The following is a 230,686-nucleotide window of genomic DNA, read 5'->3' as shown; positions in this document are numbered from 1 at the left end:
GTGTGTAAGTCTATTGTTAAAAGAGATGAAGAAAATATAGAAGTGAGATTTTACGGGGTTGTGGTTGATCTTACAAAATATTTGGAAGGTGTTGACATACTTTACCAGGAGATAAAAGCAAAAGAAGGTGTTTTACCAGTGCATCCTGTATATCTTGCAAAAATAAATGTAAACCGCGTAGAACCCCAATACTACGTACCCCCAAAACCCGGTGATGAGGTTTTTAAAGCTTTTGGTGAAGATAGAGACAAAGGTTTATTTTTTGACACTATGGAAACAAAAATTCCAGCTGGATTATCCCAAGATGGATTACCAGTATATATAAATTACAACTTTATAAATGGAAAAGATGGTGCTCATATATCTATAAGCGGGATGTCTGGAGTGGCTACAAAAACTTCTTACTCTTTGTTTTTGATAAATTCTATAATTCAGAAATCTCAAGATAAACCAAAATTTGTCATTTTTAACGTAAAGGGAAAAGATTTATTATTTTTAGACAAAGAAAATATAAGGTTTAAAGGAGAAGATAAGAAAAAATTTGATATTATGGGCTTAGAGCCAAAGCCCTTTAAAGATGTGGCTTTTTACTGTCCTCCAGAGAAACCAGATTCTCAAAACCCAATGGGTGCTGCAAGATACGATGTAGATAAATATGGCTTTAGTATGGGAGATTTTGCTTCAGAAAGACTTTTAAAATATATGTTTGTAGAAAACGATCAAGAAATATCAAATTTAAACTTTATAATAGACAGAGTCGCCAGCAAGCTTTACGAACTTTCGAAAGGAATTGACACATTGATAGATGATAAAGCTGGAAGAGAGATTAAAGATTTAGATGATTTATATAAGCTTTTACGAGAAGTGTATGATGAAAAGGATGATGATAAAGAAAGATATTACTCGTGGTTTGGTAGAAACACTAGTAGTCAGAGCATAGATGCTTTTTTGAGAAGGTTTGCTTTTAGTAAGAAATATATTAGGAATCTTATAAAGAGAGAGATTTCAACGCATATTAAAAACATTACAAAGGAATTTGTAGAAAATATGCATACGTTAAACGTTATTGATATAAGTGATCTTCATAGCGTAGGTAAGATGTTTGTGGTTGGTGTTATTTTGGATAAAATCTTTAAACAAAGGGAAGAAAGTGGTGTATCTGATCCTAAAATTTTTGTGCTTTTAGACGAATTAAATAAATACGCTCCAAAAGAAGGATGGAGCCCTATAAAAGATACTTTGCTTGATATAGCAGAAAGAGGCAGAAGTCTTGGTGTGATACTAATAGGTGCTCAGCAGACAGCCAGCGAGGTAGAAAAGCGTATAGTGGCAAACAGTGCCGTAAAAGTGGTAGGTAGACTTGATACAGCAGAGCTATCTGGCGAGCAATATGGTTTTCTCTCTAAAAGCCTGAAACAAAGGGTAAGCATGCTGAAAAAAGGTTCGATGGTGCTTTATCAACCGGATATACCCACTCCTACCGTGGTAAGTGTACCGATGCCGCCTTGGGCTACAAGAAAAGAAGAGGTGAAAGACGATGAAGAAAGTGAAAAAATACTTGACGATTTTAGTAATATTTTTGATTAGCTTTGTTAGTTTTTCTTGGTCTAAGATAATAGATGTAAGAAAGGGTTTATATCAGGATAAAATACGCTATGTATTTGATGTAAAAGATGTAAATATATATAAAGTACGTCAAGAGGGTAGAAACATTATTATAGAAATAGGTGATAGAAAGTTTATATATACTATGACATACGTACCAGCTGCAGTAAAAAGCTTTATGTTACAAAATCCAGAAAGAATAGTAATAGATATATATAAGCCTAAGGCCTCTCAAGATAGTATTTTAAATATAATATCTCCAAAGTACGCTTACCTATTAAAGAAAAAACCAAGTTTGGAAAATACGGTTTACGATAAAGGTGAAGATCCTTTAAGCGTAGTAGATAAAAAGTATTTGGAAGCTATAGAAAATTATGAAAAACCTCAAAAAACTTACAAATATATACCACATCCACATGGGGTAAAAGTGGTGGTGATAGATCCAGGACACGGCAGTAAGGATTCTGGTGCTATAGGAATAGGTGGGGTAGAAGAAAAAAATATTGTATTGTCTATAGGTAAGAAGTTGGATTTTTTCTTGAAACATGACCCAAGGTTTAAAGTAATAATGACAAGGGATAAAGATGTATTTGTACCGCTTCAAGAAAGGGCTAGGATAGCCATAGAAAATAGAGCGGATTTGTTTATAAGCATACATTGCAACATGGCACCTGGTCATATTACGTGGCCACATGGCACTAACATATATTTTCTATCTACTCCAGGTATAAATATGAAGTACAACGAGTTGGTAAACAACGAAGCCTTTTCTCATCTTGTGTTTGGTAATGCTTTATACGAGCCAAGCTTAAGTGCTAAGAAAGTGTTAGCTAGATTGGCTTTGGATGTTACGAAAAACCAAAGCTTTGAATTTGCTAAAGATTTAGCTTATACCTTAGACGAAGATTTGCATAAGCATGTTGATATTCACAACATACATAGAAGAAATTTTGTAGTACTTAGAACTCCTGGTATACCATCTGTTTTAGTGGAAACTGGATTTATTAGCAACCCTCACGATGTAAAAGAACTTACAAACCCATCTTACCAATGGGCTTTTGCGAAAGCAATGTACGAGGCCATAGTAAATTATTTCTTTGGTCAGCACAACAAAACACCACAAAACAATTTAGCTTTAAAAGGTAGCTAATAAACGATCACCTTATAAAATCCATTTTGATGGATAATTGTTGCACGTTTCCCTTCTGACTTTAATTCAATGCTGAGGCTCAAAGCATCGTAAAGATGTTTAAAAGCACCTACTTGGTAAGTACCATTTTTCAATTTTATGCCCTTTATATTGTTTTCATAGTTTTTATAGTTTTTCTGGGCCTGAAGCTTTATACCAGAGTTTGATTTTGAAAAAGATTTTTCTGCGTACGGTTTAGTAGGCTTCTTTATATTAGGTTTTTTTATTATTGGTCTTGAAATTTTGTTTCTATAAACAACAGCTCTTTTAGTTTTTAAATGTAAAGGTTTTTTTGGTATAGTTTTTCCCGAGGCTTTAGTATTAACTTTGTTTGTATTGCTTTGTTCTTTGTTTGTAGATGTTTGGGTCTGGTTTGTGCTTTTAGCTAGGTTTATTGTGTTGTTTGGTAGTTCAGCGTTTGCTCCTTTGGTAGGTTGATTGCTTATTGGCTTGTAAGTGGGAGGGTTGTTTATTTTCTCTTGGATAAGTTGTCTGTTTAAACTATTTGTAGATATATTTCTGTGCCAAGTGCTATACCAAAGGTAAAAAAGCGTTAAGCCCAAGACTATCAGAAGTATTGTTATCGCATTTTTTGTGTTAAACATAATTTTTATTTTATCAAAATAGGCACTATAAAATGTTTGTTATTTATATTAAACTTGATTAAATCGTTGTTAATAAACTCTGCTCTAAAATTTGTTATAGGTATTAACTTTATGGCTTTTTTTTCATCGTAAAAAAAGATATCTCCAAACTCGTACGGATAAGCGTAAATGTACAACGTATTATCTTTTACGAAAAAGACCTCCTTTGAAAAACCTTTATATATACCACAGTATGTATATAGATATAATGTAGAAAAGTTTTTTGAATTGTCTATTTTTATACTTTTTGAGCATTTTATAGCATTTTCTAAATTATATATAGCCTTTGCGTAGTTATAAAGATTTTTAGAGTCTTTCATGGTTTTTAGGCTTTTTTTAACTATAAAAAAATAAGACCCTATCAATGTACTGAAAAACAAAGATACGATAACGATAACCACCAATATTTCCAAAAGCGTAAAACCAAAAGCTTTTTCTTTATAACATTTCATTGGGGTAAAAATTTTACCACTTTTAGGTTGTGGTACCGAATCACTTGATAGTTAAAATGATGAATATGTTTTATGGAGGTATGTTTAGAAGTATATTTTAGCTTGTTGAATAGAATAAAAGCATCTTTTGTTAGAGTTTGTTGTCTTTCATGGAGTTTTATAGCTTGAATTAGAAGAGAATAAGCTCCTGCTATCATCACTACAAACACCACGAAGGCTGCTATAGTTTCTAAAAGCGTAAAGCCTTTTTGATTATTTTTTGAGATGCATTGTCCATACATCTATTTTTTTACCATCTGGAGTTTTAGCAAAAAGGTCGTAAGGATGATTGGGAGCTGGTGAGATATAGTAAAACTTGTGTCCCCAGCCGTCGGTGGGGATTTTGTCTAGCTCTTGATGCCAATTTTCTGGAATTGGTGGTATTGTAGGCTTTTCTACTAAAGCTTGAAGCCCTTGTGCTGTTGTAGGGTACATGCCAGTATCTATATAATACTGTTCTAAAGCTCCCTGAAGATTTTTTAGCTGGACTTTTGTAGCTTTTATTTTTGCTTCTCCAATTCTATTTGTGATACGCGGTATTATTATAGCAGAAAGTATACCTATTATCACTATTACTACTAAAAGCTCAATAAGAGTAAATCCCTTTTTGTGTAGCTCTTTGAGCGATGAGTTCGAAGAAATTAGCATCGGTCTATTCGCTTCTCCAATATCTTATCATAACACTAAACATAGGAAATTGTATGATGTATATAGCTAGTACTATAAGTCCAAAAGGTGCAACGATAGCGTAAAACATAAGCGGTATTATCATAACAATGACCATAGTAGAGTAAACAAGCCACATGCTAATATCAAAAAAATACTGAAGGTTCAGAGTTTTTTTCCAAACTCCAAAGGATATAAGATCAAATACCCTTGCAAAAGCCTCCTTAAAACTATCTGCAGTATAAACTCCAGCATACACATAAGGTGCTACGTAGGATATCATGGAAAGCGTTGTTATTACGAAAATAAGGCCTAAAGCTACTGGAACTGTATAATTTATAGCAAAGATATCATGATTTTTTGTAGCATAGTAAGCTGTTAAGAAGCCACTAAAATTTAACACTAAAGCTTCTCCTAAAAAAATTATGAAAAATACTATAGCATTGCCAAACATCATACCTAAAGACTCTTTCCAATGTTGTGTAAAAAAATCTATAGTAATCCTTTGTTTTATGGCTTTTTCAAAGGAAATAATATCTTTGTTATCTTTTACTATGTGGCCTATATGTATTAAAAAGGCGTTGGAAATTAGTGTCCAAAATATTGAAAATCCTATATTTATAAAGATAAATTCTTTGGGTATGTAGTTATCTACAAGGCTAAAAAGCAGTACCAACGTTATATAAATTATAACTGGGCCAGGTTTTTTTGTTATAAATGCTTGAGTATAATCGAACAAGCTTTTAAAAATTTCCCATATGCTGATAGAATTCATTATTTACCCTCCTTAAAGCTAAAAGATGGACTTATATACCAAGTGCCGTTGTTTTTGATGAGATCTATAGCATTTTTTTGGGTTTTGCCGTCTTTATATGTTATGTTTACAGTTGCGTGTGCAGTGCCTCCCAAAATACGTATATCTTTTATGGTTATGCTTTTTACGTTGTAAGTGTTTAGCTTTACCCATCTTTCTGCCCATATCTTGCCTCTTGAAGATACGGTATCTGGATTTAGAAGTTTTGCAGCGTCTTTAAAATCACCATTTTCTATATCTTTGTCAAAGTTTTTTAATACAGTTTCAGGATTATTGTTGTTTATGGTTTGAGGAGAACATCCAGATAAAAATATTATTGTTGCAACCACACCAAAAATAACTGAAATTTTTTTCCTCATAACAAATATATTAACATTACAATATAAAATTTTCATATATTTATTAAAAAACAAAATTTATGACATATAATCATTGTTTTTTTGATTTTATATTTTATAATTAAGAATAGTTCTAAATTAAAATTTATTTTAAAGGAGGTAAGGCTTATGAGCAAGGACTTAAAAGGCACAAAGACACTTGAGTGTCTCAAACATGCATTTGCTGGGGAATCCCAAGCAAACAGAAGATATCTGTATTTTGCAAGAGAAGCCGATATTCAAGGCTATCCAGATGTAGCCAACAACTTTAGAGAAACGGCAGAAGGCGAAACTGGACATGCGTTTGGACATCTTGATTATCTAAGAAAATACAACGGCGTAGACCCAGCTACCGATAAGCCGATGTCAACTCTTGAAGGAATGCTAGAGTCTGCTGTAGCTGGTGAGGTTTACGAATATTCTGAAATGTATCCTGGTTTTGCAAAAACCGCTAGGGAAGAAGGTTTTGATGATATAGCAGCTTGGTTTGAAACATTGGCAAAAGCAGAAAAATCTCATGCTGGTAGGTTCCAAAAGGTTCTAGAAAGCGTAAAGAACGGCTAATAATAACAAAATAGGAGGGGCCAAAGCCCTCCTTTTTTATAAGTAATTTAACAGAAAAAATTATAGTTTTATAAGAGGTGTTTATGCCTGAAATGTCAATAGGTGGATTAAAGGAGTTTAACTTTGATTTGGATGATCCAAAATTTTACAATGAAGAAGCTCTTTATGAAGAAGTTAAGAGAGTTTATTTAAAGTGTAAAGATTGTAGGATGTGTGTAAATTTTTGTCCTTCTTTTCCGGCGCTTTTTGACGCTGTAGATAAGAAAAACGATAATATAGAAGCTCTTACAAAAGAAGAGCTGGCAAAACCTTTGGAGCTTTGTTTTCATTGCAAGCAATGCTATTTTAAATGTCCTTACACACCGCCCCATGAGTGGAAATTAGATTTTCCTCATTTATCTTTGAGATATAAAGCTATAAAATTTAAAAATCAAGTTGCTAAAATAACTGACAGACTTATGCTTGACACAGATTTGGTGGGTAAATTGTCTGTACCGTTTGGAAAAGTTGTAAATAAAACAATGGACGTAAAACCAGTTAGATTTATAATGGAAAAAACGGCAGGTATTGACCAAAGGGCAAAGCTACCACCTATAAACGAACATTCTTTTAAAAGCTTTTTAAAAGATAACTTGATGCCGATAAAAAAACCAGTTAGAAAAGCTGTTTTATTTTATACATGTTTATTAAATTACAACTTTCTTGAAAAAGGTAAAGCCCTTTTACATGTACTTTACAAAAATAGTATACATGTAGAAGTGCCAGAGCAAAATTGCTGCGGTATACCATTTTTTGATATAGGAGATTTAAATAGCTCCATCAAAAAAGCCAAATACAACGTAGATATGATGATAGACTACGTAAGAAACGGCTACGATGTGATAGTGCCAGTACCAACGTGTGCATTGCAACTTAAACATGAGTATCCTTTGCTTTTAAGAACACCAGAATCTAAAGAGCTATCTGAAAAGGTTTATGAAATAGGAGATTATTTGTTTTCTTTAAATCAAGAAAATCTTTTTAATAAAGATTTTAAAAACCATATGGGTAAGATAGATTATCATATAGCTTGTCATTTAAAGTCTTTAGGAGTTGGTTATAAATCTGCAGCGCTAATGAGGATGATACCAAATACAAAAGTAAGGATAGTAGAGATGTGCTCTGGACATGATGGTACTTTTGGTGTTAAAAAAGATACTTTTGATATGGCCGTTGGTGTAGGAAAGCCTTTGTTTGATAATATATTAAACCAAAAGGCAGATTTGGTAGTTTCAGACTGTCCTTTGGCGGGAAATTTTATAGAACTAAATACCACAAGGGTAGTTAAAAGCCCAATAGAAGTATTATCTATGGCTTATGGAGATGTGTTATGAAAAAAATAAACTATGAAAATATATTAAACTTATACGAGTATGAAAAGGCAAGACCCGAGAAAGTGAAAGAGCTTTTAGGTATAAAGAAAAAAAGAAGCATTTTTGCAGGTGATATATTTCACTTATTTTTTGAAAATACATTTAGCGTATGGTTTCAAATCCAGGAAATGATAAGAGCTGAGCGCATGGTAAAAGACGAAGATATAAATTTTGAAATAGAGGTTTACAACGATTTGATACCAGAACAAAACCAGCTAAGCGCCACACTTTTTATAGAAATACCAGATGAGAACGAAAGAAAGCGTAAATTAAAAGAACTTGTTGGAATACACGATGGTATTTTTATATCTTTCAAAGACCAAAAGATAAAAGCAAAAGCCAACGAGCAAAGTGATATGGATTATAAATTTGGTAAGGCTGCCACAATCCACTTCATAAAATTCGATTTTGACAACCATCAAAAAGAGCTTTTTAAAAATGAAAAAGCTTTCATAGAGATAAACCATAAAGATATAAATATAAAACAAGAGATACCGCAAGAAGTAAAGGAAGAGTTAGTAAAAGATCTTTATAGTGAGTAATATATATCATGGAAAAAATAGAAATTATATGTAAACTAAATAGCATGAAAAGGGATAGTTTATACATACTAACTTTATTGGTGTTTGGAATGGCGTATTTGGGTTTAGGCTTTGGTGCTTCGGTAAAAGATTCCGCTGTTAACAAGTCGGCCAAGTCTGAAGAGCCTCTTAACGTGATATTGGATTTTCACAATCCTAAAAGCGTTAAAATGGTAGATAATATTTTAGAGCATACTTCTAAAAACAAAAAAGCCCATGTGGTAGTGGAAGTATGGGGACCTACTATAAAGTATATGCTTAAAAACTCAAAAGAAGAAAAAGATTTTGAGAACTTTGTTAAACAAAGCGACGGTAGAGTACAATTTCATGTTTGTGAAAATACTATGCACAAATTCCACATCACAAAAGCTATGATGGGAGATTTTGCTAAACCTGTCAGAGGTGCTTTGATAGATATGAACATGCTTGAAAAAGAAGGCTATATGTACGTAAAACCTTAAACTAAATCTTTAAATTGTTTTCTTAGTAGTCCTAGTTTTTCTTCTAGGGCTTTTATATGAAAATCTATATCCTTGCTTTTGCCAGTAATTTTGTTGACAATCTTATCCCTCTCTCTTTTTAAATCTAATATTTTAATTTGAATGTCTTCTATTTCTTTTAATATATTTAGCCTTTTGTTTGATTTTTCTTCCATCATTTTTCTTATTTTTTCTTGAGTAATATTTTGATTAATCTCTTCAGCTAAATTAGGCACCTTTAGGGCTTTTACAAAATGTTTGATGAAGTTGTAGAGTCTTTGCATCTCCAGGAGGCTATCAAAAAGCTCATCTATGTATTTGAGCTCTTCTTGAGATATATGTTCAGCGTCAACAAATTGTTCTTTGATGGAATCTACTATCATAATGCTTGAAGCCCTTAGATAAGAACCATATAGATTTTCTTTAACGTTTATTAAAATCTTTTTTAACTCCAAGACTGGTATTTCGTCATCAAGCTTTATTATGTTGTCAAAAATATCTATATCTTTTAGTTGCTCTACGACTTTTTCGTTAAACAAAGAAGTAGCTTCTTTTACAACTTTGATCAAATCAAATAAAGTTATGTTGGTACTTTGTTTTATTAATCTTATAAGTAATAAATCAACATCAAAATCGGTCATATTCCTCCTCCTTACTTGCTATCTTCTAAAAGCCTTAAAAACTCCTCTTCGCTTATAGTTTTGATACCTAGCATGTTTGCTTTTCTTAGTTTGGTAGCACCTGGATCCTGTCCTACCACAAGGTAAGATGTATGATGAGTTACGCTATCTGATGTAGTGGCTCCAAGGGATTCTACCATTTGTCTGGCTACCTCTCTGGTACAACAAGAAAGTGTGCCCGTGAAAACAAATTGTAAACCGGCAAGCTTATTAGACACAGCTTCAGATACTTCTTTTAAAAGTACACCAGCTTCTTCTAACCTTTTTATCGTATTTATATTTTGCTCCAAGCCAAAAAACTCTTTTATACTTCTTGCAACTATATCCCCTATATCCTCTATATTTCTTAAGTCTTCTTCTGAGGCTTTTACTATATTCCATATATCCTTGTAATATGAAGCAAGTTTTTTTGCAGTGGTAAGCCCTACGTATCTTATGCCAAGACCATATAACACCCTTGCTAGGCCTCTTCTTTTTGAAGCTTCTATGGCATCTATAAGATTCTGAGCTGATTTTTTGGCAAACCTTGGAAGCCTTACCAAATCTGAAAATTTAAGATAGTAGATATCTGCTATATTTTTCACAAGTTTGGCATCGTACAAAAGCTGAGCCACAGCTTCCCCTAAACCTTTTATATCCATTGCATCTTTTGATGCAAAATGCCTAATCCTTAACACCACTTGAGCTGGGCAGGATATATTTATACACCTCCAAGCCACTTCGCCGGGGGCTTTTACAAGCTTAGAACCACAAGAAGGACAATACTTTGGAAAAACGATTGGCTTGGCATCTTTGGGCCTTGCTTCTTTTACAACGCTAACCACATAAGGTATCACCTCACCAGCCCTTTCTATAATAACCGTATCTTTTATGTGTATATCTTTTTCTCTTATAAAATCTTCATTGAACAAAGAAACACTTGATATGGTAACCCCGCCCAAAGATACCGGTTCTAATTTTGCCACTGGTGTTATATTGCCTACTCTTCCAACACTAAATATCACATCTAATATTATGGTAGTGGCTTGTTTTGCTTTAAATTTAAAAGCAGTGGCCCATCTTGGAGCATGCGATGTAAAACCTAGTTCATCGTACAAAGATATATCGTTTACTTTTATCACCATTCCATCTATTTCATAAGGTAGTGATTCTCTTTTTGATTCAAAGTATCTACAGTAATCTATAACCTCTTGGATATTTTTACAGAGTTTCATATCCAAAAACGGCGTTTTAAAACCAAGATCATGAAGCATTTTTATAGCTCCGTAGTGAGTTTTTGGCATATTGTTTGTGGGTTCTACGTATGTTATTTGGTAGACAAGGGCTGTTAGAGGTCTTTTGACTACTTCTTGGGGGTCTTGAAGTCTTATAGAACCAGCCGCTAAATTCCTTGGATTTGCGTAAGGAGGTAAGTTTTCCGCCATCCTCTCTTCGTTTATCTTTTTAAAATCATCTTTATTTATTATGACTTCTCCTCTTATTTCTAAAAGCCTAATACCTTGTTTTGAAAAATTTGCCCTTAGTGGTATCGTCTTGATAGTTTTTAGGTTTTTAGTAACATCTTCACCTACTTCCCCATCTCCTCTAGTAGCTCCTCTTACAAATAGATCGTTTTCGTATAAAAGCGATATACCAGCTCCGTCGTATTTTGGCTCAACGCAGTATTCTATATGTTCTTTTCCGCTTAATTCTTTTACTCTTCTATCAAAATCTCTTAAGTCATCTTCGTTGTAAGTGTTGTCTAAAGAAAGCATCGGTGCTAAGTGCTTTACTTGAGGAAATGTGCTTGATATATCGGAAGATACCCTTTGAGTGAGTGAGTCTGGGGTTATCAAGTCTGGATAATTATCTTCTATGCTTTTAAGAAATTTATAAATAGCATCGTACTCAGCATCTGATATAACGGGTTGATTTAACACATAATATCTATAGTCGTGATAATTTATAAGCTCTCTTAACGTATTGATTATTTTTATAGCTTCTTCTTTGGAAAGTTTAGGTGGATGTTTGTCTGGAGAAAGGTTATAAGTTTTTAAAATCTCTTTTGTTTTGTCTATAAAGAATTTGTCATTCATATGCGTTGTTTATAAGCTTTTAATGTATTAAGAAGAAGTGTTGCTACTGTCATAGGCCCTACACCACCAGGAACAGGTGTTATAAAAGAGGCCTTTTGGGATATACTTTCAAAATCTACATCTCCAACTATTTTCCCGTTTACTTTTGAAATACCAACATCTATCACCACTGCACCCTCCTTTACCATGTAGTCTTTTATCAAAAATGGTACTCCAGTAGCTGATATAAGTATATCGGCAGTTTTTGTGTATTCTACAATATCTTTTGTGTATTTGTGGCATACGCTTACCGTGGCATCGTAATTTAGCATAAGCATAGAAAGAGGTTTACCCACTATAAAACCAGCTCCTACTATACATACGTTTTTACCTTTTAGATCTATGTTGTATTCATCCAATAAAAGCTTAATACCAAGAGGTGTACAAGGGATAAAAGCGTTTTCCAAATCCCCAGAAAAAAGCTTGCCCATATTTTGAGGATGAAAGCCGTCTACATCCTTTGATGGGTCTATGGTGTCTATTACTTTTTGCATTGATATATGTGATGGCAATGGAAGCTGTACCAATATACCATCTACATCTTCTTGCTCATTTAGGCTTTTAATATGATTTAAAAGCACATCTTCTTCTACATCTTTTTCAAACATATCAAGTTGGGAGCTAAAACCAACATCTGCACAAGCTTGGACTTTGTTTTTTACATACACCAAACTAGCTTGGTCATCTCCCACAAGCACCACTACAAGCTTTGGTTTTCTCTCAAGATGTTTGACCTCTTGTTTTATGTTGTGCTTTATCTTCTTTGCTAAGCTTTTACCATCTAGTATATTCATACGCTCTTTAAATCCTTTATATTTATATTCAAATCAAGATTATCAGCTTTTATCTCTAAGTTTTTATAATACCCAGCTTTAGATCTATCTTTAAAATATACACTAAATTCTTTGTTGTGAGCGTTATCAAGTATATCCATTTTGTAAAGTTTTCCATCTTTTACGTAAACCATTTTTTTATAGACTCCGTTTTCACTTTCATATATAGTATAACCGTCTTTGCAAAGCACTTTATCGTCTTTGGTTATCACATCACCGTAAAAAAGCTTTGATAGATCAATAGGCAGGCTGATGCAACCAGATCCAAAACAAAGGTCTTTTTTAAAGTTTAAATTGCCGATAAACGTTTCCAACGTATAGTTGTCTTTGGCTTTTACCAAAGAAAAAGGATACTTTAAAATGCCGTAAGAAACGTAGCCTTCAGTGGTAAAATCTTGCGGGATAGAAACATTTTGATATTTATAGGGCTTGCACTTTGTAACAGGAGCACAAGAGTATATTAAAAGCCCAAAACAAACAAGAAAAAGTATTTTTTTCATAAACCTCTTAATTCTATAGAGGATGCATGAGCGTGAAGACCTTCTATTTTTGCAAGGTTATGGGCATGGTGTTTTACTTTGTCAAAGCCTTTTTTTGACACGTAAAGTATGGAAGAGCGTTTTACAAAATCATAAACGCCTAAAGCCGATGAAAACCTTGCGCTTCTTCCGGTAGGTAGCGTATGATTAGGGCCAAGACAGTAGTCTCCTAAAGCTTCCACAGTATACTCTCCTAAAAATATAGCACCGGCATTTTTTATAAATCCTAAAAGCTCAAAAGGATTTTCCGTATTTATTTCAAGATGCTCTGGGGCTATCATATTAGATAGTTCACAGGCTTTTTCTAAGTTTTTTACTATAAATATAGCTCCGTAGTTATCTATAGATTTTGAGGCTATATCTTTTCTTTCTAACTGTGATAAGAAAACATCAATCTCTTTGGCCACTGAGTAAGCCAAATCTTCGCAGTTTGTTATCAAAATAGCACTAGCTAGTTCATCATGCTCGGCTTGGGATAGCATGTCCATAGCAATAAAGCTTGGATCTGCAGAAGCATCGGCTATAATAAGCACTTCTGAAGGACCAGCCACCATATCTATTCCCACTATGCCATAAACCAATCTTTTTGCAGTGGCAACGTATATATTACCAGGACCGACTATCTTTTCTACAGCTGGTATTGTCTCAGTCCCGTAAGCTAATGCTGCTATGCTCTGAGCTCCTCCCACTCTAAATATCCTATCTACACCGCATATATAAGCAGCAGCCAATACTTCTTTCGTGGGTTTTGGACATACCATATAGACATTGGAAACACCGGCTACTTTTGCAGGTACTGCGTTCATAATAACAGAAGATGGATAAGCGGCTTTGCCTCCAGGCACATAAAGACCTGCACTTTCTACTGGTAATACCCTTTGGCCCAATATCATCCCATCTTCTTCTACCATAAAAGATTTCTCTTTTTGATTTTCATGGAATTTATACACTCTTTCATAGGAAAATTGAAGAGCCTTTTTGGTGTTCTCGTCTAAATCTTTGTAAGCGTTTTCTATGGCTTCTTTTGGTATCTCTATGCCTTCTTTTTTAAGGTCAATGTTATCAAACTCAAGGGCGTATTTATATAAAGCCTCATCTTTGTATTTTATAACGTTTTCTATTATCTCTCTTACCTTATCTAGATACTGCTGTTCAAACACCTTAGCTCTGTTTAAAATCTTCTCTAAGATTTTTGAGCTTTTAAAATCTTTAATTGTAAAATCTTCAATAGCAATCATAGATATATTTTATCAGATTTTTTCCAAAAGCATAAAAAATTTGTTTATAATATTTATTATGTATTATATATTTCTTGGTATTCCAGCTTTGATTTATATGTTTATATTTTTATATAACCATAAAAGCCCAGAATTTTTTGGGATGCCATTTTTTTACTGGTTTCAAATCTTGATGCTTGTAATAACATCTATTTTTTACGCTTTGGCGGTGTTTTTGGGAAAAGACGATGGTTAGTCTGATAGTGTTTTTGGCACTTTTTATCGTGTTTTCTTACCTTGGTTTAAAGGGTAAAGACTTTAGGGCTGGGAATCTCGATCTGTTGCACGAATGGGCTCTTGGGGGGCAGAGATTTGGGGCGTGGTTGCTTTGGTTCTTAATAGGGGCTGATCTTTTTACAGCTTATACTTTTATAGCGGTACCTTCTGGATTATTTGCCAAAGGTCCTATATTTTTCTTTGCAGTGCCTTATGTGGCTATGGGATTCGGAGTGGCTTTGGCGGTTATGCCAAAGTTTTTTGCAGTCTCAAAAGAAAAGTGTCATATAACGGCGGTGGATTTTATAAAAGATAGGTATAACTCTAAAAGCTTAGCCATTATGGTGGCGCTTGTTGGTATAGCGGCAGAGCTTCCTTATATAGCCCTTCAAATCGTTGGTATGAAGGTAGTGTTATCTACACTTCTTATGCAGTTTAAAGGTATAAATCAAAACTTTGTAAACGAGATATCTCTTAGTTTAGCGTTTTTGATACTATCTTGGTTTACTTACAAATCAGGGCTTAGAGGAGCTACTCTTACGGCGGTGCTTAAAGACTTTCTCATACTTGGGACTGTTGTAGTGCTTAGCCTTTATATACCTTTGCATTACCATGGTTTTTATAAAGCTTTTGAAATAAAAAAAGCATACGCCACGTTGAATCCAAAACTTATAAGCGCATATATAAGTTTATCTGTTATGAGTGCCTTAGCGTTGTTCTTATACCCTCATGCTATAACGGGTTGTCTTAGTTCAAGTGATGTGAAAGTTTTGAAGAAATCTATAGCGTTTTTACCTATTTATGGAATCGGCCTAGCTATTCTGGCGCTTTTTGGTGTACTTATATACGAAGTAAAACCAGCTATGGATATGTTAAACCATATACCAGCTTCTGCTAAAGGTTCTTTTGTGGTACCAGCGTTGATAGTTTCCACAATGCCTCAGTGGTTTAGCGGTATAGCTTTACTTGGAATATTCATAGGCGGTCTTGTGCCAGCTTCTATAATGGCTATAGCAAGCTCAAATCTGATGGTAAATGTACTTAGAGAGTTAAATATTTCAAATCCTTCAAACGAGACAAAGCTTGCAAAATGGTTTTCATTCTTGTTTAAACTAATTCCTCTTCTTTTTGTATTTCTAGTACCTCCTACTTTTGCAATAGCATTGCAGCTAATTGGTGGTATTGTCATACTTCAAACGCTTCCTTCCATATTTTTAGGGCTTTTTGTAAGACATTTAAACAAAGAAAGCCTTATGATAGGACTTGTAACTGGTATTATTTTTGGTATCTACGAGCTTGAAAAAGTAAATCATTTTGGTATCATACAAAACGTTCTAATGCCATCTTCTTTTGGTCCTATATTTATAGGTTTGCCGGCTTTGGCTATAAATCTTTTTGTTGTTTTGATCGGTTCTTTTTATCAATACATTTTCCGCAAAAGCGCTCGATAGGACATATGTTGCAGCTTGGTTTTATGGGTTTACATATACGCTGACCAAAGGATACCAAATATCTATTTATATCAATCCAATATTTTTTAGGTAGTATGTTTTTTAGCGCCTCTTCTGTTTGTTCTGGGGTTTTTGTTTTTACTAAGCACCATCTGTTGGTAATACGATGCACATGCACATCTACACAGATGGCTGGTATGCCAAACCCTTCTGCCAATACCAAATTCGCTACCTTAAGCCCTACACCAGGAAGTTCAAGAAGCTCTTCCAACGTATTTGGTATCTTAGCGCTATATTTTTCTACCAAAATCTTTGAAAGCTCTTTTAAGTTTTTTGCTTTTGTGTTGTAAAATCCAACGCCGTATATAAGCTCCTTTAACTCTTCTTCTTTGATGTTGTACAAATCCTCTATAGATTTTACCTTAACAAAAAGTCTTTCACAAACCCTTGCGGTAGTCTCATCCTTTGTTCTGGTGGAAAGAAGGGCGCATACAAGCACCCTAAAAGGGTCTTTTGTGGTATGAGCTATAAGGGTAACAACCGGTGCATGGTTTTCTTCATAATCTTTTTTTAAAATCTTAAACACTTTAGGTATGTCGGTTTTTTTCACCGTTTCACTTGTATATAAGCTCTATATATTTGGTGGTATCTGCAATTTCTGGTAAAGGTGGTGGATTTTCCATGCTATAACCTGTTAGAAAATACCAATCGTCAAATATATTGTAGCCAGTGTTTTCTATAAAAAATCTCATTTTCTTTGCTAAGTCTTCTGGATTTCCGCATTCTAATATATAGTTTGCTAATTTTTTGTTTTGGTCTTCGATGCTTTTAATATTAAAAGCCTCAAATCTTTTTCTTTCGTAGTTTAGATTTATATCAGAGATATAATATCTGTTTACCTTTCTTAGCTTGTTGCTTAGCTCTTCATCAAGAAGTTTTCTGCCAAAGATAAGCTCTTCTTGAAACTTTTCAAATATATCGGCATGTCTTGCTTTGGTCCACATTTGCATAACGCCTCTTTGGGCGGTTTCGTTAAAAGCCGTGGTAGGACCCATAGCCCATACGTGGGGGTTTATGTGAAGATGTATTTCATCGCATATGGCATCAAGCTGTGCATGAGTGTAAATACCCATCACTTTCACATGAGATTTTATAAACTTATCCTTAAACAAGGATAACATAAAGTATTTGTAGTTTGGATTTATTTCTGGATTGCCGTAAAGCCTTACTTCAAACTTACCTTCCAAATCTCTTAGATAGTCTACTGCTTTTAATATGATGTGATGGCCCTTTGTTACTTGCCAGTTGGATAAGAATGCAAAGATTGTTTTTTTTCTTGGTTTCGAATATTTGGCTTTGGTTTTTTCTATGATATCTTTTGATCTTTTTTCATCCCTTTTGTTGGCGGCAAAACCTTGCTCTGGTAATACTAAGTTTATTATGTTATCTGGTTTTACGCCAAAATCTAATATAGCATAAGCCCCGTAAGCGCCGTTTGATATATTTAGGTTTATGACATCTTCCATGAGGTATTTTCCGTAGTCAAGCCTTCTTTTCATCTCTATTGCCACCACTTTTTTCTGGGATTCTGTAAGGTTTAGACCCATCATGATGTTGTATTCTTCCACAAATCTTTCTGGTGTAAACTCATCTTGGGCTATACATTGAAATTTGTTTTGCTCATACTTATAAGTAGAAAACATATGCCAAGAGGGTTCTAATAAGTACATAGAATGCATAGTGTTTAGGACCTTATATCCAAATTGTTTAGTTTTTTCTATTATAGAAAGGGGCATAATAGATTGAAAATGTATAAAGTCCCAATCGGGCTTCATAGCTAAAAATTTAAACCATATCTGTGTAGTAGGTTCTTCGTAGACTTCGGTCATAGGAGAGTATCCGTGCTGATATAAAAACCAATCTCTTCTGGTGAAGACATTGTATGTAATACCTTCGTATTGGGCGTTTAAAAGATCAAATTCATTTTGCTTGCCTATCATAAAAGGTGGTAATATAGTAAACACTTCCACATGGTGGCCTAAGTTTTTTAGGTTTTTAGCAAGAATATAGATGTGCTTATCTTCTCCGCTTTGTGGTTCCGAAGGCGGTACCCATCCTACCAGTAAAACTCTCATAAACTCTCCTATCAATATTTAAAATTACCGTTTAAAATCTTTTGATAAAAGTTTGGTGGCAAAAATGCGTTTTTGTGTATTTCATCTGAGTAAAATCTCGTTTCTACATCAACTTCTCTTGATATTTCTCGTGGATTGTAAACTTTGGAACCCACTGAAAAACTCCACCAATACCCAGCGTATACTGGTATAACGGTGGTGTAAAGGTCTACTATAGGAAAGCTTTTTTTCAAAGCTTTTTGAAAACGCACAACTATATCAAGATGATAGTGCAAAGATTCAGATTGTCCAACGTATATACCATCTTCTTTTAAAGCTTCAAACACATATTTAAAGAACTCTTCTGTGGTAAGTACATGTGCGAAACCAACAGGATCTGTAGAGTCTACTATGATAACATCAAACTCATTTTTATAGTCTTGAATGTATTTAAAACCATCTTCATTTAGTATGATAGCTCTAGGATCATCCATCGAACAAGCGACGGTGGGGAAAAACTTTTTAGACACTTCTACTACATCTTTATCTATATCCACCAATACAGCTTTCTTTACAGACTTGTGTTTTAAAACCTCTCTTAGGATGCCACCGTCTCCTCCACCTATTATTAGCACATTTTGGGGATTTTTATGAGCAAACATTACAGGATGAGTTAGCATTTCGTGATAGAAAAATTCGTTTTTTTCTGTAAATTGCACTACACCATCAAGTATCAATATTTTACCAAAGTAATGGGACTCTACTACTTGAATCTCTTGATATTTTGACTTGCCTTCGTAAAGGATTTTGCTTATGCCATAACAATGTCTTATAGGTGCATAAGGGTCTCTCTCCATAAAATATACATCTTTCATAGTTTCTTCTCCTCTCTAAACAAGTTTTATTCAAATTATAGCACGTTTTTTATGCGAGATATAGCTTCTTTTAAATATGCTATATCCTTTGCAAAAGAAAATCTTACAAATCTATCGGTTTGATTGGTACCAAAATCTATTCCAGGTGTAATTGCTACCCTTGTTTTTTCAAACAGAAAATCGCAAAATTCTTTCGATGGAATATTGTATTTTGATATATCTGCCCATATATAAAAAGCTCCTTCTGGCTTTACTGGTATGTTAAATATATTTTTTAAATCCTCGTAAAAGAAATCTCTTCTTTGTTTAAAAGTATTCCTAACGAAGTTGAGATATTCATAGTCAAAAGCCCCCAAGGCAGCGTATTGGGATAGAGTAGGAGCACTTATAAACATATTTTGAGATAGTCTTTCTATGTCCTCTATATATCGTTCTGGTACTATAATCCAACCTATTCTAAATCCTGGCATACAAAAGAACTTAGAGAAACTATTTATTACAAAGATATTATCGCTGTAAGAAAGAGCAGTTTTTATGCTTTTATCATAAGTAAGTCCATGATATATTTCATCGCATACAAAGATCTTTTTATTTGCTTCACAAAATTCTATTATATCTTGTAGGTTATCTTCGCTGTATACAACACCAGTGGGATTCGAAACTGAAGAGATTAAAAGTAAATCAAATTCAACGTTTTTAAGGTGCTCTTTTGTGATTTGGAAGCTTGTATCCTTGAAAACAGGTATTTTTACTATATTTTTATCAAAAGCGTAAGCTATGTTTTCGTAACAAGGATAACCTGGATCTTGTAAGGCTATGTTTTTTTCTTCTAAAAGCCCAAATATCAAAGAAAAGGCTCCTGAAGAACCAGTAGTTATGATGATTCTTTCTGATGATATTTCTATGTTGTAGAAATTTCTGTAGTAAGTTGATATAGCATCTCTTAGGGCTTTTAAGCCTTTTGCTTCAGTATAACCAAAATATCCACTGTTTACGGCTTTTTGAAGATGTTTTAAAACGTTTGGAGATGGTGCTAAATCTGGCTCTCCAATTTCAAGATGGATTGCATCTTCAAAAGATGATGTTTTTTTTAGAATGTCCATTACGATAAATGGTTTTATATGTTTAAACATTGCTTATAAAATCTTTTATTTTTCTAGTGATGGATTCTATGTCTTTTTCTTTAAATATGCCGGAGCCTATAACAAATATATCGACATATTCTTTTACAAGGTGCAAATTGTTAAATTTCAATCCACCATCCATTTCTACAAGACAATTTAGACCTTTTTCTAAAATTCTTTGTTTTAAGCTTTTAGCACGAACAATTGAACGATCTATAAAGCTTTGACCACCAAAACCAGGATTTACAGACATAAGTAGTATGTAATCGGCATAATGCACAATCTCATCGATGCTATCCAAAGATGTACCGGGATTGATGGCAACACCGGCTTTTGCTCCAAGGGTTTTTATCAGCTCAACAGTCCTATGAATATGAGGTACGTTTTCTATGTGAACAGACACCATAGATGCTCCAGCTTCTACAAACTCTTTTATATAGGCATCTGGATTGTTTATCATAAGATGAGCGTCAAAAGTGACATTTGGCAATTTTTCTTTTAAACATTCTAAAACATAAGGTCCCACTGTGATATTTGGTACAAAAGCCCCGTCCATTACATCAAAATGTATTATATCTGCCCCGCCTTTTAATGTAGCTTCTATATCTTTACCTAAATTCCAAAAATTAGCAGAAAGTATTGAAGGAGCAAGGTATTTCATTTTTCTGTGATGGTTTCGTCTACCTTCATACCAAAATGCCTTCCTTCTTGTTCTATATATCCTAACACCTTATCACCTTTTTTTAGTTCTACCACAGATATAAGTTCTCCGTCTGGTTTTACAAGCCTTATAGTTTCTGCGTTTTGAAGCACCGCTGATAGTTTTTTGCCGTTTGAGATAGCTTCTACTAAAAGCATAGGTCTTCTTTCAATCTTTGCTCTTCCTACGTAAACTGTCCTTCCGTTGCCGTTTTTATCGTACACCATCACAGGTTTTCCAGCTTCTGCTTCACACAAGTATATAGTTTTGTTGTTGGGAGCCTTGATATACATATGTACAGCACCAGCGTTCACCCTAAAAGGTCTTGAAGCAACGTAAGGGTTTTCTTCTGTTTCTGCCGCCACCAAAAGCATTCCACCCGAAGAGTTGCCCACCAGCATACCTTCTGCTTTTTTAAATATAGAAGTTGTGTCTACGCACACTCTATCTCCCATGCCTACTGGTAGCACTCTTAAGATTTCAGCTTCTACAAGGTTTAATTTTTCTTTTGGTTCCACTACGTTTGATATCTTTTTTATAAGATTTAAATCAGGATCTTTTAAAACGACACCCTTTACACCTTTTTCCAATATGTTTAAGGCGGTTTTCGCTTCTTCTTCGGATTTTACTATAACATATACATCTTCTTTTTGGGCTATGATATTTTCCAACGGAATTATAGTCCAATCTGTGGTTTCTACTAGTACCTTTTTTGGTGATTTAGCAGCCCTTAGCTCATCTTCTTTGTTTAAAATCTTGATATACTCTATATCTTCTCCCAATATCCACGTTTCTATTTTACCTAACTTACTTACGTTTTTTGCCTCTTCTTCTGATTCTACTATTATAGCTTTTACGCCAGACTCTAAAGCGGTTGTGATAGCATTCTTCTCTTTAGACCACAATATAAATTCTTTCTCTTCCATAACATTATTTTAGCACATTAAAGGTTGTTGTATAAGCTCTTGTTTATATCTATCTTGGCATGAGCTCTTAAATCTTTTATAAGGTAATTCATTAAAACGTTTGCTTTTAGACTTATCAATTGAACAAATGTCTGTTCGGGATTTTGCTGATTTTTTATGCTTCTTGAGTCCACTTCTATTATTACGTAAGCGCTACCGCTAGCGGAGACGTAGGGACCAAAGAATGCAGGTGTTTTTTCTGTAACCATCGGCACTATATCGGAAGATTTTATATCCACCATTGTAGATATTTTAGATAAAGGTAGGTTGTTAAATGCTACAGGCTTTATACTTACAGGTTTTTTAGCTTTTAAGTTATTGTATATATTTTTAGCAAAATCTTTTAAAGCCAATATCTTTTTTTCCATTATTAAATCTTGGATCACTTGGTTTTTTGCTTGAGAAAGCGGCATTATAGCAGCGTTTTTTGTACTTTGATATGTGAAGATGTATATGTTGTTACCAACGTTTCCTACTAGCACAGGATTTTGCGGGTTTAGGGCTTTTACTACTGCACCAAAAGTTTTTGACATTGTTTTTTCATCAAAAGCTTTGAAACCAGGTGGTATTTTACCAGATTTAAGAGCCATGTATATTTCTCTTGCTTTATTTTTGTCTGTGGTTTCCCAATATATTATAGATGATGGGTTTACTATTTTAAACTCATCTTTATGTTTGTTGTAATAGTCTTCTATTTCTTGTTCTGTTGGTGTATAGTTTATGTTTACAGAGTTTGGGTCTATTATATAGGCTTTCCCAGATAAAAGTGTGTTGTTTATCATATTAGCTGCATTTAATTCTATATCGCTAACATAAGATGCGTTTGTGACAAACAAGGTATATTTTTGTATGGTAAGTTGCTTTTTTATATAGGATTCATAGGTTTCTGGTGTATATCCGGCTTCTGCTAACACAGCTTTATATCTATCAAAGTTGAATTTTCCATCCACTTGGAAAGAAGGATCTTGAGATATTATATCTGCCACTTCTTTATCGGATACTAAAAAGCCTTCTTTTTTGGCTTGTTCGTATAAAAGATCATCATCTATGAGAGAATTTAAAATCTCTTGCTTTAATATGGGTGTCATTTGTTGGTTGGTTCCCATGGCTACTCTTCTAAAATCTGCTATACTTATGCAATCACCATTTGCTTTTGCTATGCAGTTTTCTGATGAATGAAACAAAGACGTAATGTTACCAGCCGCAAAGTTCCACAGGAAAAAAGCTGCTGTTACTATACCTGATAAGATAGCAAACGTTTCTTTGTGTTTTCTTATAAACTCAAACATATCACTATTATAACACTTTTATTTTGTTTTTTGGGGTTTTGTTGGCGGGTTTAATTTATCTTTTAGTAAAACTTTTCTAATGAGGTAAGTTTGTAAAAAGCTAAGTATGTTGTTTATAGTCCAATAAATTACTAAAGCTGCTGGGAACGAAGCAAACAAGAATACAAAAAATAAAGAACTTATATACATGATAGAGTTTTGTCTTGGGTCTGGATTTGGGGTTAGTCTCAAAGACATAATCATGGTTATACCCATTAAAATAGGTAAGATATAATACGGGTCTTTTTGGGTTAAGTCGTGTATCCATAGAAAATGAGCCAGTTTTAAATCTGCTGTTATCACAATAACCTTGTAAAGGGAGAAAAATATTGGGATTTGCACAAGTATGGGTAAGCATCCCGAAGCTGGGTTAAAGCCCACTTCTTTGTATAGTTTCATAATTTCTTCTTGCATTTTAACGGGGTCGTCTTTGTATTTTTCTTTGATTTTTTCCATCTTTGGAGCTACTTCTGAAAGTTTTGACATTGATAACGTAGATTTGTAGTTTAGCGGGAAGAACAATATTCTTATTAAAAGTGTCAAAACAAAAATAGATATTATCCAGTTTCCGGTTTTTATATAAATAAAATATAAAAATTTAAACAAAGGCTCTACCACTATTCTAAAGTCTCCAAAATCAAGCACATCAGTAAGGTTTGCTTTCTTAAGCAAGTCATACTCTTTTGGTCCAAAAAACATAAGAGCTTTACCATCAAAGGAGACAAGCATGAATGTAAAGTCATCTTTACCTAGTCTTTCTTTGTATATCTGTATAGAATTTATATGGCCTTTTATTCCTTGAAAGAAGAATCTACTTTCTTCGCCTGCAAAAGATATGTTGCCGGTTATTACTTTATAAGTTTTTATATCATCATTGTCTAGTCTTTTAACATTTTCGTTTATATCAAAAACTGGTCCTTGGTGAGTATGTAAATCCTCTTCGTTTAGGTTGTTGCCAATCATTACAAAATAGGGTTTGTTATAACCTATCAAAGATACGCTTATTTTTGATATAAAACCCTCTTTATCAAAGGATATATCTTTAACAACGCTTATGTTTGGTAGCTTTAGTGTCATAACGACGTTGTTGTTGGTTACCGAGATGTTGTAGTTGCTAAAGTTTATAGCCTCGTCTATAGAAGGGTTGCCGGTGTAAACTTCTAAAGGAAAAACCTTTAGTGCGTATTCTTGGGGGGTTATAAGGTTTTGTTTAAAGTTTTTGATATAATAGTATGTTATCCTACCACCGTTGTAAGCAAATTTTACATCTGCATCTTTAAAATGAAGTAAAACTCCGTTTTGTATATCCTGGGTTTGTCTTTGGTTGTTGAGAAATAAGTTTATACCGCCCTGATATTGATAAGTAAAAATTGCTTGATTAGCAGTTGTTTTTTTAGCTTTTTGCTGGGGGGTTGTTACTGTTGGGCTTTTAAAAAAGTATTCAGTGATGTATTGATAAGCAAGTATAGTAATAGATACTGCAAAAAATATTGCAATTAATCTTTTTAAATCTATCTGTTCCATTATGGATAATCTATACCACCCTTATTCCAAGGATTGCATCTTAATATGCGCCAGAAAGCTTTCATACCACCTTTAAAAGCTCCATACTTTTCAATGGATAAAATAGCATAATGAGAACATGTAGGATAAAATCTACATGAGCTAGGATATAAAGGTGATATACAAATCTGCCAAAACCTAACAAATTTTATAAGCAAATATTTCAAGGGACTAGTCTCTTTCTCCCCTTTTGTCTTCTTCTTTTTATAACATTTCTACCAGACCTTGAAGACATACGGGCTAAGAATCCGCTCACACGTTTTCTTTTCCTATTTGAAATATGAGGTTTTAAAGCATTTGTCATAGTTACCTCTTTTTAAATGGGTAGATATTTATAATCGCCTCTACCCAAGGCGACGCTTTAAAGTTTAGAATCCAGCTTTTCCTGAGAATATACCAGTAAATACAAATATTATAGAGAACAACATTGCATAAAGTGCAAAGGTTTCAATGAATGCCAGACCTATGAACATTATAGTTTGCAACTTACCTGCCATGTTTGGATTTCTAGCCATGCCCTCTTCCGCACCTCTTATAGCAGAACCAGCACCTACACCAGCACCCAAAGCACCAAGGCCTATAGATACGCCTGCAGCAACCGCCATCAAACCATAAAAAAGCGCTCTTGCATGGGCATCGGAGCTACTTGAACTAGCAGTGTCAGCCATTGCTATGCTACTAGCAAGAGTTAAAAGCATGAGAGTTTTAAGCTTCATAAATATCCTCCTAATTTATTAATAAAACTGGTTTACCTACTGATTTTGAAAATTTTGAAATATTTTTGTTGAAATTATTACAAGCCACTATAAGCATGTCTGGATTTATGCTATTGTATAAAGCTTTTGCTTCTTCTTCAAAATCACCCACCTTTACATGAAACTTTATGTTAAGCTCTTTGGGAAACATATGTTTTAATCTATCTAATGTTCTATTTACACTATCTTCTTTCATCTTAGGATCAAAGGGCATTCCAAAAGAAAGGGCTATATCCTCAGCTTTTTTAACAGACTCTAAAACTACAAGCGCATCAACCTCAGTTTTAAAGACATTCAAAAAGTCTATTATCTTTCCTGTAGAGCTTTGACAATTACCGCTTTCCATATCCATTATTAGAAGAATCTTATTTATATTCATATCAATGTTCCTCGTGTACCACCGCACCAGCTATATATATTGTGCTTAATATCATAAAAATAAAAGCTTGTAAAACAATGGCTAATACCTTTATTGTTATTAAAAATACAAGTACTATTGGAGATACTGCCAACGTAAACGGATTCCCTATCAAAACACCTATTATTGAAATAAGAAGTATAGCTCCACCTTTCATATTTGCAAAAAGACGTAAAGATAGGGATACAACCCTTCCTAAGTGAGACATGATTTCTATTATAAAGAAGAAGGGTGCTAAAGCTTTTATTGGCCCCATAAAGTGTTTTATATAACCAAGACCGTTCACTCTAAAGCCTTCAAAGTGGTATAAGAAAAATACTATAAGTGTAAGTGCTAAAGTGGTATTTATGTTGCCAGTGGGTGCATCTACAAAAGGTAAAAGCTCCATAACATTTCCAAAGAATACAAAAAGCCCTATAGAGGCTATAAGAGGTAAATAGCGTAGACCTTGCTCGCCCATGTTTTCAGTGACCATAGATTTGCAAAAATTTATATAGGATTCAATTACAAATTGCAATTTTGATGGCATGATTTTAGGTTTGCCAGCAGCTAATACAACGCCCAGTGCTACTACCATGGCTACTATACTAGTTATTACATGCTCATAATGTTCCATGGGGAATATTATAGCATAATAATATAAAAATTTCTCTAAAATTTTTTATCTTTTTTATATGGTCCTAGAAAATGTTGGTTTTTCTTTGGCTTTTGAATATACATCAAAAACTATAGCTATATTTCTTATCAATAGCCTGCCTTCTGGGTTTACCTCTATCTTATCCTCATTTATGCTAATAAGACCATCTTCTTCTAGTTCTTCTAGCTCTAAAAGCTCTTTTTCAAAATATAAATCAAAGTCTATGCTAAATCTAGAAGCTATATCCTTTTTATCTACGTAAAGATTACACATAATGTCCATTATCACTTCTCTTCTTATTATATCGTCTTGGTTTAAGATATACCCTCTCATAATAGGAAAAACGCCTTTATCTAAAGCGCTATAGTAATCTCTTAAGGTTTTATGATTCTGGAAATAAGCTTTGTCTAACATGCCTATAGATGTGGCACCAATTCCTATTAGATGAACGCCTTTTCTGGTGGTATAACCTTGGAAGTTTCTCCAAAGTTTTCTATGCTTTTGGGCTAAATAAAGATCGTCTGTTTTTTTTGCAAAGTGATCCATACCTATAAAAGCGTAATCACTGGCTTCAAACAACTCTATCGCTAACTTTAACATATCAAGTTTTATTGATGCTTCTGGCAGAGTTGTAGCATCAATTTTGCGTTGAAGCGGTTTTAGCCAAGGCACATATGCAAAATTAAAAACTGCTACCCTATCTGGAGAAAATTCTATCGTTTTTTCTATGGTGCTTTTAAAGGTATCAACCGTTTGGCCCGGTAATCCATACATAAGGTCTATGTTTAAGCTTTTATAACCTAAACTCCTTATATCGTAAATTACATTTTTTAAAAGCTCTTCATCTTGCACTCTGTTTATGCGTTCTTGCACATTTCTATCAAAGTCTTGTATCCCCATACTAATTCTGTTGAATCCAAGTTCTTTATAGAGTTTTAGTTTTTTGTAATCTATATGACGCGGGTCTATTTCTATTGATACCTCAGGCTCTTCTGTAAAATCAAATCTGTCTTTGATAAAGGACATCATATTGTAGAAATCTTCATTATCTAGAAAGTTTGGAGTGCCCCCGCCTATGTGAAACTGGTCAATTTTCTTATAATCTTTCAAAACATCTTTTAGCATATCAACTTCTTTAAAGAGATAGTTAAGATATGGTTTTGCCACATCTGTTCTATGAGAAATTATTACGTTACATCCGCAAAACCAACACGCATTTTCACAGAAAGGTATATGAATATATAAAGAAAGAGGTCTTTCGTCGTGCAATATATCTTCTAGTTCTTTTTTGTAAACCTCAGAGGACAGAGGCTTAAACTCTACCGCTGTAGGATAGCTAGTGTATCTTGGACCTGGTTTATCATACTTTTTTATAAGGTTAAAATCTATCTTAGTATTTTTGTACATAAAACACTCCTACAGTTAAATATAAAACTATTTTTTCTAAAAGCTATACAACAAAAATCATCTTGCATACTCTACAAACCTATTTTCTCTTATAACTACAACCTTTATGTTGCCAGGATAATCCATTTCTTCTTCTATCTTCTTGGCAATCTTCTTAGACATATCGTAAGCTTGTTCATCTGTGAGTTCAGAAGGGGATACTATAACCCTTACTTCTCTGCCGGCTTGCATAGCATATACGTTTGATACACCTGGAAAACTTTTCACAATCTCTTCAAGTTTTTCTAACCTTTTAATATAAGCCTCTAGAGATTCCCTTCTTGCTCCTGGCCTTGCTGCGGAAAGAGCATCTGCTGCACATACTAAAGCTACCTCTGGATATTTAACAGGCTCTTCTTCGTGATGCGCTTTTATGGCGTTTAAAACATAGTCAGGCTCTTTATACTTTTTGCACAATTCTATACCTATGTCTGTGTGAGAACCACCCATTTCGTTTGATATGGCTTTCCCTATATCGTGCAAAAGTCCAGCTCTTTTAGCAGCTTTTTCGTTTAAACCTAGTTCAGCAGCCATGAGCCCAGCTATCGTTGCTACCTCTTTTGAATGGAGCAATACGTTTTGCGAATAAGATGTCCTGTAGTAAAGTTTACCTATGTAATAATAAAGTCCTGGGTTCATATCGTGGATGCCTAACTCCATAACAGTTTCTTCACCTAGCTTTCTAATGTTGTTGTCCATTTCTTTTTTAACTTCTTCTACAACCTCCTCTATACGAGCTGGGTGTATTCTGCCATCAATTATAAGTTTTCCAAGGGCTTGTTTGGCTATCTCTCTTCTCATAGGGTCAAAAGATGAAAGCGTAACGGTATCTGGGGTATCGTCTATTATAATATCAACACCTGTTAATATTTCAAAAGCTCTTATATTTCTTCCTTCCCTTCCTATGATACGTCCTTTAAATTCGTTGCTTGGTAGCTCTATAGTAGACGTGCTGTAATTTATTGCTATTTCTGGGGATAGCCTTTGAATAGATGTGGTGATAATTCTTTTCGCTTCCCTTTCAGCCTCTTCTTTTGCCTTTTCTTCTATGGCTTTTGCTATCCTTATACTTTCTATCTTAGCCTCTTCTTCGGCTTTTCTTAATATCTCTTGGTAAGCCTCTTCTTTAGTTAAAGATGCTATTCTTTGGAGTTCTAGAAGTTCCTTGTTTTTAAGTTCTTCTATTTCGCTTTTAATGGTTTCCACGTTTTTATACTGCTGCTCTATCTCTTTTTCTCTCTTTTGAAGAGCTTTTTCTAGTTCTCTTAGTTCCCTTTCTTTTGCGTAAAGCTCCTCTTCTTTTTTCTCAAGGCTTTGTAGCTTTCTTTCTAGGTTTATCTCTTTGGACTCTAAGCTTCTCTCTCTTTGTAAAAGAGATTGCTCTTTTGAAGAAAGTTCTTCTTGTTTCCTAATGTAGTCTTTCTCTAACTCTTCTTTTCTAAGCTCTAGCTCTTTTTTGATGGCTTCTTTTTCTTTCCCTAACTTTTCGTTTTCTTTCTTGATAAACTCCATGTACTTGGATGCTTCTCTTTCTGCCAGTTCTTTTGAATACTCTAGCTGTTTCTTAGCTTCTTCTAGTATGGCATCTGCCTGTCTTTTAGCTTCTTCTAATAGGATTTTTGACTCTTCGGATGTGTTTGGTAGATTCACCACTTGTTTTTCGCTTAGCTTTTTAAAAGCTAAAAATCCAAAACCAGACAATACCAATACTAAAATGGATAAGATACCTATAACGACAGTTTCCATTGGTAATTACCTCCTTCTATTACATAATTTTCAGAAATGATTTTGTTAAGTTTTACATCAAAAGGGTCTTTCTCTATAGAGTCAACAATTTGAAAATCATAACATATACCTATAGAAAATATGTTTTTATTTGCCGATAAAAACCTATCGTAAAAACCCTTACCAAAACCTACACGGTAAAGATGTTTATCAAAGCAAACTCCAGGTACCAAACAAAGATCTATACTCGTTTCCTGGCACTCTTCTGGTTCTAAAGTATTGTAAATGGATTTCACAAAAGGGCTTCTGTAAATACAAGGCACAAGGGTATCGTTAACAATTTTTGGTAAAGAAATAATTTTCCCTTCATATATACTTATATCAATAAACGGATTTACCTCTTTTCTTATGGGAAGATAAACCATCACAGACTTAGCCCTTTTAAAATCTCTATCTTGCAAAAGGTTCTTTGCTATCTCTAAGGAAGCATTGCATACTTCTTCCTCAGAGAGCATGTCGCGTCTTTTCAAAAAAATACTTCGTAATTCCTTTTTTGACATATACCTCCATAATTAGGAGGCAAAAGAAGAAAGACAAGAAGGGTTTATTACCCACCCTACCGTCGTGCAAACATACATGCGGGCCTCCTATTTTTAGGTGGGCGCCCTGTCAGAGGGTCTACTGTGAGACGCCCCTGAACTTCCGAGCTCCCTAATAGCTCACATGTAGGCCCCAAAAATATCTTCACACTAACGAGTAGGGCAGGCTTTTATTTAAACTAAACAAATCTAAGCTCTATACCCTCTTCTTTAAGGTGTCCTAATAGCTTTTCTATTAGAACATTTACTTCTTCATCTTCTAAACTTCTATCAAGGGCCCTTAAACTAAGTCTTAGACCTACGCTCTTCTTATTTTCTTCTATTTGCTCTCCTTTATAAAAATCAAATACTAAAACATTCTCTAACATGCTTCCAAAAAACTCTCTTATGAGAATAATAAGCTTTTGAACATCAAAATCAATGCTCATTATCAGTGATATGTCTCTAACTATCGGTGGATATTTAGATATTTCTTTTATATCATGATATTTTGCTTTATTAGGAATTTCAAACTCACATATAATTGTATCTTGAAGTATATCGCTTTTTAAAACGCCAAAAAATCCTATATCTTTATTGTCAAATGTTAAGCTTCCCTGTTGATAAGGATGAAGGAATGGCAAACTAGAAAAACCAAACATAATATCTTTGTTTATAGTTTTTACTATCTCCTTTATATGGTTTATATTCCATTTTGTTTTAGGGTATATTCTCTTGTGTCCTCTTAACAATATGCATATACTTGTAGGTTGAGAATCTTCTTTAAAGATATTAGATATTTCAAATGTAGCAAAATCGTATATGTGCTTTTTAACATTTTGATCTGCCAATCTTATCATAGATGGCGTTAGGTATCTTCTTAAAAACCTAAAAGAAGGTAGTATGGGGTTTTTGATTTCTATAGTGGGTTTTTCTAAGCCAAGAGCTTCGTAGTCTTCTATTTTGTCGAAGCTTAAATTTATTACTTCTTTCAATCCGGTGGCTACCAATTTGTTCTTTATTTCGTATATATATTCTTTCTTATCGCTTGGCTTTGGTAAGAGTGTTAATGGTTCTATTTCAAAGGAGTTAAAATCTGTTATTCTTACAATTTCTTCTATAAGGTCTATGGAAGAGTCAATATCGTAGTATCGGTGAGACGGAGCTTCAAACTCTATACCACATCTCATAGGCTTGTTGGGAATACCAAGTTTGTTTATTATTTCTGATATTTTTTCTTTTTCAAAGTTAAGGGCAGTATATCTTACATAGTCGTTCATGGGTAAGAAGAACTTTTTAACAGGCAATGTTTCTCTTATTACTTCATTATAACCTACCACTTTGCCACCAGCTTCTTTCTCTATGAGTTTTAAAGCAAAAACAGAAGCTTTTAAAGCCATATCTATATCTACACCTCTTTCAAACCTGTAAGAGGCATCTGTTGATAACTTTAGAGTCTTTGAGGCTTTTCTTACGAAAATTGGATCAAAAAGAGCAGATTCTAAAAGTATGTTTTTTGTGTCATAAGATATAGAGCTATCTAATCCACCTATAACACCAGCCAAAGCTATCGGCCCTTTGTCGTTTGCTATAACCATGATAGACTCATCAAGTTCATATTCTTTTTTATCTAAAGCTGTAAGCTTTTCCTTTTGTTTTGCCTGCCTTATAATAATCTTATCCCCGATTTTGTCTTTATCAAAAGCATGAAGAGGTTGTCCTAACATCATCATAACGTAGTTTGTTATGTCCACAACGTTGGAAATAGTTTTAAGACCCATTTTCCAAAGAGCTTTTTTAAGCCAAAGTTTTGAGCTTTTAACAGATAAACCTTCTACAATGCTACCTATATATCTATAGCATCCTTGAGTCTCAATTGATATATCTATATCTATTTTTTCTGGTAAGCCTTGTTCTATGTTGAAATTAAACGGTTTGTTTGTGATGGCGCTTATCTCTCTTGAGATGCCGACTATAGAAAGTAAATCTCCTCTATTTGGTGTAATCTCGCATTCTAACACATATTCTCCAAAATCAAGTAAAGACGCTACATCTTTGCCTACTTCAACGTTGTTACCTAGTATCAGGATACCTTCTTCTATATCATCCAAGCCAAGCTCTGAGGCTGACAAAAGCATACCTTGAGATTCAAAACCTTTAAAGGTTTTTGTATCTATGGTTTTACCGTCTATAGTAGCTCCTTTTACAGCTACTGGTACTTTAGCACCCACGTAAACATTGGAAGCGCTTGTTATTACATCGATAGTGGTATCCCCTAAAAATACTTTACATAGATTGAAATTTTCAGGCTTTTGTATAGATAAGATTTCACCGACCTTTACGTTTTTTATATCAGTACCAAATCTTTTTAACGTAGTCTCAGTGCCAGATATAGAAAGTTTATCAGCTACATATTGAGCGTCCTCTATTTCCACGTATTCGCTTAGTATTGATAAAGGTGCAAACATAGTATATTATTTTATCATGGAAGATGATACGCTGTATCTATTTATTTCAGAGCCTCCAAAGGGAAAAGCAAACAGATATATAAGGCAAAAGGGCGGAGCTGTATTTAAACCTTGGAAGATTTCGTCTTGGGAGACAAAGGCTTCTTGGGAGATAAGTTTACAACTAAAAAAGCTAAAGTTTAAAGAACCATTTTCTTGTAAAGTGTCTGTTGAAGCTATTATATTTTTACCAGATAAAAGAAGAAGAGATATAGACAACATGTTGAAAACCCTTTGGGACGTGTTGGAAAAAAACGATGTTATAAAAAATGACAACCTAATATATGAGATAAATACTATAAAGCATGTTGAAAAAGGTCTGCAGGGAATTTTTATTAAAATAAAGCCTTATGAGGAACAAACGATAAAAATAGAAGAAGCTAAAAATTTTATAAGAATTGCCGATAATAATATCATTGAAAAATGGTGAAATAGCAATATGTTATTTATAAGAAAAGCTTGGAGGTTTTTGTTATGACGCCGCTTGAACTTGGAGGTTTAGATAGTGTGTTGGCAAATCAGTTAAATAATCAAACTATACAAAATACTCAAACGAGTCAACCTAGGACAGCTCCTCAATCTCAAGGCGATCAAAATACCACCAATACACAAAATCTACAAGATGAAAAAAGCATAGATTATAGCAATACAAGTAGAGATAATTTAGAAAAGCAAATTCAAAAAGCAATAGAGCAACTCACTAAAAATTTATCTTATCTAAACACACATCTTAACATTACGTTGGATAAAAAAGCAGATAGCTTAGTTATAAAAATAATAGACAACAAGACTAACCAAGTAATAAAAGAGATTCCACCAGAATATATGCTAAGAATAGCAGAGGCTATTAACAATTTAGTGGGTATTATTGTAAGTAAGAAGGTATAAAATATGGCTGGAATAGCTTTGTCTGGATTTTCAAATCTATTTAACAGTGGTAGTATTTTGGCCGCTGTTATGTCATCTAGTAGTTTACCGCTTTTATCACTTAGCCAACAAGCAGCTTATATGCAAAATCAAATGCAAGAGATAAACTACATATACAATCAATCAATGTCTGTATTTTCCACAATGATGGGGTTTGTATTAAATCCCATAACAGGTTCTATGACAGCTATAAGTTCAAACTCGTATGTTTTAAATGCAATAGCTACACCTAATACTGTTCCTGGTACATACAACATCACTGTTCAACAACTGGCACAACCAGAAATATCGTTATTAGGAAGCTTTTCATCTGCAAACACACAGCTTGGTCAAAGCGGTACTATAAGCTTATTTTTTAGATCAAATACATCTTCTTCAGGTATCACCGACAACAATTTAAGTGCTACTACCCCAGGTGTTCAAGAATTTAATATTACGTACAATGGTACAAACACGTTACAAGATATAGTAAATGAAATAAATAATACCGCTGGATCCGATGTAACTGCCTCAATATTTTATAATGGCAATACATATAGTCTTATGCTTGCAGAAAAACAAGGGGCTTCTACTTTCACAACATCTCCTTCCACTACTCAGCATGTGATAGTGGCTCAAGATAGCGCAGGTATATTTACCCAAAACTATATACAAAACGCTCAAAACGCTGTTATAAATTTTGGTGGGGCTAGTGTTACATCAAATATAAATCAGATTCAAAACGTAATAAGTGGAGTTACGTTAAATCTTTCTGGGACTGGGTCTGTAATTCTTAGCATATCTCAGGACACGTCACAAGTAGCGAACAACGTATCAAATCTTATAAACGAGGTAAACAACATCTTAACACCTATAAATGTTCTTACAGAAAAACCTGGCACTTATCCTTCTCAAAATTCTTTGACCTCCGCAAATCCTTTTATAGTTCCAGGCGATTTTATGGGCAATTTTATGCTAACAAACTTAAAAACTCAACTCCTTAGTGTAGTTCAGCCATTAGAAAATTTAGGGGTTGTAAACTATAACTATCAAACAGGGCAATTGCAGTTTGATTCCAATAGCTTTCAAAATTTACTGAGCACTAGCTCTCAGACCGTACTCAACTCTGTAACTGCTTTTGTAAGCAGTTTGAGCCAGGCTATAATGAATATTATTTCTCCAAACGGGGCTTTGATGACAGAAGAAAACAACATATCTTCAAATTATGCATATACAGAGAATCAGATATATCAAATGCAGCAATCTTTGCTTTTACAACAGCAACAACTTCAACTTCAGTTTTCACAGGTAGAGGCTGTAATGGCAAGTTCTAGTGCTGAAATAACAAAACTTCAAACACTTTTAGGATAAAGGAGGTAAATTATGTATCAAGATTTGAAGGACAGCTATGTAGAGAATATGCTTTTCAGCGCAAACCCTTTGCAACTTATTATTATAGCTTATGACAAAGCTATAGAGTTTATGGAGCTTGCTATAGAAGCGATAGATGCAGGTCTTGATAATGTAGACAACTTGATAAAGAAATGTGAATATATCACCAAGGCTACTGAAGCTGTCGCTATACTTCATGATTCGCTTAACTTTGAAAAAGGCGGGCAAGTGGCTAAAGATTTATCAAACTTTTACAGGGTGATATTAGAAGGTCTTTTGATAGCCAATCAAAAAAACGATAAAGAGCTTCTTCAAAATATGATTATGATGTTATCTGGTGTTAAACAAGCTTGGGAAGAACTAGAAAGGAGAGAATATGGATCAAAATCAGTCGCCACTGAAAAAGCTGCTCCTTCAGTGTGAGTTGTACGTTCAAACCGATGAGTACGATAAAGCTAGAACTTGTTTGGAAGAGTTGGCTAACTTAGATGTTTCCAAAGAGTCAAAAGAAGATATAGAGGAATCTTTAAGGATTTTAAACTACATAATAGAAATAGCTAGCGAAAAGAGGCTTGGGTTAGCCCAAGCCATAGCAAATTTTAATAAGTTTAAAAACTATCTTTTTTGAATAAGACTATAACTTATAACTTTTTTGACATTACAAAAGCGTTTTCCCCATCTGAGTAAAAACCAGTGCGCTCCCTTTCGATAGAAAATCCAAGCTTTTTATACAATTTTATGGCTGGTAAGTTTGATTTTCTGACATCAAGCTCTACATAGTTTATATTTTCTTTTTTTAAGAGCTCGAAAACCTCTGTCAAAAATTTAAAAGCTATTCCTTTTGATCTATACTCTGGGTGTATTGCAAATGTCATCATAAAAGCTTCTGTACCATGACACCAAAATATCGCATAGGCTATTACCTTACCATCTTCCAAGCCCACCCATTTTTTTGAATAATCTAAATTAAACTCTCTGTAAAATCCTTGCTCGTTCCAAGCATCTGTGGTAAAAGATAAATTGTTTATCTCTATAACTTCATCTATATACTCTTTTGTCATTTCCATTATTATCATGATGTATAATTTTAGCATGAAACGTTTTTACGATTTTTTTATACAAAAAGCCCAAAACTATTATTCTACAAACCCCAAAATAGGAAAAGGAGATTTTTTCACATCACCAGAACTTGATGAGACTTTTGGAAAAAGCATAGCTTACTTTATAAAAGATTATATAAGTGCTTTTGATAATCCTAAGATATTGGAGCTTGGGGCTGGAAACGGCATTATGGCTAAAGATATATTGGATGTTTTAAACATTCCTTATATAATATATGAGACAAGCCAAAGATTAACCAACATCCAAAAACAAAACCTCAAATGTAAAAATGTAATTTGGATAGATGATCTTAGCATGTTAGAGCCTTTTGAGGGCATAGTGCTGTCGAACGAATTTTTCGACGCTTTAGGTATAGCCCCCATAAAAGATAAAAAGGAGCTTTACATAGAACCACCAAAAGAAATATGGCAAGAGCCTCATGAGGATACCAAAATTCTTATCGATATACTAAATTTAGATAACGCTTATTACGAATTGCCCATAGATAGTTTTTACATATATCAAAAAATATCAAAGCTTTTAAGAAAAGGGTATATACTTAGTATAGACTATGGGTACAAAACATCGCCTCATAAAAACACGATAAGAGGTTATAAAAACTCAAAAATTGTCCAAAATATATACTCAGATGAGATATTTGACATCACGTACATGGTGGATTTTTCTATGCTTCAAAAAATAGGAGAGTATTTTGGTTTTAAAAACATTTTTTTAAAAAGGCAAAGGGAGTTCCTTATGGACATCCCTTATTTTATAAAGACCATAGAAGAAGTATGCCAGGAGGAGGATGCATACTCCATCGAAAGATGCTCCAGACTTAAAAACCTAATACTTAGCATGGGAGAGAGTTTTTATGTGCTTTTACAAGAAAATTTATAAGAAAAGCCTTAAAACTTATAGCCAAAACCAGCATAAACACCGTCTTTAAATCCACTTGGTAGTGTAGAGGAATTTCCTCTATTTAGGTTGTTAAAGCCGTAAGTATCTACGTGAAAATCAAGATTTTTGGTAATATAGTACATAGCCCCCACTGTTAGATCAAATTCTCTTTTTGTACCAGCAAGCCCATCGTGGGAGGTAAATATTTTGTTGCCATACTTTCTTTCAAAATAAAACCTCATATCAAGGTTTAAAGCTAGTTTTGGGTTGTTTACATCTCCTATGAGAAGCAGTTTGTCTTTTGTGCCTATGCTAAGTAAGGGAGCGTATGGCACTAAGTTTGGTGCCACTCTGTTACCATAAAAATAGATATCGGTAAAAACCGAAGAAACTATCTTCTTATAGTCGTATTTTGCTCTTAATCTTGAACCAAAGTTGTAATTGTCGTTGGTTGGTATCTCTTTTTCTTCAGCTCCGTATTGAATGACTTGAGATGGTGTTATAGAGGGTTCGAAAGATGTTAACGGTTGATAATCTTTTGCAAAAAGCCCAATACCAATTTTTGAATGTTTATCTTCGTAGAAGTTGTATAAGCCAACAGTTTTTAAGTTTAACTGTAGAAGTTTATTCCTTTGTGTGCCGCTCCCTGTATCAGCAGATCCGTAATATCCATCTGCTTTAAAATCAACATCAAATCTTTTTATTCCCCAGTGAAGCTTATAGCCAAGATTTAGCTCTGGTCTTAGCGTGACGCTTCTTATGCCTGGTAATCTTCCAGCAAACAGGTTTATATAAACCTCGTTTCTAAGGCTTTTAGAAAAAGCCAAACCATTTAATATCCCAAAAGCAACGATTATTTTTTTCATTAGAAGATCATAATATAAGCGCATGAGAAATAAATGAAACTACTATGAAGATATTGTGAAATATATATAAGTTTATAATAACTAACTTTTCATGAAAAAACAAGCCTGCTCTATGCAGGCTTGGGACAGAAATATTTTAATTAGTGTGAACCGCAACCACCAGAGCCGCAGCTGCCACAACCGTCACCAAAATTGTTTGGATTTTTAATGGTAAAACCGCCGCCCATAAAATCTTGGACATAGTCAAGCTCTGCACCGTTTATATAAGGCACAGAAAATTGATCTATTATGATTTTTGTGCCATTTGATTCCAATACGATGTCTGTCTCTTCTACGCTATCATCAAACCCCATAGCGTATTGGAAACCAGAACATCCACCTGGCACAACCCTAATTCTAAGCATAGGATTTTCAATGTTGTTCTCAGCTGCTATTTTAGCTATTTCCTGAGAAGCCAATTCTGAAACTGTAAAAACTAAAGTAGTTGCTTCCATAAAAGCCTCCTTAAAATTGATAATCTTAATCTAAGGTTAAGATAGCTTAGTTGCTATGATTTATGTCTTCTTATAAGTTCAAATTCTACATCCTCAAAGGACATATTGGAGTATTTTATACCCACCAAAATATGATAAATTAAGTCTGCCAATTCATAAGCAATCTCTTTTTTATCTTGGTTTTTAAAAGCTATAACGCTCTCTATAGCCTCTTCGCCTACTTTTTGCACTATTCTATCAAGTCCTTCTTTTATAAGCTTAGAAGTGTATGAGCTTTCTACTGGATTTGATATTCTATCTTTTATAAGTCTTTCTAGAAATGGCAATATCTCAAAGGGCATCAAAGAAGGTTTTTCTTTATCAAAAGCCTTAAAAAAGCAATTTCTATTACCTGTATGGCAAGCGATATCTTTGTGTTGTTTTATCATATATATAAGTGTGTCGTTATCGCAATCAAGCCTTATCTCAAGCACCTCTTGGAGTTCTCCGGAAGTCTCTCCCTTTTTCCATATGCTATTTCTTGAACGAGAAAAGTAATGTGCGTAGCCTGTCTCTATCGTTTTTTTGATAGCTTCTTTGTTTGCGTAAGCTAACATTCTTATCTCGCCACTAAAAGCGTCTTGCGCTATTACTGGTATAAGACCTTTTTCATCAAAAGCTATATCTTCTATGCTCATAGATAAGATTATACACAATTTATATATATTTAATATGTTAAGATATATAATATCTATGATTGGCTATAACGATTTTGATAAAGAAAGGATTTTGAAAGAAGATGAGTTTATACAGAAAAAGAAAGATACTGATGTAAGAAGCGATTTTGAGCGGGATAGAGCAAGAATTATACATTCTTCAGCTTTTAGAAGACTCCAAGGAAAAACTCAAATAATGAGCCCTGGCTATCTTGATTTTTATAGGACAAGATTGACGCATAGTCTTGAAGTAGCCCAGATATCAAAAGGCATGGCAATAAAACATGGTATTGATAGTACTATTGTAGAAGCGATATCTTTGGCACACGACATAGGTCATCCACCGCTGGGCCATTCTGGTGAACAGACTTTGAGAGAGTTGATGAAAGAGCATGGTTTGTTTGAATCAAACGCTCAAAATATAAGGATACTTACTTATCTTGAGATAAAAACCTTAAAAGACGACAAAAGCTATGGGTTGAATTTAACAAGGGCAGTTTTAGATGGTGTAATAAAGTATAAAGGCTTTTTAACAAAGGAAAATAAAAAAGGCTTGTATAAAGAAAATGAAATGGAGTTAGAATTTATAGACCCTTATTATCAAGATGCTCAAGTCCCTATAGAGACCCAAATTATGGATTGGGCAGATGATATAGCGTATTCGGTACACGATATAGAAGATGGAGTAAGGCTTTCTTTAATAAACTCTATAGTTATTGACAAAATAGGACAAAAGATTTTAGAAGATGCAAAAGCGTCAAATATAGACAAAAGTTTTGCAGAAAAAACGTTGGAAGACTTTCAAGAAGAGCTTTATAAAATCCAAAAAGCTGGGGCTTTTGAAAGAAAAAAACTTTTAAAGTCTTTTACATCCTTTAGAATACATAAGTTTATAAATGCTACAAAGATAGAACAAAACGACAAAAGAAGACCTAATACTCAAAGATATGACTATAAGCTTAAAGTAGATGAAGAGGCGAAGTGGGAAGTTGTTATATTGAAAAATATAAGCAAAGAGCTTTTTATAAACGATTACAGACTAGAACAGCTAAGACATAAATTGAGTTTTGTTATTAAAGAGCTTTTCGGACTTTTATCCCAAAAAGATGCTAAGAAATATTATCCAGATGATTTTAAATATATGTGGGATATAAATAACTGTGATCATGATGAAAAAATGCGCTTTCGCCTTGCCTGTGATTACATAGCTGGAATGACCGATAACTTTGCGCTTAAGCTTTATAGGAGATTGTTTAGTCCTAGCAACGATGGATTATTTGACATCGCGTAGGCATTATCTTTTGCTTTTTTTAGTAATAGCACTTTATTTTGTAAACCTGGGCACAAATCAAGTGTTTGCTCCCAACGAGTCTTTTTATGCAGATGCTGCTTTAAACATGTTGAAAACTGGCAATTATCTAGTTCCCATCTACAACGACCATATAAGGCTTGCCAAACCACCCCTTTTATACTGGCTTATAGCGTTATCTTTTAAAATGTTTGGGGTTTCAAGCTTTTCTCTGAGATTACCCTCCGCCCTTGCCGGGGCTTTTTGTGTTTTATTTACTTATTACTTTGGTGAAAAAATCACAAAAAACCTTGGGTTATACGGCGCTATTGCCACAGGTACGGCTCTTGAGTTTGTATCAAACACAAGGTACGCTTCTCCCGAAGTACTGTTTTGCTTTTTCATAAGTAGCTCTATATATTTTCTTTATTTTTATCTTAAAAGCCAAAAGCTTATATATCTTATCGTGAGTATCGTTATGTCTTCTTTGGCTATGCTTACCAAAGGTCCTGTGGGGGTTCTGATAGTGGGTTTTGTGGGCTTTTGGTATATTGTGTTTGAAAATCCTAAGCTTTTAAAAGATTATAAGCTATATATGGCGTTTGTTATAGCTCTTTTTATAGGTGGGCTTTGGTATATAGAAGTCTTAAATTCACCTTACAAAGAGCTTCTTATACACAAATTTTATGTAGAAAACATAAAGAGAATAAACGGTTTAGAATCTGACCCTTGGTATTTTTACTTAAAAGATACGATAGTGTCTTTTGCCCCTTTTTCTATTATACTTTATTTGTTTTTTCTTAATCTTAAAAGCCTAAAAACTATAAAACTTGCAAGTGTATGGTTTTTTTCACTTTTTATCGTGTTTTCCTTGATAAAGATGAAGATTCCAACATATCTTATACCAGCTTATCCAGCGATGGGTTTTATAGTGGGTATAAACGCCATGACTAAAAAATACTTTAGATACATGTTTTGGATACTATTTTGTATTGGGCTTTTGATATACTATGTTTTAATTATTTTTGTTTTATCATCTATAGAACCTTATAGACCATATAAAGAAATGGGCGATGTTATAAGGCTTTATAAAGATAATAAACCGGTTTATTATGAAGGGTATTTCATCCATCAGCTACCGTTTTATGCTGATGCTACGATTAAAAAATTTACTAAAAATTCAAAACCAGGTATTTTAATAACGGAAACCCCATGTAAAAAACCTTTATGGGAAGGTTATGTGTATACAGATTCTGAGTCAAGGTTTTTGGTGTTTTTAAAAGATATTTACAAATTTAGAAAAGGTAATATCAAATATTCTAAATTTAAAAAATTTTATATATGTGATTATAAAGGCCCCACCAAAATGGGGAGGCCTTAAAGATTTATTAATCAAAATCTGGTGGCATATCTGTTGGGGTTGGTGTCTTTTCCTTCTTTTCAGGGAGTTCTGCTATAAGAGCTTCAGCGGTTAGCATTGTTCCGGCTGCAGATGCTGCATTTTGTAAAGCGGTTCTTACCACTTTGGTTGGATCTATTATACCTGCTTTTACCATATCTTTGTACTCTCCGTTGGCGGCGTCAAAACCATAGTTCTTGTCTTGATCTTCATATACTTTTTCAAGCACCAAAGAACCCTCGTAACCGGCGTTATAAGCTATTTGTTTTAGAGGATACTTGCAGGCGTTGTACACAATTTTCACTCCAAGCTCTCTGTCTTTGTTGGCGCTTGTATAGTTTTCTAATACTCTTGAAGCTTTTGCTAAAGCTGTACCACCACCAGCTACTATACCTTCTTCAGCAGCAGCTTTTGTGGCATGTACCGCATCTTCTACTCTAGCCTTCTTTTCTTTTAGCTCAGACTCTGTAGCCGCTCCAACTCTTATAATTGCTACGCCACCAGAAAGCTTAGCAAGTCTTTCTTGAAGCTTTTCCCTATCGTAGTCTGAGGTGGTTTCTTTTATTTGCTTCTTTATTTGCTCTATACGTGCTTCTACTTTTTTCTTGTCGCCCTTTCCACCTACTATAGTGGTATTTTCCTTATCCACTATCACTTTTTCGGCTTGTCCAAGCATATCAAGAGTTACAGATTCTAACTTTATACCGAGATCTTCAGTGATAGCTTGACCACCAGTTAATATAGCTATATCTTCTAAGTAGTCTTTTCTCCTTTGACCAAATCCAGGTGCTTTTACAGCTACCGCCCTTATTACTCCTTTTAGAGTGTTTACTACTAAAGTAGCAAGTGCTTCAGCCTCTACGTCTTCAGCTATTATTACTAAAGATCTACCGACTCTTACTACGTTTTCTAATACAGGTAGAAGTTCTTTTATGTTGCTTATCTTTTTCTCAAATATTAGTATGTATGGGTTTTCCAATACTGCTTGCATTTTATCTGCATCGGTTATAAAGTATGGTGAGAGATATCCCCTATCAAATTGCATACCTTGTACTGTTTCAAGTGTGGTTTCAGAGGATTTTGATTCTTCTACAGTTATTACACCATCTTTTCCTACCTTTTCCATAGCTTCAGCCAACAATTTTCCTATTACAGGATCGTTGTTAGCGGATATTGTGGCTACTTGTTCTATTTCTTTATTGCTGGTAACAGGTATAGAGGCTTTCTTGACTTCTTCTATGACAAGTGCTACAGCTTCGTCTATACCTCTTTTTAAATCCATTGGATTTGCACCAGAAGCTATTGCTTTTAGGCCTTCTGTGAATATAGCTTGAGCTAAAACTGTAGCTGTAGTGGTACCATCACCTGCTACATCAGCAGTTTTTGAAGCTACTTCTTTTACAAGTTGGGCTCCTATGTTTTCAAATTGGTCTTTTAGTTCTATTTCTTTAGCTACAGTAACACCATCTTTTGTAACTACTGGTACCCCCCATTTCTTTTCTATGATGACTTCTCTACCCTTTGGTCCAAGGGTGACTTTAACGGCATTAGCCAACTTGTCAACGCCTGCTTTTAATTTTGCCCTTGCTTCTTCTCCATAGATAACATGTTTTGCTGCCATACTTCACTTACCTCCTATAAATTTTTTTTAAATTATTCAATGATAGCTAATACTTCGTCTTCGGCCATTACAAGATATTTTTCGCCGTCCAATTCTACTTCTGTGCCGGCGTATTTGTTGAAAAGCACTTTATCACCTACATTTACGGCCAACGGTCTTATTTCACCGTTGTTTAGAACTTTCCCATTACCTACTGCTATTACCTCACCTACTTGAGGTTTTTCTTTGGCCGTATCTGGTATAATGATACCAGATGGTGTTTTTTGTTCCTTTTCTTCCATGCGCTTCACAACAATCTTGTCGTAAATCGGTTTTAGCTTCATGCTTCATGCCTCCTTCTAAGTTTTTCTATAAAAAATTATATTAACTTTTTTGCAGTTTGTCAAGTGTTTTATAATACTTTGTGATAATATCTTACTCAACTTTAATTAGTATAAATATATTAAGTTATTGTAAGTTATTATAAAAGCTAAAAATTTTGATATAATAAAAATTGTGAGAGTGTTTATACACGGTTGGGGCTTTGACAATAGTGTATTTAATGGTATATCAAAAGAAGAAGACTTTAAGTTAGAATTGCCAGGACATGGAAACGCTATAAATTCTCTTGAAGAAGCAGCCGCCTTTTATAGTAAGTTACTAAAGGATTTTAAAAGTATAGAGATTATAGGTTGGTCTATGGGTGCTTCTTTGGGAATTATGTTAACACAACACTTGAAAAACGTAACGAGCCTTAAGCTTATAGGCTTTAGTCCTTATTTTAAAGAAGCCCATGATAAAATTACAATTTCGGCTTTTATGAGGACTATGAAAAAAGATTTTTACAAAGGTATAAGAGAATTTAGAAAGAATGCCTATCATTCTGAGTTTAACGGTGAGTATCCAATAAAAGATATAGCTTTAAGTATACTTGAAGAATATATAAACCTTGACTTGAGGGAAGCTGTAAAGAATCTTGATTTTTCTATTAAGCTTATACAAGGAGAAAATGACATTGTGGTACCTATGCAAGAAGCTTATAAGACAAAGGAATTGAATGGGAAAATAGATATATTTTTGTATAAAGGTGGGCATTTTCCTACTACACAAGTACTAAAAGAGTTATAATATAAAGTATGAGGAAAAACAATAGAAAACTTGACGAATTAAGACCAATAAGGATTCAAAGAGACTTCAATATACATGCGGAGGGCTCTTGTTTGGTAGAGTTTGGTAATACAAGGGTAATATGTACAGCGTCTATAGCCGAGAGCGTGCCACCTTTTTTAAAAGGTAAAAACCAAGGATGGATAACGGCAGAATATTCTATGTTGCCAAGGGCCACAGCCACAAGAAATATGAGAGAATCGGTGACTGGCAAAATAGGCGGAAGAACACACGAGATCCAAAGAATGATAGGAAGGGCTATGAGGGCTGTCATCGACCTTACAAAAATAGGTGAAAGAACCATATGGATAGATTGTGATGTTATACAAGCAGATGGCGGTACAAGAACCGCTTCAATAGTCGGCGCTTTTATAGCTATGACTGATGCTATAATAAAGTTAAACGAACAGAAGCTTATAAACTCTGTACCTATAAGGGATACGGTAGGAGCTGTATCTGTGGGAATAGTAAACGATCGATTAATGCTTGACCTTGATTTTGAAGAAGATTCAAATGCCGCTGTAGATATGACTATAGTGGCAACTGGAAATGGCGAGATGGTGGAGATACATTCTTTGGGAGAAGAGGCTACTTATACGAGGAAAGAGTTTGAAGCTATGCTGGATCTTGGATTGGAGAGTTTGAAGCAAATAGCAGAGCTTCAAAATGTTTTTTATGAAAAAATGCCGTCTATAAACCTTTGGAAGAGGAAAAGTGTTAAAGAGGCTAAGCTATGAAAACAGCTTTGTATTATGATGATATATATCTTCTTCATGACGAACCAAAACATCCAGAAAATGCCAACAGATTGAAAGTAGCTTTAGAATATATTTATAAATCTGACATAAAAAATATTTTATCTTTTGAAAAGCCTAGAAAAGCTACGGTAGAAGAAGTATCGAAAATACATGACACTTACTATATACAGGAAATATACGAATTTTGCAAAAAAGGTGGTGGGTATTTAGACCCAGATACTTACGCTTATCAACATAGCTACGATGCTGCAATGATGGTAGCCGGTGCTATTTTAAAGGCTATAGAAGATATAAAAGACGCTAAACAAGAAGCTGCTTTTTGCTTGGTAAGACCACCTGGTCATCACGCTGAATATGCTAAGGCGATGGGTTTTTGTATTTTTAACAACGTAGCCATAGGCGCAAGAAAAGCCCAAAACCTTGGATATAAGAAGGTTTATATAGCAGATTTTGACGTGCATCATCCAAACGGTACACAGCATACTTTTTACGAGGACGGTTCTGTGTTTTTGTTCTCTACCCATTGCTACCCTTTTTATCCAGGCACCGGTGCAGCAGACGAGAGAGGTTTTGGAGAAGGTTTTGGCACCACGTTGAATGTGCCGCTAAGAGCTGGTACTGGCGATGAAACTTATATTGAGGTGTACCAGACAAAATTTTTGGGAAGTTTTAGAGCTTTTAAACCAGACATACTATTGATAAGTGCCGGGTACGATTTACACGAAGATGACCCTCTTGGTCCTATGAGAGTTACTTCGCAAAGTATAAAAGAGATTACCAGTATACTCATAGATGCAGCAAAGGAGCTTAATATACCAGTTGTAGCTACGTTAGAGGGGGGATACAACTACAATGCTACTGCCCAAGGAATATTAGACACGATATTCAATATGGTAAATGCATAAAAGTGTCCTTTTAAAAGAAGTTACAGATTTTCTTTCAAATCCTTGCCCAAAAATACATATAGATGCTACTTTAGGTCTTGGTGGTCACGCAAAAGCGCTTTTAGAAGTTTGCAAGGATACGTTTCTAATAGGCATAGATAAAGACGAAAATGCCATTGAAATAGCTAAAGAGAAGCTAAAAGGTTTTAATGCGGTGTTTTATCATGGTTCTTTTAAAGATTTTGATATTGTACTAAAAGAAGAGGGCTTATTGTATTTTGATTCTATCCTTTTTGATTTTGGCGTATCGTCTTTACAGCTTGACGAGGAGGAGGGTTTTTCATTTCAAAGGGAAGATTTTCTTGATATGAGAATGGATAAAAGGCAACAAAAAACAGCTTATATTGTAATAAATACCTATAAAGAAAAAGAGTTAGCTGATATATTTTATAAGTACGGTGAAGAAAGACTGTCAAAAAAAATAGCAAGATCTATCGTAGAGAAAAGGAAGAAAAAACCTATAGAGACCACAAAAGAGTTGGTGGATATAGTGTCATCTTGTTATCCATACAAATATAGCAAAATAAATCCCGCCACAAAAGTGTTTCAAGCTTTGAGGATAGAGGTAAACAGCGAATTAGAGGATATAAAGATTGCTCTGTCAAAACTTTTAGATTTTGCAAAAGAGGGCTCTAAATTCGCTTTTATATCATTTCATTCTTTGGAAGATAGGCTTGTGAAAGAATTTATCAAAAACAACGCTGATAAACTTAAAGTTTGCTCTAAAAAGCCGATAACACCTTCTGATGAGGAGTTACTTTACAACAAAAGAGCTAGATCAGCAAAGTTACGTTGCGCAAAGTTATGCTATAATGAAAAGAAGGATGAAGCTTTTGATAGTTAGTTTTTTGCTTTTGATATTAAATATACTTTATTCTAGTTATGTAAAATACGAGCATTACAAACAAGCTAAAATGATAGTAAAGATAAAAGATTTAAAGGCTGAAAATCTAGAATTAGAAGCCTATATAACAAACAAAATAAATTATTATTCTGTTAAAGACTTTGCTGAAGGTAAAAACTACCAACCAGTTTCATGGAACGATATAACGTTTCTTAACCAATGAAAACTCAAAGCCTGACGGCAAAATCTAAGAAGAAATTAAAACTAGTGATATTTTTAATATTTGCATTGTACTTTCTGGTATTGGCAAGGGCTTTTTATATACAGGTTATAGCTGGTGAAAACTACGTAAAAAAAGTTTTAGCAGATTTTCCAAAAGGACGTATCATAAAGATAACTTCTTATAGAGGTTCTATATTGGATAAAAACGGTCAACCTTTAGCTATAAGCTTGCCTACTATTTCTATATATGCATTTCCAAAGTTAATACAAAACAAACAAGAACTAGCTGATAAACTTTCAAAAATATTGGGATTACCACAATTTCAAATATTAAATACCTTAAACTCTAAAGAAAGATTTGTATGGATAGCAAGACATGTTTCACAGTCTGACAAAGGGCTTGTAGAACAAGCTATACTTGATACCAACAACTTTAAAGGCGTGGGAGTGCAGAGCGATTTTAAGAGGGTTTATCCAGATCACAACGTAGCTTCTAATCTAATAGGCTTTGTAGGGTGGGATGGTAAAGGTCTCGATGGTATGGAGTACGCTTTAAACAAATATTTAGGCGGTAAACCAATAGAAGTAATGACGATATTTGCTCCAAAAGAAGGCAAGATGGTCTTAAAGCCGTTGTCCATTCAAGATACCGGTACCCAAAACGACGTATATTTAACTATAGATATGGGTGTTCAGTCTATAGTTGAGGATATAAAAAATCAATTAGTTAAAGAGTTTAATCCAAGACGAGTTGCCATAGTGGTAGAAGATGTGAGGAATGGAAACATACTTGGTATGGCTACATATCCAGATTTTGATCCAAACGATTATTACAACTATCCACAGAGAGATTGGAGAAATTCTGCGGTTACGGATGTTTTTGAGCCAGGTTCTGTGATGAAACCTTTTTTCTTAGGATATGCCATGGCAAAAGGCTATATCCACAGAGGAGAAACTTGTAATGCCAACGGTGGTAAAGGAGATTTTTACGGCCATATAGTAACAGACGTAGAACACAACGGTATACTTACGATGTCTCAAATCCTTATTGTATCAAGCAACGTATGTGCTATGAAAGTAGCTTCTCATCTTACTAGAGAAGACGCTGAAAATGTAGTAAATCTATTTCACCTGGTGAAACCTTACAATATAATACCTGGCGAGCAAGCTGGTATATTGCCTAACTTTTATTATCCTATAAATCGTATGTTTGCTACAATAGGACAAGGCATTGCAGTAAACGCTTTGAATTTGGCAAATGGCTATGCGGCATTGGCAACTGACAATCTTTTAAAGCCATATATAATAAGAAAGATTGTGAATCCATTAGGACAAGTAATATACCATGAGCATGTGGATGTGATCCATAAAGATATATATCCGCAAAGTACTATAGATTGGCTTCACTACGCTTTAGAGCAAGTTGTAGAAAAGGGTACTGGTACTGCTGCAAAATCAAAACATTTTACAATAGCTGGTAAAACGGGAACCTCTCAAATATTTAACTTTAAAACTGGTCATTACTCTTTGAGAAAAGTGGTGGCTGTTTTTGCAGGCTTTTTCCCGGTATCAAACCCACGATTTTCTGCTGTTATCGTTGCATACGATCCACATCCTAAAAATGGAGCTCTTGCTTGGGGTGGTAGTGTATCTGCTCCTTACTTTAAAGAACTAGTTGATAGGATAAGCTTTTATTACGCCATAAAACCTGATAAAGTAGAACAAAGCAGATGAATTTTATAAACGTTATCTTTGAAGATGTTGTTTGTTACGATGATTACCTTGAAAGGCTTCAGAAATATTTATTTGAAAAGGGTTATATAATTTCTTCAAAAGCCAAAAACTATATAATTATAAACAAGGAAAACTACAATCCGTTAGATTGGGATAAATTGTTACATTTGGAAGTAAGACAAAAACCGCTGATACTTAGATTGTTTTACTTGGATAAAGATCTAGAACAAATAAAGGATTGTTATATAAAACAAACACCTTTTGGATTTGATGTTTTTCCAGAGGAAAGCGAAATGTTTAGGCTTTTAAAAGAAAAATACAAAGATTATATATATACAGATACTTACGAAAGCATAGAAGAAACGGTTATAAAAACTTTGAAAGACAAATCAAAAACTCTTGTTTGTGCTGAAAGTTGCACCGCTGGGATGATAAGCTCAAGCCTTGTGAATGTAGCTGGTTCATCTCCGGTATTCTTAGGAGGCTTTGTAGTCTACTCTAACGATTTTAAAGTAAATTTTTTAAACGTTAACAGGACTCTGATAGAAAGATACGGGGCAGTTTCGGAAGAAGTGGTAAGGGCAATGGCGCTTGGGGCTCTTGAATACTCTGATGCTGATATATCAATTGCAGTTAGTGGTATAGCGGGTCCTGGGGGTAGCGAATTTAAACCTCAAGGCTTTACTTATATGGCTATAGGCACCGACAAAGACATTCTTGTATACAACTATACATTTAAATCTGATCGCAATACCAACAGAAGACAAACAACGGCTTTTGTATTGTTTAAGCTTTTAAAGGATGTTTTGAACTACACCATCTAAACTTTGAAAGCCAGCCTTTGCGATAAGCACTTCAACTTCTTTTCCCAATATATCTTGCGAAGATGTGATATTACACCATACGTTTGTGGTAGTCCTTCCTATGTATGTATTTCCTTTTTTATCCTCTACAAGCACTTTTTGAACAGTGTTTTTGTATCTTTGCATAAGCTTTGATGTTATTGCTTTTTGAATCTCTAAGAGTCTTTTTATCCGATCTGTTTTTATTTCGTCTGTCAAATCATCTTCCATATAGTATGCAGGTGTATTTGGGCGTTTCGAATATTTAAAAGAAAATACTTGCTCAAACTCAACAGTTTGCACTACGTCTAAAGTATGCTGGAAGTCTTCTTCTGTTTCTGTGGGAAAACCTATGATGATATCTGTAGAGAAAGTTATATCTTTTATTTTAGCTTTTAGCTTTTCTATTCTATTTAGATAGTAAGCCTTTGTATAGTTTCTTTTCATAAGCTCTAATATCCTATCTGAGCCTGCTTGAAACGGAAGGTGTAAATGGTTTACCATATTTGGAAGGTTTGCCATTGTCTCTATAATATCGTCTGTCATATCTATAGGATGACCTGTGGTAAATCTTATTCTTTTTACCCCTTCTATTTTTGATATGTTTTCTAAAAGCTTGTAAAAAGGGTAATCGATATCTTTGCCGTAAGCGGTAACATTTTGACCTATTAGGTGTATTTCCATAACACCACTATCTACAAGAGACTTTACCTCATCTAAAATGCTTTGAGGATTCCTACTTCTTTCTTTCCCCCTAGTAAAAGGTACCACGCAGTAAGTGCACTCTTTGTCACAGCCTCTCATTATAGTGACATAAGCACAGTAGCTGTTGTCTCTTACAGTAGGATAAGAGTCCAATATGTTTTCTGAAGGGTCTTCTTCTTCCAATATTTCTATTGCTCTGTTGCCAACTTTCACATCTTCCAAAAGTTTTGGCATATGGTGTATGTTCTTAGTGCCAAATACCAAATCTATAAAAGGCATTTTTGAAGCTATTTCATACCCAGCTCTTTGGGCCATACATCCACAGACGCCTATTTTTATATTTGGGTTTATAGATTTTAACTTTTTAATCTCTCCAAGGTGAGACCAAACCTTTTGATCGGGTTTTTCCCTTATGGTGCATGTGTTTAAGATAACCAAATCGGCATCTTCTTCTCTTGTGGCAGGCTCATACCCTTGTGTTTGTAAAATGCCTTTTATTTTCTCAGAATCGTTTATGTTCATCTGACAACCGTAAGTTTTTATAAAATATTTCATAGTCAAATAATTATAAGCTTAAAAACTATTTATTAAAATGAAATAAATCAATGATTGGCACATCTATCTATAGCCACTTCACCGCTATATCCTACCCTTAAAAGGTTGATATTACCCTTTGTAATTTTGATTTTTACCGGTATTCTTTGAGCTACCTTTGTAAACTCTCCTGCCGTGATGTCTCTTGGTATGAGTGCGAATTTAGCAGCGGATGCTCTTAAAATCTCAGATACCACACCTTCATAATGTTCGTTTGGCAAGGCATCTATGTGTATGTGTACCAAACATCCTTTCTTTATACCGTGTAGTTTTGTCTCGTCTATTATATCAAGCACATATACAGATTTTGGATTATACACAGCGTATATTGGTTGGCCTGGTTTTACTACATCACCCACGCTTACAAACTTTTTTACTATATACCCTGATATAGGACTGGTGAGTTCTGTCTCAACTATCATATCAGATACATTTTGAAGTTTTGCTTCTAGAGATTTTATCTGGTTTTCTGTAGCATCTATCTTTTGGGTTAATTCTTTTACCTGCTTTTGGTTGTTTTTTGCAATAGCTACACCTAAGTTTTGAGCTTTTGATAAAGAAGCCATGGCGTTAGCTTGATTTAACAGTGCGTTTTTTTCGTTTAGAAGGTTCTTAAGCTCTGTCTCTTTTTCTTCAAAAGCATGTCTTGATATAACGCCGTCTTTATAAAGTTTGTGAAATCTATGATAGTCTTTATTCACTAAAGATATCTTTGCATCTAAAGCTTTTACTTTGTTCATAATAGATTGCATATTTTGAGTAGCTTCCATAGTTCTATATAGATTAGCTTGAGCTTCCAGTCCTGTACCTACTAAAAGCCTATCCCTTTGGATTTTATAAAGGTTTATTTCGCTCTCAAGCTCTTTAATCTGATACTTTAAAGCTTTATACTCTAATTTATAATCTGTATCGTCAATTTTTGCCAAAGGTTCGCCTTTTAGGACTTTGTCTCCCTCTTTTTTGAATAGTTTTATAATTCTTCCACTATCTCTTCTGTAAGCTACATCTGTAAAGGTGTTTGCTTCCACAAACACTGCATCGGAAACCGCATGTGTGATCCTGTAGTATATCCATTTAAAGGCAACTACTGAGAATATAACAATAAGTATTACCAATACGGCTATACCAATCTTTTTATTTCTGTCCATAAGCCACCACCTCTATGAGTTTGTATACCGATAAAGCGTAAAAATATCTACTATTTACCACATCTGTTCTTGCTTTTGTGAGATAATCCTCTGCGTCTATGACATCTGTGTTTGTGCCAAGTCCCGCTTTGTATTTTTCAGAAGCTATTTTGTAGTGCTCTTTTGCATCTTTTAATTCAGAATTTGCTAGTGCTATGTCTTTTTCTGCAGTTTTAAGCTCCTCATAAGAAGATGTAACTTGCAGTTTTACATCGTCCTCCAATTTTTTATAGTTTGTTAAAGCTTGTTTATAAGCTAAAAACGCTTGATGTACTTCATGAAATCTTTTTAAGCCACCAAACATTCTCCAATAAACTCCAGCACTCACCAAATCTTGATAATAAGGTAATCCAGGTATCTCATCAGAATATCCATACCTTGCTTCAACGTAGGCTTTTGGAAGATATGTAGATTTCACTAAAGCTTGGTAGTCTTTGGCTTTTCTTATAAGTGTTTTACCGTATTTTAGTATGACTCTATTTTTTAGAGCTATGTCGATAAGTTGGTTTAAATTGTATTTGCCAAGCGGGTTTGATATGTAATTTATTTCCTTCAAACGATGCACTGGCCTTCCTACAAGGTTTGAGAGTTTCTGAATATATACTTTGTATTCTCCTTCGTCTTTTGCTAATTTTTCTTTTGCTTGATTTAGTTTTACCTTTGTTTGCAATATATCTTTAAAAGCTACAAGACCCTGTTTGTACATTTGTTCTACGTTGTAAAGATGCCTTTCGTAATCCTTTATTTCCTTTTTGTCCACTTCTATAAGCTTTTTCTTTATAAGTGCATTTATATATGTATCTATGACTTCTATCTTCACATCAGTTTTAACTGCTGTAAGCATATACTTTTGAGCGTTTAGATCGTCTTTTGATATTTTATATTTGTAAAAGCTAGGCATATCAAACAAAACTTGTTTTAATCCAAAGTTCCATTGGCTAAAATGTCCCTTTTGGAATACAAAGCTAGTGGGACCTTCTGGTATAGCTAGTTTGTTTCCTACATTTGTATTGGCGTTAAAATCTAAGCTTGGCAAAAAGTTTCCAAAGACTTCTTTTTTCTTTTCAGAAGCTATTTTGGTGTTTAGCTTTTGATATAAGACATCTGTGTTGTATTTTAAAGCGGAATCTATAGCTTCTTTAAGGCTTATACCAAAAGAAATCTGTGCTAAAGCCAAGATACCAAAAACAAATTTTCTCATAATACCCCAAGATTTTTAAGAGCGTCTTGCCATATTGGTTTTGGATCTTGTCCTGTGAATATGTATATTTCAAGAAGGTGTTTTGAAAGTCCTAGAAGCATATGGGCTTTGTAATCTCCTTCTATGCCGCATAGATTAAGAATTTTTTTCATCTTATCTAAAAATATAAACCTACCTTCTTTGTAAAATTGCTTAAACCTATCGTCGGTGCACATTCCTTCAAACAAAAGCACTCCAAATAGCTTACTTTTTTGAATCATTTTGGAAAAACCTTCTATAAAAAACCTTTTCTTTGCCTCTTCTATCTTACCTTCGCTGGCAAGCTTTATTGCTTCATCGGCATTCTCTAAAAGCTCTTTTCTAGACATCGTCAATATGCTTATAAAAAAGTCCTCTTTTGATTTAAAGTATACGTAAAAAGTGCCGTGAGCTACGTTAGCCTTTTCAGTGATGTCGGATATTTTTGTTTTTGTAAAACCCTTATCATAAAAAAGCTTTATGCCAGCTTCCACTATGGCCCGCTTTGTCTCTAAGGCTTTTCTTTTTTTTCTGTTTTTGCCTTTGCTGTTTAGCTCTTCTTCTTTCAATTTACTTACTGACTCGTCAACCATATTTTAATTATAACAAACCGTTCATGAATTTGTCAAGAGTTGATTTGTTATAATTTTCCATATATCTGGCTACATATTTACCTATTATATCTGTTTCAATGTTTACATAGTCTCCAGTTTTCTTAGCGTATAGATTCGTATTTTCCCAAGTGTGAGGTATTATGTTTATCCTTATAAAATCTTCAAAAACATAGTTGATTGTAAGACTTATGCCATCTACAGCTATTGATCCTTTTGGAACTACCATCAATTTATAAGAAGATGGTATATATATATCTAACTCTCTATGCTCTCCTAAATTTTTTATGCTTTTAATATTTGAGACAAAATCAACGTGTCCAAGGACAATATGACCATCTAACCTCGAAACGCCAGCTATCATAGACCTTTCGAGATTAACTGGATCGTTGGGTTTTAGATATTTAAGATTTGTCCTAATCATAGTTTCTGGTGATACGTCAAAGCAAAAACCGTTATCTAGCTTCTTTACAACAGTAAGACAGGCACCGTTTACAGATACGCTATCTCCTATTTTTACTTCCAAAGAGGATTTTACACAAATTCTTGTATTTTCGGCTTTTGATATTGAAACTATAAAACCTACTTCTTCTATAAGCCCAGTAAACATCAAATTTCTCCTATAGGCTTCCCATAGTAAAAGCCTTGAACAAAATCGGGCTGTAATTTATCTATAAGCTTGACATCTTTTTCTGTTTCAACACCTTCTATAAGTATTTTGTAGCCTGAGCTTTTCAGCCCTTCAGCTACCCAAGATATCATATCTTTACCCTCTCTTAAAAAAAACCTATCTAACTTTACTATGTCTGGTCTTATTATATTTAACTTCTGAAACGATGAATTTTCTGTGCCAAAGTCGTCTAAGGCTATACCAAAGCCAAGAGCTTTCAACTCGTTTACCAAATATCCTATGGATTCTAAGGGCTCTCTTTCTTTTCTTTCAGATATTTCAAAGATTACATCTTGAGAATTTACCATATCTTCTAAAAGATGTTTCATACGTTTTTTGTTCTTCTTAAAAATGTTTACAATTCTAAGTGGCATGTTTATGAAAAGCTTTGTTTTTATGTCTAAATTTTTTATCTTCTTTATGGCTAAGTCTATGACGTATTCTTCAAAGGCGTATATAATATTTGAAGAGTAAACAATATCTATAAATACATAAGCTGGTATTATCTCCCCGCTTTCTGAAATGAGCCTCATGAGTACTTCATAACCGTATATCTTTTTTGTTTTATAGTCTATTATTTTCTGAAAAACAGGAAACAGTCTTTTATCTTCCATAGCTTTTACTAAGTCGGATATACCTATGTTAAATTTGTTTTTTTTCATCAAATTACATATTACAACCTTATTTGAATTGTAAATGCTTGGTGCTTCTTTGGTATGTGATAAATCAACGGTAGATTCTTTTTTTAGGCAGGCAAAAGCGTTATTTAGCATCTCATCAAAAGTGTCGCCGTGTTCGGGAAAAGAGGCTATTGCTACGCTAAACGTAATGTTTTCATCTTTAAAATCTTTTTCTCTTATCTTGTTGTTAAAAGTGTTTCTTATCCTTTCTTCCACTTTAATGGCTCCTGATACATCTGTGTTTGGCAGTATGACAAGAAAACTACCACCTTCGTATTTTCCGGCTACATCGCTTTTTCTTAAACTTTCTTCCATACTTTCTGCCAATGTTAAAAGCACTTCGTTACCTTTTTCATAGCCAAACTTCTTGTTTATGTCTCTTAGCCTATCTATGTCTAAAATCAACAAAGAAAGATGTTTGTTTTCCCTTTCGCTGTAGGCTACTAATTTTCTACCTATCTCCTCCAGACATCCAACAGAGCTTATAAAGGTTTCCTTGTAAAGCGCCAATAAACTTAAAGGTAGCCTTTCTTTGCTCATATCGACGAACTTACACCATATGTAATATCGTGATAAATACTAAGAAGAGCCTTTGCTCCTTCGCCGGCAGCAGTTATTATCTGTTTTGCAAATATGTTGGTGCAATCCCCAGCCGCATAAACCCCAAGCAAAGACGTCCTATTGTTTTGATCTATGATTATCTCACCCCATTTATTCAGCTTTATGCCAGTATTTATGAAAAGCTCGGTGTTTGGCTTTGTACCGATTTCTACAAAAACACCTTCAGTTTCAAAATCGTATGTTTTGCCATTTTTCATATCCTCTAATTTAACACCTGTTACGCCTATATTTTTATCTACGTATATCTCAAGCACTCTATGGTTTGTTAGGGCTTTTACCTTCTCGTTTTTTAAAACTTTATTTTGAAGGCTTTCGTCAGCTTTGAATCTATCTGTATATTCAATTATTGTTATAGAAGATGCGTAATTTGTAAGTTGTTCTGCCGCCTCAAATCCAGAATTACCACCGCCCACTACTATAACTTTTTTATTTTTGTAAAAAGGTGCATCACAGGTATAACAATAAGATACACCTTTGCCTATCCCCTCTTGCTCACCTTTTACACCAAGCTTTTTATGATCAGCGCCGGTGCATATTAAAACGTTTTCAGCTTTTATTGTGAGTTCATTTGATAAAGATATAGAAAAATCATGTTCTTTTAAAGCTCTAAAATCAATTACCTCAGCGTACAGAGGATATACTTCCAAATATTCAAGTTGTTCTATAAGTCTTTGCACAAAATTAATACCGTCTATATTTTTAAAGCCCATATAATTTTCTATATCTCCGGAGGTCAATATCTGACCACCTATGTCCTTTGTAACAAGCACAAAATCCATCTTCTTTCTAGCTGCGTATATGGAAGCTGCAACACCAGCTGGTCCTCCACCTATTATCACAAGCTGTTTATTCACTCTTGTCCCTCCTTATATAAGTTACAAGATTAGCCACCAAACTGGCAAGATATGTCATATCTTTTAACCTCTTTAATAACAACAATATAGAGCTTGCTATAACAATCCAAAATATCGTAATAACCACCATACAAATAGCTATAATACCTAAAAAAAATGTATCCACACTCATATTATAACATTTTTTTTAACATAAAAAATACAGCTTCTAACGCTTGTCTTCTGTGAGATATTTTGTCTTTGTTTTCTATGTTTGCCAATGTGGTGTTATATCCTTCTGGTATAAATATAGGATCATAACCAAAGCCAAAATTTCCAAAAGGTTCTTTTGCTATATGTCCTTTTAGCTCCCCTTCTCCAAATATGCCGTAGTTGTTTGATAAAACTATTGCAACAACGCTTACAAATTTTGCTTTTCTATTTTCTTCTTTTTCTAAAAGCCTTAAAACTTTGAGATTGTTTAGCTCATCTTTTGAAAGCTTAAAATCTTCTTCTTTTAGGACATGAGATCCAAAACTATCTTTGTAAAATCTTGCGGAATAAACACCGGGCCTTTCTAAATTATCACTGAAAGCCTCTACCACGAGTCCAGAGTCATCTGCTAAGGCTGGTATACCAAACGCATTGTAATAGGCTTTGGCTTTCAGATAAGCGTTTGATAAAAATGTATTTGCATATTCTTCTACCTCTATCTCTTTAGGTGGTTTTACAAATTCTAAATCTAGATTTTCATCTTTTTTTAGAGATTCTAAGATTGAGCTTATTTCTTCAAACTTTTTTTTGTTTGATGTACAAATCATTAACTTCATAATATGATTTTATACTAAAATTTTATGACGTTGCATTTTTAGTATATATTAAGTATATTATTAGGTGATGAATACAAAAAAGTTAAAGGAAGAGTTTAGGGCTTTTCTAAAAAAACATAACTACAAAATAACGAAAAATAGGCTAGATTTGATAGATGTTATAGCAAATTACAAAAAGCACTTTGAAATAGAAGAACTTGTAAACTACATCCAAAATACACAAAAATTGGCCTCTAGAGCTACAATATATAGAACTGTAAAACTTTTAATGGATTTTGGTATAATAAAAGAAATAATAAAACAAAACAACAAGACGATATACGAATTTTGCACTCAAGAAGGTCATCACGATCATCTCGTATGTGTTTCTTGCGGGCGTATCATAGAATTTTTCAACGAAGACATAGAAAATTTACAAGAAGAGATTTGTCTAAAGCACAACTTTTTACCTACTTATCATAGGCTTGAAATATTTGGATTGTGCGAGCAATGTTTGGAAAAAAAGCAACCTACACAAGAAAAGTAAACTTTTATGAAACCGATGCCCAAGGCGTAGTGCATCATTCAAACTATTTTAGGTATTTTGAAGAGGCTAGAGGTTTTTTGTTAGAAAATCTTGGATACCCTTACTACAAGATGCATAACGAAGGATTTTTTGTGGTTTTAGTAGAAGCAAACATAAGAATAAAACGTTCTATTCTTTATCAAGATGTTTTTGACATAGAAACATCAATGAATATAAAGAACGAATTTAGTCTTTACTTTGATTATAAAGTGTATGTGGATGATAAACTTTGTGCGATAGGAAATACAAAACATTGCATAGTAAAAGACGGCAAACTCACAAAAATACCAGATTTTTTAATAAGGATTGTAAATGATTGATAAAAGCTATATAGACTTTATAAAAGACAAAGTATACAATCAAGATGAGGCTCTTCAATTTTTTGAATCGCTTTTAGAAGTTCATCCCCATAAAGATACTCTTTTATCATATCTAAATCCAAGAAGATTTTTATTGCTTTTAGAATTGGGAGAAAGATCAAGCTGTATAAAAAAATTAATCTTAAGACACCCCACGATATTTGAAGAGACTATACCAGAGCTTTGGTATAAGGTAAAATCAAAAGAAACCTATCTAAAAGAGATAAACGAACTGTATAAGCGCTCTGATATGAGCTTTGAGGAGTTTTTAGCTTTTTATAGAAGAAGAGAGCTCATGAGACTTGTGGCGAAAGATATATTAAACACAGAGGACTTGGAAGATATACTATTAGAATATTCAGCTTTAGCAGATGCGCTAATAGAAAGCCTTATTAAGCATATATCAAACGACAACGCAAAGGAACTTTTAGTAATAGGCATGGGTAAGCTCGGGTCCAACGAACTAAATTTTTATTCAGATATAGACGTTATGTTTTTCTCAAAAGACAACACTCAATACTATGACAATATTTGTAAGCTTTTTATGAAAAGCATAAGTACAAATACAAAAGAGGGGGAGATATATATAACGGATGCAGATTTGAGACCTTTTGGAAAATCTGGGCCCATAGTAATGAGCATAGAGGCTGCTGAAGACTATTACGAGATGTATGGAAGGTTTTGGGAAAGGATGGCTCTTATAAGGGCGAGGGCTGTTTATGATGAATCGTCTTTGTTTTCAAGTTTTTATAAGAATATCATAATACCTTTTGTATTTAAAAAATCCATAGATCAAAGAGATTTAGACAATATCGCTCTTATGAAGGAAAAAATAGAGTTAGAACAAAAAAAGAAAACCCTTTCAAAAGGTTACAATGTGAAAACTGGTGAGGGTGGTATAAGGGAAGTAGAATTTAGTCTTCAGGCTATGGCTCTTCTTCTTGGAGGTAAAAAACCTCTTTTGAGAGATGGCAATACGTATAGACTTATAATGAAGTTAGAGCAAAATGGTATATTATCCGAAGAAGAGGGCAATTCTTTAAAGGAGGCGTATACGTTTCTAAGAAGACTTGAGCATCTTATACAAATAAAAAATTGTGTGCAAGATCATGTTTTAAAAGACCAAGATGTAGAAAAATTTGCATTTTTTATGGGCTTTTCAAAAGATAAATTTAACAACGTTTTGTCTTTGCACAGATCTAGAGTTAGAGAAATTTTTGATAACTTGCTTCCTAAAAGCAGAAAAAAGATAAGTTTAAATCCATGCCAAGAGGCTGTCATAGTAGAAGATGTTGAGGCGTTTTCTCAATGTATACCAAATGTAAAGCATCCTAAAAACTTCTTCAACTCAATATTGGGGATATTTCAAGGTAAAGAAGGTGTGTATCTATCGGAAAAAGAAAGGCAAAAGTTTTTAGAGTATTTACCGACACTTATAAAAAAAATAAATTTATCAAAAGAACCGGAGCTTATCTTGAGGAACCTTGAAAAGTTTATAATGAGTAAAACCGGCAGGCGCATAATATTTGAAAAAGAAAGTATATTTGAATCCCTTTTAAATATATTTGAAGCATCAAATACAATATCCACAGAGATATCAAGATATCCAGATACTGTAGAAGATATATTGACCCTTTATCAGGACTTTCCTACTAAAGAAAAGATAAAAAAGGATTTAGATAACTATAAAGGGCTTGAGCTAGATAAGTTAAATCTTTTTAGAAGGTTTAAAAGAGCATGGGAAATAAGAATAATACTTAACTATATAACAAAATCTAAAAACGTAATAAAATTGTTTGAAAGTCTATCAGAGTTGGCAGAGGTGGTTTTAGAAGGGAGTTTTGAGCTAAGAGAAGACACTCTTTTAATTGCCCTTGGTAAGCTTGGATCTAAAGAGATAAACATAAACTCTGATTTAGACTTGTGCTTTGTTGCTAAAGATAATCAGACAAAGATCAATTCAATAAATTATATACAAGATTTTATAAAGTTTCTGACAACTCATACAAAAGAAGGCTATCTTTATGCAGTGGATTTTAGGTTAAGACCCATGGGTCAAAAAGGTGAACTAAACCCCACTCTTGAGTTTTATAAAAACTACTTTGAAAATGAAGCAAGATTTTGGGAAAGACTAAGTTGGACAAGGTATAGAGTAATTACCGGTGATCAAGGTCTAAAAAAAGAATTTGAACACATAGTAGATAAGTTTTTATTTGAGAAAGATATAACGGGAAAAGAGGTACAAGAGACACTGAATATGAAATTTGAGATAGAGAAAAGCCTAAAATATTATAAAGACAAAATAAATATTAAGTTAGCATCAGGATCTATGATGGATGCTGAGTTTATTACTCAGTTATATATATTAAAAGAAAAGCTAAGAGAACCTTCTATGTTAAAAGCTATGGATATCTTGAAAAGTACTTATCCTTTCTTTGAGAGATTAAAAGAACTTTATTTATATCTAAGAAGCTTAGAAACTTCTTTAAGATTAAAAAGAGAAGGTTCTACATCCACTTTAAGTATTATGGATTTTGGAGAAAAAACCTTCAATGAAACTAAAGATGTCATGAAAGAAATAAGAAGCATATTTCTGGAAAACATGAATAAATCCTTTGCTACAAATCTAACCCACATCATATAACACCATCTTGACAAAAAGAAAAAATTTGTGTATACTTAATATTCTCAATTGGTTGATAGCTTCAAAACATTGGCTATCAGCAAGCGTACTTCAATAGCTGAATAAGAGGATAGCGTAGCAATACATTAACATCAAAAGTCATGGATAAAATTCTTTGAAGAGTTTGATCCTGGCTCAGCGCGAACGCTGGCGGCATGCCTAACACATGCAAGTCGTACGGAGAGTGGGGCAACTCACTTTCAGTGGCAAACGGGTGAGTAACGCGTGAATAACCTGCCTTTGAGAAGGGGATAACTGTCCGAAAGGATAGCTAATACCCTATATAGCCTTTTGTCACTAAGGCAAAAGGTGAAAGCGAGGCTGTCAAAGGCTTCGGCTCAAAGAGGGGTTCGCGTCCTATCAGGTAGTTGGTGGGGTAATGGCCTACCAAGCCAATGACGGGTAGCTGGTCTTAGAGGATGATCAGCCACAGTGGGACTGAGACACGGCCCGCACCCCTACGGGGGGCAGCAGTGGGGAATCGTGGGCAATGGACGAAAGTCTGACCCCGCAATGCCGCGTGAGGGAAGAAGCCCTTCGGGGTGTAAACCTCTGTCAGATGGGAAGATGGGACTAGGGGCTAATACCTCCTGGTCTTGACGGTACCATCAGAGGAAGGGACGGCTAACTACGTGCCAGCAGCCGCGGTAATACGTAGGTCCCGAGCGTTGCGCGATGTTACTGGGCGTAAAGCGTCCGTAGCTGGTTTCGTAAGCAGATTGTCAAAACCCGAAGCTCAACTTCGGCAAGGCATTCCGAACTGCGTTACTTGAGTCCTGTTCAGGTAGGCGGAATTCCCGGTGTAGCGGTGAAATGCGTAGATATCGGGAGGAACACCAGTGGCGAAGGCGGCCTACTGGGACGGTACTGACGGTCATGGACGAAAGCTGGGGGAGCAAACCGGATTAGATACCCGGGTAGTCCCAGCCGTAAACGATGGATGTTAGGTGTAGTGATAACTTCGCTGCACCCCAGCTAACGCGTTAAACATCCCGCCTGGGGAGTACGGGCGCAAGCCTGAAACTCAAAGGAATTGGCGGGGGCCCGCACAACCGGTGGAGCGTCTGGTTTAATTCGATGCTAACCGAAAAACCTTACCAGGGTTTGAAATGGTAGGAAAGGCTGTCGAAAGATAGCCGTGTTTCCCTTTTGGGAGAAATCCTACCACAGGTGGTGCATGGCCGTCGTCAGCTCGTGTTGTGAGATGTTGGGTTAAGTCCCGCAACGAGCGCAACCCTTGTCCTTATTTGCTTCCTCGTATGAGGTGCTCTATAAGGAGACTGCCGGCGACAAGCCGGAGGAAGGAGGGGACGACGTCAGGTCAGTATGCCCTTTATGCTCTGGGCTACACAGGCGCTACAGTGGCAAGGACAATGAGTAGCAAGAGTGTAAGCTCAAGCTAATCTCACAAACCTTGTCGTGGTGCGAATTGAAGGTTGAAACTCACCTTCATGAAGCCGGAATCGGTAGTAATGGCGTATCAGCTATGTCGCCGTGAATACGTTCCCGGGCCTTGCACACACCGCCCGTCACGCCACGGAAGCTGGTGTTTTCGGAAGTCCTCAAGCTAACCCGCAAGGGAGGCAGAGGCCGATGAAAACATCGGTAACTGGGGCGAAGTCGTAACAAGGTAGCCGTAGGGGAACCTGCGGCTGGATCACCTCCTTTTTTAACGGATAACACTTGCTACGCTATCCTCTCATTGAGCTATTAACCCTTAGGGCCTCTAGCTCAGTTTGGTTAGAGCGTACCCCTGATAAGGGTAAGGTCACTGGTTCAAATCCAGTGAGGCCCATTATCAGGGATGCGTATTAAGGGGATGTAGCTCAGCGGGAGAGCGCCTGCTTTGCAAGCAGGATGTCGTGGGTTCAAATCCCACCATCTCCATGTATAAAACGTGGAGAAGCTCATACTTTATAAGTTGAATAGGTTTGAGAGAAGAAGTAATTAAAGTGGGTATGCAAGTTAGTAAGGGTCCTTGGTGGATGCCTTGGCAGCTAGAGTGGATGAAGGACGTGGTAAGCTGCGATAAGCCGGGTGGAGGTGCAAACAGCCTTTGAGGCCCGGATCTCCGAATGGGGCAACCCGCTATGGATAATACCATAGCACCCGAAAGGGGCACACACGGGACGAAGTAAAACCTTCTAGTAGTCCCAGGAAAGGAAATCGAATGAGACTCCCTCAGTAGCGGCGAGCGAACGGGGATCAGCCTAAACCTACAAAGTGCCATGGTGGCAGCCTTAGCTTTGTAGGGGTCGTGAGGCGAATCTTCAAGACCCTGCCAGGTCTTGCGGAAGTTACAAAACTTTATGCTAGCAAAAGCGCTTGGAACAGTGCGCCATAGAAGGTGAAAGCCCTGTATGCGAAAGCATAAAGTCTTCCGGATGCGTCCTCGAGTACTACCGCCCCCGCGGAAGGTGGTAGGAATCTGGGGAGACCACTCTCCAAGGCTAAGTACTACTAGCTGACCGATAGCGCATAGTACCGCGAGGGAAAGGCGAAAAGAACCCCGGAAGGGGAGTGAAATAGAGCCTGAAACCAAGGATCTACAATCCAGTGGAAGAGGCTTTTGCCTCGACTGCGTGCCTTTTGCAAAATGAGCCAGGGAGTTGTCCTAAGCTGCAAGGTTAAGTCGCAAGACGAAGCCGAAGGGAAACCGAGTCCGAATAGGGCGTTAAGTAGCTTGGGGCAGACGCGAAGCGGAACGATCTACCCATGCCCAAGGTGAAGGACAGGTAATACTGTCTGGAGGCCTGAACCAGTCGGTGCTGCAAAACCGTTGGATGAGGTGTGGGTAGCGGTGAAAAGCCAATCGCGTTCCGGGATAGCTCGTTCTCTCCGAAATAGGTCGACGCCTAGCGTCATGGTAGCTTCTCTCAGGTAGAGCCACTGGAAGGGCTAGGGCCTCGAAAGGGGTACCGAACCCTACCAAACTCCGAATGGGGAGAAAGCGGTCCATGGCAGTCAGTACCCGGGGGATAAGCTCCAGGTACGAGAGGGAAAGAACCCAGACCGTCAGCTAAGGTCCCTAAACTGAGCTAAGTGGGGAAGGATGTGAAATCCCTAAAACAGCCAGGAGGTTGGCTTAGAGGCAGCCATCCTTTAAAGAGTGCGTAACAGCTCACTGGCCTATTGGGGTTTCGCGCCGAAAATTTAGCGGGGCTAAGCTCAGTACCGAAGCTACGGACAGCATCAAGCTGTGGTAGGAGAGCGTTCCCTGTTGGCTGAAGTCAAAGCCGTAAGGCATGATGGACGACAGGGAAGTGAGGATCCTGGCATGAGTAGTAGCGAAGATAGATGAGAAATCTATCCGCCGGAAGCCCAAGGTTTTGGCGTCAATGTAAATCATACGCCAGTTAGCCGGTACCTAAGGTGAGGCCGATGAGGCGTAGCCGATGGAAAACGGGTCAACATTCCCGTGCCAGCTAAGTGGAGGTTAAGTCATGACGTAGGAAGCTAAAGGCAGCCTGCTATGGAATGCAGGTTCAAGGTAGTAGGAGGAAGGGATAGGCAAATCCGTCTCTTCATACTCCGAGAGCTGATGAAGTAATTGCCTTGACGCTACACTACCGAGAAACAATGGCGTAACCTTTGAAGCTTAGCTGACCGTACTGGAAACCGACACAGGTGGGCTGGGTTAGTAGCCTAAGGCGTCGGGGGAACTCTCCTCAAGGAACTCGGCAAATTAACCCCGTACCTTCGGAAGAAGGGGTGCCCATGGAGGTTGTAGTTTTTCAGCGAAGGCCTCCGTGGGTCGCAGAGACCAGGTGGTGCCGACTGTTTACCAAAAACACAGGACTACGCAAACTCGAAAGAGGACGTATGTGGTCTGAAACCTGGCCAGTGCTCGTAGGTTAAGAGGCGGGGTGCAAGCCCCAAATCGAAGCCCGGGTAAACGCCGGCCGTAACTATGACGGTCCTAAGGTAGCGAAATTCCTTGTCGGGTAAGTTCCGACCTGCATGAATGGTCCAACGAGTGCCACGCTGTCTCGAGGAGAGACCCGATGAAATTGTGATGCCGGTCAAGACACCGGCTACCCACGGCAGGACGGAAAGACCCCGTGAAGCTTCACTGTAACCTGACATTGGACTTTGACCTATCCTGCGCAGGATAGGTGGGAGGCTAGGAAACCCCTCTTTCGGGAGGGGTGGAGCCGCCGGTGAGATACCACCCTGGATAGGTTAGAGTTCTAACCTTAGCAAGTGAGCCTTGCAAGGGACAGTGTCAGGCGGGCAGTTTAGCTGGGGCGGCTGCCTCCCAAAGAGTAACGGAGGCGTCCAAAGGTACCCTCAGGCGAGTCGGAAATTCGCCATCGAGTACAAAGGCATAAGGGTGCCTGACTGTGAGACAGACATGTCGAGCAGACGCGAAAGCGGGGCTTAGTGACCCACATGCATTCCAAGTGGAAGGGCATGTGATCAGCGGATAAAAGCTACTCCGGGGATAACAGGCTAATTTCGCCCGAGAGCCCCTATCGACGGCGAAGTTTGGTACCTCGATGTCGGCTCCCCCCATCCTGGAGCTGAAGCAGGTTCCAAGGGTTGGGCTGTTCGCCCATTAAAGGGGGACGCGAGCTGGGTTCAGAACGTCGCGAGACAGTTCGGTCCCTATCCGCCGTGGGCGCAGGAGTTTTGAGAGGGTCTGTCCTTAGTACGAGAGGACCGGGACAGGGAAGGCTCTGGTGTATGGGTTATCACTCCAGTGGTAGCGCCCAGTAGCTATCCTTCTACGGAATAAGCGCTGAAAGCATCTAAGCGCGAAGTCCACCTCAAGATAAGAACTCCCTGAAGAGCCGTGGAAGATGACCACGTTGATAGGCCCTGTAGTGGAAGCCAAGCAATTGGTGGGGCTAAAGGGTACTAATAGCTCGTTCGACTTGCATACCCACTAACTTCTTCTTTCTCAAACCTATTGAGCTTATAAAATTAAAAATCAAGATTCTCCGCGGGCAATAGCGAAGGGGAAACACCCGGTATCCATTCCGAACCCGGCAGTTAAGCCCTTCTGCGCCGATGATACTGTGCTGGGCAAACGGCACGGGAAAGTAGGTCGCCCTCGGGGGTTAAATTTAAGTTTATTTTTATTTTTATTTTATAATCTTTTTATAATCTTTTATTATAATACTTTTGTGGAAGAAGATATAACAAAAAAGTTACAAGAGTTGCTTGATAATCAAAAAGCTATCATAGAACGTTTAAACAATTTAGAAAACTTTGCAGTAATAAATATAACACAGTTAAAAAACGATTTGTTTTTCCAGTCTTATCAGCAGTTTCATACGTTACAGCAAGGTATATACGCTATATCAAGAAAAATTAACTCGAACAAAAAACCGAGAGTCGTGTTCTTAATACATCATTTACAGGCTTTTTATAATATAGAAGATGTTTATTTTACTTTTAAAAACTGCGAAAAAGTGGATACAGTTGTAATAGCTATAAATAACCATTTTAAAGATGCAATGATAGCAGAAGGGGCTGATGAGGTATCAAAAGAACTAACAATAAAGGGTATAGAGCATATAACTTTTAATATGGAAAATACTTACTATGCTCTTGATATTCTTTTAGCGTTAAATCCAGATTATATTTTTATACAAAGTCCTTGGGATAACGATAGGCCATTGGCTTTAAAAGTACCATATGTCATGTTTGCAAAAATTTTATATGTTCCTTATTATCCAATTACACTGGTAGAGCATTTTAAACCAGAGCAAGACGATCTTCACTTTAACTCCTACGTTCATAATTTAGCTTATAGAATATATGTTCAAACGGATATTGACAAAAGTTATTTTGAAAAGTATCAAATATTAAAAGCCAAAAACGTGAAAGTTGTTGGTAGTACCAAGCTATATAGGTTAAAATATCTTAGAGAGAATAAACAAAAAGAAGAAATGTCTAAATATATGTTTACTTTGATATGGGCACCTCATCATAGCGTAGCTCAAAGATGGCTTGGTTTTGGAGTTTTTCATAAAATCTATCAAGATATGACAAGATTGGCAAAAGAAAACAAGGATATGAAGATTATTTTTAAACCACATCCATTTTTAAGAAGATCTTTGATGGAGCATAATATTATGCATAAGGAAGAATACGATAAATGGCTTGAAGAATTTAGTAATATGGGAAACGTTGAAATCTACACTGGAGGAGATTATTTTTCTATATTTTCTGAATCCGATGCTATGCTTACAGACGGACTTTCGTTTTTGGTGGAGTATCCTGTGGCTACTGGGAAACCTCTGATATTTTTTGATTCAAAGACTCATCAGTCATTAAATCAAATAGGCGAATTAGCTTTAGAATACGCTTATAAAGTAGATAATTTTGAAGATTTTAAGAGTATATTAGATCATTTGATTAAAAGCAAACAAAACAAAACTAAAGACAAGATGTATGAAAAGCGTATTGAAATACTTGAGGAAATGGAAAAGCTTTTAATACCAGATAAAAATCCAGCTGAAGCTATACTTGAAGATGTGTTAGAAGATTGGTATGGTTAAGGTATTTTTACTGCTCCAAGCAAATATTTCAAATCGTTGTCCGTAAACATGAGCCCAGCTCCTATAAAACCACCTGTAAGTTGACTGTTTAGTATATCTGTTATACCACCCCTTACAAAAAGTGGGCCAAAAACTTGATATGTAGCACCTATTTGTAAATCTGGTTTTAGGTTTGGCATATTAGGATAATCTTTTCTACCAAAATTCCACAAATCTGAAGTGAATGTAAGTCTGTTGTTGTATATATAGTCAAATCCTACCGCTCCAGTAGATTCTTTCAAACCACCTCTTACAACAAAGTAAGATTTTCCTGGCCTAAAGAACGGATCTTTAAAAATTCTGGCGTATTGCAACGTATATTCTGGCTTATACTCATATATGGTTTGGGGGTTGTTGTTTATGTATTGAGTTGTAACTCTACCCATTGAGTTACCAACGATTTCAAAAAGATAGTACTCGTGGTTGTTGGGTTGAAATTTTAAAGACAGTATACCTTTTGATTGACCAGCTCTAAATAGTTCAAATCTACCACCTATATAAAGGTTTGACCTGTTGACAATTTTGCCAAAATGTGAGAATGTAGAAAGAGCGTCGTTTGCATTTGCGTATAAACTTTTATCATTTACTAGCTTACCCAATGTGCCTTGGCCAGTATTTATTTTTGCCAGTATTTGGTTTAGCTCATCGGAGCTTTGTTTTAGGCTTTTAGAAAGTTCAGCAAAATTTTTAATAGATGTATGCACACCGTTTTGATTTTCCACTACCAAGTTATTCAGATTCTGAGAAAGCGTATTTAAATTTGCCATCAAAACAGGAGTTTGATCTTTTAAGGTAGAAGAAAGGACTTTTAAATTTTCAACAAGAGTCCTTATATCTTCTTTGTTTTGCCCAGTTATTTGAGCTAAATTCTTTGCGGTTCTATCTATATCGGCTATAGTTTGAGGTAGAGTAAGGTTTAGTTGGTAAGTAAGCATGTCTAAGTTAGAGATAGTTTGTCTAAGAGCGTCTTGATTTTGGGCTACCATAGTATTTAGGTTTTTGGTAAGAGAATCAAGGTTTTGAATAATCCCTTGGATTTGATCCCTATTTTGAGATATTATACTAGCTAAATTGGAGGCTACTACAGAAAAGTTCTTAGCGGTGTTGTTTAGATTTTTGATGAGAGATTCCGTATCTGATGAAACACCTATGTTTTCTATCATACTGTTTGGCGGAAGTTCGCCGTATATAGAATGCCCTTCTTCTACAGATACGTATTTATCTCCCATGAGCCCAAGAGTACCTATAGACACCTCGGCATCTTTATATATAGGAATATCTTTTTTTACAGAAAAAACCACCAAAACTTTACCGTTTCTAAAGCTAATCTTTTCAACTCTACCCGCTTTTACACCGTTTACTCTTACTTCTGCTCCAACGCTTAAACCATGTACATTGTCAAGCAGCGCCTCGTATGTGTTAGATTTTTCAAAAAAATATCTTATACTGCTAAAACTTATTGCCATGAAAGCAAAAGCTATAGCGCTTAAAAGAAGAAAAAGACCTAGCTTAAAATACTTCGACTTCACACCTATATTATACTAAAAATTGGTTTATCAGTCATTTTAAAAACCAAAATACTATTTAACAACGTTCTTAGCCTGATTTTTCAAAAAGGATTGTATATTTTCAAAGGTAGTGTTCAATATCCTCTGAAGCCCTTCTTTTGTATTGTAAGCGTTGTGTGGTGTTATAATAACGTTTGGATGTTTGAGGAGGTAATTTATCTCTAAGGCTTTTTTGAGAGTTTCTGCAGACAGGTTTTCATTCCACAAAAGATGTTCTTCCATCACCACCTCTTCTGATTCAAAAGTGTCTATGGCAGCTCCAGCCAATATCTTTTGCTTTAAGCCATATATTACGCTTTCGGTTTCTACTACTTTACCTCTTGATGTGTTTATAAGAAAACTTCCTTTTTTGAAAAGTTTTATATTGTCCATATTTATAAGGTGATGTGTTGATGGCAAATAAGGCACGTGTAATGTGATAAAATCTGAAACAGATAAAAGCTCGTTAAAATCTAAATACTTTATACCTGCATCTATAAGTATTTGGTTTTGCCTTGCATCGTAGCAAACAACGTCCATGCCAAAACACCTTGCCAAAAGGGCTGTTCTTGCGCCTATCCTACCAGTGCCAATTACACCTAAAGTTTTGCCAGCGAGTTCAATACCCCTTAAATTCGATGTTTTGTATACGCCCTTTTCTACGTTATCTATAGTTTCTCTTAGTTTTCTTGCTAAAGCTAACATAAGCATTATAGCGTATTCAGATACGCTTTCTTCACCATAGGACGGTACATTGCATACTGTTATTCCTTTGGAATTTGCATAAGCTACATCTATATGGTCAAAACCAGTAGACCTAGTAGCTATAAGCTTTAAATCAGGTAGGCTATCTATCACGTCTTTGCTGATTTTAGAATATATGAAAACGCTAAGTATTTCTATATCATCGGGAATTTCTACTTTATCTATCGTTTCATTTGAAAAGCATACAAGCTCCAAATTGTTTTCTTCTACAAAATTTTCTATGTAAGGCATTTCCCAACTCTCTAGTTCACAAAAAGCTATTTTCATAAACCCTCCTCTCACCTTGATTATATAACATAAAAATTAAAATTTTATTAAAATAAGAAATTAAACATCAAAAGATTCTAGTATGTTAGTTAGCTGTCCGGTTAGCTCAAGAACATGCTCTATGGCTTCTCGCAAAGCACCATCGCCACCTTGTCTTTTTGTTATATATTTACAAAAGCCTTTTACGTAATCATGGGCGTTTGAGGGGGCAAAGCTTAAACCTACTCTTTTTAAAATGGGAATATCTACTACATCGTCTCCCATATAACAAATTTCTTCATCTTTTAAAGCAAAATCTTTTTTTATCTTGTTGTAAATATCAAGCTTGTTGTGATTTCCAGTGTATATTATGTCTATCTTTAACTCTTTTAACCTGTTTATCAATGCTTCAGAATGCCTTCCAGATATGACACCAAATTTTATGTTTGCGCTTTGAAGAAGTTTTATGCCAAGTCCGTCCAATACGTTAAAAGCCTTTATCTCCTCTCCATTTTTTGTGTAGTAAAGCTTTCCATCCGTTAAAACTCCGTCTATATCAGACAAAAACAGTTTTATATTCATAAAAGCCTAAAACAAGCCAGCCACTTTTTTAAGTTCGTTTATCTCATCTCTTATTTTTGCAGCCTTTTCAAATTCCCATTTTTTAGAAGCTTCCCACATCATCTTCTCAAGTTTATTTAAACGTTCTACCAAGTCCTTTTCTGTCTTAATATCTTTTGGTATAGAATCTGGTACTTTCACATAGTCTAAGTCTTCTATGCTTAAAAGCTCTTTAACAGGTTTTACAATGGATTTTGGTATTATGCCGTGCTCTTCGTTGTAGCGTTTTTGTATTTCTCTTCTTCTGTTTGTTTCATCTATGGCTTTTTTCATAGATTCTGTGATGCGGTCAGCGTAAAGCATAGCTTTGCCATTTATGTTTCTTGCCACCCTTCCTATAGTTTGTATAAGTGAAGTGGTGCTTCTTAAAAACCCTTCTTTATCAGCTTCTAATATAGCCACCAAAGAAACTTCAGGCATATCTATACCTTCTCTTAGCAAGTTCACACCAACAATAACGTCTATTGAGCCTTCTCTGAGCTCTTTTATAGCCTTTGCCCTTTCTATAGCATCTAAATCAGAGTGAAGATATCTTGCTTTTATCCGCCTTTCTATGAGATAATTCGCTACATCTTCTGATAATCTTTTTGTGGTGGTTAAAACTATAGCTCTCTCGTTTCTGGCTTTTACTTTTAAAATCTCTTTTATCAAATCTTCCAACTGATTTGTAGTTGGTCTTACTTCTATCTCTGGATCCAAAAGACCGGTGGGTCTTACTATTTGCTCTACTATGACTCCTTTTGAAAACTCTATTTCCCAATCTCCTGGTGTAGCTGATACAAATATAACTTTATTGATTTTTCTTAAAAACTCATCAAACTTAAGGGGCCTGTTGTCTAGAGCGGCGGGTAATCTCCATCCATAGTCCACTAACTTTTGTTTTCTGGATATGTCTCCGTTGTACATACCTCTTACTTGCGGTATGGTGACATGAGATTCATCCACTATGAGTAAAAAGTCCTCTGGCATATAATCGAGCAGTGTAAAAGGAGGCTCCCCTTCTTTTCTGCCGTCAAAATATCTAGAATAATTTTCTATACCTTTGCAATGGCCAATTTCTTTTATCATCTCTATATCGTACATAGTCCTTTGCCATAGTCTTTGAGCCTCTATTTCTTTGCCTTGAGATTTAAAGTATTCAACTCTTGCTTTTAAGTCTTTTTCTATCTTTTCTATAGCTTCCATAAGGGCTGGTTTTGGGGCTACATAGTGTGTGGCTGGAAATAAAACAGTATAATCTATTTCTCTTATAACATGTCTATTTAGTAAATCGAGCTCTTTTATTGAATCTATTTCATTGTCCCAAAACTCTATGCGTATAACAATGTCATCAGCATGAGAAGGCACTATTTCGATGGAATCCCCACCTCTTACAGAGAAAGTTCCTCTTTTGAAAGAGAAATCGTTTCTCTCATAGCCTATCTCTACCAATTGACGTGATAATTTTAAAGGATCTAGTTTTTGTCCTTTTAAAAGCTGAATACGCATATTTACATAATGTTCTGGAGAACCAAGGCCGTATATACAGGATACCGAGGCTACCACTATCGTATCGGCTCTTTCGATTACAGATTTTGTGGCGCTGTGACGGTATTTATCAAGTATGTCGTTTATGGAAGAATCTTTTTCTATGTAAAGGTCTTTTTCTGGTATATAAGCCTCAGGTTGATAGTAATCATAGTAAGATATAAAATACTCTACAGCGTTGTTTGGAAAAAGTTCTTTGAACTCTCTGTAAAGCTGTGCTGCCAACGTTTTATTGTGGGCCAATACAAGTGTTGGTTTTTTGTATTTGGCTATAATGTTTGCTATGGTGAAAGTTTTACCAGTACCTGTAGCACCAAGAAGCACTTGGGCTTTTGCGCCGGCTTCAAAATTGGATAACAGCTTATCAATAGCTTTTGGCTGGTCTCCGGCTGGTTTTAAATGTTTTTTTAATTGGAAAAAACTCATACATAAAAATTATAAAAAAATAAATGTTTATATCAATGATTTATATTTTAACTTAGTTAATATGAAAATCTAGCTTGCACCTCATCATTTTTACAACATAGATTGCCAGATGGGTTTGACAAAATGAATATGCCTGTTCAAAACAGAGATAAGATTTTTAACATGTTAAGAGGCATGTCTGAGAATTTAAAACAATTTTACAGTTTTGACGAATGGTATAACTGCGTACTATGTTGAATTATTAGCTATAAAATAAACGCTTAAATTTATACTTAAGCATAATAGCTCGAATTGTGGTATAATATCACCACCAATTTAAGGAGGTGATGTTTTGAGTACTGCAAACAAGCTTGTAGAATTGGCAGAGAAAGCCAAAGAGAAAGGTGGAGTAAAGTTGTATAAGAAAAATATAGAAATGGTGTTGTCTGGGCTTTTGATAACGGGAAACTTTTGGAGCATAGTAGATTATGCAGATTTACCGGTACCAGCAGCCGCAGGCATTGTAAACACGCTTTTAGAAGAAGGGTATGTGTTTGTGGACCAAAATCAAGATGTGAGGCTTACTCAAAAAGGGTATGATCTTATCAAAGAATATAATATACATCCAAGAAAAGAACATAAATGTCAGGCTTGTGAAGGTAGAGGTATACCATTTTATTTAGATATAGAACTTTATAGAGCATTTTTACAAGAGACAAAGAATAGACCAAAGGCTATACAGGACTATGACCAAGGTTCAGTAACCCCAGAAACTACAGTTAGTAGAGTGCTGTTTATAGATTCAAGAGGGGATTTGCAGGGTAAAGATATAGTTGTGATGGGAGCAGAGGATGATTTGACAGGATTGGCGATAGCTCTGTCAAGAAAGGCAAACTCTGTTACTATAATAGATATAGATAAGCGCTCTATAGATTTTGACAACGAGATATTTGAAAGGCATGGCATAAAAAATGCAAAAGCGTTTGTATGGGACTTGAGAAAGCCTCTTCCAGAGGAAATGCTTGGTAAATTTGACGTATTTATCACAGATCCACCAGAAACGATAGCGGCCTTTAGCGCTTTTATAAAAAGAGGTATTTCGCTTTTAAAAGATGAGGGAGCTGTGGGTTATTTTGGACTGACGCTAAGGGACTCTTCTATATACAGATGGAGAGAATTTCAAAAAATACTTACTGGAGAAATAGGGGTGGCGATAACGGATATAATTCAAGATTTTAACAACTATATTACGTGGGATTATCATAAAGATACAAAAGCTTACGAATTGGCACCGGTAAAAAAAGACCCGGAAGGCATATGGTATCGCTCCGCTTGGTATAGAATAGAGGCACTTCCTGGTTTTTCAAGATGGAACGGTGTTATATCCGATGAAGACTTATACTTAGATGAAGAAGGATCCACTACGTAAATAAATAGTATGGATATTACAGCTGTCATACTGTGCGGGGGCTCTGGTACTAGGCTCTGGCCCTTATCCAGGTCCAACTATCCAAAGCAATTTTTGAGGCTTTTCTCAGAGTATTCTTTGTTCCAAGAGGCTGTTTTAAGAGTAAAAGACATAGCAAAAGAGATACTTATAGTAACCTCTGATAGGTATTATTGGATAGTGGAAAACCATTTGAAAGAGATAAACATAAAAGCAAATATAATTACAGAGCCAGCTGCAAAAAACACAGCCCCTGCTATAGCTTTAGCCACCTATCATACAAAAGATAACGATAGTTTACTTATAATACCATCAGACCATAGAATTGAAAATAAAGAGCGTTTTCAAGAATATATAAAAAACACTTATACATATACAAAAACTCATATAATAACCTTTGGTATAAGCCCAACGTACCCAGAAACTGGATATGGATATATAAAATTAGGAGATACGCTTTCAAAAGAAAACAATATATATAAGATAGAAAAATTTGTAGAAAAACCAAGTAAAGAGTTAGCCCAAGAATATATAAATTCTGGCAAATATCTTTGGAACAGCGGGATGTTTTTTGCAAGCAAAGAGCTACTGATAAACGAGTTTAAAAAAATAGATAGCACCCTTTATGATATATCCACAAAAGGGGACCTAGAAAGCTTTAAAAAAGCAAAAGCCTTATCGTTTGATTATGCAATTATGGAGCACACTCAAAAAGGTGCATGTGCAAAGCTTGATATAAAATGGTCTGATGTTGGTTCGTGGCTTTCTGTTTATGAAGAGTTAAAAAAAGATGAAAACAACAACGCTATTTTAGGGGAAAACTATATAAGTATAAACTCTGATAACAACCTCATAATATCGAATAAAAGATTGGTAGGTGCTTTGGGACTAAAAAACTTAATAATAGTTGACACGGAAGACGCTACGTTGATAGTTGACAAAAATAACTCTCAAGATGTTAAAAAAATTGTTGATATACTAAAAGCTAAAAACGATAAAAGAGCGGAAGAATCTTTAATATCTTATAAGCCTTATGGGTATTATGTGCTTTTAGAAGAGGGAAAAAATTTCAAGATAAGAAAGCTTTTGTTAAAACCAAAAAAACATATATCTAAGCAAATGCACCATCATAGAACAGAGCACTGGATCGTCTTAAGAGGTACAGCCAAAGTCCTTATAGCCGATAAAGAATATTTTTTTCATGAAAACGAAAGTTTTTTTGTGCCCAAGTCTACATGGCATTATATTGAAAATCCTGGTATCATAGACCTTGAAATGTTAGAGGTGCAAAGCGGTGAATATTTGGAAGAAACCGATACTATAAGGGAAGATGTTTTTTGAGATAATTAGCGGTGGACTTCTTGGTATAGAGGGAATAAAGGTAACAGTAGAAATAGACGTATCAAACGGGTTACCGAGCTTTAACATAGTAGGATTACCCGATGTTGCCATAAAAGAATCAAAGGAAAGGGTAAGATCAAGTCTAATAAACAAAGGTTTTGGTTTTCCACCAAAAAGAATAACGATAAATTTATCGCCTTCTAATCTAAAAAAACAAGGTACATTTTACGATCTTCCAATAGCGATTGGCATTCTTAGTTATCTTGATTTGGTAAATAGAGAAAATGTGAAAAATTATGCTTTTTTAGGGGAGCTTTCTTTGGATGGGGTTATAAAACCAATAAACGGTGTACTTCCTATGGCATTGGCCCTCAAAGAAATAGGTATAAAAAACATAGTGGTACCTATAGAAAACGCTCAAGAGATTTCTTTTTTAGAAGATATAAAAGTATATTCTCCAAAAGATATTGTAGAGCTAGTGAACTTCATAAACCAAGACATAACTATAAGCCCTATAAAACATAAACAAGAAGTAAAAGAAGAAGATTATCTTGATATGATTGATATAATAGGTCAGAGTATGGCAAAAAAAGCTTGTGCTATAGCGGCGGCTGGTTTTCACAACATGCTTTTAATAGGACCACCCGGCAGCGGAAAATCTATGCTAGCAAAAAGACTTCCAGGTATTATGCCACCCTTGGATGAAGAGGAATCTTTAGAAGTATCAAAAATATACAGTGTAGCAGGACTTTTAAAAAACTCACTTATAAAACAAAGACCCTTTGCGTCACCACATGCAAGCGCATCTGAAGCATCTTTAATAGGTGGGGGCAGCACTCCGAAACCAGGTGCAGTATCTTTAGCTCACAAAGGTGTATTGTTTTTGGATGAGATGCCTGAGTTTAATAGGAAAGTTTTAGAAGCACTAAGACAACCCCTAGAAGACAAGGAGGTTACTATATCTAGGGTATATGGTAGTATAAAATTTCCCGCTTCTCTTCTTTTGGTGGGGGCTATGAACCCATGTCCTTGTGGATATCACAAGAGCAATTTAAAAGCTTGCAAATGTACATCGAACCAAATAAAACAATATCAGTCCAAGATATCTGGTCCTTTGTTGGATAGGATAGATTTGTTTGTAAGCGTAGAAGCTCTAAAAGAGCATGAACTTATAAACCGAAAGAAAGAAACATCTTCTAAAGATTTAAAAGATATGGTTTTAAGGGCTTTTGATATTATGACAAGGCGGTTTAAGAATTCAAAAACAAAGTTTAACTCAGAAATGACCGAAGAAGAGATAGATATGTATTGTATACTGGACGAGCCTGCAAAGAAAGTTTTAAGTGCCGCCATAACAAACTTAAACCTTACCGGAAGATCTTATGCAAGACTTTTAAAGGTATCTAGGACTATAGCAGATATGAATAATTCAGAATACATAAAACCAGAGCATGTAAGCTTAGCTCTTCAATTTAGGCCCAACACCAGCGGTATTTTACTCTAATGAGAAGGTTCTTAAGAATCTTTTTGCTTATATTAATAGACGTTTTGGCTTTTTATATTGCGCTTTTTTTAGCTTATATAACAAGAAAAATATTGGGAAAGCTATTTATAAAAAATGTTGTTTTTTCATTTAGTTTTGAGCATTTTTTATCTTTTTGGTGGATGCCTCTTGTATTTATATTTTTTTTATGGTATCAAAAGCTTTATACTAGAAGATATTCTTTTTGGTATGAGGTAAAAGAGATGCTAAAAGCTGTTTTTTTATCGGGTGTTTTTGCCTTTGCGGTGCTATCTCTTAGTAAAATCTCTTTAGAAATGTCTAGGCTTACCTTGATACTTCTTTGTTTTTACGCTATTTTTACTATATCTATTTTAAGGTATGTAGGAAAAAAGATACTAAACTATCTTGATATTTGGAAAAGCCCAATAGTTATAATAGGGGCTGGGTCTTCTGGAAAAAGCGTAGCAAAGGGCATTGTAGATGACTGGTATCTTGGATATGAAATAAAAGGGTTTTTAGATGATTTTAAAAGTAGTTTTGTTGAAATAAAAAGCATTAAGATACCAATAATAGGGAAAATAGAAAAAATAAGAGAGCTAAAAGAAGAGAATATAGAAGCTGCTATCGTTTCTATACCATCTTTGGGTAATGAAGAGCTTGCTCACCTTGTAAACACAACCCATAGATATATTAAGCAGGTGTTTGTAGTACCCGATTTGAAAGGTATAGGGCTTTTAAATAGTGAATTGTATCATCTTTTTACAGAGCAGCTTTTTTTAATAAAGATTACAAACAACTTAGATTCAAAATTAAACCAAATAATAAAACAGACTTTTGATATTTTACTATCTTTGATTACGCTTCCTATATTGCTTTTTGTTATAAGTATCTTTGTTATATTGATAAAGATAGACAGCGAAGGGCCGGTGTTTTTTGTACAAGAAAGATTGGGTAAGAACGGCAAAATATTCAAATGCATAAAGTTTAGGACAATGTATGTAAATAATCAAGAGATACTGAAAAATTTTTTAAAGGAAAATCAAGATGCTCAGTTAGAATGGCAAACTTTTAAAAAGTTAAAGAAGCATGATCCAAGAATCACGAGAATAGGTAAGTTTTTACGAAAAACTTCTTTAGACGAGCTTCCTCAAATATTCAACGTTTTAAAAGGGGATATGAGTTTGGTGGGTCCAAGACCTTACTTGCCTTCCGAGGAAAAGGATATGGGAGATTACAAAGATTATATACTTCTTACAAAACCAGGTATTACAGGTTTATGGCAAGTAAGTGGAAGAAACGAGCTTTCTTTTGAAGAAAGACTTAAGCTGGATACTTGGTATGTGTTAAATTGGTCACTTTGGTTTGATATAGTAATAATACTTAAAACAATTAGGGTTGTCTTCAAAAAAGAAGGGGCTTATTAGATTTATTGTATAATGAAAACTATGGACATTTGTAAAGATGTAGAATGTGTTAGGGCTTTTGTTAACATTAGAAAACAGCAATCTAAAACGATTGGTTTTGTGCCTACTATGGGATATTTACATGAAGGGCATATGTCTTTGGTAAAAGCTTCAAAAAGTATGTGTGATATTACTGTGGTTAGTATTTTTGTAAATCCAAAACAGTTTGGCCCTAAAGAAGACTACAGCAAATATCCAAGAAACTTAGAAAGGGATTTAAAGCTTTTAGAGGAAGCTAAAGTAGATATGGTTTTTATACCTGATGTAGATACAATTTATCCAGAGGGTTTTTCTACAACTATAAACATAGGGCCTTTAGCAAATGTTTTGGAAGGTGCTTTTAGACCTGGGCATTTTGACGGTGTGTGTACGGTTGTTACGAAGCTTTTTAATATAGTAAAGCCAAATAAAGCTTTTTTTGGAGAAAAAGATTATCAACAGCTAAAGATCATCCAAAAACTTGTAAAAGATTTGAACTTAGACATAGAAATAGTACCTATTCCTACAAAAAGAGAAGAAGATGGACTTGCTATGAGCTCAAGAAACACCTATTTGAACGAAGAACAAAGGGAAAGGGCAAACACCATATATAAATTTTTACTAAAAGCCAAAGAAGCTTTTGAAAACGGCATAAAAGATACTGATAAGATTATAGAGTACGCTAAAGCTGTGCTTGATGTGGATGTTGTTTATTATATAAAAATAGTAGATAAAGAAACGCTTGAAGAAAAGACAGCTCCAAGTAAGTATGATAGAATACTTATAGCTGTGAAAATAGAAGATACTAGGCTCATAGACAATATAGAGATTTGATATGGGTATACTTGATTTTTTTAGAAAAAAAGAAAAGAAGGAAAACCTTTGGACAAAGTGTGAAGAGTGTAAAAATATACTTTTAGCTCAAGAGCTTGAAACTAACTTCTACGTATGCCCCAAGTGTGGTCATCATCATCAAATGAATCCATACCTATGGGCAAGTATGCTTCTTGATTACAACTATAACGTACTTTTTGAGTACATACTACCTACGGATTTTTTGTCTTTTAAAGATACAAAAAGATACAAAGACAGGCTAAAAACTTTGAAGGAGACATCAAATACGTCAGAAGCTATGACGGTGTTTGATGGAAAATTATCTGATTACCCTGTTGTTTTGAGTGTTATGGATTTTAGTTTCATAGGTGGAAGCATGGGATCTGTAGTAGGCGAGAGGTTTAAATTGGCTTCTTTAAAAGCAGTCCAAGATAAAAAACCACATATAAGTGTAGTCACTTCTGGTGGTGCCAGGATGCAAGAGAGTGTAATATCGTTGATGCAGATGGCAAAAACTTCTATAGCGGTGGATATCATGCATAAAAATGGAATACCTTTTATTACTGTACTAACAAATCCAACCACTGGAGGTGTGTCGGCATCTTTTGCATTTTTAGGAGATGTTATCATAGCAGAACCAAAAGCTATAATAGGATTTGCAGGTGCAAGGGTTATAGAACAAACCATAAAACAACAACTACCAGAAGACTTTCAGACATCGGAATTTTTACTAAAAAAAGGTATGGTAGACATGGTAGTACATAGACATCTTATGAAACAGACATTGAAAAACTTGCTTAATTTATTATTTTATAAAAATGCTTGATGTTTTGGAGTATATAAAAAAAGATAACAGTCTAGACAACTTAACGCATACTGTTGTATATGGAAAAGATATATATTTTATCCAATATTTTGAACAGCTTATAAAACAAAAATACGATACAAAAACATATTGGGCAGACGAACTTGATTATGAAAATTTAAGAAATATAATCACTTCTAGGAATATTTTTAACAAAAAAATAGTTATTATAATAAAAAATTTTACGGAACTCTTAAACAAATTAAAAAAAGAAAATTTGGATTTTATAAAAAAAACTCAAAACATAATTATATTTGAGGAGTACGAAGATCTAACAGAAAAAGATATAAAAGCCGTTCAAATCATTCTTGGAGATATAAATATATTAACATCAAAGCAAAAAAAACCCGATTATCTTAAAAGCCTTATACAGAAAAAATTCAAAAAAGAAGGCATTGACTTAAACCAAGACATAATAAATGAATTGTTAGATACAATAGGTACAGATTCTTTAAACCTAAAAAATGAAACGGATAAGCTTCTTGTATTGGCAAAATCTGTACCAATTACAAGAGAAACACTTTCAAGAGCTCTTGTAAAAGAACCAAAAGATGAAGCGTTTTCTATCGTAGATGCTTTGATAAAACAAGATATAAAGAAAGCGCTATCTATCTTTTACGATAATATCAAGTTGGGTCAACATCCATTGGTAACTCTTGGGTTTATGCAAAAACAATTTATAAATATGTATTTGGCTTTTAAGATGAATGTAAGTTTTGATGAGGTATGTAAGATTTTAAATATAAGTCATCCGTTTCAGAAAAACATATTATCAAAACAGTTAAGTATCGTTAATAAGGATAAGCTTTTTAGTATTGTAAAGGCTCTTCAAAGAGCCGATATGAGCATAAAATATTATTTTAACGATCCAGTGGAAGTTTTGGAAAAGCTTATCATAAATATTGGGTTAATATTAAAATCATGAATGTAAATACCGATATAAATAATATGGAAACACTGATAGCTGAAATAAAGAAAGCGCTCGAAAGGCCTTTTGAATATCAAAATGTATCTTCTAAACTTCAAGAACTTTTAACTATCATTGAAAAATCTCCGGAAGAATTTATACTAAAACACATGGATGATTTGTTGTTTATATCTAACGTTGTATTAGAGCTAAATATTATAATAAACGGACTCGTATTAGAAACTGTAAGTTATATTAAGTCTAAAGGATTTTCGGCCAGGGTTTGATATGGGGTTTGGTTCATACGATTTGGTGACAAATGCTCTTAACATATTTAAGCAAGCTATAGATATTACCTCTCAAAATATAACAAATGCTAGCAATTCAAACTATGCGCAAGAGGTCCCTATAATACAAGATACTTATCCTATTGGTATAAGCATGCAAGATATAAAAAGAATTCAAAATCTTTACTTTTTCCAGCTTTTACAAAACAAAAGTGCAAGCTTAGATTATTTCAATACAAGATTACAATACAACAAACAAGTACAAAATATATTTAACATTGTTGGCCCTAACTCTTCTTCCACATCATACGACGATGCTTTTTTTAGTGCTTTTACACAGCTTTTTACAGATACGTCAAACGTAGGGTATCAAAATCAGGTACTCACTACAGCAAGCAATTTTGTGCAAAACTTAAATTCAAACGCCTCTACTATAAATAATTTAGCATACCAAGTCCCTAAAAGTTCTTTGCAATATTTAAATCAAATAAACACGCTTATAAAAAACTTGAGCAGCCTTAATCAACAGATTACCACCTCGTATGCGCTTACATATTCAAATGCTCATGACTACAAAGAACTTTTGGATCAAAGAGATGCATATATATCACAGCTTTCAAAGCTTATAAGCGTAAATGTCCAAGAGGATTCCATTGGAAGAGTGCATATCTCGATAAACGGCGGTTTTACACTGGTGGACGGCACTAATTATTGGAAGTTAGCGCTTGGGGGTTCTGGCAACTCACCCTACCAGACAATAGAGTGGTTAAACGACAACAATCAAGCTATAGACATCACAAACTATGTGCAGGGCGGGGAGTTGAAAGCTATGATAGATTTCTCTTATGATGCAAACAACTACAAAATAGAGCAAGACAATGTAGCAGCCAATGCAATAATGAACACAAAAATTCCTGTACAAAGTGGATCAAATTATTATTTGGTGCAAAATCTTACAAACACAGATTCACCGATAGGAAATCAAGGAGAAACGTGGAACTTTCCTCCAAACCATATATCATCGACTGCGGCTCCTCTTTCATCTTTAGGAGTATCAAACGGTAGTTTAACATTTTATACTGGTACTACGCCAAGTTACACCATATCAAACTACGGTGCTTTAAATCTTGTACAGCTTTCAAATTCAATAGATGCTAGTGGGATGTTTGAAGCAAACATATCTTTAGATCCTTCTGGAAATTACTATTTACAGATAACGCCCACCTACAGCAACACTGCAGGTTCTTTAACAAACGTTTACAACATAGTAGATTCTTCATCCAATATAGTATTTAATAGTGGAAGTGGGCCTGTCGGTGTGCTTTCCTTTGTGGACAACTCTAGCTCTGGTACATACGCTAGCTTAAATTACACAGATATGTCTTTAGATCAAATTGTAAATACAATAAACAATAGTCCAACATTGCAAGGAAAATATTATGCAAATATAGTATCTTCACCATTTGTAGATATGCCTATTGGATTATCGTCTTCTACAGATACAATTTCTCAAACAGGTGTACTTACTTTTAGAAACAACACTACTGCGCTTTTTAGTATCACATATACAAACCAAAGTTTGGTACAAATAGCCAACGAACTATCCCAAATTCCATCTGCAACACTTTTTAGCGCGAGCATAGTGAAAGAACAAGACGGGCTTTATCATCTTAGAATCCAGATAAAAAATCCAAACGAATACAATATAGTAGATAGCGGAAGCAGTTTTACGAGCCTTTACTCTCTACATATAGCTTCTTTGGATCAATCAAAATATGGCATTCAAGATTCTAAAAACACTTATACGTTTAGCAAAAATGTTATAAGCAATACAGTGTCGCTATCTTCTTATGGTATAGGACAAAATGCTACGCTTACATTCTACAATGGCAACGTTGCTTTATATTCTATATCAAACTACGGCCAGTATTCTTTAAACTCTTTGACATCTTTAATAGATTCAAATCCAGCGTTGCTGGGTCTTTTTAGCGCCAGTGTTGTTTCAAACCCCGATGGAACGTATTCCCTTGCTATAAGCTCTTCAAACCCATCTAATTATACACTTACAGACTCATCGTCAAACTTTTTAATGGGGGGTGGTAATATTTATAAAAGTGAAATGGTTTTTGAAGGCATAGATGCTTCTAGTATATCTGTTAACCCAAGCCTTGGTGCAATATTGCAAAACGTGGATCCAAACTCCGCTTCTAACTTTTCTTACTATTCCAACAGTTGGTGGGCTTCTTCCAAAAGCTTATACCAAACTCTTATAGGTTCTGTAGCATCTACTGTTAATATTTTACAAACAAGCTATAGCAGTATGAGCTCTTTAGTAAACTCTATAAGTTCTCAAGTTGCCCAAGTGCAAGGCGTATCTTTAGACCAACAGTATATAACGTTGCAAAACTTACAACAAGACTATCAAGCCTCTGCAAGCATAGTAGGTATATTAAACAACTTGATGCAAACTACGATCAACATGATAAACGGAGGTTGATGCTATGTCTGGAGCAATATCGGATTTAAGTCTTTACAACTTTTACAAATCTCAAGATAGTGTAGTGTTAAATAATCTTCAAGATACTATAGAAGAGGCTTCCACTGGGTATAAGCTTTTAAACATAGGTCAAAATCCAGGCGATACTCAGCAGGTTATAAATTTGAAAAAAGAAATAGTGCTTTTATCAACATATTCACAAAACGCTTTTTCAGCTAGCAACGTACTTACTACCACCACTTCTGTGCTTGGCAATCTTTATGACTATCTTCAAACAGTAAATACCGATGTTGTAGCAGCTGCTAACGAAGCTACGTACAATTCTACGCAACTTATAAATATGGGCCAAAGTATTTATTCTATATTGAATCTTACGTTGTCAAAAGCTAATGAAAAATTTGGAGACAACTATTTGTTTGGTGGCTCTTCGTTGTCTATACAGCCTTTTACTGCTGATTTTTCTTACCAAGCTTCTACTACAGATTTTTATACGCAAATATCAAACTCTTATCAAGTACCTACATATCTAAACGGTCAAAACGTTTTTGGGCTTAATATCCAAACTACCTCCACCTCATATAACTCTTATACACAAAGTTTTTCTGGACCCGGTGAACTTATAATACACTATGGTACCAATGTGTATCAGATAAACTATAACAATACGCCCTATGAATGGGATTGGGACGCTGGACTTTCTTCTACAAATGCACCTCTTGGAGCATCTGGTATGATATCTCTTAGTATGGTGACAGCCTCTGCTACAAATGTTTACAACATTTCTTATACAAGCACAGATACGTTATCAACGCTGTTAAACAAAATATCTACATCTACAGGTGGCGACTTTAAAGCGTCTATTCTACACAATTTAGATAATACTTACGGAATAGAAATATCACCATCCACAAATAATTTATCTGCTACTTATTCTCTTTATGATAGCAACTCTTTATATAAATTAGACCAAACCCCTTCAAATGTATTAGAGCTATCAAATTATATAAACAACGTTTTTAGCGGCACTTTGCAAGCTTTTATAAGACAAAATTCGAATTCGACATTTTCATTGGAGATCGCTGGAAAAGATGTAGCAAAACCTTTAAATATAATAGATTTGAATCAATACGTATCTTCTTCTTTTAAACAAGAAAGTGTTTTTTCTGTGTTAAAACAAACGGCTGATAGACTTAGTTTGGGGCTTCCAACCATAGATAACGAGCTTGGGGCAAACATGGTTATATCATCTCAAAGTTTTAATAGCCTAACATCACCTATTGGAGTAAACGGTACATTAGAAATAAGGATTAGTTCAAGCACGATACCGATAGATTATACTGCAAATATGAATCTAGCAGATGTAGCAAATCTTATCAATAAAGCTTTAAACGGAGCTGCTTATGCAGATTTTGTTCAAAATCAAAACGGCACTTATAACTTAGAGATAAGCTCAATGTTAGCTTCTCAATCGCTTACTGCCACAGATGTAGTGAATGGGGCTTTCTCCCAATTCAATAACAACCAGATACCAAACGGTAGCTATATATTCAATGTTCAAAGAGCTTTAGACCAAATATCTTATGCAAACGCTCAGGTAGGAAGCTATATCCAAAATATTCAAACCCAGGATAACGTACTGACAAACACTACTACTGTGGCTACTACAGAGCTTGCAAACTATCAGGACGCAAATGTACCCAATGTGTTAACAGACTATTCTCAATATCAGCTAGCTTACGAATCTTTGATGAACTTGATAGCAAATCAAAAGAACTTAACGATATTGAAGTATATATAGTATTTTACGTTGTTCAAAACGGTAAACGCTTTGTAAACACCTTAAATTATAAAAATATTTTGTAAAATGTAATTATTCACTTACTACATTATAATGATATTAAATCATTGAAATGAAATAATAGTGATATTACAATAGACTTCAAGATAGGTTTTATCCTAAAGGAGGATAGGAATGGACAAAGAGCGGTCAAAAAATCGTGAAAGTCCTGACAAGAAGTCAGGCAAATGGTTTGGGTTGGCGGCGGCTGCTGCTATATCTGTAGGTTTTGCATCCTTTATAATGTATATCAATCCAAAATCATCTCAAGCACGGGTAGAAAGTTATCCAGTGTTGAGTAAACAAGAGATGATAAGGGTTGGTAAGCAGATTTACGATCAAAGGTGTAGTGGCTGCCACGGTATGAACGGTAAAGGTGATGGTCCCGCTGCACAATTCTTTAGAGTAAAACCAAGAGATTTTACGACTTGCCTTTACAAATTTAAAAGCACTCCAGGTACCTCACTGCCTACTGACAGCGACCTTTTAAGAGTATTAAAAAACGGTGTACCCTCTACAGCAATGCCTGCTTTTCCTCATTACAACGACCAAGAACTTCTAGATGTAATAGAGTACATAAAAACGTTCTGTCCTGACTGGAGCAAATTAAAAGCGCAATCTCAGCCACCTCCAGAAAATTGGGAAGCACTTAAACCACCGCCATTTTTAGGTACTCCAGACTCTATAGCGAAAGGTAAGGTACTTTTTGAGCAAAACTGCGCTGCATGCCACGGTATAAATGGACAAGGTGATGGCCCAGCTGCTCTTTCAATACATGACCCTTCTGCTGAGTGTCAAAAATGGCAAGGTAATACTTGTGTAGAAAGACCACTTGAAAGACCAGCCAACTTGACACTTGGTATACTTCCAGGCGTATACGATGTAAATGAAATATATAAGACTATTACTATGGGTGTATTAGCGGGTACTACAGGTGGTATGCCATCGTTTTCATCGTTGTCTAGCAACGATAGGTGGAATTTGGTTTCTTATGTGCTATTTTTAATGGGTAAAACCCAAAAGTAAGGAGGATATAAGATGAAGCAACAACAAGAGCTTGTTTATACGGATTTGGTTAAGGCTCATATGATAATGGGTCTTATAGAATTGTTGCTTGTTATGATATTTGGCTTAACTTATTCACTAACATTTTTAAATATTCACATAGTTGACCCGTATCTATCTCCAGTAAGGCTTAGGTTTAACCATACAAACGTTGCAGCTTATGGTTTCTTGGCAAATTGTATAACTGGAGCCTTGTATTGGGCTGTTCCTCGTATGACAGGTCATCCAGTTTGGAACAGAGCTTACGGATGGCTTTTGTGGGCAGCTCTTCAAGTAGCTGGTGTGGGTACCGTAATAGCACTTCTTTTCTTTGGCGGTACGATGCTTGGTGGACCAGAACTAAGCAGATGGATTGGTCCTCAATCTGTGGAGTGGTCTGAAACGCCGTTTATAATGGACGTGCCTATAACATTGTGGTTGTTTGTAGTAATACCTCAATTTTTAGTCCCTATAATAAAAGCCTCAAAAGAAAAGCCTCTATACACAGGGCTTTGGTACATAACAGCGGGTCTTGTATGGACGCCTTTGGTTTATGTACTTGGTAACTATCCAAGCGTGTTCTTCTATCCTGGTGCAGCAGGTGCAGCTCTAAACGGTTCTTTCATACATGACCTTGTTGGTCTTTACGTTACACCTATGGGATGGGGTCTTATGTACTACTTTGTACCTAGAGTTCTCCAAAAGCCAATATGGTCTCACGGTTTAGGACTTTTAGGTTTCTGGGGATTGGCATTTTTCTACCCAGCGCAAGGTGTTCATCACTACTTATGGTCTCCAATACCGATGTTTGCTCAATATGCAGCCGTATTTGCTACAATAGCTATAGAAATAGTTGTGACCACGGTGCTTGTTAACTTCATGATGACTCTAAGAGGTTCTTATGGAGCCATGAAGGAAGACATGGCTTTAAGATGGTTCTATGTAGGTATGATAGACTATTGGATAACTTGTTTCCAATGTTCTATACAAGTGCTTTTGACCACTCAAAAAGTCATACACTTTACAGACTGGGTAACAGGGCATGCTCACCTTATCATGTTTGGAACATTTGGTTTCTGGCTTTTAGGCATGTATGAGCACATAGTACCAAGAATGTACGGTCTAAAGTACACATACTCAAGACCTCTATCGGAAACCGCTTTCTGGTTTATGTTGATAGGTACAGAAGTTATGTTTGTGGACCTAGGCGTGGCTGGTATAGCTGAAGGTTTTGCGTGGATAGCTCAAGTACCTTTCATAGACTCAGTGAATATTGGTAAACCATTCTGGTGGGTACGTACAGCTTCCGGTATATTCATATTTATAGGTTATATAGCTTACTTCTACAACATACTAAAGACTATGACCGTAGGAAGAGCTTATCAAGCTTCTACAAAAGTGGCTACGGCTTAAGGAGGAATAGACTATGGCATCTGGTGGAAAGGCAATACACGAAAGATGGGCTTTTATATTCTTCTTGGCTGGTATAGGATTCTTTGTCACTGGTACCTTTGTACAAGGGGTTTTGCCCATAATGGTGCTCGGTGGTTCCAGCAAGATGAAGACTAAAGATCAGGTGGTATCAGAAGGTTTTTACAAAAGACAGTTTCCAGAAGTTATTCAGCTTTTAGCTATGTATCCCAATCTTTGGAAGAAATATTACAACGTACCTGATCAGTATTTTTATACGGCCTCACCTGCTGTACAAAAGCAGATTATAAAAGGTGTGGCTCAAGCTATAAGCGACGGTAGATGGATATATATGGCAGAAGGATGCTGGCAGTGTCACTCCCAATACGTAAGACCAGTATCCAATGAGCCATCTTATTATGGACATGTATCAGTGCCAAGCGAATATGATAATACGTTATTTTTGCCTCACCTTTTTGGTACTGAAAGAAAAGGTCCAGACCTTATAAGAGAAGCCGGTAAAAAGGGTGTAGAATGGCACTTGGCACACTTCGTAAATCCTCAATATACAGTACCCGGTTCTATAATGCCAAGGTTTGCTAAATTTGTAGATTTAAAAGACGGTAAACCAGTTTTGACACCAGCAAATCCAAACAACGCTTACGCATCTTTAAACCCAGAACCAACCAAGTATGGATTGGCTGTTATAACTTATCTTGAATGGCTTGGTAGCTGGTATAGACCAAGGTTCTTTGATGAGTGGCGTAAAGAGGTTGCAGAGGAACAACAAAACCCTCAAGCTATGCAAGCAGCTATGAGCGCTAGTTCTACAAGCAATTCTTCACCTAATTCTTCAAATTCAAACAGCTCAAGTTCTTCGTCAAACTCAAACTCTTCAAATAGCAGTGGTAATAAAACTGCCTCACCGTCTGGAGCATCACAATGAGCAAGGGAAGAAAAATATTCTTAATAACAATGGTAATTGCGGTAGTGCTAATGGCTGGCATTCCGTTCTCCTATAGACTTATAAGCTGGGCTATAGTGGGGACTTCTGCCAGCGATGATGCCCACTCTGTGTTTATAATTATTACTACAACGTATCTATTTGGTATGTTGACTTTTGCTTCGTTTTTTATGTGGGCTTTTTTGAGAGGCGAGTTTAACAATATAGAGGCCTCTAAATTTGATATGATAGATATGGATAAAAAATACGATAGGATTGAGCATACGGAGGTGTAATTATGGTTGATGCTAAAAAAAGATACTTAACACCTGCAGAGTCAGATTATAAAGTAAGTGGTTATCAAGGAAACAAGATACCACTCATGGTAATTATTATGTGGCTTATGTTTATAGTTTTAGCCGTTACATACACTATAGTGGATGTAATACCAGACTTATCCGATTGGTTTAAAGGTTGGCCAGTAGATAAAGCTCAGTGGTATCACTTCTATAAATATTACGGCAATCAAAATCCTTAAAGATTCTATACGGGGTCGGGGGGGCCTCAGCCCCCATTCTATCCATTTTATAGGATAAATGATGTTGATATCATAACAGAAAAATGAAATTTATATTATAATTCTTATATTCTTTATGAAAGTAGAAGCTTTTAAGCATATAAAACATTACTTAGAAAATATTAACAAAAAATATGGTCTTGTATTTTCTTGGTTAGGCTTAAGAAAAAGCGATTATACGGTTTTCCCGCTAATGTCGTCAAAAGAAAATGAAGACTATTTAAAATATGTAAAGTTAAGATGGGATGATTCACCATATGGTAATGCACCTGTACCTGTGGGAATGGCAATAAAAACGGCTAAGATTCAATATTCAAATGATATGCTAAATGACAAAAGATTTGAGCCAGTTTATGAGCTTTTAAAGAAGAAAAATTTTTTGTCAATGATTACTGTTCCTTTGCTTAAAGACGATAACAAAGTGTTTGGGGTTTTTGCGGGTTATTCTGATAAAATTAATTTTTTTAACGATGAAATTATACATAGCATATCGAGGGATGTTGAAAATATAAATCAAGAGCTTGTTAAAATTTATAAAGATGAAATTCAAATAGAGGAAAAAATAAATGAATACCTTAGTATTTTATACGACATGATAACATATATAAACAAAGGCACTGCATCAAATATAGACCCGAAATATTTAACCGTAGATGTTTTAAACGATTTAGATAAGCTTTTAAATGCGGATGGCTCTGAGTTTATAATATATAATAAAACGGACAACAAAGTTGAAATGTGTGTAGCATCTGATTTATTTTTAGAAAATTTTTCTATACCATCCTTTGACTTAGAAATGTTTGGAGGTTTGTCACCGTTTGTAAAACACTATATGGAGATAGAGCATGCGGCAAACATAGATTATGAGCATGATCCTTACGCTTCAAAATGGTATATAGAAAAAGGGTTGAAATTTATAAATTCTACATCTATAAATACATATATATACAATAAAGACACTGCTTGCATGCTTCTTTTTGCAAGAAAAAATGAAATTCTTATATCAGAAATAGAATTAAACATACTAAAGCTTATCAATCAAGCTTTATTCAGCATTTTTGTGGCAAGAAAATATCTTACAGATATAGATTCTTTACACATTCATCTTGAAGAAATTGCTACAAAAGATCCATTGACAGGATTTTACAACAAGGATATGTTTGATATGTTCTTAGAAAATGAAGTAAAAAAATCAGCCGTTAGGATGTTGCCAAATGCTTTTAGTTATATATTGATAGATATAGATAACTTTAAATATATAAACGATGCCTACGGTTATTCAGCTGGGGATATGGTCATAAAAGAACTATCCAATATATTAAAATCTAGCACTAGAGCTCCAGATATATTGGCTAGGATAGGCGGAGATGAGTTTGGAATAATTGCACCAGATACAAAAGTACAATCTGCAAAGGTGATAATGGAGAGAATAAACGAGAGACTAAGTTCTCAGCCGATAATATTAGAAGATAAAAAAATATATATAAGTTTATCCGTAGGTATATCAACGTGCTTTGAAAAAGAAGGGCAAAGCTTGCTAATATCTGGTTTCTCAGATGATGATAACACTCAAAATAAGCGCTTATCTAAAGCGTTTTGTTCAAAAGAAGAGGTTAAGATGCTTGCCGAAGAAGCGTTAAGAAAAGCAAAGAAAAGTGGGAAGTCTAGTGTGGTTATAGCCTCTTTTGAAGATAATGATATAGAATATATTTCAAAATACGAACTTATAAACAATGCTATAAACGGAAATTTAATAAAACCGGCGTTTCAGCCAATCTTTGATCTTGAGGATAAAAAAATAATAGGTTTTGAAGCTCTTTGTAGGATAGAGATAAATGACAATATAATATATCCAGATCAGTTTATAGAAGAGGCTGAAGATTTGGGGCTTATAAATAAAATAGATCTACTGATGATAAGAAAAGCTTGTGAGAGAATATCAGCGTTAAATAAAAAAATTAATTCACAAGATGGTTTAAGGCTTTTTGTAAACATAAGCGCGAAGGCTTTTAAAGATAGAAGATTTTTTCAGAATGTAGTTGATATAGCAAAAGAGTACGGTATGCAAAATAAGCTATACATAGAAATTACAGAAAGGGAATCTCTTTCTAATTTGGAAAAATTTGAGGAGATAGAAGAATTTTTAAAATATTATGGTATCCATTTTGTAATAGATGATTTTGGAAGTGGATATTCTTCATTTTTATATCTGAAGTTTATAAAAACGGAGATTCTAAAAATAGATGGGGCTTTTGTTAAAAACATAGTAAAAAACGAAAGGGATGTGGCGATAGTGAGTGGTATAAATACAATTGCTAAACATCTTAATACAAAAACGTTGGCAGAGTTTATAGAAAATGAGGAAACTCTTGATGAACTTGTGAAGATAGGAGTAAATTACGGTCAAGGGTATTATCTTGGTAAGCCAACTTTTGATTTGGAGAAATTCTTTCAATAATTTATAATATTTTCTATGAAGATAAAAGATTTCTTAAAAGAATATAAACTTAGTTTAGGAGATAACGCAAGGTTTCTTTTAGAACCCCTTGGATTAGGATCTTTAGAAAGTCAAATTGAGTCAAAGCTTGGCGAAGCTGCTAAAATGTCCAAATCAAAAGCAAACACCATAGACCCAGCTATAGCTATAGAAAAATACGGTGCTGATACCATAAGACTATATATACTTTTTGCGGCACCTCCAGAGCAAGATTTTGAGTGGATAGAAACTTCAATAGAAGGTGTTCATAGGTTTTTGAAAAGGGTTTTCAACTTTGTTACTTCAAATATCTCTATTTTAAAAGCCGAGTACGGTGATAAAGAAAAAAACAAGGATTTATACTATGAAATAAATAAATGTATTCAAAGATATAGGAAAGATTTGGAAAAATACCAATTTAATACTATGATAGCATCAGCTATGGAGTTGTTTAACTATTTACAGGATTTTAAACCAAGTACCGATGAAAATAAGCACACTTTAAAAGAAGGCGTTTTAACGCTTTTAAAAATGTTATATCCAATGGCTCCTCATATAACAAGCGAGCTATTCGAGATGATAGGTTACGACAAAGAGATAAAACTACCAGCACTTGACGAATCTGCTCTTGTAAAAGAAAAGATAGATATCCCAGTGCAAATAAACGGTAAATTAAGAAGTACTATAACCATACCAGCTGGAGCTGATGAAAGTTTAGCTTTACAAACGGCTTTGCAAGATGATAAAATTAAAAAATATTTAGAGGGTAAAGAGATAAGAAAGGTTATTTTTGTAAGAGATAAACTCCTTAATATAGTAATATGAATATTGGACAAAGATTGAAATACATCAGAGAGTCAAAGGGTATTTCAAGAAGGGAATTGGCAAAGATGATGGGAAAAGACGAAGTGTCTTTTGAACAGTACCTATACAAATTAGAATCCGGAAAAATCTTAAATCCTGGTATAGAGCTTGTAGAATCAATATCAAAAGCTCTTGGTATAAGCCCAAAAGATTTGTTGGAAAAACAAGAAGAACACGGCGATATTGAGACTGTTTTTGCAATACCCATTGTAGATGTAAAAGCAGGAGCCGGCAATCCTCTTTATGCAGAAGAGTATATATATGTAAACGATATAATACCATCTAGATATCTAAGTGCTATAAAAATAAAAGGCGATTCTATGGAACCGATTATAAAAGACGGAGAATATGTCATAATAGACACATCTTCTAAAGACATAATAAACGGTAAAATATATGTTATATCAGATAAAGATGGTGGGCTTTTGGTAAGAAGGATATATAAATTAAACGACGGGTTTTTTAGGCTTTTACCAGAAAACGAAGCTTATAAAAGCCAAGACGTAAAAGCAAGCGATATAAGAATAATAGGTAAAGCCATAAAAGCTGTTAGCCCTTCCAGAAAATTAACCTAATAATATCTATAAACTATATTACCTTTATATATGGTATAAAACACCTTTGAAGTAAGTACGCTATTTAAAAAAGGAGAATTTGAAGACTTAGAAGGGTTTATGCTTTCATCAAAAAGCCATTCGTGACTTGGGTGCCATAAAACTAGATTTGCCAAGGCTCCTTCTTTTATTGTGTTGTCAAAGCCAAGTATCTTAGCAGGGTTTTTAGACATAAGTGTTATCAAACTTTTAATATCTATAACACCATCTTTTACAAGACTCATTATAATTGGTAGGGCTACTTGAAAACCTAGCATGCCAGCGGCACCTTTAATAGGGTGTAATTTTTCGTTTTTAGCGTGAGGTGCATGGTCTGTGGCTATACAATCTATTACTCCTTCTTGTAGGGCTTTTATAAGAGCTTCTTGGGTTTTGTAATCTCTAATAGGTGGATTTACCTTTAAAATGGTTTTTTTCTTAAAAGCTGCAAAACTGTTTAAAGCAAGATGGTTTGGATTTACTTCACAGGTTATATTTGCGCCTTTTTCTTTGAAAAATTTAACTATATCAACGCTTAAAGAAGAAGAAAGATGTTGGATGTGCAATTTACCACCTGTTTTATAAGAAAGTATACAGTCTCTTGCCACCATTACATCCTCTGCATAAGAAGGTCTAAACGGAAGTCCGTAGACGCTTGAGAAAGCCCCCTCGTCAAAAGCGCCATTTCCAGCAAAAGCATCATCTTCACAGTGGTTTGCCACAAAAGAATTTAATAAGCTAACCATTTCAAGGGCTTTTAGCATAAGTTTTTGGTCTTGCACCGGCGATCCATCATCGGTAAAACATACAGTCCCTGCTTTTTTAAGTCTATAGAAATCTGTAAGTTCTTTGCCAGATCTATTTTTAGTTACGCAGGCGCTTACTTTTACATCGCATATTCCTATTTTTTCAGCCTTTGAGAGTATGTAAGATATAATACTTTCGTTGTCTATGGGAGGATTTGTGTTTGGCATACAAACAATCGTGGTAAATCCACCAAACGTGGCTGCTTTCATACCGCTTTCTAAATCTTCTTTGTAAGTAAAGCCTGGGTCTCTGAGATGGGCGTGTATATCCACAAACCCAGAGCAAGCTATTAGTCCTTTGGCTTCTACAGTGTTATAATCTTTTTTGTCAATGTATTCTGATATTTTGTCTATTTTATCATCTTTTATAAGAATATCAACTTCTTTGTCAAAGTTTAAATTTGGTTCTATAAGTCTTGCGCTTTTTATAAGAAGATTTCTACTCATTTATTACATTATATCAAAATTTAGCTTATAATAATTTATATACCAAAAGGAGGTAAAGTATATGCAATTTTTTATAGACACGGCAAATATAGACGAAATAAAGCAAGCAATAGATTGGGGAATATTGGACGGTGTTACTACAAACCCTACATTAGCAGCTAAAACTGGAAGACCCTTTATGGATGTTGTTAAAGATATACTTAGTATAGTGGATGGCCCAGTGAGTTTGGAGACGGTATCGTTGGATACGGAAGGTATGGTGAAAGAGGGCAGGTTCTTAGCAGAGCTTGGAGACAATGTGGTAGTAAAAATACCTATGACAAAAGAAGGGATGAAAGCTGTAAACATACTTGAAGAAGAGGGGATACCAACGAATGTAACGTTAATATTTAGCCCTATGCAAGCTCTTATTGCTGCCAAAGCGGGTGCAAGCTATGTATCACCATTTATAGGAAGGCTTGATGATATATCCACAGACGGGATGAATCTTGTGAGAGATATAAGGACAATATTTGACAACTATGGCTATGAGACAGAGATAATAGCTGCAAGTATAAGGCATCCAATACATGTACTTGAAGCTGCAAAAGCTGGAGCTGATATAGCCACTATTCCCTTTAACGTATTAGAAGCTTTATTCAGACATCCTCTTACCGATATAGGTATAGATAAGTTTTTAAAAGACTGGGAAAAGGTCCCAAATAAACCATTTTAACTTTTAAAACTATAAACATTAATTTAAGGAGAGAGAGGAGGGTTAAATGAGGGTATAGGAGGTATTTATGTTTTTAATTGAAAAGACATCGTTGAAAGTAAAGCTATTTGGACTGGGTTTGATAACCTTAATCTTAGGTATATTATACACCTACAGCAACTATGAAGCAAATTTAAGTTATATGGAACAGATGTCACTAGAGATGAAAGCTATATCAATATCAAAACCACTTTTTAAACTATATATGGACTTAGAATCTGCAAGAATATACAGTAGATCTTTGGCTGGAGGAAATACAGCTGTCAGACCTGCCCTTGAAAAGGCGGTAGAAAATGTAAATAAAGATTTGGAAGAAGCGGCAAACATTAACGAAAAATATGGGAAAGACCTAAATACTACAAAAGATTTTGAGCTTTTAGAAAAAACATGGCAAGACATGAGGCAAAAAACTTTTTCTTATACAAAAAGCGAGGTAAAAGATAACTACAACAATATTGTAAAGATAGTATATAGAAAACTGTTATTGAGGGATTGCTTTGAAAATGGTGGACTAATAGCTGATCCAGATATGGGACGTATAAATCTAATAGTTGGTTTGTATGTGGTTCAAGGACCAACGATAGACTATCGTGGAAGACTTTCTTCCAGAACAGCCCAAGTGCTGTATGATAATCAGCTAAAACCGTCGGATATTACAATGCTTCAAACTATATCAAAAGATACAGAGTTAAGGTTAAACAATTTAAAAAATATTTATTACAAAATAGCTCAACAGTATAATCCAAGATATAAAAAATCTTATAATGATTTTCTAGCATTTTATGGTATTATGACAAACAAGTTTTTACCCACTATACAAAATATAGTAACAAACGGACCATCCTCTGTACCTCTGCAAAATTTTCTTTCTATATACGAAGAGACGAATATTGTGGCAAAAAAAGAAGCAAATTCTGTAGTAAACACTCTTTACGATGATATTATTTCAAGCTACAAAGATGCAAAATTTTCCCTAATAAGAAGCATAATTATATCTACATTTTTGGTATTTGTAAGCATATCGTTGTTTATATATCTATGGGTTATTATAAGGAAAGAGCTTGATATACTTTTAAAAGCCTCAAAGAATTTAGAAAACGGGAATCTTGATGTAAATACAAACATAGGTTTTAAAGACGAGATAGCGGAAGTTATAAAAACTATGTTGAATGGTCTTTCTATGATAAGCAACGTGTTAGGTGAGATAAAAAAGGTTGTAGAGAATATGGCTAAGCTAGATTTTAGTGAAGATATAGGAGCCGATGCTAAGGGAGATTTGGATGTAATAAAACAAGGTATAAACAAAGCTTTAGGTTCTTTGAGAATTTTATTAAATAACTTGGCTGAGATGGCTATAAAATTAGGTTCAAGCGTAGAAGAGCTTTCAGCTACTACGGGTTCTATAGCTCAAGAAAATAAGAATTTAAACGAACAAATTAGCTCAATAGCTTCTTCAGTGGAGGAGGTATCCGCCACTACAAACTCGATTGCTTCTAGTATGATAAGTACTAAGGAAGCGATAAACAAACTTTTTGAAATAATAAAAGATGGTAGTACCAAATTAGAAAAGACCGTTTCCTCTGCAGAGCTTATGGAAAAAACTAGTCAAGAGATAAATGTTATTGTAGAAAATATACTATATATAACAGAACAAACAAACTTACTAGCTTTAAACGCGGCAATAGAAGCTGCTCGTGCTGGTGAAGCTGGTAGAGGATTTGCCGTAGTGGCTGACGAAGTCAAAAAACTTGCGGAAAGAACTGGCAATTTTGCTAAAAACATATCCGATATGATAAATAATATTACAAAAGGAATAGAAAATACAACATCTGCAATAAGAGATATTTACTTATATTATAAAGAAATTGAAAATAAATCAAAAGTGGTACAAGAAGCTTCAGAAACGGTGACAACTGCTGCAGAAGAACAAAATGCCACAGTAGCCTCTCTAGCACAAAATATGATTAGCATAAGGGAGTTTTCTGATAAATTATCAACAGCAACGGAAGAACTTTTTGCTACGTTTAATCAACTAGCTAAAGTGGCAGAAGAGTTAAAACAGGAGATGAGTAAGTTTAAGTTTTAAAAATGCACGATCTTATATCTATAAGGATGAGAGCCTCCTTTAAAAATGTTCATATTTCTGGAGCAGAAAGGATATGTAAGAAAGAAAAAGTTTCACAAATTATAAATGAGTTTCTAGAAAGACCAAAGTTTTATGATTTTATAAGCATAAAAACAGAAGAGGTAAAAGATGTTGAATTTATAAAGACGCCTTCTATAAGAAGCTTTGATTTTAAAAGCGTTGAAGAAGCAAGGGCTTTTGCTAAAACACTTCTTGGAAATGCTAGTATAAAAAAGAACATAGCAGAGAGTATATTGGAGTTAATTTCTAAAGGAGCTGCTTTTGGTAAAAACATGAGAGGCGCCATGATCATAGATATTGATACTGGCATTAGGCTTGAAGAAAACAAAGAAAAGGGCATAAGGACCATAAAAGTAGATTGGGAAGATAGAGATTTGGCAAAACAAAAGCTGTTATCTTCTGGCTATAAAATAACAGACAGAGCTTTAGATGCTCTTGCCCTTGTATCGAAGAATATAAGATGCGGTATTTTAGCAGAAGTGTGTTGGAGTGACGATGCTGATTATACCACTGGCTACGTGGTTGTAAACAAAACTTATTACCGCATAAATCCAATGAAACATTTTGGAGATCTATTTGGTGGAAGGGCTTATTTTATAAAAGCTGAAAACCTAAAAGATGTAATAAATTGTTTAAGAAATAAGGCATTTTTGGTAAGGCTTTGATTTAGATTTTGAGTTAAAATAATAGTATGGAGCTTTTATATTATATATTGGTGGTGCTTTTTATTATAATAGCTTTATTCTTGATAGTACTTGTGCTTTTACAGAAATCAAGAGGTGATATAGGTGCGGCTTTTGGAGGGGCTACTGCAAGGTCTATATTTGGTGTTGGTGGTGTTGATACGATACTAACAAAGGGTACTTATTGGTTTACGGCTATTTTTATGGTGCTTGCGATAGTTATAGCAATATTGACAGATGTAAGAAACAACTCTTCTATCATGCAAAATGAACATATCAGCGCTAATCAAACAAAGCACTCTAAGCCTTAGAGATACTCTTCTTGTTCTTGAACACGTAAGCGGTTTAGATAAAAATTATATTTTCTTAAATCAGGATAATATAGAGCTAAATCAAGATGTTTTGGAGGCTTTTAAAAGCATATTATCAAAAATCCAAAGTGGCATGCCCCTTCAATATGCCATTGGAAAATGGTGGTTTTTCGGAGAAGAGTTTATAATAGAACCACCTGTATTGATACCAAGACCAGAAACGGAAATTGTTGTAGAAGAGGCTATGAAGTTTGCAAAGCAGTTCAAAATAGGTTTTGAACCTTTTGTGGGAAGTGGTATCATAAGCATTGTACTTTTGAAGCATAATCCTCATCTTAAGATGGTAGCAACAGATATAAACAAAAAAGCCTGTGAGTTAGCGTTAAAAAACGCAAAACTTCACAAAGTAGAAGATAGGTTGTTGGTGGTCTGTTCTGATGTAGCAAAAGCTATAAAAATAGAAAAAGTTGATTTTTTAGTGGCAAATCCACCTTATATACCAACAAATGTTCTAAATACTCTTGAAAAAAGCGTATTGGAGTATGAAGATATAAAAGCTTTAGACGGGAAAGAAGAAGGTCTTTTTTTCTACAAGAAACTTAAATCTTTGGGTATAAAGCCTATGATACTGGAGATAGGGCATGATCAAGAGCAGGCCCTAAAAGATTTATTCGGGGATGTAGAGATAATTTACGACTATTCAAATAATCCAAGGGTTGCTATAATAAGATGATTAGCATAGTATTTTAGCAAACTTTTATTAATATATCTTTATTCGGCTTTTTAAGGAGGTTAGAATGATTGAGCTTTTAGAGGATAAAGAAGTATCTTTTCTTTTGGAAAAAGCCTTAAACAAAGAAAGATTGACAGAGGAAGAGGCTGTTTTTTTATATAAAAATGCTCCGTTAAGCGCTTTAGGGTATATAGCAAACGAGTTAAACAAAGAAAAAAATCAAGACAGAGCTTTTTTTATAGTAAACAGATATTTAAACCCTACAAACATATGTGTATACAAATGCAAATTTTGTAGCTTTGGTGTTTCAAAGTCAGACGAAAGAGCTTTTGAACTTAGCATAGGCGAGGTGTTAAGAAAAATAGAAAACTCTTACAAAAACGGTATAACAGAGGTACACATAGTTGGCGGATTGCCACCGCATTGGGAAAGAGAAGATTACGTAAACCTAATAAAAGTTGTCAAAGAAAACTTTCCAAACATAGTCATAAAAGCTTATACAGCGGTGGAAATAGACCACATAGCAAAAATATCAAAATCTACTTACGAAGATGTGCTCCTTGAATTAAAAGAAGTTGGCTTGTCTTTATTGCCAGGAGGCGGTGCTGAAATATTTGCCGATAGGGTGAGAAACATAATAGCACCAAACAAAGCCAACGCGGAAGAATACCTTGAAATACATGAAACTGCCCATAGACTAGGTATACCATCAAACGTTACGATGCTTTATGGACATATAGAAACCATAGAAGAAAGAGTAGATCATATGAAAAGAATAAGAGATTTGCAGGGCAAAACCGGAGGTTTTCAAGTATTTATACCTTTAGCTTATCATCCAAAAGGGACATCTCTCGGTGGCGAGAGGACATCTTCTGTGGATGATCTTAAAACCATAGCGATGTCAAGGATTTTTCTAGATAACTTCGATAACATAAAAGCATATTGGATAACCTTAGGAGAAAAGTTAGCTCAGATAGCTCTAAATTTTGGCGCAAACGATATAGATGGAACTTTAGAAGAAGAACTCGTTGTGCATGCGGCTGGTTCTACAGAAACTTACGGTAAAACGGTAGACAAGCTTGTAAGCATTATAAAAGGAGCTTCCAAGATTCCTGTACAAAGAGACTCCTTTTATAATATAATAAAAGTTTATAATTGATATGTGTGGTATAGTAGGATATGTAGGAAACGCAGAAGCTTTGCCTATTTTGCTAAGTTCATTAGAAAGGCTTGAGTACAGAGGATATGATTCTGCTGGTATTGCCCTTATAGAAAACAACAATATTTTTGTTCAAAAAGAGGTTGGTAAAATAAGGGAGTTGGTAAAAGCTCTATGGGGCAGAACTTCCAAATCAAATTGTGGTATAGGTCATACTAGATGGGCAACCCACGGTGCTCCTTCCATAGAAAATGCGCATCCACATACCGATCCTACAAACTCTTTTGCTATAGTACATAATGGCATAATAGAAAACTATAAAGAACTAAAAGAAGAGCTTATAAGAGAGGGCTACACATTTAAATCCCAGACCGATACAGAGGTTATAGTTCATTTAATAGCAAAATATTATAAAGGTGATTTGCTTGAAGCCACCAAAAGAGCCGTTGAACTTTTAAGAGGGGCTTTTGCTTTTGCGGTTATTACAAAGTATGAACCAGAGCGGATAATAGGTGTTAAACAAGGTAGTCCTCTTGTGATAGGTGTTGGGGAAAATGAAAACTTTTTAGCTTCTGATATTCCTGCTATTTTACCTTATACAAAGCAAATAATTGTTTTAGAAGATAAAGAGATAGCAGATATCTCAAAAACAGGGATAAGCATTTACGATTTCAACGGTATAATTAAAACTAAACATCCTATATTTGTTCCCTGGGATATAGTATCAGCGGAAAAGTCTGGATACAAACACTTCATGTTGAAAGAGATATACGAACAGCCAAGGGTAATATCAGATACCGTAAGGGGATTTTTATCTGAAGAGATAAATTTTCCATTTGATATAAACAGTATAAATAGAATTGTTATGAGCGCTTGCGGTAGCTCTTACAATGCATCTCTGATAGGCAAGTATCTGATAGAAAAGTATGCTAGAATACCAGTGGAAGTGGGCTACGCTTCAGAACAAAGATATGAAGATATTCCAATTGACGAAAATACGCTTTTTATAGCCGTATCGCAATCTGGAGAAACTGCTGATACAAGGTTTGCGGCTCAATACGCTAAAGAAAATGGTGCAAAAGTTTTATCGATAGTAAACGTAGTGGGTAGTTCTTTAGACAGAGAGAGCGATTATAGTATTTATACGCATGCAGGTCCAGAGATAGGTGTAGCTGCTACAAAGACATTCAGCGCTCAAATAGCTGTTTTATACGGTTTATCTGTTTTTATGGGCTATGCTAAAGGTCTATTAACTTACGAAGAGTATGCAAATAAGATCGATATGCTGGCTCATGTGCCGTCAAAGATGGAAGATTTTCTTCAAAGTGTCGATTTAAACGATAGCGTTTATAGGGAGCTATCGAATGCTAAAAATGCAATATATTTAGGAAGAGGCCTTTCTTTCCCAATAGCATTAGAAGGAGCTCTGAAGTTAAAAGAGATATCTTATATACATGCAGAAGGATATGCTGCTGGTGAGATGAAGCACGGTCCTATAGCTTTAATTGATGAAAATATGCCAGTTATATTCGTGGCGCCAAAGGATAAGCTGTACGAAAAAGCGGTTTCCAATATAGAAGAGGTTTTAGCTAGAAAAGCAAAGCTTATAGTGATAGGGAACGCTTCAGATGAGCATTTAAGAAATATATCAAAGCATTTCATAGGTATACCGGACATAGAAGAGCAAGACCTGTATCCTCTTTTGACTGTGCTTCCTCTTCAGCTTATAGCATACGAAGTGGCAAACAGGCTAGGGCTTGACGTGGACCAACCAAGAAATCTAGCGAAGACTGTAACTGTAGAATAACCTATGGTATAATTTAAATCTATGAAGAAATCAGATATTATTAAACAAATAGATAAGTATACGAATTATAGCCAAAAGGATATAAAGCTTGTGATAGAGTACTTTTTAGACGCTATAATGGAAGGTCTTATACAAGATGAGCGTATAGAATTAAGAAGATTAGGTATTTTTTTATTGAAGAAAAAGCCTTCTAAAATGGTTATAAATCCAAGAACTGGCGTTCAAACACTGGTATCAGAACGTTACTTACCATATTTTAAAATGGGTAAATACATCAAGAAAGAATTAAACAAACATCAGGCAAATGCCAAAAAAGTTTAAAACAGATGTTCTTATAATAGGCGGAGGACTTGCTGGTTCAAGCGCTGCTCACCAGCTTGCCAAAAAAGGCGTTGATGTAATCATTGTGGACTCAAGGAAAACTATAGGTGTGCCAGTCCAATGTGCTGAGTTTATTCCGAAACAGCTTATGCAAAAAAAGTTTGAAGACTACTTTAAAAATTCAGTAGTTCAAGAGATAGAAAATATGCTTACTATAGAACCGGACAACAAAAAAGTGTATTCAGGCTCAAAAGGTGTTATGGTGGATAGAAAGGTTTTTGATGCAAATATTTTTCAAGAAGCGATAAAAAGCGGAGCAAGAGCTTTTTTAAAAACAATATTTATTGGCTTTTATGATAAAAATACCGCTATATTAAAAGCCAAAGACGATGTATATTATGTGGAGTTTGATTATATTGTAGGGGCTGACGGACCTCGCTCAAGTGTGATGGAAAAGGTGTTTTCAAAAAAACATGAGTTAGCGGTGTGTGCTCAAAGAAGATGCAAACTAAAAGAACCGTTAAAAGACATAGTTATAGTGTTTAGAGAGTATATAAAGGGTGGTTATGGGTGGATATTTCCAAAAAATAACTATGCAAATGTAGGTATTGGTATAGATACAGCTTTTAAAGACGATCCAAAATATGTGTTGGAGCTTTTTATAAAAGATGCGGTATCTATGGGTTTTATAGAAAACAATTGCGATGAAAGTTCAGGTGGGTTTTTGCCTTTGGATGGTATAGATACTTTGGTAAGTTCTAATGTGGCTTTATGTGGAGACGCTGGAGGATTTTGTCATCCTATAACAGGTGGTGGCATACCTCAGGCGGTTGTCTCAGGTAATATGCTTGCACAATACATATTGGAAAACGATTTGGAATCCTTTGAAGAAGAGTCAAAAGAAATATACGGTATTACCAATGAAAAAGCGTATAAAAAAAGAAAAAAATATATAAAAGAATGGAATAATATAAAATATATATTACCGTATATCTGGGTAGCTTATGAAGATTACTGGAAAAATATTTAAAGGAGAGTTTTTATGAATGGAAATCCAATGGGACCGATTTTAGCACAGTTGGTATTTATAGGTATAATATTTGTAATATTTTACTTTCTTATTATTAAACCACAGCAGACTCAAAGAAAAAAACACCAAGAATTTTTATCAAATCTGAAAAAAGGTGATAAAGTTATCACATCATCTGGTATATGGGGTGTTATATCTGATATAACTGATGATACCATAACGTTAAAGGTGGATACCAACACAAAGATAAAGTTTACAAAAGAAACAATAATAGCATATCAACCTTCAAAAGACGAATCAAAAGAGAAAGAAGATGAAAAATAGGGAAGAGCTTCTTAAAAACCTAACACCAAAAGAGATAGTAAATTATTTAGACCAATATATAATAGGCCAGCAAGAAGCTAAAAAACAAGTGGCAATAGCTTTAAGAAATCGCTGGCGTAGACAAAAACTCCCACCGCACATAAGAGATGAGGTATCTCCTAAGAATATTTTGATGATAGGACCCACCGGTGTAGGTAAAACAGAGATAGCAAGAAGGTTGGCAAATCTCATAAAGGCACCTTTCTTAAAAGTGGAAGCTACAAAATATACGGAAGTAGGCTATGTAGGAAGAGACGTAGAATCTATGATAAGGGAGCTTGTGAATATCTCTTATCAGCTTGTGAAAAAAGAAAGGACCGATGGAGTTAAAGACGTTGCAAGGGAAGAAGCTATAAGAAAAGTGGCTCAAAAAATATCTTCTTTGAAGAATGTAAGCATTTCTGAAGCTATATACGGTATAAAATCCGGTAAATACGACGATGAGTTGATAGAGATAGATATTCAAGAAAAACAAAGCATGCCAGCTATAGAGGTAATGGGATTGCAGGGCTTAGAAGATTTGGACAAACAAATTAGAAATCTACTCGGTGGTATTGGTGGTAGAAGAAAGAAGAAGCTAAAGGTAAAAGATGCTCTAAACATATTGGAGCAAGAAGCGGCAGAGGAGTTTATAGACAAGGAAGATTTAGAGTCTGAGGCTGTTTTTTTGGCTGAAAACTTTGGTATTGTGTTTATAGATGAGATAGACAAAATAGCGGTAAAGCATGAAGGTGTTGGACATAGTGTATCAAGAGAAGGTGTGCAAAGAGATTTACTTCCTATAGTAGAAGGAACTACTGTTAATACCAAATATGGCCCTGTAAAAACCGATCATATACTTTTCATAGCGGCTGGGGCTTTTCATATGGCAAAACCATCTGATTTGGTACCAGAACTGCAAGGTAGGTTTCCTATAAGAGTAGAGTTAAAAGCCCTTACTATGGAAGATTTTGAGCGAATACTTAGAGAACCTCAAAATGCACTTACAAAGCAATACAAAGAGCTTCTTAAAACCGAGAACGTAGATATAGATTTTACAGATGAAGCGATAAAAGAAATAGCAAGGATAGCAGAATATATAAATTCTAAAGATGAAAACATAGGTGCTAGAAGGTTATACACTATAATGGAAAAACTTGTAGAAGACATATCTTTTAATGCTCCTGACATGGAAGGTCAGCATATTATAATAGACGATAAATTTGTGCTTTCAAGGTTAGAAGACCTTGCCAAGGACCCTGAAATATCAAAATACATATTATGAATCTAACTCAGGGCATACTTGATTTGCAAGAAGACCCTATTTTTCTAATAGACAAGAAAAACTTTGTAATCTTTGCAAATACTTCGGCCATAAAAAGCGGATTTGTCTTACCAGAATATAGAAATAAATCTTATTATGAGGTCTTAAGACCTTTTAATTTAATATCCAGTATAGGGCTTTTGAGAGAAAACGAAACTATTAAAATAAACTACAAAGAAAAAACTTATGTTTTGTACAAAAAATCTTTGAAAGATACCAATGTATTTTTTATGAGGGATATAACAAATTATGAGTTGTATCAAAAAGCAAAGCGAGAGTTTATAGCAAATGCATCCCACGAGTTAAAAACACCCCTTAGTGTTATAAAGAGTGTATTAGATATAGCTATAGAAAAAGAAAGCGATGAATCGATGATAAAGTTCTTAAAAAAAGCTAAAAATGCTACTGAATCAATGGAAGAGTTGATAAACGACATGCTTACGCTCTCTTTTGTAGAATCCATGGAAGACAATATAAAGCTTGAAGATTATGTAGATATTAAAAGCTTAATCCAGGAAAACCTAGATATGTTTCAACCATATATAAAAAATAAATCAATAACGATATACACGGATATAGAGTCTGTTTCAATCAGAACCAATAAAAAGCTTTTAAACATAATACTAAAAAATCTTATAGATAACGCTATCAAATACAACAAAGAAAATGGGTATATCAAGATAAGTGTAAAAAAACAAGACAAACTAACACTTACAATTGAGGATTCCGGTATTGGAATAGCGAAAGAGCACCTTCCTTTTATCTTTGAAAGATTTTACAGCGTGTCAAAAGATAGATCTTATAAAAGTACAGGTCTTGGTCTTGCTATAGTAAAACATGCATCAAAGCTTTTAAAAATAAACATAGATGTATCTTCTACTCCAAACGTCGGAACCGCCTTTAATCTTACATTTTTAGAGTCCTAGGGCTTGTTTTAGAGCTTTTAGTGTTATCTGTAGTTCTGCTGGTTTGCTTTTGGTGTTGTACTCTCCTACAGCCTGTATATCGTATACTGTAAAACCTTTTGGAAGCTTGTCTACAAATACATTTGAATGAATTGGTTTTTTGGTTAAAAGCTTACCGTTTTTATAAACAAGATAACCGATAGTATAGCCACTGTCTTCGTTTGGCTCCCAATATATATAAATTTTGTTTTTGTAGACCATGAAGTTGACGTTTTGTGGTGTTTTTGGTGTAGGGGGTTTTTGTTGCCTAAAGCATACTTCTTCTGGAAGTGATTCTATGCCATTTTCAAGTCCTGTAATAGCATAGCAAAAAGCGGAAAAATCTATTGGTAGCATGGCCTTTTTGCCTACCACAGTGCTTTCTTGAAACGGATTAAAGGGTTTGCCGGGAATATGTTTGTAAAGTCTAAAGCGTTTAAAACCACTTAACTCAAGATGTATTCTAAGCTTTCTGTATGCTTTTAATACGATAGGTCTTTTCTCTATAGCTGGTGGTACACAGTATAAAGAGGATGATTCGGCGCCTTTTATTTCAAAGCAAGCTGAAGATTTATCTTTTTTAAAAAAAATACCGTTTTCATAAGAAAAGCCTTTTACTTTTAACTTTTCATTTCCAACAGGTTTTATGTAAACGTAGTTTCCAATACGTTTTACCAAAACTTGAGGTGGTTCTGGGGGTTTTGGTGGGGCTTTTATACCACAGGCGCTAAGAGAAAAAGCCACCACAATTCCTAACATGATATCTCTACGGATAATTCACCTCCAGCTAAAAAGCTAATGCATATGCCTTGAGTTATAACATCGAAATCTTTTTCGGATTGAGACACCGTCTTTATAGGGTATACTTTTAGTTTTTGGTTTTTAGAAAAATCTATGTTAATTTTATCTATTTCAAAAGCTTCAAAAGATATATGATTAGAATCTATCTCGTAGGGGTCTAAGTTTATACTATGAATGCCTAAGTTTATATCTACGTTTAGTTCATCTTTTAAGTTATATTCTAATATAAATTCTCCTTCTTCAATCCTTATAATCTTTTTGTTGTTTTCTTTTTGAAATGTTATAGTGTTTTCTTTTACATCTATAAGATTCCAGTCTATGCTGTCGTAGCTAAAAAATCTTGGTTTATCATCGTAAGCTATCAGGTCTTTGTATTTTGATATATCTTTTTTGAGTTCATGGATGGTTTTTCCCTCTTCTTTTTCTTGGTTTTCACTTATAAAATGATAAAATTCTTTATACCTTGATAGACATACGTTTAGGTTGCCTACCTCTTTTTTGGAAAGCTCCTTGATGATGCCTTTTTCCGATACCACCACTATAAAATCCTTATCTTTTAATTTTACCTCAAGCTCCCAATCAAAATCTATGTCCTCTTTAACAATCTCATGAGAACTGTTTTCAAAATCAGCTTTTATTATGTTGTTCCAAACCTCTCTTCTTAAATGAGGAAAATATATGCCGCCAAATATTCCATGCCAATAAGCATCGTTGCACTGGGCTTTTAATATGTAATCTTTTTTAGAAGATTTTCTTTTTTTAGAAGATTTTTTTGAAACCTCAAGCATTCTTTTGTGCATGTAGTTTGATTCTTGATATTTTGTGAAAAAGTTTTTCCAAATACCACCTTTTATAAACGTTTCAAACCTTTTACACTGCTCTTTGGCCTCTTGGTAAGCTATAGCATCTTCGCAATTTAGCGCCCAATGTCCCATCTCTTCATAAGAAACTGATGCTGGATAAACCAACCTTTTATGAGCGTCCTTTAGGGCTTCAGATATAGTTTTGGTCTCTATATTTTCTTGTTTTAAAAGCTCATAAAACCTGTCTAACCATCTTTCTTCGTATACTGTTTTATATGTGTATGGCCATATGCCAAATTTTTCACCATCGTCTATTATAATTGAGGTTTTTTGGCTTTTGATAAAATCTACTGCATTTTTTGGTTCATCGAAAGGAATTTTATATCTAAGCCTTTTGTCTATGGGTACAAGGTTTACTTTTTTGTCCTCATCTTCTGTAAAATAAAAGCCTTCTTCAAAAGGATAACCAGCAGAAACTATGTGATAATCATCTATGATGATATAATCCATAGAAAGCTCTATTATGGTTTGTAAAACCGAAGTATCCCATATACGTTCTGTTAACCATATACCTTTTGGGCTTTTACCAAGTGTATTTTTGCAAAAGTTGTTTAGTTTTTTTATCTGAAGAATTCTATCTTCTTTTGATATGGATGCAAGTATAGGTTCGTAATAACCACCGCCTATTATCTCCAGCTGATTTCTTTGGACCATATCTGCCAATTTTTCCATAAAATCTTTTTTATTTTTTAAAAACCATTCAAAAAGAATTCCACTAAAATGTGCTGAAAGCTTAAAATCTTCGTGCTTGTAAAAAAAATCTATAAAAGGTCTATAAGCCTTTTCATAGGCTTCCTCAAATACGTAATCAAAGTTTCCTATAGGTTGATGACAATGAATTCCAAATACAAGCATACTTACCCTCCTCTTACATATGGCAAAATAAAATATTTTAGCCTTATCATTACATATATTATATATTACAAGCCTTTAAAAAACAATAACACACAGAGAATAAAATCATACAAATTTAATATTGAGATTGTATATTATTATCATTTAATTTTAAATGTATAGGAGGTTGTTTATGAGCAAAGTGTTTATGGCAATGCTGATGATCGTAATTTTAATTAATATGGCAAATGCTGATTCTTATGTTGAACAATGTGATGTAGATGACTACATAATAAAAGCTATTGGCATAGAAGAACCTTGGATAGAAAATGCCGTTTATGGTTTTGCACAATTTAGCAACAACAAGAATGGTCAGTTTAGCTTTTATCCAGAAGTAGAGGCTAAGTTCTCAAATAGATTAGGAGCGGAGATAGACCTACCGTCTTATGTAAGCGATTATCCCATAGGGAAAGGCAACAGCGGAATAGGAACGTTTACTATAGGACCAAAGGTACTGCTTTTAAGAAAATGTGATTTTCAGGAAGGTAAGGCTTATCTACTCACCTTTGAAACAGAATTTAGTTATTCACCGATACCAAACAGCATAGCTTCAACTGGTAACAGTTTAGCAGAACAGATAGAGTATGGAGTATTGTCGTATCCATATTTTTCTACAGGGGAGTTTGGTTATACGGAAAAATTGTCAAACAAAGCAACGAATGGATATTTTGTAAATATATCCTTGGGTAGAGATATAACATCGTCTTTTGCTGTGCAATTGGAAGCAGAAGCTGACAATCAATATTTATATAACGATAAACATGCTTTAGAGGGTTTTTTGATGCCGCAAGTAGAGTACCATATTTCTGGATGGATGCTTGGTATAGGAGAACAAGCCAGTCTTCAAGAATATAGCTCAAAGACAGAGTATTCCACTTGGGTTATGATAGAAAGAGAATTCTAGATTAGATTGCTATATAATATTTGTATGACTAACAAAGAAGCTTTTGAATTGGCAAAAAAGTATATGCCTGGAGGCGTATCGTCTCCGGTAAGAGCTTTCAAATCTGTAGGGGCTGAGCCTATAGTTGTAAATAGGGGTTTTGGAGCTTTTGTAGAAGATATAGAAGGTAAGAAGTACATAGACTACATGCTTTCATTTGGACCCCTCATACTTGGACATAGAAGCGAAATAGTGGTATCAAAGATAATGGAGGCCCTTGATAAGGGAAACTCTTTTGGTATCACAAACATGTATGAGATAGAACTATCAGAGCTTATAATAAAAGCCTCAAAAGTTATAGATAAGGTGAGATTTGTATCAAGTGGCACCGAAGCTGTGATGTCTGCTATTAGGCTTGCAAGGGGTATTACCAACAAGCCATATATAATAAAGTTTGATGGATGTTATCATGGGTTTAGCGATAGTGTTTTGGTGGGAGCTGGTTCTGGTGTTGCTACCCTTGGAATACCTGGGACTCCAGGTATACCAAAAGAGTTTGCAGCCCTTACAATTGTGCTTGATTACAATGATGAAAACGCTTTAGAAGAAGCTTTTATAAAATATAAAAATCAAATAGCGGCTGTATTGGTAGAGCCTGTAGCTGGTAATATGGGCGTTGTGCTTCCAAAAGAATCTTGGCTTAAAAAATTAAGAGATATAACAAAAGAAAACGATGCTCTTTTAATATTTGACGAGGTGATAACAGGGTTTAGACTGGCTTTAGGAGGAGCTGCTGAATACTTTGGTATAGAGCCAGATATCGTATGCTATGGCAAAATAATAGGTGGTGGAATGCCAATAGGTGCATATGGGGCTAAAAACCATATTATGGAAAGAGTGGCTCCAGAAGGCCCAATCTATCAAGCCGGCACTCTTTCTGGAAATCCTATATCTGTAGCTTCTGGGCTTGCTATTTTAAAAACCTTGATTAAAGATATTGCCATATACGATAGACTATCAGAATTAAGGGCTTATCTTACTTATACACTTTCAAAAATGCTTTCAGAAAAAGGCATACCTCATAGAATAAATGAAATTGCTTCTATGTTTACTATATTTTTTACAGATAAAGATGTCATAGATTTTAAAAGCGCAAAAACCTCAGATACAGCGCTTTTTGGTAAGTTTTTTAGAAACGCTTTAAAAGAAGGTGTCTTGATGCCACCCTCTCAGTTTGAAGCATGGTTTTTATCAACCGCTCATACAAAAGACGTTGTAGATACAACCTTGGAAAAACTAAAAAAAGCCATAGATTTGCTATGAAAGATTTTATAATACCAGCTATAGACATAAAAGACGGGGCTGTAGTAAGGTTAAAAGAAGGAAAATTTGAAAATGTAAAAGTGTATAGGCAAAATCCTATAGATCAGTTTAAGCTTTTTGTAGATCTTGGATTTACACGTATTCATATAGTGGATTTAGACGGGGCTAAAGTTGGTATTCCTAAAAACCTAAAACTTTTAGAAGATATGCTAAAACAAAAAAACGATGCCAAGGTAGAAATAGGTGGAGGTATCAGGAGCTTAGAAACTGCCAAAGCCCTTTTTGAAATAGGTGCTGATTATATCATAGTAGGGACGCTGGCGGTTAAAGATAAAGAAGAGTTTATAAGGCTTTTAGAATTATACAAAGATAGAATAATTTTAAGCGTAGATGCTAAAAATGGCAAAGTAGCTATAGGAGGATGGGAAGAGGAAAGTAGTATAAGTCCTTGCGATATGGCAAGAATATACGATAATTACCCTATAGAATCCTATCTTTATACCAATATAAATATAGATGGCACACTAACCGGAGTAGACATAAACCCTTATAAGGATTTTAAAAAATGTACCACAAAGCCTATAATAGCTTCTGGTGGTGTAGCTTCTTTAGAAGATGTAATAAAGTTAAAAACTGTAGTAAACGGGGTAGTGGTAGGAAAGGCTATATACGAAAACAAGATAGATATTTATAATTTATAAAAGCGGTAAACGGGATTCGAACCCGCAACCTGCTGCTTGGGAAGCAGCCGCTCTACCATTGAGCTATTACCGCTTTATAAAAAATTGTTTTTATGGTAATAAGTTACCTATAGAATGAGCCATTTGTTTTTTTAGAACTGGTTCAGCAGAAGCAAATTCTAAGTTAGTAGCCTGAGCTCCAGAAACTACCCTGTCTCTGTATATTTGCCATCCTTTAATAGCAGCATTATGTGTTGATATAGTTGTATTTGTACCTTGGCTAGCTAGAGTAGATGTCGTTGTGTATGTTCCTGGAGCTCTCTCTTCCAATTGTACATCTACAACCATCATATATGAATCTTTTTGAATCATATGTCCTACTAATCCACCCACTAAGGAACCAACTAATCCGCCTACTAAGGAGCCTTCACCGTCGGAGCTAACAGCATTTCCCACCACGGCTCCTCCAAAACCTCCAGCTAAGGCTCCAGCTACGGTGTGATCTTTTGTTTCTTTACCTATATATAATACGTTTGCCATCAATATAAAATAAGCTTTTTGTGGATTGTCTGTAACGGTATAACCTTCTTTTTTTAAAACGCTTACTAAATCTTTAGTAAAATTTATGTTACTAGCTGTTGAAGTATTTCTTACAAGCACATAGATAACTTTTTCACTTGGTGGTACTGGTTGTAAGAAAATACTAGAACTCATTCTGGTAAAAACCTTAACATTACCTGCAGAAAGCCCACTTGCGCTAGTTTTACTTGCTGCTTTAGTATGAAATAGACCGCCCGACTCAGAACCAAAGGAAGCACAAGTATACAAAGCAAAAACCGAGCCAATTACTAATTTTGTTATGCTGAGTTTTCTTTTAAACATACATCTCCTCCTAAAATTTTCTGGCTTCTATTATAATTAAGATTTGATATTTTGTCAAGAATTATCTCTCGTAAAGATAATACTTGCCGTCAAACTCTATGCCTTTTGTTAAAAGCTTAAAAGATGGCATTTTATCTGGGGGGTTTTTTGATATTACAAAGTAGTGTTTTGGTGTGTATTTTGGTAAAGAGTCTATGCAGGTGTTTAGATAGTATACCATAGCTGATAGATGAGCGTTGTCGTAATAAACTGGTAGTTTCTGGGCTTTTAGTATAGATACAGCTTTTGGGACAAAGCGTTCTTGTTCATAGCGATAAGCAAGTATAAAAAGTATGAAAAGCAAGATGCTTGATAAAAACACGTTAAACTTTATTAGCTTTTTTGGTGCATAAATAGATATAAATATCGAGATAGGGACATATATACTTATTATGTAATGATGTAGTTTGTTTTTGGACAGAGTAAAAAATAAGAGTACCACCAAAGACCATAATAGCATATCTGTGGCAGTTTTTGATTTATCTTTTATATATTTTTTAAAAAAGCTATAAAACCAAGGGACCCATAGGATTAGGGCTATAAGAAGCACAACTACATAATAATAAAACGGGTAAAGGTGTATATTTTTTTGCCCTGTATAGACATCTATATTGTTTCTTATAAAAAATTTATATATGTAGTAAAATCCATATTTATAAACCATATAAAAATACCAACTCCAGCCCACCAAGATATAAAGTAGTATGCTTTTTAGATCTAAGAGCTTTTTAAAATACTTAATATCTCTTTTTAGAGTAATAATCACCATAAGCACTACAGCGGTACCAACTGGTCCTTTTGTGAGTGTAGCAAGACCCATAAAAAGATAACCTAAGCTTATTTTATCTTTTAGAAAATAGTATATGGCTATTATTTCAAAAGCCGTAAGAAGCATCTCTGGGACATAGGCTCTTGATTCTATCCAAAGATGTGTAATGCTAAAAAGCACCAAAGATGCGTAAAAAGGATTTTCAAGCTTATATATATCCTTTGCTATTTTATATGTAAAAATACCTACTATAAAAGCGCTAATACCAGAAACAGCTCTTGCAAGCCAATCATGAACTCCAAATATTAAAAACAACAAATCACTAACCCAGTATAGCATAGGGGGCTTTTCAAACCTAAAATGACAGTTAAACATAGGCGTTAGAAAATGTCCAGTCTGAAGCATGTAAGAAGCGGCGTATAGGTTTCTTCCTTCATCTGGAGAGGTGATTGAAAGTATGTTGTTGCCAAGAAAGAAAAAATAAAAAGAAAGCAGCGTATAAGTAAATAATTCTTTTTTAGACATTAGCTTATTGGGTATGTTCTATCATCCAATCATCGAGTCTTTTTGCAAATTCAAAATCTTTTTCAGAAATACCGCTTGAACTATGCGTAGTTAAAAATATTGTGATGCTTTTGCTGGCTGTATGAAAAAGAATATCAGGGTGATGGTCAAGCTCTTTTATAATATTTGTAATGAAGATAAGAAATTCTGTAATATTATCCCAGTTTTCTAAAAAGTATGTCTTTGTTATACTTTTGCCGTTTTTGGTCCATCCGTTTTCAAGTTTTTCCATAAAACATATTATACACCATTGTTTTGATATAGAGTATTTGATATAATAATATGATTGGTCAGTCATGAAATGGTTTTATGTAGGTATAGTGTCTTTAGGTGTGTTTATGGTGGTGCTTGGTACCACAAGCGTCAACGTAGCAATGCCAAGGATGATAGCGCCTCTTCATACAGATTTGTTTGGTATAGAGTGGGTTTCTATAAGCTATTTAATATCTACAGCTATAACTATGTTGGCTTTCAATACAATATCAGGAATGCACGGTTTTAAAAAAGTATACATATCAGGGCTTATATTTTATACGCTTGGTAGCGTGCTAGCAGGTCAGTCTCATTCGTTGTTTGAAATGATACTTTTTAGAAGCGCTCAAGGTATAGGAGAAGGGCTTATTATACCTTCTGGTCAAGCTATAATACAAATGAGTTTTTCCAAAGAAGAAAGAGGGAGGGCTATGGGTATATACGCCCTTGGTATGTCTTTTGCGCCTGGGCTTGGACCAACAATAGGGGGATATTTGGTAGAATACATATCCTGGCGCGCTATTTTTTATATAAACGTTCCAATATCCATTTTGCTTTTAGCCTTGGGTGTATCGTTTTTACCTTCTTATCATGTTAAAAGCCAAAAAACCATGTTTAATATATGGAGTTTTTTGGCGCTTTCTTGTTTTAGTATATCATCAATTATACTTTTATCAAAAGGTGAAAAATGGGGATGGTTTTCAAACATAAAATCTATATATTTTCTAACAATCTCTGTATTATCTTTTTTGATTTTCTTGCTTTTAGAAACAATATTTGAGAATAAGCTTGTGGGTATTGAAATTTTCAAAAATTTGGAATTTACGTTGGCAGTAAGCGTGTTTGTTTTAGTGCAAGGGCTTACATTTTTTCAAACAGTATATACAATACCCATATATTTTGAAAGGATTAGAGACCTCAGCACTTTTCAAACGGGACTTCATATATTCCCTTACGCTATAGGAATAGGGGTTTTCTCTCTCATAGGTGGTAAGCTGGCGGATAAAATAAATCCAGCTATACTGATATTTTCTTCAGAGGCAATTTTGATGATAACGTTGTTTTTCTTCTTATCTAACATAGACTATTATACTCCAAAACATGACATTACTTTATATATGCTTCTTGTTGGTATTGGTATGGGACTTTTCTTTGCACCGATTTTAAAAATAGCTTTTAACTCTGTAAAACCAGAGCTTATGGGATTATCTACAGCCATTTACGGGTATATGAGGCTCATAGGAGCTTCACTTGGTACTTCTATAGCTACCAACATAATAACCTCTTATAGTGCAAAAAACTTTGATTACATAAATGATTCAAGGACTTTTAACGGTGTTGGTTTTAGGCTTTTTGAAGAAAAATTTGATTCAAAAATATTGGCAAAAGCTATTTTATATAAATTTCAAATGCTAATATCAGAAGCTTACGGTGTGACAGAAGTGTTTAGATTTTCCTTTTATGCTGTTTCGTTTTCTGTAATTATTACTATCATTTTATTTTTCTATATAGAAAGTAAGAAAAGCAAAATGATGAAAATCTAATATATATCATTGTCAAATAGATAAGTTTGTGATACCATAAATAGGCTATGGTGTGCTTTCGAAATCATAAAGGAAATCTTTAGGATCTCTTCTTATAAACCTCCCAGTAAAATCTAAATTTTTTACTTTTTTAACAATACCTTAAAAATTCGCTGTTAAACTAATTTTTAGGGTTAAAAAATTACTCTGTTTTAGAGCTCTATAAGGAGGTTTATTATGAAAATTTTCAAAATGTTATTGGTAGGGTCTATTTTTTGTGAAATTGCAACAGCACAAAACCTTCCCCCTTGGTTTCCTCAATTCTTAGGTATGAAGGCAACATTTGTGGGTCAATACTCTACAAACTTCAACTCCCCTTATGAAGGACCTATGACCTTTGGCAATCCATATAAAAACAACGGTGGTGGAAGATCAGAAGAACTAACCCAGTCTTACGGTTTATACACAGGGGCACAGATTACAAAAGATATCCAAGCTTATCTTGATATACAGCTTTTTAAAGGAAACGGCATAGGTGGTGGTCAAGGAATAGGTGGTTATCCAAACTCCCTTTACATAAGAGCAGGGTCATCTAACCTTGGCAAAAACCCATATATAGCAAGAGCTTATATTATATACACAAAAGCCCTATCTCAATCTTTGGAATATGAAGGAAGAGCTCCAGATCAGCTTCCAGGGTACTATCCAAAAGAATATTTTTATGTAAAGATAGGAAAGTTTTCCATATCAGATGATTTTGATAATAACCGATATGCTAACTCTCCAAGAACTCAGTTTTTAAACTATGATTTTAACTACAACGTAGCTTGGGATTACGGAGCAGATACAAGAGGATACACAGTAGGTATAGAATCAGGTGTTGTTAAAAAACACTACTCTTTTAAAATAGCTTTAGGAGCAGAACCTACCATGGCAAACGGTAACACCTACGATGAGTCTGGAGCTTACAGTCTAAATACACAACTTTCACTAAGACCAAACGACATAGGAACTGTGATAAGGCTTCTTGGCATGTTAAACTACGGTAGGATGGGAAGCTATACTGAGGCTATGGATAATTTTAGCTATTATTATTCTCCAAATAGCCCTTGTTATTACACAGAATTTGGGCCAAATGGAGCTTTGGCAGGGTATGATTACCCTGTTATATGCACAGAGTCAAAAGATCACAAAAGATACAAATGGGGATTTTTCCTAAACTTAGAACAACCTATAGCAGATGATGATAAAACAGGACTCTTTTTAAGAGCTGGTTTTAACAACGGACAAACAGAAGATCTTGCCTATACCGATGTAGATAGAGACATAGCAGGTGGTATTTCTATAAACGGCGTTCATTGGAAAAGACCAAAAGACCAACTTGGCATAGGGCTTGGAATAAACGGTCTTTCAAACACCCACAAAAGATATTTGGAATCAGGCACCATCAACGAACCATCATCTTCATTCTTTGTAGGCTCAGGTCAAGACGGACAATTTAACTATGGCTATGAAGAAATAATGGAAGCTTACTACAAATATCAGCTAAACAAATATATATCCATATCTCCAGATGCTCAATACATAAGACATCCAGGGTATGATAAAAACAGAGGTCCTTTATGGGTTTATGGGCTTAGAGTTAATGCACAGTTTTAAATAAACCTAGGAGGTAAAATGATGAGAGTGCAAGCAAAAAAACTAAAGTGGTTAAACAAACTATATTGGTTTATTTGGATGCTTGGGCCTGGCTTCTTAGTGATGATGGCAGATAACGATGCTGGTGGCATTACTACGTATGCCGTTACAGGAGCTCAAACAAAATATACGTTGGTAGGAGCTGTAGTTATAATGTCACTTCTTGCTTTTGTGGTTCAAGAGATGACTGTAAGACTCGGAGCTGTTACAAAAGAAGGACATGCTGAACTTATATACAAGAAATTTGGTAAGTTTTGGGGTATGTTTTCTTTGGCAGACCTTTTTATTGCAAACACTTTTACGCTCGTTACCGAGTTTATAGGTGTGGGTGCCGCTGTCAAAATGGTGTTTGGATTTCCTTACGAAGTGACTATTCCAATAGCTGTTGGAGCTATGATACTACTTGTTTTAAGCGGTGGATACATGTTTGTAGAAAAATCTCTAATAGCTTTTGCCCTTTTGCAGCTAGTTTTCATACCAGCGGCTATAAAAGCCCATCCAGATATAAATGAGGTGTTGAAATCTTTTACATTTCAAGGTATAGATATATTTTCACCTACCTTTCTAACACTTTTTATAGCAAACATAGGTACCACTATAGCCCCTTGGATGCTTTTCTTCCAACAAAGCGCTGTGGTGGATAGAAAGATGGGTATAAATGATATAAAAATAGGAAGAATAGATACGTTTATAGGTAGCCTTGGTACTGCTATAGTAGCTGCTTCAATCATAATAACCACCGGCGCTACTTTATACGGACATCCACCTTACAACAACATACAAGATGCTTCGGAAGCAGCAAGAGCTCTTGTACCATTTTTAGGTAAGTACGCTGGGACTATATTTGCAATAGGGCTTTTTTCTGCTGGTGCTGTGGCTGCTGTAACACTGGCTCTTTCTACTTCTTGGGCTTTTGGAGAAGTGTTTGGTTGGGAGCATAGCCTTAATTTACCTTTTCAAAGGGCAAAATGGTTTTATACAATTTATATACTTAGCGTAAGTGTAGCTGGTAGTATAGTTCTTATACCACATGCTCCTTTGATTGTTATAAACTTGCTTGTACAGGTTATGAATACGTTTTTATTACCACCAGCCTTGTTGTTTTTACTTTTGCTTTTAAACGATAAAGAGCTTATGGGAAACTATACAAACAATCTATGGTCAAACGTGTTTGTGGCTTTGATAATAGTGTTTGTTATGGTGCTTTCTGTAGTGTATGCTTTTCAGACGTTATTTCAAGGAGGTTAAGGATTATGAGCAAGTATAATTTTTGGGTGAAGTTTTCTTTGATATTTCTAAGAATTTATGTGCTTTTTATGTTGGGGCTTTTATTTTACAAATTTTATCAGATACTAAGCCGTTAAAAAGTATTAGCATAGGTGAGGTATGAGGGAGGGATTAAAACTTAGCATAATCTTTTGGCGGTATTATATAAAGAAGCACTGGTATTAAAAGTAAGGTAGCAATAGTACCTATGCTCATACCACTTACTACCACTACAGCCAAAGGTTTTTGCACTTGTGTGCCTATACCTGTTCTTACAGCTGCAGGTAATAGTCCTAAAGCTGCCACTAAACCTGTCATCAATACAGGTCTAAACTTATCTTTCATAGTTTCTATGACAGCATCGTAAACTGATAACCCACTTTCATAAAGTCTAATAAACTGGGTCACTATGACAGAACCATTCATAATAGAAACACCCATTATAGATATAAATCCTATGGCAGAGGAAACGCTAAAAGCCATTTTAAGGACAAGGAGCGTTACTATAGCAGTGCCTATAGCCACTATCGCACTTGAAAAAGCTACAAAAGTATATCTTAAAGATTTGAAGTAAAGATACAAAATAGCCAAAGCTATGAAAACAGCCACTGGTATTATGATAGCCATTTGGTGCTGAGCTTGTATCATCTGTTTGTATTCGCCACTCCATTCAAGATGATAGCCTGGTGGTAGCTTTACAGATTTTGCTATAGCTTCTTTGGCGCTTTTGATAACGCCCCCTACGTTTGATGTGGTTATGCTAAATTTTATAGGTAAGAATCTTTGATAATTTTCTCTATATATAAAGAAAGCTCCTATATGATATTGTACATTTGCTACATCACCAAGTTTAATAAGCTGTCCAGTGGGGGTTAATATTGGTATAGAAGCTATATCTTTAGCAGTTTTCCTATAATCTTTGGGAAATCTTATAACCAAATCAAATTGCTCATCACCCTTTAGTACTTCTGTCACTGGAGAACTTCCTATTGCAGCTTGTATTATATTTAAAACATCTCCAGTATTTAAACCATATCTTGCAGCTTTTTCTCTATCTACCCTTACATCTATCTCAGGTTGTCCTAATTCTTTATACATTCCTACATCTGCCATACCTTTTACATGTTCTAGTATTGGGGTTATCTCTCTTCCTAATTTATCTAATTCTTTTAAATTTGGTCCATATATTTTTAAAGAGTTTTCACCCTTCACCCCAGAAAGCACCTCGTCAAAGTTGTCTTGGATATATTGAGAAAAGTTTACATCACCACCAGGAAACATTTTTTCCAGATGCTTTCTCATTATATTTTCAAGCTTTTTCTTAGTCATTCCAGAGGGCCATTTGGAATATGGTAAAAGCTGGATAGAATATTCTGTATCATAAGGGCCAACGTCATCGGTACCATCTTCAGGTCTTCCGGCTCTACTATCTGCTGAGATTACTTCTGGAAATGTCATCATATACTGTCTTACTTCATTGGCATATTTATGGGATGTAGAAAGAGCTATGCTGTATGGAAATGTAATTCTTAGGTATATATTACCTTCATCTAAGGTTGGTATAAACTCTGTTCCTAAAAACTTGAAACTTATCAGCATAATAGCTATTACAATGAAACTAACTATCGCAAAAGGTTTTGCTATTTTTAATATTTGTTTTAGGATTTTAATATAAAAATTTGTTAGCAACAAGGGAAGTTTTGGTTCTTTTTTATCTATTTGTTTTTTGACAAGACCTATAGCAGATGGTACAAAAGTAAAAGTAAGGATTATAGCTATAGCTAAAGCGTATACATAGGTTCTTGCCATAGGGCTAAACAAAACCCCTTGGGCTCCGCTCATCATGAAAAGTGGTATAAAAGAAGCTATTATGATAAGTATAGAAAATAACACTGGTTTTCCTATATCCATTGTAGCGTAAGCTATAACGTAATCTGCGTTATGATTATCTTTTTCTTCTGATATTCTAAAGATATTTTCTGCTAAAAGTATAGCACTATCTATGATAATACCAAAATCTACAGCTCCTAAAGATATGAGATTTGCTTCTTCACCTCTTATAGCCATAAGAGCTAGTGTGGATATGAGTGCAACCGGTACTACAGATGCAACAATAAGAGCCACTGGCACATCTCCCAAGAAGAAAATCACCATGGCAAGTATCAAGATAATACCTATTGTGGCGTTTTCTTTAATCTTATGTATAACAGCGTTTAGAAGGGTTTGTCTTGTGTAATATGGTACCAACTCCACCCCTTGAGATTTGTATTGTTCGTTTAATTCTTTAATTTTTTTGTTTAAAGCTCTCAAAGTAGGTACAGACTGGGCGTCTTTTCTCATAACAGCCGTTACCACTACCACTTGATTTCTTGAATACCATTTTCCGTTTGGTTCTCTTATACTAAGCCCCATGTAACCTTGGACTGGTGCATGTCCTATTCTTACTTTACCGATATCTGCCACGGTGATAGGCGTACCGTTGTAGTTTGTTAAAACTATATTTTTTATATCATTTAAATTTTTTATAAGCCCAATACCACGGATTGTGTATGTTTGCTCTCCTATTTCTGTGTAATTGCCACCTACGTTTATATTGGCGTTTGCTATGGCGTTTTGTACTTGAGATAGTGTAAGGTTATACTTTACAAGCTTTTGAGGGTCTACTATTACCTGATATTGCTTTTCAAAACCACCAATAGGATTGCAATCTTCTATACCTGGTACAGTTTTAATTTGCCTACATATAGGCCAATCTGCTAAGGTTCTTAAGTACATAAGAGATTGGTGTTTTAAGCCCCTTACTTGAAATCTCATTACCTCGCCCACCGGGTTTGATTGGATAACTGGTTGTACACCTGGTGGAAGATTAACTTGGGTAAGCCTATTTATAACGTGCTGTTTAGCGGCATCATAGCTTATATCGTAGCTAAATGTAACTTTCACATCAGAAAGTCCGTACAAAGAAAGTGTGTTTATCTTAGTGGCGTAAGGTATTGCCGAAAGAGCACTTTCAAGAGGTATAGTCACTTGCTTTTCTACTTCTTTTGCGGAGTGTCCAGCGTATATAGCGGTAATTTCTACTACTACCGGAGAGTAATCAGGGAATGGTTCTACATCAAGCTTTTTAAGGCCAAATATAGAAAATATAAAAAGCAGAACAGTTATAAATATAAACACTATTTTATTTTGTAAAACAAAATTTATAAATGACCTCATAGGTTTACTCTCCTCCTATAGAACCCTTTATCAAAAGACTTCCGGAGGCCACTATGCTATCACCTTCGTTAAGGCCGCTCTTTATATACGCTGTGCCGTCTTTTACTTGATATACTTTTACTTCTGTTTTTTTATACTTTCCATTTTCATACTTTAAAACATAAAATTTATTGTTGTCAAATATTAAAGCGCTTTGAGGTATTGCTATTGCATTTACAGAATTTGGCATGATCTTTACGTTTACAAACATATTTGGTTTTAGGAAGTTTTGTATGTTTTGAACATTTATATAAACCTTGTAAGTCCTTGTGTTTGGATCTACTATATCTCCTACATAAAATACCTTACCTTTAAAATCAACTCCTGGATAAGAAGATGTTGTGATATCCACTTCTTGACCAGGTTTTATGAACCTTATATCTTTGCTAAAAGCATCTGCTTCTACCATCACATGGGATGTATCTACTATCGTAGCAAGTGGTGTATAAGGATCTACAATGATCTTTTCACCAGGGTGTATGTTTAATTTTGCTACTACACCATCGGCTGGACTTGTAATATATTTTGTCATTACGTAAGAACCACCACCTCTTAAACCTATTATACGCATTTGGGCATAGTATCCATCCATGAGGGCTTTGGAAGATTTTAGATTTGCTATAGCGTTATCAAGATCAAACTTTGACATAGAACCAATAGTGTAAAGCTTTTTTGTAAGCTCGTAAGTTTTTTTAGCAAGCTCGTATTGGGCTTTTGCTTGAAGATAATTTGAATATAGGTTAGCCACATCGGCAGATTTTACCAAGAAAAGAGGTTGTCCTATGTGGACATTTTGGCCTATGTTTACAAGCACTCTTTCTATAACACCGTTCACAGATGAAGTAACGTTTACAACCCCATTTGGAGAAGATTTTACAGTGCCTGGGAGTTTTAGGCTTTTAGTAAAGGTGGAAACTTTTACTTTTACTATTTTTATATTGTTTGTCTCTGGGGATTTCACTTCATTTTGATTGGTAGTGTTGTTTGAGGCTTTAGAGTTGTTGCAACTAGTACTAGTAAAAGCCATGCAAACCAAACCTGATAAAAAAGCACCTCTAAAAATACCTTTGAAAATCTTAGTCTTCATAAGCTGCCCCTACTATAAAAATCTAAAAGTGTTCTACTTAACATAAGTTGATACAAAGCACTTCTGTAACTTGCCATAAAATCTTTATAAGTTCTCTCTGCATCTAACAAATCTAGTACGGATATACCTCTTAAAGCAAAAGATTTTTGAGATATATCTAAGATTTTTTCAATTTCTTTCTTTTTCTCCACGTAAGCTCTAAAGGTTTTTTGTGCGCTCAAAAAGTTTTGATAAGCTTGATAAGTTTGTGTTTTAGCTGTATTTTCTAAGTTTTTTAGCATCAGTTTATCTTGTTTTATACTGTAAGCTGCGTTTAGTATACCACCTACGTTTCTATCAAATATAGGAAGTGGAAAAGTAAGCCCAGCACCTATCATAAAAGGATATCTTCTACCTTCCGAGTCTATTCCCACCGTATCTATTTCAAAGTTAAAGGTTAAATCTGGTATATTTTGGGCTTTTTGGAATTTTAAATTGTAAAGATCTGATTGAAGTTGATATCTTGCAGCTTTTATGTCAAATCTATTCAAAGCAAGCTCTTCATATTTTTTCAAGTTAGGTTTTTGATTTAGTAAAAATGCCACTGGATAACCAGCTTTTAATCGTATAGGTTTTTTTATTCTCATTAGGGTTTTTAACTGTTTTAAATCATTTTTATATTGAGACTGGGCTTGATATACAGCACTTTGAAGGTTTACTTTGTAAACAGACAATTTAAAATAATCAAGATTTGATATAAAACCGTAATCTCTTTGATATTTTGCAATCTTTAAAACTTTTTCATAATTATCAAGGTCATCTTTAGCTTGTCTTAAAGCTATTTTGTCTATTATCACTTGATAATATAGACTCATAAATCCAATGAGAAGATTTCTTACATTGTCATCGTGGGTAAAAATAGAAGATTTGTAAAGAGCATAGTTTAACTTCATATTTAGGCTTCTTTTGCCACCCATTCTGAAAAGCTTAGCTATACCTATGTTTGATGTGGAATCTCTACTTCTTAACTCTCCATTTCTTATTTCGTGCTGTACGCTTGACATGTATATACTTGGATTTGTATGGGCTTTTGATTCAAGATAGTTTGCGTAAGCTTTATCTATGTTGTATTTATCTATTAAAACGTTGTAGTTGTTGTGTATAAAGATAGAAACTGCTTGAGCCGGTGTTAGCTCTAATGGTTTTTCTTCTGAGAATGAAGTTTTTGATATTAAAAGCCCATATACCAAGAAACCAAAAACAACGCCTTTTATTTTATCTAATCTCATACATATATTGTGCCATAAGATTGTTAATTTTTTATGAAATCTATATATCTTTATAAATGATATAAATTAGATATTCTTAAGTTTCTATTTATTACTTTTATCTTATGGCTTGTGAAAGTGTTTTGTATGAATTTAAAACAAATGCTATTACCTACTTTTATAAAGATTTGGAAAATATACTTAGATTAGACATATTTATATGGTTTCCTATGGATTATGGATTTCTTGGTATATATGAAGCTAAGGGTGTTGATGCGGAACTGATAGTAAGAAAAGATGGTAGCATAGATATAAATTTTAAAGATGGTGATAAAGCTTGCTGCTATAAAGGTATGTGTAAAAATATATCTGAGCTTTTGGAGTTTTTGGAAGAGATATCAAACTATTGGGGGTTTGGTGGTTTGTTCTAAAGATTTTCCAATATTTCTTCTTTTGTGGTAGAAGCAGCTCCTATTTTTGATACTACTATACCAGCTGCTGTGTTTGCTATCTCGCAAGCTTCGTTGGTTTTAGCACCAGCAAGAAGCGATGCCGTTAAAACCGCTATAAAAGTATCACCAGCACCAGTAACATCATAAACTTCTTTGGCTTTTGCGCTGTAAGTATGAATAGCATCATCTTCAAAAAAAGCTACACCTTTAGGTCCAAGGGTTATAGCTAAATATGTTAGGTTTAGCTCAGTTTTTAGGCTTTTACCAAGAGTTATTATATCCTCTTCATTGAACATCGTTTTGGCTTCTTTTTCGTTTGGAGTTAGCAAGGTTACATTGTGGTAAAATTGTTTGTGGGAGGGTTTTGGATCTGCTGCTACAAAAGGGTAGTTTTTTATTAAAGACTTTACAAGCTCTTTTGTGATAAGTCCTTTAGCATAATCAGATACTATTATACCGTCTATATCTTTTGGAAGCTTATCTAAAATTTGCTTAAAATCTAAAAAAGGAGATTTGTCTTCCCAATCTATCCTTATAAGCTGTTGATGAGAGGCTATTATGCGGGTTTTTTGGGTGGTAGGTTTATCTGAGACTATGTTTAGGTTTTCTATGTTTAGTTCTTTTAATTTTTTTGACATTATTATATTTGCGTTGTCGTTGCCCACCACACCGCATAGGTATGTGTTTACTCCCAAGTGTGATAAGTTGGAGGCCACGTTTGCAGCCCCACCTAATCTGTATTCTTCTGAAAGAACTTCTACCACTGGCACCGGCGCTTCTGGGGATATTCTTTCAACGTTTCCAAAAAGATAATGATCAAGCATTACATCGCCTATTACGGCAATTTTTAAGTTTTTAAAAGCATCTAAAATTTCAGAAGCTCTTTTTTTATCAAGACTCATCTTTTTCTATAAACTCTTCGTGTAGTGCTCTAACGGCTAACTCTGTATATTTTTCATCTATAAGACAAGATATCTTTATCTCGGAAGTGGATATGGCTTTTATATTTATGTTGTTTGCGGCAAGCACTTCAAACATACGTCCAGCTATACCGTAAGCGCTTTTCATACCTATGCCTACTACAGATATCTTAGCTACATCATCATCTCTTAGTACATCTCTTGCGTTTAATTGCTTAGCTACTTTTTTGGTAATTTCTTCTGCTTTGTGAGCGTCGTTTTTGTTTACTGTAAAAGACATATCTGTATATCCATCCACAGATACATTTTGCACAATCATATCTACTACTATGTGAGACTCCCCTAAGCTCTTAAAAATCTCAGCAGCTATACCAGGTTTATCTGGTATGTGAGTTATTGTAATCCTTGATTCGTTAACATCGGCAGTTATAGCTCTTACGGCTTTTTTCTCCATAATTTCTTCCTCCGGTACTATCCAAGTGCCTTCTGCCTCTTCAAAAGAAGATCTAACGTGTATGCGAGAGCCAAATTTTGCAGCAAACTCAACGCTTTTTATCTGCATTACCTTAGCACCCAACGACGCCATCTCAAGCATCTCTTCGTAGGATATGTAATCTATCTTCTTAGCATGCTTTACTATGCGCGGATCTGTGGTATAAACGCCGTTAACGTCTGTGTATATCTCACAATCTGCTTTTAGATATCCAGCTAAAGCTACAGCGGTAGTGTCAGAACCGCCTCTTCCTAAGGTGGTTATATCTCCATGCTCGTCTATGCCTTGAAAACCAGCCACTATTGGTATTATATTTTTTCCTAAAAGCTCAAAAACCTTTTTTGTGTTTATATTTTTAATGTTGGCTTTAAAATGCACACCGTCTGTCTCTATAGGCATTTGCCAACCACACAAACTAACAGCGTCATATCCTTTTTTTATAAGCATAAGAGCAAAAAGGGCTATAGCTTGTTGCTCACCGGTGGATATAAGCTGGTCTAACTCTCTGTAATTTGGATGCTCTTCTATGGTTTTTGCTAGCTTTATAAGTCTTTCGGTCTCACCGGACATCGCTGAGGACACCACCACAGGCTTGTAGCCTCTTTTTATAGCGTTTATAACTTTGTTGGCGGCATTTTCTATGCGCTCTATAGACCCAACGGATGTACCACCAAACTTTTGTACCAGTATCATAAGATTACCTGCTTCATAGAGATAATTTGTGGTATTCTCTTTAGTTTTTCCAACACCTCATCGCTTACTTTAGAATCTAGGTTCAATACTCCTAATGCTAATCCGCCTTTTTTCTCTCTCCCTAATCTAAAGCCAGCTATATTGACATTGGCTTGACCTAAGATAGACCCTATGGTACCTATTACCCCAGGTGCGTCTTTATTTTCAAATACAAGCATAACACCTTCTGGCTCAACGTCCACATAGAATCTATCTATTTGCAAGATGCGAGGTATTTGATTTTCTATTAGACTACCACCTACAACTTTTTCTTGTACGTCTCCGTAAGCGGTTATTTTTATATAATGTTTAAAGTCTTGAGACTCCTCATTTGCTATTTCCTCTACTTCTATGCCGTAATCTTTTGCAAGATATGTAGCATTTATTATATTTACTGGATAATCTGTTATACTTTTTAAAACACCTTTTAACACAGCAGCTACTACAGGTTTTGAGTTTTGAGCCAAGTCTCCTATAACTTCTATTTTTATCTTTTTTATACCGTCTGTGCTAAGCTGAGCTACAAGACTTCCCATATTTTCAGCCAAATCTAAGTGCGGTTTTATAAGTGTTATCACAGATATATCTGGGAAAGGTGCATTTACTACGTAATCTACGGGCTGACCCTTAAGGGCTTTGGTTACTTGCTGAGCTATTATGATACCAACATTTTCTTGAGATTCATAGGTATTTGCTCCTATGTGAGCGCTCAAAGATACATTTTTACATTCTCTAAAAGCATCAACGAGCTCTTTTGGTGGTGGTTCTTTACTAAAAACATCTATACCAGCTCCGTATAGTTTCCCGCTTTTAAGAGCTTCTATAAGATCCCATTCTACTATGATACCACCCCTAGCGCAGTTTATAACAATAGCACCATCTTTCATCTTAGCGATGCGTTCTTTGTTGATCATTCCTTTCGTTTCGTGGGTTAGTGGTGTATGAACGGTGATAACATCCGAGATCCCCAACATTTCATCCAAATCATCGTATAGTTTTACTCCCAATCTATCACCTTTTTCTCTTGGTATATAAGGATCATAGGCAATGACCTTCATTCCAAAGGCTTTTGCCCTTATGGCCACTTGAGAGCCTATGTTTCCTAAACCTATTATACCTAATGTTTTTCCAAAAAGCTCAATACCCATAAAACTATGTCTTTCCCATCTATAATCCATTATGGTGTTGTGGGTTTTGTGTATAGTTCTGATGATATTTATCATATGTCCTATGGTGAGCTCTGTGGCGCCTATCGTATTTGCTCCGGGTGTATTACATACCAAAATACCCTTTTTAGAAGCTGTTTCTATATCTACGTTGTCTACGCCTACCCCTGCCCTTCCTATAACTTTTAGATTCTTCGCCCTTTCTAAGAGCTCTGTGGTGATGGGGGTCCTACTTCTTGTGACTATTGCATCGTAATTTCCCACTATTTCTAAGAGCTCTTCAAACTTGATTTCTGGATAATAATCAACTTCAAATTCTTTTTTAAGAATCTCTACGCCTTTTGGGGATATTGGGTCGGTGATTAAAACTTTCATAAAAACCTCCGCAACATTAGTTAGAATATATATTATAGCACATAAATAAGCTAAGCCTTTGCTAAAAGCCAAAAACTACATAATTAAGATAAATTAAGAAGGGATTGCACCGCTTCTTCCAACCTTCCTATGATTTCATCGTAAGAAAACTCGTAATCTAAAAGAGGCCATCCATACCTTACAACGATCTTTTTAGGTTTTGGAAATATATCACCTATCTTCATTGAATCGTAAGACCCTTTTATAGCCGTTGGGACAATAGGTACTTTAAGTTCTTTGCTCAATATAGCCACGCCTTTTTTAAATGGAAGTAGTTTACCGTTTCTAGTTCTAGCTCCTTCTGGAAATATAACTAAATTTTTTTTGCTTTTTAAAACAGCTGCAGATTTTATGAGTGTTTCTTTAACGCTGGATTGGGTATCTACTGTTATAACATGAAAATATTTAGCAACAATAGTTCCAACTTTGCCTTCAAAGTATTCTTTTGCTCCTACAAAATATGTATCTTTTATAAGTTCTTTTGGCAAGGAAGCCGCTATTAAAAATCCATCTAAATAACTAGCGTGATTTGGTGCTATTATAAATGGATTTTCTTTTGGTAGATTTGGTAAGCCCTCTACTTGGAACTTAAAGTAAACTCTAAAACTTTGTTTTAACAAATAAGAACCGTATACTAAAACTTCGTCTTTGTATTCTAATGTTTCAGCAGGAGCGGTTTCGCTTAGTATGTCGTGCCAGTTTACTTCTTTTGTTTGCTTAGCTTCTTTGTCTAGTACCAAGTTCATTAATTGCTCTACAGATAAATATTTAGAAAGTTCTTTTTCTGATATTTGTATACCAAAGGTTCTATCTAAAAAGCTTAAAAGTTCCACCTTATCCAAAGAATCCAAACCAAGGTCTATCTCTATGTGATCTTTAGGAGATATATCACTTTTGTATCTCCTGAGATAATCAAGCAATATTCCTTCTTGTTCTGTCAATATACCAATAAGTTTTTTTTCTTCTTCTTTATAAGTTTGCTCTTTAGCTTTTAATGGTACGTTGTCTTGGGCTTTTAACAAAAACCTTTTTATTTTTCCAAGTCTTGTCTTTGGCAGTTCTTCTTCTCTTATGCTAAAATCAGTTATATTTTTGTAAGAAGGCAACTCACGGTTTACCTTATCGATAACTTCCCAAGTAATATATTCTCTTAGATTTAATATACCTTTTTCTTTTACCAACTCAAAATTTGGTACTATTATGGCATGTAGATGTCCATTTTGTTCTATAACAGCCACTTCTTTTACTATATCGCTTTTGGAAAGAATAAGGTTTTCAATTTCTTCTGGTATTACTTTTTTGCCGTTTTCAAGCACTATAAGCTCTTTTTTCCTACCTATTATGTAAAGATAACCATCTTCATCTAGATAACCTATATCACCAGTATAGAACCAACCATCTTTTATAGCTTCATTTGTAAGGTCAGGTCTTTGCCAATAACCTTTCATAACATTTTTTCCTTTTACCAAAACCTCGCCATCTTCTGCTATTTTCACTTCTACCCCAGGAATAGGTTTTCCAACAGAACCTATTTTTATACTACCGGGTACGTTAAAGCTTACTATAGGTGATGTCTCAGTAAGACCATACCCTTCCAATACATCAAATCCAAGCATATAAAGATCGTGTGCTATATTTGGATCTAATTTAGCCCCGCCACTTATAAAATATTTGAGATTACCGCCAAAGCTTTTGTGAACTTTTTTAAAAATAATCTTACCAAGCTTGGGACTACCAACAAAATCTACAAAGGAAAACATCTTTTTTGCTACAGGAATATCTTTTATCTCTCCAAATATTTTGTCGTGTAATATTTTGTAAAGCTTTGGTACCCCAATGAGAGCAGTTACTTTGTTTGCAATGATTAAATTTATCAACGAACTAGAAGAAAGGTTTTCGCTAAATATAATTGTAGCGCCAAGATAAATTGGTACCAATAAAGATACCATGAGAGGATAAGCATGGTGAAATGGAAGAAGAGCTATGGTGATGTCTTTTGAGGAAGCTATATTTTCTTTAGCTATAGCCTCTGTGTTAGATTGAAGGTTTCCAAACGTAAGCATGACACCTTTAGGTTGTCCAGTGGTACCAGAGGTATAAAGAATGAGAGCTATATCTTCAGAAATGTTTGTGATGGGCTCTTTAGGGTCTTGGAAAGGTATAAAATCTTCTATATCTATAACCTCTACCTTATATCTATGCCTTTTTACGGCTTTTGCAAAAGTATCTTTTAGATCGCTTGACACAAAAGCATAAGTTGGTCTTGCATCTTGAATAATAAACGCCACTTCATCTTCGGAAGCCATATGGTCTATAGGTACTGCTATACCTCCCCTTCTCCATATACCAAAAAGAGCATAAACCCATTCTGGTTTATTTTCTGAGAATATTACAACCCTATCCCCCGGTATTATATCTATGGCTACGCTGTAAAATTCTGCTTTGTCTATTAACTCTTTGTAAGATATGTTTTTACCTTTGTATATAAAAGCTGTTTTGTCATAAAATCTCAAAAACATTTAACACTTCCTAGTAAAATCTATTTTAGTATCCAGGTTGCTATTATTTTCCATTTCAACGTGTTTTACTACAAATCCATGCCAATCGTTTTTTGTGGTTTGTTTTAGGATTTTAAGATGTAGATTGTTAATCATATCTTTAATAAGTTTATCCTCATCTTTGTATATGCCTGATATTGTAAGATATTTTTTAAATAGCTTTGCGATGTTTGGAAGCTCTTTTTCGAAAATATGCATTTCTAAGTTGGCTAAAACTACATCATAAACTCCAATAAAATAATCGTAGAAAAACTCATCTTTTATATGTTTTAATTTTTTAGAGCTATATTCAAATCTTCTTATAAGAATATCTTCTGGAGATGCCACTTCAAAGTGTATATCTTCAATACGGTTGTTTTTTGCATTTTCTATAGCCTCCTGGATAGCTATTGGATCTATATCTATACCTTTTACATAGCTTTTGCTAAGATATTTGCTGGCAATTGTAAGTATACCGCTTCCACATCCTACATCCAACACACTGTCGTAAGCTCCTATAAAATCTTTCATCAAAGATAGCATGAGCTTTGTGCTCTCGTGAAGACCTGTGCCAAAGGCCATACCTTTTTTAATCTTTATTGGTATAGCGTAAGAGGGCACTATCACAAAAATATCTTCTTTTATAGGTTCTATCTCACCAAATTCAAATTCATCGTAGTTTATCTTTTTTATCTCTATTGGTTCTATGCCATCTATCTTTTTGTCTGTTGATATTTTCCATAGATTTTCTTTCTTTTCTAAAATCTCAAAACCAAAAGCCTCTTCTATAAGCGAATCCTCTAAAAGCTCTTTGTCTATTTCGTATATAAAAATTTGATATTCCATATAAACATTATAAATAAAAATGATGTTCAAATTTTAAACTTCTAAAAGTATCATAGATTTTTTGAAAGTCTAAGCTTAAGGAATATACCCCTTAGCGTGGTGTAAAAGATTGGAAGAGCAAGAAGTGAAAGAAATATACCTATAAAAAGACCACCCATAACAGATATTGCCATATTTTGTATTACTTCTGTTCCTCTTCCAATAGCCAAAGCTATAGGCAAAAACCCAAGTACATCTGCTACCATTGTCATAAGTATAGGTCTAAAGCGTTTTTTACAAGCGTTTAGCATGGCTTCTTTATGGGATACATTTTCTTCTAACTCTTTGTTGTAATAATCAAATATCAAGATACCGTTGTTTACAACAACGCTTAAAACCAAAAGCATACCCATAAACGATGTAACGTCTAAGGGCTTATTGGTTATCATCAGGGCTAAAAAAACCCCCACCACAGACAACGATAGCACAAAAATAACCGATAAAGCTTGTAGGAGTGAGCCAAATTGAAATATTAAAAGCGCCAAAACTATCAGTACAGAAAAGCCTATCACTATAAACATCTCTTTAAAAGATTGTTGCTGTTCTTTGTAAAAACCTTCTATGGTGTAATAATATCCTTGTGGCATAACAATATTATTAAGCACTTTTTTTAAAACTCTTATTCCAAGAGCCAAATCTTCATGGTGCATTTTCACTCTCACCACAGATACATTCTGAAGGTTTCTTCTTGTAATACCCGGTACATTTTTTTCAAATCTTATATTTGCTACCAAAGAAATTGGTATATACATGTGTTTTTTGGAAGAGTAGATGTTTATATCTTTTATGGTTTCTTCGTTTGGATCAAAAGGTTCGTAAGCTCTTATAAATATCCTTTCTTGACCTTTTAGATAGTTTGTAAGTGTTATGCCCCAAAGATGAAGCTTTAATGTATTTACCACGTCGTCGTAAGTTATGCCATAGTTGGAGTAAGCGTCTTTTTTCAAGGAAATATAATAATAAGGCCCGTAAAATAGCGTTTTTAAATTTACCTCTTTGAAGATAGGTTCTTTGGCTATTTTATCTCTTATTTCTTCTCCAAGTTTTACAAGGGTTTCTGGATCAGAGCCATGTATTACTACAGAAAAAGGAGCATGCTGGCCTGTGATATCGCCAAGTCTGTCTCTTAAAACTTGGGCCATATCAAACTCTTTCAAAACATGTATTTTTGCATCTACTTTTTGTCTTATTTCTCTCATTACTTCAAAAATAGATTTTGTCCTGTGGTCTTTTAAGGTAATAAGCATATCTCCCTTGTTGGTGGGGTTTCTTGGTTGGCCTAAAGATGCACCTATTCTTACCGAATAGTGCTTTACCTCTGGTATAGACGCCACTATCTTTTCTATGTGTTTTACTATCTGGTATGTGTTTTGAGAAGATGCACCGGAGGGTCCTGTGAAATCAAGCACAAACATACCCTCATCCCATTCTGGTAAAAACCCGGTTTTCATGCTTTTATAAAGACCAAACGATGTTAAAAGCAACAAAGCTACTATTAAAATACTTAAATTTTTTCTTTTGTAAAAACTAAGAAAAAGTTTTTTATAGATATTTGTAAGTTTTAAAAGCCAATTAGGTTCTGGTTTTACAACTTTTGGTATAGCTATGTAAGCTATAGAAGGGGTTATTGTCATAGAAACAAACTGAGATATTAAGAGCGCCAAAATAACAGCCAAAGCTAGCTCTTTAAAGAATGTACCAATGATACCAGATAAGAAAAAAAGAGGAGCAAATACACTAACAGATGTAAGCGTTGCAAGTGTCATGGGTTTTAGGATTTCAGAAGATGCATCTATTACAGATTCAAGCTTTGGTCTTGGTTTGTTTATATTTTTCTCTATGTTTTCCATTACCACAATAGCATGATCTACTAGAGCTCCTATAGATGCCGCCAAACCACCAAGACTCATGAGATTTAAGCTTCCATGTAGTATATACATAAAAAGTAATGCACATAAGATGCTTACTGGTATAACTATAGCTGTTAGAAGAGAAAGCCTAACGTTGTTTAGAAAAATAGCTATGACCACAAGTGTGATCAATGATCCTATTATGATGGCATCTATAACGCTTCTTATAGAAGAGCTTATAAAATCTGTGACATCAAACCATTTTACAATATGAGCATGGGGTGGGAGTTTCAAGCTTTTGAGGGTTTTATCCACTTCATTTACAATTTTTATAGCATTGGCATTGTTGGTCCTGTGTATGTTAAATATAACTGTGGAAGGATACCCGTCTACGTTAACGTAAGAGAGCATAGGATAATGACCTTTTACCACATAGGCAACATCTCCAAGGGTTATAGTCTGGTTGTTGTAGTATATTGGAATGTTCAATATATCTTGTTCATCTTTTGGGGTTTGAATACCAAACACTAAAATAGAAAAGTTTTTCTGATTGTATTCACCTATAAAGTGATTTTGTGTATAGCTTCTTATATCGTTTAAGATTACGCTTATAGGTATATTTAATTTCTGTATAACAGAAGGATTTAAAACTACGTCCATAGTGCTATAAGTTCCACCGACCATATCCACTTCATAAACGCCCGGTATAGACAAAAGGGCTGGTTTTATTGTATACCTTACTATGTTGCTAAGTTTGTTTATAGGTAGTTCTCTTGATACTAAAGCATAACCTGCTATAGAATAGGCGCTAGGTCCCATAAGTCTTACATCAAAACTCGCCTTTACTCCCATATCCATTTGAAGTTCTGATATTTTTGACATAATCATTTGATAAGCTCTATAAGGGTTTGTATTTGGACTAAAATATACGTTTAGCATAACAAGACCTGGTCCAGTTCTTGATCTTACGTCTGTCACACCTTCTACAGATTTTATCCCTTGTTCCATTGGTATGGTGATATTTGAGAGGGTTTTTTGGATAGGTTCATAGTTGGCATTTACTGTAATAACTACCCTTGGATATACGACGTTTGGAAATATATCTTCTGGTAGTTTGAAAGATAGCATATAACCAAGTACAGATAATACGCCAAAGATTATAAAAAATGCGTATCTATTTTTTATAGCAAAGCTTACAAAGGATCTCATTTAACCTTTTCGCCATCTTTTAGAAGCTTAGCACCTTTACAAACTACACTATCCCCTATTACTCCAGAAACCACATAGTATTGCCCCATATTGCCTAATATTTTTACAGGTATATTTTTTACTTTATCACCTTGCTCTATAAAAACGCTTGGCCTGTTGTTATAAAGTACTAAAGCTTTTGAAGGTATTCTTTGACCTTGTATTGTTTTTACAATAAAAGCTTTTAAACTGCTTCCTGGATTTTCATAAGAAGATATGGGTAATATTACGGCTAACCTCGATTTATCATCTTGAAAGGCGTTTATAGGATACAGTTTGTTCTCAAACAAAATCTTATCTGTATGTGAGATTTTCATATTAAAAGGTATAAAAAACTCCCCATAAAGCTTTTTGGCGCTTATAAAAGCGATCGGAGATCCTGGATTTACATTGCTACCGCTTGGGACTACATTTGAAACAATTCCGTCAAAAGGAGCTTTTATAATACCATAAGATGCTTCATCTTCTAAAGATTTTTTAAGATATATGTTTTTATCAAGCTCTCCTTTAGCCAAAGCCAAATCCGTTTTTATTTGAGAATACTCTTGATATGACATAGAACCAAGCTTATATAGTTTTTTCGCCCTCTCGTAGCGAGACATGTAATATTTTAGTTTTTTCTTAGAAGCCTCTATGTCTTGGGCTATTGATAGGGCTTTATCTTGAAAAACTTTTGTATCGAGCTTTGCTATAACCTGTCCTTTTTTTACAAAGTCTCCATTTTTAACGTAAACAGATTTTAATATCCCTCCAATGGGTGAACTCACATAAGTGGCAGCTTGGTTTTGTACTTCTCCGTATATTGGTGTTTTTACTTGGTAAGCTCCGTAAACTACTTTGCATAAAGCTATATTTGGTGATTTTATCCCTTTGCTTATTTCTTTAGTTTTTGGCTTTTCGCAAGAAAATAAAGACAACATCAATACTAAAAGCCCAAAAACGTAAAATTTCATGGATAGCATGATATCAGATGTCTATGATATATTAGTGAAAAACTAAGGAAACTGTTCTATTAGCTTTTTTGCACCTTTTTTTGTGTCTTCGTTTACAATACCCATAAGCCTTGAAAGCTCTTCTATTCTTTCTTCTTTGGTGAGACTTTTTATTTGTATATCGTTTGATTGCCTTTTTACCAATATGTGATTAGAAGAAGCGGCGGCTAGGGCTGGAGTATGGCTTATGCAAATTATTTGAGCGTTTTTTGATATGTCTTTAAGAAGTTTTGCAATAGATATAGAAGCCTCACCGCTGGTGCCAGCGTCTATTTCGTCATATACGTAAGTTTCATAATCCCCAAGTACTGATGATATAGCTAAAACTATCCTTGATGTCTCTCCCCAAGAGGCTATTTCAGCTAGTTCTTTCATGTGTTCTTTTGAATAAGAAGAAAATAAAAACGTTATATCGTCTATGCCATTTCTTGATAACTCCTTTGGTTTTATATCTATATCAAAATAAGCTTCTTTTAAGTTTAAAAGCTTTAAAATGTTGTTTACTAAAGTGCTTATCTCTTTAGCCTTTGCTTTTCTTAAATTAGATAGCTCATTGGCTTTTTCTAATGCTTCTTTTTTAAGATAATCTATTTCTTTAAACATATGTTCTATGTTTTCTTTTAAGGCTTTTAGAGCCGACATATTTTCCTTGTAAGATTTTTTTACCTCAAACATTTTTTCAAAAGGCATTTTGTATTTTCTCTCTAAGGATTGTACGTTGAATATAGTTTCGTTTAACTTATCTATTAACTCCACATCAACGTATACTTTGTAAGAAGCTATAAAAGACACTGTTTCTAAGAGTTGATCTTTCAAAGCATTTAGCTTATCTATAGCCTTTTGTAAGTCTTCTTTATAAGAAAGAGCTTGGTTTATTTGGGATATTGAGTAGTTTATCTTAGAGATTGCACTATGGTCACTGTATTCTAAGGCATTCAACACATTTTGAATATAGGTATTTATCTTTTCTGCATGCTGTAACTCTTCTGCTTTTAACTTTATATCGTTGTAAGTATCCTTTTCTAAGTTTAAGGCTTCTAATGACTCTATAAGTTCTTTGTTTTTCTCTATCTCTTTTTCCAAAGATTCTTTTTGGAAAAGTAAATCTTTTAAGAGCTCTTCTTTTTGTTTTAAAGCATCAAAATATTCTACAAACTCTTTCTTTTTCCTTTGAATGTCTTTATCCTTGTCTAGTATCTCTAACTGATGATGTTTTTTAAAAATCTTTGATTGAGAAGATTGAGCTTGAAACATAACACTTTGTCCAAAGGTTTCTAAGACTGTTCTTTGGTTTGATGTCATTCCGTTTATGTAAAACTTAGATTTTCCTGCCTTTGTTTCTCTTCTTACTATATCCTCGTTTATTTCTATTTCTACAGAGGCATTATCAGAAGACGATGCTAAAAGCCCAAGACAAAACTTGATAGCATCCATAAGCATTGATTTACCAGCCCCAGACTCACCGGTGATAACGTTTAGACCTTCTTTAAACTCTATGTATTGGGATTTTAAAAGAAGGTAAGATTCTATCTTGATACTCTTAATCATAAGCTTTTGGACTTTTGATAAGCTTTTATAAAAGTTTCCATCAATATACCTTTAAGTCCTGTTTTTTCTATATTGTATATCCCCTCTATCGTAGTACCGGCCGGCGAGCTAACCTTTAAAACGAGTTCTTCTTCGTTGTAAGCTTTTAAAATCTCTAAAGTCCCTTCTATGGTAGCTATAGCTAGGTCGTAGGATATGTCTTTGTTTAATCCCATATAGATACCAGAAAGTCTCATGGCTTCTACAACACTTGCTATAAAAGCAGGTCCCGAACCACCAATAGCGGTAAAAGCATCAAAGTGTTTTTCATCAAGTTCATAAACTTTTCCAAGATGTTGTAATATGCTTTTTATAACATCTTTTTTAGCATCTTCACTATAAAAACCTATTACACCTTTTTTGTAAATAACAGCTAAATTTGGCATAATCCTTGTGATATAAGCATCTTTTATATGTTCTTTCAATCTTGAAACGCTTATACCAGCAAGCATGCTTACCAAAGATTTCTCGTTAAAATTTAGCCCTTTCAAAGATGTTAAGTCTTGGGGTTTTATAGATAAGATAATTAAATCTGCACTGTCTAACAAAAACTCAATAGAACTTGCAAAACCGACTCCGTCTTTTATTGAAAAGTCTTTTTTTGATGTGTCTTTATCAAAGGCTATAACATCGTAATGGTCTTTTAAACCAAGGGCAAATGCTCTACCCATATTTCCGTATCCTATGATACCTATTCTCATAAGCCGTAATAACTCGCCAATGCTGCTGATATAGCTAAAGCCAATACATCTTTTGGCTTTTCGCCTTCTATTTTATAATCGTATTGACTTAACCTATTATCAAGGAAGCTTGTATCAAAATCACCTCTTATAAAATCTTCATCTCTTATTATTTCTCTATGAAGCTGTAAATTTGTAGGTATACCTCTTATAATAAATTCGTCTAACGCTCTTTTAGCTCTTGCCACAGCTCTTTCCCAATCAAGAGCCCATACGCAGAGCTTGCTTACCAAAGAATCGTAGTAAGGCGGTATTATATAATCTTTGTAAATAGCAGAGTCCATTCTTACTCCTATGCCACCAGGTGAGTGATAGGCGGTAACCCGCCCTGGGGATGGCGCAAAGTTCCTTTTTGGATCCTCGGCGTTTATCCTAAACTGTATAGTGCAGCCCCTAAAAGAGATATCATTTTGTACAAAGCTAAGCGGTTCTCCATTTGCAATCCTTATCATCTGCTCTACAATGTCTATACCTGTTATCATCTCCGTTATGGTGTGTTCTACTTGAAGTCTAGTATTCATCTCTATAAAATAAAACTCATTGGTGGTTTGATCTAGTATAAACTCTATGGTGCCAGCGCTTTCGTATCCATATTTCATCATAGCTCTTACCGACATACCAAGCATCTTGTTTCTTACGTTTTTATCAAGTTTTGGAGATGGTGTTATCTCTATTATTTTTTGATGACGTCTTTGTATAGAACAATCCCTTTCACCAAGATGCACAACGTTTCCATACTTGTCTGCTAAAATTTGGACCTCTATGTGCTTTGGCCTTTGAATATACTTTTCTATAAAAATATCTCCTTTTCCGAAAAAAGCCAAAGACTCTTTTTGAGCTGATTCAAAGTTTTGTTTTAGATCTTCTTTTTTATAAACAACCCTCATTCCCCTACCGCCACCACCGTATGCAGCTTTTAATATGATGGGATATCCTATACATTCAGCTATATCGTAAGCATCCTCTAATTTTGTAATGGGTTCATCGCTTCCGGGGACTACAGGTATACCTAAGTTTTTCATAACTTTTTTTGCTTTTACCTTATCCCCAAAGGTTTCTATCTGTTCTGGTGTAGGACCTATAAAGATAAAACCGGCGTCTATACAGGCTTGGGCAAATTCATGATTTTCAGATAAAAATCCATAACCTGGATGTATAGCGTCAGCACCTGATTGTTTTGCTATGTTTATTATCTTGTTGTAATCAAGGTAAGCTTTTATAGGATCCATGGGAATAAGATATGCCTCATCAGCCTTTTTTATATGTAAAGAATTTATATCAGCTTCAGAATATATAGCCACCGTTTTTATGTCAAGCTCTTTGCAGGCTCTTATGATACGTACAGCTACTTCTCCTCTGTTTGCTATAAGTACTTTTTTAATCATACTTTAATTATATAAAATTTTTAGGGTATATTTATGAGAAATTGGATTTTATTTTCCATGACACTTGATGGCATAGGTGGGGCTTGTAAATTCTTTTCACAGGTGGCTGATCCTTTTTGAGTTCCTAAAAGCTTTAAACTTCCGTCTTTGTAAAGCTCAAACATCAGCACTCCTTCTCCCTTACAGTTTTGATGTATATAGTGAAATACATTTTCTAAATAGCTAAGAAAGTCAAAATAAGAACCCAGCGTGCTTATGTTTTTAGGCTTCATTTGTGGGAGGCTTTTGGCTTTTTCCTTTGAGGGTTTGATGTTTGAAGGAGTGTTAGAAGGTTTTTTTGTTTTGGATTGATCTTTTTTTTGGTTTTCACTTTTTTTAGAAGAGCCTTCTTTAGAAGATGTTTTGGTATTTACAATAGAATGTGTTTTTGTGGTAGATGTTTCTTGTTTTGGTGTTAATGTAGCTTCTTTGGTTGTTGGTATTGTAAAATTGTAGTTTGGTGTGTAGAGGCTTGTTTTTTTAATGTTTTTGGCCTTTGGTATAGGTTTTTTTATAGTTTTTTGATTTTTAGTATGCTTTTTTTCGTTTTTGTGAGTGTTTGAGATCTTTTTAGGGGTTTTTTCGTTGTTTTCTTGTTTTATGGTGCTTATGTAAATTAGTTTATTTGGTTTTTTAAAGGGTATATTTATTTTTATAAAAAAAAGAAAAAAAGATAGATGTATGAAGATTGACAATAAAAAGCCATATATAAAAAACTTATGTCTTCTCATATTTACTTTTTACAAAATCCATAAAACCAGGAATATCTAACGTAGTATCAACACCCAAAATAAATTGATCAAAATTTCTAAGTTTTACAAGGTCTTTTGTGGTGCAGATATAATTTTTACCTTGCTTTAAATCTTCTTTTTTAAAAAAGTAATGATCTGGAAAAACTTTTATATCTTCTATAATAAACCCTATATCTTTTGATAGATTTTCAACGAACTTTATAAAGGGCTTTTCATCTCCTATGGCACAAACTATGCTAAAACTTTTACCTTTAACATAAGATATATCAACATCTTCAAAATTTTTATCAACAAAGGCTCTAAAAACAGCTTTTGCCCTAAAGATAGGTTTGTTTATGCTGATATTAGGCATATCAAAAGACTCTAATCTTGTTATAATTAAAGCATCTGCTCTATTTATAGAACTATAAGGCTCTCTTAGGTTTCCCCAAGGAAGAAGATGGTCTTTTATACGGTTTGCTGGCATTAGCAAAATATCTAAATCCCTTTTTATATATCTATGAGAAAAAGCATCGTCTAATATTATCATCTTTGAACCTAACTTCTTACAGATCTCAGCTCCTTCTATTCTCTTAAAAGCTACTACAACATTAGCCCTGGTTTTTAAAAATATTTCTACGGCTTCATCTCCATAGATTTTTGTATCAAAAGAGCTTACTATAAGATTTTCGCTTGATGCCCTTTTATAACCTCTTAACACTATACAGGGATTTAAATCTTTGAAAGCTTTTGCAAGGTATATAGAAACTTGGGTTTTACCAGTTCCGCCTACACTTAGATTTCCTATAGATATTACAAAGACACCCGGGTGTTTGGCTTTTAGTATATTAAAATCAAAAAGTTTATTCCTAAGCCATATACCAGCTCCATAAAGAAAAGAAGCTGGAGCTAAAAGCCCCCTTATGAAGTTCATTTAATAAGTATATCAAGTTTTAGTTTTAAGTCTCTTGTTGGTTATCCATTGTGTTGCTAATTGATTGTTCGTAAATTTGCTTTATTATATCTGCTACAAACTGAGCTCTTTGGGTTTCTGTAAAGCTTGACTCTACTTTAGAGCGACCGTTTTTTGCAATCTCCATGGCTTGGTCTTCGTTTTCTAAGAAAAATAAAAGTTTTTCTTCTATTTCAAGCCTATCAAGAGGGGTATAAGCCACTATCTCATGATCTGGTATAAAAAATCCCGGTAGGGATGCCCTATAATCTATAAAAGCACAAGAACCTTGAGATATGACTTCAATGGGTGTAAAGCCTATTCCGGAGGGTACTATCGAAGGAAAGCTAAGAAATGTTATTATGGAGTTTGCATATATATTTAAAACGTCCTCTTGTGTTTCGGCGCTTATCACCTCTTGACCTTCTTTTAACGATACCTGAGAATCTCCTAAAATCTTTATCTCTATGCCTTCCAAAAAGTTTATTACAAAGAGTCTTTTTCTTGCTGTATTGTAGAGTCCGACGTTTACTAAAAAGTTTATATAAGCTTCTGGTGATTCGTTTCTCCATTTTAAAAATTTTTCTTGTATTTCGTAGTTAAAAAATGGAAGCATGTATTCTACGGCAAATATAACATCTACTTCTGGATTTCTTCGCATGAATTCACCAACCTCTACGAATACTGGCATTACCTCTTCTGGGAAGATTTTTGCACTTTCTTGTACTATGATATTTGGATCCACGATAGGCCCTGGGAAAAGAACTTTTATTTCCTTCTCTTGAGGTATCGGTCTTTGTAGTAGTTCTTCAGATACGAAAGGAGCTAAGAAGTATATATTTTGATAGCCTATACTTCTTAAGAAATCAGCATGTTTCATATCTGTTATCATTTGTATAAAGTTTCTAGACTCTCTTCCGTTCAAAAGGGCAGGATAATATAGCATCGGATCTTCAGTGAAAACACTTATATGCAAAAAGCCAAAAGCATCACACAAAGAAACTCTATCGCCGTTGGATTCACCGTAAACCAAAGCAGAACCATTTACATCCATTACAAAAAATGGCCTTTGCTCTTGCAAAAAGTTTACATAAGCATCTATATTGTTATAATCAATATCATAAAATATAAGCTCTATGCCAAATTGGTTGAGTTTTTGAGCCATCCTCTCCACATAATGAGCGTTGTAGCTAAGACCGGGTGTTCTTACAAAAATTCCTTTCATAGTAAAAACTATTATAAACTAAAATCATAAATAAAGTTTTACTTGTTAAAATCTTAAAATAAGATCTTTAAGTTTGTAAAGTGTGCTTTAGCCGTTCTCCATTCTTTGGATAGTCTTAGCTTTGAAATGAGCCTTCATCTCTCTATTTCTAAGTGTGCTTTAGTCGTTCTCCACTTTTCGGCTTGCCGTAGTTTTGAAACGAGTCTTTGCCTCTCTCTAGTTTCTAAGTGTGCTATCAGCCGTTTTCCGCTCTTTGGCTTTCCTTAGCTCAGAAATGAGCCTTCGTCTCTCTAGTTTCTCAAGCTTTTAATAAAAAAGTATTGTAAAATATACATCTATGGATTACAAAGACACTATCAACTTGCCAAAGACAGACTTTCCAATGAAAGCAAATTTATCGGAAAAAGAGCTGGAGATTCTTAAAAAATGGGAAGGGTTGTATGAAAAATTAAGAGCACAAAGAAAGGGAAAACAACTTTTTGTATTGCATGATGGACCACCTTATGCCAACGGCAACATCCATATAGGACACGCTTTAAACAAAATTTTGAAAGACATAATATGTAAGGTAGCTTTGATAGAGGGTTTTGATGTAGATTATAAGCCAGGATGGGATTGTCATGGCCTTCCAATAGAACAGCAAGTGGAGAAAGAACTAAAAGCAAAAAAAATAAATAAAGAAAGCATGCCAAAGGATGAGTTTAGAAGACTCTGTAGAGAGTACGCTTCTAAGTTTGTAAGTATTCAAAAAGAGGAATTTCTTAGATTAGGTGTATTAGGTGATTGGGAAAATCCATACCTAACCATGGACCCTAAATACGAAGCTCAAGAGGTAAGGGAAATAGGAAGATGTCTTCAAAACGGTGTGCTTTACAAAGGAAACAAACCGGTTTATTGGTGTATATACGACAAAACCGCTGAAGCAGAAGCTGAAGTAGAATACAAAGAAAAAAAAGATATATCTATATACGTGAGATTTGAGCTTTTAAAACAATCGGAAAATGTTTTAAGACAAAAGCTAGATTTACCAGATAAACCTATTTCAATAGTAATTTGGACCACTACTCCTTGGACACTTCCTGCAAACTTAGGTGTGATGTCTTCAGAAGATATAGAGTACGTGGTTGTTGAGGAAGATAACTATCTTCTTTTGTTGGAAAAGCAAAGTCAATATGTAAAAAATAAAGAGTTTATAGCTTCTTTAAAAGGTAAAGAGCTTACAGGATTAGAATATCAGCATCCTTTTATAGAAAGAACAGGCAAGATATATCCTTCTGAATTTGTGGAAGCTGGTACTGGTACAGGCTTTGTCCACATGGCACCTGGGCATGGTATGGAAGACTATATAGTAGGATTAAGATACGGCTTAGAGCCGTTTTCACCGGTGGATGAATCTGGTAGATTTACAGAAGAAGCTCCTGAGTTTATAAGAGGTTTAAATGTATTTGAAGCGAATACTGTTATTATAGAGCACTTAAAACAAACAGGCTTTCTTTTAAAGGAAGAGGAGATTTTGCACTCTTATCCCCATTGCTGGCGCTGTAAAAATCCGGTAATATATAGAGCTACTCCTCAGTGGTTTATAGGTGTTGATAGAGCGATAACATCGCATTTCGCTTCTTGTGAAGATGAAAAAATAGATACATCTGATGTGAAAAAACTTCAAAATAAAAGTATAAGAGAAAAAGCTATAGAAGAAACCTACAACGTAAAATGGGTACCAAAGACTGGCCAAAACCGTATGCTTTCTATGCTTCAAAATAGACCTGATTGGTGTATATCAAGACAAAGATTTTGGGGAGTACCTATAACGATATTTTATTGTAAGCGCTGTGGCGAACCTCTTTTAGAATCTCATATATTTGAGCATGTGGCAAAGATATTTGAAAGCTCACCTTACGGAGCCGACGAATGGTTTAAAAAAGACGAAAAAGAGCTTTTGCCACCAGATACAGTATGTAAAAAATGTGGTTCCAAAGACTTTGTAAAAGAAACGGATATTTTAGATGTATGGTTTGACTCTGGTTCTTCTCATGCTTCGGTATTAAGACCAAGAGGTATAGAAAAAGCAGATGTTTACTTAGAGGGTTCAGATCAGCACAGAGGTTGGTTTCAAGCTTCTTTGTTGGAATCCATTGCTTCTTACGGAGAAGCCCCCTTTAAATCCGTGGTTACCCATGGGTTTACCGTAGACGAAAAAGGCCATAAGATGTCAAAATCCCAAGGAAACGTCATATCCCCTCTTGAGATTATAAAAGAATATGGGGCAGATATATTAAGACTTTGGGTTATATCAGAGGACTATACTGAGGATATAAAACTTGGAAAATCTATATTAAAACGCCTGGCTGAAGACTATAAGAAAATAAGAAACACGTTGAGGTATTGCCTTGGAAATTTATACGACTTTAAGTATGAGTTTTCTATAGCACCAGATAAACTACATCACTTTGATAGATACATGTATGCTTACGCTTCAAAGGTTTTTGAAGAGCTTTTTAGCTTTTATAAAAATTATCAATATCATAGGTTTTACCATAGGTTGATGGAGTTTGTCAGCATAGATTTGTCGGCTTTGTATTTTGATGTACTAAAAGATAGACTTTATATGTATAAAAGTGGTTCTTTTGAAAGGTTGTCAGCTCAAACGGTGCTTTATTTCTTACTTAAAAATCTTACAATTCTTCTTTCTCCTGTGCTTAGTTTCACCGCTGAGGAGACTTATTCTTATATGAAAAGCATAGAAAACCATCTCCCAGAAAGTATATTTATGAATGAATACAAAGCTTCAGATTTTACCGATGAAGAGCTTTTAAAAGACTACCAAAAACTTTTACTTCTTAGAAAAGATGTATTAAAAGCTATAGAGATAGAGCGTAAAAATGATATTATAAAACATCCTTACGAAGCAAGGGTTGTTATAAAGCCAAATGAAGAGTTTTATAAGCTTTTAGAAAAATACAAAGACTATCTTCATTCGTTTTTTACCGTAAGCCAAGTGGAAATAGCAGAAAATGATGGCGAGGAAGGTGAGTATACAAAACTCCGTATTAAGGTAGAAAAAGCCAAAGGTGAAAAATGCCCAAGGTGTTGGCTTTATGTAGAAACTATGATAAATGGCGTATGTCCAAGATGTTCTCAAAATATTTAAGATATTATATTTCATTGTATTTTTATAAGATTTTAATATAATAATATTTTACAAGGAGGTATTTCATTGAAAAGGCATATTTTAAGAGCAAAGATACATAGAGCCACTGTTACAGGAGCCAACCTCAATTATGAAGGTTCAATATCTATAGATGAAAGGCTTTTAGAGGCTGGAAAGTTTGTAGTGTTTGAGAAGGTGGATATATACAACGTAAACAACGGAAATAGGTTTTCTACCTATGTGATACCAGGAAAGCCCGGTGAGATATCCCTAAACGGTGCAGCTGCAAGGTTATGTATGCCAGGTGATATTATAATAATAGCCTCTTATGCAGAAGTAGAAGAAGAAGAGCTACATCATTTTAGACCTTACCTTGTATATGTAGACGATAAAAACAATATATTGGAAGTAAAAAGGGACATGGAGCATGTCTTTACCTTCTGAAGAAAATATATGTTTTGATAAGGTACCTTCCGTTTCAGCAGAAGAAGCAAAAAAGCTCCTAGAAAAAAACGAAGATTACGTGCTTTTGGATGTAAGAACAAAAATGGAATATAATAAATGGCGTATAGAAGGGGCTAAGCTTTATCCTCTTGATACCTTGATGAAAACTTACAAAGAGCTAGATAAATCAAAGAAGTATCTAATTATATGTTTAAGCGGTGGTAGAAGCGCTTGTGCTGCTTATGCACTAAGGCAACTTGGTTTTGAAGCTTTTAATATAAGAGGTGGAATGTTGGAATGGCCCTATGAAACAATAGGTAGCTTTGATGATTTATGAGACCTTTGGTATTGGAGTTAGAGGGTTTTTTATCTTACAAGGAAAAAACTGTTGTAGATTTTTCTGATCTTTCTTTGTTTGCCATCACAGGAATGACCGGAGCTGGTAAGACCACCATAATAGATGCTATCACATTTGCCCTTTACGGTAAATGCCCAAGATTTGAAAAAGGAGCTTCTAAAGAAGACTACATATCAAAAGGAAAAGATTTTTTTAGAGTATCCTTAACATTTTCTTTGAACGATAAAACATACACCGTGGGAAGATATTTAAAGAGCGGTAAAAATATCGTAGTTTCTTTAAAAGAAAATGGAAAAGAAATAATTACAGAAGAAAAAAATAAGCTAAGGGAAGAACGAATAAAAGAAATATTGAACATGGATTACGATACTTTTACAAAAGTGATAGTTTTGCCCCAAGGAGAATTTGCAAAGTTTATTAAACCAGAAAGCCCCCAAGAAAGAAGAGAAATAATAATGAGATTAAGCAATTTAGATAAAATAGATAAAATGAGAGAGCTTGCAGCTTCTCAAAAAAAAGATTTAAAAAATGAAATAGATTCGATATCGCTGACGATAGATAACTTAAAATCTAACCAAGAAAATGTAGAAGAGCTTCAAAAGAAACTAGATTCTTTGGAGCAAGAGCTTAGTGTTAAAACTTCAGAAAAAAAAGTTTTGTTAGAAAGGTTTGAAAAAGCTAAGAAAAAGCAAGAATTGAAAAATGAACTTAGTAAATTGATGATTGAATATGAAAATTTAGAAAACCAAAAAGAGAAGATGGAGCTTATCAAAAAGCGTATTGAGTTTTTAAAACCAAAACTTAGCCTAAAATCAGATATAGAAAGGTATATAAAGTTAAAAAACGAATTAGAGAAAACAACGCTTGAGCTTGATAAAAAAAATAAAGAGTATTTTTTGAAAGAGCAAGAATACAATAAACTTTTGATTAATTTTGAAACAATAAAAGCCGATTACGAACAGACAAAATATCAAGAAGAGCGCGTAGAAAGAGGCTATAAAATAATATCGATATTAGAGAATGCATTATCGATAGAATCTTATATAACAAACGATGAAGCTAGAATAAGGGATCTTGAACAGCAGTTGAAGACTAAAAAAGAAGAAAAATCAAAATTATTGGCTGAGATAGAACACTATGAAAATCTCTCAAAAGAAGAAAACAAAGAAGCTATTGAAAAAGATATTGAAAATCTTACAGCGATTATAAGTCAATTGGAGTTAAAAGAAAAAGAAAAAGATAAAAAACTCTTAGAACAAAAAAAACTAATGGAAGAAGTAGACAATATAAACAAAGAGCTTTTAAAATACAAAGAAGAACAAAGAAATTTAGATCAAGAACTAAACGCCAACAAGAATAACATTGTTTTATATTATAGCAACATGTTAAAAACCCTTTTAAAAGAAAACGATATTTGTCCTGTTTGTGGTGGTGTTTATCACGAAAAAGAACATACTACAATGCTAGATATAGAAGTCGAAGAAGATATCATAAAAAATATAGAAGATATTAAAAGCAAAATTGCTTTGTCAGAGGATAGGCTAAAATCAAAAAAAGAAGCGTTGGAAAAACTCTCAGAAGAAATAGAAAGCCTTGAAAAGGAATTGTTGGAAAAAGAGACTTTACAATCAAGATTAAAAGAATTAAAGCAAAGAAGAGAATTTCAGGATAATATACAAAAAAATTTAGAGAAATTAAAAAGCAAAAAGGATAAATTGGAAAATGAGATTTTGCTTTTAAACAAACAAAAAGAAGGTTTAGAAAAAGATTTATACAACAAAAAAGAATCATTGAAAACTTTAGAAAAAGAGCTTTTATCTTACGGTGTTAAAGAAGGGCATTTGCAAAATAAAAAAAATGCTATAGACCAATATAAGAATAAGTTAGATGAGATAAGAAACGAAATACAAAATAAAAGAAAGATATACGAAGATACCAAAGAAATGATAAATACTTATGAAAAAAGTATCATGCTTTTAAAAGAACAAGTATCTTCTTTGAGCGTCAAAAAAAGTACAATAAGCGAAGAACTAAATGAGCTTGAGACAAAATTGTCTTCTATAGAAGATAAAGAAAAAGTATTAGAAGAGTTAAACCGTTTAGAAAATTATGAAAGAACGTACAATGAATATATGGTAAAACTATCCAATTTAAAAGAGCAGATACAGTTAAAAGAAAATGAAATAGTAAACATAACGGAAGAAGCACCACCCCAAGAGTTGGAAAACATGTTGGAAGTCTTAGAAGAATATGTGAAAACGCTAAATCAAGAAATAGGTTCTATAAGCTCTAAAATAAATCAGGCAAAAGAAAACGAAAAACAGATAAAAGAGCTTGAAGAAACTATAAAAGACCTTGAAAAGAAGTATAATATATATGAAAGACTGGAACAAGATTTGAAAAGCGATGCACTGCAAGCCTATATATCTCAGAAAATAATAGAAGAACTGGTAAAATACGCTAACGTATACGCTTCGAAAATGGAGTTTCCATATTTGTTTAAAGTTGAGGAAAAGTCTCGTGAAAAAGATAGTATAGTAGTAGAAGACGCTTTTGGAAATACAAGGCCTATAAAATCTTTGAGCGGTGGCGAGACTTTTATAACGTCTTTGTGCTTTGCTTTAGCACTCAGCGAAGCTGTGGGTTCTAAACATCTTAAATCACTTTTCATAGATGAAGGATTTGGTACGCTTGATAAAGAAACTCTTGAAAAAGTAGGTAATGCTTTGGAGCTTTTGAGCCAAAATATAAATAAGATGGTAGGTATTATAACACACGTTGAGAGTTTGGCTGAAAAATTTCCAAATAGGTTGATAGTAACAAAAACAAAGGATGGTAGCTCAAAAATAGAGGTTGCATGATTATACTATGATGTTTAAAATCCTTTCAAGGTTTTATGTAAATGAAAATATTTGAAGGCCTAACAATAGGATTTTTGATAGGAGCTTCTTACCTTATGATATTAAGATTAAGGACGAGATTTATCTTTGGCAAGAAATATCTTTATTATATAGGATGGATCATCTCTTTGGGGGTATTTTCTTTTGTATTTTTATTTTTAAATAAGCACATAGCTTTTGATATGGTATCTTTTTTGATAGGTATTTTTATAGCCCAGATATCTATAGTTAGTTTTTATTTTTTTAAAAGCCAAAAAAACGATTATATAGACCAGTAGTTTTTAACAAACAAGGCCTCTAATACAAAGTTTCCAAAGAAAAAAAGCGGTGCAAGTACACCTATAAGCCATGGTTCATCTTCAAGCAAATAGCTTATGGCGATAAAAATAGGCACACTTATATAAGAGAGTCTTGCAAAAGCACTTGTGTTTATAAATATACCCCCTAAAGCCCATAGATATTCAAGGAGTATAAGCGTTGCAAATAACGTATAGTGTAGTGGCAATTTATCTATGGCAAAAACTATTATAAGTATGTAAGCTATCATAATTAGTAAATTTATAAAATGATCAAATTCGTATATCCCAAGGGGCGTTGAGATAGGATGAGATGGTATGTCGTGCGGGATTAGCATAAGTATATTTGAAATACGCTTTAACAACGTAGGCTTACCCCACCAATCTTGAGCATGGATAAAAGCTATTGGGTCTTTAAATTTGTAAAAGCTATATAAAACAAAACCGATAAAGCCCCAGACAGATAAGACACTGTACAAAATAGCCTTTGGATAGTCAGTAGTTTTTTTGCTTTTAACAATATCAAAAAATATAACAAAAGATAAAAATATTGCTAGAGGACCAAAAAGTGTTCCAAGCCCAGCTAAAACACTAGCCAATAGATATTGGCGTTTTACAAGAAAATAGAATACGCTTATGGCAAAAAAATTTAGAGCAGAAACTGGATATGCGGACATGCCAAAAAAAGAAGATGGGTAAAAAGCAAATAAAAGTATAGTCATATAAATGGTTGATTCTTTTTTGTTTAGGGCTTTTAAAAGAAGATAAAGCATATATATAGAAGCCCCTTGGAAAATAACAGCTGGCAGTATGTATAAAAATGATATATCTTTATCTACAAATATATGTATAAACTTCATAATGATAGAATAGCCTGGGAAAAACGCAATGGTTGGAATATGCACTGTGGAGTTTCTATAACCGTACACCGCTATATGTGTATACCAAACGGCGTCCCAGTGCATAAAATGATTAAAAAAAGAAGGTTCATACTTAAAATGCACTGGATAAGGTCTTCCGTAATGAGGTTTTAAAAGATTGGTAGAAAACCAAGCCACCATCAAAGTCCAAAAGAACCAAGATATAAAAACTACAAAAATCTGCATTTATTCTTCTTTATCTTCGCAAGAACACTCTATCGTAGACTCTTCCCAGTGTATGCAGTCGGTATCTTCAAAATCTATATCTTCTTCAAACATCTATGACCTCCTTTCTAGAAGGAATATAAACGTTTTTATTGCCGAGTTTATCTTTTAACACAAGCATTTTATCTTCTTCGCCGTGTATTAGGCATATTTTTTTGGGGTTTGCGGCATTTACCCATTCTATAAGTTCAGATTGATCTGCATGAGAAGAAAAGCCGTTTACTGTGTATATTTTAGCTCTAACGTTGATGGGTTCTCCCATCACAAAAACTGGGTTTTGTTTTTCTAAAATCCTTCTTCCCAGTGTGCCATGCGGTTGATAACCTACAAACACTATAGCGTTTTGCTCTTTGTAAGCGTGGTGTCTTATGTGATGAAGTATCCTACCACCGCTTAGCATACCACTACCAGCTATGATAATAGCTCCTTCTTGGATATCGTTTATTTGCTTTGATTCTTCTACATCTCTTACCATAGTAAGATAAGGAAGGCTAAAGGGGTCTTCTTTTTGCATAATATCGTAAGTTTCTTTTCTAAAATACTCTGGATTTCTTAAAAATACCTTTGTTACACCTATAGCCAATGGTGAGTCTAAAAATATTTTACATTTTGGCAAAGAACCTTCTTCGTAGAATTCTCTTAATACATATAGTATATCTTGGGTTCTTTCTAAGGCGTAGCTTGGTATTAAGACGTTGCCATGTGTTATAGTATTTTTTATAATCTCTTTAAGCTCTTCTTTTGACTGGTCAAAGCTTTTGTGAAGCCTATCACCGTAGGTACTTTCCATATAGACAACGTTTGCTTTTGAAGGAAGGCTAAAATCTCTAACTATAGGCTTACCTTTATTGCCTAGATCTCCAGAAAAAACGATTCGTTTATCTTTATACTCTATTTCATAAAAACAAGAACCCAATATATGTCCAGCATCTTTAGGCGTTACTTTTGCCCCAAGTATATCATAGGTTTTATCGTAAGAAAATGTAGGTTCAAAATGCTCTAGAGCTTCAAAGACATCATCCTCATCGTAAAGAGGTTCTAAAGGTATTTCTTTTATAGTGCCTCTTTGAAACCTTTTCATATGGGATTTATAATTTTCAAGCATTACTTTAGCAGTATCTAACAGCATAAGCCTTGAAAGTTCATAAGTGGGTCTTGTACAGTAAATTTTACCTTTAAATCCATTCTTTATCAACATAGGTATACGACCACAATGGTCTATGTGAGCATGTGTTAAGAGCACAGCATCTACTTCTTTTGGATCAAAACCAAGTTCTTCTGACTTTTCTTCGTCAACACCTTGAAAAAGCCCACAGTCTATAAGTATCTTCTCATCATCCAATATAAGCATGTGAGCACTACCAGTTACCGTTTTAGCAGCACCATAAGATATGACTTTCATAAACTCTCCTTAGGATGCATAATAAGTTCAACGTAAATATCGTCTTTGAAATACCTATCTAAAAGCCTTAATATATCATTTTTATCTACGTTATCTATGTTGCTTTTGAAATATTTAAAATAGCTTATATCCTTTACTACCGCAGAAGAAAATCCCATTAAATCCGCTTCAGATTCAGGATTTTCCAATACAAAATCTTCTTGGTTTAATATTTTATTTTTAGCTTTTTGTATGTCTTCATCTTTTAGATGAGATATTTTTTCTAAAAGCTCAAACACTTTATTTTTAAAAGTATCTACTTTATTATAGTCAGTTATTGCAAAAATTGTGTAGTTGTTATCTTGCTTGTGAGCACCGTCCTGACAGGAAAAAGAATAAACTATACCCTTTTCTTTTATCTCGTTATGCATAAGTGAAGTTTTACCACCAGATAGTATCTGATCAAATACCACAAAGGGATAATATATTTTTTCACCTATAGCTGGAGTATCCCAGCCTATAGCGTAATAGGTTCTATCTATCATAGGATCTTCTAAAACTTCTTTTCTTGGAAACTTCTTTGGCGGTTCAGGTACATATATAGAAGGTCTAGTATTGTTTTTGGGCTTTTGAGAAAATAGTTCGTATATAAAACTTATATCTTGATCTGAAAGATTACCAGAAACGCTTAGTGTCATATTTAAAGGTTGGTAATATGAGTTGTAAAAATCAAGAAGCATATCTTTGTTAAAGTTTTTTATAGTCTCTTCATAACCAATAATTGGATACATATAGTTTGATACTTTATAAAAAAGCCTATCAAAACGTTCAAAAAATCTATTTATTGGGCTATCCATTCCTCTTTTTAGCTCTTCTATTACGATGGGTTTTTCCTTTTCAATCATATCTTCTTCTAATTTAGCCCTTAAAGTGAGACTTTCTAATATATCTACGGCCTGTTTAAGGTAGTTAGATGATATGTTTATATAATAATATGTAAAATCTTTTGAAGTGGCAGCGTTTATTTGGCCTCCCAACCCTTCTACTAAAACGTCCAATTCTCCATATTCATACTTTTCTGAACCATTGAAAAGCATGTGTTCAAGGAAGTGAGCCATGCCTTTTTCTTTGTAATCCTCATAAGACGAACCCACACTAAACCAAACCTGGATGGAAACGGATTCTACATCGGGTCTTTTCCTTATATATACTTTCGCACCGTTTTTTAATTGTTCATGGATTATATCAGCTATGTATTTCTTCATTTTCTTCTGTTATTTTTATTTCCATGTCGCTATCTGCAAGCCTGTTTATAGCAAAGAATGTTTTTTTGATAAGCTCTCTTTTTCCTCTTATAAAAGAGCTATCGTCTTCTTGCATTAATTTTTCTGTATATTTAACAGCTGCATGTACAAGCTCGTATTTGTTGTTAACTTTTTTAAGGGCTTCATAAATCTTTGGTCTCGAAGACATTACACTTACCTCCTTCTAAAATATTTATTATATCATTTCCTATGTGGTCTTTGTGCTCTAAAAAGTATTCTCTTCTTGATTTGTTGCAATAAATAATAGATTTAATCATATTTACAGTCTCATCCACGTATCTATTTACTACAATAAAATCAAAATACTTGGCACAAGATATCTCGCTTTTTGCGGCTTCAATTCTATTTAAAGCGTTTTGATCTTCAAAGCCTCTATTTTTAAATCTTGCATAAAGCTCTTCCAAAGAGGGAGGCATTAAAAATATCAAAAGAGAAGAAGGGAAAAGTTTTTTTATATTTTTAGCGCCTTGTACATCTATTACGAGTAAAGCATCGTATCCTTTTTCTATAAGATTTTTAATGCTTTTTATAGGAGTTCCATAGTAATAACCGTAAACGTTCGCATATTCAACAAATTCGTTGTTTTCTATCATACTTTTAAACTCTTGCTCAGATAAAAAGATATAATCTATACCGTCTTTTTCGTTGGCCCTTTTTGGTCTTGTGGTTGCAGTAATTACCCTTTTAAGCGTTTTAAGCTCTTCTAAAAGTTTATAGGCTATGGTGGTTTTACCAGCTCCAGATGGTGCAGACAATACTACAATGTTACCCATGAAACATATCTTTTAATATTATATCAAACAATATGTTTGGGAAAATTCCAAAGAAAAAAACAATTATAAGAAAAGCGCTAATTCCTATTGTATCAAATAAGTTAAGCGACAACGACATGTTGTCCTTCGTAGCAGGTTCTTTAAAAAACATATAAACGATTAATTTTAAATAATAACCGGCAGCTATAATACTACCTATAACAAACAAAATAGCAAAAAACCAAGCGTTGGAATTTACAAGACCTAAAAAAATACCTAACTTACCTACAAAAGTAGCAAAAGGTGGTATACCTATTAATGCAAACAAAAATAAGGCTAAAGCGGTTGCCAAAAAGGGACTTCTTTTATAAAGGGCTCTGTAGTTGCTCATGTCATGGGTCCACGATTGGTTTTTTTCAAGTATAGAAAGCACCAAAAAAGCACCTGCTGTAGCAAAAGCGTAAACTATCACATAAAATATTGTGGAGCTTACTGATAGCGGATTATATCTTGAAAAACCTATAAGGAAATAACCGGCATGACCTATTGAAGAATAAGCCAACATCCTTTTGGCAGAATTTTGAGCGTAAGCTACCAAGTTTCCCCAAAACATTGATATAACACCTACAATACCTACTATATAGCTAAAATTGTTGGTTACAGGGAATATATAACTTGCCAACAAAAATAAAACCGCATAAAATCCTATTTTTGGAACTGTAGATATAAAGGCTGTGTTAGAAGTAGGAGCTCCTTCGTAAGCGTCAGGCGTCCAGAAATGAAAGGGCGCGGCTGATACTTTTAAAGCAAAAGCTACAAACAAAAACAAAGATGCCAAAGCAAAAGCGGTGTTATGGTTAACGGATACACTTATAATATCAAGATGAGAAGTAGCCCCTATATAAAAGGCGCTTCCAATACCAAAGAATGCGGTAGTCATGCTCCCAAGCACAAGATATTTAAAAGATGCTTCTTTGGATATGTAGTCATCCCTTAACATACCAACGGATATATACATGGATATAGATGCAAGCTCTAGTCCAGCCAATATTACTGCCAGATTTTTAGAAGATACCATTATCGAAAGACCTAAAGAAATAAGAAGAAACGTATATACATTTTCTACGAAAGTTTTTTTGCTTTTGAAAAAACTTACAGAACTAAATATCACAAAAGATGTTAATATATACATTACACCTTTTAAAAGTAAAGAGAAAGCATTTATATCAAGCAGCCATTCATTGAAACGATATCCTGCCAACGAGTATTTAATAGCCAGCACGCCGCTTATAAAGCTTATTAAAAACCCGAGAAAACCTATAAGGTCAAAGCTTGGTAAGAATAGTTCTAAAATTATCAAAAATATTATGCCTACGGTTGTGATGATGTCAGGATACAATGCCTTCATTAAAATCTCCCTAAAATAAGCTTTGATGTTTGAGAGACTATGTTAACAAAGTTATATGGCATAATTCCCATAATAAAAGCCCCAAAAAGTATTAGAACAAAAGGTATTATGTGGTGAAGCTCCAAGTCCATTGTATGTTGAAGTTTTTGGATTTTAGATTCTGGTAAAGAGGCAGATTCAAGCATTACATTCTTATACATATACAAGAAATATGCTGCGCCAAGCACCATTCCTACACCAGCAACAATAGCCCACATTGGGAAATATTTGAAAGTGCCAAGTAGTATTAAAAACTCAGAAACAAAGCCAGAGAAACCAGGAAGCCCTATAGACGCCAAACCACTTATCATAAATAAAATAGCAAAGTTTGGAAGATATTTGGCTATACCGCCTAAATCCGACATCTCGTAAGAGTGAAATCTATCGTATATAAAACCGGCTGCATAAAATAGGGCTGCGGAGCTAAGTCCGTGAGCTATCATCATATAAGAAGCCCCGTTTATAGCGCTTACGGAAAGGGCAAATGTTCCAAGAGTCACCATTCCCATGTGGCTGATTGAAGAATAGGCTATTAACTTCTTTATGTTTGTTTGAGATATAGCCATCATAGCAGCGTAAATAATGGCTATTATACTAAGCACAAACATTACAGGAATAAATATTTTGGAAGCTTGTGGGAAAAGTGGAAGAGAGTATCTTACAAAGCCAAAAGTACCCATTTTTAGCAAAACACCCGCTAAAACTACTGAACCAGCCGTAGGAGCTTCTACGTGAGCATCTGGAAGCCATGTGTGGACAGGCCACATAGGTACTTTCACTGCAAAACCTATACCAAAAAGCACAAAAAGTATTATTTGAAGCCAGAGAGGATAAGCTATGTGTCTGTGAAAATCATATTCAAAAGATATATGACCGCTTATGAAATAACCATAAACTATCATTGTGGCTAAACCAAGCAGTAAAAATAAGCTACCGAAAAATGTGTATATAAAGAATTTGTTGGCAGCGTAGATTTTTCTATCATGTCCCCAAAAACCTATTATGAAGTACATAGGAACTAGCATTCCTTCCCAAAAAAGGTAAAACAAGAATAGATCAAGGGCAGAGAACGTGCCAAGACAAGTGGTTTCGAGTATTAGAAACAATGCGTAAAAGAGATTCGGTTTTTCCTTTACTTTTATAGCCCATATAAAAACTGTAAAAAATATAAGAGCGGTGAGAGTAAACAAAGATACGCCAAGCCCATCTAAGCCAACATCGTAATTTATACCAAGGGATGATATCCATGGTACAGTGGTCCTATAAAGAAAATGGTGAGTATTTGGATTAAAGTTAACAAGTAGTATAACGCTTAAAGCAAAAACGACCCCTGATATTGCTATAGACACTACCTTAGTAAGCCACTCATTTCTGAAAAGAGACACTATAAAAGCGCCCACCAAAGGTAAAAATATAGCGATGTTGAGAAGACTAGCCATTCAGTATACCCCCTTTTAAGATTACTAAGATTAAAAGCAAAAATACACCAAGAACACCATAAAGCATATACAAAGCGTAGTAATTTAACTTACCATTCTGAAGCCTACTAATGGGTTTACCGTAATTTGACGTAGCACTTGCCACCCCATTCACAAATCCATCTATTATTATACGATCTACTGCTTTATATACAAGCCTTGATATGACAAGATAGCCTTTTGCTATTATGTTGTGATAGATATATTCTGTGTAAAACTGGGACTTCATAAGAGTATGTATAGGTTTAAATAGTTCATAAAGGATATTTGGATCCACAAACTTTTTGACATACAAAAGATAAGAAAGAGATATGCCTACTATAGCCACTGTGATACCATAAATAGAATGTGCTAAGAAAGAAAAAGGTGCTTCTATAGGACTATTCATATAGGAGAAATAGTTCCAAAGCAAAAACCCACCCATAAGCGATAAAAAGCTTAGTATAAGCATTGGAAAGCTCATTATAGGTTCCACTTCGTGAGGTTCTTCATGGTAGTGTCCTTCTCCTAAGAACACCACAAAAGCTTCTCTGGTTATGTAATAAGCTGTAAGCAAAGATGTAATGAGTATTAAAGTAGCTACAAGTGTATTTTTATCCATTATTAAAGATACTATGGCATCTTTTGAGAAATAACCGGCAAAAGGAGGAAAACCAGAAAGTGCTAAAGCACCTATCATAAAAGCTCCAAATGTAATAGGCATGTATTTCTTGATACCGCCCATCTCAAATATATTCTGAGTATGATGATGAAGCCCTGTTATCACAGCACCGGCTGCTAAGAATAAAAGAGCTTTAAAGAAAGCGTGTGTTGTAAGATGAAATATAGCTGCTGTTGGAAATCTCATACCAAGGGCTGTAAACATGATTGCCAACTGGCTCATGGTAGAAAAAGCTATTATCTTTTTTATATCATCGTGTACTGTAGCTACCAAAGCCGCGAAAAGCATTGTAACAACACCTGTTATTGTTATGTAGCTAAGCGTTGTCGGAGATAAAGAAAATATTGGATAAAGTCTCGCCACCATATAAACACCTGCAGCCACCATTGTAGCAGCGTGTAGAAGAGCTGATACAGGAGTTGGACCGGCCATTGCGTTAGGAAGCCAGGTATGAAGAGGTATTTGCCCTGATTTGCCTACAGCACCACCAAAAAGAAGAAGCGTTGCTAATGTAATACCAGGAACATAACTGGCATTCTCAAAAAGTTTTGGCAACGACAACGTCCCAAACAACCAAAAGGTGTATATAATGCCTAAAATAAAAGACCAGTCTCCTATTCTATTCATTACAAAGGCTTCTAAGCTTGCCTTTGTAGCAAACTTCTCTTCATGAAAGTACCCTATCAAAAGATAAGACGCAAGACCAACGCCTTCCCACCCAAAGAACATAAGTATAAGAGAATCCCCCAACAGTATAAGAAGCATTGAGAACAAGAATAAGCTAAAGTATGCAAAGAATTTAAACGTCCAGTTGCCAAAAAGATACCTCATATAGCCTATTGCGTATACAAATATAACACTGGCTACAAAAGTAACCGTAACTGTAGTGGTAATAGATAGCTTATCTATATATATGCCTATGTCTACGGATGTGTTTGATATCGGTAAGAATTTGTAAAATACTATATCTTCAGGACCTTTCATAGAAAGCATGGTGATAAGAGCCACTATAAAGCTCAGTACACCAGCACCAGCGTTTATTACACCTGAGGCAAAATCACCTATACGTCTTCCAAATAGTCCTATCGTTATAAAAGATAACAGTGGGAAAAGAAGTATTAGAGATTGCATCTTTACCCCTTCAAATCTATAATTTCGTTTACGTTTTCTGCTTTTCTTAATCTAAATAAAGAAAGTATAATACCAAGACCAACAGCTGCTTCGGCAGCAGCTAAAGCTATTGTAAAAAGGGCAAAAATCTCTCCATCTATAAGATGATTTAGCCTATCTATGCCAACAAAGGCTATATTTACAGAGTTTAACGCTAACTCCAAAGACATTAGAATGGTAATAAGGTTTTTTCTAACCATCATGCCAAAAAGTCCTATTCCAAGAAGTATAAATGATAAAATAAAATACTGACTTACATTTTGAACCAACAATTTGCTGGCAATCGTTTCAATCATACGTTTTCTCCTCTTTTCTACCAAGTAAAATTGCCCCTATCATACTAATAAGCAAAAGCACAGACATGAGCTCAAAAGCCCAAAAATATGTGCTAAATAGTTTAATACCAATTACCTCAGCATTTCCATAGTTTTTTGTTATAGTTTCTATAATTTTATTTTTAGTTATAGAAACACCAGATATTCCTACTATAAACGCTTCTACATAGAGTAATGCTATAAAAGGAAGCACTGTAACGCCTATTAGTCTATTGTGCTGTTCGTTTTTATGTAGTTTTCTCCAAGGAACTGCTGTTATGATAAGTATGTAAAAAACCGCTATAGCTACAACGTAAACCATTAGTTGAAGAGCTCCCAAAAGTTCAGCACCAGCGCTAAAAAATATTCCGCTTATTGCTATTAAAGCTCCTAAAAGCCATAAAACCACGTATATTGGATTTGAGGCACTAACGACACCTAAACCACATATTATGCTTATACCACCAAATAGATAAAAGGCAATTTGATTAAGCATTGTCCACCTTTTTAAGATTTAATTTGTTTTCTCTCCAAAGGACTTGTCTAGTGTCATCGTCTATCCATATACGGTCTAGCTCGTGCTCTCTCATGTTTTGCCAAGATCTACCTATAGCTTCAAGCTTTTCTAAGTTTAAAATAGAATCTTTTCTTGAAAAAGAAGCTGTTTCGTGTATATCGCTTTGGAATAAACAATCTACTGGGCAAGCATCCACGCACAAACCACAAAATGTGCAAAGCATAAGGTTCATGTTGAATACAGATACGACTTTTTTACCGTTTTCAAGTTTTTGACCATCTATCTCAAATAAGTCTGGTACTGGACAAGCTTTTTTACATAAATAGCATACAACACATCTTGACTTGCCTGGACGAGGCTCTATCTTCATTCTTTCTACCCACTCATCGAAAGCCGGCTGAGGTTCTAAACCGTTTACCGTTTTGTGGCCAAAAAATCCCCTAAATCTTTTGGGAGGTGTCAATTTTTCATAAGGATAATGAGTAGTTATAGTCTTTGTAAATGCCTGTTTGATAGTGACAGACATACCTTTTATAAAATCCAAAAAAAGTATAGTTTCTAAAAAGTTTAAAGGTTTTTCAAAAACTTTCTTTATCATAATCCTAACCTCTCAACAAAAGTGCTATGAAGGCAGTTATAAGTATATTAAAAAGCGCCAAAGGAAGCATTACCTTCCACGCTATCGTCGTTATTTGATCTATTCTATACCTTGGCAATGTCCAATGAAGCCAAAGTACAAGCAAAAACAAAATTGTAACTTTTATTATAAACCAAATAAAACCAGACCATGATCCCAAAAAGAAAAGAGGATCTATAAACCCTATAAAAGGTATATTTACAGGGCTCCAACCACCAAGGTAAAGCACTGTTAGTATAGAGGATAGAGAAAGCACTTCTACATACCATTCCACCAGAGGAAATAACCCAAATTTCATACCACCGTACTCTACGGTAAAGCCAGTTACAAGCTCAGCCTCTGCTTCTTGAATATCAAAAGGTACTCTTCCGGTTTCTGCTAAAAGCGCAAAAACAAATACTACAAAAGATATAGGTTGTAAGAAAATGTACCAAACCTTCTGATGGATTTGAGCCATTACTATATCGTAGGTAGAAAGAGACTTTGCCAACATAATAGGTCCTAATGCTGCAAATGTGATTACCACTTCATAGGATATGATAATGCCAGCTTTTCTAAGGGCACCTATTAAAGCGTATTTGCTATTTGAAGCCCACCCAGAAAGGGCTACTCCATATACCGCCAAAGACCCAAAAGCAAACGCCATTATTATGCCTATATTTACATCTGTAAGTATAGGTTTTATATCGTAACCAAAGACGTGAATTTCTGGTCCAAAAGGCACCACCGCAAACACTAAAGAGGCTGGTACCAAAGCCATAATGATAGCAAGGTTATAAAGTACTTGATTTGCAGAAGAGGGTAATATATCTTCTTTGGTTAAAAGCTTAATACCATCTGCCAGAGGCTGTAAAAGTCCATGCCAACCTACTACCATTGGGCCTGGGCGTCTTTGAATGTGAGCTGCCACTTTTCTTTCTACTAGTGTAAGATAAGCACCTATACCAAGTATTATCGCTAGTATAACCACTACTTTTATAGCTATTATGATACCTAAAGCTACTATGCTCATCTATCTACCTCTCCAACCACAGGGTCAAGACTTGCCAATATGGTAACGGCATCTGCCACATACCTATTTTCCATAAGATGAGGATATACGCAAAGATTATAAAAAGAGCCTGGCCTTATCTTTACTCGGTAAGGTTTTAAACCACCTTTTGAGTTTATATAAAATCCAAGTTCACCTCTTGGGTTTTCTCCTGAAGAATAAATCTCCCCAACTGGCACTTTCAAGCCTATGCCATCCAAAGTAAGTCTTAGTTTTTTAGGATCTTGAGATTCTGCCATAAAAGGCTCGTTTGGTGACATGGTTTTTAGCTTTTGAACACATTGTTCTATTATTCTTATGCTTTGCTTCATTTCTTCTATACGGACAAGATATCTATCGTAGCAATCGCCGTTTTCTCCCAAAGGTACATCAAATTCTACCATACCATAAGCATCATAAGGCTCTAACTTTCTTATATCGTAAAATACACCAGAACCTCTTGCTACAGCGCCCGTAAGCCCATAAAAATATATGTCTTCTTTAGTTAAAACCCCTACATTTTTGTTTCTTTTAACCCATATTCTGTTTCTGCTAAGTATTTTCTCCCAGTCTTTTAGTTCTTTTGGGAAAAATTTAATAAACGATTCAATAACCTCCAAAGCTCCTTCTGGTAAGTCCATTCTCACGCCACCTATCCTTGTATAAGATATGGTGAGCCTTGCTCCTGTTATGCCTTCTATTATATCCATTATTTTTTCTCTTTCTTTAAAAGCGTATAAAAATATAGTTAAAGCACCCAAATCAAGAGCGTAGGTTCCAAGCCAAAGAAGGTGAGAATTTATACGTTGTAACTCAGACATCATAGTTCTTATGTATTTGGCTTTTATTGGTACAATATCTTCTATGCCAAGAAGCCTTTCTACCGCCACTGTCCAAGCTTGATTACTACAAAGAGCAGATATATAGTCCATTCTATCTGTATATACCAAAAATTGTTGATAAGGTTCGTGTTCTGCCAACTTCTCTACGCCTCTATGAAGCTGACCTAGTATAACATCTGTTTGTACTATACGTTCTCCTTCAAGGTCAAACAAAAACCACATAGTACCGTGAGTACCCGGATGAAGAGGACCCCAGTTTAGTACCACCTGAGCTTTCTTTTTTATCCTATTTTTTTCTGTGTATTCCAAGTCTTTTAGCGTAGGTACATATGTGTGTGTGCGTCTATAGTTCATAGTATTAGAAAGATTGTCTCCAAAAACAGTTTCGTTTAAAGATGGTAGCTCTACTGTTTCATAACCTTGTAATGGAAAATCTTTTCTTAACGGATGATAGTTATAGGTGTCCCACATGAAAGCCCTTACTAGATGTTCGTGACCCTCATAGTTTATGCCAAACATATCGTAACATTCTCTTTCGGCCCATTTAGCTGCAAACCATAACTTTTCTGCACTTGGTAACGAATGCTCAGTTCTAGTCTTTACCGCTATACGTTCTTTTGTATCAACATTGTATAGTATATAAAAAGCCTCAAAACGGTTTTGAGCTTCCAAAGTATCTACTACAGAATGGTCTAAGAAAAGTTTAAAGCCAAAGTCTTCTTTTATAGCTTTTAAAGTATTGATAAGTAATTCTTTTTGTACATAAACTATAGATAATAATTTATCTTTTTTAACTTCTACATAAGGCAGCTTAGCTTTTATTTCGTTTAGAGTCTTTTCACTTGCTTGCATCACAAACTCTCCAAATCAAACTGCCAATCAAGAGCCTCTTTTTTCCAAGCGTACACCAAACCAAAGGTTAAAATCAAAAGAAACAAAAACACTTCTATAAAACCAAATATACCAAGGTAATTATAAACAACAGCCCAAGGAAATAAATAAGCTACTTCTATATCAAATAGTAACAAAAGAAGACCTAATATATAATATCCTTGGTGAAATGTGGTTTGAGCGGTATCGTCGTAAAGAGGAACACCGCATTCGTATGGATAGGTTTTGTAAGGCTCTTTTTTCTTAGGTCCTAAAAGCCAATTCAAAGATATAAGTATAACGCTCAACCCAAGCATAACCGCCAAAAGTGATAAAAGACCTATATAAGCCATACAAATCACCTCAAGTTTGCTATTTTAAATAAAAATTCTGAAATATTGCTAATACCGTTCCAAAGCACAAATGGTAACATTCCAAGCGCAAAAGTAAGAAAAACCAAAAGGCCTATGGATACATTTTCTAATATATCATAATGTGGCTTAAAGTGAATCTCTACATCTTTCATAAACATGAGCACCACAATCCTTACATAATAACCAGTAGATATAGCTGTAGCTAATATTAAAACAAATCCAAGCCAATATATATTTTTAATAGCAAGCCCCAAAAACACTAAAGCTTTACCTACGAAGCCTATGGTTGGCGGAATTCCTAGCAATGCAAATATAAATACTGCAAAACTTATACTCAAAAAACCAGTGTTTCTATACAATCCACCTATTTCAGAAAGTTGATTGTTCCATTCATCAGATTGCTCTAACACACTTAAAACCAAGAAAGCACCGAGTCCCATTATACTGTAGACAAATACAAAATATATTGCCGCCTTTAAGCCCATGCTAGAGTTAGAAGACAGTACAGATAGTATGTACCCGCTATGGGCTATTGAAGAGTAAGCTAAAAGTCTCTTTAAATCGCTTTGTACTAAGGCCAAAGCATTACCAACTATCATGGTTATAGCAGCCAATATACTTACAGATATCATCCAAGAAGAATATAAATATTGATTTACATAAGGCACTAATCTTAATAAAGGTATAAAAAATGCCAGCTTACCAGCGGAGGCCATGAAACCTGTTATAGGAGTAGGGGCTGCGGTGTAAGCGTCCGGAAGCCAAAAGTGAAACGGTATTATACCGATTTTTATAGCAAAAGCCAACAAAAACAAGATCATACCTACTATAAGATAAACTGAATTGGTGTCGTTGTAAGAAAACATAATGGCTCTTATATCTAAGGATTTAGAAGCCCCGTACATGAAGGCTGCACCATAAAGAGCTATTATTATGCTTATACCACCTATTATAAGATACTTATAAGCACCTTCTTTTGATATAAAAGACCCCCTAAAAAGAGCTGTCATTATATAAAAACTGATGGATACCATCTCAAGTGATACGTATATTACAATAAGATTGTAAGAAGAAGAAAGTGTCATCATGCCTAGCAAACTAAGAAAAGTTATGTAATAAACTTCGTAATAAAATGTATTTTTTTTGTTCATGTAAGTGTGTAAAAATGGTAATACCATCAGCGTGAGAACTATCTCAAAAATTTTAGAAAACATACCAAGAGTATCTATAGTATAAGTACCAGAGAATACGTCTTTGAAAAATGCATTTTTAAATGAAAAACTAAGCATAGATAAAGCCAAAAACAAAATGGATATCCATAAGAAAATCCTCTTCTTTGTTTCTGAGTTTTTCATAACGATATCTAATAAAAATAATACGAATGCACCAATGAACACCGTTATTTCTGGAAGTAAGTATTTAAACTCATATAAGTTTGTAGAGCCCAATAGAAGCCTTATATCCATAGACTACCTCTTAATCATTCCAACAATATGAAGCATGTTTGATATAGAAGCATCAAAGATGTTAAAAAATAAGAATGGGAAAAGGCCTATGGTAAACATTAACACCACAAGGCTGAGCATAACTGTTAATTTTATACCTCTTATATCTGTAAATATGAGAAAAGAACCTTCGGTTTTGCCTTCCAAGAATAAGTTTCTAAGAAAATAAAGCATGTATATAGCGCTAAAGAATGCGCTAACTATAACTATCAAAGCTAAATCTAAGCTATGCTCTTTTGCAGACACTATGGTTAAAAATTTACCCCAAAAGGAAGAACCACCGGGCAATCCCATTGCAGAAAAACCAGTAAGGGCTACAAGTATTGAAAAGATAGGCATATATCTAACAGAACCAGCTATCGTTTTTGTATTAAAAGAGTGCAGTCTATTGTATATAAATCCAGCTATCATAAATAAAGATGCGCTAGAAAATCCATGAGCCGCCATCTCCAACACAGAAGCTCTAAAACCTTGAAAGTTTAACATAAACATAGCTGCAACTATAAAACCCATATGACTAACAGAAGAATAAGCCACAAAGCGCTTTATGTTGTTTTGGGCTATAGTCATCCAAGAGGCGTAGATTATTGTTAGAATACCTATAAACACCATCACAAGCCAAAGGTGTTTGGCAGCTTCTGGGAAAAGACCTATATTAAATCTCAAAAAGGCGTAAGAACCCATCTTTAAGAGTATAGCTGCCAGCACTACAGATCCAGCTGTAGGAGCCTCGCCGTGTGCATCTGGAAGCCATGTGTGAAATGGTACCAGAGGTGTTTTAACTGCAAAAGCTATGAAAAACAGTAAAAATAAAAAGATTTGTTCATTGAGTGGAAGATGCAAATGTACGAGTGTTGGATAAAATGCGTTGAAATGACCAGTTTGCTTAAAGCTATCGGCGGATAAAATCATTATACCAAACAACAAAAACAAACTAGAAATAAAAATATATATGAAAAATTTGTAAGCAGAATAAAGTCTTAATTTATAGCCCCAAACCCCTATTACAAATATCATGGGTACTAGTGTAAGCTCATAAAATATATAAAATAATATCAAATCCCAAGCTGTGAAAACTCCTATTAGGAACGTGGTGGTCAACAAAAACATAGAATAATACTCTTTTAATCTGCTTTTAATTTGAATATCTTTTACTGACCAAGCTATTGCTAAAAAAGATATAAATGTAGAGAGTATGTAAAATACCTCTGATAGACCATCTACACCAACTACATAGGAAATGCCAAGCTCTTTTATTATAGGATAATTCTCATATAGATATATATTTGACAAATGAGAGAAATCAAGAAACTTAAGAGTATACAAAGAAATAAGAAATGTAACTAAAGAACCAATAAAAGCTATTGGTTTTGTAAATTTTTCAGGAAAAAATATTATTAAGATAGTCGTTACTATAGGCACCAACATCGAAATACTTATAAGTCCAGAACCGTTGGTAATGTATTCCATCTACAACCTCATGCCTTTTATGATAAGTCCTAATATTATCACAATTCCTAAGAGAATGACAAATATATATTGATTTAAATATCCGCTTTGAATTATCTTTAATTTCCTACCAAAAGAAAAAGTCCATATGACAATCTTATGTAATATTATATCTATAAACCTTATATCTATAAATTCCCAAACAAACCTTACTAAAATCATAAATACTTTTGCCACCCCATTTACAAACCCGTCTATTATTATACGGTCTACTGCTTTATATACAAGCCTTGATATAGCAAGGTAACCTTTTGCTATTATGTTGTGATAGATATATTCTGTGTAAAACTGGGACTTCATAAGAGTATGTATAGGTTTAAATAGTTCATAAAGGATATTTGGATCCACAAACTTTTTGACATACAAAAGATAAGAAAGAGATATGCCTACTATAGCCACTGTGATACCATAAATAGAATGTGCTAAGAAAGAAAAAGGTGCTTCTATAGGACTATTCATATAGGAGAAATAGTTCCAAAGCAAAAACCCACCCATAAGCGATAAAAAGCTTAGTATAAGCATTGGAAAGCTCATTATAGGTTCCACTTCGTGAGGTTCTTCATGGTAGTGTCCTTCTCCTAAGAACACCACAAAAGCTTCTCTGGTTATGTAATAAGCTGTAAGCAAAGATGTAATGAGTATTAAAGTAGCTACAAGTGTATTTTTATCCATTATTAAAGATACTATGGCATCTTTTGAGAAATAACCGGCAAAAGGAGGAAAACCAGAAAGTGCTAAAGCACCTATCATAAAAGCTCCAAATGTAATAGGCATGTATTTCTTGATACCGCCCATCTCAAATATATTCTGAGTATGATGATGAAGCCCTGTTATCACAGCACCGGCTGCTAAGAATAAAAGAGCTTTAAAGAAAGCGTGTGTTGTAAGATGAAATATAGCTGCTGTTGGAAATCTCATACCAAGGGCTGTAAACATGATTGCCAACTGGCTCATGGTAGAAAAAGCTATTATCTTTTTTATATCATCGTGTACTGTAGCTACCAAAGCCGCGAAAAGCATTGTAACAACACCTGTTATTGTTATGTAGCTAAGCGTTGTCGGAGATAAAGAAAATATTGGATAAAGTCTCGCCACCATATAAACACCTGCAGCCACCATGGTAGCAGCGTGGAGAAGAGCTGATACAGGAGTTGGACCGGCCATTGCGTTAGGAAGCCAGGTATGAAGAGGTATTTGCCCTGATTTGCCTACAGCACCACCAAAAAGAAGAAGCGTTGCTAATGTAATACCAGGAACATAACTGGCATTCTCAAAAAGTTTTGGCAACGACAACGTCCCAAACAACCAAAAGGTGTATATGATGCCTAAAATAAAAGACCAGTCTCCTATTCTATTCATTACAAAGGCTTCTAAGCTTGCCTTTGTAGCAAACTTCTCTTCATGAAAGTACCCTATCAAAAGATAAGACGCAAGACCAACGCCTTCCCACCCAAAGAACATAAGTATAAGAGAATCCCCCAACAGTATAAGAAGCATTGAGAACAAGAATAAGCTAAAGTATGCAAAGAATTTAAACGTCCAGTTGCCAAAAAGATACCTCATATAGCCTATTGCGTATACAAATATAACACTGGCTACAAAAGTAACCGTAACTGTAGTGGTAATAGATAGCTTATCTATATATATGCCTATGTCTACGGATGTGTTTGATATCGGTAAGAATTTGTAAAATACTATATCTTCAGGACCTTTCATAGAAAGCATGGTGATAAGAGCCACTATAAAGCTCAGTACACCAGCACCAGCGTTTATTACACCTGAGGCAAAATCACCTATACGTCTTCCAAATAGTCCTATCGTTATAAAAGATAACAGTGGGAAAAGAAGTATTAGAGATTGCATCAATCCCTCAACTCCGTTATTTCTTCAGAAGCTTCATAACCTTTTAACCTAAAAATAGATACTACCAAACCAAGACCTATAGCTACCTCTGAGGCTGCTACAGTCAAAACTATTATGCTCATGACCTGAGCATCGACTTTTCCTAAAAAATGAGACACCGATACTAAAGAAATGTTTACGCCGTTTAGCATAATTTCGGTGGCTACCAACATAGTGATTAAGTTTTTCCTTATTATGATACCAAAAATACCAATGAATACAAGCACTATACCAAGAAGCAAATAGTATTTATCCATTGGCTTTCTCCTTGCCAAATATTATAGCACCTATCATAGCTATTAACAAAATAAATGATGCCAATTCAAAAGGCGCTATATACTTTGTGAAAAGTACTGTTCCAAGAGCGCTTACATTGTCTTTTGGTAAAGGCTGTCTTAAATTAGAAAACCTTGAGCTTATAACAAGGTAAATTGAAGCTCCTATCGTAAATAAAAAAGCTGGTAATGCAAATACAAACTCTTTTTTATAAAAGCCTTCAAACATTTTAACCTTTTCCCAAGGTATAGTAGTTATGACTAATACATAAAAAACCACTATAGCTACTGCGTATATGACAAGCTGCAAGCCAGCGAGTAAGTCTGCTTTGAGGGCAAAAAAAGACGCCGCTACAGATAAGATAAATCCAAGAAACCATACCATAACGTGTATTGGGCTTTTAACAAGAATAGCTCCCAAGGCACTCACAATAGCTATAATGGAAATAACCACGAACACTAAAAGTTCCATTTCACCTTACCCCAAAGAGTTTCTCTTTCTTTATCGTCTCGCCATATTCTATCCGGCAAGTTTCTAACTACGGTTGCATTTGTAGCCCCTATTTTTTCCATATCATCCATATGAATGACAGCTTGGGATCTTCTATAAACAGCCATTTCATGGATATCTGACATCGTGAGGCATTCTACCGGGCAAGCATCCACGCATAATCCGCAAAATAGGCAGTTTAAGAGGTTCATATCAAATCTTACCACTTTCTTTGTGCCATCTGGCATTTGCACTGCCTCTATCCTAAAAAGAGTAGGCATAGGGCATGCGGTCTGACACATATAGCAGGCTACACATCTTGATTTGCCCTTCTCAAAAGACATAAATCCTTCTATAGCTTTTAAAGAAGGTGGTTCTTGTCCATCGTAAACAAAATGTCCATGCTTACCTCTAAACCTTTTTGGCGGAGTTATCTTCTCTTTTGGATATTGGGTAGTAATAGGTTTTCTTAAAAGATTTTTCATAGTTATAGTTAAACCTTTTATAAAATCTAAAAACAAAACACTTTCTAAAGGTCCTAAACTGTCATCCCTTCTTAGTCTCTTAATCTTTATCATAAAACTAACCTCATCCTTTGAAGTAAATAAAAAATGCAGTTCCTATAAGGTTTATTATAGAAATTGGTAGAAGGTACTTCCAGGCAAATTCCACCACATCTTTTGCTTGATATCTAGGTAATGTCCAATGCACCCATAATACGAAAAACAACAAGCCAAAGGTTTTTGCTAAAAACCAAATAAAGCCAGAGAAAGGACCAAATATGTGTGGCCCAGCCCAGCCTCCAAAATAAAGCACCGCCATTATAGCACAAAGGGCCAATACATTAAGATACCACTCTGCTAAAGGAAATATACCAAACTTCATCCCACCATACTCTACGTTGTAACCTGTCACAAGTTCAGCCTCGGCTTCTTGGATATCAAAAGGCACCCTACCAGATTCCGCCAAAAGACAAAACAAAAACAATATAAAACTTACAGGCTGATATACTATATACCATACACCGCTTTTTATCTGAGCGTTTACTATATCAAACACGTTCATGCTACCAGCAAGAAGTATTACGCTTAAAGCTGCAAAACCAAGCACCACTTCATAGCTTACTATTAGAGCAGCTTTTCTTAAAGAGCCTATGAAAGCGTATTTGCTGTTGGAAGCCCATCCCGCAAAGAGCGTACCGTAAGCAGCCATAGAACCCATAGCAAATACATATAGAATTGCTATGTTTAAATTTGCCACTATCGGTTTTACTTCGTGTCCCAGGATTTTAAAAGAAGGACCAAAAGGTACCACTGCAAAGAGCATAATAGCTGGCACCAAAGCCATCATGATAGCCATATAGTATAGTTTTATGTCTACTCCTCTTGGGATTATTGGAGCTTTTGTCATAAGCTTAAGACCATCTGCTAAAGGCTGCAAAAGACCAAAAGGCCCCACAACGGTAGGACCTCTTCTTGCTTGCAAGTGACCTGCAAATTTTCTTTCATACCACGTAAGATAAGCCCCAAGTCCCAACGTAACAGCCAATACCACTAAAATCTTTATAGCTGTCACTATTGCTGTAAAAATAATATCATTCATCTGTCAGTCTCTCCTACTACAGGATCTATACTACCAAGAAGAGCTACGGCATCAGAAATTGTGTGTTTATATATAACTTTTGGAAATACTGACAAGTTGTAAAAAGAGCAAGACCTTATTCTAAGTCTATAAGGGGATGATTTACCTATTGAATATATATAAAATCCAAGTTCACCTCTGGGATTTTCCCCGGATGAATAAACTTCTCCTTTTGGTATATTTTCGCCGTGTACCACAATCCTAAAAGATTTCACCATGTCCTCCAAATCGTCGAATACATCTTCTTTTGGAGGTATCACTGCTGGGTGCTTTTTATTTACATATGGTTCGTTTTCTGGCATCTTTTCTAAGGCTTCTATACATTGTTCTACTATGCGAGCGCTTTGATACATCTCTTCCATTCTTACTAAATATCTATCGTAAACATCTCCAATATCACCAACTGGTATATCAAAATCCACCAAGTCGTAAGCGGCATATGGATCTATCTTTCTCATATCATAAGCTACTCCAGATCCTCTAGCCACAGGGCCAGTAAGACCATACTGATAAACATCTTCTTGAGTTATAACTCCCACGTCTTTGGTACGCTTTAACCATATTCTATTTCTTGTTAAAAGCCCATGATACTCTTTTAACTTTGAATAAAAGTCTTTCGCAAAATACTTTGCTACTTCCAGTGTACCTTTTGCCAAATCGTAATGTACCCCTCCTATCCTCAAAAATGCCGATGTTAATCTAAAACCTGCGTTACCTTCTATTATATCCATTATTTTTTCTCTTTCTCTAAAAGCGTATAAGAATACAGTCAAAGCACCAAGATCAAGTGCTCCTGTACCAAGCCATAGAAGGTGTGAGTTTATACGCTGAAGCTCTGCAAACATTGTTCTTATATATTTGGCTTTTAAAGGAACCTCTATGTTGGCAAGTTTTTCTACAGCTTGTACGTAAGAAAGCTCGTTGCAAACTGCAGATAGATAATCCATTCTGTCTGTATAAGGTAAAAATTGAAAGTAGTGAAGATTTTCTGCTATCTTTTCCATTCCTCTATGAAGTTGACCCAATATAACATCAGTTTGTATAATATGCTCACCCTCAAGATCAAACAAAAACCACATGGTACCGTGCGTACCTGGGTGCAATGGCCCCCAATTTAACACCAGTTGACCCTTTTTAGTAATTCTTGATTTCTCTGTTTTTTCTATATCTTTCATGGTAGGTACATAAGTGTGCATTATCTCATAGTCATGAGAAGGCGGAAATATATTACCTTCTAAAACTTCAATTAAGGAAGGCAATTTCTGTTCTGCTATACCACCAAGTGGGAAATCTTTTCTCAGTGGGAAGTATTTGTAGTCTTCCCACATAAACATCCTTTTAATATCTTCGTGACCTTCAAATTCTACGCCAAACATGTCGTAAGCTTCTCTTTCGGCCCATTTGGCACCGGCGAATATTTCTTTTGCAGTTGGAAGTTTATTTGATTTGAACCATACTTTTATAGCTAGCCTTTCAAAAGTATAAGGATTTACAAGTATATATTGCCCTAAAAACCTATCTTTTTCTTTAGGGAAATCTATTACGTGAAAATCTATAAAGTATCTGAAATCCTCAATATCCTTTAAGTGTTTTAGTATGCTTGTAATTTCTTGATTATCTTCTACATTTATGCAAACAAAGTTTGGTTGAGTATCTATGCTTATCTTTCTAAAAGTGTGCTTTATTCTATCTAAGGTCTGTGAAGAGGCCCAAGGCATGTTATACTCCAACGCCGTTTAAGAGTTCTGGCGATAAATCTTTCTTAAACTCTTCGAAAGCTTTTTCGTATCTTGTCACTTTTTTCTCTCTGATTTTTCTTTGTAATTCTAAAAGCCCGTAGATTAACCCTTGAGGGGTAGGCGGGCATCCTGGTATATAAACGTCCACCGGTATAATACGGTCAATACCTTGAAGTGTAGAATAAGTAGGGAATGGTCCTCCTGCAGAAGCACATCCACCCATAGATATACACCACTTTGGTTCTGGCATTTGATCCCATACGAGTTTTAACATAGGCGCCACTTTATTTACAACTGTACCTGCTACTATCAAGACATCGGCTTGTCTTGGAGAGGCTCTAAATATCATTCCCAACCTATCTATATCAAATCTTGACGCAGCGGCATGCATCATCTCTATAGCACAGCAAGCCAAACCTATTGTTACAGGCCATAGGGCGTTGCGTCTACCCCATGAGAGCAACTCATCCACCGTAGTGGTAATAAAACCGTTGCCATTTATACTAGAAGCCATACTTCACCTCACAAACAGAAGTTTTTCAAATCTGCCATTTTAGAGCGCCCTTCTTAAGAGCATACAAAAACCCTATAATAAGAACACCTAAAAATATTACGGCTTCCACTAGGCCGTATGCACCTATCTTTCTAAATACAACGGCCCATGGAAATAAGTAAGCCGCTTCTATATCAAACAGTATCAATAAAAGCCCAAATAAATAATAACCTTGCTTCAAAATTGGTCTAGCAGAATCATCATAAAGGGGTACGCCGCACTCGTATGGATAGCTGTTGGTTTTACGCCTTTTGAAATTTAAAATTTCATTTAAAAATGTCATTACAAACGCTATAGTCAAAGATATCAAAAGAAGCGCCACCAATCCTATCATAAGCTACCCCTAAAAGTTTTTAAGCTACGGAAAACTCTTTTTCCAAGAAAAGCTTCCAAGTATTAGGCATTTTTTCAAGCTCTTCTTGTGCTATTTTTTTAACAGCTTCTTTATCGAAGCTGTTGCCTTTTTTTCTTACTTTTACATCACAAACTTGAGGCTCGTTTATAGGTTTACCTATTTGAGATACCATATAGCAATATGCTTCTTCGACTCCTTCAACTTCTTTTACAACTCTACTGGCTATTATATTGGCTACCACGTTGTATATTTTTCCAATGTGAGAAACTGGATTTTTACCAGCAGCAGCTTCCAACGACATTGGTCTATATGGGGTTATTAAGCCGTTGGCTCTGTTGCCTCTTCCCACTTGGCCATCATCCCCTTGTTCTGAAGATGTGCCGGTTACAGTGATATAAACAGATTCATTTTCTATATCGTCTGCGGTATTTACAAATACGTTAACGTTTTTATTGGTATATTTTTTGGCATTTTCTAAAACTAAGTTGGTTATAGCTTCTTTTTGTTCTTTGTATTGGTTTATATTTTTCACGTATTTGTCTACAAAAGCTGCTGAAACAGTAATTCTTATGTTATCTTTTATTCTAACACCCATTACCTTTATATCTTCCCCTACTTCTGGGTGCTTATTCTTGATCTCTTCAGAGTTTAAAAGCTTTTCAGTGTAAAATACGATATTTTCAAGCTCGGAAAAAGGCGCAAACCCTACCCCAAAAGAAGTATCGTTTGAAAGAGGCACTTCACCTTTTTTTTGGAATCTATCAAAAAGTTCTACCAAATCTTTGCTTCCTGGTTTTATACGTGTTTGGAGGATAATATGCTTACTAAAATCCAAGTTTCTTATATGTTTTTTAAGCCAGTTGTGAGCAACGTCTATGGCTAACTCGTCAACCGGGAATTCTTTTCCATCTATTTCTCTTAAAGCCCTTCCTACCAAGAATATCTCTATGGGAGATATAACTTCGCCACCACCAAATTTAGACTGGGCTTTACCACCCACTAAAAGAGCTTTGTCTACGTTGTGGTGCATTATAGCGCCTAACTCTTTTATATATAGTTTTGAAAGCTCAACGGAGAGCTCTTCCGCTAAAGAATCACATATTGTATCTGGATGACCTATGCCTTTTCTTTCAACAATCTCTGCTTCCTGCAGAGAAACCTTATCAAAAGTCATTTCAGAAACTACTATGAAGTCCATCAGAGCGCCACCCTCTTTTTTTTCATGGCTTTTAAAAGTCTTTTTCTAGCAGCACGTTCTTTGCGCTTCTTTTTCTGACTTGGTTTTTCATAAAATTCGCGTCTTTTTAATTCGCTTAAAATACCTTCTCTTTCCACCACTTTTTTGAATCTTTTCATAGCCTTTTCAAAAGATTCAGAATCTCCAACTATTACTGTAGCCAAACCAATAACCTCCTTACATAAAATTTTGGTTTAAACATTATATTAGCTAGCTATACTTTTGTCAAGTAATTTGTGAAAAATTGGTGAAAGTCTAACATAAAGGTCTTCCAAACTTTGGGATAACACTTTTGTACCAAATATTGTAGGCATAAAGTTTGTATCTCCGTTCCAGCGAGGTACTATATGCTGATGTATATGAGTTTCTAAACCAGCTCCGGCACTCCTTCCTATATTGTACCCTATATTAAAACCATCCGGTTTTAGTAGCTCCGTTAAAGCTTTTATAGAAATTTTAGTCATATAAAATATATCTTGCACAGTTTCTTCGTCAAGGTCTCCTAAGCTGTTTGTATGAATAAAAGGCGCTACCATAAGATGTCCAGAATTATAAGGGTATTTATTCATTATTACAAAGGTTTTTTTGCTTTTAACCAAAACAAGATTTTCTATTGAGGGTTCTGAATTACAAGCGTCACATAAAAAGCAGCTAGACTCTTTGCCCAAATTTTCTACGTAAGAACCTCTCCAAGGGGCCCAAAGAAGCTTCATTATTTTATCCTCAGCATCCTATTTATAGAAGCTTGTAACTGTTCGTCGGTGGGTGGATTTTCAAATCTATCCATCTCCATAGTTTCTGCAAAACATAATATAGAAGGCTCTGCCCAGAGTCCAAAGTCTTGCTGAGAATCGTTTTTTGTAGTATCAAGATAGTAAAATCCCATCTTGTCTCCATAAAGTTTTATATATTTTGCAATGGCTTCGTAAAATTCCTGATTTCTAGGGTTGTCGGGAGATGTTACTATAAGTATAGCTGGCGTATCAGAAGCCATAACCTTCTGGTATATGTCTTTATCCGTAACCTCTACCATATCTTTAAACATATTTAACCTCCATTTTAAAATCCAAAAAATAAGTCATTCTGAGGAGCTTGTATAAGCCCCTTGGATATTAGTATATCTTCTAACCTTTTTATAAGTGTTTCTGGCATAACAAACAAAGGACAAGCGTAGTTGCAGTTTTTGCAATGAGTGCAATGGTTTATAACTCCATCTACAAGTTTAGCATAATCTTTGTTTGTGTTTCTATTATCTTCAAGAAAACCATAAATCCTCGCAAACACGAAGGGCCCACCGAATTTTTTGTCTATAGGCATAACAGGGCACACGCTGTTGCATATAAAGCAAGCTATACAGTTTTTAGAATTTTCTATGCTTTTAAAATCAAAATACTGGTAATCTGAATTTTTAAAATCAACTTTAAGATTTTTATACATATCAAACCAGTGTTGGTGTTCTACCACTAAATCCTTTATCACTACAGCGTTATCCAAAGGCTCAAGCACTATGGTCTCATCTTCAAATTTGTTTAACCTCGTTTTACAAGCTAAAACATTTTTACCGTTCACTTTTAAAGCGCAGGTGCCACATATGCCAGCCCTACACATATGCCTGTAGCTAAGAGTTGGGTCTATCTCTTTTATTTTATGTAAAAGCTCTAAAACAGTTATATCTCTTGGTGCGTCTATCTCGTAAGATTGAAACGTATCGTACCTTTTAATACTCACTATCATAAAGCCTTTAATACATTTTCGGCATCTTGGAGTTTGTCCACATTGAAAACTCTTACCCTACTATCTATTTGAGATATAAGTTTTGATAGTACGTTTTTAGGTCCTATTTCCACGAAAGTATCTACACCTTGAGATATCATATATTCTACCGATTGATACCATTTTACTGACGAATAAATTTGTTTGTGTAGATTGTCTCTTATCTCATGCGCCATAGTGTGGGCTTTTGCATCAACGTTAGAAACAAGTGGAATAGTAATATTTTGGATAGGTGTTTGAGCAAGTTTTAATCTAAAGGCATCGGCTGCTGGTTTCATTAAAGAGCAATGAGAAGGCACAGATACCTTTAGCATTATGGCTTTACCACCCATGGATTTTGCTATTTCTATGGTTTTTTCCACAGCTTCTTTTTCTCCAGATATTACAGTTTGCTCTTTTGAATTGTAGTTTGCTGGCTCTACTACTCCTAGATCTTTAGCTTGTTGGCAAGCCTCTTCTACTTTTTCTGGAGGAAGCTTTAGTATGGCTGCCATAGCGCCTTTTCCTTCTGGTACAGCCTCTTGCATGTACTTTCCTCTTAAGTAAGTAAGCTTTGCAGCTTCGTAAAGATCTATACCTTTTGCAACCAATAGAGCTGTGTATTCTCCTAAACTATGACCTGCGACAAAATCTGGATCTTTGAGACCCATCTTTTTCAAAGATGCATATATAGCATAACTACAAGCAAGCAAAGAAGGTTGTGTATTTATGGTTTTTGAAAGCTCTTCTTCTGTACCTCTAAAAACTATATCTGTTATATTCTTTCTAAGAGCTTCTTCTACGCTATGAAATACGTTTGAAGCTTCGGAAAACTCTTTGTAAAAATCATAACCCATTCCAACGTACTGAGAACCTTGACCTGGAAATACGTAAGCAATCATGACAATATTATATTCAGTTTTAGAGTTTTTGTCTATAAATTTTAGTTATAATGAATAATATAAAATCATAGGAGGTTTTTTATGCCAAACAAAAAAACCATAAGAGATATTGATCTAAAAGGGAAAAGAGTTTTAGTAAGAGTTGATTTTAATGTTCCGATAGATAATCAGGGAAATATAGAAGATGATGCTAGGATAAGAGCAGCTATTCCAACTATAGAGTATCTTTTAGACGCTAAAGCTATCGTAATACTCATGTCTCATCTTGGAAGGCCAAAAGGTTTTGATGAAAAATATTCGCTAAAACCTGTAGCAAAGCGTCTTTCAAGGTATATACACAAAGATGTAGTGATGGCTCCAGATTGCATAGGTAAAGATATGGAAAATATTGTTAAAAACGCAAAATCAGAAGATGTTATAATGCTTGAAAATTTAAGATTCCACAAAGAAGAGGAAGAGTGTGATGAGGAGTTTTCGAAAAAGCTTGCTTCCTTGGGTGAGGTTTATGTATCAGACGCCTTTGGCACTTGCCATAGAAAACATGCTTCTGTTTACTGCGTGCCACAAATATTAAAGCCAGCTTGTATGGGCTTTTTGTTAGAAAAAGAACTTCTTTACTTTGAAAAAGCTATGGTAAATCCCCAAAGGCCAGTGGTGGCGTTTTTAGGTGGTGCTAAAGTATCGTCAAAGTTAAATGTTATAAAAAATTTATTAAAAAGAGTAGATAAGATGTTTATAGGTGGGGCGATGGCTTTTACATTTATAAAAGCTATGAGATATGATACAGGTAAATCTCTCGTAGAAAACGATCTTATAGATGTTGCAAAAGATATTATAGATATATCTAAGAAGCTTGGTGTGAAATTTTATCTTCCTGTAGATTTTATAGTGGGTAAAGAGCTATCTGATAATACACCTATAAAGACAGTGCTTTGGCAAGAAATACCTCAAGACTATATGGGACTAGATATAGGGCCGGTTTCTATAAGTTTAGCGAAAGAGCTTATAGGCACAGCCCAAACAATAGTGTGGAACGGACCTATGGGAGCTTTTGAATATGAAAGGTTTAAAGATGGTACTTTAGAAGTGGCTAGAGCTATAGCCCATTCTCAAGCTCTCTCTATAGCCGGTGGTGGAGATACAGACCATGCCATTATAAGGGCTGGGGTTATAAATGCTATAGATTTTGTATCCACTGGTGGTGGTGCATTTTTAGAGCTTTTGGAAGGAAAAGAACTACCTTGTATATCTGTCTTAGACGATAAATGATATATATACTTACACCTGAGGAGATGGCTCTTGCGGACAAATGCACCATAGAAAAAATTGGTATACCTTCTTTAGTTTTAATGGAAAACGCCGCAAGGGCTGTGGCAGATTTTGTGCTTAGTTTAAAGCCAAAAAGCGTTTTAGCGGTGGTAAGTACAGGCAACAACGGGGCCGATGCTTTGGCGTGTTTAAGGTGGCTTTTGCAAAAAGGTGTTAAATGTGATTTTATAGTTGCTAAAAGCTCAAAAACCACAGAAGAGTTCAGGATTCAGCAATCTATTTTAGAAAATCTAAATATAACAGCTCTTGATGATTTTCCTAAAGAAACGTACGATGTTATAATAGATGGGCTATTTGGTACAGGCTTTAGACCACCTTTAAAAGATGAGTTTGTACCTTATATAGATTTTATCAACAGCTCTTCATCTGTGGTGGTTTCTGTGGACATTCCATCTGGTATACCTTCTGATAAGTTTGTAAAAGCCAATTATACAATAACATTTGCTTACCCAAAGACTTACCATATTCTTTATCCCTACTCAAAATATGCAGGCGATATATATGTAAAGGATATTTCTATACCTTGTGCCTGTGTTCCAAACAAGTCAAGAGTTTTATTGAGCGTAAAAGATGTAAAGCCCCTTATACCAAAAAGGGAACTAGATACCAACAAAGGTAACGAAGGCAAAGTGCTTTTAATAGGTGGAAACGGGCCATACATAGGGGCTGTTAGTATGAGCGCAAAGGCAGCTACTATGGCTGGGGCTGGACTTGTTTATGTAGGTATACCAAAAGAGCATATGACAAGCGTTTCTAACTATCTCATAGAGCAAATAAAAATACCCCTTCCATCAAAAGATTATTATATAGAATCTATCGAAGCTATAGATTTAGAGCAATTTGATACTATAGCCATTGGAATGGGTTTTGGCATTTATGAAGAGGGTTTTAAAATTATAGAGTATATACTAAATCGCTTCAACAAACACGTACTGTTGGATGCGGACGCTTTAAACATTATCTCCAGATACAAAGCTTTAGAGCTTTTAAAAAATGAAAATATCGTTATTACACCTCATATAGGTGAATTCTCAAGATTAAGCAATATACCAAAAGAAAATATCATAGAAAATCAGATAGATTTATCTTATGAATTTCATAAGAAGTATGGCTGTTCTTTGATTTTAAAAGGTGCTATAACTACCATAGCTACAGAAGATAACGTTTATGTATCTACAAGAGGCACTCCAGCTATGGCAAAAGGTGGCACCGGAGATGTCTTAAGTGGTATGTTAAGTGCTTTTTTATCAAAAATGCCTATATCAAAAGCTTTGAAACTAGGTGTATTCTTACATGGTGTAGCCGGTGAGATAACTGCAAAAAAATCTCATATTGAGGCTTTTAGTACGATTGATATGATAGCAAACATTAAAGAAGCTTTTAAATATATAGAAACGGCTAGAGATAACGAGGTATCTTGTCGTTTACATATTGAAAGTATGTGAGATGTCTAAGTAGTTTGTCTAAAGAGTCTAAAATAAAATCCCTTGAAAAAGTCTCTTCTAAAATAGATCTTTCTATATAGTTTGCAAGTCTTAAAATAAACTCTTGAACAGATAAGTTATCTATGTAGGTGTCCTCTATGAAGAACGGGACACCAGCTTCTAAATAAGGTATTGATAGACTAAACATGGAAAGCACTTCAGAGGAAACCAAAAATATGTGCTCTTTGGTATATTTGTCTATGTTTTCATCTATCATACCTATAAGTGTATAAGAAAGTCCTAGTGTATCCATGAAAAGATCGTAAACTGCATTCAAAAAATCGTAAGTGATCTTATTTTGATTTATAAGCAAAACGCTCATAGCCTTTTGTTGCTCTTTTAGATTGTGCTCTAGGCGTTCCATTATTAGAAAGATAGGAAATCTGTTTATCATCTATACTCTACCAATTGCTCTATTGGGAGCCTATATTTTTTAGATGGTGGATTTACTCTATAACCAAAAGCCACAAACATAGATATTTCATAATCTTTTGTATTAAGACCTAGTATTTCCTCCACTTTATCCTTCTCAAAGCCCTCTATTGGGCATGAATCTATGCCTATCATAGCAGCTACTGTCATCATGTTTGTAGCAGCTATATAACATTGGTTAGAACTCCAACAAGCTAAATCTTTATCGTCAAACTTGTTTACAAAGTTTTCATAGCGCTTTATAGCTTTCTCTCTTAATTCTACATCTGGAAAGATATCGCTTTTTCTCTCATACATTGGTCTATAGTAATCCGGATTTTTTAGAAAAGATTTTTTGGCTAGATATGCTACTAAATGGCTACAAGTTGTTATTTGAGGTTGATTCCAGCATACTGGTCTTAGCTTTTCTTTTAGGTCTTGTGACGTTATTACTAGAAACTTCCAATGTTCCATTCCAAAAGAAGATGGTGACAATCTACCTATTTCTAGCAAGAAATCAAAATCTTCCTTAGGAATCTTCTTTTTATCGTCAAAAAGCTTGCAAGCATGTCTTTCATGAAAAGCTTTGAGTATATCCTCTTTAGAAAAGTTCATCACCATCACCTCTTTAACAGATAGTAAAATTAAATGCCGGAGGCGGGACTCGAACCCGCACCCTCTTGCGAGGACTACCCCCTCAAGATAGCGTGTCTGCCAATTTCACCACTCCGGCTATCTATATATTATATACCAAAACCGGAAAAAGTGGATAAAAATTAAAAAAGGGCCGGAAGGCCCCTTGTTTGAATATCTAAGCTTTAGCCTATGTTAATCTTTGTGCTTTGAGATTCTTCTTTTTTAGGAAATCTTATCTCTAGGACGCCATCCTTGTATTCGGCCTTTGCCTCTTGGGTTTTTACATTTGGTGGCAAGGATATCATCCTTTCAAACTTACCGTATATGCGTTCTACTCTGTGGACAGCTTCTGTGTTTTCTTCTTTTTCTTCTTTCTTTTCGCCCTTAATATAAAGGACATTGTCTTTTACGCTTACTTCCAAATCCTCTTTTTTGACACCAGGTATTTCAGCTTTTATCACCACTTCTTTGTCTGTTTCATATAAGTCTATTGCTGGTGCCAGAGAAACTTCGCCACCGCTGTAAACGGTAGGTAACAAGTTTTGGACAAGGTTGTCAAATTCTGCTTTTACCTTTTCCAACTCACTAAATGGATTCCAAATTGCCAAACCTCTTCTCATAGGCCTTACCTCCTTCTAAAGTTTTCTAAAAATTAATATAATACCTTTAGAAAATTTGTCAAGAGTTTTGATAATAACTTTGATATAGTTATACTCAAATATTTAATAGAGATATACTCAAATATATTTTTAGTATTAAGCTTTTAAGATAAGTATAATAAAAGATGTGGATATACAACACATAGCTATAAGTTTAGTCAAGCATTACGGATATTTTGGAGTTTTTTTGATAGGTTTTACTCAAAGTATTATACAGCCTATTCCCGTCTTACCTTTTATGCTTATAAGCAACAAAATAGGCTTAAATCCATGGATAATAGGTGTTGTAGGTGTTCTATCAAATGCCTTAGGGGCTTTTGTGTCTTATTGGTTAGGATATTTTTTAGGTGATAAAATTGCTTCAAAGATAATATCTAGGAAACATTATATAAAAACAGAAGCTCTCTTCAACAAATATGGTATTTTTGCAATATTAATAGGAGAGCCTTACAAAGCTATATGCTGGATGGCTGGAATACTAAAATTTCCCTTTTATAGATTTATAATAGCTACATTTATATCTAGAACATTGCACACTATAGCCTATATATTTATAGGACATTTTTTTCAAAGAATCTTCTAAACTTCTTTATAAAGCTCTTCTATTTGTATTGGCTCTTTGAAAGCTCCGCTAAGCTCAAGTATGTATATATCTCTTAATACTTTAAACTTGTCTAAATCAGGAAAATCTTGCATAATTTCAAAAGCTTCCAACAAATCCGTCCCTTTGGTTCTTTCTTTTAGTTCTCTTAAAAGCTCAAAAAGCTCATTTTTTGAAATTTCTATAGTGGTATATTTTCCCTTTACAAAAATTTTCTCTTCCATAACATCACTCCATAGCCCTTAATCTTATATAGTTAAACTCTTCTTCGTCTATTTCTCTGTTTATAAGATATTGTTTTGCGCATTGAGTAAAAGTTATAGAAAATCCTCCTTGAATCTTTCCCTCTTGTCTAATTCTTTCTATATCGTTAAAATTTCCATCTGCTATCATAGTCCTTATAGGTTTGTTTGGTACCAATATATCGTATATAGGTAAAAATTTCTTTGCTTTTGAGCGGTATAAAAACTGTGAAATAATAGCTACTATCTGTGAACTAAACAAGCCCAAAAGCTCTTTAGAACCAAATTGATTTAGCAATGAGAATGTAGCGCTTACGCTTTTTGTGTGCAACGTGGAAAACACCAAGTGGCCACGAGCGGCCATATCAAGAAGAGATATTATTTCATCTTCAGATCTTACTTCACCGAATAGTATGATGGATGGGTCACTTCTTAACGCTATTTTAAGAGCATGTTGAAAATTCTTTACCTGCGTAGGTATGTTAAACTGCCTAACAGTAGCTTTCCTATATAAAAATCTATATTCTACTGGATTTTCAAAGGTTAATACAACAACGTTGTGAATGTCAGATAAAAAACCTATTTCGGCGGCTATAGATGTAGATTTACCAGAGGTAGTACCCCCTGTATGTATTATCGCACCACTTCTGGCATCTTTCATAAAGTCAACAACTTCTTTTGGAAGTCTCACCATTTCAATGGAAGGAAGTTCATAGGATAGTATTCTGATAGCCATTCCGAGACCTTCAAGAGATTCTGCTACCGATACCCTGTAAAGACCATAATTTTTAATAGCAAAAGAGTATTCAAAAGTAGAATATTCGGCCATTATATCGCGCCAATTTTTCTCGTCGGATGTGAGCTCTATAATCTCTACTACGTCGTCCGTTGTAAGTCTGTGCATCCCTGGTATAACAGCATACTTTTTGGCAATTCCATATCTTGGTATGTAGTTTGCTATAAGCTGAAAGTCAGTAGCTCCAAGCTCCTTTCCCTTTTCAAATATATCCACAAGTTTTGATGGAATATTTTTTATATCCAGCGTTTTCATAATTTTTAGTATAACATAGTGGCCTCTCAAGAGGCTTATTTGAATGCATATTTTTTAACTGGTCTAGTGGCCTCTCAAGAGGCTTATTGAATAGATTTATTTGAATGACAGAGTGTTAAAGCCTTCTTTGATAAGCATCTATAAGTATGCCACTATTTAACTACACACGTATGTACAACTTATAAAACTACCAACGGCGCAAGGATCTCCCATACTTGTTAAGGAGTGAGTAGTGTTTGTGCCATAATATGAACTGCTTTTATAAGGTAAAAGCCCCGAGTAAGGGATAGCATTGTTGGAATTAAGATTGTAATAACAAGATACGCATGTGTTCGATTGCAAGCTTGATATAGAGTTATATAATACATATTCGCCAAAAGCGCTTTTTGTATTACAAGAGAAAGCGATATTTGAACCTGTGATATTATTTACATTTCCCGTTAACGATGGTAAAAAACTCCAAGCTTGATTGAAATCATTTGGGTTTGAACAATTGTTTTTTATACTAAGCCATCTTGCGTTTTCACAGGCATTTATAAAAGCCTGCTCATAAGAATCTTTATAAAAGCTTACAATATTTTGGATAGGGTTTGTAGAGCTTGTATTGTTTAATGTTTTATTTGGGAGGCTTGAAACAATATGATAAGTGTTTAATTTTGGATTTTGAGGTGTGTTTATGGCGTGATACAAAGGTATTGAGCTTGAAACCATATAAAGTATGTAACTCATTATCGCTATTATAAGAAAAGTGATCGTTATAAAAAGCATAACGCTACCATTTTTGTGTGCTTTAGGTATTTTCCTAAACTTTGAAGTGCCATTGTGAATCGTGGCATACTTGTCTGTTCTTTAGACCCGAAATGCGATCTCATCGCTCTAGTGTGCTCCAAGCATTTCTCTGAGCTCTTGAGTGCCATTGCCTGCTCATTAACCATGAAATGCGTCATAGCCGCTCTAAGGATATGTAAATTGTAAATAACAATAGGGTGCGCCAGCTTGTACACAGCTGACGTTGGTGTTGCTTAGTGTTATAACTCCGGCAAACGGCGGACAATTTGTACCGCTTTGACATAGAGTCATGTATGAAAAAGATGGATGTATATCGGCTAAAGTTTCTTGTAAATTTGCATAAGGCACTATCGTAATAGAGTTTCCAAAACCATCCACATAATAAAAACTAGAAGCTGTGGAACTAGACCGTGGCAGACTTGTGACCAATCCTACGTTTGTAAGAAGCGTAGTTATGCTGCAGTTTTGGGATAAGCTTATGTTTGTACAAGAGTTGGAGCAAACGCTTTGGTTTGCCTGAGTTTGACATAGAAGGTTTGGAGAGCTAGAGCATGCTTGTAAAATCCATGGTATATAAAAATCGTAGCTCGATTCCATACCTCCTGTCCAATATCCCGTGGCAGACTTGTCGGAACCATTCCATGTACAAGAGTTTGCTATTTCAGAGGTCCTTCTTTCTAGTACATAGTTTTTCATACCTGACGCTATTTGTTCAAATTTTGAAAGAGACTGATTTTGATAGTACTGATATATAGGTGTATAATCTACTACATAAGGGGCTGATAATGGGCTTGCTGGGTTGTTTGGTTGTAGTATTGTATAAAAAGTTATACTAGGCATTGGCGGGTCTGGGTTTACGAATGTATAAGATTCATAATTTGAATTGGAACAAAAATCTATGCTAGAAGCTGTAAAACTAGGACAAAATATAGATAGCGTGTTGCTATTTAAAGTAGTAGAGCATCCAGCTTGATTAAAAGCGCTTTGGATGGGCGTTGCAACATTTAAGTTTTGACTTATTACATAGCTAAAACTAATACCGCCGTTTGTATAAGAAATGTTGCAAGGTAAAGGAGTTGCAGGACAAACGCTATACCCACCGCAATTTTCTTCGGCCCCGGCTATATCCATATATACATTTAAAAGAGCATTTTTTAAATTTATACTTTTTACTTGAGATTTTGCTATATCTGTGCTTCTATTAAAAGCTGGGATAAGATAATAAATACCAGTCAAGACGGTAGATAAGATGGACAAGGCTAAAAGAATTTCTATTATAAACCACATAACAAGTCTGCCACGATCAACAAGTCTACCACGGGATACAAGTCCACCACGATAAACAAGTCTGCCGCCAACATTAAGATTCACTCCAGAGTGCTGACAAGCATGTTTCAAAGAAGCTTTTATTAAACAAGCGCTCAACAAGAAATGTATTATAATTCATGATTCACTCCAAGTAGGACAAAAACTCAGTACTGGTAGATTGGTATAGTAAAGCCCACTTACAGTGCTAGAGTTGGTATTTGAGCCAAAAAAACACGATGCACTTATTGTATAACAAGCACTTGCACTATCGCCCGGTGGACAAGAAACTCTGCCAGCTACTACATTGTTGGAAGACCCGGGATTTGAAAAATCGTAAGAGCAAGAAGTGGGTGCAAATACTATAAATTCAGCGTAAAGAGAACTGTTACCAGTATGGTATGTGCAAGATGGCATAAATACAGTACCAGCTGAGCCGCTAACAAACTGGCCGTTAGAATAGCTAGCCGATAGCAATATAGTTTGATATTGCATTGTAGTGTAATCTTCTATGCCAAAACATGTAGAGGAATTTCCTATAGGAAAACAATAAGTACTAGAACCCATAATAGAGTTTGTGATAGATGAAAAAGCTATAGTGGAAGATATTATATTGGCATTTCCTATAGTGGTGGATAGATTGTTTATATTTGGGTTTGCCAGTGGTGTAAAGCTATAAGAAGCGGCTGAGTTTATATAAGCAGTAAGGGATTTAAAGCAATCTTTTATAATACCTTGGCCATTGTTACCAGCACCACACAAGTTTTCTATAAGGGTTTTATAAACATCGTTTGTTTGATGCATATACATGTCTATATCAGGAGGCACTACGTATACGACAGGATAAGCATTTTTGCTTATAAAGAAAATCATACCCATCCCAGATAAAAGTGCTCTCAAATTTACAATGGTCCTCATCTTTGTAACTTTTTTAGGCTTTTTATAAAACCTCATATAAACAAAATATATCATAAATCTGAATATATGCACTGATAAGTCTACCACAGTTTACAGGTATATTACAGTTAACCGCCGGCATTCATAAGAAAAGATGAAACTTTGTTTATAAGCTCAAAAGCCATTTGGAAGTAAGGTATGATAAGAAGTATAAGAGGTATGACTATAAGTCCTAATGCTGCTATATTGGCGGTGGCAGCTACGCTTTCTACAAACACACCAAGCTCTCTTAGTTTTCTCTCTGCCAAGGAAAAAAGTGTGTCTCTAAATTTGCCTGTATAAAAGGCACTTTCTAAAGATGCTATTTCTGTAAGCCTCAGTATAGACCCAAGAGCTTCCAAAAACCCTTCTAAGTTGGTATCCACAGAAGAAAAAGCTTTTTTTATACTTCCTTTTGAAGTTTCTTCCCCATAAAGAATGATATCTTCTATTGGTATATTTGCCATATAAAAAAGTCTAGTGGTATTTAGTATCCTAACACCTTCTAATTCCTTAAAAATGTTTTTTACAATGGGCGTGTGATCTGGTTTTATCACCACAAAGAATATAAAAAGTCCTAAAAATAAGAAGTTTATAGGTATAAAAAATTTCATAAGAAAAGGAAGATAAAAAGGTGCTTTTATAAGCTTTGTAGCCAAAAGAGTGGTGGCTATCTTGTGAAGCACGTAATCTGCTAAAATGACAGTGGCTATAAATGTAAAGATTGGCATTATTATCATTTGTGTAAGCTTTGATTTTGCCTTTTCTATAGCCTCAGATATGTTTTTTAATTCTTCTAAAATCCTATAAACTGGTAAAGATTTATCTTCGGCGTTTCTAATTATAGTGATTGCTTCATAGGAAAGGTATGGTTCGTAAACTTCAGATTTTTTCATACCAGAACGTATATCTTCTATAATATCTTCTAACTCTGTCCAGTTTAGATACTTGTTTACCCTTTCATATATTTCTTCCACAGAAATATTGGCGTATCCAGACTGTACTTCTGCATCGTATATAATTTTTTCTATCTCTTTTTTTCTAAATCTTGATTTAATTTTACCAAGCATATTATTTTCCTGATGGTATATTGTTTTTCACAAGGTATAAATCTATATCTGCATTTATATCAACATTTTTCTTTACCGTATTAGAGTTATTGGTTTTTTGGGACAATATATCGTTTGGATTGGTAAGATTTAAAGACTCTAGGTAACCTTTGCAATAAAACATCGTTTGTATAAAATCATAAAAATCTTTGTAATTTTTGATATCTCCTTTAAACTCTAAATTATCTACATCGTACAAATTTAATCCATCTTTTAAAAGCTTCATACCGCAAGTCTCTTGGTCCATATAAGATACTTTTACGGGAAAATCTGGTATCAAATCTATATTAACGGTTTTAGAGTATATCGGCACTGGTTTTGTGCTAACGAGTTTTGAGCCTTTGGCAGGATAAGCAAATCTAAACGTAATATTAAGAACGCCGCTTAATTTTTCATCCTTGCCGGGTGCAGCCTTTTCATCTTTTATAGAATAAGTTATATTAGATATATAAGCAGGGTAACCAATAGACGATACTTGTTCTATGGCATAAGCTATTTGATAAAGGGCATCTTTTGTGAAAGATTCCATGACGGATTGCTTTTGAGCTAAACTCAAACTTTTACCAATATGTGGAACAGGTGGTACTGCTGGTTTGCCGACATTGAAGTTTAGCTCTTTATTTTTGTGGCTTTTAAAATAAAAAAATACAGCACCGCCAAAAATTATGATAATCCACATTGCAATAAGAGATATAATTTGGATGTCTTGATACCAAGGAGGACCGTATATTTTTTTTATTTTTTTTAGAGGTTCTTTTATTATAACTATTGGTTCTCCCAAATACTCTGTGGCTATATAGCTTTCTGGGTCTTGATCTGTTATAAGTTCTTTTTCATTTATTTGAATTCTATCACCAGCTATAACGTATTCATAGTATTTCTTTTTTTCTGGTACTATTCTAACGGCTAAATTTATGTTGTTTTCTTGCATATACAGTACATCATATAAATAATTTTTTAGTTCCTTTTTGTCTACGCAATAATATCTTACTCTTCTTCCCTCTTTTTTTTGTATACAGGCTTTATTTTTTTCTGGTTTTCTTGAAACAGTTATGTTTGCCATAGTAGCTTATCGTTTTTCATCGGTTTTTTCCCAGTAAATCTGGTTTTGAGTCACTACAAGCCTATAATTTCCTTGCACAAAACCATTTGTATAAACCTGGCCGTTTGAAGAAATAGCGTAACAATTATTTGAGCATATTATCATAGATATTTGAGGTATTGGTGGGGGTGTGGAAATAGATGGTAAATTGTTGCTTGTTTGATTTTTACCTATTAATGTTTTAAGAGGTGGTAAAGGTGGCGGTGGCGGTTTTTTAACAACTATTTCCCGTTCTTGTGTTGTTTTGTATTTTTCCTCATTAAGTTTGTTTACATAAAAACTGGCAAAGGCGTTAGAAGGTGGCAAGTTGTTTATTACGCTTAAAATATTAGCTATATTAAGTTTTTGAGCTTGAAGGTTCTGATTTTGAGCCGTATTTGTTGTGATTTGGCTTGATTTTAATCTCGAAGAAAATATCTTAAGTCTTATTTGAGTTTTTTTGTACTCTTCTTGGATCTTTTTTATCTTAAAGTACAGTATTATGCTGCTTGTTAAAGCTCCAAAGACAAATCCTATAGTTACACCTAAAATTATCTTTTCAAAATTTCTTTTTCCATCTTCTTTTTGTGTGGTGAGGGGTGCTTCAAAATTCTTTTTTATTTTAAAATCTCTAAAAAAAGACTTAATTTTTTCTAGATATTTTTTGTAAGGTTTTTCTGGTGGTGTTTGAGGTTGCTCTACGCTCATTTTTCACCCAAACCCTCGTAGGTTATTGTTATAATAAACTGCACCTTATTTGAATATTTATCGGTGTTGCCAAAAAGGTATTTTATAAGAGGTATTCTTATTAAAAACGGTATACCAGCTTCGTTGTTTTTCTTAAGGTCATATACAGAGCTTATAAGGGCTATGGTTTGTCCTGGTTTTAAAACAGATGTTAAAACAGAGTTTTGAGACGAAACTTCAGGAAATTGTATAGGGACAGTTACTCCTTGACTTATTGTTATATTTTGAGTGTTTAGGTTCTGAGGTGTATTTTGAGAGTAGTAGACATCCACCATAAGTTTTTTGTTGTTTGCAAGTCTTGGTAGTATGGTAATACTTGTCCCTGTGTTTAGATAAGAAACTATTGGTATGTAAGCTGGAGTAGACACTACTCCGGCTACAGTTGGAGGAATATATATATTGTATGAGCTTATATAAGATTGAGTATTGGTAGGAGCATAAACAATAGGCTGATTTGGTAACACGGTGTAGGTTTCACTATCTATGCTTTTTGTTTTACCGTATTGTTCTAGAGCGTTTAAAAGAGCATCATAATTACTACCGCTTAAACCTGCATTAAACAAAGAGTTTGATGGATTTGTAAGTGTTATAGGAGCGGTTAAAGACAGATTTAAGTTTTTTAAATGTTGAAATAGAGCTGAAAGATTGATACCAGTAGAGTATTCGTTTAAAAGGTTTATAGCTATTATATTTATTCTTATTTTTATAGGTTCTGATAGTTCTTTGTTTAACTTATTTACTATAGATTTTACAGTTTTATAATCGTTTATAGAGCCAAAGAATGTAAGAAGGCCTGTGTTTGGATCGTAAGATATCTTGGAGCGTTTGTCTTGTAGAAGTGGTGTTATAAGATTCACAATGTTTTGAGCTAAATTTTCGTTGAAATTAAAAGTTGAACTAGAGCTGTTTGTACCTGTGTTTTGTATAGGGTTTACGGTAGTACCGCCTAGCATACCACCGCCAGAGGAGCTATTGGTAACACTTTGACCAAATGTCATATTGTAATTGTATGCTTTTGTGGTAGTCATCGGCACATTCAGCTGAAACACAGCACTTATATACCTTCTTACTATTATTTTCCCGTTTTTAACCTTGTAATATAAATTGTTATAAGCACAAAAGGTGTCTAATATACTTTTTAAAGTGCCTTGTCCATAAAAACTAACCCTATCTTGTACGTTATCTTTTAGTTCTATAGGCACTTGGGTTATGCCTGAAAGATAAGATAATACTTGTGGTATTGGAACATCTTTTACATTTAAGGTAACAGGTTTTAGCAAAAAAGCGTTTTGACCGTTTATTATAAAACCTGGTGGTGTGCTTATTTTATTTTTAGGCGTAACTTTGTAGTTTCCGATAAGATGGTAAGAATAAGAGATAGATACAAAAAGTAATATGCCTATAAAAGCAAGAACCTTTTTCATTTACACTTACCTTCTTTTATAGAGCTGTTTAATATGCTATAACCTTTGTAACCTGTTCTAAGATTTAATATATGAAGCCAGTAAAATCTATGCCCTTCAATACCACAAGGTGTTAGACATTGCAACGTATCGCCTTTATAAGAAGCGCCTATAGCGACAGATTTTATAGATGGATATTTGTGAATATATGACATTGAGTCTATGCAAAAAAATACATCTTCAGGTCCATTTGTGATAAGCTCTTTGGCTGTTTTTCTTCTTTGAGGTTTGCCAAAACCTATGGATTTTTTAGCGTTTTCATTTTCTACCACAAGACCCTTTATAGAATTTTCAAGCTTTATAACTTTTACCTCTTGTTTTAATTTTTCAAGATTTTTAGAAAACAATTGTTGTTGTTCTTGTAATTTTCTAACATTTTGCTCTAAGTTTCCTACTTTCTTTTTTTCTTCTTCTAGATTTTGACTTAGTTCCTTTGTTTTTTTGTTCAAATCTACCACCTTTTTTATAACACCTATTTGAGATTCTATTATATCTTTAAATGTAATTTTAGGTTGATATTCATTTTCTGCCATAGTTAAGCAAGGGAATATAAATACCAAAAGTAAAAATATTATTTTGCCCATGACTTCGCCTTATCTATAAGATCTTGATAAGAAGATGGTACTGAAACTGAGCTTTTTATCGCTTTGGAATTGGAAGTTTTGGCTCTTTGCTTTAGCTCTTGTTCTATGGATGATAGTTTAGCGTAGGTTTTCTCTTGTTGTTCTTGTAGCTTTGCTAAGGCAGTTCTTAACTCGCTTACCTCTTTACTTAAGTTCATTACTTTCTTTACAACCCCCACTTGAGACTCAACTATATCCTTAAAGGATATTTTTGGTGTATACTCGCTTTGTGCGTTTGCATTTTCTATAAAGCTACAAACCGCTAAAACCATTAAAACAGATCTCATTTTGCCCATAGTTTAGACCTCTCTATAAGATTTTGATAATTGTATGGTACTTTTATGGTGTTTAAGTTTTCTTTTTTATATATATCTTGGGTTTCTATTTTAGCCCCTACTTTTTCAAGACCTAAAATTACTGTAGTTATATCGTGTATGAGTGCTTTCTTGTTTACAGATGGATTTACTATGCTTTTAGCTTCATACAAAGCCATCTTCATAAAATAAAGTGTTTTGTCAAGATGCGTCTTACCGTAGTTTAAATCAAAATTTACACATGGGTTTATGACAGCTTCGGCGGGTTTATACTCTACCCATATAACACCTTTTACTCCATCTTTTTGAAGCAATTCTTTTGTATGATTAGCATCTTCTTGGCTATCAAAAACTCCAAACACAACATCCCCTATACCATCAAGGGGTGTGAGGCCATTTCTCATAGCTATAAACTTATAATAGCCTATTTTATATGAACTTAGATCTGATGAATCCATGTAAACCCACCATCCAGATGGAATTACATAAGATCCACATATATTTTCTCTTTTTCTCATTTGCCATCCCAGGAAAAAGCCTTTTTTAAATATATTCCTACTTACACTATCAAGAGCATTTATATCAAGAGAGTATGAGATAGAAGAGACAATTATCAAACATAACAATATAAAATAATATCTCCCAAATTTCATATATTTTATTATCGCATATAACAAAGTTTTTTTCAGGCTTATAATATTATTTGTATGGAAAGCTATAAACTAGGAGTTAAGCCTCTTACGAGGCCACTAGCCGGTTCAACTAACATGTATTTCAATAAGCCTTTCAGGCCACTCGCCTTTTCAACAGATGTGCATCTCAATAAGCCTCTTGCGAGGCCACTCGCCTTTTCAACAGATGTGCATCTCAATAAGCCTTTCAGGCCACTGTCCCCCTCAGATTACATGCATATTAATAAGCCTCTTGCGAGGCCACTCGCCTTTTCTATCATAGAGCTTTTGTTGGTGTTTACTGTGGTTAGCATATTTTTGGGAGCGGTGTTTATAGGATATAGGACTATACATGCTACTACTAACGAGCAAAATTATGCTTACAAAGCAAGGACTTTTGTTTTAGGCTTAAAAGATTATTATGATGTATTGGGGGCATATCCGCAGGTTAGTTGTACGGATGCAAACTCATGGTCCAGTTTAAACGGTACTCAAGGCATATGTGATTGGAACTCGCACCCTCCGTCAAATCCTGCCAATTGTTGTGCTTTGCTTCATTTTATAGGACCCTGGGCTACCACATGGTCTTATATTTCTAATAGTACATCTTTTACAATTCTTACAAGCCAAATACCAAACGAATATGTTCAAGCTGTATCAAACGCTTTTAACTCCTTAGGTCTTTTGTGCACAGTATCAAGTACTGGTGGTGATTACAGTTATCTTAGTTGTAGTGCTAACAACGTACCTATCACAACAACAGCTTTAAACCAATAGTTTTAAGTATATTTTACTATGCTGGCGGTAAATAAATCTGCTATGGTTTCTAAGATAGATATGGTTTCATAATTTGTTTCTTTGCTTTTAGACATATCAAAAATCATTACGCCGTATACATCATCTTTATAAATGAGCGGTATATAAAAATAAGGATCTTCGGAAAACGTTTGGGTAGAAACCCCAGCTGGTTTTTTATTTTTTATACACCATTGGACTATTGTTTTGACTCGGTCGTTTATGTTTATATTCTTTGTTAAAGCTTCCATATGTATGCTATCTTTGGCTTTTAAAAATATCGCCATATCTTCCACGAACATCTTCACGTATCTTATGGTAATAGATATACATTCTTCTTTTGAGTTTATCCTAAGCAGTTTTCTGCTAAGCTCAAAAAGAACATTGCTTTTTTCTTCACTTTTTTGTAGTTTTTTTAAGTTCCTTTTTAATCTTATGGATAGAAGGTTTATAAAAACTATCATCAATGCAAAAACTGTATAAGATAGAAAATAATTTATATCAGAAATAGCAAAACTATAGTAAGGTGGCACGAAAAAATAATCAAATATCACTATACTAATTAAAGTAGCAAAGATAGTGGAGTATGTATCAAGCATTAAGGCTGCTAAACTAAGCGCCAACAAAAATAAAAATACAAGGTTTAGTTGGTTTAAATAGTTTCTAAACTGAAGTCCTATAAACGTGGCAAGAAATACAAGAAATAAACCTATAAAGATGTTGTAAATTTTAGGAAGGTATAACTTAGGAAAGTTTATACGTTTTTTTGAAATATTAAAAAGTTCTGCCTCTGCTATTGGTGGGTCCAACATAAATATATCAACATACTTTGTATTTTGGGCTATTTTTCTAAATATAGAGCCTCTAAAGATGGGAAATTTTTTAGGTTTACCCATAATTATCTTGTTTATATTGTGGCTTTTTATATATCTTATAATAGCGTTTGGTACGTCGTCATCTTTTATCCATACAATTTCAGCACCTAAACTTTTTGCAAGTTCTAAGGCTTTTTGTAGCCAATCCAATTCTTTGTCTGTAAGGTAAGCATGTTTTTCTGTTTCAACGTAAATAGCTATCCATTCGGCATCTATCTCGTTGGCAACTCTGTAAGTCGCTCTTACCAAATGCTCAGCGAAAGGACTAGCGTATATCCCTACTACTATTCTTTCTTTTATAGCCCAAGGACCAGCGATTGCATGCTCTTTCATGTATGTATTTAATTTTTTATTTAGCTTATCGGCGGCTATCCTCATAGATAGCTCTCTTAAAGCCATTATATTTCCCGGTCTAAAATATCTTTTTATGGCTTCTTGAGCTAAATCTGGTACGTAGACTTTGCCTTCCTTTAGCCTTTGGATAAGTTCTTCTGGTGGTAAGTCTATTAGTTTTATCTCATCGGCGTTTTTTACAAATTCATCTGGTATTGTTTCTCTCACTCTTACCCCAGTTATTTGATAAACTATATCGCTTATACTTTCCATATGTTGTACATTCATAGCCGTCCATACATCTATGCCAGCGTTTAAAACTTCTTCTATATCTTGATATCGTTTTTTATTTCTAAACATAGGCGGGTTTGTATGTGGAAGCTCGTCTATTATGCAAATTTGCGGTTTTATTCTTAGTATTTCGTCTAGGTTTATTTCTTTTAACTTTATACCGCTGTAATCCACTTCTAAAGAGGGTATCGTATCTAAACCTTCGAGAAGTTTTTCCGTTTCTTTTCTTCCATGTGTTTCTACAAATCCTACTTTTATATCTATACCCTCTTGTTTTTTGATATGTGCATCATTTAACATGGCATAGGTTTTACCTACTCCTGGCATTGCACCAAGGTATATGGTAAGTTTGCCACGCTTTTGTTTTTCTTCTGCTATTTCTAATAAACTCTCTGGAATTGGTCTTTCTTCTTCCATCTTAAAAGCTCCATATTAAGCTTGATGACGTTTACCCTTTTTTCTCCAAATATACCAAAAGTCCTGTTGTCTAAGTTTTTATATATAAGTTTTAAAAGTTTTCCATAAGGTATATTGGCATGCTCTGAAACTCTTTTTGCTTGCATAATAGCATTTTCCAACGATATATAAGGCTCTAAGCCGCTTCCAGAACCCATAACCATATCAGAAAGAAAAGGAGCTTTTAATCCGTAAGAGTTTAATACCTCTATTCTTGATTTTATATTTTCTACCAAAGTTTTGTTTGTGGGACCCATATTTGAGCCTCCAAAACTAAGAGGGTTACAAGGGTATGAAGCTGTGGAGGAGGGTCTTGGCCAGAAGAGCCCAGGATCAGATATTGGTTGACATATAAGCTTGGATGCCACTATTTTCCCATTTAGCTTGTATAGGCTACCGTTAGCTTGATATGGGAAAAGTATTTGAGCTAAACCTGTAACTGCCAAAGGATATAAAATTCCAAGCAAGACAAAACATATTACAAAAAGCAAAAATACGTTTTTTAGGCTTTTAACATTCATAGTACTCTCCAAAATATTTCACAAATCCAGTATACAATCCAAATCCCAAAAAATGGAAACAGTATACCACCTATACCGTATATACTTAGATTTCTAACAAGAAGCGTTTGGGCATCCATAGGCCTATACTTTACACCTTTTAAAGCCAAAGGTATAAGCATCGGTATTACGATAGCATTAAATATCACCGCTGATAATATAGCTATATAGGGGTTTGCAAGATGCAGTATGTTTAGTATATTTAGCTCTGGATAGCTTTTACTAACAGCCGCTGGTACTATTACAAAATATTTCGATATATCGTTTGCTATACTAAATGTAGTAATAGCTCCCCTTGTAATTAGTATTTCTTTACCTATCCCTACCACTTCTATAAGCTTTGATGGATCGTTATCAAGATCTATTATATTGGCGGCATCTTTGGCGGCTTGGGTACCGGAGTTCATAGCCACAGCCACATCCGCTTGAGCTAAAGCTGGTGCATCGTTGGTGCCATCTCCTGTCATAGCTACCATATATCCCTCTTCTTGGTACTTTTTTATATGCCTTAGCTTATCCTCTGGTTTTGCTTGAGCTAAAAAATCATCCACCCCTGCTTCTGCTGCTATGGTAGCTGCCGTAAGAGGGTTATCTCCTGTTATCATGACAGTTTTTATACCAGCTCTTCTTAGTTCTCTAAACTTCTTTTTTATACCGGGTTTTATAATATCTTTTAAATAAACTACGCCGTATATCCTGTTATCTTTAGCCACCACCAATGGAGTACCACCTTCTTTGGCTACTTCCTCAACTATTTTATCTAAGTTTTTTGGTATACTACCACCAAAGCTTGATACATATTTTTCTATTGCATCTGAAGAGCCTTTTCTATAGTGTTCATTTTTTGTATCTACGCCACTTATCCTTGTTGATGCGTCAAACTCTATCACTTTGTAATCTTTTAAATCTATTGATAAGTTGTATTTTGCTTTTGTAAAAGCGTAGATACTTTTACCTTCAGCAGTAGTGTCTCCTATAGAAGCCATATGAGCTACCATAGCCAACTCTTCTTCAGAAACACCTTCTACTGGTATAAGCTTGTAGGCTTGTCTATCACCGTATGTTATGGTACCTGTCTTATCTAAAAACAAAACGTTTGCATCTCCAGCAGCTTCTATGGCTCTACCAGATAAAGCTATTATGTTTTTCTTAAATAATCTATCCATACCAGCTATACCTATGGCCGGCAAAAGGGCTGCTATTGTGGTTGGGGCTAAGCATACAAACAAAGCCACAAGCACCACCAAAGATACTACAGAACCCTTGTTGGTAGAATATACACTATAGTAAGAAAGAGCTCTAAAGTTTATAACTACCACCAAAAATACTATGGTAAGAGATATAATGAGTATCTCAAGGGCAATTTCGTTTGGAGTTTTTCTTCTTTTGGCCCCTTCTACCAAAGATATCATCTTGTCTATAAAGGTCTCCCCAGGATTTACGCTTGCAACAGCCACAGCGCTACCAGAAACCACCTTAGTCCCTGCTGTAACAGAAGATTTGTCTGTACCAGACTCTCTTATAACTGGAGCCGATTCTCCTGTGACTGCAGACTCGTTTACCAACAAAACACCTTCTATCAGCTCTCCGTCTATGGGTATGATATCATCTTTTTCTAATAAAAATAAATCACCTTTTTGAAGTGAAGAGGCTGGGATTTTTTCGTAGGTTTTATCGTTCTTGTTTTTTAGCTTTTTAGCAAAAAGATTTGATTTTGCCTCTCTAAGAGATTTTGCCCTTGCTTTGCCACGAGATTCTGCTATAGACTCTGCAAAGTTAGAAAATAACACCGTAAGCCAAAGCCATAAGCTTACGTTGGCGCTAAACCAAGCGTGATTGTTGTTTGTGGCTAAGTCGTAGAAAAAATCAAATGTGGTGATTGTACTTCCTATTTCTACCGAAAGCATCACGGGATTTCTTAAAAGCTCAACAGGGTTTAGTTTCTTGATGGAATTTATAGATGCTTCTTTTAGTATGTCTTTGTCAAAGATGCTTAGCTCTTTCTTTTTCATAGAGTAACTCCTTCCAACATAAGCATATGTTCAAGTATAGGACCCAAAGAAAAAGCCGGTAAAAATGTCAAAGCACCCACTACTATGATAATGAATACAAGCCATACACCAAAAACCAAAGTATGCGTTGGAAGTGTGCCAGGGCTTGGTGGTACATGTTTTTTAAGGGATAAAGACGAAGCCATGTAAAATACGGCTATAATAGGGATAAACCTACCTATCAACATTGCTAAACCTGTGGTGATGTTGTAAAATACGGTATTTGCATTTAAACCAGCAAAAGCGCTTCCGCTGTTGTTAGAAGTTGATATATAAGCGTATAAAACCTCGCTTAGCCCATGAGGTCCTGGGTTTGACATAGAAGATAATCCCCATTTTGTATAAAGGGCTAATGTGGTAAGCAATAAAGCTGTTATTCCAGATACCAATGTTATGACAACAGAAGACCACATTTCTCTTGATTCTATTTTTTTGTTTAAATACTCAGGGGTTCTACCTATCATAAGCCCTGCTACAAAAACAGCTATTATTACCATAGCTATCATCCCATAAAGCCCAGATCCCACCCCACCAAATATAATCTCGCCAAGAGAAATCAAAGACATCGGCACCAATCCACCTAAAGGTGTAAATGAATCAAGCATAGAGTTTACAGCACCGCAGGAAGTAGCGGTGGTAATACTTGAAAACAACACTGTGCCACCTATACCAAACCTCAACTCTTTTCCTATAAGGTATGGACCTTCTATGCCAAGCTTTTTTACTATGGGATTGCCAAACCATTCAAAATAATACTGAATACCCATAAACAGCATCAACACAAAAAGCATTACGCTGTATAAAAACCATCCTTGTCTTTTATCTTTTATCATATACCCAAATGTAAACACCAAAGACGCTGGTATTAGGATTATAAGAAAAGCCTCAAAAACGTTTGATAGCGGAGTTGGGTTTTCAAAAGGATGGGCAGAGTTTGCGTTGAAAAAACCACCACCGTTGGTTCCTAAAAGTTTTATGGCTTCTTGAGAAGCCACTGGACCCATGGGAAGCGTTTGTGTGGTAATTATATTTTTGCTATCTTTATAAGGCTCCAACAGTTCTATGGTTTTATAATGAGAGAAATTTTGTATAACTCCTTGAGATACCAAAAACAAAGCACTAAAAAAAGCTACTGGTAAAAGCACATATAAAATCGTTCTTGTAAAATCCACATAAAAGTTTCCAAGGTATATGGTATTTTTCCTGGCAAAAGCCCTTATCAGCACCAAAGCCACCACGATACCGCTTGCAGCTGATAAAAAGTTTTGAAGTGCAAGACCAGTTATTTGAGAAAAATACGTAGCTTGAGTCTCACCAGCATAAGCTTGCCAGTTTGTATTTGTAACAAAACTTACCGCTGTATTAAAAGCCAAATCCCAGCTCATGTTTGGTATGTGGTATTGATTTAGAGGAAGGTATTTTTGAAATAAAAGCGTTAAAAAAAGCACCAAAAACCCTAAAAAATTAAAAGATAACAAAGCATAAAGATACTCTTTCCAGTTCATCTCTTTGGATTCGTCAATGCCAAGTATTTTATAGATAGTTTTTTCTACATATCTTATAGGTTTTAAAGACGGATGCACACGGCCTTCATATATATCTGCCATATATTTTCCTAAAATAGGAGAGATGATGGTTAGTATGCCAAAAAACAAAATAAAGCTAAAGATATCTAAAAATATATTCATTGTTAAACCTCCAAAAGACATAGTTTAAAGCTATTTTTGTTTTTTAATCTATGATTTGAATCTTCTGTTGAAAGAAATATTGAGATTGTCAGCATCAAGGAGAGTGATAAAATCAGCACACTTAAAATGCCTATCAAAAGCAGGTTCACCGCATATAACAGCACCAGCTTTTAAATAGCTTTGAATAAGAGAAGGTACAAAAACCTTAAGATCCTTTACATCAATGTTTATGTTATCAACGGTCTTTACATAGTTTTCAAAGTTTTTTATGCGAAAATCCGGCAACGGAAACACCATTTTGTTTTCAAACTGTTTTAAATATTTGTAGGCAAACACTATCTCAAATATATTTTCTGTTTGGACACTTGAACACCCAAATACATATTTAGCATCCACTAATTTAGCGTAGTAAGCTATGCCTTTCCAAAGAAGGGCTATGATGGCACCGCTTCTATAGTCTTTATGTACGCTTGCTCTTCCAATTTCTATTTTTGTAGCTTTTAAAAGCTTTAAACTAGATATGTCAAATTCGGTTTCCGAATAAAACTTGTTGCTAAAACTAGAGGATATAATCCTATAAGTACCTACAACGTCTTGGGTTTTGTTGTCTATTATGATAATGTGATCTGCTATAAAGTCAAATTTGTCTATATCTATTCTAAAGAGTTTGCTTTTGTTTAGAAGCTCTTGATAAAATACTCTATGTCTTAACTCAAGGGCTTTTCTTAACTCTTTAGAGTTTTGGGCAGTCTTTACAGTAAAACTTCCTACTTCAAATCTAAAGTTAATTTTTGGTTTGAAAGCTTTTAAACGAAAACCATAGGTTTTTTGCGACAGTGTCCCTATCATACCAACCTCCTTTGGTGCCTTTAGTAAAGCTCTATCACCACTCTCTCAAAACCAAACTTTTCTTTTAGCTCTTTTTTCATAGTCCTTATCTTCTCTCTTATCTCTTTTAAAGGTGTATTTTCTAAAGCTTCCAAATCTTGTTCCCTTAATCTAGCATACATTATATTTTTACTGGGCACAAGACTCCAGACGTGTATAGATTTTATCATTATCTCTGGGAAATGCTTTCTTATAAAGCTTTCTAACTCTTCTAAGTTTACGTACTCTGGGGAAGATTCCATTAAAATATCTATAGATTTTGACAAAACTTTGTAAATAGGATATATAACACTAAGGCCCACCAATATACTCATTATCGGGTCAAATATGTAGTTTCCAGTAAGCTCTATTAAAACAGACGACGCTATAACACCCACAGAACTAAGCCCGTCCATCAATACCCTTAAAAAAGCCCCTGCTATATTAAGACTGTGTCTTGAGCCAATATAAAGTATCACTATACCAATTATATTTACTATAAGACCCAAAATAGATATCCAGAAGACACCTCCAGCGTTTACATATTCAGGATGCAAAAGCCTTTTGAACGCGTGTAGAAATATCATTATTAGGAAAAATCCCGCAGTTATGCCGTTAAATAAAGCCGATAGTATCTCAACCCTGTAGTATCCAAAGGTTCTTTTGGGGTTTGGAGGCTTTTTGGATAAATACATAGCAAAAATCGCCAAAGCCTGCCCCGATAGATCCATAAACATATAAACTGCATCAGACAACAAAGCTAAGCTGTTGAAAGCATAGCCATAATAAACTTCTAAAAGAAAATCTAAAAACGTTATAGTAAAGACAAAATAAAGCCCTCTCCCAAGATTTTTCTCATTCATTTTTTATATCCGGCGTAATAGAGTATAAAGCGGATAGTATGGTAGAGCCGTTGTTTATTATTACCGAAAATGCAGGATTGCCAGAACCCAATATACTTATAGCCATTCCAAGCGTATTTACAGTAAAATTAAACTTTATGTTGTTGTTCACCACTTTCATGGTATCTTTTGATAGTTTTATCGCTTTATATATTAAGTTTAAATCTTCTTTTACAAGCACCACATCAGCTACATCTATAGCCACTTGAGAGCCATCGCCCATAGCTATCCCTATGTCTGCTGCTGACAATGCCACAGAGTCGTTTATCCCATCTCCCACCATAGCCACTTTATAGCCTTCTTTTTTAAGTTGTTCTACATACTTAGCTTTTTCTTCTGGAGACACTCTTGCCCTAAACTCTTTTATGCCTACTTCTTTGGCTATAGTTTGAGCTACTTCTTCGTTGTCTCCGGTTAGCATAACGATTTTTATGTTCATATTGGTAAGTTTTTTTATAATCTCTTTTGCTTCTTCTCTTATAGTATCTTTAAAAGCTATCAAACCAAGTATTTTTTTGCCTTTAGAAAGATACAACACTGTTTTACCTTCATCGTGTTTTTCTTTTACCAAGTCTTTTACATGTTTTGATATAGATATCTTATGATTAACCATATATCTCGAAGAACCAAGTTTATACTCTTCGTTGTTTAATTTTGCAGAAATACCTAATCCTATATCGTAATCAGAATCTTCTCTTTCGTAAAGTTCAAGGTTTTTTTGTTTGGCTAAGTTTACTATAGCATCAGCTATGGGGTGTTTTAACCTTTGCTCTAAGGAAGCGGCTATTTTTAAAAGCTCTTCTTGGGATAATTCTTCTCCCAACGGTACTATATCTGTAATAATAGGCTCTCCTTTGGTGATGGTGCCGGTTTTATCGATAACTATACAGTTTATATTGGATAGAGCTTCTAAAGACCTACCGCCTTTTATTAGAACTCCATGGTTTGAGGCTTTTGATATAGAAGAAGCTATGGCTATTGGTATGGAAACTCTTAAGTTTGTATTGTAGTCTATTGTTAAGATGCTAGAAGTCTTGGCTAAGTTTCTTGTTATGAGTTGGTTTGCTAAGCCTATACTCAATATAGGTAGTACCGTGGCATCGGCTAGTTTGTTAAACCTATCGTAGATTGCTGGTTTTTGATCCATATATGACTCTACCATGTGGGCGATTTTTGAGATGATGGTATCAGCGCCTTTTTGCTCCACTCTTATATAGATTTTTCCGTCTACAACGTTTGTGCCGGCATATACTTTAGCACCAACCTCTTTTAACACAGGTTTATCCTCTCCGGTTAGCACTGATTCGTTTACAACCGCTTTGCCTTCGTGAACTATGCCGTCTACTGGTATTCTACCACCAGCGTAGACAACTACTATATCTCCTATAGATATCTCTTCTATAGGCACTTCTATCTTTGTGCCGTCTTTTTCTATGTAAGCGGTCTCACCATCTACATTTAGTAAATCTTCTATAGAAGCTCTAGCTTTTTGATTTAATTTATCCTCAAGGTAATCTCCTAATCCTATGAAGAGATTCATTATGTTGGATGATAAAAGCATATTTCTTTGTATGGTTATGCCAAGGGCTAGAGAGTCTAAAAGCTGATATGAAAGCCTACCCTGTAAAAGATTTGTTATCGCGCTTTTAAAAGAAGGTATTGAACCAAATATGGTAATGGCTTTAACAAATGGATTTGGAAAAATAGGTGCCAAAGAAAGCAACCCTCCTACCGCTCCCAATACCATTCTAAGTTTAGACGGGTTTTCTTCTTTTGGTTTTGGTTTTGTTTTGTAAGATTTTAATATACCAAGTATAATGTCAATAGGCGTGTTGTTTATAAGCTCTAAAAATTCTTCTATATATATTTTGTTTGGATCGTAAGATATCGATAGACTACCAGTAGTTTTATTTAACTTGGCATCTATGATACCCTCTTGGGATTTTATAAACTCTTCTATAGTTTCCTTGGATACATCAAGGTATTTTAGATAAAAAGAATTTACCCTTATTCTACCGTAGGTCTTATGTTTTACAACAAGTGTTTTCATGATTGCTGTTCTGGAGATTGCAATGTTTTTTGGTTTAACCTATTCATAAGCTCGTTTATCTCTTCTTGAACTCTCATAAGCTCCTGATGTTCTGATATTTTATGTATCATATAAAAGCCGAATACTCCAGCAAACATCCCAAGTCCAAAAGATGTATACTTGCTGCAGACTATATCACCTAACTTTGACCACATGTCTATTCCTCCTTATAAAGATGATTTTAGCTTTTCTAAAAGCTCTTGTTGTTTTTGAAGAAGCGTAATCTTTAGCTCTATTTCTTTTTTGAGTTCAGATTTTGCTTCATGGACTATATCTTCCACCACTTCCTTTTTGGCTTCTATTGAAGCGTTTAACCACTGCCCAAAGCTTATGCCTTCTTTCGTAACACCTACTAAAACTGGCTTAAACTCTTCTAAAGCCTTTCCAAGTACATATATAGCGGCCACGGTACCAAGTCCCCAGGTAAAGTACCTTCTCGAGAAGCATCCGATAAGATTTTCAAACATATATACCTCCTATAAAAGTTTTATCACAAGCTTATTAAACAACCAATTTACCCATATGAACCTGATAGTACCTATTCTAAAACCAAAATCAACGGTGTATAAAATAAGCTTCAAAACGTCTGATTTTATAGTCCTAGATATAAAAGGATGTAAATCTGTGAGGCAAACTGTTTCACCTAGTGGTTTTAACTCTTGTTTTTCTAAGAATTCCTGAAACTCATCATAATACAATATCTCTTTAGATTCTATTTTTAAGCTTTTAGTACGGTAATTTACAAACACATTTTCTTTTCCGAAAAGCTCTTTTAAAACTTTTACAAAAGCTTCGTTGTAAACCACATCGCCTTTTATTCTTATTCTGTTATGAGAAAAAGAAATATCCTCTATTTTCATACCAAGTAAGATATAGCTCCTAATCCCATCCTATCTAGTACAATGTCTTTTGCTACATTAAAAGCGATGCCCTCCAGTCCCCCTCCTACATTTAACATTAACTGGAAGGCAAATAGTAAATTTATTTCATCACCTTTTGTCTCTACTTTAAAGCCGTTTTCTTTTAACACTTTTTTTATCAAGGGCAATATGCTTTCACATTTATAACAACTTATTGTTATGCTATCGGTGAAAGGTTTAGATACAATCTTTTCGTCTTTTAACGTTTTTCTCAAAAGGTCGTATACCACACCGTGATAGACTTTTTTTACTTTTAGCCTTATCCTGCCTTCTTTTGCACTTACTATCTGCACCTTTTTCATATTTTTTATCTTAACCAACTTTTGTTAAGATTCAGTTAATTTTTTTAATTTTCAGTATGATATATATCAGTTACTTATAAAAGCCCAAACGCTTTTATTTTGTTCTTTGGCAAGGGTTTTTATATAACCAAGCATCTTTTTATAACCAGAATAACCTTTGGTAGCAATGGCTGATTGTTTAAACTGCTCAAAACCGGAAACTTTTAGCAAAGATGTTGGTGTATATAGATTTTTAGAAGATGGAATATAAGAGCTATCTTTGGAATCCTTTTTCATATGTTTTTCTAACCATTTTTTGTTTACGTAATGCCCTGTAGCGCCAGCTTCTCGTCTTAACAATGTGTAGTTGTTACAGTATCCTGGATTGAAAGCCACCTTTACATCTGGTTTTACGGCTTTTATAGGACTAAAGTTTGGTTTATCTGTCCATATGCCAGATATAACTGGTGTAGTTTGGTCAAAAATAGACATAGGTGGTATTCCAAGCACTTTTTCTATTGTTTTTACTATGTTTATTTGAGAGTAATGTTTTGTGGATATATAACCTGATTTTACCCATGGGCTTAAGACCACTGCAAAAGTTCTATGAGCGTCTATGTGATCTGCTCCAGATTGGGCATCGTCTTCGGTGATAAATATAGCCATATGCTTCCAGTAAGGCGTATGAGATAGATATTCTATAATTTTTGCGGTAGCATAGTCGTTGTTAGCTACGTAATACTGGGGTGTGTAATAGCATGGATGAAGCCCAGCAGTGTGATCATCTGGAAGCCATATGTAGGAAAATTTTGGCATCTTGTGGGTTTTAAACCATTTTATTGCAGCGTCAGCTCTAAACGTGTCTAAGATAAAGCGGTTCCACCCGGGGAATGAGTAGCCTATATGTGGCTTCATAGCTTTTGGTATATCACCCCATCTATTTCTTGATACAAACTCTCCAAAATCTTCAAAACTTACATGATGAGCCAATAGATTGTTAAATAGATAAAGCTTGTAAGGGTAAGATATCCAAGGATTTGACCATTCTCCAAGCTTATCTAAATTTTCGTATATAGCAAAAGGATTGTCTACACCATTTGGCATACCACCCCAACCAGTAGCGTAGCCAAAGGTAAGGGCTTGTGTCCAGCCTGGATTTTCAGCTAAACCTCTTCCAGAGTAGTACTCTTGCCATGTTCTTTCTACAAAATCAGATACACTTGCCCCAGTGGTCCATTGGTGTCCTTGGGCTGTTACTTCGCCGTCCGCATAAAAGTTTGCCATCAAAACGTAGTGATCTGCAAAATTAAAGAGATTTGGAAGCTCTTTTTTAGTGTATAAAGCTAAATTTGGGTCTGCCCATTTGCCAGCTCTTTTGTAAGTACCAAAATCCTCGTCAAAGGTTTTGTTTTCTCTTAGTATAAAAACCACATACTTTATATGCTTTCTTAAAAATTTAACTAGTTTATCTTGTTTTTTGATATCGTCAAACTTATCATATGTAAACAGCTCTTTTGTATAGTTTTTAATGTTTTTATCTATGTCTTCTAAAGAGATTTTTTGCAATATACCAGGCATTAAAATACCTATCCATTGATATTTTGTGTTTGGAAAAGAGCCAAGACCTTTTGCTGAGACAACGTAGATATTGTTATCTCCTACTTTCATAGCGCTTGGGTACCATCCTGTTGGTATGGCACCTATTAGTTTTTTGCTTTTAATATCAAAAATATTTATAGAGTTTGTGCCAGCGCTTGATACAAAAAGCTTATTATCTTCTTCAAACAAAGCGTTTGGATAAGAACCGGGTTCTTGATCTTTAAAAAGTTTATCTTTTAAAAAGCCCAAAAACTTGAGGTTTTTGGTATCTATGATTGCTATTTTGCCGATATTTGCCAAGCTTACATATAGTTTATCGTTTTTATAATATAGGTTTGTAGGATGAACGCCGGCAGATTCACTAGATTTGCCGAGCTTTTTACCTACGTATATTTTTTTGATAAATTGAAATGTATTTCTATCTATTACAGCTATGGCATTGTCTCCCCAAAGGCTAACAAATATATATTTTGGAGATAGTGCTATATCGTATGGATAAGCACCTACGTTTAAATATTTTATTTTATCGTTTTCATCTATTCTTGCTATTGCATTTGATAAAAGCCCAGTAGCGTATATATATTTATCTCCTTTTACAACAGCGTCAGGATAAAAGTGTCTCAAATCGTATCTAAAACCTTGATATATGTATGGATATTGATTTTTAGGAAACCTTTTGTAATGAAGGTATATTTTTTTCTCCAGTTTAAGGCTTTTAGGATAAACATCAAACACCAAGACATTGTCAGAAAATCCACCTGCTACATAAAGCTTGTGGTCTTTGTAATACATACCTTGATAAAAACTTTGATAGGGTAAGAATAAATACCTTGGATCTTTGGATGGATTTACCTCGTCTTTCCAGGCTTTTACTTGAAAAAGTTCTTGCAGATTTTTGTTGTACATAGTAATAGTCTGATAAGAGGTAGCGCCGTTTGTCAGTACAAAAATATGGTTTTTAGACACTACTACGTTTGTAGGAAAGTTGTAGGTATAGACATATTTCCCTACTGGTTTTATATCCCATCCCCAGGGGGTAAGATGATTTCCGACATCCTTTGCAAATCCTACACCAGCAAACAAGCTCATAGCAAGCAAAAACTTTTTCATACCTAATCTCCTTCGTTGAGTCTATAATGTACTTTTAAATCAAACGTTATAGGGCCTTTTGGTGGGGCAGGAAATTGTAAATGTTTTATTAGTTCTTTTGTATATTCATCCAATATAAAACTACCGCTGGAGTTTAATAAGCTAACATAATTTACTTTACCACTAGCTGATATACTGACTCTTATATAAACCGTACCAGAATCTCCTCTTTCTTTTGCTAAGGAAGGATAATGCTTGTGTTCTTCTATTATTTCATAAACCTTAGAAAGATATAAAGCTATCTGATCTTTTGTAGGTTTTGTTGAAGCTCCGGCGTTTTCAGATGAAGACTGAGTAGATTTAGACTGAGAAGCTACTGATGTTTCTTCGTTAGATTCACTCACTTTTTGATAGTTAGATTGTGTGGCAACGTCCTGTTTGACAGGTTTTTTTATTTGATAAGGTTGCGGTTCCGGGGGTGGTATTTTAGAAGCAATTGGTTTTTCAACAGGTTTTGGTTTTTCTACATGTTTCACTATATTATGTTTTATAATTTTTTTCTCTTTAGGCATTACGATTTTTTTCTCAACTGCTTTGTGCTCTATTGTTACATTTTTTTCCTTGTTTAACAGAATTGTGTTTACTAGATGTATTTTTATTTCTTTAGGCATTTTGTATTTATATATATCTATTTTAAGAAACGTTATTAGAAACATGGTTATAGAAGAAAATACAATCGCTAATATAAATGATATTATTTTATACTTTCTATCTTCAAAATAAATGCTAGTCATGATTGCTTATTTACAACAGATATATTTGAGATACCAGCCTGCTGAATGTGATCCATTACGTTTACTAAGGTTTGTACATTTGCATCTTTATCTGGAACTATATATACATTTATGTCTTTAGAATCTTTGACCTGCTTCTTGATATTTTGAAAATAAGATGTCAAATCATTTAAGCTGTATGGATACTTGTTTGAACCCACGTAAACTAGATTATTTTTTGTCAGATAAATTTTTACGTTTTCTACTCTTGGTAATGGATCAGTGTATTTAGATGCTGGTACACTTAATTGCTTTCCATTTAAAGAAATAGAGTTTATCGTCAAAAGCACAAAAAATGTTAGCAAAAACAACATCACATCTATCATTGGCACTATAAGTATTTCTTCTTTCTCTTGATGTTCTTCTTCCCAAAGATTGGCCATGTCAATTACCTCCTGCAAAGATTAGTTTAGCCTCTTCTTTTATATTTCTTATCATATCGTTTAACATCTTATAAAACACCAAATCCCAAAGAGCTAAACATATACCAAAAGCTGTAGCCACTAGAGCAAAACCTATGGATTTGCTTATAACTACTGGATTAGAAATACCCCTTTCTGCTAAATTTGCAAAAGATTCTATAAGGGCCAATATACTACCAAGAAGCCCTAACAAAGGTCCTGATGTAATTCCAAAATCTAATATCCACATACTATCTTTTAACTTAGTTATAAGTTTGTAAGCTTCTTTTTCTGAAGATCTGTTTATCTCTTTTTTTATTTTACTTATTTGAATAAACTTATAAACTATCACATAATTAGAAATTACAAATATCACAAACATTATAACAAATACCGCTTTATGAAACATCTCTAAGTCCATCTAAACCTCCTTTGCCACATTATACATTTTCATTGTTAATTTTCTGTTAAGAAATCCCATCCCTCTTATCCCTCATATTTGCATGAAAAAGAAGCCTTTAAAAATCTGCTTTTATAGAGCCATAAACTGTAAATGGAGCTCCTGGATAAGCTTGTACATAGCCTCCATTAACGCTGTAATATGAACCGCTTGATATGTATTCAAATTCATTGTACTTTTTGTTTGTTATGTTTAAAGCCGTTAGAGTAAGCTGAATATCTTTAAAATAAGGAATGCTTCTTGCGGTGTTTAGTATATCAAAAGATATAGAGGCATTCAAAGTATTGTAACTTGGCATTTTCTGAGTATCCGGAAGACCGGTGTTGTTGTTAAACATAGATTGAGAGCCTACGTATTGGAACCAGACAGAAGGCTTTGTTATTATGCCGTGTAGATAATTTATAAGATAAGAATAGCTTACACCTAAATTAAACAAAGTATCTGGTACATAAGAAACTGGTAGATCATTAGCGGATGTAATATTACCATTAACATTTGTGTATGTGTAATTTGGGAATTTGGCATCCTCAAAAGTGGCGTTTGTCCATAGATAAAGGTGTTTTATAGGATAATAATCTGCAAATAGATTTACACCCTTGTAAACTGATGTACCAGCACCGTCTCCTAGATAATTACCATTAGAGTCGTATATGGGATAAAATAAATTTGAAAATATCATATGAAAATAGTTGACACCTGCAAATATTTTATTGGCATACTTTAAGTTTTGTTTTAACACCTTAAAACCTATTTGATATTCCTGTGATTTTTCTAGATGTAGTTCTGAAGCTGGCACAGCTTGATATGGGCCTCCACCACCTCCGTTTTCTGGCACTTTATACGTCTCGGCATAGTTTCCATATACTGATATACCATCAATAATTTCATAATTTGCATCAAAAGAAGGCTCTAATTTAGTAAAGTTTGTGTGAGTAGAAGGATATTGAGCTTGGTTTCCATTAGGATTTAATTGGCAAGCTAAAGGAAAATCTGTGCAGGTTTCGTTGTTATAATCTGTTATAAAATCTACCCATCTTATACCAGGAGTAAATGTAAACTTGTAAAATTTTATAGTATCTTCTGCAAAGCTTGCTATATCTGTTTGGTTCCAATAGTTACTTCTATAATGTGCATTTGGTACAGTGGGACTTCCATAAATACCTGGTGCTAGTTCTACCGAAGGATTCCAAAAAGCGTTTCTTGAGTTGTAATTACTTACTAAATAGTATCCACCAAAAGCTATATTGTTATGGTATATGTTGTTTAGTTCAAACCATAGTTTATCGCCAAACACTTTATCGTATGGATTATTATACTCATATAGATTTCCTGGATTAGAACCAAGAGGATAACCAGTATAATGATTATGTCTTCTAAAGCCATATCTAAACCATATCATGTTGTGAAATTTTGTATTTTTATCGAAATTTAGGTTTAATTTTGAATATACAAGATCTAAGCCGTTTTGGTCTAACTTGTGAAGCACTGAAAAATCAGGTGCACTATAAAAACCAGTGGTGCTTTGACTTAAAAGAGGTGTGTTTGGTGTTCCATCTGCTGTAAGACCTTGCTGTGGAGATACTGGTATTGGTGGGTTTCTCCAGTAGTAAGACTGTGCTGCGTAAGCACCTATAGAAAAATCGCCGTCTCCATCTGCAAAAACTTTTTTAGTTTTGATGTAATAAGCGTAGTTGTGACCTGGATATCTAAATCCGTCCACAGAGGTTACATAGCTGTTATCAGCTCCCCAGCCTGCTGCTACAACTGTTCTCCAACCTTTAATATCACCAGTGTTAAAAGCTACAAATAAATTCCTTGAGTTAAAGCTTCCGTACGATAAATCAAAGAAACCACCCATATACTTTGATGGTTGTAGTGGTATAAACTGTATCTGTCCTCCTAAATCGTTGTACCATCTAGATTCTGGATTACCTGGCCCATAGATAACCCTTATACCTTGGATTAGATCTAATTGCGGTATTTGATTTGATTGCCATAAGCCCGTTGAAGGGTTGACTAGTGGAACACCATCAAAAGTGATTCCTAAAGATCCGTTGTCTATACCCGTGGCCCCAGTAAAACCGCCCCATCCTTGCCTTATGCCGTTTAAAACTATGGAAAATTTCCTAGAGCCATTTTCTCCAAAACTACTTATAGTAACACCTGGTGCGTAAGATAACACTTGGGAAGCGCTACCAGTAGGTCCAGCTACTTTAAGTTGGTCTTTTTTTATAACCTTTATAGTTTGCGCAGATTTGAATATCGTTTTATCTTTTAGTTTTAAGGTAGCTCTATGATATCTTTTTTCAATTTTCTTCTGTTTAGAAGATGCTTGTTGAGCTCCTACGTTGATCTGCCCTATGTTATAAACTGGAGCTGAATTAGATTGAGCAAAAGATACTCCACCGCTAAAAACAGCTAAGCTAAGCAGTATAGTTTTTAACTTTTTGGTAAGCATGTTTTTCCTCCTATTCAATTTCTTACCTTCAGATTATAATTGATTAATGTTAAAATATTATTAAGAAATGGTTAATTTTCTGTTAAGGAGTTTCTTGTGTTTAAAGTATAAAATGAGCTTAATGTTTAAACTCATCGTTTAAAACTTGCTTTATCTGCTCCATTAAATCAGGGACGTCAACGGTTGCTACTTTCCACACTATATGATAATCTACATCGGCATAGTTGTGAATCAACACGTCTCTCATACCAGCCATTTTATTACATTTAATCCAATATATTATGGCTGCTTGTTTTTCTTGGTTTTTCATAAAAGCGTCAAAAGAAATATTTTGTGTATGTTTTACTATAAGCTCACAGGTTTGCAAAATATCTATTAGATAGCCTCTATCTTTTTCAGAAAACATGAATTATTTCATTTTTAATGATGTTTTGCTTATAATGATTCCTCATGTGCTTTAGCTGGTTGCTGGTTATTATATCTACTTTTCTTTTAAAAGCCTTTTCAAGATACTCAATTAATTCTAAATAAGCATCAAGATCTATCCTTGAGTATTCAATCTCTACATATATGTCTATATCGCTGTTTTCTTTCTCTTTTCCTTTTGCCACAGAGCCAAAAAACCCTGCATGTGATACTCCAAATTTCTCATACAATTCATCTTTGTGCGTTTGTAAAAACTCAAATACTTGTTCTTTTAAATTTTGCTCTTTTATAGCTTGCATATAAAATAGTTTAAATAAAAATAGTTTTATGTCAAGTATAATTGTTGTTAGTATTTTATCTTCCCTCCCCTTCCCTTAAGCCCGCATGAAAAAGAAGCCTTTAAAAGTATGCCCTCAAACCAGCAGATACTGTTATAGGTGGCGCTACATAGTAAGTACCAGAAGTATCACCAGTTCCTATATAACCTATATATGTTTTGTTGGTAAGGTTTAATACGTTTAAAAAGCCGTAAAACTTTTTACCAAATATATTAAAGTCTCTTGATACATTTAGATTTGCCACTACGTATGAGGGGATTTCTTGTTTATTTGTTGAATCGCCGTATCTTGGGCCTTCATATATTAGATAAGGGAATATATCAAATCCATAAAGCTTGTAGTCTAAGCCGAGTTTTCCCATATACTTAGGTGTATTTGGAAGCTGGTTTCCAGCCACGTTTAGAAATGTCCCAGAAGAAGAATAGTATCCGTTGTCAAATTTTGCCCTATTGTAAGAAAAAGAGCTTATTAAAGTTAGGTTTTTTATAAGATTACCTAAGACTTCCAGTTCACCGCCGTAGGCTTTTACTTTACCTACGTTTTGGGGATATGTAATATTTGGGTTGTTTGGCTCTGCAAAGTCTACGATCTTATTTTTGTAATCTACATAGTAGATGTCTGGTTTTATTAAAAATTTGCCGAGTGTTATATTAACACCAGCATCGTAAGAATCAGCTTCTTCTGGTGATAAGTTGTTGATTATTTCTTGTGTAGTGGTTCCTGGTGGTGAACCTTGATAACTTTCTGGAACTTGGAAGTTTTTTGCATAGTTGAAATATGGATAAAGGTATCTATTTATCTTATAACCTATGTTGATACTTGGTAAAAATTTTCTATAAGTTTTTACATAAGACTCGCTTGGGATTATACTAAGAGGATAGTTGTATATATCATCGTCTGGAAGATATGGTAAGTTATTGGTATTAAACTCTTTATAATCTCTTTTTACTTGAGCGTATTTTAAACCTAGTTCAACATCAAAACGATGAAAATCTTTTAGATCAAATATAGCATAGGGTGTTTGAGTGGTGGTGTACACTTTATCTATATATCCGTAGTAGTTAAAAGTTGTGTTGTAATTGCCGTTTTGGAAGTTGTTTAGCTTAAAGTATGGTTCAAAGTTTTCTAAATCTGCCCTTTCATACCAAAAACCAGCGGTTACTTTGAAAGGATTTTTATGAAAAACCGCTTGGGCTATAAAACCAGGTCTTTTTGTATAATTGTATGAAATACCGTAATTTATGTAGTTGCCCTTGCTATTGTAAGATGCAGAAGTTCCTGACCCTCTACCTCTCCAGTAATAAGGCTTTAAATCGACATAGAAGTTTTTACTTACATCAAAGCTTATATCTCCTCTAAATTCATAGTTTTGATATGGGTTATGAAAAAATTTGTAATAGTATTGATCTATGGCTGGATTACCAGTGAGACTACCGTTGTAATCAAAATCTTTGTAAGCACTCAAGTTTTGGGCTTGTTGGTAGCTAAGACCTCTATAATAGTAATTTACCTGATCGTTTTCGTCCATGTAAAAATCTATATGTAGTCTATTTAAATTTGCTACCCAGCCAAAAGCTACGTGGTCCCTAAACTTAGGATTTTGACCTGGGCCTTTCCACTTATCAGCTTGAGCATGAGAAAATGATATAAAAAACTTTGAGTTCATAAGGGGCAACAATCCGCTATCCAGTCTTACAAAAGATTTTTCAAAAGCATAAGAGCCAAATATTTGCTCTAACTCTAAGCCAAGCTTATCTTTTGGTGGTATCGTTCTTAAAGCTATTCTACCACCTAAATCTGAGTAGAGTGGGCTTGCTTTCCCAGTACCACCTCTTGTGATAGTTTCAGCTTCTAAGTTTTCCAAATCCATATATTCGTTTGGATATAGAGCGTAGTTTCCGGAGTCCATAAGTGGCATGCCATCTATTGTCAATCCTATTTGGTTGTTGTTGAAACCTCTTATAGTTATCTGTCCTCCAGATAAACCGTAAGGATCTTGAGTTTGAAAGTTTACTGAAGGAAGAAGCTCAAGGGCTTGAAAAACGTTTCCACCACCAGAAGACGTAAGCTTATTTATCAATGGTTTTTCCACTTTTTCCTTGGCTTTTGTATATTTTTTAGTTTTTACTAATTTGCTTGGGGTGTTTTCTTTGGTCTTATGTGCATTGACTTCTACATTTAGAAGCGGTGTCTCTGCGAATGCAAAGCTTACCATTGCTAAACTAAAAATACAAGCTAACCTAATCTTCATAAATCCACCTCCTTAATAATTTCATTTTATTTTCATTCTGTTAATTTTTTATTAATATTTGTTTTTTATTAATATTTGTTAGAAAATTTTTATACTTTTATCTTGCAGAGCACAAACAATATTTATCGGCTCAATCACAAAATATTTTAGCCATCTTAACCAAAAATTAACTTTATTGCTTTAATTTAAAATTCAAAGGAGGTGCAGTGCCATGGTTAAAGTGTTTGATGAACTTAAGCATTTGTTGGAAGAAGGTGAGGAAATGTTGCTTTCTATTTTTGATAACGGTAACTATCACGTGTTAGCATACAATAAAGTATACAACCTGCTATTTTACTTCCAAGCGATGAAACTTGGCTTTGACGGGAAATATCAAAGGACTTTTGAAGAGATAGTGAGTCCTTCCACCCTTAAGGACAAACTTGGTCATCTATTGGCTCCAGAGGCTTTGGAGTTTTTAGAAAAAAACTTGCAAGAAAAATACACCTATGCAGATTGAACAAGCCCTAACGCTCTTAGAGCCAAGCTTAGAAGTGTCTATAGAAAACGAAGAAGAGTTTTTGGCTTTTGAACAGATGATAAACGCAAGTTTTGACTGTTTTTTGGTAAGTGTGGATAACAATGTTTTTTACGATACTAAAAGCCTAAAAACACCAGCCTACGCAAAGGTGTATAAAGTGGATTGTAATTTCTACAAAGCCCTCGTTGGAAAGACAGAGGATATAAAGATATTGCATCCAAAGCTAAACAAAGTATGGATATCTCCCACAGACACGAGGGCAGATTTTGCAAAGGTTTTAGAAGATATAAAAAGCATGGAACTAACGGGGTTTTTGGAGGTAAAATCCAAGTTTTTAGAGGTGGATGGCTATATTTATTTTAAAAATGGGGATGTTGTAAATGCAAAGTTTGGTGATCTTGACAAAGAACCTGCTGTTAGTTTTTTGATAAGCAAGATATCTGATAAGGTGGTCACCATGAACTTTTACAAAATCCCCGAAGAACTCGTGGATATCTATGCTGCCAGACATAAGCTTTTGTTTGTAAAAGAAGAGGATGAGATCACAAGCCTTGATTTTGATGTAAACCTCAAAGAGTTCTTAACTCAAGGTTTGTTTCCAAGCGGATACTTCCATATCTATGTAAAAAACGACAAAAAATTGTTTAGCATAATAAACGATGAGATGGTGGAAACTCTTGAGATATACGAGCCGTTTTTCTTATCGGTGTTTTCTTTGGAGTTTGTAGAAGGTTGTATTGATATCGTCAATTTTATTAAAAGCTACAAACCAGTAAACGTTTATGCAAAACCCACCAGTGCCGATAAAAACTTTGTGTTTTTCTGTCCTATGTGCTGGAATACTATAAACCAAGATGATATTGCATGTCCTCATTGTGGTTACAATCTGGAAAACTTCATCAAACTCCCCTATGAGACCAAGCTCATCATCGCCCTAAACCATCCGATAGCAAATTATAGGATCACCGCTCTAAATGTAATAAAATCAAAAAACTTGAGTATGGCAAAACCCTTTATAAGAGACATTATATTAAAAGAAGACAATCCCTTTGTAATACAATCTGCTATAAACACCCTCTTAACTTTGGATGAAAATGCCTGCTCGTTTTTTAAGCATGTGCTTGAGATCCACGAGTACACAGTCGTAAAAAGATACATAGAGGATGTTTATAGGAGGTATTGTGTATGAGGGCTGTATTTGTAAGCAAAGATTTTTCACAAATAAGTGTAAAAGAGTTTGAAAGTATAGAAGAGTTTAGTGAAAATGTAACAGATGACTATGAGTATTTTATGTTAGAAGACATCAACAGCGCGCACAAGGTTCTGTGCCTAAAACCCACAAGGCTTGTCAGAGAAAATTTGGAGCTTTTAAGGCTTTTATTTAAAAAGCAAGTCATTATGTTTTATCAGCCTATTTTTTCCAATAAAGATGGTTTTGTGTATGCCTACGAAGCTCTTCTTAGAGTGAAAAACGGAGATAGCTACATATATCCAAAAGAAGTTTTTAGCATAGCCAAAGAGATGGGTATAGACTATAAGCTTGATGCTATATGTAGAGAACAAGCTATAGCCCAGTATCAGCAAAAAGGTTTAAAGCTTTTTATAAACATAAATCCAAACTCTTCAAACAGTGGATTTTTTAAAAGAGGCTTTACTTTAAACGTTGTACTTCAAAACAATCTAAAACCCCAAGATGTAGTACTTGAGCTAACCGAATCAGAAAAGATAGACGATATAGATATGTTAAAAGAGACGATAAAATATTACAAATCCGTAGGTTTTAGTATAGCCTTTGATGATTTTGGTACAGGTTATAACTCTTTGAATATATTGAGCCACATAGAGCCAGACTATATAAAATTTCCTATAGAGCTTATAAATGGTATAGCACGGTCAAAACTAAAGTGGCAGATAGTAAGGGGCATCATGGATATGGCTATAAAAAACGGCATAAGAACCATAGCTGAAGGCATAGAAACTAAAGAGGATTTAGAGGTTGTTTTAGAGCTTGGTATAGACTACTCTCAAGGGTTTTTGTTGGCAAAACCATCACCCTCCAAAGAGCTACCAAAAGAAGGTATCATGCTTTTAAGGAACATCATCATCAAGAAAAAACTAAACTCTGTAAAAGATAGGTACAGCATAGCCAAAGAGGACATTGAACCTATAAGGGTTATAAAAGGGGCACCTGAGATAAAAGAGCTAATAGATATCATAAAGAAAAACGATTTAAAATGGTTATATTTGGAAGATTTTGATATTGCAATAAGTGAGAACTGTATAAAGAGAATGCTAAATGCCTTCAGTGAAAATCTATTTTACTATAAACCCATAGATTACTTTTTTGAACACGTTGATTGCCATTATGTACACCCAGAGAAAATAGATATTCAAGACAACATACTTCACGCTTACAACTTAGCTATAGAAAAGGGCTTAGAGATCATGATAGTTAAGAACAAGGAGATTGTAGGGGTTTTGACAAAAGCAAAGATATTGGAAAAGCTCTTTGATACATTCTACAAAATCACCCTTTATACAAACCCTCTAACGGGATTGCCAGGTAATGTGATTATAGAAAAAGAGATTGAAAATGCCATAGAGCAAAAAATAAACGCCTATGTGGTTTATATAGATATAGCAAACTTCAAGCCCTTTAACGATGCATATGGCTTTTTGGCTGGGGATATGATGATTAAGAAATTAGCCCAAACGCTCCAAACCTTTGCCTTTAACTACGATGCTTTCGTGGGGCATATAGGGGGAGATGATTTTGTGGTGATTTTCAAAAATGTAAAGAATATAAAACAAGTTTTAGAAATGCTTTATCAAGAAGCCCAAGAGGCTTTGAAGGAACTTTACAAAGGAGAGGACATAAAAAGAGGTTATTTTGTATCAAAAGATAGAGAAGGAAACATAAAAGAATTTCCAATAGCGACTATCTCTATGGCCGCCACAAGTACTCTAAACTACAAGAGCTCCCAAGAGATATCAAAAAGGTTGGCAGAGCTTAAAAAAGAGTCCAAAAAACTTCTAAAACCTGTGGTAGAAGAGTCAAGCGAAGCGCTTTTGGTACAAACCACTTAAGGACTTGTATATGAAAAACAGCTCCTCCATATTCTTTTCCAAAGAAAAGCGCTCTTTTATAAAGCCTTTTATTTGGCTTTTATCAAGATACTGGTATGTTTTTGATAAAATGAGTAGATTTTTTATAAACTCTTCTTTTGAAGAGGCAAGATAATTTTTATAATAAACAATCTCTGGAAACGATACATCCTTGTAAGCCACCACTGGAAGCCCACAGGCCTGGGCTTCTATTATAGAATAGCCAAAGGTATCGGATTTGGAAGCACTGACAAATATATCAGATGCCTTGTAAAGCCCTGCCAGGGTTTTTTTGTCTTTTATATAATCAAAAACCGTAAAACCCCTATCTAGTATTTTATTTATATGCTTTTTGTCTGGTCCATCCCCTACTAAAATTAGATGAATTCTGTTATCTAAGCTATATACTGTTTTAAATATATCTAAAAGCTCTAAAAAGTTTTTATCTTTGGAAAACCTTCCCACATATATAAGCGCTATTTTACCTTTTAAAGCGTTTTGAAGGTCTTTGTCTGGTGCTTGGTTTTCAAAAAACCTAACATCTATACCATGATAAACCACCTCTACGTTGTATAAGCCCAAAGTATTTAGATAATCTTTTACATAAAAAGAAGGAGCTATTATCAGATCCATATCGCTGTAGGCTTTGTAGATATATTTTCTGGTCATCTTTGATACTACGCTATCTTCTTTGTTTAGTTTGAGAATGTTTGATAGACTTTTCTCCAAGTTAGAATGAAAAAAACCAATCATCCTAAAATTAAGCTTTTCTTTTAATTTTTTTATAAAAGATGGTAGTAAAAATAACGATCCTATTTCTACGATATCTGGCTTTTCGTATTGGATAATGTTTGCTATCTTTTGGTGGTTGACAAGAAGCCTATACTGTTTCCAAACCAACATGTAAGGGGATTTGATTTGATATATCTTGCTATGGTTTATATAATTAATATTATCTTTTTTGCCAGGTACTATCAGAACATGCTCAATATCTTTGTCCTTAAAATACTCTATCTTGTTGTTTATATAGGTTTTTATACCACCGCTTTTATCTGAATAAAAATGCGTTATATCTAAAAGTTTCATGCAACGCTTTCTTCTGAAAACTCTATACTCCTTACTTTGTTAAAAGATAACAAGTTTATCATCTCCAACAAAAGCTCTCTCTCGTCTAAGCTATGGGCATAATCTATAGCTCTTTGTTTTATCTCTTTGTAATAGAAATGATCCTCTAAGAGTTTTTTTATGAGGTTTGCATACTCTATTGGATTGTTTTGATTTATTATAAAGCCGTTTTCTTCATGTTTTATATGTTCTTTTGCACCACCTTTATCTGGGACTAAAGGTACGATGCCACTGGCCATAGCTTCCAAAACCACGTTTCCAAAGGTTTCTGTGGTGCTTGGAAACAAGAATATATCTGCGCTGGCATAGGCTTTTGATAAATCCTCCCCCTCCAAAAATCCCGTAAACATAATCCTATCTTTGTAAACTTTTTCAAGTTCATACTTATATGGTCCATCCCCTACTATGGCAAACCTTAGGTTTCTCTCTTCTTTTAAAAGCTCAAAAACCTCTATAAACACGTCTAAATCTTTTTCTTTTGCAACTCTTCCTATATAGACAATCACTCTTTCTCCTCTGTAAGTGGGGTCAAAGTTTTTCCAAAAATCCTTATCTCTAAAGATGGGGTTAAATTTTTCCTTGTTTACACCTCGTTTGAAAATTACCAGCTTGTCCTCTTTTATACCGTAGTTTTTAAGCTTTTCATAGTAAGAAAAACTTGGGATCAATACCCTGTCTGACAAACCGTAGAAGGTTTTCATAAGCATTTCAGCAGCGTATTTAAAATAAGGCTCAGAGGTATATCTATAGGTGTATTCTGGAAAGTCTGTGTGATAAGCAGATACAAAAGGAATACCAAGGATTTTGGCTATTATAAGAGCGTAGATTCCTATAACCCCTGGGGTGGCAGCATACACGATGTCAAAATTTTCTGATTCTACATAATCTAAAAGCTCTAAAAGATTTGGTATATTTATGGTGATATTCTCATACTCTGGTAAAGCAAAAGAAATCATTGGTTTAAAGTTTTTAATATGACTATCTTCAATACATCTTTCGTCTGAGATTATAAACTTGATGTTTAGCTCCTCTTCTTTGGCCAAATCAAGAAGCTTTTGAGTGGTTTTAGCTACGCCGTTTATATCAAAAAATGTATCGGTAAAATATGCTACTTTGCCGTCAATGTGTTCTTCATTGAAAAACTCTTTGTAAAATCTCTTGGATGTGTTTTTCTCATCGGCTCTTTGTTTGTAGACAGATAGATAAGCTATATATGGAGCTAAAAATATAACGCTTCTTCCTATGTAAGCGCTTAGCTTATCAAAATCAAAGGATTTCATAGATTTTATTTGATTTAGCGTATAGGGTAATATGTTTGAGAAAAATTGAAATATGTTATCATGCTGATTTTCTGTCATAACACCTTTGAAGTTTACAACATTTTCTATGAAAGTGACTGCAGAGCTTTTGCCAAGTATAGAATCTAAGAAAGAATACTTTTGGGTTAGGTCTTTGTTTTCAAATAAACTATCCAGTAAAAACCCCAAGCTTCCAAGATTATAGCGTTTTTTCATGCCTTCTTTTGCTATGTTCATTACCATGTGTGTCAGTCTTTTTGGATTTCCATGATAGCCATCTACTTTCGTAGTTCCATTTTCTATGGCTTTCTTGAGATCTTCTACGCTGGAGCCTTCTGCTATAGTATATCCATAACCAAGATCAAGCCCACCATGGTCATCAGACCCACCGGTAAAAGCTATAAAATCTCTTTTTCTTTTAAAAAAGCCGTATTTGTTTGCAAGGTCTTCCAAATCTTTTTTGGTGTAAGATTTTGCTATCTTTTTTGTGATAATTGAAGAAGTTTTTGACCTTGTGCCATTTAGTATTTCCCAGTTGTCAAATAAAAGTAAAAACCTTTCTATATGAGTTTTATTAAGCTTTCCATCCATATCGTAAAGCGGATGAGCCAGTATATGGGTTATGTTGTTGAATTGAAGATAATCTACAAGTTCGTATATGTTGCCCCTTATATGCTGTATATCGTCGTGATGCTTTTGATTTATATCAATGGCTATAACGTGTACTTTGCATCTATCCTCTGGAAAGTATGTGGTTATTTCTTCTGATATGAAAACACCGGGAAGATGGGCTATCTCAAGACATCCGTCTATAGTATCATGGTCTGTGATGGTGAATAGCGTCATTCCTCTGTTTGACAAGATCTCGTAAAGCTTTTTGGGCTTGGTGTAGCTCTCGCCTATTTTTAGTTTTTCAGAAATGTAGCCACCCGGCCTGTTTGAAGCTTGAGAGTGAAGATGTAAATCTACCTTTATCATAAAACCTCCCTATAGCTATTATCTAATTTAATACATATGTGTTAATTTTTTATTAAGTTTTTTGCTTTTATAATATGATATAAACCATTTATTTGAAAATGTTCTTTTCTTGTATATTCCAATACTTTGAGGAGTTTATAAATTTTAGAAGGATTTTTAATGTCTACTGGATGAAGAGCTATCCTTACAACGTTTAGGGCTTTTAGCATAAAAAACATCTTATCAAAAGAAAAAATAGAAACATCTTCTATATAGCCCCTGCTACCAAAGCCCAAAACCGGTAAAAATATCTTTTTGTTTTCTTGAAGATTGTATATATACCTTCTATCGGTTGTAAATAAAAATCCTTTTTCTTTTAAAAGCTGTAATAACTCTTTTTTGAAAAGCCAAGCGGGTGCTATAAAGCCCTTTGGTGTTATATCAAGCTCTTTTAACATCTCAATTCCTTTATCAAGCCTTAGGCTAAGTTCATCCTCTAATAAAAACTCCGCTTCTTTATGGGTAAATATCTTCCTATAATCGTATTTTCCAAAATCCTTTGAGCTGTGAGTGTATCCATGAAGTATAACCTCGGCGTCTGTTGTAATCTCCAATACCTCGTTTTTAATATCTAAAAGCGTTTCTTTTTCGTGGTAAAAGGGAATAAGAAGAAAAGTTATATTGTCGAAGCCATTTTCAGCTAACAGTTCTTTTAGTTTAAAAATATTTTCAAGGTTTGAAGGGCAAACATCGTGAATTGATATATTTAAAAACTTATAGGTTTTTCCAAATAGCAAGATCTTATATCCTCATATAGTATTTTTGTTAGTTCTTTTCTATTGAGATAAGACGTTTGATACAGAGGGTTTAAGAAGAAAAGTTCAACTTCCATACTATCTACATTTAACAAGAAGCTTAAAAGATGCTTAAAAAGTTCCATATCTCCATAGTAAAATACGTAATCTCTACTGGATATAGCTATTGGTTTGCCGTTTATAGATTTATACTTTATACATATTGGTAATATTGGTTTTTGGGCTTTTAGCATGATCTCTACAAAACTACTTTTAAAAGGAAGAACATCATCACCGTTTGAAGTGGTGCCCTCTAAAAACACCACCACCTTAAAACCCTCTTCTAAAACAGATTTAAAAAGCTCCATATCAGAAAGTATGTTTGCTTTGTTCTTTCTATCTATAAATACCGCCCCTCCATATCTTGCTATATGCCCAAACAAAAACGTCTCTTGCACTTCCTTTGTGGATATAAAAACTGTCTCTACAAAAGCGCTCAAAACCACTATATCAATATAACTAAGATGGTTTGATACTATTATATAATTTTGAGAGTCTTTTATATACATGCCGTTTTGTTTTATATTTATGTTGAAGAATTTAATCACTAGCATAGAGAACAAAGAAGCATTTTTTACGAAAGCTTTCCTCTTTTCTTTTTGGTTTTTAATAAAAATATCTATATATAGAGATTTTAAAATAAAAGCTATGAAAAGCATTAGGAAAACAAGTATTTTGTAAAAAAACTTTACATATTTCATATCTTTATATTAAACTTTTATTTTTAATTTTTTGTTAATTTTAAAAGCCCCAAACGGGGCTATTTTTATATGTTAGGTAGCAGGTGAGGGCTTTGAAAGGGTCGTATCTTCTTGAGATACTTCTTCCAAAGATTTTCCTTTTGGTTCTGGGATTGCTATATAAGTAAGTATTAGTCCAGCTAACGAGAATACAAATGTCAAAAGCAAGGTATGGCTTAATCCCAACGACTTTAACAAGATTGGGAAGAAGTAAGCTCCTATGAATGCGCCTATCTTAGCTACGCCAGCAGATATACCATGGGCTGTGGTTCTAACGTTTACTGGAAATACCTCCGCTGGCAATACAAAGGTGGTGGTATTTGGGCCAAACTCTGCAAAGAAGTAAGACAAACCATACAACGTTACGAAAAGAGGAAAATTGTGTACTATTGAAGGAAACATTCCTATTATGAAAAACATAAGACCCATCATGAAAAATCCAAGCATTTGCAAAAATTTATGTCCTATTTTGTCTATAGTGGCAGCGGCTATGAAATAACCAGGTACAGCAAATACCACAAATATTAGAAAGCTTATAGCTGTACTTTGTATTAAATTTGCATGGGTTGCTATATGTTTTAGTACTAAAGGTGTTGATATAGTGTTGCCATAGTAAGCGTAGTCAAACAAAAACCATGTACCAGCGGTACCTAAAAGCTGTAACCAATATTTTGATAAAGGTTTTTTGACTATCTGGTCTTTGACTTCTTCTATGACTATATCACCAAGTGAAAACGATGCTAAATCTTTTGCCGCCACTTCTTTCTCACCTTTAACTCTTGCAAGCCATCTTGGGGATTCTGGTAACCTTCTTCTTAAATATATAACCGTAGCTGCTGGTAAGGCACCTAGCCCAAGCATTATTCTCCAGGCTAAATCTTTGTCTACTCCAGCCGCCAAAAGAGTGAGCGCCACCATAGGTCCAGCTATCAAACCCAGTGCCTGAGCGCTAAATACCAATGTAACCATTCTACCTCTTGTGGTAGTGTTTGCATACTCGCTCATTATAACCGCAGAAAGAGGATAATCTCCCCCTACTCCTAAGCCCAATATAAAACGAGATAAAAGTAAAAAGCCTACGTTAAAAGAAAAAGCGGACATTAAAGCGCCTAAAACCATCAAAATAGCTTCTATGCCGTAAACAGATTTTCTACCAAGCCTGTCTGCGAGATTTCCAAAGATAAAAGCACCAAAGAAAGTAGCTATAAGAGATATAGAACCTATAAGACCTACTTGTTGGGCGCTTAGGTGCCATTCATCTTTTATTAGCACAAGGGCAGTACCTATTATGAACAAGTCGTAAGCCGATGTAAAAAATCCCATGGCTGAAGCAAACATAGCCTTGATGTGAAAAAGACTAAACTGCGAAGTGTTTAAAGCTTCTGCTATACTACCTTTGACAACTTTTGCCATATTAAACCTCCTAACGCTTAATACTTTAGCATTTTAAAGGTTTATTGTTAATATTTGATTAAAAACTTGTAAAAAAATTATAAAGGAAAAATATAAAAATAATTAAAAGTTATTATATGTATCATTTTTTTTATTATACCAATATGATATATGATGTTTAAAATATAAAAGATTATTAAAAATGCTAACATAGTTTTAGCGATTATATAATGACTCTGAAAAAATAGTTTTTATAGAGATAATTTAAGTTGGAAGTTATAATATTGTCCAAAAGAATTATAAAGAAAATATGAGCCACGGGGGACTTGAACCCCCGACCCACGGATTAAAAGTCCGTTGCTCTACCTGCTGAGCTAGTGGCTCTAAACATTAATATTATATCATATCTTTAAGATTTTGCAAGAGCTTTGTACAAGTTGAATTCTTTTATAATTGGTTTATAAGCGATTTAATACAAAAATATATTGTTATGTGATATAATTAAAATAATATGTTGAAGGCTTTTAAAAGAAGTTCAATAATATTGTGGGTTTTTTTAGCTTTTGGCGTAAGTTATGGTATGGGTGAAACAACGCCGATGCAGAGCGTGCCCACTGGTATTACGTGTAAGGTTATAGATAATACTGGTAAGTCACATATTTTACAAAATTGCAACTGTGATGGCAGGACATATATAGACGTAAAAGATGGTTCTTTAAGCTATTTTGTAGACTTAAACACAGTAAGGTCTATAGATGTTGAAGCTTTCAGAGCAAACAACGTTGAGGTAGATTTAAAAACAAATGCAAATCCAAGCGGAAAGTTAGTTGAACTTTCTAAGGATATGACATGCTACGGGCTTGGTAGCCTTGGAAACGCAAAATTTTATATAAAAAACATAAAAAGTATTTATATTTTAAAACCATGACAGGAGAACGCTTGATGAAAAAGATTTCTTTGGCTTTAACTGTACCGATAGTTTTTGTTGGTGGATTTTTGGTGGGTGCAAAGGCAGAACAAAACAAAAAACATCAGTCTGATGCTGATTATATAAGGCTTTTTATGGATGTTTTTGAAATTACGAAGCAAAATTACGTGGTAAACCCAAGTACTAAGAAAATGATTTACGGCGCTTTAAACGGTATGCTTCAATCTCTTGATCCATTTTCTGACTTTTTTACCCCCTCTGAGTTTAAAGAATTTACCCAAGATACCGAAGGTCAGTTTGGCGGTATTGGCATAGAGATAGCAAGAAAAGATGGAAGACCTATAGTAATAGCTCCTATAGAAGGGACGCCTGCTTACAACGCTGGTATGAGAGCTGGAGATATTATCATAAAAATAAACGGCAAAGACACTTCTAATATGAGTTTATTCAAAGTAATAAAGCTTATAAAAGGAAAGCCCGGCACAACTGTAACGCTTACTATATTTAGGAAAGGTGTAGATCATCCTCTTACTTTCAAACTCACAAGAGAAATTATAAAGGTACCTGCCGTAAAAGCTGCAATGGTAGACAACCATATAGGATATATAAAACTTGTGCAATTCCAAGAAAACGCTTACAGTGAGCTTGCTAAAGCTGTCAAAAAACTTGAGGCAAAAGGTGCCAATGAGTTTATCTTTGACTTAAGAAACGATCCAGGTGGTCTTTTAACACAGGCTATAAAAGTAGGAAATGTATTTTTACCAAAAGGTAAGCTGGTGGTTTATACGAAAGGCAGAGTAGTAGGGGAGCATAAATACTACACCAAGCACAATCCACTTATACCAATGCAAGATAAGGTTGTGGTCCTTGTAAACGGCGGTACTGCAAGTGCTGCTGAGATAGTCACTGGAGCATTAAAAGATTACAAGAGAGCCACTATTATAGGCGAGAAGACTTTCGGTAAAGGTTCTGTTCAAAACCTCATACCTTTAGAAAATGGAGCAGGCCTAAAGCTAACGATAGCCTATTGGTATACGCCAGCTGGTATATGTATAAACAAAAAAGGCATTATGCCAGATATACTGATAAAATTTCCGGCCAAAGAACAAGAAGAACTTATAAAAACTATAGAGGATATGAGGCTAAAAGGCGATAAACAAAAGGTTATACTTCTTCCCAACAAAGACCCTCAGCTAAAAGCTGCCATAGACTATTTAGAAGGAAAACCCGTAAAGTCTGAAGAAGAGAAACCAAAGAAAAAAGCCTCATAATGGATGAAACACGACGAAGAAAAGCTATGGCTTGGTATTGAGACCTCTTGTGACGATACTGCTTTAGCTTTGTATAGTAGTAAAAGAGGTCTTATAGATAATCTCCTTAGCTCCCAAGTAAATGCTCACAAGATATACAACGGCATAGTCCCAGAGCTTTGCTCCAGAGAGCATACAAAAAATCTTTATATACTGTTTTATGAGCTTTTAGAAAAACATAAAATAAAACCCTCTGATATAGATTTTTTGGCAGTCACGATAGCCCCCGGGCTTATATTATCTCTTTTGGTTGGAGCTTCTTTTGCCAGTGGTTTATCTTATGCTTTGGATATACCTATAGTACCAGTCCATCATATAGAAGCTCACATATACTCGGTGTTTTTAGAATACAACGTAGAATATCCATTTTTGGCCCTTGTGGTGTCCGGAGGTCACACTGAGATTTACCTCGTAAAAGGCTTTGAACATTATGAGCTAATAGGGAAAACCCTTGACGATGCAGCCGGCGAGGCCTTTGATAAAGGAGCTGTGCTTCTTGGTCTTCAATACCCTGGCGGTCCTGCCATAGAAAAGTTTTTATCTTCATATGAAAATCCTGAAACGATAGACTTTCCAATACCTATAAAAGATGATAGGATAGCGTTTTCTTTTAGTGGTTTAAAAACGTTTTTAAGAGAAAACAAAGACAAATACCCCAAAGATGCCCTTGTTTTTTCCTACCAAGAGGCTATAGTAAATCACATTATAAGAACCTTGCAAAAAGCTATAAAAAAAACCGCCGTCAACCGTCTTGTGGTGGTGGGTGGTGTAGCTGCCAACAAACGCCTAAGAGAAAAGCTAAACGCCCTTGATATAGAGTGTTATATCCCCTCCATAAAATACTGCACAGACAACGCAGCTATGGTAAGCTTGGTAGGCAACATGAGATTTTTAAAAGGAAAATATTATAAAAAATCGGATTTACATAAATTAAATCCAGATCCCTCTTTGAGATTGGAGGATTTTGTAAGGAGTATTTTGTATAAGTTCAGATAGACTATGAACACACACCTGTATAAGTTCAGATAGACTGTGAACACTTACCTTGTTAAAATATTCCTTAAAATTTTACAAGGAGGTAAGTGTGTATGTTTAGAAACTTTAAGGAGAGAATGGAAAGAATTTCAGAAAGGAGGTGGGTACCATGAAGGGAAGGATAGGTACCCAAACCACATTATTCACCCTATATTCAAAAAGTTTAATAGGAAAGCTTCGATATGTCAATAGTGCTTTAGCATGTTTCAGATAAGCATGTTCTTAGAATACACTTATCACACGACAAGTATGCCACGCAATAGTAAGAAATGCCCCTGGCACACTATCAAGAACCACATTCTACAAATGGCTCAAAAGATATCAAAAGGATGGATTGAAAGGACTCTTAGACAGACCTAAAACTCCTTTGAGAAAAAGAACTCCAACTGTGAGAAAGAAATATGAACTTGATATAATACGTATAAGAAACAACAATCCCACTTGGAGCAAAGAGAAAATAGCAATAGAGCGCTATCAGCGCATTTCAGAGTTAAAGAACAGGCAAAGGCTCCCTAAAGCTCCGAGAAATGCTTTTAGCACACTATATCTAGAAAAAGAAAAGGGTATAAAAGTATCACCATCAACGATTTACAGAGTACTAAAAGGCTTTGGGTTAATAGAAAGAACAAGGAGTATAAAACAACAAAGAAAAAAGAAATACAACGTCAATAAGAAGAGGATAAAGACAGGCCTTAAAGCCAGAGCTCCTGGTGAGGTGATCCAGATAGATCTCAAACATCTAATGCTAAGAGGTATAACTTATTACCAGTATACAGCTATAGACAAACACAGTAGGCTTGTCTTTGCAAAGGTATACAAGAATAAAACATCAAGGAACACAAAGCTTTTTATCCAAGAGGCTATGAAATACTTTGGATTTAGCATATCTAAAGTTCAAACAGAGAGCGATAGTATCGCATTTTACTTCGTGGGTTTACGAAAGAACAGGCATATACGATGTAAAAAATGCTATGCACACTACAATGGGAGTGAATTTATGGGAGAGTTTGACAAGTACTTGAAAGAAATAGGGATAGAGCATTACTACAGTTATCCAAGAACCCCTAAGACCAATGGTAATGTTGAACGGGTAATAAGAACAATAGAAGAAGAATTATGGTTTATAGAAGGTATAGATTACACAATAGATCATCTTAATAGCCTCTTGGAGAAGTACATAGAAAAATATAACTTTGTAAGACCTCATTGTTCGTTAGGTTATAGAACACCTGCTGAAGTAGCTTACAAGTATGCCACAGTTAATGGCAATGGTATAAAGAATTCCGAGGCAGTCCTATGATGATGTGTTATAATTTTTTTGTGGGTATGTGTTCACGATGTAGTGAACTTGTACAATAATAAAAAACGAAAGTTGATATAATTTTCATACTGGGGTTTGCTTAAAAGACACTTATCACCACAAGTATACCACGCCCCACAAGTATGCTACAGTTTATAAGTCCGTCACAATTTATATATGTTCACAATCTAACAAATTTATACACAAACTTTATGATATAATTTTTTTTCATGATTGTTTATAAAAGGTATGCTATGCTTTTAAACAACAGGAGGGTTTATTGATGAAGAAATTAAAAATGAACAATAATACTTTCATGATTATAGCTATATTCCTTTTGATATTTACAACTATTCCTTCATTGGTAGTACCACTCGCACCAGCTGGTGATTTACTGGATACATCGTGGATGTGGGTTGTGGAGTATGCTCTTGTGCATCATTTGCAATGGGGCAAACAAATAATATGGCCCGAAGGTCCGCTCGGTTTTTTGAGAATTCCTTTTTTTTATAGTGATCATCTATTGTGGTTTATAGCATCTATATCACAAATACTTGCTAAGTTTAGTTTCTCATTGTTGTTGATCTACTTCTTATACTTTTATATTATTAAAAACAAAAAGGACAATATCAACAATAGAATATTTTTTTATTATGTATTGATAGTTGCAAT

Annotated in this window: 219 protein-coding genes, 5 tRNA genes, 3 rRNA genes and 1 other RNA gene (2 of these 228 running past the window's edge); 86 read left to right on the top strand and 142 right to left on the bottom strand. The window is 34.7% G+C overall.

Annotated features, from left to right (window positions below):
• Positions 1 to 1,587 carry the 3' portion of an ATP-binding protein gene (locus HY04AAS1_RS04590; RefSeq protein ID WP_012513950.1) on the top strand. 129 nt of this gene lie to the left of the window's left edge, so 1,587 of the gene's 1,716 nt are visible here — the last part of the coding sequence; its start codon lies off the left edge, out of view; the stop codon is at positions 1,585 to 1,587.
• Entirely contained in the window at positions 1,538 to 2,755 is a 1,218-nt protein-coding gene (locus HY04AAS1_RS04585) for an N-acetylmuramoyl-L-alanine amidase (RefSeq protein ID WP_012513949.1), read from the top strand. Before HY04AAS1_RS04590 ends, HY04AAS1_RS04585 begins: the two co-directional genes overlap by 50 nt.
• Here the strand turns inward: HY04AAS1_RS04585 and HY04AAS1_RS04580 are convergent.
• The 6 genes from HY04AAS1_RS04580 to HY04AAS1_RS04555 are packed head-to-tail and all read right to left on the bottom strand — an operon-like array spanning position 2,752 to position 5,768.
• Positions 2,752 to 3,399, bottom strand: coding sequence for a hypothetical protein (locus HY04AAS1_RS04580; protein WP_012513948.1), 648 nt, complete (start codon positions 3,397 to 3,399; stop codon positions 2,752 to 2,754). The genes HY04AAS1_RS04585 and HY04AAS1_RS04580 overlap by 4 nt on opposite strands.
• Before the next feature lie 5 nt (positions 3,400 to 3,404).
• On the bottom strand, positions 3,405 to 3,890 hold the full coding sequence (locus HY04AAS1_RS04575) for a type II secretion system protein (protein ID WP_012513947.1): 486 nt from the start codon (positions 3,888 to 3,890) through the stop codon (positions 3,405 to 3,407).
• Entirely contained in the window at positions 3,887 to 4,171 is a 285-nt protein-coding gene (locus HY04AAS1_RS04570) for a prepilin-type N-terminal cleavage/methylation domain-containing protein (RefSeq protein ID WP_012513946.1), read from the bottom strand. Before HY04AAS1_RS04570 ends, HY04AAS1_RS04575 begins: the two co-directional genes overlap by 4 nt.
• Positions 4,143 to 4,577 (bottom strand): type II secretion system major pseudopilin GspG, encoded by a 435-nt coding sequence (gspG, locus tag HY04AAS1_RS04565; RefSeq protein WP_012513945.1) that lies wholly within the window; start codon positions 4,575 to 4,577, stop codon positions 4,143 to 4,145. Before gspG ends, HY04AAS1_RS04570 begins: the two co-directional genes overlap by 29 nt.
• A gap of 4 nt (positions 4,578 to 4,581) precedes the next feature.
• A complete protein-coding gene (locus HY04AAS1_RS04560) occupies positions 4,582 to 5,370 on the bottom strand; it encodes a hypothetical protein (RefSeq protein ID WP_012513944.1) in 789 nt (262 codons plus the stop codon).
• The gene (locus tag HY04AAS1_RS04555) at positions 5,370 to 5,768 is read right to left on the bottom strand and encodes a DUF4878 domain-containing protein (RefSeq protein WP_337954058.1); all 399 of its coding nucleotides are present in this window, start codon (positions 5,766 to 5,768) and stop codon (positions 5,370 to 5,372) included. Before HY04AAS1_RS04555 ends, HY04AAS1_RS04560 begins: the two co-directional genes overlap by 1 nt.
• Before the next feature lie 147 nt (positions 5,769 to 5,915).
• Here HY04AAS1_RS04555 and HY04AAS1_RS04550 point away from each other — a divergent pair, with 147 nt between their 5' ends.
• From HY04AAS1_RS04550 to HY04AAS1_RS04535, 4 genes are all read left to right on the top strand, one after another.
• Positions 5,916 to 6,350 carry a rubrerythrin family protein gene (locus tag HY04AAS1_RS04550; protein ID WP_012513942.1) on the top strand — a complete coding sequence of 145 codons (435 nt, stop codon included), beginning with the start codon at positions 5,916 to 5,918 and terminating at the stop codon, positions 6,348 to 6,350.
• An 83-nt stretch (positions 6,351 to 6,433) separates the two neighbouring features.
• The gene (locus tag HY04AAS1_RS04545; RefSeq protein ID WP_012513941.1) at positions 6,434 to 7,723 is read left to right on the top strand and encodes a heterodisulfide reductase-related iron-sulfur binding cluster; all 1,290 of its coding nucleotides are present in this window, start codon (positions 6,434 to 6,436) and stop codon (positions 7,721 to 7,723) included.
• Positions 7,720 to 8,304, top strand: a complete 585-nt coding sequence (locus tag HY04AAS1_RS04540; RefSeq protein WP_012513940.1) for a DUF3501 family protein — start codon at positions 7,720 to 7,722, stop codon at positions 8,302 to 8,304. Before HY04AAS1_RS04545 ends, HY04AAS1_RS04540 begins: the two co-directional genes overlap by 4 nt.
• Positions 8,305 to 8,312: 8 nt before the next feature.
• Positions 8,313 to 8,804: a DsrE family protein gene (locus HY04AAS1_RS04535; RefSeq protein ID WP_012513939.1), complete on the top strand. Its 492-nt coding sequence runs from the start codon at positions 8,313 to 8,315 to the stop codon at positions 8,802 to 8,804.
• Here the strand turns inward: HY04AAS1_RS04535 and HY04AAS1_RS04530 are convergent.
• The 5 genes from HY04AAS1_RS04530 to hisD are packed head-to-tail and all read right to left on the bottom strand — an operon-like array spanning position 8,801 to position 14,226.
• The gene (locus tag HY04AAS1_RS04530) at positions 8,801 to 9,463 is read right to left on the bottom strand and encodes a hypothetical protein (protein WP_012513938.1); all 663 of its coding nucleotides are present in this window, start codon (positions 9,461 to 9,463) and stop codon (positions 8,801 to 8,803) included. The two genes, HY04AAS1_RS04535 and HY04AAS1_RS04530, sit on opposite strands and share 4 nt — an antisense overlap.
• An 11-nt stretch (positions 9,464 to 9,474) precedes the next feature.
• Entirely contained in the window at positions 9,475 to 11,577 is a 2,103-nt protein-coding gene (gene ligA, locus HY04AAS1_RS04525) for an NAD-dependent DNA ligase LigA (protein ID WP_012513937.1), read from the bottom strand.
• Positions 11,574 to 12,410 (bottom strand): bifunctional 5,10-methylenetetrahydrofolate dehydrogenase/5,10-methenyltetrahydrofolate cyclohydrolase, encoded by an 837-nt coding sequence (locus HY04AAS1_RS04520; RefSeq protein ID WP_012513936.1) that lies wholly within the window; start codon positions 12,408 to 12,410, stop codon positions 11,574 to 11,576. Before HY04AAS1_RS04520 ends, ligA begins: the two co-directional genes overlap by 4 nt.
• The gene (locus tag HY04AAS1_RS04515) at positions 12,407 to 12,949 is read right to left on the bottom strand and encodes a hypothetical protein (RefSeq protein ID WP_012513935.1); all 543 of its coding nucleotides are present in this window, start codon (positions 12,947 to 12,949) and stop codon (positions 12,407 to 12,409) included. The genes HY04AAS1_RS04520 and HY04AAS1_RS04515 overlap by 4 nt, the downstream gene beginning before the upstream one ends.
• Positions 12,946 to 14,226, bottom strand: a complete 1,281-nt coding sequence (gene hisD, locus HY04AAS1_RS04510; protein WP_012513934.1) for a histidinol dehydrogenase — start codon at positions 14,224 to 14,226, stop codon at positions 12,946 to 12,948. Before hisD ends, HY04AAS1_RS04515 begins: the two co-directional genes overlap by 4 nt.
• Positions 14,227 to 14,284: 58 nt before the next feature.
• Between hisD and HY04AAS1_RS08370 the strand changes: the two genes are divergently transcribed.
• Positions 14,285 to 14,461, top strand: a complete 177-nt coding sequence (locus HY04AAS1_RS08370) for a DUF3311 domain-containing protein (protein ID WP_012513933.1) — start codon at positions 14,285 to 14,287, stop codon at positions 14,459 to 14,461.
• Complete coding sequence (locus HY04AAS1_RS04505; protein WP_012513932.1) at positions 14,454 to 15,932, top strand: sodium:solute symporter; 1,479 nt, start codon at positions 14,454 to 14,456, stop codon at positions 15,930 to 15,932. Before HY04AAS1_RS08370 ends, HY04AAS1_RS04505 begins: the two co-directional genes overlap by 8 nt.
• On the opposite strand, the gene nth is transcribed toward HY04AAS1_RS04505, so the two are convergent.
• The 18 genes from nth to pheT all read right to left on the bottom strand — a co-directional run bounded on the left by nth (position 15,865) and on the right by pheT (position 32,628).
• Positions 15,865 to 16,542, bottom strand: a complete 678-nt coding sequence (gene nth, locus HY04AAS1_RS04500) for an endonuclease III (protein ID WP_012513931.1) — start codon at positions 16,540 to 16,542, stop codon at positions 15,865 to 15,867. The genes HY04AAS1_RS04505 and nth overlap by 68 nt on opposite strands.
• A gap of 4 nt (positions 16,543 to 16,546) precedes the next feature.
• Positions 16,547 to 18,067: a hypothetical protein gene (locus HY04AAS1_RS04495; RefSeq protein ID WP_012513930.1), complete on the bottom strand. Its 1,521-nt coding sequence runs from the start codon at positions 18,065 to 18,067 to the stop codon at positions 16,547 to 16,549.
• A gap of 11 nt (positions 18,068 to 18,078) precedes the next feature.
• Positions 18,079 to 18,921 carry a polyamine aminopropyltransferase gene (gene speE, locus HY04AAS1_RS04490; RefSeq protein ID WP_012513929.1) on the bottom strand — a complete coding sequence of 281 codons (843 nt, stop codon included), beginning with the start codon at positions 18,919 to 18,921 and terminating at the stop codon, positions 18,079 to 18,081.
• A gap of 35 nt (positions 18,922 to 18,956) precedes the next feature.
• The gene (locus HY04AAS1_RS04485) at positions 18,957 to 20,054 is read right to left on the bottom strand and encodes an aminotransferase class I/II-fold pyridoxal phosphate-dependent enzyme (RefSeq protein WP_012513928.1); all 1,098 of its coding nucleotides are present in this window, start codon (positions 20,052 to 20,054) and stop codon (positions 18,957 to 18,959) included.
• Positions 20,047 to 20,706 (bottom strand): ribulose-phosphate 3-epimerase, encoded by a 660-nt coding sequence (gene rpe, locus HY04AAS1_RS04480; protein ID WP_012513927.1) that lies wholly within the window; start codon positions 20,704 to 20,706, stop codon positions 20,047 to 20,049. Before rpe ends, HY04AAS1_RS04485 begins: the two co-directional genes overlap by 8 nt.
• Entirely contained in the window at positions 20,703 to 21,671 is a 969-nt protein-coding gene (locus HY04AAS1_RS04475; protein WP_012513926.1) for a 3-dehydroquinate synthase II, read from the bottom strand. The genes rpe and HY04AAS1_RS04475 overlap by 4 nt, the downstream gene beginning before the upstream one ends.
• Before the next feature lie 17 nt (positions 21,672 to 21,688).
• Positions 21,689 to 22,999 carry a SurA N-terminal domain-containing protein gene (locus tag HY04AAS1_RS04470; RefSeq protein ID WP_012513925.1) on the bottom strand — a complete coding sequence of 437 codons (1,311 nt, stop codon included), beginning with the start codon at positions 22,997 to 22,999 and terminating at the stop codon, positions 21,689 to 21,691.
• Positions 23,000 to 23,017: 18 nt separating this feature from the next.
• Positions 23,018 to 24,562, bottom strand: a complete 1,545-nt coding sequence (yidC, locus tag HY04AAS1_RS04465; protein WP_012513924.1) for a membrane protein insertase YidC — start codon at positions 24,560 to 24,562, stop codon at positions 23,018 to 23,020.
• Complete coding sequence (gene yidD / locus HY04AAS1_RS04460; protein WP_012513923.1) at positions 24,562 to 24,768, bottom strand: membrane protein insertion efficiency factor YidD; 207 nt, start codon at positions 24,766 to 24,768, stop codon at positions 24,562 to 24,564. The genes yidC and yidD overlap by 1 nt, the downstream gene beginning before the upstream one ends.
• A complete protein-coding gene (gene rpmH, locus HY04AAS1_RS04455) occupies positions 24,765 to 24,905 on the bottom strand; it encodes a 50S ribosomal protein L34 (RefSeq protein WP_041308036.1) in 141 nt (46 codons plus the stop codon). The genes yidD and rpmH overlap by 4 nt, the downstream gene beginning before the upstream one ends.
• A 64-nt stretch (positions 24,906 to 24,969) precedes the next feature.
• Positions 24,970 to 25,317 carry an ATP synthase F0 subunit C gene (gene atpE, locus HY04AAS1_RS04450; protein WP_012513922.1) on the bottom strand — a complete coding sequence of 116 codons (348 nt, stop codon included), beginning with the start codon at positions 25,315 to 25,317 and terminating at the stop codon, positions 24,970 to 24,972.
• Positions 25,318 to 25,327: 10 nt separating this feature from the next.
• A complete protein-coding gene (locus HY04AAS1_RS04445) occupies positions 25,328 to 25,735 on the bottom strand; it encodes a hypothetical protein (protein WP_012513921.1) in 408 nt (135 codons plus the stop codon).
• Position 25,736: 1 nt separating this feature from the next.
• Complete coding sequence (gene atpB, locus HY04AAS1_RS04440) at positions 25,737 to 26,390, bottom strand: F0F1 ATP synthase subunit A (protein WP_012513920.1); 654 nt, start codon at positions 26,388 to 26,390, stop codon at positions 25,737 to 25,739.
• Positions 26,391 to 26,444: 54 nt separating this feature from the next.
• Positions 26,445 to 27,818 (bottom strand): oxygen-independent coproporphyrinogen III oxidase, encoded by a 1,374-nt coding sequence (gene hemN / locus HY04AAS1_RS04435; RefSeq protein ID WP_012513919.1) that lies wholly within the window; start codon positions 27,816 to 27,818, stop codon positions 26,445 to 26,447.
• Positions 27,819 to 27,875: 57 nt separating this feature from the next.
• The gene (rny, locus tag HY04AAS1_RS04430) at positions 27,876 to 29,603 is read right to left on the bottom strand and encodes a ribonuclease Y (RefSeq protein WP_012513918.1); all 1,728 of its coding nucleotides are present in this window, start codon (positions 29,601 to 29,603) and stop codon (positions 27,876 to 27,878) included.
• The gene (locus tag HY04AAS1_RS04425; protein ID WP_012513917.1) at positions 29,585 to 30,142 is read right to left on the bottom strand and encodes a 5-formyltetrahydrofolate cyclo-ligase; all 558 of its coding nucleotides are present in this window, start codon (positions 30,140 to 30,142) and stop codon (positions 29,585 to 29,587) included. The genes rny and HY04AAS1_RS04425 overlap by 19 nt, the downstream gene beginning before the upstream one ends.
• Positions 30,143 to 30,186: 44 nt before the next feature.
• A non-coding RNA gene (gene ssrS / locus HY04AAS1_RS08365) (6S RNA) lies at positions 30,187 to 30,353 on the bottom strand.
• 7 nt (positions 30,354 to 30,360) lie between these two features.
• Entirely contained in the window at positions 30,361 to 32,628 is a 2,268-nt protein-coding gene (pheT, locus tag HY04AAS1_RS04420) for a phenylalanine--tRNA ligase subunit beta (protein ID WP_012513916.1), read from the bottom strand.
• A 16-nt stretch (positions 32,629 to 32,644) separates the two neighbouring features.
• Between pheT and HY04AAS1_RS04415 the strand changes: the two genes are divergently transcribed.
• The 5 genes from HY04AAS1_RS04415 to HY04AAS1_RS04395 are packed head-to-tail and all read left to right on the top strand — an operon-like array spanning position 32,645 to position 35,593.
• On the top strand, positions 32,645 to 33,097 hold the full coding sequence (locus HY04AAS1_RS04415) for a RusA family crossover junction endodeoxyribonuclease (protein WP_012513915.1): 453 nt from the start codon (positions 32,645 to 32,647) through the stop codon (positions 33,095 to 33,097).
• A gap of 44 nt (positions 33,098 to 33,141) precedes the next feature.
• Positions 33,142 to 33,555 (top strand): flagellar protein FlaG, encoded by a 414-nt coding sequence (locus tag HY04AAS1_RS04410; protein WP_012513914.1) that lies wholly within the window; start codon positions 33,142 to 33,144, stop codon positions 33,553 to 33,555.
• 3 nt (positions 33,556 to 33,558) lie between these two features.
• Positions 33,559 to 34,944, top strand: coding sequence for a flagellar filament capping protein FliD (gene fliD / locus HY04AAS1_RS04405; protein WP_012513913.1), 1,386 nt, complete (start codon positions 33,559 to 33,561; stop codon positions 34,942 to 34,944).
• A 12-nt stretch (positions 34,945 to 34,956) separates the two neighbouring features.
• A complete protein-coding gene (locus HY04AAS1_RS04400; RefSeq protein ID WP_012513912.1) occupies positions 34,957 to 35,388 on the top strand; it encodes a flagellar export chaperone FliS in 432 nt (143 codons plus the stop codon).
• Positions 35,342 to 35,593: a hypothetical protein gene (locus tag HY04AAS1_RS04395; RefSeq protein WP_012513911.1), complete on the top strand. Its 252-nt coding sequence runs from the start codon at positions 35,342 to 35,344 to the stop codon at positions 35,591 to 35,593. The genes HY04AAS1_RS04400 and HY04AAS1_RS04395 overlap by 47 nt, the downstream gene beginning before the upstream one ends.
• Before the next feature lie 13 nt (positions 35,594 to 35,606).
• On the opposite strand, the gene rimI is transcribed toward HY04AAS1_RS04395, so the two are convergent.
• Positions 35,607 to 36,041 (bottom strand): ribosomal protein S18-alanine N-acetyltransferase, encoded by a 435-nt coding sequence (rimI, locus tag HY04AAS1_RS04390; RefSeq protein WP_012513910.1) that lies wholly within the window; start codon positions 36,039 to 36,041, stop codon positions 35,607 to 35,609.
• A 16-nt stretch (positions 36,042 to 36,057) separates the two neighbouring features.
• Between rimI and HY04AAS1_RS04385 the strand changes: the two genes are divergently transcribed.
• Positions 36,058 to 36,966 carry an SAM-dependent methyltransferase gene (locus HY04AAS1_RS04385; protein ID WP_012513909.1) on the top strand — a complete coding sequence of 303 codons (909 nt, stop codon included), beginning with the start codon at positions 36,058 to 36,060 and terminating at the stop codon, positions 36,964 to 36,966.
• A gap of 8 nt (positions 36,967 to 36,974) precedes the next feature.
• Here the strand turns inward: HY04AAS1_RS04385 and HY04AAS1_RS04380 are convergent, their stop codons facing one another.
• From HY04AAS1_RS04380 to hisIE, 3 genes are all read right to left on the bottom strand, one after another.
• On the bottom strand, positions 36,975 to 37,832 hold the full coding sequence (locus HY04AAS1_RS04380) for a hypothetical protein (protein ID WP_012513908.1): 858 nt from the start codon (positions 37,830 to 37,832) through the stop codon (positions 36,975 to 36,977).
• A gap of 140 nt (positions 37,833 to 37,972) precedes the next feature.
• The gene (locus tag HY04AAS1_RS04375) at positions 37,973 to 38,326 is read right to left on the bottom strand and encodes an iron-sulfur cluster assembly accessory protein (protein WP_012513907.1); all 354 of its coding nucleotides are present in this window, start codon (positions 38,324 to 38,326) and stop codon (positions 37,973 to 37,975) included.
• 53 nt (positions 38,327 to 38,379) lie between these two features.
• Positions 38,380 to 39,003, bottom strand: a complete 624-nt coding sequence (hisIE, locus tag HY04AAS1_RS04370; RefSeq protein WP_012513906.1) for a bifunctional phosphoribosyl-AMP cyclohydrolase/phosphoribosyl-ATP diphosphatase HisIE — start codon at positions 39,001 to 39,003, stop codon at positions 38,380 to 38,382.
• Positions 39,004 to 39,058: 55 nt separating this feature from the next.
• On the opposite strand from hisIE, the gene dgt reads away from it, so the two are divergent.
• Complete coding sequence (dgt, locus tag HY04AAS1_RS04365; protein ID WP_041308169.1) at positions 39,059 to 40,312, top strand: dGTP triphosphohydrolase; 1,254 nt, start codon at positions 39,059 to 39,061, stop codon at positions 40,310 to 40,312.
• Between the two features lie 10 nt (positions 40,313 to 40,322).
• Positions 40,323 to 41,690 (top strand): glycosyltransferase family 39 protein, encoded by a 1,368-nt coding sequence (locus HY04AAS1_RS04360; RefSeq protein ID WP_337954057.1) that lies wholly within the window; start codon positions 40,323 to 40,325, stop codon positions 41,688 to 41,690.
• A gap of 7 nt (positions 41,691 to 41,697) precedes the next feature.
• Here HY04AAS1_RS04360 and groL read toward each other — a convergent pair whose 3' ends face one another.
• Positions 41,698 to 43,329, bottom strand: a complete 1,632-nt coding sequence (groL, locus tag HY04AAS1_RS04355) for a chaperonin GroEL (protein ID WP_012513903.1) — start codon at positions 43,327 to 43,329, stop codon at positions 41,698 to 41,700.
• A 32-nt stretch (positions 43,330 to 43,361) separates the two neighbouring features.
• Complete coding sequence (groES, locus tag HY04AAS1_RS04350) at positions 43,362 to 43,652, bottom strand: co-chaperone GroES (RefSeq protein WP_012513902.1); 291 nt, start codon at positions 43,650 to 43,652, stop codon at positions 43,362 to 43,364.
• A 172-nt stretch (positions 43,653 to 43,824) separates the two neighbouring features.
• Between groES and HY04AAS1_RS04345 the strand changes: the two genes are divergently transcribed.
• The 7 genes from HY04AAS1_RS04345 to HY04AAS1_RS04315 are packed head-to-tail and all read left to right on the top strand — an operon-like array spanning position 43,825 to position 49,801.
• Positions 43,825 to 44,436 carry an alpha/beta hydrolase gene (locus HY04AAS1_RS04345; RefSeq protein ID WP_012513901.1) on the top strand — a complete coding sequence of 204 codons (612 nt, stop codon included), beginning with the start codon at positions 43,825 to 43,827 and terminating at the stop codon, positions 44,434 to 44,436.
• An 8-nt stretch (positions 44,437 to 44,444) separates the two neighbouring features.
• A complete protein-coding gene (gene rph / locus HY04AAS1_RS04340; protein ID WP_012513900.1) occupies positions 44,445 to 45,212 on the top strand; it encodes a ribonuclease PH in 768 nt (255 codons plus the stop codon).
• On the top strand, positions 45,209 to 46,138 hold the full coding sequence (locus HY04AAS1_RS04335) for a histone deacetylase (protein ID WP_012513899.1): 930 nt from the start codon (positions 45,209 to 45,211) through the stop codon (positions 46,136 to 46,138). Before rph ends, HY04AAS1_RS04335 begins: the two co-directional genes overlap by 4 nt.
• Positions 46,131 to 47,021: a 16S rRNA (cytosine(1402)-N(4))-methyltransferase RsmH gene (gene rsmH, locus HY04AAS1_RS04330; protein WP_012513898.1), complete on the top strand. Its 891-nt coding sequence runs from the start codon at positions 46,131 to 46,133 to the stop codon at positions 47,019 to 47,021. Before HY04AAS1_RS04335 ends, rsmH begins: the two co-directional genes overlap by 8 nt.
• Positions 47,002 to 47,244, top strand: coding sequence for a hypothetical protein (locus tag HY04AAS1_RS04325; protein ID WP_012513897.1), 243 nt, complete (start codon positions 47,002 to 47,004; stop codon positions 47,242 to 47,244). The genes rsmH and HY04AAS1_RS04325 overlap by 20 nt, the downstream gene beginning before the upstream one ends.
• Positions 47,241 to 48,977 carry a penicillin-binding protein 2 gene (locus HY04AAS1_RS04320; protein ID WP_012513896.1) on the top strand — a complete coding sequence of 579 codons (1,737 nt, stop codon included), beginning with the start codon at positions 47,241 to 47,243 and terminating at the stop codon, positions 48,975 to 48,977. Before HY04AAS1_RS04325 ends, HY04AAS1_RS04320 begins: the two co-directional genes overlap by 4 nt.
• A complete protein-coding gene (locus HY04AAS1_RS04315) occupies positions 48,974 to 49,801 on the top strand; it encodes a CinA family protein (RefSeq protein WP_012513895.1) in 828 nt (275 codons plus the stop codon). The genes HY04AAS1_RS04320 and HY04AAS1_RS04315 overlap by 4 nt, the downstream gene beginning before the upstream one ends.
• Here HY04AAS1_RS04315 and miaB read toward each other — a convergent pair.
• Genes miaB through rdgB form a run of 9 tightly spaced genes read right to left on the bottom strand, consistent with a single transcriptional unit; the run spans position 49,772 to position 57,769 of the window.
• Positions 49,772 to 51,079, bottom strand: coding sequence for a tRNA (N6-isopentenyl adenosine(37)-C2)-methylthiotransferase MiaB (gene miaB / locus HY04AAS1_RS04310; RefSeq protein ID WP_012513894.1), 1,308 nt, complete (start codon positions 51,077 to 51,079; stop codon positions 49,772 to 49,774). The two genes, HY04AAS1_RS04315 and miaB, sit on opposite strands and share 30 nt — an antisense overlap.
• 47 nt (positions 51,080 to 51,126) lie before the next feature.
• Positions 51,127 to 52,266 carry an HlyD family secretion protein gene (locus HY04AAS1_RS04305; protein ID WP_012513893.1) on the bottom strand — a complete coding sequence of 380 codons (1,140 nt, stop codon included), beginning with the start codon at positions 52,264 to 52,266 and terminating at the stop codon, positions 51,127 to 51,129.
• Positions 52,253 to 53,506, bottom strand: a complete 1,254-nt coding sequence (locus tag HY04AAS1_RS04300; protein WP_012513892.1) for a TolC family protein — start codon at positions 53,504 to 53,506, stop codon at positions 52,253 to 52,255. The genes HY04AAS1_RS04305 and HY04AAS1_RS04300 overlap by 14 nt, the downstream gene beginning before the upstream one ends.
• Positions 53,503 to 54,117 (bottom strand): TetR/AcrR family transcriptional regulator, encoded by a 615-nt coding sequence (locus HY04AAS1_RS04295; protein WP_012513891.1) that lies wholly within the window; start codon positions 54,115 to 54,117, stop codon positions 53,503 to 53,505. Before HY04AAS1_RS04295 ends, HY04AAS1_RS04300 begins: the two co-directional genes overlap by 4 nt.
• Positions 54,118 to 54,124: 7 nt before the next feature.
• Positions 54,125 to 54,745 (bottom strand): riboflavin synthase, encoded by a 621-nt coding sequence (locus HY04AAS1_RS04290; protein WP_012513890.1) that lies wholly within the window; start codon positions 54,743 to 54,745, stop codon positions 54,125 to 54,127.
• Positions 54,745 to 56,025 carry an EAL domain-containing protein gene (locus HY04AAS1_RS04285; RefSeq protein WP_012513889.1) on the bottom strand — a complete coding sequence of 427 codons (1,281 nt, stop codon included), beginning with the start codon at positions 56,023 to 56,025 and terminating at the stop codon, positions 54,745 to 54,747. Before HY04AAS1_RS04285 ends, HY04AAS1_RS04290 begins: the two co-directional genes overlap by 1 nt.
• Positions 56,022 to 56,960 (bottom strand): FAD-dependent oxidoreductase, encoded by a 939-nt coding sequence (locus tag HY04AAS1_RS04280; protein ID WP_012513888.1) that lies wholly within the window; start codon positions 56,958 to 56,960, stop codon positions 56,022 to 56,024. Before HY04AAS1_RS04280 ends, HY04AAS1_RS04285 begins: the two co-directional genes overlap by 4 nt.
• On the bottom strand, positions 56,953 to 57,132 hold the full coding sequence (locus tag HY04AAS1_RS04275; RefSeq protein WP_012513887.1) for a hypothetical protein: 180 nt from the start codon (positions 57,130 to 57,132) through the stop codon (positions 56,953 to 56,955). Before HY04AAS1_RS04275 ends, HY04AAS1_RS04280 begins: the two co-directional genes overlap by 8 nt.
• 1 nt (position 57,133) lies before the next feature.
• Positions 57,134 to 57,769: an RdgB/HAM1 family non-canonical purine NTP pyrophosphatase gene (gene rdgB, locus HY04AAS1_RS04270; protein ID WP_012513886.1), complete on the bottom strand. Its 636-nt coding sequence runs from the start codon at positions 57,767 to 57,769 to the stop codon at positions 57,134 to 57,136.
• A gap of 67 nt (positions 57,770 to 57,836) precedes the next feature.
• Between rdgB and HY04AAS1_RS04265 the strand changes: the two genes are divergently transcribed.
• From HY04AAS1_RS04265 to HY04AAS1_RS04225, 9 genes are all read left to right on the top strand, one after another.
• On the top strand, positions 57,837 to 58,295 hold the full coding sequence (locus tag HY04AAS1_RS04265; protein ID WP_012513885.1) for a Fur family transcriptional regulator: 459 nt from the start codon (positions 57,837 to 57,839) through the stop codon (positions 58,293 to 58,295).
• Positions 58,259 to 58,654 (top strand): thioesterase family protein, encoded by a 396-nt coding sequence (locus HY04AAS1_RS04260; protein ID WP_012513884.1) that lies wholly within the window; start codon positions 58,259 to 58,261, stop codon positions 58,652 to 58,654. Before HY04AAS1_RS04265 ends, HY04AAS1_RS04260 begins: the two co-directional genes overlap by 37 nt.
• Entirely contained in the window at positions 58,647 to 61,337 is a 2,691-nt protein-coding gene (locus tag HY04AAS1_RS04255) for a hypothetical protein (RefSeq protein ID WP_012513883.1), read from the top strand. Before HY04AAS1_RS04260 ends, HY04AAS1_RS04255 begins: the two co-directional genes overlap by 8 nt.
• A gap of 151 nt (positions 61,338 to 61,488) precedes the next feature.
• Positions 61,489 to 63,044: ribosomal RNA gene (locus HY04AAS1_RS04250) — 16S ribosomal RNA — on the top strand.
• 52 nt (positions 63,045 to 63,096) lie between these two features.
• A tRNA-Ile gene (locus HY04AAS1_RS04245) sits at positions 63,097 to 63,171 on the top strand.
• A 20-nt stretch (positions 63,172 to 63,191) separates the two neighbouring features.
• Positions 63,192 to 63,263, top strand: a tRNA-Ala gene (locus tag HY04AAS1_RS04240).
• A 71-nt stretch (positions 63,264 to 63,334) separates the two neighbouring features.
• A 23S ribosomal RNA gene (locus HY04AAS1_RS04235) occupies positions 63,335 to 66,261 on the top strand.
• A gap of 57 nt (positions 66,262 to 66,318) precedes the next feature.
• Positions 66,319 to 66,438: ribosomal RNA gene (gene rrf, locus HY04AAS1_RS04230) — 5S ribosomal RNA — on the top strand.
• Together the 16S, 23S and 5S rRNA genes with 2 tRNA genes alongside form the textbook arrangement of a ribosomal RNA operon.
• 67 nt (positions 66,439 to 66,505) lie before the next feature.
• A complete protein-coding gene (locus HY04AAS1_RS04225; RefSeq protein WP_012513882.1) occupies positions 66,506 to 67,885 on the top strand; it encodes a hypothetical protein in 1,380 nt (459 codons plus the stop codon).
• Here the strand turns inward: HY04AAS1_RS04225 and HY04AAS1_RS04220 are convergent.
• Genes HY04AAS1_RS04220 through uvrB form a run of 4 tightly spaced genes read right to left on the bottom strand, consistent with a single transcriptional unit; the run spans position 67,882 to position 73,056 of the window.
• Positions 67,882 to 69,453 carry an MlaD family protein gene (locus tag HY04AAS1_RS04220; protein ID WP_012513881.1) on the bottom strand — a complete coding sequence of 524 codons (1,572 nt, stop codon included), beginning with the start codon at positions 69,451 to 69,453 and terminating at the stop codon, positions 67,882 to 67,884. The two genes, HY04AAS1_RS04225 and HY04AAS1_RS04220, sit on opposite strands and share 4 nt — an antisense overlap.
• 51 nt (positions 69,454 to 69,504) lie before the next feature.
• A complete protein-coding gene (locus HY04AAS1_RS04215; RefSeq protein ID WP_012513880.1) occupies positions 69,505 to 70,503 on the bottom strand; it encodes a hydroxyacid dehydrogenase in 999 nt (332 codons plus the stop codon).
• Positions 70,504 to 70,563: 60 nt separating this feature from the next.
• Entirely contained in the window at positions 70,564 to 71,064 is a 501-nt protein-coding gene (locus HY04AAS1_RS04210) for an HAD-IIIA family hydrolase (RefSeq protein ID WP_012513879.1), read from the bottom strand.
• A gap of 6 nt (positions 71,065 to 71,070) precedes the next feature.
• Positions 71,071 to 73,056: an excinuclease ABC subunit UvrB gene (gene uvrB, locus HY04AAS1_RS04205; RefSeq protein ID WP_012513878.1), complete on the bottom strand. Its 1,986-nt coding sequence runs from the start codon at positions 73,054 to 73,056 to the stop codon at positions 71,071 to 71,073.
• 331 nt (positions 73,057 to 73,387) lie between these two features.
• On the opposite strand from uvrB, the gene HY04AAS1_RS04200 reads away from it, so the two are divergent.
• From HY04AAS1_RS04200 to HY04AAS1_RS04115, 18 genes are all read left to right on the top strand, one after another.
• The gene (locus HY04AAS1_RS04200; protein ID WP_012513877.1) at positions 73,388 to 74,464 is read left to right on the top strand and encodes a bis-aminopropyl spermidine synthase family protein; all 1,077 of its coding nucleotides are present in this window, start codon (positions 73,388 to 73,390) and stop codon (positions 74,462 to 74,464) included.
• 9 nt (positions 74,465 to 74,473) lie between these two features.
• Positions 74,474 to 75,823, top strand: a complete 1,350-nt coding sequence (locus HY04AAS1_RS04195; RefSeq protein ID WP_012513876.1) for a mannose-1-phosphate guanylyltransferase/mannose-6-phosphate isomerase — start codon at positions 74,474 to 74,476, stop codon at positions 75,821 to 75,823.
• The gene (locus HY04AAS1_RS04190) at positions 75,813 to 77,327 is read left to right on the top strand and encodes a YifB family Mg chelatase-like AAA ATPase (protein WP_012513875.1); all 1,515 of its coding nucleotides are present in this window, start codon (positions 75,813 to 75,815) and stop codon (positions 77,325 to 77,327) included. Before HY04AAS1_RS04195 ends, HY04AAS1_RS04190 begins: the two co-directional genes overlap by 11 nt.
• The gene (gene wbaP, locus HY04AAS1_RS04185; RefSeq protein WP_012513874.1) at positions 77,327 to 78,751 is read left to right on the top strand and encodes an undecaprenyl-phosphate galactose phosphotransferase WbaP; all 1,425 of its coding nucleotides are present in this window, start codon (positions 77,327 to 77,329) and stop codon (positions 78,749 to 78,751) included. The genes HY04AAS1_RS04190 and wbaP overlap by 1 nt, the downstream gene beginning before the upstream one ends.
• A gap of 21 nt (positions 78,752 to 78,772) precedes the next feature.
• Complete coding sequence (gene panC / locus HY04AAS1_RS04180; protein ID WP_041308165.1) at positions 78,773 to 79,603, top strand: pantoate--beta-alanine ligase; 831 nt, start codon at positions 78,773 to 78,775, stop codon at positions 79,601 to 79,603.
• Position 79,604: 1 nt separating this feature from the next.
• Positions 79,605 to 80,429: an acetyl-CoA carboxylase, carboxyltransferase subunit beta gene (gene accD, locus HY04AAS1_RS04175; RefSeq protein ID WP_012513872.1), complete on the top strand. Its 825-nt coding sequence runs from the start codon at positions 79,605 to 79,607 to the stop codon at positions 80,427 to 80,429.
• The gene (gene holA / locus HY04AAS1_RS04170; protein WP_012513871.1) at positions 80,422 to 81,393 is read left to right on the top strand and encodes a DNA polymerase III subunit delta; all 972 of its coding nucleotides are present in this window, start codon (positions 80,422 to 80,424) and stop codon (positions 81,391 to 81,393) included. Before accD ends, holA begins: the two co-directional genes overlap by 8 nt.
• Positions 81,390 to 81,662, top strand: a complete 273-nt coding sequence (locus HY04AAS1_RS04165) for a hypothetical protein (RefSeq protein ID WP_012513870.1) — start codon at positions 81,390 to 81,392, stop codon at positions 81,660 to 81,662. Before holA ends, HY04AAS1_RS04165 begins: the two co-directional genes overlap by 4 nt.
• A gap of 1 nt (position 81,663) precedes the next feature.
• Positions 81,664 to 84,159 carry a hypothetical protein gene (locus HY04AAS1_RS04160; protein WP_012513869.1) on the top strand — a complete coding sequence of 832 codons (2,496 nt, stop codon included), beginning with the start codon at positions 81,664 to 81,666 and terminating at the stop codon, positions 84,157 to 84,159.
• 4 nt (positions 84,160 to 84,163) lie between these two features.
• Complete coding sequence (locus HY04AAS1_RS04155; RefSeq protein ID WP_012513868.1) at positions 84,164 to 85,957, top strand: hypothetical protein; 1,794 nt, start codon at positions 84,164 to 84,166, stop codon at positions 85,955 to 85,957.
• A 174-nt stretch (positions 85,958 to 86,131) separates the two neighbouring features.
• Complete coding sequence (locus HY04AAS1_RS04150) at positions 86,132 to 87,022, top strand: cytochrome c (protein ID WP_012513867.1); 891 nt, start codon at positions 86,132 to 86,134, stop codon at positions 87,020 to 87,022.
• 12 nt (positions 87,023 to 87,034) lie between these two features.
• The gene (locus tag HY04AAS1_RS04145) at positions 87,035 to 88,453 is read left to right on the top strand and encodes a cbb3-type cytochrome c oxidase subunit I (protein ID WP_012513866.1); all 1,419 of its coding nucleotides are present in this window, start codon (positions 87,035 to 87,037) and stop codon (positions 88,451 to 88,453) included.
• 13 nt (positions 88,454 to 88,466) lie between these two features.
• Positions 88,467 to 89,396 carry a cbb3-type cytochrome c oxidase subunit II gene (locus HY04AAS1_RS04140; RefSeq protein ID WP_012513865.1) on the top strand — a complete coding sequence of 310 codons (930 nt, stop codon included), beginning with the start codon at positions 88,467 to 88,469 and terminating at the stop codon, positions 89,394 to 89,396.
• Positions 89,393 to 89,689 carry a hypothetical protein gene (locus HY04AAS1_RS04135; protein WP_012513864.1) on the top strand — a complete coding sequence of 99 codons (297 nt, stop codon included), beginning with the start codon at positions 89,393 to 89,395 and terminating at the stop codon, positions 89,687 to 89,689. The genes HY04AAS1_RS04140 and HY04AAS1_RS04135 overlap by 4 nt, the downstream gene beginning before the upstream one ends.
• 2 nt (positions 89,690 to 89,691) lie before the next feature.
• Positions 89,692 to 89,931 (top strand): hypothetical protein, encoded by a 240-nt coding sequence (locus tag HY04AAS1_RS04130; protein WP_012513863.1) that lies wholly within the window; start codon positions 89,692 to 89,694, stop codon positions 89,929 to 89,931.
• A gap of 115 nt (positions 89,932 to 90,046) precedes the next feature.
• Positions 90,047 to 92,428 (top strand): EAL domain-containing protein, encoded by a 2,382-nt coding sequence (locus HY04AAS1_RS04125; protein WP_012513862.1) that lies wholly within the window; start codon positions 90,047 to 90,049, stop codon positions 92,426 to 92,428.
• A 15-nt stretch (positions 92,429 to 92,443) separates the two neighbouring features.
• On the top strand, positions 92,444 to 93,271 hold the full coding sequence (locus HY04AAS1_RS04120) for a class I tRNA ligase family protein (RefSeq protein ID WP_012513861.1): 828 nt from the start codon (positions 92,444 to 92,446) through the stop codon (positions 93,269 to 93,271).
• Positions 93,268 to 93,885, top strand: coding sequence for a LexA family transcriptional regulator (locus HY04AAS1_RS04115; RefSeq protein WP_012513860.1), 618 nt, complete (start codon positions 93,268 to 93,270; stop codon positions 93,883 to 93,885). The genes HY04AAS1_RS04120 and HY04AAS1_RS04115 overlap by 4 nt, the downstream gene beginning before the upstream one ends.
• On the opposite strand, the gene HY04AAS1_RS04110 is transcribed toward HY04AAS1_RS04115, so the two are convergent.
• Positions 93,882 to 95,156 (bottom strand): dihydroorotase, encoded by a 1,275-nt coding sequence (locus tag HY04AAS1_RS04110; protein ID WP_012513859.1) that lies wholly within the window; start codon positions 95,154 to 95,156, stop codon positions 93,882 to 93,884. The genes HY04AAS1_RS04115 and HY04AAS1_RS04110 overlap by 4 nt on opposite strands.
• 61 nt (positions 95,157 to 95,217) lie before the next feature.
• Between HY04AAS1_RS04110 and fsa the strand changes: the two genes are divergently transcribed.
• From fsa to HY04AAS1_RS04050, 12 genes are all read left to right on the top strand, one after another.
• The gene (gene fsa, locus HY04AAS1_RS04105) at positions 95,218 to 95,871 is read left to right on the top strand and encodes a fructose-6-phosphate aldolase (protein ID WP_012513858.1); all 654 of its coding nucleotides are present in this window, start codon (positions 95,218 to 95,220) and stop codon (positions 95,869 to 95,871) included.
• A 67-nt stretch (positions 95,872 to 95,938) separates the two neighbouring features.
• A complete protein-coding gene (locus HY04AAS1_RS04100) occupies positions 95,939 to 97,996 on the top strand; it encodes a methyl-accepting chemotaxis protein (RefSeq protein WP_012513857.1) in 2,058 nt (685 codons plus the stop codon).
• 2 nt (positions 97,997 to 97,998) lie between these two features.
• On the top strand, positions 97,999 to 98,721 hold the full coding sequence (locus HY04AAS1_RS04095) for a 6-carboxyhexanoate--CoA ligase (RefSeq protein WP_012513856.1): 723 nt from the start codon (positions 97,999 to 98,001) through the stop codon (positions 98,719 to 98,721).
• A gap of 26 nt (positions 98,722 to 98,747) precedes the next feature.
• Positions 98,748 to 99,050, top strand: a complete 303-nt coding sequence (secG, locus tag HY04AAS1_RS04090; protein ID WP_012513855.1) for a preprotein translocase subunit SecG — start codon at positions 98,748 to 98,750, stop codon at positions 99,048 to 99,050.
• Positions 99,007 to 99,783, top strand: a complete 777-nt coding sequence (locus tag HY04AAS1_RS04085; RefSeq protein ID WP_012513854.1) for a HemK/PrmC family methyltransferase — start codon at positions 99,007 to 99,009, stop codon at positions 99,781 to 99,783. Before secG ends, HY04AAS1_RS04085 begins: the two co-directional genes overlap by 44 nt.
• Before the next feature lie 64 nt (positions 99,784 to 99,847).
• Entirely contained in the window at positions 99,848 to 100,942 is a 1,095-nt protein-coding gene (mqnE, locus tag HY04AAS1_RS04080; RefSeq protein ID WP_012513853.1) for an aminofutalosine synthase MqnE, read from the top strand.
• A 1-nt stretch (position 100,943) separates the two neighbouring features.
• Positions 100,944 to 102,749: a glutamine--fructose-6-phosphate transaminase (isomerizing) gene (gene glmS / locus HY04AAS1_RS04075; protein ID WP_012513852.1), complete on the top strand. Its 1,806-nt coding sequence runs from the start codon at positions 100,944 to 100,946 to the stop codon at positions 102,747 to 102,749.
• A gap of 21 nt (positions 102,750 to 102,770) precedes the next feature.
• Positions 102,771 to 103,070 (top strand): HU family DNA-binding protein, encoded by a 300-nt coding sequence (locus HY04AAS1_RS04070; RefSeq protein WP_012513851.1) that lies wholly within the window; start codon positions 102,771 to 102,773, stop codon positions 103,068 to 103,070.
• Entirely contained in the window at positions 103,054 to 104,100 is a 1,047-nt protein-coding gene (locus HY04AAS1_RS04065) for an NAD(P)/FAD-dependent oxidoreductase (protein WP_012513850.1), read from the top strand. Before HY04AAS1_RS04070 ends, HY04AAS1_RS04065 begins: the two co-directional genes overlap by 17 nt.
• Positions 104,101 to 104,112: 12 nt before the next feature.
• Positions 104,113 to 104,424 carry a preprotein translocase subunit YajC gene (yajC, locus tag HY04AAS1_RS04060; protein WP_012513849.1) on the top strand — a complete coding sequence of 104 codons (312 nt, stop codon included), beginning with the start codon at positions 104,113 to 104,115 and terminating at the stop codon, positions 104,422 to 104,424.
• Positions 104,414 to 105,727, top strand: coding sequence for an ATP-dependent protease ATPase subunit HslU (gene hslU / locus HY04AAS1_RS04055; protein WP_012513848.1), 1,314 nt, complete (start codon positions 104,414 to 104,416; stop codon positions 105,725 to 105,727). Before yajC ends, hslU begins: the two co-directional genes overlap by 11 nt.
• Positions 105,724 to 106,692: a HAMP domain-containing sensor histidine kinase gene (locus HY04AAS1_RS04050; protein WP_012513847.1), complete on the top strand. Its 969-nt coding sequence runs from the start codon at positions 105,724 to 105,726 to the stop codon at positions 106,690 to 106,692. The genes hslU and HY04AAS1_RS04050 overlap by 4 nt, the downstream gene beginning before the upstream one ends.
• Here HY04AAS1_RS04050 and HY04AAS1_RS04045 read toward each other — a convergent pair.
• Both HY04AAS1_RS04045 and HY04AAS1_RS04040 read right to left on the bottom strand, forming a co-directional pair.
• Positions 106,681 to 107,469, bottom strand: coding sequence for a hypothetical protein (locus HY04AAS1_RS04045; RefSeq protein ID WP_012513846.1), 789 nt, complete (start codon positions 107,467 to 107,469; stop codon positions 106,681 to 106,683). The genes HY04AAS1_RS04050 and HY04AAS1_RS04045 overlap by 12 nt on opposite strands.
• Positions 107,463 to 109,229, bottom strand: a complete 1,767-nt coding sequence (locus HY04AAS1_RS04040) for an alpha-amylase/4-alpha-glucanotransferase domain-containing protein (RefSeq protein WP_012513845.1) — start codon at positions 109,227 to 109,229, stop codon at positions 107,463 to 107,465. Before HY04AAS1_RS04040 ends, HY04AAS1_RS04045 begins: the two co-directional genes overlap by 7 nt.
• A gap of 172 nt (positions 109,230 to 109,401) precedes the next feature.
• Between HY04AAS1_RS04040 and HY04AAS1_RS04035 the strand changes: the two genes are divergently transcribed.
• Genes HY04AAS1_RS04035 through hisA form a run of 3 tightly spaced genes read left to right on the top strand, consistent with a single transcriptional unit; the run spans position 109,402 to position 112,175 of the window.
• Entirely contained in the window at positions 109,402 to 110,172 is a 771-nt protein-coding gene (locus HY04AAS1_RS04035; protein WP_012513844.1) for a hypothetical protein, read from the top strand.
• Positions 110,173 to 110,196: 24 nt separating this feature from the next.
• The gene (hemL, locus tag HY04AAS1_RS04030) at positions 110,197 to 111,474 is read left to right on the top strand and encodes a glutamate-1-semialdehyde 2,1-aminomutase (protein ID WP_012513843.1); all 1,278 of its coding nucleotides are present in this window, start codon (positions 110,197 to 110,199) and stop codon (positions 111,472 to 111,474) included.
• A complete protein-coding gene (hisA, locus tag HY04AAS1_RS04025; RefSeq protein ID WP_012513842.1) occupies positions 111,471 to 112,175 on the top strand; it encodes a 1-(5-phosphoribosyl)-5-[(5-phosphoribosylamino)methylideneamino]imidazole-4-carboxamide isomerase in 705 nt (234 codons plus the stop codon). Before hemL ends, hisA begins: the two co-directional genes overlap by 4 nt.
• Before the next feature lies 1 nt (position 112,176).
• Here hisA and HY04AAS1_RS04020 read toward each other — a convergent pair.
• From HY04AAS1_RS04020 to HY04AAS1_RS04005, 4 genes are all read right to left on the bottom strand, one after another.
• A tRNA-Gly gene (locus tag HY04AAS1_RS04020) sits at positions 112,177 to 112,248 on the bottom strand.
• 17 nt (positions 112,249 to 112,265) lie between these two features.
• Entirely contained in the window at positions 112,266 to 113,036 is a 771-nt protein-coding gene (gene traT, locus HY04AAS1_RS04015) for a complement resistance protein TraT (protein WP_012513841.1), read from the bottom strand.
• A gap of 61 nt (positions 113,037 to 113,097) precedes the next feature.
• Entirely contained in the window at positions 113,098 to 114,369 is a 1,272-nt protein-coding gene (locus tag HY04AAS1_RS04010) for a glycosyltransferase family 39 protein (RefSeq protein ID WP_012513840.1), read from the bottom strand.
• 4 nt (positions 114,370 to 114,373) lie between these two features.
• Complete coding sequence (locus HY04AAS1_RS04005) at positions 114,374 to 114,640, bottom strand: 4a-hydroxytetrahydrobiopterin dehydratase (RefSeq protein WP_012513839.1); 267 nt, start codon at positions 114,638 to 114,640, stop codon at positions 114,374 to 114,376.
• Between the two features lie 64 nt (positions 114,641 to 114,704).
• On the opposite strand from HY04AAS1_RS04005, the gene HY04AAS1_RS04000 reads away from it, so the two are divergent.
• The 3 genes from HY04AAS1_RS04000 to HY04AAS1_RS03990 all read left to right on the top strand — a co-directional run bounded on the left by HY04AAS1_RS04000 (position 114,705) and on the right by HY04AAS1_RS03990 (position 119,129).
• Entirely contained in the window at positions 114,705 to 116,204 is a 1,500-nt protein-coding gene (locus tag HY04AAS1_RS04000; protein ID WP_012513838.1) for a DHA2 family efflux MFS transporter permease subunit, read from the top strand.
• A 216-nt stretch (positions 116,205 to 116,420) separates the two neighbouring features.
• Positions 116,421 to 117,842: a carbohydrate porin gene (locus HY04AAS1_RS03995; RefSeq protein ID WP_012513837.1), complete on the top strand. Its 1,422-nt coding sequence runs from the start codon at positions 116,421 to 116,423 to the stop codon at positions 117,840 to 117,842.
• An 18-nt stretch (positions 117,843 to 117,860) separates the two neighbouring features.
• Positions 117,861 to 119,129, top strand: a complete 1,269-nt coding sequence (locus tag HY04AAS1_RS03990) for a divalent metal cation transporter (RefSeq protein ID WP_337954097.1) — start codon at positions 117,861 to 117,863, stop codon at positions 119,127 to 119,129.
• Between the two features lie 150 nt (positions 119,130 to 119,279).
• Here the strand turns inward: HY04AAS1_RS03990 and HY04AAS1_RS03985 are convergent, their stop codons facing one another.
• From HY04AAS1_RS03985 to HY04AAS1_RS03975, 3 genes are read right to left on the bottom strand one after another with little or no spacing between them, the layout of a single operon-like run.
• Entirely contained in the window at positions 119,280 to 122,363 is a 3,084-nt protein-coding gene (locus HY04AAS1_RS03985; RefSeq protein ID WP_012513835.1) for a CusA/CzcA family heavy metal efflux RND transporter, read from the bottom strand.
• Between the two features lie 4 nt (positions 122,364 to 122,367).
• On the bottom strand, positions 122,368 to 123,489 hold the full coding sequence (locus HY04AAS1_RS03980) for an efflux RND transporter periplasmic adaptor subunit (RefSeq protein WP_012513834.1): 1,122 nt from the start codon (positions 123,487 to 123,489) through the stop codon (positions 122,368 to 122,370).
• Positions 123,486 to 124,757, bottom strand: a complete 1,272-nt coding sequence (locus tag HY04AAS1_RS03975) for a TolC family protein (RefSeq protein ID WP_012513833.1) — start codon at positions 124,755 to 124,757, stop codon at positions 123,486 to 123,488. Before HY04AAS1_RS03975 ends, HY04AAS1_RS03980 begins: the two co-directional genes overlap by 4 nt.
• Before the next feature lie 104 nt (positions 124,758 to 124,861).
• Between HY04AAS1_RS03975 and HY04AAS1_RS03970 the strand changes: the two genes are divergently transcribed.
• Positions 124,862 to 125,167: a hypothetical protein gene (locus HY04AAS1_RS03970; protein WP_012513832.1), complete on the top strand. Its 306-nt coding sequence runs from the start codon at positions 124,862 to 124,864 to the stop codon at positions 125,165 to 125,167.
• Here HY04AAS1_RS03970 and HY04AAS1_RS03965 read toward each other — a convergent pair.
• The 13 genes from HY04AAS1_RS03965 to HY04AAS1_RS03905 form a co-directional block, all read right to left on the bottom strand.
• Positions 125,164 to 126,090: a PfkB family carbohydrate kinase gene (locus tag HY04AAS1_RS03965; RefSeq protein WP_012513831.1), complete on the bottom strand. Its 927-nt coding sequence runs from the start codon at positions 126,088 to 126,090 to the stop codon at positions 125,164 to 125,166. The genes HY04AAS1_RS03970 and HY04AAS1_RS03965 overlap by 4 nt on opposite strands.
• Entirely contained in the window at positions 126,080 to 127,294 is a 1,215-nt protein-coding gene (locus HY04AAS1_RS03960; RefSeq protein ID WP_012513830.1) for an aspartate kinase, read from the bottom strand. The genes HY04AAS1_RS03965 and HY04AAS1_RS03960 overlap by 11 nt, the downstream gene beginning before the upstream one ends.
• Positions 127,291 to 128,874, bottom strand: a complete 1,584-nt coding sequence (gene serA / locus HY04AAS1_RS03955; RefSeq protein WP_012513829.1) for a phosphoglycerate dehydrogenase — start codon at positions 128,872 to 128,874, stop codon at positions 127,291 to 127,293. Before serA ends, HY04AAS1_RS03960 begins: the two co-directional genes overlap by 4 nt.
• 83 nt (positions 128,875 to 128,957) lie before the next feature.
• Positions 128,958 to 131,432 (bottom strand): AMP-binding protein, encoded by a 2,475-nt coding sequence (locus HY04AAS1_RS03950; protein ID WP_012513828.1) that lies wholly within the window; start codon positions 131,430 to 131,432, stop codon positions 128,958 to 128,960.
• On the bottom strand, positions 131,433 to 132,296 hold the full coding sequence (locus tag HY04AAS1_RS03945) for a 50S ribosomal protein L11 methyltransferase (RefSeq protein WP_012513827.1): 864 nt from the start codon (positions 132,294 to 132,296) through the stop codon (positions 131,433 to 131,435).
• Between the two features lie 50 nt (positions 132,297 to 132,346).
• Positions 132,347 to 135,394: an efflux RND transporter permease subunit gene (locus HY04AAS1_RS03940; protein WP_012513826.1), complete on the bottom strand. Its 3,048-nt coding sequence runs from the start codon at positions 135,392 to 135,394 to the stop codon at positions 132,347 to 132,349.
• Complete coding sequence (locus tag HY04AAS1_RS03935) at positions 135,391 to 136,386, bottom strand: efflux RND transporter periplasmic adaptor subunit (protein ID WP_337954096.1); 996 nt, start codon at positions 136,384 to 136,386, stop codon at positions 135,391 to 135,393. Before HY04AAS1_RS03935 ends, HY04AAS1_RS03940 begins: the two co-directional genes overlap by 4 nt.
• A 42-nt stretch (positions 136,387 to 136,428) precedes the next feature.
• Positions 136,429 to 137,973: an AAA family ATPase gene (locus tag HY04AAS1_RS03930; protein WP_012513824.1), complete on the bottom strand. Its 1,545-nt coding sequence runs from the start codon at positions 137,971 to 137,973 to the stop codon at positions 136,429 to 136,431.
• The gene (gene proC, locus HY04AAS1_RS03925; protein WP_012513823.1) at positions 137,970 to 138,713 is read right to left on the bottom strand and encodes a pyrroline-5-carboxylate reductase; all 744 of its coding nucleotides are present in this window, start codon (positions 138,711 to 138,713) and stop codon (positions 137,970 to 137,972) included. The genes HY04AAS1_RS03930 and proC overlap by 4 nt, the downstream gene beginning before the upstream one ends.
• Complete coding sequence (accC, locus tag HY04AAS1_RS03920; RefSeq protein WP_012513822.1) at positions 138,710 to 140,137, bottom strand: acetyl-CoA carboxylase biotin carboxylase subunit; 1,428 nt, start codon at positions 140,135 to 140,137, stop codon at positions 138,710 to 138,712. The genes proC and accC overlap by 4 nt, the downstream gene beginning before the upstream one ends.
• A gap of 20 nt (positions 140,138 to 140,157) precedes the next feature.
• Positions 140,158 to 140,907, bottom strand: a complete 750-nt coding sequence (locus HY04AAS1_RS03915) for a hypothetical protein (protein ID WP_012513821.1) — start codon at positions 140,905 to 140,907, stop codon at positions 140,158 to 140,160.
• Positions 140,894 to 141,841: a tetraacyldisaccharide 4'-kinase gene (gene lpxK, locus HY04AAS1_RS03910; protein ID WP_012513820.1), complete on the bottom strand. Its 948-nt coding sequence runs from the start codon at positions 141,839 to 141,841 to the stop codon at positions 140,894 to 140,896. Before lpxK ends, HY04AAS1_RS03915 begins: the two co-directional genes overlap by 14 nt.
• A 25-nt stretch (positions 141,842 to 141,866) precedes the next feature.
• Entirely contained in the window at positions 141,867 to 143,084 is a 1,218-nt protein-coding gene (locus HY04AAS1_RS03905; protein WP_012513819.1) for a glycosyltransferase, read from the bottom strand.
• 337 nt (positions 143,085 to 143,421) lie between these two features.
• Between HY04AAS1_RS03905 and ileS the strand changes: the two genes are divergently transcribed.
• From ileS to HY04AAS1_RS03880, 5 genes are all read left to right on the top strand, one after another.
• A complete protein-coding gene (gene ileS / locus HY04AAS1_RS03900; protein WP_012513818.1) occupies positions 143,422 to 146,235 on the top strand; it encodes an isoleucine--tRNA ligase in 2,814 nt (937 codons plus the stop codon).
• 66 nt (positions 146,236 to 146,301) lie between these two features.
• Complete coding sequence (gene panD, locus HY04AAS1_RS03895) at positions 146,302 to 146,679, top strand: aspartate 1-decarboxylase (RefSeq protein ID WP_012513817.1); 378 nt, start codon at positions 146,302 to 146,304, stop codon at positions 146,677 to 146,679.
• Positions 146,663 to 147,016, top strand: a complete 354-nt coding sequence (locus HY04AAS1_RS03890; RefSeq protein ID WP_012513816.1) for a rhodanese-like domain-containing protein — start codon at positions 146,663 to 146,665, stop codon at positions 147,014 to 147,016. The genes panD and HY04AAS1_RS03890 overlap by 17 nt, the downstream gene beginning before the upstream one ends.
• The gene (locus HY04AAS1_RS03885; RefSeq protein ID WP_012513815.1) at positions 147,013 to 149,898 is read left to right on the top strand and encodes an AAA family ATPase; all 2,886 of its coding nucleotides are present in this window, start codon (positions 147,013 to 147,015) and stop codon (positions 149,896 to 149,898) included. Before HY04AAS1_RS03890 ends, HY04AAS1_RS03885 begins: the two co-directional genes overlap by 4 nt.
• Positions 149,899 to 149,939: 41 nt before the next feature.
• Entirely contained in the window at positions 149,940 to 150,215 is a 276-nt protein-coding gene (locus HY04AAS1_RS03880) for a hypothetical protein (protein ID WP_012513814.1), read from the top strand.
• Here the strand turns inward: HY04AAS1_RS03880 and HY04AAS1_RS03875 are convergent.
• From HY04AAS1_RS03875 to fabD, 30 genes are all read right to left on the bottom strand, one after another.
• Positions 150,200 to 151,339, bottom strand: coding sequence for a hypothetical protein (locus tag HY04AAS1_RS03875; protein WP_012513813.1), 1,140 nt, complete (start codon positions 151,337 to 151,339; stop codon positions 150,200 to 150,202). The two genes, HY04AAS1_RS03880 and HY04AAS1_RS03875, sit on opposite strands and share 16 nt — an antisense overlap.
• 85 nt (positions 151,340 to 151,424) lie before the next feature.
• Positions 151,425 to 152,780: an MBL fold metallo-hydrolase gene (locus tag HY04AAS1_RS03870; protein ID WP_012513811.1), complete on the bottom strand. Its 1,356-nt coding sequence runs from the start codon at positions 152,778 to 152,780 to the stop codon at positions 151,425 to 151,427.
• On the bottom strand, positions 152,777 to 154,024 hold the full coding sequence (locus HY04AAS1_RS03865) for a pitrilysin family protein (protein ID WP_012513810.1): 1,248 nt from the start codon (positions 154,022 to 154,024) through the stop codon (positions 152,777 to 152,779). The genes HY04AAS1_RS03870 and HY04AAS1_RS03865 overlap by 4 nt, the downstream gene beginning before the upstream one ends.
• Complete coding sequence (rpoZ, locus tag HY04AAS1_RS03860) at positions 154,005 to 154,232, bottom strand: DNA-directed RNA polymerase subunit omega (protein ID WP_012513809.1); 228 nt, start codon at positions 154,230 to 154,232, stop codon at positions 154,005 to 154,007. The genes HY04AAS1_RS03865 and rpoZ overlap by 20 nt, the downstream gene beginning before the upstream one ends.
• Complete coding sequence (gene gmk / locus HY04AAS1_RS03855; protein WP_012513808.1) at positions 154,207 to 154,857, bottom strand: guanylate kinase; 651 nt, start codon at positions 154,855 to 154,857, stop codon at positions 154,207 to 154,209. Before gmk ends, rpoZ begins: the two co-directional genes overlap by 26 nt.
• A complete protein-coding gene (locus HY04AAS1_RS03850) occupies positions 154,850 to 156,244 on the bottom strand; it encodes an NADH-quinone oxidoreductase subunit N (RefSeq protein WP_012513807.1) in 1,395 nt (464 codons plus the stop codon). Before HY04AAS1_RS03850 ends, gmk begins: the two co-directional genes overlap by 8 nt.
• Entirely contained in the window at positions 156,244 to 157,722 is a 1,479-nt protein-coding gene (locus HY04AAS1_RS03845; protein WP_012513806.1) for a NuoM family protein, read from the bottom strand. Before HY04AAS1_RS03845 ends, HY04AAS1_RS03850 begins: the two co-directional genes overlap by 1 nt.
• Positions 157,715 to 159,553, bottom strand: a complete 1,839-nt coding sequence (gene nuoL / locus HY04AAS1_RS03840) for an NADH-quinone oxidoreductase subunit L (protein WP_012513805.1) — start codon at positions 159,551 to 159,553, stop codon at positions 157,715 to 157,717. Before nuoL (HY04AAS1_RS03840) ends, HY04AAS1_RS03845 begins: the two co-directional genes overlap by 8 nt.
• Positions 159,554 to 159,555: 2 nt before the next feature.
• Complete coding sequence (gene nuoK / locus HY04AAS1_RS03835; protein WP_012513804.1) at positions 159,556 to 159,888, bottom strand: NADH-quinone oxidoreductase subunit NuoK; 333 nt, start codon at positions 159,886 to 159,888, stop codon at positions 159,556 to 159,558.
• Entirely contained in the window at positions 159,881 to 160,402 is a 522-nt protein-coding gene (locus HY04AAS1_RS03830; protein ID WP_012513803.1) for an NADH-quinone oxidoreductase subunit J, read from the bottom strand. Before HY04AAS1_RS03830 ends, nuoK (HY04AAS1_RS03835) begins: the two co-directional genes overlap by 8 nt.
• The gene (locus HY04AAS1_RS03825; RefSeq protein ID WP_012513802.1) at positions 160,395 to 161,021 is read right to left on the bottom strand and encodes an NADH-quinone oxidoreductase subunit I; all 627 of its coding nucleotides are present in this window, start codon (positions 161,019 to 161,021) and stop codon (positions 160,395 to 160,397) included. The genes HY04AAS1_RS03830 and HY04AAS1_RS03825 overlap by 8 nt, the downstream gene beginning before the upstream one ends.
• A 4-nt stretch (positions 161,022 to 161,025) precedes the next feature.
• The gene (gene nuoH, locus HY04AAS1_RS03820; protein ID WP_012513801.1) at positions 161,026 to 162,072 is read right to left on the bottom strand and encodes an NADH-quinone oxidoreductase subunit NuoH; all 1,047 of its coding nucleotides are present in this window, start codon (positions 162,070 to 162,072) and stop codon (positions 161,026 to 161,028) included.
• Positions 162,069 to 163,784: an NADH-quinone oxidoreductase subunit D gene (locus HY04AAS1_RS03815; RefSeq protein WP_012513800.1), complete on the bottom strand. Its 1,716-nt coding sequence runs from the start codon at positions 163,782 to 163,784 to the stop codon at positions 162,069 to 162,071. The genes nuoH (HY04AAS1_RS03820) and HY04AAS1_RS03815 overlap by 4 nt, the downstream gene beginning before the upstream one ends.
• Complete coding sequence (locus HY04AAS1_RS03810) at positions 163,784 to 164,155, bottom strand: NADH-quinone oxidoreductase subunit A (RefSeq protein ID WP_012513799.1); 372 nt, start codon at positions 164,153 to 164,155, stop codon at positions 163,784 to 163,786. Before HY04AAS1_RS03810 ends, HY04AAS1_RS03815 begins: the two co-directional genes overlap by 1 nt.
• 5 nt (positions 164,156 to 164,160) lie before the next feature.
• The gene (locus tag HY04AAS1_RS03805; RefSeq protein WP_012513798.1) at positions 164,161 to 165,642 is read right to left on the bottom strand and encodes an NADH-quinone oxidoreductase subunit N; all 1,482 of its coding nucleotides are present in this window, start codon (positions 165,640 to 165,642) and stop codon (positions 164,161 to 164,163) included.
• A 3-nt stretch (positions 165,643 to 165,645) separates the two neighbouring features.
• A complete protein-coding gene (locus HY04AAS1_RS03800) occupies positions 165,646 to 167,151 on the bottom strand; it encodes an NADH-quinone oxidoreductase subunit M (RefSeq protein ID WP_012513797.1) in 1,506 nt (501 codons plus the stop codon).
• Complete coding sequence (gene nuoL, locus HY04AAS1_RS03795) at positions 167,152 to 169,053, bottom strand: NADH-quinone oxidoreductase subunit L (RefSeq protein ID WP_012513796.1); 1,902 nt, start codon at positions 169,051 to 169,053, stop codon at positions 167,152 to 167,154.
• Complete coding sequence (gene nuoK, locus HY04AAS1_RS03790; protein WP_012513795.1) at positions 169,053 to 169,349, bottom strand: NADH-quinone oxidoreductase subunit NuoK; 297 nt, start codon at positions 169,347 to 169,349, stop codon at positions 169,053 to 169,055. Before nuoK (HY04AAS1_RS03790) ends, nuoL (HY04AAS1_RS03795) begins: the two co-directional genes overlap by 1 nt.
• Positions 169,342 to 169,839 (bottom strand): NADH-quinone oxidoreductase subunit J, encoded by a 498-nt coding sequence (locus tag HY04AAS1_RS03785; RefSeq protein ID WP_012513794.1) that lies wholly within the window; start codon positions 169,837 to 169,839, stop codon positions 169,342 to 169,344. The genes nuoK (HY04AAS1_RS03790) and HY04AAS1_RS03785 overlap by 8 nt, the downstream gene beginning before the upstream one ends.
• Complete coding sequence (locus HY04AAS1_RS03780; RefSeq protein WP_012513793.1) at positions 169,827 to 170,435, bottom strand: NADH-quinone oxidoreductase subunit I; 609 nt, start codon at positions 170,433 to 170,435, stop codon at positions 169,827 to 169,829. The genes HY04AAS1_RS03785 and HY04AAS1_RS03780 overlap by 13 nt, the downstream gene beginning before the upstream one ends.
• 10 nt (positions 170,436 to 170,445) lie before the next feature.
• Positions 170,446 to 171,459, bottom strand: a complete 1,014-nt coding sequence (gene nuoH, locus HY04AAS1_RS03775; RefSeq protein WP_012513792.1) for an NADH-quinone oxidoreductase subunit NuoH — start codon at positions 171,457 to 171,459, stop codon at positions 170,446 to 170,448.
• Positions 171,456 to 173,216, bottom strand: coding sequence for an NADH-quinone oxidoreductase subunit D (locus tag HY04AAS1_RS03770; RefSeq protein WP_012513791.1), 1,761 nt, complete (start codon positions 173,214 to 173,216; stop codon positions 171,456 to 171,458). Before HY04AAS1_RS03770 ends, nuoH (HY04AAS1_RS03775) begins: the two co-directional genes overlap by 4 nt.
• A 1-nt stretch (position 173,217) precedes the next feature.
• Positions 173,218 to 173,751 (bottom strand): NADH-quinone oxidoreductase subunit B, encoded by a 534-nt coding sequence (locus tag HY04AAS1_RS03765; protein WP_012513790.1) that lies wholly within the window; start codon positions 173,749 to 173,751, stop codon positions 173,218 to 173,220.
• 25 nt (positions 173,752 to 173,776) lie between these two features.
• Positions 173,777 to 174,124 (bottom strand): NADH-quinone oxidoreductase subunit A, encoded by a 348-nt coding sequence (locus tag HY04AAS1_RS03760; RefSeq protein ID WP_012513789.1) that lies wholly within the window; start codon positions 174,122 to 174,124, stop codon positions 173,777 to 173,779.
• 19 nt (positions 174,125 to 174,143) lie between these two features.
• Positions 174,144 to 175,343, bottom strand: a complete 1,200-nt coding sequence (locus tag HY04AAS1_RS03755) for a methionine adenosyltransferase (protein ID WP_012513788.1) — start codon at positions 175,341 to 175,343, stop codon at positions 174,144 to 174,146.
• Complete coding sequence (gene rpsU, locus HY04AAS1_RS03750; RefSeq protein ID WP_012513787.1) at positions 175,343 to 175,546, bottom strand: 30S ribosomal protein S21; 204 nt, start codon at positions 175,544 to 175,546, stop codon at positions 175,343 to 175,345. The genes HY04AAS1_RS03755 and rpsU overlap by 1 nt, the downstream gene beginning before the upstream one ends.
• 42 nt (positions 175,547 to 175,588) lie before the next feature.
• Positions 175,589 to 176,095: an HIT domain-containing protein gene (locus HY04AAS1_RS03745; RefSeq protein ID WP_012513786.1), complete on the bottom strand. Its 507-nt coding sequence runs from the start codon at positions 176,093 to 176,095 to the stop codon at positions 175,589 to 175,591.
• On the bottom strand, positions 176,095 to 176,427 hold the full coding sequence (locus HY04AAS1_RS03740) for a thioredoxin (RefSeq protein WP_012513785.1): 333 nt from the start codon (positions 176,425 to 176,427) through the stop codon (positions 176,095 to 176,097). Before HY04AAS1_RS03740 ends, HY04AAS1_RS03745 begins: the two co-directional genes overlap by 1 nt.
• A 14-nt stretch (positions 176,428 to 176,441) precedes the next feature.
• On the bottom strand, positions 176,442 to 177,116 hold the full coding sequence (locus HY04AAS1_RS03735; RefSeq protein ID WP_012513784.1) for a 2Fe-2S iron-sulfur cluster-binding protein: 675 nt from the start codon (positions 177,114 to 177,116) through the stop codon (positions 176,442 to 176,444).
• Positions 177,113 to 178,036, bottom strand: coding sequence for an ACP S-malonyltransferase (fabD, locus tag HY04AAS1_RS03730; RefSeq protein WP_012513783.1), 924 nt, complete (start codon positions 178,034 to 178,036; stop codon positions 177,113 to 177,115). Before fabD ends, HY04AAS1_RS03735 begins: the two co-directional genes overlap by 4 nt.
• Before the next feature lie 81 nt (positions 178,037 to 178,117).
• Between fabD and HY04AAS1_RS03725 the strand changes: the two genes are divergently transcribed.
• Together HY04AAS1_RS03725 and HY04AAS1_RS03720 are read left to right on the top strand one after the other, a co-directional pair.
• Positions 178,118 to 179,305, top strand: coding sequence for a phosphoglycerate kinase (locus HY04AAS1_RS03725; protein WP_012513782.1), 1,188 nt, complete (start codon positions 178,118 to 178,120; stop codon positions 179,303 to 179,305).
• On the top strand, positions 179,302 to 180,810 hold the full coding sequence (locus tag HY04AAS1_RS03720; RefSeq protein WP_012513781.1) for a bifunctional ADP-dependent NAD(P)H-hydrate dehydratase/NAD(P)H-hydrate epimerase: 1,509 nt from the start codon (positions 179,302 to 179,304) through the stop codon (positions 180,808 to 180,810). The genes HY04AAS1_RS03725 and HY04AAS1_RS03720 overlap by 4 nt, the downstream gene beginning before the upstream one ends.
• Here the strand turns inward: HY04AAS1_RS03720 and HY04AAS1_RS03715 are convergent.
• From HY04AAS1_RS03715 to HY04AAS1_RS03700, 4 genes are all read right to left on the bottom strand, one after another.
• Positions 180,764 to 181,213 (bottom strand): hypothetical protein, encoded by a 450-nt coding sequence (locus HY04AAS1_RS03715; RefSeq protein WP_337954095.1) that lies wholly within the window; start codon positions 181,211 to 181,213, stop codon positions 180,764 to 180,766. The genes HY04AAS1_RS03720 and HY04AAS1_RS03715 overlap by 47 nt on opposite strands.
• A gap of 26 nt (positions 181,214 to 181,239) precedes the next feature.
• On the bottom strand, positions 181,240 to 181,875 hold the full coding sequence (locus HY04AAS1_RS03710) for an NAD(P)H-dependent oxidoreductase (RefSeq protein WP_012513779.1): 636 nt from the start codon (positions 181,873 to 181,875) through the stop codon (positions 181,240 to 181,242).
• 34 nt (positions 181,876 to 181,909) lie between these two features.
• Positions 181,910 to 181,993: transfer RNA gene (locus HY04AAS1_RS03705), tRNA-Leu, on the bottom strand.
• 85 nt (positions 181,994 to 182,078) lie between these two features.
• The gene (locus HY04AAS1_RS03700) at positions 182,079 to 182,516 is read right to left on the bottom strand and encodes an Hsp20/alpha crystallin family protein (protein WP_012513778.1); all 438 of its coding nucleotides are present in this window, start codon (positions 182,514 to 182,516) and stop codon (positions 182,079 to 182,081) included.
• Positions 182,517 to 182,682: 166 nt separating this feature from the next.
• Between HY04AAS1_RS03700 and HY04AAS1_RS03695 the strand changes: the two genes are divergently transcribed.
• Entirely contained in the window at positions 182,683 to 183,138 is a 456-nt protein-coding gene (locus tag HY04AAS1_RS03695) for a VTT domain-containing protein (protein ID WP_012513777.1), read from the top strand.
• Here the strand turns inward: HY04AAS1_RS03695 and HY04AAS1_RS03690 are convergent.
• From HY04AAS1_RS03690 to HY04AAS1_RS03630, 12 genes are all read right to left on the bottom strand, one after another.
• Positions 183,135 to 183,380 carry a hypothetical protein gene (locus HY04AAS1_RS03690; RefSeq protein ID WP_012513776.1) on the bottom strand — a complete coding sequence of 82 codons (246 nt, stop codon included), beginning with the start codon at positions 183,378 to 183,380 and terminating at the stop codon, positions 183,135 to 183,137. The two genes, HY04AAS1_RS03695 and HY04AAS1_RS03690, sit on opposite strands and share 4 nt — an antisense overlap.
• A gap of 4 nt (positions 183,381 to 183,384) precedes the next feature.
• Positions 183,385 to 184,449 (bottom strand): ATPase, T2SS/T4P/T4SS family, encoded by a 1,065-nt coding sequence (locus tag HY04AAS1_RS03685; RefSeq protein WP_012513775.1) that lies wholly within the window; start codon positions 184,447 to 184,449, stop codon positions 183,385 to 183,387.
• Positions 184,450 to 184,605: 156 nt separating this feature from the next.
• The gene (locus tag HY04AAS1_RS03680; RefSeq protein ID WP_337954094.1) at positions 184,606 to 185,178 is read right to left on the bottom strand and encodes a hypothetical protein; all 573 of its coding nucleotides are present in this window, start codon (positions 185,176 to 185,178) and stop codon (positions 184,606 to 184,608) included.
• 225 nt (positions 185,179 to 185,403) lie between these two features.
• Complete coding sequence (locus HY04AAS1_RS03670; RefSeq protein WP_337954093.1) at positions 185,404 to 186,663, bottom strand: hypothetical protein; 1,260 nt, start codon at positions 186,661 to 186,663, stop codon at positions 185,404 to 185,406.
• Between the two features lie 18 nt (positions 186,664 to 186,681).
• Entirely contained in the window at positions 186,682 to 187,515 is an 834-nt protein-coding gene (locus HY04AAS1_RS03665) for a hypothetical protein (RefSeq protein WP_012513772.1), read from the bottom strand.
• A gap of 53 nt (positions 187,516 to 187,568) precedes the next feature.
• Entirely contained in the window at positions 187,569 to 188,549 is a 981-nt protein-coding gene (locus HY04AAS1_RS03660) for a hypothetical protein (protein ID WP_012513771.1), read from the bottom strand.
• A gap of 1 nt (position 188,550) precedes the next feature.
• Positions 188,551 to 189,651 (bottom strand): hypothetical protein, encoded by a 1,101-nt coding sequence (locus tag HY04AAS1_RS03655; protein WP_012513770.1) that lies wholly within the window; start codon positions 189,649 to 189,651, stop codon positions 188,551 to 188,553.
• A 6-nt stretch (positions 189,652 to 189,657) separates the two neighbouring features.
• The gene (locus tag HY04AAS1_RS03650; RefSeq protein WP_012513769.1) at positions 189,658 to 190,377 is read right to left on the bottom strand and encodes a hypothetical protein; all 720 of its coding nucleotides are present in this window, start codon (positions 190,375 to 190,377) and stop codon (positions 189,658 to 189,660) included.
• Positions 190,374 to 191,840, bottom strand: a complete 1,467-nt coding sequence (locus tag HY04AAS1_RS03645) for a type II secretion pathway component PulD-like (RefSeq protein WP_012513768.1) — start codon at positions 191,838 to 191,840, stop codon at positions 190,374 to 190,376. The genes HY04AAS1_RS03650 and HY04AAS1_RS03645 overlap by 4 nt, the downstream gene beginning before the upstream one ends.
• Positions 191,837 to 192,412, bottom strand: coding sequence for a hypothetical protein (locus HY04AAS1_RS03640; RefSeq protein ID WP_337954092.1), 576 nt, complete (start codon positions 192,410 to 192,412; stop codon positions 191,837 to 191,839). The genes HY04AAS1_RS03645 and HY04AAS1_RS03640 overlap by 4 nt, the downstream gene beginning before the upstream one ends.
• 38 nt (positions 192,413 to 192,450) lie before the next feature.
• Complete coding sequence (locus HY04AAS1_RS03635; RefSeq protein WP_156769304.1) at positions 192,451 to 192,789, bottom strand: hypothetical protein; 339 nt, start codon at positions 192,787 to 192,789, stop codon at positions 192,451 to 192,453.
• Complete coding sequence (locus HY04AAS1_RS03630; protein ID WP_337954091.1) at positions 192,786 to 193,433, bottom strand: hypothetical protein; 648 nt, start codon at positions 193,431 to 193,433, stop codon at positions 192,786 to 192,788. Before HY04AAS1_RS03630 ends, HY04AAS1_RS03635 begins: the two co-directional genes overlap by 4 nt.
• Before the next feature lie 342 nt (positions 193,434 to 193,775).
• Between HY04AAS1_RS03630 and HY04AAS1_RS03625 the strand changes: the two genes are divergently transcribed.
• Positions 193,776 to 194,264 carry a hypothetical protein gene (locus tag HY04AAS1_RS03625; protein WP_337954090.1) on the top strand — a complete coding sequence of 163 codons (489 nt, stop codon included), beginning with the start codon at positions 193,776 to 193,778 and terminating at the stop codon, positions 194,262 to 194,264.
• Between the two features lie 2 nt (positions 194,265 to 194,266).
• Here the strand turns inward: HY04AAS1_RS03625 and HY04AAS1_RS08360 are convergent, their stop codons facing one another.
• From HY04AAS1_RS08360 to HY04AAS1_RS03530, 19 genes are all read right to left on the bottom strand, one after another.
• The gene (locus HY04AAS1_RS08360) at positions 194,267 to 196,198 is read right to left on the bottom strand and encodes a DUF4118 domain-containing protein (RefSeq protein ID WP_012513763.1); all 1,932 of its coding nucleotides are present in this window, start codon (positions 196,196 to 196,198) and stop codon (positions 194,267 to 194,269) included.
• Positions 196,162 to 196,758 carry a K(+)-transporting ATPase subunit C gene (gene kdpC, locus HY04AAS1_RS03615; RefSeq protein ID WP_012513762.1) on the bottom strand — a complete coding sequence of 199 codons (597 nt, stop codon included), beginning with the start codon at positions 196,756 to 196,758 and terminating at the stop codon, positions 196,162 to 196,164. The genes HY04AAS1_RS08360 and kdpC overlap by 37 nt, the downstream gene beginning before the upstream one ends.
• Positions 196,755 to 198,809: a potassium-transporting ATPase subunit KdpB gene (gene kdpB, locus HY04AAS1_RS03610; RefSeq protein ID WP_012513761.1), complete on the bottom strand. Its 2,055-nt coding sequence runs from the start codon at positions 198,807 to 198,809 to the stop codon at positions 196,755 to 196,757. The genes kdpC and kdpB overlap by 4 nt, the downstream gene beginning before the upstream one ends.
• Positions 198,806 to 200,536, bottom strand: coding sequence for a potassium-transporting ATPase subunit KdpA (gene kdpA / locus HY04AAS1_RS03605; protein ID WP_012513760.1), 1,731 nt, complete (start codon positions 200,534 to 200,536; stop codon positions 198,806 to 198,808). Before kdpA ends, kdpB begins: the two co-directional genes overlap by 4 nt.
• A gap of 48 nt (positions 200,537 to 200,584) precedes the next feature.
• The gene (locus tag HY04AAS1_RS03600) at positions 200,585 to 201,385 is read right to left on the bottom strand and encodes a GNAT family N-acetyltransferase (protein ID WP_012513759.1); all 801 of its coding nucleotides are present in this window, start codon (positions 201,383 to 201,385) and stop codon (positions 200,585 to 200,587) included.
• A gap of 20 nt (positions 201,386 to 201,405) precedes the next feature.
• Complete coding sequence (locus HY04AAS1_RS03595) at positions 201,406 to 202,266, bottom strand: cation diffusion facilitator family transporter (protein WP_012513758.1); 861 nt, start codon at positions 202,264 to 202,266, stop codon at positions 201,406 to 201,408.
• The gene (locus HY04AAS1_RS03590; protein ID WP_012513757.1) at positions 202,259 to 204,355 is read right to left on the bottom strand and encodes a cation-translocating P-type ATPase; all 2,097 of its coding nucleotides are present in this window, start codon (positions 204,353 to 204,355) and stop codon (positions 202,259 to 202,261) included. The genes HY04AAS1_RS03595 and HY04AAS1_RS03590 overlap by 8 nt, the downstream gene beginning before the upstream one ends.
• On the bottom strand, positions 204,352 to 204,549 hold the full coding sequence (locus HY04AAS1_RS03585) for a hypothetical protein (protein ID WP_012513756.1): 198 nt from the start codon (positions 204,547 to 204,549) through the stop codon (positions 204,352 to 204,354). The genes HY04AAS1_RS03590 and HY04AAS1_RS03585 overlap by 4 nt, the downstream gene beginning before the upstream one ends.
• Before the next feature lie 12 nt (positions 204,550 to 204,561).
• The gene (locus HY04AAS1_RS03580; RefSeq protein WP_012513755.1) at positions 204,562 to 204,861 is read right to left on the bottom strand and encodes a hypothetical protein; all 300 of its coding nucleotides are present in this window, start codon (positions 204,859 to 204,861) and stop codon (positions 204,562 to 204,564) included.
• 9 nt (positions 204,862 to 204,870) lie between these two features.
• On the bottom strand, positions 204,871 to 205,254 hold the full coding sequence (locus HY04AAS1_RS03575; RefSeq protein WP_012513754.1) for a hypothetical protein: 384 nt from the start codon (positions 205,252 to 205,254) through the stop codon (positions 204,871 to 204,873).
• Positions 205,251 to 205,616 carry a hypothetical protein gene (locus HY04AAS1_RS03570; protein ID WP_012513753.1) on the bottom strand — a complete coding sequence of 122 codons (366 nt, stop codon included), beginning with the start codon at positions 205,614 to 205,616 and terminating at the stop codon, positions 205,251 to 205,253. The genes HY04AAS1_RS03575 and HY04AAS1_RS03570 overlap by 4 nt, the downstream gene beginning before the upstream one ends.
• A 66-nt stretch (positions 205,617 to 205,682) precedes the next feature.
• Positions 205,683 to 208,304 (bottom strand): alkaline phosphatase family protein, encoded by a 2,622-nt coding sequence (locus tag HY04AAS1_RS03565; protein WP_012513752.1) that lies wholly within the window; start codon positions 208,302 to 208,304, stop codon positions 205,683 to 205,685.
• Between the two features lie 2 nt (positions 208,305 to 208,306).
• Positions 208,307 to 209,077: an energy transducer TonB gene (locus HY04AAS1_RS03560; RefSeq protein WP_012513751.1), complete on the bottom strand. Its 771-nt coding sequence runs from the start codon at positions 209,075 to 209,077 to the stop codon at positions 208,307 to 208,309.
• A complete protein-coding gene (locus HY04AAS1_RS03555) occupies positions 209,074 to 209,499 on the bottom strand; it encodes a biopolymer transporter ExbD (RefSeq protein WP_012513750.1) in 426 nt (141 codons plus the stop codon). Before HY04AAS1_RS03555 ends, HY04AAS1_RS03560 begins: the two co-directional genes overlap by 4 nt.
• A gap of 1 nt (position 209,500) precedes the next feature.
• The gene (locus HY04AAS1_RS03550) at positions 209,501 to 209,938 is read right to left on the bottom strand and encodes a MotA/TolQ/ExbB proton channel family protein (protein WP_012513749.1); all 438 of its coding nucleotides are present in this window, start codon (positions 209,936 to 209,938) and stop codon (positions 209,501 to 209,503) included.
• A gap of 97 nt (positions 209,939 to 210,035) precedes the next feature.
• Positions 210,036 to 212,435, bottom strand: coding sequence for a TonB-dependent receptor (locus tag HY04AAS1_RS03545; RefSeq protein ID WP_012513748.1), 2,400 nt, complete (start codon positions 212,433 to 212,435; stop codon positions 210,036 to 210,038).
• 118 nt (positions 212,436 to 212,553) lie between these two features.
• Complete coding sequence (locus HY04AAS1_RS03540) at positions 212,554 to 212,841, bottom strand: HepT-like ribonuclease domain-containing protein (RefSeq protein WP_012513747.1); 288 nt, start codon at positions 212,839 to 212,841, stop codon at positions 212,554 to 212,556.
• The gene (locus tag HY04AAS1_RS03535) at positions 212,831 to 213,160 is read right to left on the bottom strand and encodes a nucleotidyltransferase domain-containing protein (protein WP_012513746.1); all 330 of its coding nucleotides are present in this window, start codon (positions 213,158 to 213,160) and stop codon (positions 212,831 to 212,833) included. The genes HY04AAS1_RS03540 and HY04AAS1_RS03535 overlap by 11 nt, the downstream gene beginning before the upstream one ends.
• Before the next feature lie 100 nt (positions 213,161 to 213,260).
• The gene (locus HY04AAS1_RS03530; RefSeq protein ID WP_012513745.1) at positions 213,261 to 215,450 is read right to left on the bottom strand and encodes a TonB-dependent receptor; all 2,190 of its coding nucleotides are present in this window, start codon (positions 215,448 to 215,450) and stop codon (positions 213,261 to 213,263) included.
• A gap of 211 nt (positions 215,451 to 215,661) precedes the next feature.
• On the opposite strand from HY04AAS1_RS03530, the gene HY04AAS1_RS03525 reads away from it, so the two are divergent.
• Genes HY04AAS1_RS03525 through HY04AAS1_RS03515 form a run of 3 tightly spaced genes read left to right on the top strand, consistent with a single transcriptional unit; the run spans position 215,662 to position 219,057 of the window.
• Complete coding sequence (locus tag HY04AAS1_RS03525; protein ID WP_012513744.1) at positions 215,662 to 215,949, top strand: hypothetical protein; 288 nt, start codon at positions 215,662 to 215,664, stop codon at positions 215,947 to 215,949.
• On the top strand, positions 215,939 to 217,159 hold the full coding sequence (locus tag HY04AAS1_RS03520; protein ID WP_012513743.1) for a DUF4388 domain-containing protein: 1,221 nt from the start codon (positions 215,939 to 215,941) through the stop codon (positions 217,157 to 217,159). The genes HY04AAS1_RS03525 and HY04AAS1_RS03520 overlap by 11 nt, the downstream gene beginning before the upstream one ends.
• A complete protein-coding gene (locus HY04AAS1_RS03515; protein ID WP_012513742.1) occupies positions 217,156 to 219,057 on the top strand; it encodes a GGDEF domain-containing protein in 1,902 nt (633 codons plus the stop codon). The genes HY04AAS1_RS03520 and HY04AAS1_RS03515 overlap by 4 nt, the downstream gene beginning before the upstream one ends.
• On the opposite strand, the gene HY04AAS1_RS03510 is transcribed toward HY04AAS1_RS03515, so the two are convergent.
• The 6 genes from HY04AAS1_RS03510 to HY04AAS1_RS03485 form a co-directional block, all read right to left on the bottom strand.
• Complete coding sequence (locus HY04AAS1_RS03510) at positions 219,025 to 220,161, bottom strand: glycosyltransferase (RefSeq protein ID WP_012513741.1); 1,137 nt, start codon at positions 220,159 to 220,161, stop codon at positions 219,025 to 219,027. The two genes, HY04AAS1_RS03515 and HY04AAS1_RS03510, sit on opposite strands and share 33 nt — an antisense overlap.
• Positions 220,158 to 222,476, bottom strand: a complete 2,319-nt coding sequence (locus tag HY04AAS1_RS03505; RefSeq protein ID WP_012513740.1) for a glycosyltransferase — start codon at positions 222,474 to 222,476, stop codon at positions 220,158 to 220,160. Before HY04AAS1_RS03505 ends, HY04AAS1_RS03510 begins: the two co-directional genes overlap by 4 nt.
• 41 nt (positions 222,477 to 222,517) lie before the next feature.
• The gene (locus HY04AAS1_RS03500) at positions 222,518 to 223,252 is read right to left on the bottom strand and encodes a polysaccharide deacetylase family protein (RefSeq protein WP_012513739.1); all 735 of its coding nucleotides are present in this window, start codon (positions 223,250 to 223,252) and stop codon (positions 222,518 to 222,520) included.
• Positions 223,222 to 224,010 carry a lysophospholipid acyltransferase family protein gene (locus tag HY04AAS1_RS03495; RefSeq protein WP_012513738.1) on the bottom strand — a complete coding sequence of 263 codons (789 nt, stop codon included), beginning with the start codon at positions 224,008 to 224,010 and terminating at the stop codon, positions 223,222 to 223,224. Before HY04AAS1_RS03495 ends, HY04AAS1_RS03500 begins: the two co-directional genes overlap by 31 nt.
• 72 nt (positions 224,011 to 224,082) lie before the next feature.
• A complete protein-coding gene (locus HY04AAS1_RS03490; RefSeq protein ID WP_012513737.1) occupies positions 224,083 to 225,462 on the bottom strand; it encodes an MFS transporter in 1,380 nt (459 codons plus the stop codon).
• A gap of 290 nt (positions 225,463 to 225,752) precedes the next feature.
• A tRNA-Lys gene (locus HY04AAS1_RS03485) sits at positions 225,753 to 225,825 on the bottom strand.
• Between the two features lie 127 nt (positions 225,826 to 225,952).
• Between HY04AAS1_RS03485 and HY04AAS1_RS03480 the strand changes: the two genes are divergently transcribed.
• The 5 genes from HY04AAS1_RS03480 to HY04AAS1_RS03460 all read left to right on the top strand — a co-directional run.
• Positions 225,953 to 226,369, top strand: coding sequence for a hypothetical protein (locus HY04AAS1_RS03480; protein WP_012513736.1), 417 nt, complete (start codon positions 225,953 to 225,955; stop codon positions 226,367 to 226,369).
• 14 nt (positions 226,370 to 226,383) lie between these two features.
• On the top strand, positions 226,384 to 227,640 hold the full coding sequence (locus HY04AAS1_RS03475; RefSeq protein WP_012513735.1) for a S41 family peptidase: 1,257 nt from the start codon (positions 226,384 to 226,386) through the stop codon (positions 227,638 to 227,640).
• A gap of 3 nt (positions 227,641 to 227,643) precedes the next feature.
• Positions 227,644 to 228,675, top strand: a complete 1,032-nt coding sequence (tsaD, locus tag HY04AAS1_RS03470; RefSeq protein WP_012513734.1) for a tRNA (adenosine(37)-N6)-threonylcarbamoyltransferase complex transferase subunit TsaD — start codon at positions 227,644 to 227,646, stop codon at positions 228,673 to 228,675.
• A gap of 373 nt (positions 228,676 to 229,048) precedes the next feature.
• Positions 229,049 to 230,014, top strand: coding sequence for an integrase core domain-containing protein (locus HY04AAS1_RS03465; protein WP_012513733.1), 966 nt, complete (start codon positions 229,049 to 229,051; stop codon positions 230,012 to 230,014).
• A gap of 283 nt (positions 230,015 to 230,297) precedes the next feature.
• On the top strand, positions 230,298 to 230,686 hold the 5' portion of the coding sequence (locus tag HY04AAS1_RS03460; RefSeq protein ID WP_012513732.1) for a hypothetical protein. It continues 1,366 nt past the right edge of the window; the window shows 389 of its 1,755 coding nt (coding positions 1–389); the start codon lies at positions 230,298 to 230,300; the stop codon falls past the right edge of the window.

The organism is Hydrogenobaculum sp. Y04AAS1 (assembly GCF_000020785.1).
Lineage (GTDB): Bacteria > Aquificota > Aquificia > Aquificales > Aquificaceae > Hydrogenobaculum.
Note: the sequence above shows the minus strand (reverse complement) of the source record. Positions and strands in the feature narration are given on the sequence as shown.

Coding starts and splice junctions, on each gene's coding strand:
- HY04AAS1_RS04585 (WP_012513949.1), top strand. CDS start 1,538: ATGAAGAAAGTGAAAAAATACTTGACGATTTTAGTAATATTTTTGATT.
- HY04AAS1_RS04580 (WP_012513948.1), bottom strand. CDS start 3,399: ATGTTTAACACAAAAAATGCGATAACAATACTTCTGATAGTCTTGGGC.
- HY04AAS1_RS04575 (WP_012513947.1), bottom strand. CDS start 3,890: ATGAAATGTTATAAAGAAAAAGCTTTTGGTTTTACGCTTTTGGAAATA.
- HY04AAS1_RS04570 (WP_012513946.1), bottom strand. CDS start 4,171: ATGTATGGACAATGCATCTCAAAAAATAATCAAAAAGGCTTTACGCTT.
- gspG (WP_012513945.1), bottom strand. CDS start 4,577: ATGCTAATTTCTTCGAACTCATCGCTCAAAGAGCTACACAAAAAGGGA.
- HY04AAS1_RS04560 (WP_012513944.1), bottom strand. CDS start 5,370: ATGAATTCTATCAGCATATGGGAAATTTTTAAAAGCTTGTTCGATTAT.
- HY04AAS1_RS04555 (WP_337954058.1), bottom strand. CDS start 5,768: ATGAGGAAAAAAATTTCAGTTATTTTTGGTGTGGTTGCAACAATAATA.
- HY04AAS1_RS04550 (WP_012513942.1), top strand. CDS start 5,916: ATGAGCAAGGACTTAAAAGGCACAAAGACACTTGAGTGTCTCAAACAT.
- HY04AAS1_RS04545 (WP_012513941.1), top strand. CDS start 6,434: ATGCCTGAAATGTCAATAGGTGGATTAAAGGAGTTTAACTTTGATTTG.
- HY04AAS1_RS04540 (WP_012513940.1), top strand. CDS start 7,720: ATGAAAAAAATAAACTATGAAAATATATTAAACTTATACGAGTATGAA.
- HY04AAS1_RS04535 (WP_012513939.1), top strand. CDS start 8,313: ATGGAAAAAATAGAAATTATATGTAAACTAAATAGCATGAAAAGGGAT.
- HY04AAS1_RS04530 (WP_012513938.1), bottom strand. CDS start 9,463: ATGACCGATTTTGATGTTGATTTATTACTTATAAGATTAATAAAACAA.
- ligA (WP_012513937.1), bottom strand. CDS start 11,577: ATGAATGACAAATTCTTTATAGACAAAACAAAAGAGATTTTAAAAACT.
- HY04AAS1_RS04520 (WP_012513936.1), bottom strand. CDS start 12,410: ATGAATATACTAGATGGTAAAAGCTTAGCAAAGAAGATAAAGCACAAC.
- HY04AAS1_RS04515 (WP_012513935.1), bottom strand. CDS start 12,949: ATGAAAAAAATACTTTTTCTTGTTTGTTTTGGGCTTTTAATATACTCT.
- hisD (WP_012513934.1), bottom strand. CDS start 14,226: ATGATTGCTATTGAAGATTTTACAATTAAAGATTTTAAAAGCTCAAAA.
- HY04AAS1_RS08370 (WP_012513933.1), top strand. CDS start 14,285: ATGTATTATATATTTCTTGGTATTCCAGCTTTGATTTATATGTTTATA.
- HY04AAS1_RS04505 (WP_012513932.1), top strand. CDS start 14,454: ATGGTTAGTCTGATAGTGTTTTTGGCACTTTTTATCGTGTTTTCTTAC.
- HY04AAS1_RS04495 (WP_012513930.1), bottom strand. CDS start 18,067: ATGAGAGTTTTACTGGTAGGATGGGTACCGCCTTCGGAACCACAAAGC.
- speE (WP_012513929.1), bottom strand. CDS start 18,921: ATGAAAGATGTATATTTTATGGAGAGAGACCCTTATGCACCTATAAGA.
- HY04AAS1_RS04485 (WP_012513928.1), bottom strand. CDS start 20,054: ATGTTTAAACATATAAAACCATTTATCGTAATGGACATTCTAAAAAAA.
- rpe (WP_012513927.1), bottom strand. CDS start 20,706: ATGAAATACCTTGCTCCTTCAATACTTTCTGCTAATTTTTGGAATTTA.
- HY04AAS1_RS04475 (WP_012513926.1), bottom strand. CDS start 21,671: ATGGAAGAGAAAGAATTTATATTGTGGTCTAAAGAGAAGAATGCTATC.
- HY04AAS1_RS04470 (WP_012513925.1), bottom strand. CDS start 22,999: ATGTTTGAGTTTATAAGAAAACACAAAGAAACGTTTGCTATCTTATCA.
- yidC (WP_012513924.1), bottom strand. CDS start 24,562: ATGGAACAGATAGATTTAAAAAGATTAATTGCAATATTTTTTGCAGTA.
- rpmH (WP_041308036.1), bottom strand. CDS start 24,905: ATGACAAATGCTTTAAAACCTCATATTTCAAATAGGAAAAGAAAACGT.
- atpE (WP_012513922.1), bottom strand. CDS start 25,317: ATGAAGCTTAAAACTCTCATGCTTTTAACTCTTGCTAGTAGCATAGCA.
- HY04AAS1_RS04445 (WP_012513921.1), bottom strand. CDS start 25,735: ATGAATATAAATAAGATTCTTCTAATAATGGATATGGAAAGCGGTAAT.
- atpB (WP_012513920.1), bottom strand. CDS start 26,390: ATGGAACATTATGAGCATGTAATAACTAGTATAGTAGCCATGGTAGTA.
- hemN (WP_012513919.1), bottom strand. CDS start 27,818: ATGTACAAAAATACTAAGATAGATTTTAACCTTATAAAAAAGTATGAT.
- rny (WP_012513918.1), bottom strand. CDS start 29,603: ATGGAAACTGTCGTTATAGGTATCTTATCCATTTTAGTATTGGTATTG.
- HY04AAS1_RS04425 (WP_012513917.1), bottom strand. CDS start 30,142: ATGTCAAAAAAGGAATTACGAAGTATTTTTTTGAAAAGACGCGACATG.
- pheT (WP_012513916.1), bottom strand. CDS start 32,628: ATGTTTGCACCTTTATCAATACTAAGCGAATACGTGGAAATAGAGGAC.
- HY04AAS1_RS04415 (WP_012513915.1), top strand. CDS start 32,645: ATGGAAGATGATACGCTGTATCTATTTATTTCAGAGCCTCCAAAGGGA.
- HY04AAS1_RS04410 (WP_012513914.1), top strand. CDS start 33,142: ATGACGCCGCTTGAACTTGGAGGTTTAGATAGTGTGTTGGCAAATCAG.
- fliD (WP_012513913.1), top strand. CDS start 33,559: ATGGCTGGAATAGCTTTGTCTGGATTTTCAAATCTATTTAACAGTGGT.
- HY04AAS1_RS04400 (WP_012513912.1), top strand. CDS start 34,957: ATGTATCAAGATTTGAAGGACAGCTATGTAGAGAATATGCTTTTCAGC.
- HY04AAS1_RS04395 (WP_012513911.1), top strand. CDS start 35,342: ATGGATCAAAATCAGTCGCCACTGAAAAAGCTGCTCCTTCAGTGTGAG.
- rimI (WP_012513910.1), bottom strand. CDS start 36,041: ATGATAATAATGGAAATGACAAAAGAGTATATAGATGAAGTTATAGAG.
- HY04AAS1_RS04385 (WP_012513909.1), top strand. CDS start 36,058: ATGAAACGTTTTTACGATTTTTTTATACAAAAAGCCCAAAACTATTAT.
- HY04AAS1_RS04380 (WP_012513908.1), bottom strand. CDS start 37,832: ATGAAAAAAATAATCGTTGCTTTTGGGATATTAAATGGTTTGGCTTTT.
- HY04AAS1_RS04375 (WP_012513907.1), bottom strand. CDS start 38,326: ATGGAAGCAACTACTTTAGTTTTTACAGTTTCAGAATTGGCTTCTCAG.
- hisIE (WP_012513906.1), bottom strand. CDS start 39,003: ATGAGCATAGAAGATATAGCTTTTGATGAAAAAGGTCTTATACCAGTA.
- dgt (WP_041308169.1), top strand. CDS start 39,059: ATGATTGGCTATAACGATTTTGATAAAGAAAGGATTTTGAAAGAAGAT.
- groL (WP_012513903.1), bottom strand. CDS start 43,329: ATGGCAGCAAAACATGTTATCTATGGAGAAGAAGCAAGGGCAAAATTA.
- groES (WP_012513902.1), bottom strand. CDS start 43,652: ATGAAGCTAAAACCGATTTACGACAAGATTGTTGTGAAGCGCATGGAA.
- rph (WP_012513900.1), top strand. CDS start 44,445: ATGAGGAAAAACAATAGAAAACTTGACGAATTAAGACCAATAAGGATT.
- HY04AAS1_RS04335 (WP_012513899.1), top strand. CDS start 45,209: ATGAAAACAGCTTTGTATTATGATGATATATATCTTCTTCATGACGAA.
- rsmH (WP_012513898.1), top strand. CDS start 46,131: ATGCATAAAAGTGTCCTTTTAAAAGAAGTTACAGATTTTCTTTCAAAT.
- HY04AAS1_RS04325 (WP_012513897.1), top strand. CDS start 47,002: ATGAAGCTTTTGATAGTTAGTTTTTTGCTTTTGATATTAAATATACTT.
- HY04AAS1_RS04320 (WP_012513896.1), top strand. CDS start 47,241: ATGAAAACTCAAAGCCTGACGGCAAAATCTAAGAAGAAATTAAAACTA.
- HY04AAS1_RS04315 (WP_012513895.1), top strand. CDS start 48,974: ATGAATTTTATAAACGTTATCTTTGAAGATGTTGTTTGTTACGATGAT.
- miaB (WP_012513894.1), bottom strand. CDS start 51,079: ATGAAATATTTTATAAAAACTTACGGTTGTCAGATGAACATAAACGAT.
- HY04AAS1_RS04305 (WP_012513893.1), bottom strand. CDS start 52,266: ATGGACAGAAATAAAAAGATTGGTATAGCCGTATTGGTAATACTTATT.
- HY04AAS1_RS04300 (WP_012513892.1), bottom strand. CDS start 53,506: ATGAGAAAATTTGTTTTTGGTATCTTGGCTTTAGCACAGATTTCTTTT.
- HY04AAS1_RS04295 (WP_012513891.1), bottom strand. CDS start 54,117: ATGGTTGACGAGTCAGTAAGTAAATTGAAAGAAGAAGAGCTAAACAGC.
- HY04AAS1_RS04290 (WP_012513890.1), bottom strand. CDS start 54,745: ATGTTTACTGGGCTTATAGAAGAAGTAGGTTTTATAGTTTCAATATCA.
- HY04AAS1_RS04285 (WP_012513889.1), bottom strand. CDS start 56,025: ATGAGCAAAGAAAGGCTACCTTTAAGTTTATTGGCGCTTTACAAGGAA.
- HY04AAS1_RS04275 (WP_012513887.1), bottom strand. CDS start 57,132: ATGAGTGTGGATACATTTTTTTTAGGTATTATAGCTATTTGTATGGTG.
- rdgB (WP_012513886.1), bottom strand. CDS start 57,769: ATGAAGTTAATGATTTGTACATCAAACAAAAAAAAGTTTGAAGAAATA.
- HY04AAS1_RS04265 (WP_012513885.1), top strand. CDS start 57,837: ATGAATACAAAAAAGTTAAAGGAAGAGTTTAGGGCTTTTCTAAAAAAA.
- HY04AAS1_RS04260 (WP_012513884.1), top strand. CDS start 58,259: ATGTTTGGAAAAAAAGCAACCTACACAAGAAAAGTAAACTTTTATGAA.
- HY04AAS1_RS04255 (WP_012513883.1), top strand. CDS start 58,647: ATGATTGATAAAAGCTATATAGACTTTATAAAAGACAAAGTATACAAT.
- HY04AAS1_RS04215 (WP_012513880.1), bottom strand. CDS start 70,503: ATGAAAATAGCTTTTTGTGAACTAGAGAGTTGGGAAATGCCTTACATA.
- HY04AAS1_RS04210 (WP_012513879.1), bottom strand. CDS start 71,064: ATGAATATAAAACTGTTTTTGTCTGATATAGACGGAGTTTTAACGGAT.
- uvrB (WP_012513878.1), bottom strand. CDS start 73,056: ATGAGTTTTTTCCAATTAAAAAAACATTTAAAACCAGCCGGAGACCAG.
- HY04AAS1_RS04195 (WP_012513876.1), top strand. CDS start 74,474: ATGGATATTACAGCTGTCATACTGTGCGGGGGCTCTGGTACTAGGCTC.
- HY04AAS1_RS04190 (WP_012513875.1), top strand. CDS start 75,813: ATGTTTTTTGAGATAATTAGCGGTGGACTTCTTGGTATAGAGGGAATA.
- wbaP (WP_012513874.1), top strand. CDS start 77,327: ATGAGAAGGTTCTTAAGAATCTTTTTGCTTATATTAATAGACGTTTTG.
- panC (WP_041308165.1), top strand. CDS start 78,773: ATGGACATTTGTAAAGATGTAGAATGTGTTAGGGCTTTTGTTAACATT.
- accD (WP_012513872.1), top strand. CDS start 79,605: ATGGGTATACTTGATTTTTTTAGAAAAAAAGAAAAGAAGGAAAACCTT.
- holA (WP_012513871.1), top strand. CDS start 80,422: ATGCTTGATGTTTTGGAGTATATAAAAAAAGATAACAGTCTAGACAAC.
- HY04AAS1_RS04165 (WP_012513870.1), top strand. CDS start 81,390: ATGAATGTAAATACCGATATAAATAATATGGAAACACTGATAGCTGAA.
- HY04AAS1_RS04160 (WP_012513869.1), top strand. CDS start 81,664: ATGGGGTTTGGTTCATACGATTTGGTGACAAATGCTCTTAACATATTT.
- HY04AAS1_RS04155 (WP_012513868.1), top strand. CDS start 84,164: ATGTCTGGAGCAATATCGGATTTAAGTCTTTACAACTTTTACAAATCT.
- HY04AAS1_RS04150 (WP_012513867.1), top strand. CDS start 86,132: ATGGACAAAGAGCGGTCAAAAAATCGTGAAAGTCCTGACAAGAAGTCA.
- HY04AAS1_RS04145 (WP_012513866.1), top strand. CDS start 87,035: ATGAAGCAACAACAAGAGCTTGTTTATACGGATTTGGTTAAGGCTCAT.
- HY04AAS1_RS04140 (WP_012513865.1), top strand. CDS start 88,467: ATGGCATCTGGTGGAAAGGCAATACACGAAAGATGGGCTTTTATATTC.
- HY04AAS1_RS04135 (WP_012513864.1), top strand. CDS start 89,393: ATGAGCAAGGGAAGAAAAATATTCTTAATAACAATGGTAATTGCGGTA.
- HY04AAS1_RS04130 (WP_012513863.1), top strand. CDS start 89,692: ATGGTTGATGCTAAAAAAAGATACTTAACACCTGCAGAGTCAGATTAT.
- HY04AAS1_RS04125 (WP_012513862.1), top strand. CDS start 90,047: ATGAAAGTAGAAGCTTTTAAGCATATAAAACATTACTTAGAAAATATT.
- HY04AAS1_RS04120 (WP_012513861.1), top strand. CDS start 92,444: ATGAAGATAAAAGATTTCTTAAAAGAATATAAACTTAGTTTAGGAGAT.
- HY04AAS1_RS04115 (WP_012513860.1), top strand. CDS start 93,268: ATGAATATTGGACAAAGATTGAAATACATCAGAGAGTCAAAGGGTATT.
- HY04AAS1_RS04110 (WP_012513859.1), bottom strand. CDS start 95,156: ATGAGTAGAAATCTTCTTATAAAAAGCGCAAGACTTATAGAACCAAAT.
- fsa (WP_012513858.1), top strand. CDS start 95,218: ATGCAATTTTTTATAGACACGGCAAATATAGACGAAATAAAGCAAGCA.
- HY04AAS1_RS04100 (WP_012513857.1), top strand. CDS start 95,939: ATGTTTTTAATTGAAAAGACATCGTTGAAAGTAAAGCTATTTGGACTG.
- HY04AAS1_RS04095 (WP_012513856.1), top strand. CDS start 97,999: ATGCACGATCTTATATCTATAAGGATGAGAGCCTCCTTTAAAAATGTT.
- secG (WP_012513855.1), top strand. CDS start 98,748: ATGGAGCTTTTATATTATATATTGGTGGTGCTTTTTATTATAATAGCT.
- HY04AAS1_RS04085 (WP_012513854.1), top strand. CDS start 99,007: ATGAACATATCAGCGCTAATCAAACAAAGCACTCTAAGCCTTAGAGAT.
- mqnE (WP_012513853.1), top strand. CDS start 99,848: ATGATTGAGCTTTTAGAGGATAAAGAAGTATCTTTTCTTTTGGAAAAA.
- glmS (WP_012513852.1), top strand. CDS start 100,944: ATGTGTGGTATAGTAGGATATGTAGGAAACGCAGAAGCTTTGCCTATT.
- HY04AAS1_RS04070 (WP_012513851.1), top strand. CDS start 102,771: ATGAAGAAATCAGATATTATTAAACAAATAGATAAGTATACGAATTAT.
- HY04AAS1_RS04065 (WP_012513850.1), top strand. CDS start 103,054: ATGCCAAAAAAGTTTAAAACAGATGTTCTTATAATAGGCGGAGGACTT.
- yajC (WP_012513849.1), top strand. CDS start 104,113: ATGAATGGAAATCCAATGGGACCGATTTTAGCACAGTTGGTATTTATA.
- hslU (WP_012513848.1), top strand. CDS start 104,414: ATGAAAAATAGGGAAGAGCTTCTTAAAAACCTAACACCAAAAGAGATA.
- HY04AAS1_RS04050 (WP_012513847.1), top strand. CDS start 105,724: ATGAATCTAACTCAGGGCATACTTGATTTGCAAGAAGACCCTATTTTT.
- HY04AAS1_RS04045 (WP_012513846.1), bottom strand. CDS start 107,469: ATGTTAGGAATTGTGGTGGCTTTTTCTCTTAGCGCCTGTGGTATAAAA.
- HY04AAS1_RS04040 (WP_012513845.1), bottom strand. CDS start 109,229: ATGCTTGTATTTGGAATTCATTGTCATCAACCTATAGGAAACTTTGAT.
- HY04AAS1_RS04035 (WP_012513844.1), top strand. CDS start 109,402: ATGAGCAAAGTGTTTATGGCAATGCTGATGATCGTAATTTTAATTAAT.
- hemL (WP_012513843.1), top strand. CDS start 110,197: ATGACTAACAAAGAAGCTTTTGAATTGGCAAAAAAGTATATGCCTGGA.
- hisA (WP_012513842.1), top strand. CDS start 111,471: ATGAAAGATTTTATAATACCAGCTATAGACATAAAAGACGGGGCTGTA.
- traT (WP_012513841.1), bottom strand. CDS start 113,036: ATGTTTAAAAGAAAACTCAGCATAACAAAATTAGTAATTGGCTCGGTT.
- HY04AAS1_RS04010 (WP_012513840.1), bottom strand. CDS start 114,369: ATGTCTAAAAAAGAATTATTTACTTATACGCTGCTTTCTTTTTATTTT.
- HY04AAS1_RS04005 (WP_012513839.1), bottom strand. CDS start 114,640: ATGGAAAAACTTGAAAACGGATGGACCAAAAACGGCAAAAGTATAACA.
- HY04AAS1_RS04000 (WP_012513838.1), top strand. CDS start 114,705: ATGAAATGGTTTTATGTAGGTATAGTGTCTTTAGGTGTGTTTATGGTG.
- HY04AAS1_RS03995 (WP_012513837.1), top strand. CDS start 116,421: ATGAAAATTTTCAAAATGTTATTGGTAGGGTCTATTTTTTGTGAAATT.
- HY04AAS1_RS03990 (WP_337954097.1), top strand. CDS start 117,861: ATGATGAGAGTGCAAGCAAAAAAACTAAAGTGGTTAAACAAACTATAT.
- HY04AAS1_RS03985 (WP_012513835.1), bottom strand. CDS start 122,363: ATGAGGTCATTTATAAATTTTGTTTTACAAAATAAAATAGTGTTTATA.
- HY04AAS1_RS03980 (WP_012513834.1), bottom strand. CDS start 123,489: ATGAAGACTAAGATTTTCAAAGGTATTTTTAGAGGTGCTTTTTTATCA.
- HY04AAS1_RS03975 (WP_012513833.1), bottom strand. CDS start 124,757: ATGAGATTAGATAAAATAAAAGGCGTTGTTTTTGGTTTCTTGGTATAT.
- HY04AAS1_RS03970 (WP_012513832.1), top strand. CDS start 124,862: ATGGCTTGTGAAAGTGTTTTGTATGAATTTAAAACAAATGCTATTACC.
- HY04AAS1_RS03965 (WP_012513831.1), bottom strand. CDS start 126,090: ATGAGTCTTGATAAAAAAAGAGCTTCTGAAATTTTAGATGCTTTTAAA.
- HY04AAS1_RS03960 (WP_012513830.1), bottom strand. CDS start 127,294: ATGATACTGGTACAAAAGTTTGGTGGTACATCCGTTGGGTCTATAGAG.
- serA (WP_012513829.1), bottom strand. CDS start 128,874: ATGAAAGTTTTAATCACCGACCCAATATCCCCAAAAGGCGTAGAGATT.
- HY04AAS1_RS03950 (WP_012513828.1), bottom strand. CDS start 131,432: ATGTTTTTGAGATTTTATGACAAAACAGCTTTTATATACAAAGGTAAA.
- HY04AAS1_RS03945 (WP_012513827.1), bottom strand. CDS start 132,296: ATGGAATATCAAATTTTTATATACGAAATAGACAAAGAGCTTTTAGAG.
- HY04AAS1_RS03940 (WP_012513826.1), bottom strand. CDS start 135,394: ATGAGATCCTTTGTAAGCTTTGCTATAAAAAATAGATACGCATTTTTT.
- HY04AAS1_RS03935 (WP_337954096.1), bottom strand. CDS start 136,386: ATGAAATTTTACGTTTTTGGGCTTTTAGTATTGATGTTGTCTTTATTT.
- HY04AAS1_RS03930 (WP_012513824.1), bottom strand. CDS start 137,973: ATGATTAAGAGTATCAAGATAGAATCTTACCTTCTTTTAAAATCCCAA.
- proC (WP_012513823.1), bottom strand. CDS start 138,713: ATGAGAATAGGTATCATAGGATACGGAAATATGGGTAGAGCATTTGCC.
- accC (WP_012513822.1), bottom strand. CDS start 140,137: ATGATTAAAAAAGTACTTATAGCAAACAGAGGAGAAGTAGCTGTACGT.
- HY04AAS1_RS03915 (WP_012513821.1), bottom strand. CDS start 140,907: ATGAGAAGACATAAGTTTTTTATATATGGCTTTTTATTGTCAATCTTC.
- lpxK (WP_012513820.1), bottom strand. CDS start 141,841: ATGAACTTCATAAGGGGGCTTTTAGCTCCAGCTTCTTTTCTTTATGGA.
- HY04AAS1_RS03905 (WP_012513819.1), bottom strand. CDS start 143,084: ATGAAAGGAATTTTTGTAAGAACACCCGGTCTTAGCTACAACGCTCAT.
- ileS (WP_012513818.1), top strand. CDS start 143,422: ATGGATTACAAAGACACTATCAACTTGCCAAAGACAGACTTTCCAATG.
- HY04AAS1_RS03890 (WP_012513816.1), top strand. CDS start 146,663: ATGTCTTTACCTTCTGAAGAAAATATATGTTTTGATAAGGTACCTTCC.
- HY04AAS1_RS03885 (WP_012513815.1), top strand. CDS start 147,013: ATGAGACCTTTGGTATTGGAGTTAGAGGGTTTTTTATCTTACAAGGAA.
- HY04AAS1_RS03880 (WP_012513814.1), top strand. CDS start 149,940: ATGAAAATATTTGAAGGCCTAACAATAGGATTTTTGATAGGAGCTTCT.
- HY04AAS1_RS03875 (WP_012513813.1), bottom strand. CDS start 151,339: ATGCAGATTTTTGTAGTTTTTATATCTTGGTTCTTTTGGACTTTGATG.
- HY04AAS1_RS03870 (WP_012513811.1), bottom strand. CDS start 152,780: ATGAAAGTCATATCTTATGGTGCTGCTAAAACGGTAACTGGTAGTGCT.
- HY04AAS1_RS03865 (WP_012513810.1), bottom strand. CDS start 154,024: ATGAAGAAATACATAGCTGATATAATCCATGAACAATTAAAAAACGGT.
- rpoZ (WP_012513809.1), bottom strand. CDS start 154,232: ATGTCTTCGAGACCAAAGATTTATGAAGCCCTTAAAAAAGTTAACAAC.
- gmk (WP_012513808.1), bottom strand. CDS start 154,857: ATGGGTAACATTGTAGTATTGTCTGCACCATCTGGAGCTGGTAAAACC.
- HY04AAS1_RS03850 (WP_012513807.1), bottom strand. CDS start 156,244: ATGAAGGCATTGTATCCTGACATCATCACAACCGTAGGCATAATATTT.
- HY04AAS1_RS03845 (WP_012513806.1), bottom strand. CDS start 157,722: ATGGCTAGTCTTCTCAACATCGCTATATTTTTACCTTTGGTGGGCGCT.
- nuoL (WP_012513805.1), bottom strand. CDS start 159,553: ATGCAATCTCTAATACTTCTTTTCCCACTGTTATCTTTTATAACGATA.
- nuoK (WP_012513804.1), bottom strand. CDS start 159,888: ATGATTGAAACGATTGCCAGCAAATTGTTGGTTCAAAATGTAAGTCAG.
- HY04AAS1_RS03830 (WP_012513803.1), bottom strand. CDS start 160,402: ATGCTTAATCAAATTGCCTTTTATCTATTTGGTGGTATAAGCATAATA.
- HY04AAS1_RS03825 (WP_012513802.1), bottom strand. CDS start 161,021: ATGATAAAGAAAGTTTTTGAAAAACCTTTAAACTTTTTAGAAACTATA.
- nuoH (WP_012513801.1), bottom strand. CDS start 162,072: ATGAGCATAGTAGCTTTAGGTATCATAATAGCTATAAAAGTAGTGGTT.
- HY04AAS1_RS03815 (WP_012513800.1), bottom strand. CDS start 163,784: ATGCAAGCAAGTGAAAAGACTCTAAACGAAATAAAAGCTAAGCTGCCT.
- HY04AAS1_RS03810 (WP_012513799.1), bottom strand. CDS start 164,155: ATGGCTTATATAGGTCTTTTATCACTTTTGGCGGTTATGCTTGGGTTG.
- HY04AAS1_RS03805 (WP_012513798.1), bottom strand. CDS start 165,642: ATGGATATAAGGCTTCTATTGGGCTCTACAAACTTATATGAGTTTAAA.
- HY04AAS1_RS03800 (WP_012513797.1), bottom strand. CDS start 167,151: ATGGAATACATTACCAACGGTTCTGGACTTATAAGTATTTCGATGTTG.
- nuoL (WP_012513796.1), bottom strand. CDS start 169,053: ATGCAATCTCTAATACTTCTTTTCCCACTGTTATCTTTTATAACGATA.
- nuoK (WP_012513795.1), bottom strand. CDS start 169,349: ATGGATAAATACTATTTGCTTCTTGGTATAGTGCTTGTATTCATTGGT.
- HY04AAS1_RS03785 (WP_012513794.1), bottom strand. CDS start 169,839: ATGGAACTTTTAGTGTTCGTGGTTATTTCCATTATAGCTATTGTGAGT.
- HY04AAS1_RS03780 (WP_012513793.1), bottom strand. CDS start 170,435: ATGATAAAGATTAAGAGACTAAGAAGGGATGACAGTTTAGGACCTTTA.
- nuoH (WP_012513792.1), bottom strand. CDS start 171,459: ATGAATGATATTATTTTTACAGCAATAGTGACAGCTATAAAGATTTTA.
- HY04AAS1_RS03770 (WP_012513791.1), bottom strand. CDS start 173,216: ATGCCTTGGGCCTCTTCACAGACCTTAGATAGAATAAAGCACACTTTT.
- HY04AAS1_RS03765 (WP_012513790.1), bottom strand. CDS start 173,751: ATGGCTTCTAGTATAAATGGCAACGGTTTTATTACCACTACGGTGGAT.
- HY04AAS1_RS03760 (WP_012513789.1), bottom strand. CDS start 174,124: ATGATAGGATTGGTGGCGCTTCTTTTGATATCTTTGACTATAGCGTTT.
- HY04AAS1_RS03755 (WP_012513788.1), bottom strand. CDS start 175,343: ATGGACTTCATAGTAGTTTCTGAAATGACTTTTGATAAGGTTTCTCTG.
- HY04AAS1_RS03745 (WP_012513786.1), bottom strand. CDS start 176,095: ATGAAGCTTCTTTGGGCCCCTTGGAGAGGTTCTTACGTAGAAAATTTG.
- HY04AAS1_RS03740 (WP_012513785.1), bottom strand. CDS start 176,427: ATGTTTAAAGATATGGTAGAGGTTACGGATAAAGACATATACCAGAAG.
- HY04AAS1_RS03735 (WP_012513784.1), bottom strand. CDS start 177,116: ATGATAGTGAGTATTAAAAGGTACGATACGTTTCAATCTTACGAGATA.
- fabD (WP_012513783.1), bottom strand. CDS start 178,036: ATGATTGCTTACGTATTTCCAGGTCAAGGTTCTCAGTACGTTGGAATG.
- HY04AAS1_RS03725 (WP_012513782.1), top strand. CDS start 178,118: ATGCCAAACAAAAAAACCATAAGAGATATTGATCTAAAAGGGAAAAGA.
- HY04AAS1_RS03720 (WP_012513781.1), top strand. CDS start 179,302: ATGATATATATACTTACACCTGAGGAGATGGCTCTTGCGGACAAATGC.
- HY04AAS1_RS03715 (WP_337954095.1), bottom strand. CDS start 181,213: ATGGAACGCCTAGAGCACAATCTAAAAGAGCAACAAAAGGCTATGAGC.
- HY04AAS1_RS03710 (WP_012513779.1), bottom strand. CDS start 181,875: ATGAACTTTTCTAAAGAGGATATACTCAAAGCTTTTCATGAAAGACAT.
- HY04AAS1_RS03700 (WP_012513778.1), bottom strand. CDS start 182,516: ATGAGAAGAGGTTTGGCAATTTGGAATCCATTTAGTGAGTTGGAAAAG.
- HY04AAS1_RS03690 (WP_012513776.1), bottom strand. CDS start 183,380: ATGGAAGAGAAAATTTTTGTAAAGGGAAAATATACCACTATAGAAATT.
- HY04AAS1_RS03685 (WP_012513775.1), bottom strand. CDS start 184,449: ATGAAAACGCTGGATATAAAAAATATTCCATCAAAACTTGTGGATATA.
- HY04AAS1_RS03680 (WP_337954094.1), bottom strand. CDS start 185,178: ATGAGTTACATACTTTATATGGTTTCAAGCTCAATACCTTTGTATCAC.
- HY04AAS1_RS03665 (WP_012513772.1), bottom strand. CDS start 187,515: ATGATATATTTTGTTTATATGAGGTTTTATAAAAAGCCTAAAAAAGTT.
- HY04AAS1_RS03660 (WP_012513771.1), bottom strand. CDS start 188,549: ATGCTTGGTAAAATTAAATCAAGATTTAGAAAAAAAGAGATAGAAAAA.
- HY04AAS1_RS03655 (WP_012513770.1), bottom strand. CDS start 189,651: ATGGCAAACATAACTGTTTCAAGAAAACCAGAAAAAAATAAAGCCTGT.
- HY04AAS1_RS03650 (WP_012513769.1), bottom strand. CDS start 190,377: ATGAGCGTAGAGCAACCTCAAACACCACCAGAAAAACCTTACAAAAAA.
- HY04AAS1_RS03645 (WP_012513768.1), bottom strand. CDS start 191,840: ATGAAAAAGGTTCTTGCTTTTATAGGCATATTACTTTTTGTATCTATC.
- HY04AAS1_RS03640 (WP_337954092.1), bottom strand. CDS start 192,412: ATGGCAGAAAATGAATATCAACCTAAAATTACATTTAAAGATATAATA.
- HY04AAS1_RS03635 (WP_156769304.1), bottom strand. CDS start 192,789: ATGAGATCTGTTTTAATGGTTTTAGCGGTTTGTAGCTTTATAGAAAAT.
- HY04AAS1_RS08360 (WP_012513763.1), bottom strand. CDS start 196,198: ATGGAAGAAGAAAGACCAATTCCAGAGAGTTTATTAGAAATAGCAGAA.
- kdpC (WP_012513762.1), bottom strand. CDS start 196,758: ATGAATGTTAAAAGCCTAAAAAACGTATTTTTGCTTTTTGTAATATGT.
- kdpB (WP_012513761.1), bottom strand. CDS start 198,809: ATGAAAAAGAAAGAGCTAAGCATCTTTGACAAAGACATACTAAAAGAA.
- kdpA (WP_012513760.1), bottom strand. CDS start 200,536: ATGAATATATTTTTAGATATCTTTAGCTTTATTTTGTTTTTTGGCATA.
- HY04AAS1_RS03600 (WP_012513759.1), bottom strand. CDS start 201,385: ATGATAGGGACACTGTCGCAAAAAACCTATGGTTTTCGTTTAAAAGCT.
- HY04AAS1_RS03595 (WP_012513758.1), bottom strand. CDS start 202,266: ATGAATGAGAAAAATCTTGGGAGAGGGCTTTATTTTGTCTTTACTATA.
- HY04AAS1_RS03590 (WP_012513757.1), bottom strand. CDS start 204,355: ATGAAAACACTTGTTGTAAAACATAAGACCTACGGTAGAATAAGGGTA.
- HY04AAS1_RS03585 (WP_012513756.1), bottom strand. CDS start 204,549: ATGTGGTCAAAGTTAGGTGATATAGTCTGCAGCAAGTATACATCTTTT.
- HY04AAS1_RS03580 (WP_012513755.1), bottom strand. CDS start 204,861: ATGTTTGAAAATCTTATCGGATGCTTCTCGAGAAGGTACTTTACCTGG.
- HY04AAS1_RS03575 (WP_012513754.1), bottom strand. CDS start 205,254: ATGAAAATAGAGGATATTTCTTTTTCTCATAACAGAATAAGAATAAAA.
- HY04AAS1_RS03570 (WP_012513753.1), bottom strand. CDS start 205,616: ATGAAAAAGGTGCAGATAGTAAGTGCAAAAGAAGGCAGGATAAGGCTA.
- HY04AAS1_RS03565 (WP_012513752.1), bottom strand. CDS start 208,304: ATGAAAAAGTTTTTGCTTGCTATGAGCTTGTTTGCTGGTGTAGGATTT.
- HY04AAS1_RS03560 (WP_012513751.1), bottom strand. CDS start 209,077: ATGACTAGCATTTATTTTGAAGATAGAAAGTATAAAATAATATCATTT.
- HY04AAS1_RS03555 (WP_012513750.1), bottom strand. CDS start 209,499: ATGGCCAATCTTTGGGAAGAAGAACATCAAGAGAAAGAAGAAATACTT.
- HY04AAS1_RS03550 (WP_012513749.1), bottom strand. CDS start 209,938: ATGGACTTAGAGATGTTTCATAAAGCGGTATTTGTTATAATGTTTGTG.
- HY04AAS1_RS03545 (WP_012513748.1), bottom strand. CDS start 212,435: ATGCTTACCAAAAAGTTAAAAACTATACTGCTTAGCTTAGCTGTTTTT.
- HY04AAS1_RS03540 (WP_012513747.1), bottom strand. CDS start 212,841: ATGTTTTCTGAAAAAGATAGAGGCTATCTAATAGATATTTTGCAAACC.
- HY04AAS1_RS03535 (WP_012513746.1), bottom strand. CDS start 213,160: ATGCAAGCTATAAAAGAGCAAAATTTAAAAGAACAAGTATTTGAGTTT.
- HY04AAS1_RS03530 (WP_012513745.1), bottom strand. CDS start 215,450: ATGAAGATTAGGTTAGCTTGTATTTTTAGTTTAGCAATGGTAAGCTTT.
- HY04AAS1_RS03525 (WP_012513744.1), top strand. CDS start 215,662: ATGGTTAAAGTGTTTGATGAACTTAAGCATTTGTTGGAAGAAGGTGAG.
- HY04AAS1_RS03520 (WP_012513743.1), top strand. CDS start 215,939: ATGCAGATTGAACAAGCCCTAACGCTCTTAGAGCCAAGCTTAGAAGTG.
- HY04AAS1_RS03515 (WP_012513742.1), top strand. CDS start 217,156: ATGAGGGCTGTATTTGTAAGCAAAGATTTTTCACAAATAAGTGTAAAA.
- HY04AAS1_RS03510 (WP_012513741.1), bottom strand. CDS start 220,161: ATGAAACTTTTAGATATAACGCATTTTTATTCAGATAAAAGCGGTGGT.
- HY04AAS1_RS03505 (WP_012513740.1), bottom strand. CDS start 222,476: ATGATAAAGGTAGATTTACATCTTCACTCTCAAGCTTCAAACAGGCCG.
- HY04AAS1_RS03495 (WP_012513738.1), bottom strand. CDS start 224,010: ATGAAATATGTAAAGTTTTTTTACAAAATACTTGTTTTCCTAATGCTT.
- HY04AAS1_RS03490 (WP_012513737.1), bottom strand. CDS start 225,462: ATGGCAAAAGTTGTCAAAGGTAGTATAGCAGAAGCTTTAAACACTTCG.
- HY04AAS1_RS03480 (WP_012513736.1), top strand. CDS start 225,953: ATGTTGAAGGCTTTTAAAAGAAGTTCAATAATATTGTGGGTTTTTTTA.
- HY04AAS1_RS03475 (WP_012513735.1), top strand. CDS start 226,384: ATGAAAAAGATTTCTTTGGCTTTAACTGTACCGATAGTTTTTGTTGGT.
- tsaD (WP_012513734.1), top strand. CDS start 227,644: ATGAAACACGACGAAGAAAAGCTATGGCTTGGTATTGAGACCTCTTGT.